214 protein-coding genes and 1 tRNA gene (1 of these 215 cut by a window edge) are annotated in these 228,109 nt (G+C 71.0%); 92 read left to right on the top strand and 123 right to left on the bottom strand.

Translation table 11 applies throughout. The features are described from left to right. Both AB0B72_RS03800 and AB0B72_RS03795 read right to left on the bottom strand, forming a co-directional pair. Positions 1-629, bottom strand: partial view of a sulfite exporter TauE/SafE family protein gene (locus AB0B72_RS03800; RefSeq protein WP_367736748.1) — the 5' portion only. 121 nt of this gene lie to the left of the window's left edge; only the first 629 of its 750 coding nucleotides appear in the window; its start codon is at positions 627-629; its stop codon lies off the left edge, out of view. Between the two features lie 133 nt (positions 630-762). Beyond that, positions 763-1,551, bottom strand: a complete 789-nt coding sequence (locus AB0B72_RS03795; protein WP_367736747.1) for an ABC transporter ATP-binding protein — start codon at positions 1,549-1,551, stop codon at positions 763-765. A 65-nt stretch (positions 1,552-1,616) separates the two neighbouring features. Between AB0B72_RS03795 and AB0B72_RS03790 the strand changes: the two genes are divergently transcribed. Next, positions 1,617-2,348, top strand: a complete 732-nt coding sequence (locus AB0B72_RS03790; RefSeq protein ID WP_367736746.1) for a hypothetical protein — start codon at positions 1,617-1,619, stop codon at positions 2,346-2,348. A gap of 19 nt (positions 2,349-2,367) precedes the next feature. On the opposite strand, the gene AB0B72_RS03785 is transcribed toward AB0B72_RS03790, so the two are convergent. Next, on the bottom strand, positions 2,368-2,988 hold the full coding sequence (locus AB0B72_RS03785; RefSeq protein ID WP_367736745.1) for a response regulator: 621 nt from the start codon (positions 2,986-2,988) through the stop codon (positions 2,368-2,370). Then, positions 2,985-4,130: a GAF domain-containing sensor histidine kinase gene (locus AB0B72_RS03780; RefSeq protein WP_367736744.1), complete on the bottom strand. Its 1,146-nt coding sequence runs from the start codon at positions 4,128-4,130 to the stop codon at positions 2,985-2,987. Before AB0B72_RS03780 ends, AB0B72_RS03785 begins: the two co-directional genes overlap by 4 nt. A gap of 124 nt (positions 4,131-4,254) precedes the next feature. On the opposite strand from AB0B72_RS03780, the gene AB0B72_RS03775 reads away from it, so the two are divergent. The 4 genes from AB0B72_RS03775 (at position 4,255) to AB0B72_RS03760 (ending at position 7,398) form a co-directional block, all read left to right on the top strand. Next, the gene (locus tag AB0B72_RS03775; protein ID WP_367736743.1) at positions 4,255-4,917 is read left to right on the top strand and encodes an SDR family NAD(P)-dependent oxidoreductase; all 663 of its coding nucleotides are present in this window, start codon (positions 4,255-4,257) and stop codon (positions 4,915-4,917) included. Continuing rightward, complete coding sequence (locus AB0B72_RS03770) at positions 4,914-6,095, top strand: S-adenosylmethionine:tRNA ribosyltransferase-isomerase (RefSeq protein ID WP_367736742.1); 1,182 nt, start codon at positions 4,914-4,916, stop codon at positions 6,093-6,095. Before AB0B72_RS03775 ends, AB0B72_RS03770 begins: the two co-directional genes overlap by 4 nt. A 49-nt stretch (positions 6,096-6,144) precedes the next feature. Beyond that, positions 6,145-6,711, top strand: coding sequence for a hypothetical protein (locus AB0B72_RS03765; RefSeq protein ID WP_367736741.1), 567 nt, complete (start codon positions 6,145-6,147; stop codon positions 6,709-6,711). A gap of 126 nt (positions 6,712-6,837) precedes the next feature. Continuing rightward, complete coding sequence (locus AB0B72_RS03760) at positions 6,838-7,398, top strand: hypothetical protein (protein ID WP_367736740.1); 561 nt, start codon at positions 6,838-6,840, stop codon at positions 7,396-7,398. A gap of 175 nt (positions 7,399-7,573) precedes the next feature. Here the strand turns inward: AB0B72_RS03760 and AB0B72_RS03755 are convergent, their stop codons facing one another. Then, on the bottom strand, positions 7,574-8,476 hold the full coding sequence (locus AB0B72_RS03755) for a lysophospholipid acyltransferase family protein (RefSeq protein ID WP_367736739.1): 903 nt from the start codon (positions 8,474-8,476) through the stop codon (positions 7,574-7,576). Then, positions 8,473-9,189: a GNAT family N-acetyltransferase gene (locus AB0B72_RS03750; RefSeq protein ID WP_367736738.1), complete on the bottom strand. Its 717-nt coding sequence runs from the start codon at positions 9,187-9,189 to the stop codon at positions 8,473-8,475. Before AB0B72_RS03750 ends, AB0B72_RS03755 begins: the two co-directional genes overlap by 4 nt. Before the next feature lie 182 nt (positions 9,190-9,371). Here AB0B72_RS03750 and serB point away from each other — a divergent pair, with 182 nt between their 5' ends. After that, complete coding sequence (serB, locus tag AB0B72_RS03745; protein WP_367736737.1) at positions 9,372-10,595, top strand: phosphoserine phosphatase SerB; 1,224 nt, start codon at positions 9,372-9,374, stop codon at positions 10,593-10,595. Between the two features lie 28 nt (positions 10,596-10,623). Here the strand turns inward: serB and AB0B72_RS03740 are convergent, their stop codons facing one another. The 5 genes from AB0B72_RS03740 to AB0B72_RS03720 form a co-directional block, all read right to left on the bottom strand. After that, positions 10,624-12,882, bottom strand: coding sequence for an FUSC family protein (locus AB0B72_RS03740; RefSeq protein ID WP_367736736.1), 2,259 nt, complete (start codon positions 12,880-12,882; stop codon positions 10,624-10,626). Beyond that, positions 12,828-13,322 carry a histidine phosphatase family protein gene (locus AB0B72_RS03735; RefSeq protein ID WP_367736735.1) on the bottom strand — a complete coding sequence of 165 codons (495 nt, stop codon included), beginning with the start codon at positions 13,320-13,322 and terminating at the stop codon, positions 12,828-12,830. Before AB0B72_RS03735 ends, AB0B72_RS03740 begins: the two co-directional genes overlap by 55 nt. Before the next feature lie 205 nt (positions 13,323-13,527). Then, positions 13,528-15,858 carry a sodium-translocating pyrophosphatase gene (locus AB0B72_RS03730; RefSeq protein WP_367736734.1) on the bottom strand — a complete coding sequence of 777 codons (2,331 nt, stop codon included), beginning with the start codon at positions 15,856-15,858 and terminating at the stop codon, positions 13,528-13,530. A 376-nt stretch (positions 15,859-16,234) separates the two neighbouring features. After that, positions 16,235-16,663 carry an ATP-binding protein gene (locus tag AB0B72_RS03725; protein WP_367736733.1) on the bottom strand — a complete coding sequence of 143 codons (429 nt, stop codon included), beginning with the start codon at positions 16,661-16,663 and terminating at the stop codon, positions 16,235-16,237. A gap of 19 nt (positions 16,664-16,682) precedes the next feature. Then, positions 16,683-17,033, bottom strand: a complete 351-nt coding sequence (locus tag AB0B72_RS03720; RefSeq protein WP_030506779.1) for an STAS domain-containing protein — start codon at positions 17,031-17,033, stop codon at positions 16,683-16,685. A 146-nt stretch (positions 17,034-17,179) separates the two neighbouring features. Here AB0B72_RS03720 and AB0B72_RS03715 point away from each other — a divergent pair, with 146 nt between their 5' ends. Continuing rightward, complete coding sequence (locus tag AB0B72_RS03715) at positions 17,180-19,792, top strand: DEAD/DEAH box helicase (protein WP_367736732.1); 2,613 nt, start codon at positions 17,180-17,182, stop codon at positions 19,790-19,792. Between the two features lie 86 nt (positions 19,793-19,878). On the opposite strand, the gene AB0B72_RS03710 is transcribed toward AB0B72_RS03715, so the two are convergent. The 9 genes from AB0B72_RS03710 to AB0B72_RS03670 form a co-directional block, all read right to left on the bottom strand. Then, positions 19,879-21,396: a hypothetical protein gene (locus AB0B72_RS03710; RefSeq protein WP_367736731.1), complete on the bottom strand. Its 1,518-nt coding sequence runs from the start codon at positions 21,394-21,396 to the stop codon at positions 19,879-19,881. A gap of 198 nt (positions 21,397-21,594) precedes the next feature. After that, entirely contained in the window at positions 21,595-21,948 is a 354-nt protein-coding gene (locus AB0B72_RS03705) for an Rv3654c family TadE-like protein (protein WP_367736730.1), read from the bottom strand. Continuing rightward, positions 21,938-22,579, bottom strand: coding sequence for a TadE family type IV pilus minor pilin (locus AB0B72_RS03700; protein WP_367736729.1), 642 nt, complete (start codon positions 22,577-22,579; stop codon positions 21,938-21,940). The genes AB0B72_RS03705 and AB0B72_RS03700 overlap by 11 nt, the downstream gene beginning before the upstream one ends. A 16-nt stretch (positions 22,580-22,595) precedes the next feature. Next, positions 22,596-23,132, bottom strand: a complete 537-nt coding sequence (locus tag AB0B72_RS03695) for a DUF4244 domain-containing protein (RefSeq protein ID WP_367736727.1) — start codon at positions 23,130-23,132, stop codon at positions 22,596-22,598. Positions 23,133-23,343: 211 nt separating this feature from the next. Continuing rightward, entirely contained in the window at positions 23,344-24,084 is a 741-nt protein-coding gene (locus AB0B72_RS03690) for a type II secretion system F family protein (protein ID WP_367736845.1), read from the bottom strand. Further along, on the bottom strand, positions 24,084-24,884 hold the full coding sequence (locus tag AB0B72_RS03685; RefSeq protein ID WP_367736726.1) for a type II secretion system F family protein: 801 nt from the start codon (positions 24,882-24,884) through the stop codon (positions 24,084-24,086). Before AB0B72_RS03685 ends, AB0B72_RS03690 begins: the two co-directional genes overlap by 1 nt. A gap of 85 nt (positions 24,885-24,969) precedes the next feature. Next, positions 24,970-26,136 (bottom strand): TadA family conjugal transfer-associated ATPase, encoded by a 1,167-nt coding sequence (locus tag AB0B72_RS03680; RefSeq protein WP_367736725.1) that lies wholly within the window; start codon positions 26,134-26,136, stop codon positions 24,970-24,972. A 23-nt stretch (positions 26,137-26,159) separates the two neighbouring features. After that, the gene (gene ssd, locus AB0B72_RS03675; RefSeq protein WP_367736724.1) at positions 26,160-27,200 is read right to left on the bottom strand and encodes a septum site-determining protein Ssd; all 1,041 of its coding nucleotides are present in this window, start codon (positions 27,198-27,200) and stop codon (positions 26,160-26,162) included. A gap of 927 nt (positions 27,201-28,127) precedes the next feature. Then, the gene (locus AB0B72_RS03670) at positions 28,128-28,904 is read right to left on the bottom strand and encodes a Fic family protein (RefSeq protein WP_367736723.1); all 777 of its coding nucleotides are present in this window, start codon (positions 28,902-28,904) and stop codon (positions 28,128-28,130) included. A 260-nt stretch (positions 28,905-29,164) separates the two neighbouring features. On the opposite strand from AB0B72_RS03670, the gene acs reads away from it, so the two are divergent. The 4 genes from acs (at position 29,165) to AB0B72_RS03650 (ending at position 33,330) form a co-directional block, all read left to right on the top strand. Then, positions 29,165-31,141 (top strand): acetate--CoA ligase, encoded by a 1,977-nt coding sequence (gene acs, locus AB0B72_RS03665; RefSeq protein WP_367736722.1) that lies wholly within the window; start codon positions 29,165-29,167, stop codon positions 31,139-31,141. 271 nt (positions 31,142-31,412) lie between these two features. Next, complete coding sequence (locus tag AB0B72_RS03660) at positions 31,413-31,907, top strand: phage holin family protein (protein ID WP_367736721.1); 495 nt, start codon at positions 31,413-31,415, stop codon at positions 31,905-31,907. Beyond that, entirely contained in the window at positions 31,900-32,817 is a 918-nt protein-coding gene (locus AB0B72_RS03655) for an alpha/beta fold hydrolase (RefSeq protein ID WP_367736720.1), read from the top strand. Before AB0B72_RS03660 ends, AB0B72_RS03655 begins: the two co-directional genes overlap by 8 nt. 3 nt (positions 32,818-32,820) lie before the next feature. Beyond that, positions 32,821-33,330 carry a DUF309 domain-containing protein gene (locus tag AB0B72_RS03650; protein WP_367736719.1) on the top strand — a complete coding sequence of 170 codons (510 nt, stop codon included), beginning with the start codon at positions 32,821-32,823 and terminating at the stop codon, positions 33,328-33,330. Here the strand turns inward: AB0B72_RS03650 and AB0B72_RS03645 are convergent. Beyond that, positions 33,327-34,511, bottom strand: a complete 1,185-nt coding sequence (locus AB0B72_RS03645) for a MarP family serine protease (protein WP_367736718.1) — start codon at positions 34,509-34,511, stop codon at positions 33,327-33,329. The genes AB0B72_RS03650 and AB0B72_RS03645 overlap by 4 nt on opposite strands. 71 nt (positions 34,512-34,582) lie before the next feature. Here AB0B72_RS03645 and AB0B72_RS03640 point away from each other — a divergent pair, with 71 nt between their 5' ends. Continuing rightward, positions 34,583-35,236 carry a HEAT repeat domain-containing protein gene (locus AB0B72_RS03640; RefSeq protein WP_367736717.1) on the top strand — a complete coding sequence of 218 codons (654 nt, stop codon included), beginning with the start codon at positions 34,583-34,585 and terminating at the stop codon, positions 35,234-35,236. On the opposite strand, the gene AB0B72_RS03635 is transcribed toward AB0B72_RS03640, so the two are convergent. Continuing rightward, complete coding sequence (locus tag AB0B72_RS03635) at positions 35,183-35,836, bottom strand: CoA pyrophosphatase (protein WP_367736716.1); 654 nt, start codon at positions 35,834-35,836, stop codon at positions 35,183-35,185. The two genes, AB0B72_RS03640 and AB0B72_RS03635, sit on opposite strands and share 54 nt — an antisense overlap. A 104-nt stretch (positions 35,837-35,940) precedes the next feature. Further along, positions 35,941-36,660 (bottom strand): endonuclease III, encoded by a 720-nt coding sequence (nth, locus tag AB0B72_RS03630; RefSeq protein ID WP_367736715.1) that lies wholly within the window; start codon positions 36,658-36,660, stop codon positions 35,941-35,943. Between the two features lie 82 nt (positions 36,661-36,742). On the opposite strand from nth, the gene AB0B72_RS03625 reads away from it, so the two are divergent. Further along, a complete protein-coding gene (locus tag AB0B72_RS03625) occupies positions 36,743-37,423 on the top strand; it encodes a Crp/Fnr family transcriptional regulator (RefSeq protein WP_367736714.1) in 681 nt (226 codons plus the stop codon). On the opposite strand, the gene AB0B72_RS03620 is transcribed toward AB0B72_RS03625, so the two are convergent. From AB0B72_RS03620 to AB0B72_RS03600, 5 genes are all read right to left on the bottom strand, one after another. Next, positions 37,420-38,322, bottom strand: a complete 903-nt coding sequence (locus AB0B72_RS03620; RefSeq protein WP_367736713.1) for an MBL fold metallo-hydrolase — start codon at positions 38,320-38,322, stop codon at positions 37,420-37,422. The genes AB0B72_RS03625 and AB0B72_RS03620 overlap by 4 nt on opposite strands. Then, on the bottom strand, positions 38,319-39,194 hold the full coding sequence (locus AB0B72_RS03615) for an NUDIX hydrolase (protein WP_367736712.1): 876 nt from the start codon (positions 39,192-39,194) through the stop codon (positions 38,319-38,321). Before AB0B72_RS03615 ends, AB0B72_RS03620 begins: the two co-directional genes overlap by 4 nt. 74 nt (positions 39,195-39,268) lie before the next feature. Next, complete coding sequence (locus AB0B72_RS03610) at positions 39,269-39,730, bottom strand: RidA family protein (RefSeq protein WP_367736711.1); 462 nt, start codon at positions 39,728-39,730, stop codon at positions 39,269-39,271. Continuing rightward, positions 39,730-39,882 carry a DUF4177 domain-containing protein gene (locus tag AB0B72_RS03605; RefSeq protein WP_076440089.1) on the bottom strand — a complete coding sequence of 51 codons (153 nt, stop codon included), beginning with the start codon at positions 39,880-39,882 and terminating at the stop codon, positions 39,730-39,732. Before AB0B72_RS03605 ends, AB0B72_RS03610 begins: the two co-directional genes overlap by 1 nt. Before the next feature lie 20 nt (positions 39,883-39,902). Then, on the bottom strand, positions 39,903-40,925 hold the full coding sequence (locus tag AB0B72_RS03600; RefSeq protein WP_367736710.1) for a slipin family protein: 1,023 nt from the start codon (positions 40,923-40,925) through the stop codon (positions 39,903-39,905). A 298-nt stretch (positions 40,926-41,223) separates the two neighbouring features. Here AB0B72_RS03600 and AB0B72_RS03595 point away from each other — a divergent pair, with 298 nt between their 5' ends. Further along, the gene (locus AB0B72_RS03595; RefSeq protein WP_367736709.1) at positions 41,224-42,273 is read left to right on the top strand and encodes an ArsA-related P-loop ATPase; all 1,050 of its coding nucleotides are present in this window, start codon (positions 41,224-41,226) and stop codon (positions 42,271-42,273) included. 67 nt (positions 42,274-42,340) lie between these two features. Beyond that, on the top strand, positions 42,341-43,495 hold the full coding sequence (locus tag AB0B72_RS03590; RefSeq protein WP_367736708.1) for an ArsA family ATPase: 1,155 nt from the start codon (positions 42,341-42,343) through the stop codon (positions 43,493-43,495). Between the two features lie 185 nt (positions 43,496-43,680). Here AB0B72_RS03590 and AB0B72_RS03585 read toward each other — a convergent pair whose 3' ends face one another. Continuing rightward, positions 43,681-43,977, bottom strand: a complete 297-nt coding sequence (locus AB0B72_RS03585; RefSeq protein ID WP_036326687.1) for a WhiB family transcriptional regulator — start codon at positions 43,975-43,977, stop codon at positions 43,681-43,683. 259 nt (positions 43,978-44,236) lie between these two features. Between AB0B72_RS03585 and AB0B72_RS03580 the strand changes: the two genes are divergently transcribed. Next, positions 44,237-46,504: a transglycosylase domain-containing protein gene (locus tag AB0B72_RS03580; RefSeq protein WP_367736707.1), complete on the top strand. Its 2,268-nt coding sequence runs from the start codon at positions 44,237-44,239 to the stop codon at positions 46,502-46,504. 188 nt (positions 46,505-46,692) lie between these two features. On the opposite strand, the gene AB0B72_RS03575 is transcribed toward AB0B72_RS03580, so the two are convergent. Further along, complete coding sequence (locus AB0B72_RS03575) at positions 46,693-47,148, bottom strand: GatB/YqeY domain-containing protein (RefSeq protein WP_367736706.1); 456 nt, start codon at positions 47,146-47,148, stop codon at positions 46,693-46,695. 80 nt (positions 47,149-47,228) lie between these two features. Here AB0B72_RS03575 and AB0B72_RS03570 point away from each other — a divergent pair, with 80 nt between their 5' ends. From AB0B72_RS03570 to AB0B72_RS03550, 5 genes are all read left to right on the top strand, one after another. Next, complete coding sequence (locus AB0B72_RS03570) at positions 47,229-48,161, top strand: metallophosphoesterase (protein WP_367736705.1); 933 nt, start codon at positions 47,229-47,231, stop codon at positions 48,159-48,161. Positions 48,162-48,197: 36 nt separating this feature from the next. Beyond that, a tRNA-Pro gene (locus AB0B72_RS03565) sits at positions 48,198-48,271 on the top strand. 368 nt (positions 48,272-48,639) lie between these two features. Continuing rightward, complete coding sequence (locus AB0B72_RS03560; RefSeq protein WP_367736704.1) at positions 48,640-49,095, top strand: hypothetical protein; 456 nt, start codon at positions 48,640-48,642, stop codon at positions 49,093-49,095. A 382-nt stretch (positions 49,096-49,477) separates the two neighbouring features. Continuing rightward, positions 49,478-50,137 carry a CBS domain-containing protein gene (locus AB0B72_RS03555; RefSeq protein WP_367736703.1) on the top strand — a complete coding sequence of 220 codons (660 nt, stop codon included), beginning with the start codon at positions 49,478-49,480 and terminating at the stop codon, positions 50,135-50,137. A gap of 219 nt (positions 50,138-50,356) precedes the next feature. Continuing rightward, positions 50,357-51,352 (top strand): nitroreductase family protein, encoded by a 996-nt coding sequence (locus AB0B72_RS03550; protein WP_367736702.1) that lies wholly within the window; start codon positions 50,357-50,359, stop codon positions 51,350-51,352. Positions 51,353-51,373: 21 nt separating this feature from the next. On the opposite strand, the gene AB0B72_RS03545 is transcribed toward AB0B72_RS03550, so the two are convergent. Together AB0B72_RS03545 and AB0B72_RS03540 are read right to left on the bottom strand one after the other, a co-directional pair. Continuing rightward, complete coding sequence (locus AB0B72_RS03545; protein WP_367736844.1) at positions 51,374-53,962, bottom strand: cation-translocating P-type ATPase; 2,589 nt, start codon at positions 53,960-53,962, stop codon at positions 51,374-51,376. A 92-nt stretch (positions 53,963-54,054) separates the two neighbouring features. Further along, positions 54,055-55,224: a hypothetical protein gene (locus AB0B72_RS03540; protein ID WP_367736701.1), complete on the bottom strand. Its 1,170-nt coding sequence runs from the start codon at positions 55,222-55,224 to the stop codon at positions 54,055-54,057. A gap of 563 nt (positions 55,225-55,787) precedes the next feature. Between AB0B72_RS03540 and AB0B72_RS03535 the strand changes: the two genes are divergently transcribed. The 4 genes from AB0B72_RS03535 to AB0B72_RS03520 all read left to right on the top strand — a co-directional run bounded on the left by AB0B72_RS03535 (position 55,788) and on the right by AB0B72_RS03520 (position 62,804). Beyond that, positions 55,788-58,175: a glycoside hydrolase family 65 protein gene (locus tag AB0B72_RS03535; protein WP_367736700.1), complete on the top strand. Its 2,388-nt coding sequence runs from the start codon at positions 55,788-55,790 to the stop codon at positions 58,173-58,175. A gap of 90 nt (positions 58,176-58,265) precedes the next feature. Further along, entirely contained in the window at positions 58,266-60,923 is a 2,658-nt protein-coding gene (locus AB0B72_RS03530; protein WP_367736699.1) for a GNAT family N-acetyltransferase, read from the top strand. A gap of 549 nt (positions 60,924-61,472) precedes the next feature. Further along, positions 61,473-62,453 carry a ferritin family protein gene (locus AB0B72_RS03525; protein WP_367736698.1) on the top strand — a complete coding sequence of 327 codons (981 nt, stop codon included), beginning with the start codon at positions 61,473-61,475 and terminating at the stop codon, positions 62,451-62,453. A gap of 60 nt (positions 62,454-62,513) precedes the next feature. Next, the gene (locus AB0B72_RS03520) at positions 62,514-62,804 is read left to right on the top strand and encodes a hypothetical protein (RefSeq protein ID WP_367736697.1); all 291 of its coding nucleotides are present in this window, start codon (positions 62,514-62,516) and stop codon (positions 62,802-62,804) included. A gap of 52 nt (positions 62,805-62,856) precedes the next feature. Here the strand turns inward: AB0B72_RS03520 and AB0B72_RS03515 are convergent, their stop codons facing one another. Both AB0B72_RS03515 and AB0B72_RS03510 read right to left on the bottom strand, forming a co-directional pair. Further along, entirely contained in the window at positions 62,857-63,321 is a 465-nt protein-coding gene (locus AB0B72_RS03515; RefSeq protein ID WP_367736696.1) for an ester cyclase, read from the bottom strand. A gap of 501 nt (positions 63,322-63,822) precedes the next feature. After that, a complete protein-coding gene (locus AB0B72_RS03510; protein ID WP_367736695.1) occupies positions 63,823-64,512 on the bottom strand; it encodes an alpha/beta fold hydrolase in 690 nt (229 codons plus the stop codon). A 183-nt stretch (positions 64,513-64,695) separates the two neighbouring features. Between AB0B72_RS03510 and AB0B72_RS03505 the strand changes: the two genes are divergently transcribed. Both AB0B72_RS03505 and AB0B72_RS03500 read left to right on the top strand, forming a co-directional pair. Then, positions 64,696-64,944, top strand: a complete 249-nt coding sequence (locus AB0B72_RS03505) for a hypothetical protein (RefSeq protein ID WP_367736694.1) — start codon at positions 64,696-64,698, stop codon at positions 64,942-64,944. 174 nt (positions 64,945-65,118) lie between these two features. Then, positions 65,119-66,273 carry an SRPBCC family protein gene (locus tag AB0B72_RS03500; protein ID WP_367736693.1) on the top strand — a complete coding sequence of 385 codons (1,155 nt, stop codon included), beginning with the start codon at positions 65,119-65,121 and terminating at the stop codon, positions 66,271-66,273. Between the two features lie 24 nt (positions 66,274-66,297). Here the strand turns inward: AB0B72_RS03500 and AB0B72_RS03495 are convergent, their stop codons facing one another. From AB0B72_RS03495 to AB0B72_RS03460, 8 genes are all read right to left on the bottom strand, one after another. Further along, entirely contained in the window at positions 66,298-66,858 is a 561-nt protein-coding gene (locus AB0B72_RS03495; protein WP_367736692.1) for a hypothetical protein, read from the bottom strand. A gap of 117 nt (positions 66,859-66,975) precedes the next feature. Then, complete coding sequence (locus AB0B72_RS03490; protein WP_367736691.1) at positions 66,976-67,443, bottom strand: hypothetical protein; 468 nt, start codon at positions 67,441-67,443, stop codon at positions 66,976-66,978. A 139-nt stretch (positions 67,444-67,582) separates the two neighbouring features. Then, on the bottom strand, positions 67,583-68,023 hold the full coding sequence (locus AB0B72_RS03485; RefSeq protein WP_367736690.1) for an N-acetyltransferase family protein: 441 nt from the start codon (positions 68,021-68,023) through the stop codon (positions 67,583-67,585). A 38-nt stretch (positions 68,024-68,061) separates the two neighbouring features. After that, positions 68,062-68,676 carry an HAD-IA family hydrolase gene (locus AB0B72_RS03480; RefSeq protein ID WP_367736689.1) on the bottom strand — a complete coding sequence of 205 codons (615 nt, stop codon included), beginning with the start codon at positions 68,674-68,676 and terminating at the stop codon, positions 68,062-68,064. A gap of 104 nt (positions 68,677-68,780) precedes the next feature. Beyond that, on the bottom strand, positions 68,781-69,509 hold the full coding sequence (locus AB0B72_RS03475) for a hypothetical protein (protein ID WP_367736688.1): 729 nt from the start codon (positions 69,507-69,509) through the stop codon (positions 68,781-68,783). 658 nt (positions 69,510-70,167) lie between these two features. After that, entirely contained in the window at positions 70,168-70,617 is a 450-nt protein-coding gene (locus AB0B72_RS03470; protein WP_367736687.1) for a protein-tyrosine phosphatase family protein, read from the bottom strand. Between the two features lie 280 nt (positions 70,618-70,897). Next, on the bottom strand, positions 70,898-72,241 hold the full coding sequence (locus tag AB0B72_RS03465; protein ID WP_367736686.1) for a sensor histidine kinase: 1,344 nt from the start codon (positions 72,239-72,241) through the stop codon (positions 70,898-70,900). Positions 72,242-72,281: 40 nt separating this feature from the next. Next, positions 72,282-73,154 carry a helix-turn-helix transcriptional regulator gene (locus AB0B72_RS03460; protein WP_367736685.1) on the bottom strand — a complete coding sequence of 291 codons (873 nt, stop codon included), beginning with the start codon at positions 73,152-73,154 and terminating at the stop codon, positions 72,282-72,284. Positions 73,155-73,316: 162 nt separating this feature from the next. Here AB0B72_RS03460 and AB0B72_RS03455 point away from each other — a divergent pair, with 162 nt between their 5' ends. Both AB0B72_RS03455 and AB0B72_RS03450 read left to right on the top strand, forming a co-directional pair. Continuing rightward, complete coding sequence (locus tag AB0B72_RS03455) at positions 73,317-73,532, top strand: hypothetical protein (RefSeq protein ID WP_367736684.1); 216 nt, start codon at positions 73,317-73,319, stop codon at positions 73,530-73,532. A gap of 59 nt (positions 73,533-73,591) precedes the next feature. Beyond that, positions 73,592-74,989, top strand: coding sequence for a sensor histidine kinase (locus AB0B72_RS03450; RefSeq protein WP_367736683.1), 1,398 nt, complete (start codon positions 73,592-73,594; stop codon positions 74,987-74,989). Positions 74,990-75,068: 79 nt separating this feature from the next. Here AB0B72_RS03450 and AB0B72_RS03445 read toward each other — a convergent pair whose 3' ends face one another. Continuing rightward, positions 75,069-75,473 carry a VOC family protein gene (locus AB0B72_RS03445; protein ID WP_367736682.1) on the bottom strand — a complete coding sequence of 135 codons (405 nt, stop codon included), beginning with the start codon at positions 75,471-75,473 and terminating at the stop codon, positions 75,069-75,071. A 195-nt stretch (positions 75,474-75,668) separates the two neighbouring features. On the opposite strand from AB0B72_RS03445, the gene AB0B72_RS03440 reads away from it, so the two are divergent. Then, a complete protein-coding gene (locus AB0B72_RS03440; protein WP_367736843.1) occupies positions 75,669-76,274 on the top strand; it encodes a DNA-binding response regulator in 606 nt (201 codons plus the stop codon). On the opposite strand, the gene AB0B72_RS03435 is transcribed toward AB0B72_RS03440, so the two are convergent. The 3 genes from AB0B72_RS03435 to AB0B72_RS03425 all read right to left on the bottom strand — a co-directional run bounded on the left by AB0B72_RS03435 (position 76,161) and on the right by AB0B72_RS03425 (position 79,649). Then, on the bottom strand, positions 76,161-78,143 hold the full coding sequence (locus AB0B72_RS03435; protein WP_367736681.1) for a histidine kinase: 1,983 nt from the start codon (positions 78,141-78,143) through the stop codon (positions 76,161-76,163). The genes AB0B72_RS03440 and AB0B72_RS03435 overlap by 114 nt on opposite strands. Before the next feature lie 135 nt (positions 78,144-78,278). Then, positions 78,279-78,737 (bottom strand): nuclear transport factor 2 family protein, encoded by a 459-nt coding sequence (locus AB0B72_RS03430; RefSeq protein WP_367736680.1) that lies wholly within the window; start codon positions 78,735-78,737, stop codon positions 78,279-78,281. 54 nt (positions 78,738-78,791) lie between these two features. Next, positions 78,792-79,649 (bottom strand): GNAT family N-acetyltransferase, encoded by an 858-nt coding sequence (locus AB0B72_RS03425; protein ID WP_367736679.1) that lies wholly within the window; start codon positions 79,647-79,649, stop codon positions 78,792-78,794. Positions 79,650-79,793: 144 nt separating this feature from the next. On the opposite strand from AB0B72_RS03425, the gene AB0B72_RS03420 reads away from it, so the two are divergent. Continuing rightward, a complete protein-coding gene (locus AB0B72_RS03420) occupies positions 79,794-80,060 on the top strand; it encodes a hypothetical protein (protein ID WP_367736678.1) in 267 nt (88 codons plus the stop codon). After that, complete coding sequence (locus AB0B72_RS03415; RefSeq protein ID WP_367736677.1) at positions 80,057-80,368, top strand: type II toxin-antitoxin system PemK/MazF family toxin; 312 nt, start codon at positions 80,057-80,059, stop codon at positions 80,366-80,368. Before AB0B72_RS03420 ends, AB0B72_RS03415 begins: the two co-directional genes overlap by 4 nt. 13 nt (positions 80,369-80,381) lie before the next feature. On the opposite strand, the gene AB0B72_RS03410 is transcribed toward AB0B72_RS03415, so the two are convergent. Next, on the bottom strand, positions 80,382-80,975 hold the full coding sequence (locus AB0B72_RS03410; RefSeq protein WP_367736676.1) for a TetR/AcrR family transcriptional regulator: 594 nt from the start codon (positions 80,973-80,975) through the stop codon (positions 80,382-80,384). 153 nt (positions 80,976-81,128) lie between these two features. Here AB0B72_RS03410 and AB0B72_RS03405 point away from each other — a divergent pair, with 153 nt between their 5' ends. Both AB0B72_RS03405 and AB0B72_RS03400 read left to right on the top strand, forming a co-directional pair. Further along, positions 81,129-82,583, top strand: a complete 1,455-nt coding sequence (locus AB0B72_RS03405; RefSeq protein ID WP_367736675.1) for an MFS transporter — start codon at positions 81,129-81,131, stop codon at positions 82,581-82,583. A gap of 40 nt (positions 82,584-82,623) precedes the next feature. Next, positions 82,624-83,424 (top strand): SDR family NAD(P)-dependent oxidoreductase, encoded by an 801-nt coding sequence (locus tag AB0B72_RS03400; RefSeq protein WP_367736674.1) that lies wholly within the window; start codon positions 82,624-82,626, stop codon positions 83,422-83,424. 88 nt (positions 83,425-83,512) lie between these two features. On the opposite strand, the gene AB0B72_RS03395 is transcribed toward AB0B72_RS03400, so the two are convergent. Both AB0B72_RS03395 and AB0B72_RS03390 read right to left on the bottom strand, forming a co-directional pair. Then, on the bottom strand, positions 83,513-84,676 hold the full coding sequence (locus AB0B72_RS03395; RefSeq protein WP_367736673.1) for a hypothetical protein: 1,164 nt from the start codon (positions 84,674-84,676) through the stop codon (positions 83,513-83,515). Positions 84,677-84,760: 84 nt separating this feature from the next. Beyond that, a complete protein-coding gene (locus AB0B72_RS03390) occupies positions 84,761-85,171 on the bottom strand; it encodes a DUF2000 family protein (RefSeq protein WP_367736672.1) in 411 nt (136 codons plus the stop codon). Between the two features lie 89 nt (positions 85,172-85,260). On the opposite strand from AB0B72_RS03390, the gene AB0B72_RS03385 reads away from it, so the two are divergent. From AB0B72_RS03385 to AB0B72_RS03370, 4 genes are all read left to right on the top strand, one after another. Then, positions 85,261-86,094 (top strand): AraC family transcriptional regulator, encoded by an 834-nt coding sequence (locus AB0B72_RS03385; RefSeq protein ID WP_367736671.1) that lies wholly within the window; start codon positions 85,261-85,263, stop codon positions 86,092-86,094. 147 nt (positions 86,095-86,241) lie between these two features. Then, positions 86,242-88,659 carry a bifunctional YncE family protein/alkaline phosphatase family protein gene (locus AB0B72_RS03380; RefSeq protein WP_367736670.1) on the top strand — a complete coding sequence of 806 codons (2,418 nt, stop codon included), beginning with the start codon at positions 86,242-86,244 and terminating at the stop codon, positions 88,657-88,659. A 174-nt stretch (positions 88,660-88,833) separates the two neighbouring features. Continuing rightward, a complete protein-coding gene (locus AB0B72_RS03375) occupies positions 88,834-88,971 on the top strand; it encodes a hypothetical protein (protein WP_367736669.1) in 138 nt (45 codons plus the stop codon). After that, on the top strand, positions 88,968-89,213 hold the full coding sequence (locus AB0B72_RS03370; protein WP_367736668.1) for a hypothetical protein: 246 nt from the start codon (positions 88,968-88,970) through the stop codon (positions 89,211-89,213). Before AB0B72_RS03375 ends, AB0B72_RS03370 begins: the two co-directional genes overlap by 4 nt. A gap of 28 nt (positions 89,214-89,241) precedes the next feature. Here AB0B72_RS03370 and AB0B72_RS03365 read toward each other — a convergent pair whose 3' ends face one another. Next, positions 89,242-89,703 (bottom strand): PPOX class F420-dependent oxidoreductase, encoded by a 462-nt coding sequence (locus tag AB0B72_RS03365; protein ID WP_367736667.1) that lies wholly within the window; start codon positions 89,701-89,703, stop codon positions 89,242-89,244. Next, entirely contained in the window at positions 89,700-89,852 is a 153-nt protein-coding gene (locus AB0B72_RS03360) for a hypothetical protein (RefSeq protein WP_367736666.1), read from the bottom strand. The genes AB0B72_RS03365 and AB0B72_RS03360 overlap by 4 nt, the downstream gene beginning before the upstream one ends. Before the next feature lie 189 nt (positions 89,853-90,041). Here AB0B72_RS03360 and AB0B72_RS03355 point away from each other — a divergent pair, with 189 nt between their 5' ends. Continuing rightward, the gene (locus AB0B72_RS03355) at positions 90,042-90,233 is read left to right on the top strand and encodes a DUF5999 family protein (RefSeq protein WP_367736665.1); all 192 of its coding nucleotides are present in this window, start codon (positions 90,042-90,044) and stop codon (positions 90,231-90,233) included. 23 nt (positions 90,234-90,256) lie between these two features. After that, positions 90,257-90,772 (top strand): ATP-binding protein, encoded by a 516-nt coding sequence (locus AB0B72_RS03350; protein WP_367736664.1) that lies wholly within the window; start codon positions 90,257-90,259, stop codon positions 90,770-90,772. 21 nt (positions 90,773-90,793) lie between these two features. Here AB0B72_RS03350 and AB0B72_RS03345 read toward each other — a convergent pair whose 3' ends face one another. The 4 genes from AB0B72_RS03345 to AB0B72_RS03330 all read right to left on the bottom strand — a co-directional run bounded on the left by AB0B72_RS03345 (position 90,794) and on the right by AB0B72_RS03330 (position 96,931). Further along, positions 90,794-93,139, bottom strand: a complete 2,346-nt coding sequence (locus AB0B72_RS03345; RefSeq protein ID WP_367736663.1) for a LuxR C-terminal-related transcriptional regulator — start codon at positions 93,137-93,139, stop codon at positions 90,794-90,796. A gap of 204 nt (positions 93,140-93,343) precedes the next feature. Then, positions 93,344-95,422, bottom strand: a complete 2,079-nt coding sequence (locus tag AB0B72_RS03340; RefSeq protein ID WP_367736662.1) for a bifunctional aldolase/short-chain dehydrogenase — start codon at positions 95,420-95,422, stop codon at positions 93,344-93,346. A 27-nt stretch (positions 95,423-95,449) separates the two neighbouring features. Further along, positions 95,450-96,601: an L-rhamnose isomerase gene (gene rhaI, locus AB0B72_RS03335; RefSeq protein WP_367736661.1), complete on the bottom strand. Its 1,152-nt coding sequence runs from the start codon at positions 96,599-96,601 to the stop codon at positions 95,450-95,452. Positions 96,602-96,613: 12 nt separating this feature from the next. After that, on the bottom strand, positions 96,614-96,931 hold the full coding sequence (locus AB0B72_RS03330) for an L-rhamnose mutarotase (protein WP_367736660.1): 318 nt from the start codon (positions 96,929-96,931) through the stop codon (positions 96,614-96,616). Positions 96,932-97,241: 310 nt separating this feature from the next. Between AB0B72_RS03330 and AB0B72_RS03325 the strand changes: the two genes are divergently transcribed. Further along, positions 97,242-98,669 carry a rhamnulokinase family protein gene (locus AB0B72_RS03325; RefSeq protein WP_367736659.1) on the top strand — a complete coding sequence of 476 codons (1,428 nt, stop codon included), beginning with the start codon at positions 97,242-97,244 and terminating at the stop codon, positions 98,667-98,669. Between the two features lie 7 nt (positions 98,670-98,676). On the opposite strand, the gene AB0B72_RS03320 is transcribed toward AB0B72_RS03325, so the two are convergent. Together AB0B72_RS03320 and AB0B72_RS03315 are read right to left on the bottom strand one after the other, a co-directional pair. Then, the gene (locus AB0B72_RS03320) at positions 98,677-98,904 is read right to left on the bottom strand and encodes a hypothetical protein (protein ID WP_367736658.1); all 228 of its coding nucleotides are present in this window, start codon (positions 98,902-98,904) and stop codon (positions 98,677-98,679) included. A gap of 228 nt (positions 98,905-99,132) precedes the next feature. Beyond that, entirely contained in the window at positions 99,133-99,600 is a 468-nt protein-coding gene (locus AB0B72_RS03315; RefSeq protein ID WP_367736657.1) for an NUDIX domain-containing protein, read from the bottom strand. Positions 99,601-99,797: 197 nt separating this feature from the next. Here AB0B72_RS03315 and AB0B72_RS03310 point away from each other — a divergent pair, with 197 nt between their 5' ends. Next, positions 99,798-102,041, top strand: coding sequence for an MMPL family transporter (locus AB0B72_RS03310; protein WP_367736656.1), 2,244 nt, complete (start codon positions 99,798-99,800; stop codon positions 102,039-102,041). A gap of 273 nt (positions 102,042-102,314) precedes the next feature. Here the strand turns inward: AB0B72_RS03310 and AB0B72_RS03305 are convergent, their stop codons facing one another. Further along, entirely contained in the window at positions 102,315-102,980 is a 666-nt protein-coding gene (locus AB0B72_RS03305; protein ID WP_367736655.1) for an MBL fold metallo-hydrolase, read from the bottom strand. A 294-nt stretch (positions 102,981-103,274) separates the two neighbouring features. Beyond that, positions 103,275-103,418, bottom strand: a complete 144-nt coding sequence (locus tag AB0B72_RS03300) for a hypothetical protein (protein WP_367736654.1) — start codon at positions 103,416-103,418, stop codon at positions 103,275-103,277. A gap of 128 nt (positions 103,419-103,546) precedes the next feature. Here AB0B72_RS03300 and AB0B72_RS03295 point away from each other — a divergent pair, with 128 nt between their 5' ends. Together AB0B72_RS03295 and AB0B72_RS03290 are read left to right on the top strand one after the other, a co-directional pair. Further along, positions 103,547-104,494, top strand: coding sequence for a putative RNA methyltransferase (locus AB0B72_RS03295; protein WP_367736653.1), 948 nt, complete (start codon positions 103,547-103,549; stop codon positions 104,492-104,494). A gap of 114 nt (positions 104,495-104,608) precedes the next feature. Then, positions 104,609-106,369: a prolyl oligopeptidase family serine peptidase gene (locus tag AB0B72_RS03290; protein WP_367736652.1), complete on the top strand. Its 1,761-nt coding sequence runs from the start codon at positions 104,609-104,611 to the stop codon at positions 106,367-106,369. On the opposite strand, the gene AB0B72_RS03285 is transcribed toward AB0B72_RS03290, so the two are convergent. Beyond that, positions 106,344-107,885 (bottom strand): PP2C family protein-serine/threonine phosphatase, encoded by a 1,542-nt coding sequence (locus AB0B72_RS03285; protein WP_367736651.1) that lies wholly within the window; start codon positions 107,883-107,885, stop codon positions 106,344-106,346. The two genes, AB0B72_RS03290 and AB0B72_RS03285, sit on opposite strands and share 26 nt — an antisense overlap. Before the next feature lie 220 nt (positions 107,886-108,105). Here AB0B72_RS03285 and AB0B72_RS03280 point away from each other — a divergent pair, with 220 nt between their 5' ends. Next, a complete protein-coding gene (locus AB0B72_RS03280; RefSeq protein WP_367736650.1) occupies positions 108,106-112,341 on the top strand; it encodes a HAMP domain-containing protein in 4,236 nt (1,411 codons plus the stop codon). A 3-nt stretch (positions 112,342-112,344) separates the two neighbouring features. Beyond that, entirely contained in the window at positions 112,345-112,977 is a 633-nt protein-coding gene (locus tag AB0B72_RS03275; protein ID WP_367736649.1) for a two-component system response regulator, read from the top strand. 41 nt (positions 112,978-113,018) lie between these two features. Here AB0B72_RS03275 and AB0B72_RS03270 read toward each other — a convergent pair whose 3' ends face one another. Both AB0B72_RS03270 and AB0B72_RS03265 read right to left on the bottom strand, forming a co-directional pair. Next, complete coding sequence (locus tag AB0B72_RS03270) at positions 113,019-114,416, bottom strand: NYN domain-containing protein (RefSeq protein ID WP_367736648.1); 1,398 nt, start codon at positions 114,414-114,416, stop codon at positions 113,019-113,021. Positions 114,417-114,596: 180 nt separating this feature from the next. Further along, complete coding sequence (locus AB0B72_RS03265) at positions 114,597-117,059, bottom strand: hypothetical protein (protein WP_367736647.1); 2,463 nt, start codon at positions 117,057-117,059, stop codon at positions 114,597-114,599. Between the two features lie 178 nt (positions 117,060-117,237). Between AB0B72_RS03265 and AB0B72_RS03260 the strand changes: the two genes are divergently transcribed. Then, the gene (locus AB0B72_RS03260; protein WP_367736646.1) at positions 117,238-117,780 is read left to right on the top strand and encodes an orotate phosphoribosyltransferase; all 543 of its coding nucleotides are present in this window, start codon (positions 117,238-117,240) and stop codon (positions 117,778-117,780) included. Here the strand turns inward: AB0B72_RS03260 and AB0B72_RS03255 are convergent. Together AB0B72_RS03255 and AB0B72_RS03250 are read right to left on the bottom strand one after the other, a co-directional pair. Continuing rightward, entirely contained in the window at positions 117,752-118,192 is a 441-nt protein-coding gene (locus AB0B72_RS03255; RefSeq protein ID WP_367736645.1) for a hypothetical protein, read from the bottom strand. The two genes, AB0B72_RS03260 and AB0B72_RS03255, sit on opposite strands and share 29 nt — an antisense overlap. 60 nt (positions 118,193-118,252) lie before the next feature. After that, the gene (locus AB0B72_RS03250) at positions 118,253-118,933 is read right to left on the bottom strand and encodes a DedA family protein (protein WP_367736644.1); all 681 of its coding nucleotides are present in this window, start codon (positions 118,931-118,933) and stop codon (positions 118,253-118,255) included. 163 nt (positions 118,934-119,096) lie between these two features. Between AB0B72_RS03250 and fbaA the strand changes: the two genes are divergently transcribed. The 4 genes from fbaA to AB0B72_RS03230 all read left to right on the top strand — a co-directional run bounded on the left by fbaA (position 119,097) and on the right by AB0B72_RS03230 (position 123,402). After that, positions 119,097-120,119: a class II fructose-bisphosphate aldolase gene (fbaA, locus tag AB0B72_RS03245; protein WP_367736643.1), complete on the top strand. Its 1,023-nt coding sequence runs from the start codon at positions 119,097-119,099 to the stop codon at positions 120,117-120,119. A gap of 253 nt (positions 120,120-120,372) precedes the next feature. Continuing rightward, complete coding sequence (locus AB0B72_RS03240; protein ID WP_367736642.1) at positions 120,373-120,795, top strand: DUF3151 domain-containing protein; 423 nt, start codon at positions 120,373-120,375, stop codon at positions 120,793-120,795. 301 nt (positions 120,796-121,096) lie between these two features. Beyond that, complete coding sequence (locus AB0B72_RS03235) at positions 121,097-122,380, top strand: adenylosuccinate synthase (RefSeq protein WP_367736641.1); 1,284 nt, start codon at positions 121,097-121,099, stop codon at positions 122,378-122,380. 95 nt (positions 122,381-122,475) lie between these two features. Further along, positions 122,476-123,402, top strand: coding sequence for a glycerophosphodiester phosphodiesterase family protein (locus tag AB0B72_RS03230; protein WP_367736640.1), 927 nt, complete (start codon positions 122,476-122,478; stop codon positions 123,400-123,402). A 201-nt stretch (positions 123,403-123,603) separates the two neighbouring features. Here the strand turns inward: AB0B72_RS03230 and AB0B72_RS03225 are convergent, their stop codons facing one another. Then, positions 123,604-123,798 carry a ferredoxin gene (locus AB0B72_RS03225; protein WP_367736639.1) on the bottom strand — a complete coding sequence of 65 codons (195 nt, stop codon included), beginning with the start codon at positions 123,796-123,798 and terminating at the stop codon, positions 123,604-123,606. 17 nt (positions 123,799-123,815) lie between these two features. Further along, positions 123,816-125,015: a cytochrome P450 gene (locus AB0B72_RS03220; RefSeq protein WP_367736638.1), complete on the bottom strand. Its 1,200-nt coding sequence runs from the start codon at positions 125,013-125,015 to the stop codon at positions 123,816-123,818. Positions 125,016-125,138: 123 nt separating this feature from the next. On the opposite strand from AB0B72_RS03220, the gene AB0B72_RS03215 reads away from it, so the two are divergent. Further along, positions 125,139-125,777 (top strand): TetR/AcrR family transcriptional regulator, encoded by a 639-nt coding sequence (locus tag AB0B72_RS03215; RefSeq protein WP_367736637.1) that lies wholly within the window; start codon positions 125,139-125,141, stop codon positions 125,775-125,777. A 25-nt stretch (positions 125,778-125,802) separates the two neighbouring features. On the opposite strand, the gene corA is transcribed toward AB0B72_RS03215, so the two are convergent. Then, on the bottom strand, positions 125,803-126,921 hold the full coding sequence (corA, locus tag AB0B72_RS03210; protein ID WP_367736636.1) for a magnesium/cobalt transporter CorA: 1,119 nt from the start codon (positions 126,919-126,921) through the stop codon (positions 125,803-125,805). Between the two features lie 406 nt (positions 126,922-127,327). Here corA and purD point away from each other — a divergent pair, with 406 nt between their 5' ends. The 4 genes from purD to AB0B72_RS03190 all read left to right on the top strand — a co-directional run bounded on the left by purD (position 127,328) and on the right by AB0B72_RS03190 (position 132,552). Beyond that, positions 127,328-128,566 carry a phosphoribosylamine--glycine ligase gene (gene purD, locus AB0B72_RS03205; RefSeq protein ID WP_367736635.1) on the top strand — a complete coding sequence of 413 codons (1,239 nt, stop codon included), beginning with the start codon at positions 127,328-127,330 and terminating at the stop codon, positions 128,564-128,566. Between the two features lie 110 nt (positions 128,567-128,676). Beyond that, positions 128,677-129,525 carry a phosphoribosylaminoimidazolesuccinocarboxamide synthase gene (locus AB0B72_RS03200; protein ID WP_367736634.1) on the top strand — a complete coding sequence of 283 codons (849 nt, stop codon included), beginning with the start codon at positions 128,677-128,679 and terminating at the stop codon, positions 129,523-129,525. Positions 129,526-129,767: 242 nt separating this feature from the next. Beyond that, on the top strand, positions 129,768-131,045 hold the full coding sequence (gene murA / locus AB0B72_RS03195) for a UDP-N-acetylglucosamine 1-carboxyvinyltransferase (protein ID WP_367736633.1): 1,278 nt from the start codon (positions 129,768-129,770) through the stop codon (positions 131,043-131,045). Between the two features lie 277 nt (positions 131,046-131,322). Continuing rightward, complete coding sequence (locus AB0B72_RS03190; RefSeq protein WP_367736842.1) at positions 131,323-132,552, top strand: transcriptional regulator; 1,230 nt, start codon at positions 131,323-131,325, stop codon at positions 132,550-132,552. Between the two features lie 109 nt (positions 132,553-132,661). Here AB0B72_RS03190 and AB0B72_RS03185 read toward each other — a convergent pair whose 3' ends face one another. After that, a complete protein-coding gene (locus AB0B72_RS03185; RefSeq protein ID WP_367736632.1) occupies positions 132,662-133,969 on the bottom strand; it encodes an alpha/beta hydrolase family protein in 1,308 nt (435 codons plus the stop codon). A gap of 201 nt (positions 133,970-134,170) precedes the next feature. Then, entirely contained in the window at positions 134,171-135,229 is a 1,059-nt protein-coding gene (hisC, locus tag AB0B72_RS03180; protein WP_367736631.1) for a histidinol-phosphate transaminase, read from the bottom strand. A 94-nt stretch (positions 135,230-135,323) separates the two neighbouring features. Here hisC and AB0B72_RS03175 point away from each other — a divergent pair, with 94 nt between their 5' ends. Then, the gene (locus tag AB0B72_RS03175; RefSeq protein ID WP_367736630.1) at positions 135,324-136,139 is read left to right on the top strand and encodes a polysaccharide deacetylase family protein; all 816 of its coding nucleotides are present in this window, start codon (positions 135,324-135,326) and stop codon (positions 136,137-136,139) included. On the opposite strand, the gene AB0B72_RS03170 is transcribed toward AB0B72_RS03175, so the two are convergent. From AB0B72_RS03170 to AB0B72_RS03125, 10 genes are all read right to left on the bottom strand, one after another. Then, positions 136,118-137,215 (bottom strand): acyltransferase family protein, encoded by a 1,098-nt coding sequence (locus tag AB0B72_RS03170; RefSeq protein ID WP_367736629.1) that lies wholly within the window; start codon positions 137,213-137,215, stop codon positions 136,118-136,120. The genes AB0B72_RS03175 and AB0B72_RS03170 overlap by 22 nt on opposite strands. Before the next feature lie 36 nt (positions 137,216-137,251). After that, positions 137,252-137,908 carry an NUDIX domain-containing protein gene (locus tag AB0B72_RS03165; protein ID WP_367736841.1) on the bottom strand — a complete coding sequence of 219 codons (657 nt, stop codon included), beginning with the start codon at positions 137,906-137,908 and terminating at the stop codon, positions 137,252-137,254. Between the two features lie 743 nt (positions 137,909-138,651). Continuing rightward, entirely contained in the window at positions 138,652-139,458 is an 807-nt protein-coding gene (locus AB0B72_RS03160; protein WP_367736628.1) for a cyclopropane-fatty-acyl-phospholipid synthase family protein, read from the bottom strand. A 69-nt stretch (positions 139,459-139,527) separates the two neighbouring features. Then, positions 139,528-140,091, bottom strand: a complete 564-nt coding sequence (locus AB0B72_RS03155; RefSeq protein ID WP_367736627.1) for an RICIN domain-containing protein — start codon at positions 140,089-140,091, stop codon at positions 139,528-139,530. A 46-nt stretch (positions 140,092-140,137) separates the two neighbouring features. Beyond that, positions 140,138-141,328, bottom strand: coding sequence for a response regulator transcription factor (locus AB0B72_RS03150; protein ID WP_367736626.1), 1,191 nt, complete (start codon positions 141,326-141,328; stop codon positions 140,138-140,140). After that, complete coding sequence (locus AB0B72_RS03145; RefSeq protein ID WP_367736625.1) at positions 141,288-142,928, bottom strand: AAA family ATPase; 1,641 nt, start codon at positions 142,926-142,928, stop codon at positions 141,288-141,290. Before AB0B72_RS03145 ends, AB0B72_RS03150 begins: the two co-directional genes overlap by 41 nt. Positions 142,929-143,080: 152 nt before the next feature. Continuing rightward, a complete protein-coding gene (locus tag AB0B72_RS03140) occupies positions 143,081-144,919 on the bottom strand; it encodes a DUF4434 domain-containing protein (protein ID WP_367736624.1) in 1,839 nt (612 codons plus the stop codon). Between the two features lie 64 nt (positions 144,920-144,983). Beyond that, complete coding sequence (locus AB0B72_RS03135) at positions 144,984-146,072, bottom strand: glycosyltransferase (protein WP_367736623.1); 1,089 nt, start codon at positions 146,070-146,072, stop codon at positions 144,984-144,986. Between the two features lie 12 nt (positions 146,073-146,084). Beyond that, positions 146,085-147,347: a nucleotide sugar dehydrogenase gene (locus tag AB0B72_RS03130; protein WP_367736622.1), complete on the bottom strand. Its 1,263-nt coding sequence runs from the start codon at positions 147,345-147,347 to the stop codon at positions 146,085-146,087. 107 nt (positions 147,348-147,454) lie between these two features. Beyond that, a complete protein-coding gene (locus tag AB0B72_RS03125) occupies positions 147,455-148,990 on the bottom strand; it encodes a glycosyltransferase family 4 protein (protein ID WP_367736621.1) in 1,536 nt (511 codons plus the stop codon). A 218-nt stretch (positions 148,991-149,208) separates the two neighbouring features. On the opposite strand from AB0B72_RS03125, the gene wecB reads away from it, so the two are divergent. From wecB to AB0B72_RS03105, 4 genes are all read left to right on the top strand, one after another. After that, a complete protein-coding gene (wecB, locus tag AB0B72_RS03120; protein ID WP_367736620.1) occupies positions 149,209-150,336 on the top strand; it encodes a non-hydrolyzing UDP-N-acetylglucosamine 2-epimerase in 1,128 nt (375 codons plus the stop codon). 79 nt (positions 150,337-150,415) lie between these two features. Then, positions 150,416-152,491, top strand: coding sequence for a glycosyltransferase (locus AB0B72_RS03115; protein WP_367736619.1), 2,076 nt, complete (start codon positions 150,416-150,418; stop codon positions 152,489-152,491). Between the two features lie 203 nt (positions 152,492-152,694). Further along, on the top strand, positions 152,695-153,642 hold the full coding sequence (locus tag AB0B72_RS03110) for an aldo/keto reductase (protein ID WP_367736618.1): 948 nt from the start codon (positions 152,695-152,697) through the stop codon (positions 153,640-153,642). A gap of 187 nt (positions 153,643-153,829) precedes the next feature. Further along, the gene (locus tag AB0B72_RS03105; RefSeq protein WP_367736617.1) at positions 153,830-155,347 is read left to right on the top strand and encodes an MDR family MFS transporter; all 1,518 of its coding nucleotides are present in this window, start codon (positions 153,830-153,832) and stop codon (positions 155,345-155,347) included. Between the two features lie 70 nt (positions 155,348-155,417). Here the strand turns inward: AB0B72_RS03105 and AB0B72_RS03100 are convergent, their stop codons facing one another. The 6 genes from AB0B72_RS03100 to AB0B72_RS03075 form a co-directional block, all read right to left on the bottom strand. Next, positions 155,418-156,911, bottom strand: a complete 1,494-nt coding sequence (locus tag AB0B72_RS03100) for an SPFH domain-containing protein (RefSeq protein ID WP_367736616.1) — start codon at positions 156,909-156,911, stop codon at positions 155,418-155,420. A gap of 109 nt (positions 156,912-157,020) precedes the next feature. After that, entirely contained in the window at positions 157,021-157,221 is a 201-nt protein-coding gene (locus AB0B72_RS03095) for a hypothetical protein (RefSeq protein WP_367736615.1), read from the bottom strand. A 163-nt stretch (positions 157,222-157,384) separates the two neighbouring features. Beyond that, positions 157,385-158,521, bottom strand: coding sequence for an acyltransferase family protein (locus AB0B72_RS03090; RefSeq protein WP_367736614.1), 1,137 nt, complete (start codon positions 158,519-158,521; stop codon positions 157,385-157,387). Between the two features lie 64 nt (positions 158,522-158,585). Continuing rightward, positions 158,586-159,194, bottom strand: a complete 609-nt coding sequence (locus AB0B72_RS03085) for a hypothetical protein (protein WP_367736613.1) — start codon at positions 159,192-159,194, stop codon at positions 158,586-158,588. A gap of 14 nt (positions 159,195-159,208) precedes the next feature. Further along, positions 159,209-159,535, bottom strand: coding sequence for a PadR family transcriptional regulator (locus tag AB0B72_RS03080; RefSeq protein WP_367736612.1), 327 nt, complete (start codon positions 159,533-159,535; stop codon positions 159,209-159,211). 43 nt (positions 159,536-159,578) lie between these two features. Further along, positions 159,579-160,391, bottom strand: coding sequence for an SDR family NAD(P)-dependent oxidoreductase (locus AB0B72_RS03075; RefSeq protein WP_367736840.1), 813 nt, complete (start codon positions 160,389-160,391; stop codon positions 159,579-159,581). 185 nt (positions 160,392-160,576) lie between these two features. On the opposite strand from AB0B72_RS03075, the gene AB0B72_RS03070 reads away from it, so the two are divergent. From AB0B72_RS03070 to AB0B72_RS03055, 4 genes are read left to right on the top strand one after another with little or no spacing between them, the layout of a single operon-like run. Further along, positions 160,577-163,291 (top strand): nitrate- and nitrite sensing domain-containing protein, encoded by a 2,715-nt coding sequence (locus tag AB0B72_RS03070; protein WP_367736611.1) that lies wholly within the window; start codon positions 160,577-160,579, stop codon positions 163,289-163,291. After that, a complete protein-coding gene (locus AB0B72_RS03065; RefSeq protein ID WP_367736610.1) occupies positions 163,288-163,695 on the top strand; it encodes a roadblock/LC7 domain-containing protein in 408 nt (135 codons plus the stop codon). Before AB0B72_RS03070 ends, AB0B72_RS03065 begins: the two co-directional genes overlap by 4 nt. A 12-nt stretch (positions 163,696-163,707) precedes the next feature. Next, a complete protein-coding gene (locus AB0B72_RS03060; protein WP_367736609.1) occupies positions 163,708-164,076 on the top strand; it encodes a DUF742 domain-containing protein in 369 nt (122 codons plus the stop codon). Then, the gene (locus tag AB0B72_RS03055) at positions 164,057-164,632 is read left to right on the top strand and encodes an ATP/GTP-binding protein (RefSeq protein ID WP_367736608.1); all 576 of its coding nucleotides are present in this window, start codon (positions 164,057-164,059) and stop codon (positions 164,630-164,632) included. The genes AB0B72_RS03060 and AB0B72_RS03055 overlap by 20 nt, the downstream gene beginning before the upstream one ends. A 22-nt stretch (positions 164,633-164,654) precedes the next feature. Here AB0B72_RS03055 and AB0B72_RS03050 read toward each other — a convergent pair whose 3' ends face one another. From AB0B72_RS03050 to xylA, 5 genes are all read right to left on the bottom strand, one after another. Next, positions 164,655-165,200, bottom strand: a complete 546-nt coding sequence (locus AB0B72_RS03050) for a DUF742 domain-containing protein (protein WP_367736607.1) — start codon at positions 165,198-165,200, stop codon at positions 164,655-164,657. Then, positions 165,197-167,137, bottom strand: a complete 1,941-nt coding sequence (locus AB0B72_RS03045; RefSeq protein ID WP_367736606.1) for a nitrate- and nitrite sensing domain-containing protein — start codon at positions 167,135-167,137, stop codon at positions 165,197-165,199. Before AB0B72_RS03045 ends, AB0B72_RS03050 begins: the two co-directional genes overlap by 4 nt. Before the next feature lie 76 nt (positions 167,138-167,213). After that, positions 167,214-167,882 carry a DUF998 domain-containing protein gene (locus tag AB0B72_RS03040; RefSeq protein WP_367736605.1) on the bottom strand — a complete coding sequence of 223 codons (669 nt, stop codon included), beginning with the start codon at positions 167,880-167,882 and terminating at the stop codon, positions 167,214-167,216. Positions 167,883-168,068: 186 nt separating this feature from the next. Further along, entirely contained in the window at positions 168,069-169,436 is a 1,368-nt protein-coding gene (xylB, locus tag AB0B72_RS03035) for a xylulokinase (RefSeq protein ID WP_367736604.1), read from the bottom strand. 41 nt (positions 169,437-169,477) lie between these two features. Then, complete coding sequence (xylA, locus tag AB0B72_RS03030) at positions 169,478-170,623, bottom strand: xylose isomerase (protein WP_367736603.1); 1,146 nt, start codon at positions 170,621-170,623, stop codon at positions 169,478-169,480. A 96-nt stretch (positions 170,624-170,719) separates the two neighbouring features. Between xylA and AB0B72_RS03025 the strand changes: the two genes are divergently transcribed. Next, entirely contained in the window at positions 170,720-172,210 is a 1,491-nt protein-coding gene (locus AB0B72_RS03025; protein ID WP_367736602.1) for an ROK family protein, read from the top strand. Between the two features lie 206 nt (positions 172,211-172,416). Here AB0B72_RS03025 and AB0B72_RS03020 read toward each other — a convergent pair whose 3' ends face one another. Beyond that, positions 172,417-172,653, bottom strand: a complete 237-nt coding sequence (locus AB0B72_RS03020) for a hypothetical protein (protein WP_367736601.1) — start codon at positions 172,651-172,653, stop codon at positions 172,417-172,419. Positions 172,654-172,800: 147 nt separating this feature from the next. On the opposite strand from AB0B72_RS03020, the gene AB0B72_RS03015 reads away from it, so the two are divergent. From AB0B72_RS03015 to AB0B72_RS02995, 5 genes are all read left to right on the top strand, one after another. Next, positions 172,801-173,310 (top strand): VOC family protein, encoded by a 510-nt coding sequence (locus tag AB0B72_RS03015; protein ID WP_367736600.1) that lies wholly within the window; start codon positions 172,801-172,803, stop codon positions 173,308-173,310. Between the two features lie 306 nt (positions 173,311-173,616). Then, positions 173,617-174,486 carry an SAM-dependent methyltransferase gene (locus AB0B72_RS03010; RefSeq protein WP_367736599.1) on the top strand — a complete coding sequence of 290 codons (870 nt, stop codon included), beginning with the start codon at positions 173,617-173,619 and terminating at the stop codon, positions 174,484-174,486. Between the two features lie 92 nt (positions 174,487-174,578). Continuing rightward, positions 174,579-175,094: a hypothetical protein gene (locus AB0B72_RS03005; RefSeq protein WP_367736598.1), complete on the top strand. Its 516-nt coding sequence runs from the start codon at positions 174,579-174,581 to the stop codon at positions 175,092-175,094. A 218-nt stretch (positions 175,095-175,312) separates the two neighbouring features. Beyond that, positions 175,313-175,660, top strand: a complete 348-nt coding sequence (locus tag AB0B72_RS03000) for an STAS domain-containing protein (protein WP_367736597.1) — start codon at positions 175,313-175,315, stop codon at positions 175,658-175,660. 289 nt (positions 175,661-175,949) lie between these two features. Further along, entirely contained in the window at positions 175,950-180,350 is a 4,401-nt protein-coding gene (locus AB0B72_RS02995; RefSeq protein ID WP_367736596.1) for an HAD-IC family P-type ATPase, read from the top strand. A gap of 11 nt (positions 180,351-180,361) precedes the next feature. Here the strand turns inward: AB0B72_RS02995 and AB0B72_RS02990 are convergent, their stop codons facing one another. Continuing rightward, positions 180,362-182,425 (bottom strand): MMPL family transporter, encoded by a 2,064-nt coding sequence (locus AB0B72_RS02990; RefSeq protein ID WP_367736595.1) that lies wholly within the window; start codon positions 182,423-182,425, stop codon positions 180,362-180,364. Positions 182,426-182,546: 121 nt separating this feature from the next. On the opposite strand from AB0B72_RS02990, the gene AB0B72_RS02985 reads away from it, so the two are divergent. Beyond that, positions 182,547-183,065 (top strand): MarR family winged helix-turn-helix transcriptional regulator, encoded by a 519-nt coding sequence (locus AB0B72_RS02985; protein ID WP_367736594.1) that lies wholly within the window; start codon positions 182,547-182,549, stop codon positions 183,063-183,065. Between the two features lie 198 nt (positions 183,066-183,263). On the opposite strand, the gene AB0B72_RS02980 is transcribed toward AB0B72_RS02985, so the two are convergent. From AB0B72_RS02980 to AB0B72_RS02945, 8 genes are all read right to left on the bottom strand, one after another. Continuing rightward, on the bottom strand, positions 183,264-183,830 hold the full coding sequence (locus AB0B72_RS02980) for a hypothetical protein (protein WP_367736593.1): 567 nt from the start codon (positions 183,828-183,830) through the stop codon (positions 183,264-183,266). 85 nt (positions 183,831-183,915) lie between these two features. Continuing rightward, positions 183,916-184,725 (bottom strand): SAM-dependent methyltransferase, encoded by an 810-nt coding sequence (locus AB0B72_RS02975; RefSeq protein ID WP_367736837.1) that lies wholly within the window; start codon positions 184,723-184,725, stop codon positions 183,916-183,918. Between the two features lie 95 nt (positions 184,726-184,820). Beyond that, the gene (locus AB0B72_RS02970; RefSeq protein ID WP_367736592.1) at positions 184,821-186,251 is read right to left on the bottom strand and encodes an aldehyde dehydrogenase; all 1,431 of its coding nucleotides are present in this window, start codon (positions 186,249-186,251) and stop codon (positions 184,821-184,823) included. Between the two features lie 191 nt (positions 186,252-186,442). Next, a complete protein-coding gene (locus AB0B72_RS02965) occupies positions 186,443-187,042 on the bottom strand; it encodes a cupin domain-containing protein (protein ID WP_367736836.1) in 600 nt (199 codons plus the stop codon). Between the two features lie 44 nt (positions 187,043-187,086). Further along, on the bottom strand, positions 187,087-188,103 hold the full coding sequence (locus AB0B72_RS02960) for an IPT/TIG domain-containing protein (RefSeq protein WP_367736591.1): 1,017 nt from the start codon (positions 188,101-188,103) through the stop codon (positions 187,087-187,089). Between the two features lie 117 nt (positions 188,104-188,220). Beyond that, positions 188,221-188,994 carry an IPT/TIG domain-containing protein gene (locus AB0B72_RS02955; RefSeq protein WP_367736590.1) on the bottom strand — a complete coding sequence of 258 codons (774 nt, stop codon included), beginning with the start codon at positions 188,992-188,994 and terminating at the stop codon, positions 188,221-188,223. Between the two features lie 640 nt (positions 188,995-189,634). Continuing rightward, positions 189,635-190,777, bottom strand: coding sequence for a hypothetical protein (locus AB0B72_RS02950; RefSeq protein WP_367736589.1), 1,143 nt, complete (start codon positions 190,775-190,777; stop codon positions 189,635-189,637). Positions 190,778-191,066: 289 nt separating this feature from the next. Next, positions 191,067-192,806: a SpoIIE family protein phosphatase gene (locus AB0B72_RS02945; protein ID WP_367736588.1), complete on the bottom strand. Its 1,740-nt coding sequence runs from the start codon at positions 192,804-192,806 to the stop codon at positions 191,067-191,069. Positions 192,807-193,029: 223 nt separating this feature from the next. Here AB0B72_RS02945 and AB0B72_RS02940 point away from each other — a divergent pair, with 223 nt between their 5' ends. Then, complete coding sequence (locus AB0B72_RS02940) at positions 193,030-193,917, top strand: helix-turn-helix domain-containing protein (protein ID WP_367736587.1); 888 nt, start codon at positions 193,030-193,032, stop codon at positions 193,915-193,917. A gap of 13 nt (positions 193,918-193,930) precedes the next feature. Here AB0B72_RS02940 and AB0B72_RS02935 read toward each other — a convergent pair whose 3' ends face one another. Then, the gene (locus tag AB0B72_RS02935) at positions 193,931-194,308 is read right to left on the bottom strand and encodes a VOC family protein (protein WP_367736586.1); all 378 of its coding nucleotides are present in this window, start codon (positions 194,306-194,308) and stop codon (positions 193,931-193,933) included. A 96-nt stretch (positions 194,309-194,404) separates the two neighbouring features. Further along, positions 194,405-194,884, bottom strand: coding sequence for a MarR family transcriptional regulator (locus tag AB0B72_RS02930; RefSeq protein ID WP_367736585.1), 480 nt, complete (start codon positions 194,882-194,884; stop codon positions 194,405-194,407). Positions 194,885-194,961: 77 nt separating this feature from the next. Between AB0B72_RS02930 and AB0B72_RS02925 the strand changes: the two genes are divergently transcribed. After that, a complete protein-coding gene (locus AB0B72_RS02925) occupies positions 194,962-195,432 on the top strand; it encodes an HGxxPAAW family protein (RefSeq protein WP_367736835.1) in 471 nt (156 codons plus the stop codon). Between the two features lie 42 nt (positions 195,433-195,474). On the opposite strand, the gene AB0B72_RS02920 is transcribed toward AB0B72_RS02925, so the two are convergent. After that, entirely contained in the window at positions 195,475-196,824 is a 1,350-nt protein-coding gene (locus AB0B72_RS02920; RefSeq protein WP_367736584.1) for a sensor histidine kinase, read from the bottom strand. 285 nt (positions 196,825-197,109) lie between these two features. Between AB0B72_RS02920 and AB0B72_RS02915 the strand changes: the two genes are divergently transcribed. Beyond that, the gene (locus tag AB0B72_RS02915; protein ID WP_367736583.1) at positions 197,110-197,574 is read left to right on the top strand and encodes a MarR family winged helix-turn-helix transcriptional regulator; all 465 of its coding nucleotides are present in this window, start codon (positions 197,110-197,112) and stop codon (positions 197,572-197,574) included. A 39-nt stretch (positions 197,575-197,613) separates the two neighbouring features. Here the strand turns inward: AB0B72_RS02915 and AB0B72_RS02910 are convergent, their stop codons facing one another. The 3 genes from AB0B72_RS02910 to AB0B72_RS02900 all read right to left on the bottom strand — a co-directional run bounded on the left by AB0B72_RS02910 (position 197,614) and on the right by AB0B72_RS02900 (position 199,871). Then, complete coding sequence (locus AB0B72_RS02910) at positions 197,614-198,174, bottom strand: NADPH-dependent FMN reductase (protein WP_367736582.1); 561 nt, start codon at positions 198,172-198,174, stop codon at positions 197,614-197,616. A gap of 166 nt (positions 198,175-198,340) precedes the next feature. Next, positions 198,341-198,778 (bottom strand): hypothetical protein, encoded by a 438-nt coding sequence (locus AB0B72_RS02905; RefSeq protein WP_367736581.1) that lies wholly within the window; start codon positions 198,776-198,778, stop codon positions 198,341-198,343. 10 nt (positions 198,779-198,788) lie between these two features. Continuing rightward, the gene (locus tag AB0B72_RS02900; RefSeq protein WP_367736580.1) at positions 198,789-199,871 is read right to left on the bottom strand and encodes a DUF6745 domain-containing protein; all 1,083 of its coding nucleotides are present in this window, start codon (positions 199,869-199,871) and stop codon (positions 198,789-198,791) included. Between the two features lie 235 nt (positions 199,872-200,106). Here AB0B72_RS02900 and AB0B72_RS02895 point away from each other — a divergent pair, with 235 nt between their 5' ends. Together AB0B72_RS02895 and AB0B72_RS02890 are read left to right on the top strand one after the other, a co-directional pair. Further along, a complete protein-coding gene (locus AB0B72_RS02895; RefSeq protein WP_367736579.1) occupies positions 200,107-200,520 on the top strand; it encodes a ribonuclease domain-containing protein in 414 nt (137 codons plus the stop codon). 8 nt (positions 200,521-200,528) lie between these two features. Continuing rightward, positions 200,529-200,900, top strand: coding sequence for a barstar family protein (locus AB0B72_RS02890; RefSeq protein WP_367736578.1), 372 nt, complete (start codon positions 200,529-200,531; stop codon positions 200,898-200,900). 13 nt (positions 200,901-200,913) lie between these two features. Here the strand turns inward: AB0B72_RS02890 and AB0B72_RS02885 are convergent, their stop codons facing one another. The 5 genes from AB0B72_RS02885 to AB0B72_RS02865 all read right to left on the bottom strand — a co-directional run bounded on the left by AB0B72_RS02885 (position 200,914) and on the right by AB0B72_RS02865 (position 206,614). Further along, positions 200,914-201,459: a dihydrofolate reductase family protein gene (locus tag AB0B72_RS02885; protein WP_367736577.1), complete on the bottom strand. Its 546-nt coding sequence runs from the start codon at positions 201,457-201,459 to the stop codon at positions 200,914-200,916. A 72-nt stretch (positions 201,460-201,531) separates the two neighbouring features. Then, entirely contained in the window at positions 201,532-202,149 is a 618-nt protein-coding gene (locus AB0B72_RS02880; RefSeq protein ID WP_367736576.1) for a helix-turn-helix domain-containing protein, read from the bottom strand. 369 nt (positions 202,150-202,518) lie between these two features. Further along, on the bottom strand, positions 202,519-203,553 hold the full coding sequence (locus AB0B72_RS02875; protein ID WP_367736575.1) for a DUF916 domain-containing protein: 1,035 nt from the start codon (positions 203,551-203,553) through the stop codon (positions 202,519-202,521). A gap of 145 nt (positions 203,554-203,698) precedes the next feature. Further along, entirely contained in the window at positions 203,699-205,291 is a 1,593-nt protein-coding gene (locus tag AB0B72_RS02870; protein WP_367736574.1) for a fibronectin type III domain-containing protein, read from the bottom strand. A gap of 114 nt (positions 205,292-205,405) precedes the next feature. Next, positions 205,406-206,614 (bottom strand): HupE/UreJ family protein, encoded by a 1,209-nt coding sequence (locus AB0B72_RS02865; RefSeq protein ID WP_367736573.1) that lies wholly within the window; start codon positions 206,612-206,614, stop codon positions 205,406-205,408. A gap of 172 nt (positions 206,615-206,786) precedes the next feature. Here AB0B72_RS02865 and AB0B72_RS02860 point away from each other — a divergent pair, with 172 nt between their 5' ends. Further along, on the top strand, positions 206,787-207,452 hold the full coding sequence (locus AB0B72_RS02860; protein ID WP_367736572.1) for a hypothetical protein: 666 nt from the start codon (positions 206,787-206,789) through the stop codon (positions 207,450-207,452). Positions 207,453-207,459: 7 nt separating this feature from the next. Here AB0B72_RS02860 and AB0B72_RS02855 read toward each other — a convergent pair whose 3' ends face one another. After that, positions 207,460-208,068, bottom strand: a complete 609-nt coding sequence (locus AB0B72_RS02855) for an NAD-dependent epimerase/dehydratase family protein (protein WP_367736567.1) — start codon at positions 208,066-208,068, stop codon at positions 207,460-207,462. Positions 208,069-208,093: 25 nt separating this feature from the next. Then, positions 208,094-208,843: an SDR family NAD(P)-dependent oxidoreductase gene (locus AB0B72_RS02850; protein WP_367736566.1), complete on the bottom strand. Its 750-nt coding sequence runs from the start codon at positions 208,841-208,843 to the stop codon at positions 208,094-208,096. Between the two features lie 131 nt (positions 208,844-208,974). On the opposite strand from AB0B72_RS02850, the gene AB0B72_RS02845 reads away from it, so the two are divergent. Further along, positions 208,975-209,409, top strand: a complete 435-nt coding sequence (locus AB0B72_RS02845; RefSeq protein WP_367736565.1) for an Rrf2 family transcriptional regulator — start codon at positions 208,975-208,977, stop codon at positions 209,407-209,409. Between the two features lie 130 nt (positions 209,410-209,539). On the opposite strand, the gene AB0B72_RS02840 is transcribed toward AB0B72_RS02845, so the two are convergent. The 3 genes from AB0B72_RS02840 to AB0B72_RS02830 form a co-directional block, all read right to left on the bottom strand. After that, positions 209,540-210,274 (bottom strand): GNAT family N-acetyltransferase, encoded by a 735-nt coding sequence (locus tag AB0B72_RS02840; RefSeq protein WP_367736564.1) that lies wholly within the window; start codon positions 210,272-210,274, stop codon positions 209,540-209,542. Positions 210,275-210,403: 129 nt separating this feature from the next. Continuing rightward, entirely contained in the window at positions 210,404-211,246 is an 843-nt protein-coding gene (locus tag AB0B72_RS02835) for a GNAT family N-acetyltransferase (RefSeq protein WP_367736563.1), read from the bottom strand. Between the two features lie 420 nt (positions 211,247-211,666). Further along, complete coding sequence (locus tag AB0B72_RS02830) at positions 211,667-212,521, bottom strand: hypothetical protein (RefSeq protein ID WP_367736562.1); 855 nt, start codon at positions 212,519-212,521, stop codon at positions 211,667-211,669. Between the two features lie 211 nt (positions 212,522-212,732). Here AB0B72_RS02830 and AB0B72_RS02825 point away from each other — a divergent pair, with 211 nt between their 5' ends. Further along, positions 212,733-213,098, top strand: a complete 366-nt coding sequence (locus AB0B72_RS02825; protein WP_367736834.1) for a helix-turn-helix transcriptional regulator — start codon at positions 212,733-212,735, stop codon at positions 213,096-213,098. An 84-nt stretch (positions 213,099-213,182) separates the two neighbouring features. Here AB0B72_RS02825 and AB0B72_RS02820 read toward each other — a convergent pair whose 3' ends face one another. The 3 genes from AB0B72_RS02820 to AB0B72_RS02810 form a co-directional block, all read right to left on the bottom strand. Then, positions 213,183-213,626, bottom strand: a complete 444-nt coding sequence (locus AB0B72_RS02820) for an SgcJ/EcaC family oxidoreductase (RefSeq protein WP_367736561.1) — start codon at positions 213,624-213,626, stop codon at positions 213,183-213,185. A gap of 164 nt (positions 213,627-213,790) precedes the next feature. Further along, positions 213,791-214,813 (bottom strand): zinc-dependent alcohol dehydrogenase family protein, encoded by a 1,023-nt coding sequence (locus AB0B72_RS02815; protein ID WP_367736560.1) that lies wholly within the window; start codon positions 214,811-214,813, stop codon positions 213,791-213,793. 96 nt (positions 214,814-214,909) lie between these two features. Continuing rightward, complete coding sequence (locus AB0B72_RS02810; RefSeq protein WP_367736559.1) at positions 214,910-215,599, bottom strand: winged helix-turn-helix transcriptional regulator; 690 nt, start codon at positions 215,597-215,599, stop codon at positions 214,910-214,912. 133 nt (positions 215,600-215,732) lie between these two features. On the opposite strand from AB0B72_RS02810, the gene AB0B72_RS02805 reads away from it, so the two are divergent. From AB0B72_RS02805 to AB0B72_RS02770, 8 genes are all read left to right on the top strand, one after another. After that, complete coding sequence (locus AB0B72_RS02805) at positions 215,733-216,140, top strand: 4-oxalocrotonate tautomerase family protein (RefSeq protein WP_367736558.1); 408 nt, start codon at positions 215,733-215,735, stop codon at positions 216,138-216,140. Positions 216,141-216,290: 150 nt separating this feature from the next. Beyond that, on the top strand, positions 216,291-216,686 hold the full coding sequence (locus AB0B72_RS02800) for a YciI family protein (protein WP_367736557.1): 396 nt from the start codon (positions 216,291-216,293) through the stop codon (positions 216,684-216,686). A gap of 2 nt (positions 216,687-216,688) precedes the next feature. Further along, positions 216,689-217,939, top strand: a complete 1,251-nt coding sequence (locus AB0B72_RS02795) for an RNA polymerase sigma factor (RefSeq protein ID WP_367736556.1) — start codon at positions 216,689-216,691, stop codon at positions 217,937-217,939. A 231-nt stretch (positions 217,940-218,170) separates the two neighbouring features. After that, a complete protein-coding gene (locus AB0B72_RS02790; RefSeq protein ID WP_367736555.1) occupies positions 218,171-218,869 on the top strand; it encodes an SDR family oxidoreductase in 699 nt (232 codons plus the stop codon). A gap of 163 nt (positions 218,870-219,032) precedes the next feature. Then, the gene (locus AB0B72_RS02785) at positions 219,033-220,370 is read left to right on the top strand and encodes a hypothetical protein (protein ID WP_367736554.1); all 1,338 of its coding nucleotides are present in this window, start codon (positions 219,033-219,035) and stop codon (positions 220,368-220,370) included. 147 nt (positions 220,371-220,517) lie between these two features. Next, a complete protein-coding gene (locus AB0B72_RS02780; RefSeq protein ID WP_367736553.1) occupies positions 220,518-220,907 on the top strand; it encodes an ArsR/SmtB family transcription factor in 390 nt (129 codons plus the stop codon). Then, complete coding sequence (locus tag AB0B72_RS02775) at positions 220,840-221,322, top strand: SRPBCC family protein (RefSeq protein WP_367736552.1); 483 nt, start codon at positions 220,840-220,842, stop codon at positions 221,320-221,322. The genes AB0B72_RS02780 and AB0B72_RS02775 overlap by 68 nt, the downstream gene beginning before the upstream one ends. Then, positions 221,309-221,905, top strand: a complete 597-nt coding sequence (locus tag AB0B72_RS02770; protein WP_367736551.1) for a TIGR03086 family metal-binding protein — start codon at positions 221,309-221,311, stop codon at positions 221,903-221,905. The genes AB0B72_RS02775 and AB0B72_RS02770 overlap by 14 nt, the downstream gene beginning before the upstream one ends. Before the next feature lie 70 nt (positions 221,906-221,975). On the opposite strand, the gene AB0B72_RS02765 is transcribed toward AB0B72_RS02770, so the two are convergent. Next, positions 221,976-222,482, bottom strand: coding sequence for a hypothetical protein (locus AB0B72_RS02765; RefSeq protein ID WP_367736550.1), 507 nt, complete (start codon positions 222,480-222,482; stop codon positions 221,976-221,978). 87 nt (positions 222,483-222,569) lie between these two features. Between AB0B72_RS02765 and AB0B72_RS02760 the strand changes: the two genes are divergently transcribed. Together AB0B72_RS02760 and AB0B72_RS02755 are read left to right on the top strand one after the other, a co-directional pair. After that, positions 222,570-222,908 (top strand): PadR family transcriptional regulator, encoded by a 339-nt coding sequence (locus tag AB0B72_RS02760; RefSeq protein ID WP_367736549.1) that lies wholly within the window; start codon positions 222,570-222,572, stop codon positions 222,906-222,908. Then, complete coding sequence (locus AB0B72_RS02755) at positions 222,890-223,471, top strand: hypothetical protein (RefSeq protein ID WP_367736548.1); 582 nt, start codon at positions 222,890-222,892, stop codon at positions 223,469-223,471. Before AB0B72_RS02760 ends, AB0B72_RS02755 begins: the two co-directional genes overlap by 19 nt. A gap of 65 nt (positions 223,472-223,536) precedes the next feature. On the opposite strand, the gene AB0B72_RS02750 is transcribed toward AB0B72_RS02755, so the two are convergent. Beyond that, positions 223,537-224,199: a TetR/AcrR family transcriptional regulator gene (locus tag AB0B72_RS02750; protein WP_367736547.1), complete on the bottom strand. Its 663-nt coding sequence runs from the start codon at positions 224,197-224,199 to the stop codon at positions 223,537-223,539. A gap of 113 nt (positions 224,200-224,312) precedes the next feature. On the opposite strand from AB0B72_RS02750, the gene AB0B72_RS02745 reads away from it, so the two are divergent. Next, positions 224,313-225,383 carry a hypothetical protein gene (locus tag AB0B72_RS02745; protein WP_367736546.1) on the top strand — a complete coding sequence of 357 codons (1,071 nt, stop codon included), beginning with the start codon at positions 224,313-224,315 and terminating at the stop codon, positions 225,381-225,383. 209 nt (positions 225,384-225,592) lie between these two features. Beyond that, positions 225,593-226,489 carry an NBR1-Ig-like domain-containing protein gene (locus tag AB0B72_RS02740; protein WP_367736545.1) on the top strand — a complete coding sequence of 299 codons (897 nt, stop codon included), beginning with the start codon at positions 225,593-225,595 and terminating at the stop codon, positions 226,487-226,489. A 50-nt stretch (positions 226,490-226,539) separates the two neighbouring features. Here AB0B72_RS02740 and AB0B72_RS02735 read toward each other — a convergent pair whose 3' ends face one another. Together AB0B72_RS02735 and AB0B72_RS02730 are read right to left on the bottom strand one after the other, a co-directional pair. Beyond that, a complete protein-coding gene (locus tag AB0B72_RS02735) occupies positions 226,540-227,484 on the bottom strand; it encodes a SpoIID/LytB domain-containing protein (protein ID WP_367736544.1) in 945 nt (314 codons plus the stop codon). 34 nt (positions 227,485-227,518) lie between these two features. Further along, on the bottom strand, positions 227,519-228,109 hold a 591-nt coding region (locus tag AB0B72_RS02730; RefSeq protein ID WP_367736543.1), incomplete at its 5' end, for a M23 family metallopeptidase.

Raw genomic sequence — 228,109 nt, 5'->3', positions numbered from 1 at the left:
GCCACCATCAGCACGGCCCCCCAGTCGACCGGGGCGACCAACGCGAACAGCACCGCGGCGGTGGCGTTGACCAGCAGGGACAGCAGGTTCTTCGCCGCGTTGACCCGCTGCAGGTCCTCGTCGAGGAAGGCGCCGAGCAGCCCGATCAGGACGATCCCCTGGGCGGCGCCGAAGTAGCCGCCGTACATGCCCGCGCCGAGGACCCCGAGCCACAGCCACGGCCCGCCGTGCGGGTGCGGCCTGCGCCGTACGGCGAGCCAGGCGTTGAGCCTGGGCTGCACCAGGACCAGGACGCAGGCCACCGCGATGAGCACCGGCACGATCACGCCGAACGCCTCGGCGGGCAGCCGCAGGAGGAGCACGCCGCCGATGAAGGAGCCGATCACCGAGGCCGCCCCGAGCCGGATCAGCCGGGCCCGCTGGCCGGCGAGCTCCTGGCGGTAGCCCAGGACGCCCGTGACGCCGCCGGGCACCAGGCCGACGTTGTTGGAGACGTTCGCCACGATCGGCGGGAAACCCACCGCCAGCATCGTGGGGAACGTGATGAGCGAGCCCGAGCCCACCACCGCGTTGATGGCCCCGGCACCGACTCCGGCCGCGAACACCGCGGCCGCCTCCAACGGCGTCACCCTCGTCCCCTCTTCGTACGGTTGTCGCCCCGATGCTAGGGGGACGGGCCAGGCGGCGACGTCGCGGGGAGGGGGGAGGGCCCGTCAGGCCGGGAGGGGGGAAGGCCTGTCAGGCGGGGAGGGAAGGAATCCGTCAGGCGGGGCGGGCGTACCAGCGGCCCTGCGCGCTCCGGTCGAGCATGAGCGGCACGCCGAAAGCCGTGGAAAGGTTCTCCGGGGTCATCACCGACTCGATCGGCCCCTGGGCGACGGCGGAGCCGTGCCGCAGCAGCATCACGTGGGTGAACCCCGCGGGGATCTCCTCCACATGATGGGTGACCAGCACCATCGTCGGCGACTTGGGATCTTGGGCCAGCGAGCCGAGGCGGCGCACCAGGTCCTCCCGCCCGGCGACGTCGAGGCCGGCGGCCGGCTCGTCGAGCAGCAGCAGCTCCGGGTCGGGCATGAGCGCCCTGGCGATCTGCACGCGCTTGCGCTCACCCTCGGAAAGCGTCGCGAAGCGCCGCCGGATCAGGTGGGCGGCGCCCAGCTGGTCGATCAGCTCGACCGCCCGGGTCACGTCGTGGGAGTCGTACTCCTCCGTCCACCGGCCGAGGATGGCGTACGACGCGGTGAGCACGAGATCGATGACCTTCTCGTCCGGCGGGATCCGCTCGGCGAGCGCGGCGCTGGCCAGGCCGATCCTGGGCCGCAGCTCGAACACGTCCGTCTGGCCGATCCGCTCGCCGAGGATCTCCACCGTGCCGTCGGACGGGTAGAGCAGCGACGCGGCCACCTGGAGCAAGGTCGTCTTGCCCGCGCCGTTGGGGCCGATGACCACCCAGCGCTCGTCCTCCCGGACACTCCAGTCGATGCCGCGCAGCAGGGCGGCTCCGTCCCTCCGAACGGCCACGTCCTGAAGCTGAAGCACCTGACCGCCCATCGTGGTCCCCTCCCGTGGTTCGCTGAGATAAAACTATTGCAGCCCGAGCACATATCGTGGATCGGGTGCGCATCGATTCATCGATCTCCGCCACCCTCGTCGCCTGGGGCAACGCCTGGCTCGCGGGACATGCGAGCCTGGAGGACGCCGTGGACCGCGTCGAGCGCGCGGCGGGCCCCCAGGTGGTGGCCCCAGAGGCCGCCGAGACGACGCTGCTGGCCTACCTCATGGACCTCCGGAGCGACGGGCTGGGCTCGTTCCGGCTGGCACTCCCCATCCCGGGCGACCCGCTCGGGCTCACCGGCCCTCCTGCGTTCAACGGCGCGGCGATCGACGCCGGCCAGGCCGTGGTCGCCGTGCTGCCCGGCCGGGCCTTCGGGCTCGTGCCGTCCCTGGACCGGCGGGGCTCCTCCTACTGCGGCACCCGCTGGACGGCGTCCGAGGCGTCGGCCACGCCGCCCGACGTGCCGTCGCTGGCGGAGGCCGAGCGGGCGCTCGCCATGGCGATGCGCTCCGCCACGGATGCCCTGCAGTCGGTGGACGGCCCCGCGCAGGACTTCCCCGAACTCGACCGGGCGGAGGGGACGCTGGCCCCCGGCTACCCCGGCCGGGCCCACCGGGTCGGGGCCCTGGCCGCCCGTCTCGCCCTCGCGCTCCGGCTCGCCGGGGAGCGAGGCCTGACGTCGGGCCAGCTCGCGACGCGCGGCGAGGCCCTGCGTGAGCTGGACCGCGCCGTACGGCGGGCCCTGGTGTCCGCGCACCACTCCATATCCGAGTACGGCCAGGCCCAGGTGTAAGCAGCAGGTGTGGCCGGCTTCAGGCGAGGCCGTGCCGTACGGCGTAGAGGGCCGCCTGCGTGCGGTCCTGGACGCCGAGCTTCATGAGCACGTTGGAGACGTGGGTCTTCACCGTCTTCTCCGCCACCGTGAGCTCCCTGGCGATCTCCCGGTTGGAGCGCCCGGCGGCGATCAGCGCGAGGACCTCGCGCTCCCGGTCGGTCAGCGCCACCGCCGCGTCCTCCCTCGCCGGCTCCGGCCCGGCGAACATGGCGTCAGCGGCCTCCGGGGCGAGCAGCACCTGACCGCCGTGCACCGCCCGGATGGCCTGCACCAGAGCGGCCGGGTCCACGTCCTTGTAGAGGAATCCGGCAGCGCCCGCGCGCATGGCGGGAGCCACGCCGGACCGGTCGCTGACCGAGGTCAGCACGATCACCCGCACCGTGCCGCCGCCCAGCTCGGCGAGCGCGCCGAGGCCGTCGAGCACCGGCATCTTGAGGTCGAGCAGCAGCACGTCGGGCCGGAGCGATCCGGCCAGCGTGACCGCCTCGGCGCCGTCGGCCGCCTCCCCGACCACGCTGATGTCCTCCTGGATCTCCAGGAACGTCCGCAGACCCTGCCGGACCACCGGGTGGTCGTCGGCGATCAGCACCCGGATCACGCGGGCACCTCCAGGCGGAGGGTGGTGCCGGCGCCCGGCGCCGTGGACAGGCCCAGCGACCCGCCGGCCGCCTGGGCCCGGTCGCGCATCGACGGCAGGCCAAGCCCCGGCGAGGCGGCCTCGTCGAAGCCCCGGCCGTCGTCGCTCACCACCAGGACCAGGGCGGAGCCGGCACGCGTGAGCCGTACGTCGATGGCGGTGGCCTTGGCGTGGCGCAGCGCGTTGTGCAGCGCCTCCTGCGCGACCCGCAGCACGGCGACCTCCACCTCGGCCGGCAGGTCGCCCGGCGGCTCGCCTTCGAACGTGAACGCGATCGGCACCGGGTGCAGACGGTCGAGCAGGTGGACGTGCTTGCGCAGGGTCTCCACGAGGCCGTGCCGGTCGAGGTCGGCAGGGCGCAGCTCCACGATCACGGCTCGCAGCTCGGCCAGCGCCTCCCCGGCCATCCGCTCGACGCGGTCGATCTCCCGGGCCGCCCGGCCGGGGTCGGCGGACAGCAGCGCCGACGCCGCCCGGGCGGTCAGCCGCAGGGAGAACAGCTTCTGGGTCACCGCGTCATGGAGCTCGCGGGCCATCCGGGTGCGCTCCTCGACGAGGGTGAGCTCGCGGCTCCGCTCGTACAGCCGGGCGTTGGTCAGCGCGATGGCCGCGTGCGCGGCGAACAGGGTCAGCAACTCCTGGTCGGCCTCGGTGAACCCGCCGGGGGCCCGCTTGTTGGACAGGAAGATGATGCCGAGCACGCGGTCGCCGTCCAGGATCGGGACACCGAGGAAGTCCTTGAGAACGGGATGGGCCTTCGGCCACCACTCGAAGCGGGGATCCCTGCGGATGTCCGGGAGCCGGACCGGCGTGGCCTGGCGCAGCATCGCGCCCAGCATGCCGTGCTGCCGGGGCGTCGGGCCGATGGCCTCCCATTCGCGCGGCGAGATGCCCTCGGCGACGAACTCGGCGAACGCGCCGTCGTCGTCCGGCACGCCCAGCGCGGCGTAGCGGGCGTCCAGGAGACGCCCCGCCGACCGCACGATCACCTGGAGGACCTCACGCACCGACAGATGGCGGGTGACGGCGAGCACGGCCGAGCTCACCGCGTGCAGCACCGCGTCCCGGTCCTGCACGGCTCCGGATTCGCTTGGGTCGGACACGCACACAGACTAGGTCGTCGCCGGGGCCTCCGGCCTCGGCCATCCGGCCTACGCCCAAGTGCCGACCTCCGTCCAGGACCGGCGGCCGATGCGCGGGTTCGGCGGCCTTCCTAGCGTGATGCGCATGAAGCAGGCACTCATCACCGGAGCGTCCCGAGGGCTGGGTCTCGCCCTCGCCAGGGCGCTCGCCGCCGACGGCTGGTCGCTCCTCCTCACCGCCCGGGGCGAGGAGGACCTGTACTCCGCCGCCTTCGACCTGGGCGCCACGGCCGTCGCCGGTGACGTGACGGACCCCGCGCACGTCGCCCGGCTGGCCGACGCGGCCCCTGAGCTCGACCTCCTGGTCAACAACGCGAGCGGGCTCGGCCCGGTCCCGCTGCCGCCGCTCGCCGGCCACTCCCTCGACTCCCTGCGCGAGCTGTTCGAGACCAACGTGATCGCGCCACTCGCCTTGATCCAGGCGACGCTGCCCGCCCTGCGCAAGCGGCGCGGCGCCGTCGTCAACATCTCGTCGGACGCCGCGGTGGAGGCGTACGAGGGCTGGGGCGGCTACGGGGCCACCAAGGCCGCCCTCGACCAGCTCTCACACGTGCTGGCCGCCGAGGAGCCCGACATCGCGGTCTGGTGGGTGGATCCGGGTGAGATGCGCACCCGCATGCTCGCCGACGCCGTGGGCGCCGAGGAGGCGGCCGCGGCGCCGCCGCCCGAGACCGTGGCCGCCGCGCTGCTCCGGCTGGTCGCGACACGCCCGGCGAGCCGCCGCTACACCCGCGGAGAGCTGGCATGAGCGCCGTCCACCCGGAACCGGTGTTCGCCGGCGGCGGGAGCGGCTCGGAGACGGCAGCCGGCGCCCGCGCGGGGGCGGGCACCGGCCCCGTATCCGGGACGCGCCCCTTGGATTTCGCGCTGCCTCCGCCGCGCGAGGCGCACGAGCCGCCGGAGGCGCGCGGGCTCCGGCGCGACGGGGTCAGGCTCATGGTGTCCCGGCGGGACACCGGCGAGGTCTCCCACCACGTCTTCTCGGACCTGCCCTCCGTGCTGTCGCCCGGGGACCTGCTCGTGGTCAACAACTCCGCGACCCTTCCCGCCGCCGTACGGCTCGACCGGCTGGCCGTCCACTTCTCCGGGCCGCTGCCCTCAGGGGAGTGGCTGGTGGAGCTGCGCCGCCGTACGGGGAACACGACGGAGCCCTACTCCGGCACCGCGCCCGGGGAGTGGCTGCCGCTGCCGGGCGGCGCCACCCTCCGCCTCGCCGGGCAGGAGACGCCCCGGCTGTGGCGTGCGGCGCTGGACCGGGACGTGCACTCCTACCTGCGGGCCCACGGCGTGCCGATCCGTTACGGCTACGTCGGCCGCGACTGGCCGCTGCCGGACTACCAAACGGTCTTCGGCGTGGAGCCCGGCAGCGCGGAGATGCCGAGCGCGGGCCGGCCGTTCACGGCGGATCTGGTGACCGCGCTGGTCAGCAGGGGCGTCGCCGTCGCGCCCGTCACCCTGCACACGGGCGTGGCCAGCCCGGAGAAGGACGAGCCGCCCTATCCCGAGTGGTTCTCCGTGCCGCCGCCGACCGCGCGGATGGTGAACCTCACCCGGGCGAACGGCGGACGGGTCGTCGCGGTCGGCACGACGGTCGTCCGCGCCCTGGAGACCGCGGCCCTGGGCCGGCATGAGATCCGCGACGACTCCGGCGCTCACGACGGGCAGGGCGGGCAGGGCGGCCAGGGCGGGCAGAGTGGGGACGGTCCCGTGCGTGCGGCGTCGGGGTGGACGTCGCATGTCGTCACACCCGCCAGCGGAGTGCGGGCGGTCGACGGGCTGGTCACGGGGCTGCACGAACCGCGATCGAGCCATCTGCTGATGCTGTCCGCAGTCGCGGGGCGGGATCTGCTGTCCCGCTCGTACGAATCAGCGCTGCGGGAGGGCTATCTGTGGCACGAGTTCGGCGACGTCCATCTGATTCTGTAGTCAGGCGACCTGTGATCCATCCGTGATTTCGATGGTCAAGGCTTGGCGCATGCGAACCCTCATCGTCAAGATCACGACGCTGCTGGCGGTTCCCCTCACCGCGGCCACGCTCGTGTCAGCCGGGCCGGCCGCGGCCGCCAGCGCCTCGAAGGCCACCGCCTCCCAGACTTCCACCTCCTCCGCCGCCCGGGCCGCTTCGGCCCCGGTCCGGATCCTGGTGAACTACCCGTTCCGCGTACGCAGGGGCCACGTGGTCTCCTACAAGGTCCGGCTCGTCAACAACCTCAGAACCAAGACCGACGAGATCTTCCTCGCCACGAAATTCCCCAAGAACGTCTCGAAGGTACGCATCTACGTTCCCAAGGGCTCGCACTACCACGAGCGGTGCACGAGGGAGCAGCTGCGCGCCCTTTGCGTGCTTCCCGGCCTCAAGAAGGGCCACAGCTACACCTTCTGGGCGAAGGCCTGGGTGAGGGGATCGACCAGCGGCTATCTGTACGGCTACTTCGGCGGCGCCGTGGTCGACACCTCGCTCGACACCAACCCGAAGGAGCTTCTCAGCGAGTTCGGCAGCAGCATTCACTGGGTGAAGACCAAGAGCAGCATCGTCCGGTGAAATAGCGATCTGCACGATATCTTCATAAAAAAGATCTTTACGGGTGACGTGACGAGCTGGTAAAAAATCTTCGCTTACGGGGTTTTTTAGCCTCTCCCCCCTTCGTTCTCAGGGAGAAATCCACTCATGCGTCACCCGATCTCAAAGATCGCCGGCATCGCGCTGGTCGCACCGCTCGCGGGCGCCACGTTCCTCGCCACGACTCCGGCCTCGGCGGCCCCGGCGTCCGCCTCGGTCGCCACCGCCACGGCCGGCCAGCCGTACTCGAAGTTCTACGTGGTGGCCAAGGGCCCCAAGAAGGTCAAGGCCGGCTCGAAGATCACGTACGGCATCGGCGCCGTGAACACCGGCCCGTACCTGGCCGACACGTTCTTCGTCGGGGGCAAGCTGCCCAAGGGAATCGAGAAGAAGGTCACCTACAGCGGGCCGAAGGGCACCGAATGTGACTTCTACCCCGACGGCTTCTGGTGTTTCGTGCCGTACGCGCTGGACGTCAAGGACAGCATGGGCTTCTCGATCACCGTGAAGCTCAAGAAGTCGACCCGCGGCATCGCCGTGGCCCGGCTCGGCATCAACCAGTGGGACGTGCCCAACGGCGCCGAGGACCTCAACCGCAAGGCGTGGGACAACCTGGGCGTCAAGGACTGGTACTTCCTGAAGACCGTGAAGACCCGGATCGTGAAGTAACACGGCGAGAAAACACGGGAACGCCCGCCTGGAGACTCCAGGCGGGCGTTTCCACGTTCCGGCACGAGGCGGCACGAGACGGAAAGGAGGCGGGACGCCGCACCGTCACCGCGGCCGGATCACCACGGCCCAGTCACCACAGGCCAGTCACCACAGGCCAGTCACCACGGCTTCATCACGCGGCGACCGACTCCTGCCGGTACTCCAGCAGCCCGGTGCGCACCTGCGCCTCGGTGATCCTCGCCAGGGCCCTGCGCGCCTCGTACGGCCGGCTCGCGTCGGCCAGCCGTACACCGGGGAAGAGGGTCACCTCGGCGACCAGGCCGCTGATTCCCGTCACCCTGAGGATGGACGCGAGCAGCGTGTCCTCCCCCACGTAGGCGGGTGCGGTGGACAGCGCCTCGCCCTGCAGGAAACGCACCGTCAGCGGCCTGACGGGCACCCCCGCGTCGATGGCCGCCTGGAACACGGCGGGCCTGAACTGGCCCATCTCCCGGCCGCACCACGTGGTGCCCTCGGGAAACGCCGCGACGCTGTCGCCCGCCCGCAGCGCGTCGGCGACCTCCGCGATCGCGCCGGGGAGGGCGGACAGCCGGTCCCTGTCGATGAACAGGGCCCTGCCCCCGGCGGCCAGCGTGCGGACGACCGGCCACCGGCCGACCTCGCTCTTGGCCAGCGGCCGGCACGGGGTGATCGCCGCGACGAGCACCGGGTCAAGCCAGGACATGTGGTTGGCGACGAGCAGCATCGGGCCGCCGTCGTCCGGCACGGAGCGCGCGGCGACGGACCCGCCGACGACCGAGAACCCCCTGTGGGTCTCGATTTTGACCCCCAGGGCGCGCACCAGCAGCCGCGACCAGGTCATCGTCAGCCGGGAGCGCCTGGCCGGGCCGGCCCAGCGCGCGCACAGGGCGAGGGGGACGCCCGCCAGGAGCACCGTGAGCGCGCCCAGGAGCCGCAGGGAGCGGCGTAGCGGCCCGACGGTGGCCACGGGCGCGTCCACGCAGGATGCGGGCGCGCAGGGCGACGTGGGCAGCCACGCGGAGATAGGGACCGGCAGGTGGACGACGGTGCTCACAACGTCTCTCCCAGGAAGTGCCGAAGGTAGCGGGTGTCCACGTCGGCCATCGACAGCAGCACGAAGAAGTCGGCCGTACGGAAATCGGGGTCGTGGGCCGGAGCTCCGCAGATCCAGGCGCCGAGCCGCAGGTAGCCCCGCAGCAGCGTGGGCAGGACGAACCGGTCGGGCCTCGGCACCCCGGCGTCACGCCACGGAGTGCGCGGCGTCACCCGGTGCCGCTCGGGCCCGAGCGGCACCCGGTCGACCACCCCGGCGGCGACGGCGCCGCCGTCGTCCAGCGGGACCGAGCAGCAGCCGGCCAGCCAGGTGAAGCCGCCGTTCACCATGTAGCGCGCGATGCCCGCCCACATGAGGCCGACGACCGCGCCGCCGCGATGGTCGGCGTGTACGCAGGTCCGCCCGGCCTCCACCAGACCGCCCCGGATGCCCGCCAGAGCGCCGAGGTCGAACTCGGCGTCCGAGTACAGCCGGTCGGACCGGCCCGGCGGCAGCAGCCGGTAGGTGCCGACCACCGTGTCGCCCTCCCGTACCAGGAGGTGGTCGCAGTACGCGTCGAAGCGGTCGGCGTCGAGCCCGCTCACCGGGGAGTCGAGCCGTGCGCCCATCTCCTCGGCGAAGACCTCGTGGCGCAGCCGCTGGGCGGCTCTGAGGTCGGCGGCTGTCCTGGCCAGCCCGACGGTGTACCGGCCGGTGTCGAGGGATATCGTCATGGGCGCGCGTCCTTCCTGCGGGAGGATCTTCGTGCCGTACGGCAGGCCCGTGCCTGCTTCCGCGGCTGCTGACCATGACGACATGCCGAAATGACCGCGGCCCCTCACATCGGGGGCACGCAGGCGTCCGCATCGTGAACCTCATGCACGGGACACAGGCGGGCGCAGTAACCTCAAACAACGTGAACCAGCGCACACTCCTGATCACGCTCACCGGTCCGGACCGGCCCGGCGTCACCTCGCGGCTCTTCACCGTGCTGGCCGGGTTTCCCGTGACCGTCGCCGACGTGGAGCAGGTCGTGATCCGCGGCCGGCTCACCCTCGGCGTGCTCGTCGCGTACGCGGGCGGCCCGTCGACCGGGACAGGCGGCACCCTCGGCGGCATGTGGACGGCCGTCGAGCAGGTGGCCGCCGACCTCGACATGGACCTGGAGATCGCCTCGGGCACGGTCTCCAAGGAGAAGCGCAGACGGGGGCGGCTGAACGTCACCGTGCTGGGCGCCCCCCTGCTGCCCGCGGCCATGGCCGGGATCTCCGGGCGGATCGCGGCGAGCGGCGCCAACATCGACCGGATCGAACGGCTGTCGAGCTATCCGGTGACCTGCATCGAGATGGCCGTCTCCGGAGCCGACCCGCAGGCCATGCGGGCGGAGCTGGCCGCCGAGGCGGCCGCCCAGCAGGTGGACGTCGCGGTCCAGCGGGCCGGCCTGCATCGCCGCGCCAAGCGGCTCATCGTCATGGACGTCGACTCCACGCTGATCCAGAACGAGGTCATCGAGCTGCTCGCCCGGCATGCCGGGTGCCTCGACGAGGTGGCGCGGGTGACCGAGGAGGCCATGCGGGGCGAGCTCGACTTCGCCGAGTCGCTGGTCAAGCGGGTCGCGCTGCTCGAAGGGCTGTCGGAGGAGATCTTCGAGAAGGTCGTGAAGGAGGTCGTGCTCACGCCGGGGGCCCGCACGCTGGTCCGCACCCTCAAGCGGCTCGACTACCGCTTCGCGATCGTCAGCGGCGGCTTCACGCAGATCACCGACTCCCTGGTCGCCGACCTCGGCATCGACTACTCGGCGGCCAACACGCTGGAGGTCGTCGGCGGCAAGCTCACCGGCCGGGTGGTCGGGGAGATCGTGGACCGGCCGGGCAAGGCCCGCGCGCTGGAGCGGTTCGCCGCCCAGTCGGGCATTCCCCTCACCCAGACCGTGGCCATCGGGGACGGCGCCAACGACCTCGACATGCTCGCCGTCGCCGGGCTCGGCATCGCGTTCAACGCCAAGCCGGTGGTGCGGCAGGCCGCCGACACCGCGGTGAACGTCCCCTATCTCGACTCGATCCTCTACCTGCTGGGCATCTCCAGGGAAGAGGTGGAGGCCGCCGACGCCGAGGACGCGGCGGCCCTGCCACCGGAATGACCCTCCCCGCCGGGGTCATCCGCTGGGGTCAGCGCGCACTGAGCTCTTTCCTGCCGCTGAACGCGGAGACGGCCGCCTGCGACAGCCGTACGGCGTCGTCGTGCAGGGAGCGGAGGGACTGGTCGAGCGCGGCGGTGCGCAGGAGGGAATGGCTGACGGCCGTGGACGTCCCGCCGCGCGTCCCCTCAAGCTCGTCCAAGCAGCGGTCGACCATCTCGCCCAGCCACATCGCGTCGTCCGCGAGGCACCGCTCCACCTCTCCGGCCGAGGCGTACGGCTCCCCTCCCCGGACGGACTCCGCGACGGCCTCCATCCCGTTGGCGATGGCGTCGAGCACGTCGGGGACGGGGCGGGCCTCGACCGGTTCGTCCCGCAACACGGCGATGAGCGTGAGCAGGTCGTCGCGGACCCGCTGCGCGGCCTCCACCGCCTGCCGGATCTCCGCCGGAGCCGTGCCGCCCGGTTCCTGGGCGGCGTAGCAGAGCGAGCCGGTGACCGTCTCGGCGTCGAGAGAGGCCCGCCTGACCCGCTCGTCGACCCGGCCGATCGTCGTCTTCCCCCGGCTCACCTGGGCCAGCGCCCGTACGACGGCCGCGTGGGAGTCCAGCATGCGGGCGACGCGCTCGGCCAGGCGCACCGTCTCGCCCCTCGGCCACAGCAGCCGCGTGCAGGCGATCGCGATCAGGCCGCCGATCACGGTGAGCACGACCCTCGACTCGGCGATCTTGGCGGTCTGCTGAACCTGGAAGTCGAGCAGCAGGAGCACGCACATGGTCATGAAGGTGGCCCAGTAGGCGTGGTGGGTCGAGGCCAGCCCGAACGCCAGCGCCGCCGAGACGCCGATCAGCAGAACCAGCATCCCGTGCCCGGGGGTCACGTGCAGGATGCCCGCGGTGACCAGCCCGCCGGCCGTGCTGCCGCCGATACGCGCCCACACCTTGGCCCGCGTCTCGCCGTACGTCGGCTGGATGGTGACCAGCACCGCGATCACCATCCAGTGGGGGTAGGGGGGCTTGAAGACCTCGATCACGGTCGACGCGAAGGCCGTTCCGAGCAGGACCCGGAGGGCGTGCCGTACGCCGGGCTCGTCGAAGGCGAGCCGTGGACGGGCGGCCGTCGGGACGGCCAGCGGAGTCAGCCGAGGCGAGCACAGCACACCGGCGGCCTCGGCCGAGCCCGCCAGCGCGTCACCGATCCGGTCGGCGCAGTGCGCGATCTGCCGCAACAGGACCAGCACCACCATGCCCCGCTTACCGCCCGGTGACCGCTCGCGCAGCGCGTCCACCCTGGCCGAGAGGTTCAGGACGGCCTGCGGGGTGGGCACGCACGGCGCCGCCGGACGGCGCGCCCGCCAGGTCTCGGCGCTCCCGTCCGTCGACGACGCCGGCGGGGCCATGAAGGCGCTCAGCGCGCCGGCGATCGAGCCGGCCATCTCGCGCAGGCCGACCTCGTCCGCCGCGCCGGGGGCGTGCCGGTGCAGCGTGGCGACCAGGCCGTGCAGGGCCACGATCTCGTGGAACACCCGCCGAAGCGCGGCGGTGACCTCCTCCGCGGCCCGAGATCGCTGCTGCCACCGGTGCCGGGCGTGAGCCGTACGGACCTCCGCGAGGGTGGCGCTCGCCCGGCCGCGCAGGGCGTCCCACTCGTCGGGGTCGAGGTCCGGCCGGACCGCCGCCTCGGCCAGCGCGGCCAGCGCGCCGGCGACGTCGGACAGCGCGGCCACGAACGGGCGGGTCCGCCGCCACGGCCAGGGCAGGGTGAGCAGCACGCTCGCCAGCAGGCCGCCGAGCAGTTGCAGCCCGGTGTGCTGCACCGGATCGAGGGGCACGGGGTTCGCGATGGTGAGCAGCAGAGTGAGCGCGGGAGTGACGCCGATCGGCCGGATCAGGCCGCCCAGCCCCGCCAGGGCCGACGCGACCAGCACCAGCAGGACGCCCTTGCCGGAGAGCAGCAGCCCCAGCGAGGTGCCGGCGCCGACCGACACCACGGCCCCCAGCAGGTACGGCGTGCGGACCCCCGCCGGATTGAGATTGGCCCGGGACGCGACCAGCCAGGCGCCGAGCCCGACGATGGCGCCGCCCGTGGCATGCCCCGTCAGCAGCCCGATGAGCAGAGGGATCACCAAGCCGGCGGCCCCGGTCAGGCCGAAGCCGAGCGCGAGGCGTGGATCCTCCAGCCTCGGCGCCCTCAGAGCCTTGATCTCCTGGAAGCGCAGACCACCCTCCTCCCCCGTCAGGGGCGGTGCACGCGGACCAGCTGCCCGGTCCGCGGGCCGATCTCCTCCCATGGCGCCGGGGCCTCGACCACGGCGAACGACCCGGGCGGGAAGCCCTCGACGTCGGCGCCGGTCAGGTCCATCACCAGCTCGTGCACGCCGGGGTTGTGGCCGACCAGGACGAGGACGTCCACCTCCGGGTCGGTGCGGCGGAGCAGACCCAGCAGCTCGTCGGCGTAGGCCTCGTAGATGTCCCGCTCGATCTCCGTGGGGACGGCGAGCCCCAGCAGCTCCGCCGTACGGCGGGTGCGGACCGATGGGGAGGACAGGACGAGCCCGGGGCCGAGGGGCCGGATCAGGTCGCCGGCCTCGCGGGCGTCGCGCTCGCCGCGGCCGGTGAGGGGGCGTTCGGGGTCGGCGAGCCCCGGGACGTGGGCGGCCTTGGCGTGCCGGAGCACCACCAGGGTCTTCGTCCCGCCATCGGAGACGGCGCCGCCCGCCGGGTCGCTCACCGGGTCTCTCACCGGGCGGCCCACACGGCGAGACCGATGATCAGGGCGAGGATCGCCAGCATGGCCAGCAGGATGAACGCGAGCGTCCTGCCTCCGCCGTTCGCCTTGTCCATAGCAGCACAGTGTATGAAGAAGGCCCCCCGCTCCAGGAACGGGGGACCTTCTCACGGACCGCTGCCGGGGGTGCCCGGCGCCGGGCCTCCGGTCAGTGCGCGACCGGCTCCGACGTACGCTCCGGCTGGCTGTCGCCGGACGGCGCGATGCTCGTGGAGCGCCGCTTGGAGACGACCACGGCGCCCACCACGACGACCAGGGCGACGATCGTGACGCCGACGCGGACCACCGCGTTGTCGGCGTACGTGACGACGGCCGGGGCGATCAGCAGCGCGACCAGGTTCATGACCTTGATCAGCGGGTTGATCGCGGGGCCGGCCGTGTCCTTGAACGGGTCGCCGACGGTGTCGCCGATGACCGTTGCGGCGTGGGCCTCGGAGCCCTTGCCGCCGTGGTGGCCGTCCTCGACCAGCTTCTTGGCGTTGTCCCAGGCGCCACCGGAGTTGGCCAGGAAGACCGCCATGAGCGTGCCCGCCGCGATCGCGCCGGCGAGGTAGGCGCCGAGCGGCGCGTATCCAAGGGCGAAGCCGACGGCGATCGGGGTCAGCACGGCGAGCAGGCCGGGCGTGGCCAGCTCGCGCAGCGAGTCGCGGGTGCAGATGTCCACCACGCGGCCGTAGTCGGGCAGCTCGGTGCCCTCCATGATCCCGGGCTTGGTGCGGAACTGCTCGCGCACCTCGAAGACGACCCGCCCGGCGGCCCGGCCGACCGCGCTGATCGCCAGGCCGGAGAACAGGAACACCACGGCCGCGCCGATGATCAGGCCGACGAGGACGTTGGGAGCGTCCACCGACAGGCTGAATTTGGCGAACGACCCCAGCGCGTCCTTCACGCCCTGCGAGGCGGTGGCCAGCTCCCCTTCCACGGCGGTGCGGAAGGCGCCGAACAACGCGGTCGCGGCGAGCACCGCCGTCGCGATCGCGATGCCCTTGGTGATGGCCTTCGTCGTGTTGCCGACGGCGTCGAGGGAGGTGAGCACGCGGGCGCCCTCACCCTCGACGTCACCGGACATCTCGGCGATGCCCTGGGCGTTGTCGGAGACCGGGCCGAAGGTGTCCATCGACACGATGACGCCGACCGTGGTCAGCAGGCCGGTGCCCGCGAGGGCGACGGCGAAAAGGGCGATGGTCACGTTGCCGAAGCCGAGCAGGAAGGCGCCGTAGACGGCGCCGCCGATCAGCAGCGCCGAGTAGACCGCCGACTCCAGGCCGACCGAGATGCCGGACAGGATGACGGTGGCCGCGCCGGTGAGCGAGCTTTCGCCGATCTCCCGCACCGGGCGCCGGTTGGTCTCGGTGAAGTAGCCGGTGAGGATCTGGATGGCGCTGGCCAGGACCAGGCCGATGAGCACCGCGCCGATCGCGATCAGCCGGGGGTCGCCCGCGAGCGCCCCGATCTCGCTGCTCTCGCCGGTCAGCCCGGCGAAGGTCGACGGGAGGTAGGCGAACGCGGCGACCGCCACCAGTACGGCGGAGATCGCGGCCGAGATGAAGAAGCCGCGGTTGATGGCCGTCATGCCGGAGCGGTCGCCCGTGCGGGGGGCGGTGGTGAAGATGCCGACGACGGCGGTGATGACACCGATCATCGGGACGATCAGCGGGAAGACCAGGCCCTCGGTGCCGAAGGCGACCCGGCCGAGGATCAGGCTGGCCACCAGCGTGACGGCGTACGACTCGAACAGGTCGGCCGCCATGCCGGCGCAGTCGCCGACGTTGTCGCCGACGTTGTCCGCGATGGTGGCCGCGTTGCGCGGGTCGTCCTCGGGGATGCCCTGCTCGACCTTGCCGACCAGGTCGGCGCCGACGTCGGCGGCCTTGGTGAAGATGCCGCCGCCGACACGCATGAACATGGCCAGCAGGGCGGCGCCGAAGCCGAAGCCCTCAAGGACGTTCGGCGCGTCGCCCTTGTAGATGATCACGACGAGCGCGGCGCCGAACAGGCCCAGACCCACCGTGAACATGCCCGCGACACCACCGGTGCGGAACGCGATGCGCATCGCGATCTTCTCGCCGGACGTGCGGGCGGCCGCCGCGACGCGGACGTTGCCCCGCACCGCCAGCCACATCCCGATGAAGCCGGTCAGCGCGGAGAACACGGCGCCGACCACGAAGAACACCGATCGGCCGACGGTCACGCCGGTCGACGGCGAGGGGAGCAGCAACAGCAGGAAGGGAATGAGGACCACGAAGACGGCGAGCGTCCGGAACTGTCGCGTCAGATAGGCCGCCGCACCCTCCTGCACGGCCCGCGCGATGTTCTGCATGCGCTCGGTGCCCTGGTCGGCGGAGAGCACCTCCCGCACCAGGCCGCCCGCGACGGCGAGCGCCAGGAGGGCGACCGCGGCCACGACGACGACCAGTGTGAGATGGGAACCACTAAGAGATACCGCTGCGCCTTCGTCAGCGGCGAGATAGGCAGACATCCGTCCTCCTCGGCCAGACGGGTTTCGATCCTGCCCGGACGGCGCTGCTCAAACCCAACTGGCCTCGCGGCGCGCTTCCCGGGTGGTTGGCAATAGCCGCTTCCGGTTGCATCCGCAATACCTTGGCCGGTGCCGGGAGTCTACGCAGCGACGGAGCGGATATGAAGGGCTCCATGCCCCGCAATCGAGCCGCCGTCCAGGGATGGAGCAACATTTGCTCCGGTTTGCAGTTGGTTTGACCAGGCGGGTCAGGACGGCGCACCACGAGGTCGGGCCTATTACGGCAGGCCCGTAAAGAGCGTAAGAAGTAGACCGGAAAGTCGCCGGAGACAGCAAAAGATCGAGTGTCACGCCGGGGGCGACACTCGATCCGTGATCAGATTGCGGCGATGCCGTTGGCAGAGGCGGGCCAGCTCATGCGGATGCGCATGCCCTTGGGCCCGGAGAGCACCTCGACGTCGTCGGCCAGCGAGGCGATGACCGCGATCCCCAGGTTGTCGATCTCGAGGAGGTGGCTGCCGTTCGCCTCTATGACGTGCGGCTGCACGTCCTCGCTCGGGGCGACATCGGTGACCGTCACTTCGAAACGCCCGGCGTCGTCCCGTAACTCGATGCGCACCGGCTCTCCCGGGCAGTGGAGGCGGTGCGCCTCCACGGCCCGTGAGCACGCCTCTCCGACGGCGAGCCGCACCTCGTCCAGAAGCGCCTCAGCCACCCCGGTGCGACGGGCGATGGCGGTCGCGACCAGCCGTGCCGTGCGCACGTGGGCGGGAAGGGCGCTGAACGTCAGCTCGACGGTGGCCATAACGCAGGGTCCCCGGCCGTCACTTGTCCCGGCCGTGGGCTTCCTTGGCCTCCTCGACCGAGGCGTAGATACCGAAGACCTTCGTCAGACCGGTGATACGGAAGATCTTCAAAATACGCTCCTGTGTGCAGACGAGCTCCAGGGAGCCGTCATGCGCCCGCACTCGCTTGAGACCGCCGACCAGCACACCAAGGCCAGTCGAGTCCAGGAAGTCCACCTTCTCCATGTTGACGAGCAGGTGGAAGTTACCCTTGTTGACCAGGTCGATCAGCAGCTCACGCAGCCTGGGCGCGGTGTAGACGTCGATCTCACCTTCGACATCGACGATGGTGAGATTGTCCTCGGAATGGTGGTCCAACTTCAGATCCACAGATCCTCCAGCGCCTTACTTGCGTAGGTCTCCAGGCGGGTCGAGCATCCTGGTAGTCCAGAACCACGACCCTGACGCGCGGCATTCAACCACGCTGCGACTCCGTGTCTATACGAAATCACGACTCCGGGCGACTCTCCCCACAGATGCCAAACTGGAAACCAGTGACTCCGACTTCTTCGCCCTCATCTCGGACAGGCGCCCTCCTCGCCCGCCTGCTCGCCGTCCCCGCACGCCAGCGGCGAGTCACCCATGTGGAGCATGTTCCAGCACGTCAGGCGGGTCAAGTCCGATGGCCGGACTGGGCTCCCGAGCTCCTTGTGTCGAGGCTGGAAAACCAAGGGATCGGCGGCCTGTGGGACCACCAACTCGAGGCCGCTGAGCACGTCAGACGTGCCCAAAACGTGATCATTGCCACAGGGACCGCCTCTGGAAAATCTTTGGCGTACCTGGTCCCGGCCGTCACGGAGATCCTCTCCGGCGGCACCGTGCTCTACCTCACCCCCACGAAGGCGCTCGCCGCCGACCAGCTCAGAAGCGTGAGAGGGCTCCGGCTCGCCCAGGTCCGGCCGGCGACGTACGACGGGGACACCCCGGCGGAGGAACGGCGGTGGGTCCGCCAGAACGCCAACTATGTCCTGACAAATCCGGACATGTTGCATCGGTCGATCCTGCCCCGGCACGCCTCCTGGTCGTCCTTCTGGCGTCGCCTCCGGCTGGTGGTGGTCGACGAGTGCCACGGCTATCGGGGGGTCTTCGGCTCGCATGTGGCTCAGATCCTGCGCCGGCTCCGCAGGATTTCCGCCAAATACGGCTCCAGCCCGGTGTTCCTGCTGGCGTCCGCGACCGCCAGCGACCCCGCCGTCGCGGGAATGCGCCTGACAGGGCTTGAGATGGCCCAGGTGACGGCGGACGCCTCTCCCCGGGGTTCGACCACCTTCGCCCTGTGGGAGCCGCCTCTGACGGACCTGCGGGGCGAGGGCGGGGCACCGGTCCGCCGTACGGCGACGGCCGAGGCGGCCGATCTGCTCGCCGACCTCGTGATCGAGGACATCCGCACGCTGGCCTTCGTCCGGTCGCGCCGCGCCGCCGAGACCGTCGCGCTGGCCGCCCGCCGGAAGCTGGAGGAGGTCGAGGAGTTCCTCGCGGAGGATCCCTACCTGTACGACGAGCCGTTACCGGTGTCCGGAGAGCCGCTGGACGGAATCCAGGCGTACGGCCCAGGCACTGGACGGCCGGACGGCGCCGATGCCACTGCCGGCGCCTTCGCCGATGCCGATGCCTTTGCCGGTGGGGGTGCCGGTGGGGGTGCAAGTGCCTTTGCCGGTGAGAGTGCCGGTGCCGATGGGGGTGGCGGCGCGGCGAGCGATGGGGACGGGGAGGGCGTAGGCGCTGATGGAGGCGCCGTCCCTTCCGGCCGGGGACGGCTGGCCGATCGGGTGGCGGCGTACCGGGCCGGATATCTGGCCGACGACCGGCGAGTGCTCGAGAAGGCCCTGCGCTCCGGTGCGCTCACCGGCCTCGCGACGACCAACGCTCTCGAGCTCGGCGTGGACGTTTCGGGCCTCGACGCCGTACTCGTCGCTGGCTGGCCGGGGACCCGCGCCTCCCTGTGGCAGCAGGCGGGTCGGGCTGGGCGCGCCGGACAGGAGGCGCTCGCGATCCTGATCGCCCGTGACGACCCGCTCGACACCTACATCGTCCACCACCCCGACGCCCTGTTCGGGCAGCCGGTGGAGGCGATCGTCCTCGATCCGGACAACCCCTACGTTCTGGCTCCCCACCTCTGCGCCGCGGCCTCGGAGATTCCCCTGACAGAAGAGGATCTGGCCATTTTCGGTCCTGCCGCCCGGGGAGTGCTGGACGACCTGGTCGGCCGTGGGCTGTTGCGCCGGCGGGAGGCCGGATGGTTCTGGACGAGCCGGGAGCGGGCGGCCGACCTGGCGGACATCCGGGGCTCCGGCGGGGCGCCGGTCCAGGTCGTGGAGGCGTCAACGGGACGCCTCCTCGGCACCGTGGACGAGTCGTCAGCGCACACGGCGGTCCACCAGGGCGCCGTCTACCTGCATCAGGGCGAGACGTTCGTGGTCGAGCTGCTCGATCTGGACTCCGGGGTCGCGCTCGTGTCCGCCGAAGATCCGGACTACTCCACCTTCGCCCGCGACGTGACCGACATCCGGGTGATCGAATCGCTCCGGTCCCGGGATTTCGGTCCTGGTGAACTGCATTTCGGCTCGGTAGAAGTGACCCGGCAGGTCGTGTCCTATCTCAAACGGCGCACGCAGAGCGGGGAGGTCCTCGGCGAGGAGCCGCTGGACCTGCCACCCCGCACGCTGTGCACCCGGGCCGTCTGGTGGACCCTGCCGGCTGACGCCCTCGCGCCACTGGTCTCCGACGCGGGCAGACCGGTCGATCTCGGCGGGGCGGCCCACGCGGCGGAGCACGCGGCCATCGGCCTGCTGCCGCTGTTCGCCACCTGCGACCGCTGGGACATCGGCGGCGTCTCGACAGAGCTACATCCGGACACCGGCCTGCTCACCGTGTTCGTGTACGACGGCCACGAAGGGGGCGCCGGCTTCGCCGAGCGAGGGTACGCCAGGGCGGCCGAGTGGCTCACGGCCACGATGGAAGCCATCGGGTCGTGCGAGTGCGACCGCGGCTGCCCGTCCTGCATCCAATCCCCGAAATGCGGCAACGGCAACGAGCCACTCGACAAGCCCGGAGCCCTCCGCCTCCTCGGCGTGCTGCTGGGGACCTGAGCTCGTCAACCTGAGACCGCCACGAGCCTGACACCGCCACGACCTGGGACCGCCACGAGCCTGAGACCGCCACGCCTTCTGCAGATCTACGACCGGCCGCGGTCGGTGATCGAGGCGCGGCGCGATGCGGATTCCTCGTCCTCCCCCCAGGGGTGCGATGCGGATTCCTTCTCGTCCTCGACCCAGTAGTCGTGGTCGGGCTGCCTGGGCCGCTCCCACAGCGGGTCGTCGGCCAGCGGTCCCTGAGGCTTCGCGGCGGCCTCGGGCCCCGGCCCGTCCGCCTCCGGTCCCGACCCGTCCGCCTCGGATCCCGGCCTGTCCGGCTCCGCCTCCGGTCTGTCCGGCTCCGCCTCCGGTCTGTCCGCCTCCGGGCCCTCCAGTCCTGTGATCGCCTCCTGCTCCTCGGTGGCCTCCTGGTCAGAGGGCGTGTCGCGGGGTTTCCGGGCCGCGAGGATCACGCTGGGACGGCGGACGACCGAGGACGCCGAGCCCTTGCCTCCAGACGTGGCCCCCCGCTGACTGACGCGGCCGGCCACCGCGTCCGGCCCGGCCGGGGCCCCTCCAGAGGCACCGATCAGAACCGGACCTGAGCCGCCCACTCCTCCCCGGCCCTCCCTGCGCCGCATCCATGAGCCCAGGCAGACACCAAGGAGCAGCAGGACGACGCCGATCGCGATGTACACGCCGTACCCGAGACCTCCGGAGGGAGAAAAAGAGGACTGGGCGGCCGGACCAGGATCGCCCGTCTCCACCGGCGCGATCTCCGGCCCCTTCTCGCTCGCGTCGGGGAGCTTGAGCTTGTTGTCAGAGGTCGTCGCGGGCAGCTTCGGCACCGGGCTGGGCAGCGAGGTCCCGGCGCGGCTCTTCCCCGTATGGGTGCTCGGAGACGAGAGGTCCTGCTTGCGCGAAGCGACCGGCGAAGGCGTCACAGCCGGCACGGCCACCGGAGGCGCCGACGATCGAGGGGACTCGATCGTGCCGCCACGGCCGTCGGAGCGGACGGCCCGAACGGCCACGTCGAGCTGCTCCCCCGCCGCCTTACCCGGCACCGCGAGGGTCGCCCGGCAGGTCGAGCCGGAGCAGGCGGTGTCGACGGCCACCGTGCCGGACCTTCCGGCCCTGACCGAGGAGACCTCGTAGGACTGCAGGTCCGGCTCGGCTCCCTTCGCCCAGGTGACCAACGCGGACGAGGAGTTCTCCAGCCTGGCCTCGACCCCTGAGGGAGCCTCCGGCGGCCGGCTCAGCACGAAAGTCGAGGTCTTGTACGTCTTGTTCGTGATCTCGCCGAACAGCGTCAGCGTGACCGGGCCGTTCGGGGCGTTGCCCGGATCGAAGGAGCCACTGATCGTCTGATCGGCGCCTCCGGATCCGATCTTCTGCCGGGGGACACCCGGCCCCTCGACATAGAGGGACATGCTGACCTGATACCAGTCGGTCTTCGCGGTGATCGCCACAGGCCCCCGCGCGTTGACGACCTGCCCGTCCCGGGGGGACTCGATCTCGCCGTCGGCCGCGCTCGCCGGGGTGGCACCGACCATCAGCGCGGACGCCACCGTGATCGGTATCAACATCGCGGCGGCGGCCGGCCTGTGGACCCTGATCACGACACATCCCTTCGCCGAGTGCCGCGCCCCTCCTCCTGGAAAGTACGGCTACCCACTGTGAGCGAACCTCTGTTGCGGCCATCCACTCTTGGACGTGCCGTCCAAGAGACCGATACTAATGCGACTCAAACATCACAGGACGTATCAGAAGTTAGCGCGACATGACCTACAGCGCCCTACGGTCGGCGCTCGCCCGCGTCACGCCTGCGCACCCACCGGCCCGGCCCTGGCCATCGCGATCGCCGTATGGTCCCCGAGCAGCGGGACCGCGAACCGCACCGAGGCGGAGATCTCCGCGACGCCGTCCACGACCGAGCACGAGTCGATCCGGGCCCCGTTGGCCACGGCGATCGCCCCGGCCCGGTCACATGCCCCCTCAGGCGTGGCGAACGCCCACTGCGCCACGGCGAGCGCGCTGAGGTCGGCCGCGCTCTGTGCCCGGTGGCGGGCCACACGCGCGACTCCCACGTAAACGACGGTCATCGTGACCATCCAGAGCACGGCCATGAACGCCGTCATCCATATGGTCGCCGAACCTCGATCACTTCCCATTCGCACTCCGGCTCTCCGTCGGCCCCGCCGGCTCCCGGCGGCGGCCATCTCCACCGTCTCCGTTCTTGGTCTGCGTGAGCGCGGCCCCGCGTCCGGACGGCGGCGGGGCCGCCTGCGCGAGGGGATCCCCAGGCGCCGCCTGTCCTGATGGCGGCTGCCCGGAGAGGAGCACTCCCGGCTCAGTAGCGGCCACGGCCGACGCTCGGACGGGCACCGACGGCAGCAGAGACCCAGCCGGCGACCCGACGGCGACCGAGACCTCCACCCGGGCGGTCTGCGCTCGAAGGCTCACATCGACGCGCGCCTTCGCCGGGGCGGCCTGCCTGACCGCCGCTATGACGGCTTCGACGGCCTCGCCCCTGGCGGCGGCACGGGCACCCGCCCGGGCCGCGTCGACACAGCGCAAGTGGGCGCCGACGACGGTGACGGCCCAGAGCGCGGCCGCCAGGACCACGACCAGGGCTGGAAGCCCGACCGCCGCCTCGGCCGTCACCGATCCGCGCTCCCTGCGCGCCGGCACACCACCGACGACAAGGCCGCCCGCCGACGGGGATGCAGGCCTGGAACAACGGCAGGCGTCCCGCACCGCCGCCCTCACCGTCCCTGCCGTCTCCACCGCTGCGTCCAGCATCGCCACCCCTTCCCTCTCAGGCAGCCAGCTTGAGGGCCTTCTGGATCAATGCGGCCAGCATCGACCGCACCTCGGCACTGGTGACGACCTTCCAGAGAAGCGCCGCGAACCCGCAGGCGGCGATCGTTCCCACGGCGTACTCAGCGGTCGACATGCCGGCATCGGCCCTCGTGCGCGCGAGCAGCGCCCACCGCACCCAGAGGGAGCGCAGCCGCTCACTCATCACGCGGAACGCGGACCCGACCACGGACCGAGACACCTGGACCGCTGGGCGGAACGCGGCCCGGGAGTCCGCTCGACGTGCCGCGCCGAGGGCCGGGCCAAGGACCGCGCGAAGTGCCGGGCCAAGGACCGGGCCGCTGACCGAGCGAAGCACCGCGCGAAGAACCGCGCGAAGGGACGGTGGCAGCCGGAAGAGGAGCCTTGCCCGGAAGACGGCTCGCCACCCGGCCCGGGTGACCGGCGCGAGCCGGGATCTCGTCTCGCCGGGGGCGGCGGTCGAGCGCCCGCCGGGCTCCGGCGGCATGGCGGATCCGGTCATCCATTCGCTCATCTGGTCCTCCTGTGTGACTGGGGGCGGGCCATCCGCCCGGCGACCCCAGATTCCGCCCGCAGGTCATGCCCCCACCCCGGCGAATCGCGTTCTGTGGACAGGCCCGGCCCGCGGGTGAGCCCTGTGGATGAGGCGGGCCGGCATGAACGGCAATGCGCCGGGATGAGGCAATCGGCTGTCCACACCTGTGGACAAGGTTGTCCACAGGTGTTCACGGCAGCAGGATCTGAGCGGCCAGGGCCGCGACAACGGGGATGATCCCCAGGAAGACGAAAGCGGGCAGGAAGCACAGCCCGAGCGGGGCCACCACCTGCACGCCGACCTTGCGAGCGGCGGCGGCGGACGCCGCACGAGCCGCTTGACGCGCGTCGTCGGCCACCCTGGTGAGCACCTCGGCCACCGGCGCGCCGCTCTCGACGGCTCGGATCATGGTCCGGCCCAGGGCGGCCAGGGAAGGATCCCCGGCGACGGCGGCCCACGCCGTCTCCGGGCCCGCCCCCAGGCGCACCTGCGCGCCGACGGACGCCAGCCGCTGCCCGAGCGGCCCGCCCACCGCCTCCGCCGCCGTCTCCACGGCGGCGCTCACCGGCCGGCCCGCACGCAGACCCGCGACGACCAGATCGACGGCGAAGGGCAGGTCGGCGGTCATGCGCTCCCGGCGACGCCGCACCTCGGCAGGCTCCCGCCGGTGTACGGCCGCAAGTGCTCCACCGGCCAGCAGGAGGCCGACCACCAGCCCAGGGACTCCGCCTACCAGTAGGAACCCGGCGAACCCCAGCGGTGCGGCGACGATGGACCCGGCTCGCAACGCGTGCGCTCGCAACGGTTCCGGGCTGAGCGCGCCGGCGGTGACCGTCCTGACGGTGATGGCTCTCAGCCGGTCCGCCGCCGAACGGGGAGCCGGCCACAGGCAGCCCACAAGCACGACGAGCAGCCCGGCCAGCAGAGACATCACGCGGCCTCCCCTCCTACGCCCACCGCGCCTTCGGCACGGGCGACCAGGCGGCGCGTCCACCACAGGCCGGCGGCGTCGAGCGCCATCCCTGCGGCGAGGCATGCCAGCCCGGCCGGGCCTCCCAGCAGGAACGACAACGGATTCATGCCGAGACCGGCGGCCATCAGCAGGCCGAGGGCGGGCAGCCCCGCGAGCATGCGGGCCGTCGCGCGCGGACCGGCGAGCTGGGCCGACACCTCCTGCCGATGGGCCTCGGCGTCACGCAGCGACGTGCCCACCCGCTCGACGAGCGCTGTCAGCCCGCCGCCAACGGTGACGCTCACCCGCCAGCATGCGGCCAGCCGCAGGAGCCCCTCACCACCGCCGGTGGAAGCCGCCATCTGGAGGGCGGCGGCCACGTCGCCGCCGTCACGAGCGGCGACCACCACCGGGACGAGGACGGCCGGGTCGGGCGGGTCGGCCGACGCCACGGCCCTGGCCATGGCCTCCGCCGGAGTCCTGCCCCCGGCGAGCTCGGCGGCGAGGCTCTGGCACAGCTCGATCGACGCCAGGCGCCAAGCCGCGGCGCTCGCCCGCGGCCTGCGGCGCCCGGCCAGCACGGCCCACCCCCGGCGCACAACGCTGCCAGAGGAGGAGCCGGTGAGAACGGCCAGTCTCGCGACGCCCGCGCCGGGACCGGCCCATACCCAGGCGGCGAACGCGGCGGCGATCACCGCCAGGGCCTGCACGACGCCTCCTCCGCGGCAGTCGGGATCCTCGGCGCCGGACCGGGAGACCCGGGTGCGCCAAGCCTGCACGGCGCCTCCCCTGCGGCAGTCGTCCCGTGAGCGCCCGGCGTCCCGGAGCCGCCCGCGTTGAGACGACCCCGCACGAGCGGTGCGGCTAGGCGAGGCACGGGATCTCCGGGCAGCGGGACCGCAGTGACCCGAAGGCGAGGCCGGGTGCGGCCCGTCCGCCGGGGGTGAAGGTGAGCGCGGGCACCGCGGCCACGAGGCCGGACGGAGCCCGGTCGAGGAGGCAGACCTCCGCCACCCGGCGCGGCCCGCCGCCCGGGGCGCGGACCAGGTGGACGACGACGTCGAGGGCCGCCGCGATCTGGCTGTGCACGGCCTCGCGGGAGAGCCCCGCCGCGCAGGCCAGGGCCTCCAGCCGCGCCGGCACATCCGCGGCGGTGTTGGCGTGCAGCGTGCCGCAGCCGCCCTCATGGCCCGTGTTCAACGCGGCCAGCAAGTCGACGACCTCGCTCCCCCGGACCTCGCCGACGACCAGCCGGTCGGGACGCATGCGCAGGGCCTGCCGTACGAGGTCGCGCAGGCCGACCTCGCCCGCACCTTCGAGATTGGGCGGCCGTGCCTCCAGGCGGACGACATGCGGATGCCGGGGCTGAAGCTCCGCCGAGTCCTCCACCAGCAGCAGCCGCTCCGCGTGATCCGCACGTGAGAGCATGGCCGACAGGAGGGTTGTCTTGCCGGTGCCGGTGCCGCCGGTGACGAGGAAGGCCACCCGCGCCGCCATGATCGCGTGCAGGACGCGGGCACCGTCGCCCGGGACGAGCTCCTCGATCGTGAACGTCCGGCGGGACGGCAGGCGCAGGGACAGGCAGGTGCCCTCCGGAGCGATCGGCGGCAGCACCGCGTGCAGCCGGACGCCGCCGGCGAGACGCGCGTCCACGTACGGGCAGGCGTCGTCGAGGCGGCGCCCCGCGGCCGCCGCCAGGCGCTGAGCGAGACGGCGCACGTCGTCGTCGGCCCTGAAGGAGACGCCCGTCCGGCGCAGCCCGTGGCCGTCGTCGACCCACACCTCCCGTGGCCCGTTGACCAGCACGTCGGTGACACCCGGCTCGGCCAGCAGCCCTTCGAGCGGCCCGGCGCCGATGAGGTGGGCACGCAGCGTGCGGGCGACGGCGAGCACCTCGGCGTCGCCCAGGACGGCTCTTTCCGCCCGCAGGGCGGCCGCCACCTGGGCGGCCGTGGGTGGGGCCGCCGCGCGCGACAGCCGTACCCGGACGGCCTCGACCAGCTCCGGCGAGACGCCGGGCGTCTCACCCACGGCAGGCGAAGCGGCCGGCCGGGTCACAGCCCGTCCACCAGGGTCGACAGCAGACCGTCGCAGAACCTGCCGAGGGGCGAACGGCCGAGCGGCGGCGGGTCGCCCCGGTCCAGCGTCTCCACCAGCCCCCGTACTTCGGGCACCAGGCCCATGCACGGGACGTCGACGGACGTGGACACGACGTCGGGGTCGAGCGTCCCGGCGCGCACCACCGCTCTCAGATCGCCCGTGCGGTCGCGCAGCAGCGCGACCGTCTGGGCCGCCGCCAGCGCGCCCCGGAGGTCGGCCTGCACGACCACGAGCGTCGCGGTCGCGCGGGAAAGGGCCTCGGACTCGCCGTCGCCGACGTGGCGCGGCAGGTCCACGATCACAAGGTCGCAGCCGCGCCGGGCGGCGTCGAGCACGGCACGCATCGCCTCCCGGGGGATCGCCGACGGCTCGCCGCGGTGCCATGAGAGCACGGTCAGCTCGCCGAACGTGGGAAGGGCGCCCTGCAGGGCGGCGAAGCTCACCCGGCCCTCACGGCCCACGATGTCCGGCCACCGGGCTCCGGTGGCCTGCTCCTGCCCCAGGACCACGTCGATGCCGCCGCCCAGCGGGTCGGCGTCGACCAGCAGCGTCCGCAGGCCGCGGCGGGAGGCGGTCAGAGCCAGCGACGCGGCGAGGACGGTGGCGCCGGCGCCTCCCCTGCCGCCCGCGACGCAGATCACCGTGCCGGCCCTGGTCGCGGGCTCGACCGCCTCCCCCAGCTCCTCGACGAGCAGGCGTTCGGCGTCCGGAAGCTCCAGCACGGCGTGCGCACCCACAGCCACGCACCTGCGCCACATGTCGGGGTCGCCGGCCGTCCGGGTGACGACGACCACGTTCCGCCGGGGCGGAGGGCCCGTCGCGGCCAGGTCGTCGGCGATGTCACCGCCGACCACCACCAGCGGGGCCCTGCTCCAGAACGGCCGGGCGTGGGCCGCCGCCTGGGCCACGTCGATCTCGACGCCCGCGGCGGCGGCGATGCGCAGCAGGTCGTCGAGGAGTTCCTGATCGTCGGTGATGGCCAAGGGCCGCTGCATCGGTGTCTCCCTGTCGTCCGGGGAGACCACCTTGCTGAACCGGCGAGGCACGCCGGGCTTCCGAACCGGGCTCTGTGGATAACGAGCCGGGAAAAAAGGCGACCCCCGCCGGGGGGGAGAGCGGGGGTCGCCGACTGGTCCGGCTCTGGGGGGGTAGAGCCGGTCCCGTATTAGAAGAAAGCTTTAAACACCGGACCCGGGACTGGCAAGGGGCTCGTAAAGGGCGATTCGCCCACCGCGCTCCCGCCGAACCACACCGTATGGTGCCTGATCGACGAGAGGTTCGTCGAGCACCTCCCCAATCTGAGTAAATCTTTTTCTCGGAGTCAGTGTCGCATGTCGACATAGACCGTCGCAACGGCTATGAGACCTGATCACTCCGCGTGACAGACACCTGTTTTGGCCAGCCGATATTCCCCACATACCGCCCTATTGCGACAAAAGCGACAAGCGGCCCCGCCCGTGACCCCGTAAAGGTCTTGGTCCGAGGGGTTGTCCATCCCGGGGAATCGGACGTAGAAAGGGGTTACGGACTTAGCAGTCCGCGCACGGAAGCCGGGCACCCACGCGCGACCAGCCGCGGGAGGCGTGTCGAGACGGGCTTGACCCGATCCGACAAATTCGAGGTGCACGCTTGGTAACCCGGTGAAACTGTGCGGCGACGGCGTTCCATCCCAGGGACGCCGTCTGCCTTTCCCCGCGAGATCCAACCGCGAGATCCGCCCGCGCGATCCGCCTGGGACCGCCCGTCCGGACAGGGCCTCGTACATCCGGACAGAGCCTCGTACACAAGCCACCGTCAGACCGCCCGTCCGGACAGGCCACGGACCCCCGTCACACCGCTCGGCCGAAAGGCCCTCACACGCCGCCGTCACACCGCCCGGCGCACACGGCCTCTCGCAGACGGTCCGCCACAGGACGGACCGATCAGCGCGACAGCGCCTCGCACACAGCCGTCGTCTCACGGACGCCGAGGACGACGGCGGTGGCGCAGTGCCGCACCCAGGTGCCCACACCCTCGGCCGTTCCCTTGAGATACGCCCTGAGCCCGTCGGCGTACGCGTCTCCGAGCTCGGAGTGGCCCACCTCGACCGCCACGAGGGACTTGGGGTCGAGCCCCATCTCGACCAGCGTCAGCCGCTCGGCGGCCCGGGCCACGAGCCCGTCGGCGATCCCGAACGGCCGCAGCACCGCCAGCTCCGCGTGCACGATGGACGCCAGAACGAGGGCCGGGGCTCTCGTGGCCCCCGACACCAGCTCCGCCAGGGCCGACATCCGTACAGCCGTCTCCTCAGGCCCTGGAGCGGGGCCGAGCCCGAGCACGTCCGCCGAAGTGGAGACGGTCCTCGGCCTGCCCGGGTCGGCGGTCAGCCCCGCGGCGGCCACGGCATGCAGCCGGGCGAGCACCTGCCGGGGCGCGGGGCGCCACGTGCCGCCGAGCCGTCCCAGCTCCGCGGAGACCCGCAGCGCCCCCTGCACGACCGGGTCGCCGGCCTCCCCCTGCCGGAGCCGTTCGAGCGTCACGTCGACGCCTTCCAAGGCGGCCGACGCGCGGGCGCCCCGCAGGGCCGACTCCGTGGACACCTCCGGGCTGCGCCGCCGCAGGACGCGGTGCCGGTAGAGCCGGTCCACGGCCTCGCGCGCCTCCCGTACGGCGTCAGGCACTCCCGGGAGCTCGGCGATCACAGCCAGGGGGTCGTTCACAGCGTCCGACCCTACCGGCCGGTAGGCCGTCGTTCGGCGAAGAGGTGCCGCCGTTGGGCGCATGCCGTCCCCACAAGCCCACAGCTGTCACTAAATTTCCCCCAATAGCCCTTTCACCACTGACAACGGGGACGAGGCGACAGCCGGCTCGATTACTTGTACTTGACGCCTCCGGCCTGGTGAAGTGGGACCGACATACTCACCCTTGGCCGAGGCGGCCGAACAGAAACAGAACGTCCAGACGCCGTAAGGAGCACGTAGTGGCCACCGAGACCCCCGGTCAGGAGACCCAGGAGACGCTGTCGAACCTGCTGAGCGAGAAGCGGCGGTTCGATCCTCCAGCCGACCTGGCAGCGGCCGCGAACGTCACGGCGGACGCCTACGAGGAGGCCGCGCGGGACCGGCTCGCCTTCTGGGAGCAGGCCGCCGAGCGGCTCACCTGGTCCCGCCGCTGGGACACCACCCTCGAATGGAAGCCGCCGTTCGCCAAGTGGTTCGTCGGCGGCACGCTGAACGTCGCCTACAACTGCGTCGACCGCCATGTCGAGGCGGGCAGGGGCGACAAGGTGGCCTTCCACTGGGAGGGCGAGCCGGAGGGCGACAGCCGTACGATCACCTACGCGGACCTGCAGCGGGAGGTCGCGAAGGCGGCGAACGCGCTGGAGGAGCTGGGCGTGCGCAAGGGCGACCGGGTCGCCATCTACATGCCCATGATCCCCGAGCTGCCGATCTCGCTGCTGGCCTGCGCGCGCATCGGGGCGATCCACTCGGTGGTGTTCGGCGGGTTCTCGGCGGCGGCGCTGAAGAGCCGCATCGACGACGCGGACGCCAAGATCGTCATCACCGCCGACGGCGGCTTCCGGCGCGGGGCGCCGAGCGCGCTCAAGCCCACGGTCGACGAGGCGGTCGAGCAGTGCCCCGGCGTCGAGCACGTGCTGGTCGTCCGCAGGACCGGCCAGGACGTCGCGGTGAGCGACAAGGACGTGTGGTGGCACGACGTCGTCGACCGCCAGCCCGCCGAGCACCAGCCGGTGCCGCACGACGCCGAGGACCCCCTGTACATCCTCTACACCAGCGGCACGACCGGGAAGCCCAAGGGCATCCTGCACACCACCGGCGGCTATCTCACCCAGACCGCCTGGACCCACCACGCCGTCTTCGACCTCAAGCCGGAGACCGACGTCTACTGGTGCACGGCCGACATCGGCTGGGTCACCGGGCACTCCTACATCGTGTACGGCCCGCTCGCCAACGGCGCCACCAGCGTGATCTACGAGGGCACCCCCGACACCCCGCACAGGGGCCGGTTCTGGGAGATCGTGCAGAAGTACAAGGTCACGATCCTCTACACGGCCCCCACGGCGATCCGTACCTTCATGAAATGGGGCGACGACATCCCCGCCAAGTTCGACATGTCGTCCCTGCGGGTGCTCGGGTCGGTCGGCGAGCCCATCAACCCCGAGGCGTACGTCTGGTACCGCGAGCACATCGGCGACGGCCGCTGCCCGGTGGTGGACACGTGGTGGCAGACCGAGACCGGCGCCATGATGATCAGCCCCCTGCCCGGGGTCACCGCGGCCAAGCCGGGCGCCGCCATGCGGCCGCTGCCCGGCATCGTCGCCGACGTGGTCGACGACCAGGGCACGTCGGTCCCGAACGGCGGTGGCGGCTTCCTCGTCGTACGCGAGCCCTGGCCGTCCATGCTCCGCACGATCTGGGGCGACGACAAGCGGTACGTCGACACCTACTGGTCGCGGTTCGAGGGGATGTACTTCCCCGGCGACGGCGCCAAGCGTGACGAGGACGGCGACCTGTGGCTGCTCGGCCGGGTCGACGACGTCATGCTGGTCTCCGGCCACAACATCTCCACCACCGAGGTCGAAAGCGCGCTGGTCAGCCACCCGAAGGTGGCCGAGGCCGCCGTCGTGGGCGCGACCGACCCGGTGACCGGCCAGGCCATCGTGGCGTTCGTGATCCTGCGCGGCAGCGCCGAGGAGGGCGCGGACATCGCGGCCGAGCTGCGGGCCCACGTGGCCAAGGCGCTCGGCCCGATCGCCAAGCCGCGGCAGATCATGGTCGTCCCGGAGCTGCCGAAGACCCGCTCCGGCAAGATCATGCGCCGCCTCCTGCGCGACGTGGCCGAGCACCGCACACTCGGGGACGTCACCACGCTGACCGACAGCTCGGTGATGAACCTCATCTCCGAGAAGCTGCCGAGCGCCAAGACCGAGGAGTGACCGGGCCGGGGGAGGCGTCCGTCCACGCCTCCCCCGGGCCTCCCCCAGGCCTCCCCCTGCCTCCCCCGGGCGTCCCTGCCTCCCCCGATGCCCGCGCCTCCCCTTGCCGTCCGGCGCCGGTTCGGTTCGGCACTGAGCGGGCAGATCGCTTACGGCATCACATTCCGGGCCTTACGGTTCCCAGCTTCATCGGCGCGCGGGCCGGCCTTCCCGTGCGCGGGCACCGGCGGACACGAGATGATGTGCATCAGTCGCAGATAGGAGATCCCTGATGCCCGAGGACGAATCGCTCGGCGCGCTGGTCGCCCAGGCGAGCCACCACATCTCGACCCTCGTCCGCTCGGAGATCGAGCTGGCCAAGGCCGAGCTGAAGTTCGACGCGAAGCGGGTCGGAATGGCCGCGGCGCTGTTCGGCGCCGCCGCGTTCATCGCGCACCTGTGCCTGATCCTCGCCTCCTTCGCGATCGCGTACGGCCTCGTCGCGCTCGGGCTCTCTCCCTGGCTGGCGTTCACCATCGTCACGGTGTTCTACCTGGTGGTGGCCGGGCTGCTGTCGTTCGTCGGCTACCGCCGGCTGAAGGGCCTGGCGGGGATGAAGCGCACCGTGCGGAGCCTGCGCAACCTCGCGAGCTCCGACGAGGAGGGCGAGCTCGCCCCCTCAGCCGCCCCTTCCCGGGCCACGGCCCCCGCGCCGGCTCCCCCGCCGTACACGGGCCCGACCGCCGGGCAGGTCGGCTCCCATCGCGAGTCTGTGATCGATGCCTGACGAGTCGCTGGTCCAGGTCGACGGCCCCTGGACCCATCGGGCGGTGCACGCCGGAGGCACCCGGTTCCACGTCGTGGAGGCCGGTGAGGGCCCCCTGGTGCTCCTTCTGCACGGGTTCCCCCAGTTCTGGTGGACCTGGCGGAACCAGCTCGTCTCGCTGGCCGAGGCGGGCTACCGTGCCGTCGCCGTCGATCTGCGGGGTTACGGCGCCAGCGACAAGCCGCCTCGGGGCTACGACCTGCCGTCACTGGCCGTAGACACGGCCGGCCTGGTCCGGGCGCTCGGCGAGACCGGCGCCGTGGTGGTCGGCCACGACTGGGGCGGGCTGCTCGCGTGGACGATGAGCGCCATCGAGCCCAAGGTCGTGCATCGGCTCGTGACTGTGTCGGCGCCGCACCCGCTCCGCCTGCGGGCCGCGCTGTTCACCGACCCTCTGGGCCAGCTCAGGGCCAGCCGGTACGCCATGGGGTTCCAGCTTCCCCTGCTGCCTGAGCGCAGGCTCGTGGCCAAGGGCGGCGCCCAGGTGAAGCGGCTCATCGAGCGGTGGGCGGGGCCGGAGTGGCCGTCGGAGGAGGTCACCGGCGTCTACCAGGAGGCTCTGCGCATCCCGACGGTGGCGCACTGCGCCCTGGAGTACTACCGCTGGCTGGCCCGGTCACAGATGCGGCCCGACGGGTTCCGCTACGCACGCCAGATGCGCACCGAGATCGAGGCGCCCACCCTCCAGCTGCACGGCGCCCTCGACCCCTGCGTCCTTCCTCGGACGGCCCATGGGTCCGGCCGCTACGTGGCCGCGCCGTACCGCTGGCGGCTGATCGAGGGGGCCGGCCACTTCCCGCACGAGGAGCGCCCCGCGCAGTTCGACGCCGAGCTGATCGCCTGGCTCGCCGACCCGGAACCGGACCGCTGAGTAATGCGCGACCGTGACGAGGCGGGCCGCCCCCGCAGCTCACGCCCCAGGGACGAGCTCGGCAGGCCGCTTCCCCGAGGCGCCGAGGGAGTGCCGAGGGTCCCCGACGACTACGCGCCCGGGCCGCGTGAGGCGCTGGCCGAGGCGAGACGTCTACTCGCCGCCGGACGGCCCTTCCATGCCCACGAGGTCCTGGAGGCGCGCTGGAAGACCGGCCCCGCCGAGGAGCGGGACCTGTGGCAGGGGCTGGCCCAGATCTGCGTGGGGCTCACCCACGTGCAGCGCGGCAATCTCCACGGCGCCGCCGCCCTGCTGACCCGCGGCTCGGCCCGGCTCGGCGCGTACGGCTCGCGGCAGCCGTACGGGCTGGACGTGCGGGCACTGGCCCTCGCAGGCGACAAGATCGCCGCCACCATGGACGGGAACGGCGAGGCGGGCGTGGAGACGCGGGGAGTCGGCGCGGAGGCGGCGATCGCCACGGTCCTCGATCTGCTGCCGGTTCCCGAGGACTAGTCGCATCCCAGGGTGTCGGCGCGGGCGGTGGCGGCGCTGCCGTCCTCCGCGTCGGGGAGCACCTCCTCCGCCGTCAGCGCGTAGCCCGTCTCCGGCTGATCGGTCGCCGCCGCGAAGATCACGCCGTACACCTTGCCGTCGGGGCTGAGCAGCGGCCCGCCCGAGTTGCCCGGCTGGACCTTGCCCCTGATGGCGTAGACGTCCCGCTCGACCTTGCGCTTGTTGTAGATGTCGTACGACTCGGCCGGCTGCTTGATCCGGACCCTGGCGGCGAGCGGCGTGAAGCCGTGGCCCTTGGGGTAGCCCGCGATGATCGCGCTGTCGCCCTTGTTCGCCGAGTAGTCGAAGCGGAGCCAGCCGACGTCGAGGTCGGGGACGAACAGGACCGCGATGTCGCGGTCGGGGTTGTAGAGCACCACCCGGGCGTCGTGCTCGGTGCCGGTCGAGTCGGTGACCCGGAGCCGCTCGTTGACCCCGGCGACGACGTGCGCGTTGGTCATCACCCGGTGCTGTGCGTAGACGAAACCGGTGCCCTCGATCAGCTTGTGGCAGCTCAGGGCGGTGCCCTGCACCTTGACGATCGCCTTGCGCGCCCGGGTCAGCCCCGCACTGCCCTTGAGCACGCCCTCGTCCGGGGCCGCGACGTTCTGGCCGCCGATGGAGGTGATGACCTGCGGCCACTCCGAGGAGTCGACGAAGTCCCTGAACGGCTTCTGCAGGGCCCGTACGCCGTCGGGGACGGCCTCGTCGACCGTCTGCCACAGCACCGAGCCGTCGACCTGCTCCTTCAGCACGGCGAAACTCATGGAGACGATCAGCGAGCCGAGCAGCCACGCGATCGCCAGCACCGACAGGCCGCTGGCCACCGAGCCGCCGAAGGCGTCGACCATCCGGGCCGGGTCCCAGGTGACGTGGCTGCGCACCACCGCCCCGATCGTCGAGGACGCGAACTGGCCGATGGTCGCGGCCAGGAACACGACCACGATGGCTAACAGCGCCCTCTCGGTGTCGCCGCTCACTATCGCGCCCGCGATCGGAGGGGCGATGAACATCCCCAGGACGGCCCCGCCCACGAAGCCGATGAAGCTGAAGGCCCCGATAATGAAGCCCTGCCGGTATCCGGAGATGGCGAAAGCCACAACCAGCCCGATCAGGATGAGATCCAGGAGATCGCCGCGCACATCTTCAACCGTAGCCAGCCACGCCATCAGGCGTGCAGGCGTATCGCAGGTCTCGTCGATATCGTGACGTCATGGGGGTATCGGAACGGCCGTCCGGCCCCGCGGGCCCAGGGGACCGGCGAGGCGGGCAGGACGGCGACGACCACGACCGGACACCGGTCGACGAACTGATCGCGATCGCGCTGGCCGACACCGACCCGGACGGGCCGGCGAGGTGGCAGGCGATCTCCACGCTGCAGGGGCGAGGCGACCTGGAGACGTTCACCGTGGCCAGGCGGCTGTGCGGGAGCTCCCGGCCCGCGGAGCGCGTGCTCGGCGCGGACATCCTCGGAGAGCTGGGGCGCGACCGGCCGTTCTCCGACCGGAGCCTGCCCGTGCTGCGCTATCTCGCGGCCGACGAGCTCGACGCGCGGGTGCTCTACTCGGTGCTGATCGCCTTCGGGCACCTGCGCGACAGGCGGGCGCTGCCGTCGGTCATCGATCTGGCCGCGCACGAGAACCCCACCGTGAGGTACGGCGCCGCCTACGCGCTCCCGCACGTCATGGGGGATCCGCCGGACCCGGCCGGGCTGGCCGCGCTGCGCCGCCTCGCGACGGACCCGGACGAGGACGTGGCCGACTGGGCGGCACTGGGCCTGTCCCTGAGCGGCCACACCCCGGAGAGGGGCGGCTCAGCCGCGGGCGGCGAGGTCGAGGATCTCGGGGGGCAGGTCCTCGACCCGTGACCGGTCCCAGGGCAGCTCGAACCCGGCGGCGGTGAGCACGCCGTCGAGCACGCCCGCGGTGAACCCCCACACGAGCAGGCCGCGTACGCGGAAGGCGACGGAGGGCGCGAACCCTCCCGGGTGCCGCAGCCGCAGCCGGTTGGCCGGATCGACCAGCTCGGCGATCGGCACCCGCTCCACGGCCTCCACCTCGGCCGGGGACGCGGCGTGCACCGCGCTCGGCGTACGCCACCAGGCGAGCACCGGGGTCACCCGGTTGTCGCTGCGCCACACGTACAACTCGGGCATGGTCGCGACCACCTCGACGCCGCCGGGGTCGAGACCGGTCTCCTCCGCGGCCTCACGCAGGGCCGCGCCCACGGGGCCGTCGTCTCCGGGGTCGACCCCGCCGCCGGGGAAGGCCGGCTGACCGGCGTGCACCCGCCCCCGGGAGCTGCGCTGGATGAGCAGGATGTCGGGCCCCGCGGGGCCCTCGCCGAACAGCAGGAGCACCGCCGCCCGGCGCCCGCCTCCGTCGGGGGGCGGCCGCAACGCCGTCGGGACCGGGGTGTGCGCGGCCTTCGCCGCCAGATCCGTCAACCAGGCGGGAGCCACGACCACCTCCGGTGCGACATGTGCGGACGGGCCCGGGGCGGAGCCCGATGAGGGAAGTGTGCCGTACAACCACGCCGGAGCCCCGGAATCTTCCCGAGACTCCGCGGCGATCAGGAGAACGGCCCCGGCTTGACCAGTTTGGCCGCCTCTTCCGGATCCGTGGGCCCGGTGCCGTACGACGGGCAGAAGGCGGCGACCGAACACGCGCCGCAGGCGGGCTTGCGGGCGTGGCAGATGCGGCGGCCGTGCCAGATCAGCCGGTGGGAGAGCATCGTCCACTGGGACTTGGGGATGAGGTCGCCCACCTCGTGCTCGATCTTCACCGGGTCGGTCTCGGCGGTCCAGCCGAACCGCTTCGTCAGTCGCTGGAAGTGCGTGTCCACCGTGATGCCGGGGACGTCGAAGGCGTTGCCGAGCACCACGTTGGCGGTCTTGCGGCCGACGCCGGGCAGCGTGACCAGGTCGGCGAGCCGGCCGGGGACCTCCCCCTTGTAGCGCTCGCAGAGAGCCTGGGCCATCCCGATGATGCTGTTCGCCTTGGCCCGGAAGAACCCGGTCGACTTGATGATCTCTTCGAGCTCCGCGCGGTCCGCTCCGGCGTAGTCGGCGGCCGTCTGGTACTTGGCAAAAAGCACCGGGGTCACCATATTTACCCTTTTGTCCGTACACTGCGCCGAGAGGATCGTCGCGACCAGCAACTCCAGGGGGTTGCCGAAGTCGAGCTCGCAGTGGGCGTCAGGATAGGTTTCGGCCAGGATTCTGTTGATCCGCCGGGCACGGCGCACGAGCGCGAGCCGGGATTCCCCAGCCGCGGGGAGTTTACGGGACACCCCGTAAGCCTACGCGGAAGGCGTGGGTCACAATGGCTATCACGGAGCCGGTGACCCAGCGCGACCACAGCAAGGAGGCACCGTGAGCACCGAGGAAGTTTTGAGCAAGGCGCCCCTGTTCTCCGCGCTCGACCGTGAGAGCGCCGCCGCGCTGCGGACGAGCATCACCGAGGTCGAGCTCGCCAAGGGCCGCACCCTCTTCAGTGAGAACGAGACGGGCGACCGGCTCTACGTGGTGCTCGAAGGCAAGATCAAGCTGGCGCGCACCGCGCCGGACGGCCGGGAGAACCTGCTGAGCGTGCTCGGGCCCGGCGAGATGTTCGGCGAGCTGTCGCTGTTCGACCCCCGTCCCCGTACGGCGTCGGCCATCGCGCTGACCGACGTCCGCCTGGCCGGGCTCGGCCACGACGACCTGCGGCCCTGGCTGACCGGGCGGCCCGAGGTCGCCCTTCACCTGCTGCGCGCCCTGGCCCAGCGGCTGCGCCGCACCAACGACGTGCTCGCCGACCTGGTGTTCACCGACGTCCCCGGCAGGGTCGCCAAGCAGCTGCTCGACCTGGCCGACCGGTTCGGCCTGAAGACCGACGACGGCATCCGCGTGCACCACGACCTCACGCAGGAGGAGCTGGCCCAGCTCGTCGGGGCCTCCCGCGAGACGGTGAACAAGGCTCTGGCCGACTTCGCCCAGCGCGGCTGGCTGCGCATCGAGGCCAAGGCCGTCGTGATCATGGACAGGGAGCGGCTGTACAACCGCTCCCGCTAGAGCGTCTTGAGGTAGTTGAGCTGGGCCGCCACGGACATCTCCGCGGCCGGCCACAGTGACCGGTCGACCTCCGCGTAGACCATCTCCACGATCTCCCGGGCGTCCCGCGCCCCCTGCCGGATGGCCTCGCGAATCTGGTCGAGGCGCTGCCGGCGGTGGGCGATGTAGCCGTCCAGGGCGCCGATCGGATCGGGCAGGACCGGCCCGTGCCCGGGCAGCAGCGCCAGCGCTTCCAGCGTCTCGGCGCTCCGCCTGAGCATGTCGAGGCTGCGCAGGTAGTCGGCCAGATCTCCGTCGGGGGCGATCACGGTCGTCCCGCGGCCGAGGACCGTGTCACCCGTGAGCATCGCCCGGTCCGCCGGGAGCCAGAAGCACAGCGAGTCGAACGAGTGGCCCGGCGTCGCCACCACCCGCACCTCGACGCCGCCCGCCGTGACCACGTCGCCGTCGCCCAGCCCCTCGTCGCCCAGGCGGTGCCGGGGGTCGAGCGCCCGCACGGGCGCCCCCACCATCTCCGCGAAGCGGGCCGCGCCGCCGCTGTGGTCCTCGTGCCCGTGCGTGAGCAGGATCGACACCACCTGACGACCGGCCAGCCGGGACGCGACCCGGGTGAGGTGCGCCTCGTCGTCCGGCCCGGGATCCACCACCAGCACGGCCTCCGCCGTGCCGACGACCCAGGTGTTGGTGCCGTCGAGCGTCATCGGAGACGCGTTGGGCGCCAGGACGTTGACCGCGCTCGCCGTTCCAGCGCCGTCCAGCCCCTCCGTGCGGTCTGTGCGGTCCGCGCCGTTCGTGCCGTCCGGCCCGCCGGCGGCCACCGCTCCGGTGGGGTCGCCGGGTCCGCCTGCTGTGCCGCCATGCGCGCCACCGGGTGCGCCGGGAAGGCGCAGACCGCTCATGCCCGCGCCTCGCCGGCGCGCTCCGCGCGGGCCGAGGCCCGGCCGGCGAGCGCTCCGCGGTAGTCGAGGCCGGGGACCGTCAGGACGATCCCGCCGTCCACCTCCGCGGCCGAGGGCATCACCGTCGTTATCGTGCGGTCGTGTGCGAACACGTCGTCGATGGTCTCGAAGGCGGCCAGCTCGGTCAACGTGTGCAGTGTCGGCGGCATCAGCAGCACCTCTCCCGACTCCGCGGCCTCGATGGCCGCCTCCGGCCGCATCCAGGCCACCCGTGCCGCCTCACCGCCGACGTCCCGGGTGCGCTGCCCGGACGGCAGCGCCGCCACGAAGAACCGGGTGTCGAACCGCCGGGTCTCCACCTCGGGAGTGATCCAGTGCCCCCAGGCCTTCAGCAGGTCTGACCGGAGCACCAGCCCGCGCCGGTCGAGGAACTCGGCGAAGGACAGCGTGCGCCCGATGAGCGCGAGGCGGTCGGACTCCCAGTCGTCCCCCGTGGTGTCGGCCACCACGGTCGCGGCGTCGCGCCCGGCGAGGAGCACCCCCGACTCCTCGAACGTCTCCCGTACGGCGGCGCAAACGAGCCCGCGTGCCGTCGCCTCGCCGGCGTGGAAGATCTCTCCCCACGCCGCCGGGGACGGGCCGGCCCAGGCGACGGCGTGGTCGGTGTCGCGAGGGTCGACCGAGCCGCCGGGGAAGACGTGCGCCCCAGCGGCGAAGGCCATCGTGGGCTGGCGCTTCAGGAGGTACGCCTCCAGAGGCGCGTCCCGGAGGAGCACCACCGTGGCGGCGTCACGCGCGGGAACCGGGGCGAGACGGCCGGCCAGGATCTCCCGCGCCCGCTCACCGATCTCACCCGGCAGGGGAATCCCCATGCGCCCTCCAACCAGAACAACACTCTGTTTCGAGCCCATGCTCGCCCACCCGTGGACGCCGCCGCAAACCCCGGTCAGCGGACCTCGGCGACGATCTCCACCTCTACCGGGGCGTCCAGCGGGAGCACCGCCACGCCCACGGCGCTGCGGGCGTGCCTGCCCGCCTCCCCGAAGACCTCGCCAAGCAGCTCGCTGGCGCCGTTCACCACCTGTGGCTGGCCGGTGAAGCCGGGCGCGCTCGCGACGAAACCGACGACCTTGACGATCCGCACGACGGCCGACAGGTCCCCGACGACCGAGCCGATCGCCGCCAGCGCGTTGACCGCGCAGACGCGGGCCTGCTCCTTGGCCTCCTCGGGGGAGACCTCGGCTCCCACCTTCCCGGTGACGGCGAGCTTGCCGTCCACGAGCGGAAGCTGGCCCGAGGTGTAGACGTAGCCGCCCGTCCTGACGGCCGGCACGTACGCCGCCAGCGGGGGGACGACCTCGGGCAACGCCAGCCCGAGGTCGGCGAGCCGCTGCTCCGGCGTGGCCATCACTTGGGCCGCTTCATGTAGGCGACGAGCTGCTCCGGGTTCGGCCCCGGGATGACGGAGACGAGCTCCCAGCCGTCCTCGCCCCAGTTGTCCAGAATCTGCTTGGTCGCGTGCGTGAGCAGCGGCACGGTGACGTACTCCCACTTGGTCATGGGCAAAGGCTATCGAGCCGCTACCCCTCGCCGTGCTCGCCTGTGGACATCCTCGCCGCATCCTCCGTACGGGCCTCGCCTGTGGACGATCCCGCCGCATCCTCCGTACGGCTCTCGCCCGCGACACCCTGGGCCTGGGCGGCCCGGGAACGGCCGGCGAGGGGAACCTCGGGAAGATCCGCGGGCGGGTCGATCGCGGGAAGCACCTGCAGCGCCTCCTCGACCGGCTCCGGCTCCTCCACCTCGACCGGCTCCTGTTTGGCCGCGGGCGCCTCGGCCGCCGGCGCCATCCGGTCGAAGAACCGCAGGAGCTCGACGGGCAGCGGCATGACCAGCGTGCTGTTCTTCTCCGCCGCGACCTCCACGACGGTCTGCAGCATGCGCAGTTGCAGCGCGGACGGGTCGGCGGACATCTCCCGCGCGGCGGCGGCGAGGCGCTTGGACGCCTGGAACTCGCCGTCGGCGGTGATGATGCGGGCCCGCCGCTCCCGCTCGGCCTCGGCCTGGCGGGACATCGACCGCTTCATCCCCTCGGGCAGCGCGACGTCCTTGATCTCGACGCGCTCGATCCGGATGCCCCACGGCCCATCCGTCGGCTCGTCGATGACGGCTTTGAGCTGGGCGTTCAGAGCGTCCCTGTCGGACAGGAGCTGGTCGAGCTCAGACTGCCCGATGACCGACCGCAGCGATGTCTGAGCCACCTGCGACACGGCGAAAAGGTAGTTCTGGACGTTGACGACCGCCTTGATCGGGTCGATGACCCGGAAGTAGACGACCGCGTCGACGCGGACCGTGACGTTGTCCCTGGTGATGCCGTCCTGCGCGGGCACCCCCATCGTGATGATCTGCATGTTCACTTTTTGCATGCGGTCGACGATCGGGACGATCAGATGCAGACCCGGCCCCCGGACGCTCGACTGGATCCGGCCCAGGCGGAAGACGATTCCGGTCTCGAACTGCTGGACGACGCGTACGCTTCGGGCCGCCGCGACGACCACGATGAAGCCCAGGATGGCGAGTAACGCTAACAGCACCGACTCCACGGCCGGCACCTCCTTGAAGACACTGCACACAGGGTGGACCGCCCTCTTAGGCGCACCCTTACCCAATCGACGTGTGAGCCGTACCACAAGGTTCCGCCGAGCCGGACGCCCGAGGTATTCGAAAGTGACCGTTGGGTAGCCTTCCAGGCGTGGGCGAGTGGGAGCAGGCACGCAGGCCGGCACGACCGCGGCGAAGCGCGCGGAGCGTACTCGCCGGGCCGGTCGGAGGAGGCACAGTGATCACGTGCGGCGAGGGCGCCGGTGAGCCGGTCGCCGCCGCGAGCCCGGGGGAGGCGCCGTGAGCGAGGCAACCGGCAAGCGCTTCAGCGGGCAGGACGGCGGCGCCGAGGCCAGGGACACCGACTGGGACGGCGTACGGCTGCACGTGGTGAGCGGCAAGGGCGGCACCGGCAAGACGACGGTGGCCGCGGCCCTCGCGCTGGCCCTGGCGGCGGGCGGCCGCAAGGTCCTGCTCGTCGAGGTCGAGGGCCGGCAGGGCATCGCCCAGGTCTTCGACCTGCCACCGCTGCCGTACGAGGAGCGGAAGATCGCCGTCGCGCCGGGCGGCGGCGACGTGTACGCCCTCGCGATCGACCCCGAAGAGGCCATGCTCGAATACCTCGAGATGTTCTACGGCATGAAGCGCATGGGCAAGGCGCTCACCCGGATGGGCGTCGTCGACTTCGCCACCACGATCGCCCCCGGCCTGCGTGACGTCCTCGTCACCGGCAAGACGAGCGAGGCCGTACGGCGGCGTGACAAGTCGGGCAGGCGGGTGTACGACGCGATCGTCATGGACGCCCCGCCCACCGGCCGGATCGCCCGCTTCCTCAACGTCACCCAGGAGGTCGCCGGGCTGGCCCGGATGGGCCCGGTCAAGAACCACGCCGACCTGGTCCGCGGCGTCCTCACCTCGCCCGAGACCGCGGTGCACTTCGTGACGCTTCTGGAGGAGATGCCGGTCCAGGAGACGCTGGACGGCATCGCCGAGATGCGCGCGAGCGGCCTCCCGGCAGGCGGCGTCTTCATCAACATGGTCCGGCCCGCGGGGCTCCCCGAGTCGGCGCTCCAGGCGGCGTCCGGGAGTCGGTTCGACCCCGCCGAGCTGGCGCTCGGGCTCAAGGCGGCCGGGCTGGCGGACGGCGCCGCCGACGCGACGCTGATCGCGGAGGCCCTCGCCGAGGAGGTCACCGAGCACGCCCTGCGCACCGAGCTGGAGAAGCGGGAGCGCCTGACGCTGGAAAGCGCCGGCACGCACCGCTACGACCTGCCGCTCCTGCCGGACGGCGCCGACCTCGCCGGGCTCTACGAGCTCGCCGAAGCGCTGCGCGACCAGGGCGCGGCATGATCCGGCCCCGTACACCCGACAGCCCCAGAGAGGTTGACCAGTGAGCCCTGCGAGCCGTGTGAGCCCTGTGAGCAGGACCGCGCCCGCACTGGACGTCGACGCGATCCTGGACGACCCGGGCACTCGGATCATCGTGTGCTGCGGCTCCGGCGGCGTCGGCAAGACCACCACGGCGGCCGCCCTCGGGCTGCGGGCCGCCGAGCGCGGCCGGTCGGTCGTCGTGCTGACCGTGGACCCGGCGAAGCGGCTGGCCCAGGCGATGGGGCTGACCGAGCTGGACAACACCCCTCGCCGGGTCGACGGCGTGGGCGACGGCGGTGAGCTGCACGCGATGATGCTCGACATGAAGCGGACCTTCGACGAGATCATCGAGGCGCACGCCGACGCGGACCGCGCGCGGCAGATCCTGACGAACCCCTTCTACCAGTCGCTGTCGTCGAGCTTCTCCGGCACGCAGGAATACATGGCGATGGAGAAGCTGGGTCAGCTGCGCCGCTCCGGCGACTGGGACCTGATCGTGGTCGACACGCCGCCGTCGCGGTCGGCGCTCGACTTCCTCGACGCCCCGGAAAGGCTCGGCCGGTTCCTCGACGGGCGGCTGATCCGGATCCTCACCGCACCGGCGAAGGCGGGGGGCCGCAGCGCGTTCAAGCTGATCAACGCCGGGTTCGGCGTGGTCACCGGGATCTTGACCAAGGTGCTCGGGGCACAGGTGCTGCGCGACATCCAGATGTTCGTCTCGGCGCTGGACGCGGTGTTCGGCGGCTTCCGCCAGCGCGCCGAACAGACCTATCAGCTGCTCCAGGCGCCCGGCACGGCGTTCCTCGTCGTCGCCGCGCCCGAGCGCGACGCGATGCGGGAGGCGTCGTACTTCGTCGAACGGCTCGCGCAGGAGCGGATGCCGCTGGCCGGGGTGGTGGTCAACCGGGTGCACCTGTCACCCGCCGCCGCCCTGTCCTCCGCTCGCAGCAGCGCTGCCGCCGAGGACCTGGAGGCCCGGGGCGAGCACGAGCTGACCGCCGCCGTCCTGCGGCTCCACGCCGGCCGGATGCAACTCGCGGCCCGCGAGCAGCGGCAGCGGGAGCACTTCACCTCGGCCCATCCGACCGTGCCGATCACACAGGTTCCCGCGATGCCGGAGGACGTGCACGATCTCGCGGGGCTCCGCCAGATCGGCGACCTCCTCGCGTCGCCGCCGCCCGAGTCCCGGGCGACGGCCTGAACGACCACACACGTCGCGTCCGTACGGCGGGCGCGCTGAAGACGGCTGAGAGCTGAACGACGCTGTTCAGCCCGCTGGAAGGGTCAGCCGTACGGCGAACTAAATCATGCTTGCGCTGAAGCGCGACCGAACCTGGGAACGCCTCGCACCGTTGAGAGGCGAAGGTCCGGCCGTGCCGGGCCGGCTCAGCCGGCGATCAGCTCATTGGTCCGCTCGTACTCTTCCTTCGCCGACTCCAGCAGGTCTCGCCAGGAGTCCACATCCGGCCGACGCCTCAACAGCGCCCGGCGCTCCCTCTCCGTCATCCCGCCCCACACCCCGAACTCGATGCGATTGTCCAGCGCGTCGGCGAGGCACTCGGTACGGACAGGGCATCCCCGGCAGATCAGCTTCGCCCGGTTCTGTGCGGCGCCTTGCACGAAGAGCGCGTCAGGATCCGCACCTCGGCAGGCGGCACGGGAGGTCCAATCCGTGATCCACATGTTTCGACCCCACTCCCCTTAGGTGGTCAGTCGTCGTTTCGGCCGACGGGCGCGGGCGTCGGGCCTCCTGATTGCAGTAGCCGCAGAGGAGAACGTACGCAACAAGACGATCGAACCGACATACCCCGGCGGGACCAAATTCGTGCATGGTCATGTCAGGCCATGTGGCCGGGAATGACTAGTCCCCCTCCACGAAGGGTAATCCCGGGCCATGGATTCGGTGCCGGGAGAGTCACGAAACGGACGTACCCTAGGTTCCGTGCAAGCTCACGGCAAAGCGCGCGGGTCACGGTTCGCCAACCTCCTGCGGCTCATCGGTGCGGCCGCGGTGGCCGGAGTTCTCGCGGCGGCCATTGCACTCCCTGCGGTGGGCGGCGCCGGAGTGTCGGTGAAGTCCGGCATCGACACACTTCACATCGCGCCGGCCGACCTCGCCGAGCCCCCGCTCCCCGAGAAGACGACGCTGCTCGACGCGGACGGCAAGCAGATCGCCCAGTTCTACTACCAGAACCGGGAGTCCGTCCCGTTCGACAAGATCGCCCCCATCATGCGCAAGGCGATCGTCGCGATCGAGGACTTCCGCTTCTACCAGCACGGGCCGCTCGACATCGAAGGCACCGCCCGGGCCCTGATGAAGAACCTCACCACGGGCGGGGTGACCCAGGGCGGCTCCTCCATCACCCAGCAGTACGTGAAGCAGGTGCTGTACAACAAGGCGGAGACCGACGCGGAGAAGGCCGCCGCCGTCGCGCCCAGCTACTCGCGCAAGCTCAGTGAGATCCGCTACGCGATGTCCGTCGAGAAGAAGTACTCCAAGGACGAGATCCTCAACCGGTATCTCAACATCGCGTACTTCGGCGCCAGCTCGTACGGGATCGAGGCCGCCGCCAAGCGCTTCTTCGGCAAGCACGCCTCGGAGCTCAACCTCACGCAGGCGGCCACGCTCGCCGGAGCCGTGCAGAACCCGAACGCCACCGACCCCAACATGGGCAAGTCATACCGGGACCGGCTCCTGGCCCGCCGCAACGTGGTTCTCGACCGGATGGCCGAGCTCAAGATCATCACCCCGGCCGAGGCGGCCGAGTCCAAGGCCAAGAAGCTGGGCTACAAGGACAAGCCGATCCCCGGCGGCTGCGAGGAGAGCGAGTTCCCGTACTTCTGCGTGTACGTGCAGCAGGAGATCCTGCACGACGAGAAGTTCGGCAAGACTCCGAAGGCCCGCGAGGAGTACCTCAACCGCGGTGGTCTCACCATCAGGACCACGATCGACCGGAAGATGCAGAAGGCCGCCGAGAAGGCGATCAAGAAGTACGTCGACCCGTCCGACAAGCCGGTGGCCTCCGAGGCGCTCGTCGAGCCCGGCACCGGGGCGATCAGGGCCATGGCGGCCAGCCGGAAGTTCGGGACGAGCCGCAAGAAGAACGAGATGTCGTTCAACATCGTCGCGGACGCCCAGCACGGCGGCGGCTCGGGCTTCCAGGCCGGGTCGACCTTCAAGGTGTTCACCTTGATCACCGCCTTGAAGGAGGGCTACAAGCTCAACGACGGCCTCAACGTGGGCAGCACGTTCACGGCGAGCAGCTCCTCCGCTTTCAAGACGTGCAAGGGCGATCTCGTCGGTGACCCCACGAAGGCACAGCACAACTCGGAGCCCGGCGGCGGCTTCCTGACCCTGCAGACCGGCACCTGGAAGTCGGTCAATACCTTCTTCATGAGCCTGGAGCAGAGGGTCGGCCTCTGCAACGTGGTCAAGACCGCCAAGTCGCTGGGTATCAAGCGCGCCGACGGCAACCCGCTGCAGGAGTTCCAGACCTTCACCCTCGGCTTCAACGAGATGGACCCGGTGACGGTCGCCAGCGCCTACGCCGGGATCGCGGCCCGCGGGAAGTACTGCTCGCCGGCGCCGATCACGGAGATCACCGACCGGTTCAACAAAGTCACGGCGATCAAGCCCAAGTGCAAGGAAGTGCTGGACCCGGAGATCGCCGACGCGGTGAGCTACATCCTCAAGGGCGTGTTCACCAAGGGCACGATGAGCGGGGTCGGCGGCATCGGCCGGGACGCGGCCGGCAAGACCGGTACGGGCGACGAGTCCCGCACCGTGTGGTTCGCCGGATTCACCCCGGATCTAGCCGGAGCGGTCAGCCTCGGCGACCCACGCGGCCCGTTCCTCCACTCGCTTCCCGGGCAGGTCATCGGCGGCCGCACCTACGGGTCGGTGTTCGGCGCCACCGTCCCCGGCCCCATCTGGAAGGCGACCTTCCTGGAGGCGCTCAAGGGCGTCGACCCGTCGAAGTTCACCGCTCCCGACATGTCAAGATTCGGCGGATGTGCCCACCAGTGCGCTCCCCCGCCGAAGCCGAAGACCGACCACGGGGACGGGGGCGGCCATGGCGGCGGACCGGGCGGTGGCGGCCCCGGTGGCGGCGGGCCTGGCGGTGGTGGCCCGGGTGACGGCGGCCCAGGTGGTGGCCCCGATGGCGGCTTCGCGAGGGGCGACCAGCCGAACCTCGGCGACGACCACTGACGCCGCGTCGGCGCCGGTCAGGGCTTGAGGGCGCCCTCCCCTGGACGAGATCCCGGGGAGGGCGGCCCGTGTCAGCCGGCGAAGACCGCCGTAGGCCAGACGCGCCCTGGCAGCTCAGACACGCACTGCCGTAGGCCAGACGCGCCCTGAAGAGGAGCCGTGGGCCGGGCGCACCCTCGGGGCCGCCGTCAGCCGGACAGGCGCGCCCGGACGATCTGGGCGACCCTGCCTCCCTCGGCCCGGCCGGCGACCTTGGGGTTCAGGACCTTCATGACCTGGCCCATCGCCTTGGGGCCTGCCGCGCCGCTCTCGGCGATCGCCTCGTCGACGAGCCTGCCCAGCTCCTCGTCGGAGAGCTGAGCGGGAAGATACTCGTCGAGGACGGCCTGCTCGTCCAGCTCGGCCTGCGCCTGCTCCGCGCGGCCCGCTCCCGCGAACGCCTCGGACGCCTCCCGTCGCTTCTTCGCCTCGCGGGTCAGCACCTTGACCACCTCGTCGTCGGAAAGCTCGCGCGCCTGCTTGCCCGCGACCTCCTCGACGTTGATGGCGGCCAGGGCCATCCGGATCGTCCGCAGCCGGACCTCGTCACGCGCTTTCATCGAGGCCGCGAGGTCGGCCTTCAGCTTGTCCTTCAACGCACTCATGCGTCCCATCTTGCCGTGCCGGGGCTCCGATGCTCGCCAGGTTATGCGGGAGGGGGACCGGCGTCGGGCATGATGGCTGTGTGAGGAAAGCCGCAGTGGTTCCGCTGTCCCTTCTCGGTCTCGGCGTGGCCGGCCTCGGTTACGCGTCCGTCGTGGAGCGGAACTGGTTCCGCCTGCGCCGCTTCGACGTGCCCGTGCTCCCGCCCGGACAGCGTCCGGTGCGGATCCTGCAGATCTCCGATCTTCATCTCACCCCCGGGCGATCCCGGCTGATCAACTGGGTGCGTTCACTTGCTTCGCTCAACCCCGACCTCGTGGTCAACACGGGCGACACGCTGGCCCACCCCGACGCGGTCGAGTCTTATCTGCGCGCCGTGGAGCCGCTGCTCGACCGGCCAGGCCTGTTCGTCTACGGGTCGAACGACCTCTACGCTCCCCGGCCCAAGAACCCGGTGCGCTACCTGTGGCGTACGTCGAAGGGCGACGCCGTTCAGCACGTCCCCACCCTGCCGTACAAGGAGCTGGGGGCGGCCATGACGGCGGCGGGATGGCTCGACATGAACAACACCACCGCCCGCCTGAAAGTCGCCGACCTCGACGTCCACGTGGGCGGGATCGACGACTCCCACATCGACCGGGACCGGTACGACGACATCGCCGGGCCGGCGCCGTCCGAGGCCGATCTGCGGCTGGGCGTCATGCATTCGCCCGAGCCGCGCAACATGTCGCGCTTCGCCGCGGACGGCTACCAGCTCCTGCTGGCAGGCCACACGCACGGCGGGCAGCTGTGCATCCCGTTCTACGGCGCCCTGGTGACGAACTGCGGCATCGACCGCGCCCGGGTCAAGGGCCTCAGCCGGCACGAGCAGGCGTGGCTCCACGTGTCCGCCGGGCTCGGGACCTCCCCGTACGCTCCGGTCCGCTTCGCCTGCCCGCCGGAGGCGACGCTGCTGACCCTCGTACCCCGGCGACCCGTGGTCGCACAGGACGCAAGCATCCGCAAAGTCCGCTAGACTTGCCGAGGCGCAGGGCGAGATGGCCTGTGCCGCCGGGGTGTGGCGCAGCTTGGTAGCGCGCTTCGTTCGGGACGAAGAGGCCGCAGGTTCAAATCCTGTCACCCCGACTCGGAAATCGCAGGTCATGGGCCTGATCGCTGGAGACAGCGGTCAGGCCCTTGATCGTTTTACCGTCATTTTACCGTCGGTCTGAACGCCGCCAGGGGGCACTGACGGGTTCAAACGAGTTCTCCTGGGCACCTTGATCGCTTAATCGGTGCCGATCTGTCGTCTCTGGTGGTTCAAAGCAATGAGCGGCTATCGAGTATGCCGCCCATGAGCCTGGTTTTGCGCACGCGACAGTCGCGGATCAACGGCTTCCTGCGAGGCATTGCTACAGTTGCTTATGGTAAGAACTGTCCCGACTATATCCAGCCCAAGGGTCCACCAATTTCATAGTGGATTCGATCCTGTGAGGCGCGAAGGGAGGTGTTTCATGGATTTGCCTGGTGAAAAATTCAAGGGCAAGAATATCATCGACATGATTATTCGTGGTGAGTTGCGGATAGACCGGCCGGTCACGGACCCTGATCTGGGGACGCGTGAGATTCTGTGGGATTCAATACCAGAAGCGCGTTCGCTGATCACAGAGTTGGAAGATAACGAGGCCGAGGAAGCCGCAGAGGTAGGCCGCGAACCGTTCGTCACCTTATCCACCTACGTGATCAACCTGCTAGTTATCTTCGAGGAGGCCGCAGAAAGAGGGCAACTTGAGACTGTTGATCACTTCCTTGATGCCTACGAGAAGATCCTCGAGATAAATGACGAATTCACGAACGGGATATTGGATGATTGGGTGATCTCACGAGTTCGTCGTCTAGGCGAGAAGGTGAAGTCGCGCTGCGGTCCTCTTCTGCAGGCGCGGGCCTTTCCTGAGGAACAGCAGGAGTAAAGTTTTTTCGCTGACGATGCACTCACGGGTGGTGCTGCGGCTGAGCCGAGCGGTGCCTCGGTCCTTAGCTGGGGCCCGCGCAGCGAAGCTGTTTTGCCGCATACCCCTGTCGGTAGTGCAGAGAAGCTGAACAATACGAACCGGGTCGGCGGAGTTCTGATCTGACAACCCGTACGGTCGGCCGCCCTGCCCCCCCTGCCTCAGTGTCCGTGGGCCTCGGTCGGGCCACTTGATTCGGCAGCTATCGGGGGCAGGAGGAGGACTGGCCCAGGGCCGCAACCCCGGAAGGACGCGGCGGCACGATACGGGGGCAACCTCCTCAACCCGGAGAAGAGGTCAACATGCCGCCGCGCCCGGTCTCAGGCAGGCCGATCATGCGCGCGTGCGGAGGGCCGCGACTCTCGGACGAGCGAAAGTCATCCAGGTACGCGGACGGCTCATCGCACTGGGTTTCCTGCAGCTCGCAGGCGGCCTCGGGTTCGAGGGGCTATGGCTGGCCCTGATCGGCCTGTTCCTGGTCAACGCCGCGACCGCCGAGGAGCAGCAGACCCAGCTCGGCACCGCTTTGCACGGCATCAAGGTCGGGGATGTGATGTCGAAGCGGCCCGTTGTCGTCGCCGACCCTGACGGGACGGTGACGGAACTCGTCGACCGGCTCGTGTTGCGCGAGCGGCTGTCCACCTACCCCCTCGTCGACGGGAACGGCCGGTTCGCGGGTCTTGTCACGCTCAACCGCATCCGAAGGGTGACCCCACAGAAGCGAGCGATGACCTCCCTACGGGAAATCGCCTGCCCGCCCGATGATGTGCCGAAGGCTCGGCCGGAGGACCCTCTGATCGAGCTGCTGCCCCGGATGGGCGGCTGCGCCGACGGCCGCGCCATGGTGTTCGATCCCGGCGGCCGCCTGGTCGGTGTGATCACCCCCAGCGACATCAGCTGGACGATGCAGACCGTCGATCTACGCGCAGGCGAGACCCACCACGCGCCCCGCGGCGCCGACCTCGCCGTCGGCCCGCACTCCCAGCGGCCATCCCCCGTCTAGGCTGCCGCCCTTCACCGCTGACCAGGAACGACGGCACCCTTCAGGCTTACATTGAGGGGAGAGGAGGTCACTGTGGCAACGCGGCTGAAGGACGTCATGGGGAGGGTCGCATGCCTGACCTCCTTGATCGATGACCTGCTCGTTCCCTGCCCCCGTCCGGCACCCGCACCCCGTCCCCGTGACGGGCCGGCCTCATCTCAGTAGGGAGAGGAGAGGGGCATGAACATGCGCGCATCCAAGGAGATCGCTCACGCGGTTCGCGCGGCGGTCGAGGCCGCTGTCTGGGCGCCTTCCGTGCACAACACCCAGCCCTGGTGTTTCGCCGTGCGGGGCGATGAGATCAGCCTGCGCGCCAACCAGGACAGGAAGCTCCGGGTCGCCGACCCGGAAGGCCGCCAGATGCTGATCAGCTGTGGTGCGGCCCTTTTCAACACGCGGATCGCGCTGCGTGCGCTCGGCTATGAACCCGAGGTACGGCTGCTGCCGGACCCCGACCGCGCGTTACTGCTGGCCACGATCCGGCCGCGAGCGGGCACAAGGCCCGACGAGCACACCAGACTCCTTCACGCGGAGATCGAGCGCCGCCGCACCCATCGCTCCGGGTTTATGGACCTGCCCGTACCCGAGCCTCTGATAAAGGCACTCGTCGCCCAGGCGAGTGCGGAGGGAGCACACTTGAGGCCGGTCCAATCAGAGGCGGCCGCGTGTATCCTCGCGGCCGTCACCAGCGCAGCCCAGGACGTCGAGTCCAAGGACCGTGTGTTCAACCTGGAGATGAGTCGCTGGAGCATGCCTCCCGGCAGCTCACGAGAGGACGGTGTGCCGGCACGTAGTTATCCAGGGACACCAAGGCCCACCGCTCCACAGCACTTCGCCCAGCGCGACTACGCCCGGGGTCAATCATGGGGCAGTGAGGACGAGCAGCACCACTCGACCGCCACCGGTCTGGTGGCCGTGCTGACGACGCCGGGCGATTCCCGCGACGACTGGCTGGCCGCAGGCCAGGCACTCCAGCGTGTCCTACTCCACGCCTCCGCCTACGGGGTCAGCGCCGCCTTCCACACTCAGGCGCTGGAGATACGTGAACTACGAGACTTCCTCCGGCAGCGTCTTTGCTCGAACGAGTTTCCACAAATGGTCATGAGATTGGGCTTCGCCCTGGATGAGGCCCGCAGCGTCCGCCGCCCGGCATCGGAAGTGCTGGAGCAGGAGTGACCCAACCATGCCGCACCCGCCTCACGTGTCGCGGTTCAGGGTGCGACTGCGGCCCCATAGCGCTTGCAGCCGCATGACGACATAGCTGAGAACGAACAGCACGAAAGCGACCAGGAGGCAGCTCGGCGGCAGAGGCCGCGTGCCCAGCAGGTCCTGCAGAGCCGGCAGGTACACAGCTCCGACCTGCAGCAGCACCGCCACCCCCACTGCCAAGAGCAGAAACGGGTTCCCCAGGGTGTCGGGGCGCGCCCGTGACGCCAGCGCGGCACCGAATTGCGCCGCGCCGAGGACCAGGAAGATCAGGGTCTGCCAGGGATAGCCGGCGTGGCGTGCCCACAGCGCGGCCAGCAGAGTGATCAGCCCGATGAATGACGCCATGAAGGCGACCCGCTGCCACAGGCCCGCTCCGAGCACCCCTTCTCTCGGCGACCGCGGGGGACGGCGCATCGCGTCGGGTTCGCTGGGTTCGGCGCCGAGCGCCACGCCGGGCACGCCGTGGGTGAGCAGGTTTATCCACAAGATTTGAGCCGGAAGCAGCGGCAGCGCCATCCCCATGAACGGGCCTGCGAGCATCACCAGGATCTCGGCCGCTCCACCGGCCAAGGCATAGAGCAGGAACCGGCGAATGTTGGCGTAGATCCGACGGCCTTCCTCAACGGCGGAGACGAGGGTGGCCAGGTCGTCGTCGGCCAGGACCATGTCAGCGGCCTGGCGGGCGACTTCCGTGCCGCGCCGTCCCATGGCGACGCCGATGTCCGCGCGGCGGAGAGCGGGGCCGTCGTTGACTCCGTCTCCGGTCATCGCCACCACGTGACCGGTATGGCGCCACGCCTCGACGATGTCCAGCTTTTGCTCGGGGGTGGTCCGGGCGTAGACGCGTACGTCGGTCAGCGGCCCGGCTGTGCCCTGCCGTATCCGCTCACCGGTGGTGATCTGCCGGTCCGTGGCCGTGATGTCGAGACGTTCGGCTATCGCCTGAGCCGTACGCGGGTGGTCGCCGGTGATGACCAGGGGTGTGATCCCGGCGGCCCGCATGGCTCTGATGGTCGTCTTGGCCTGACTGCGCGGAGGGTCGAGGATGGCGACCAGGCCGAGCAGCGCCAGACCACTTTCCCAGTCCTCCGGACACCCGATGTGCGCCGGCCGGTCGGCCGCCGCGATGGCCAGTACGCGATACCCCGCGCCTGCCGCTTCTTCGGCCCAGGTGACGGCCTGTGCGAGCAGTTCCCCGTCCTCGTCCAGAACGGGATGCTGGAGCACCGCCTCGGGCGCTCCCTTGCACACCACACGCGCCCCTCCCCCTGGCAGGCGGTGCACGGTGGTCATACGCTTGCGGCCGCTGTCGAAAGGGATCTCATGGATTCGCGGCAGATCGCGCTCCAGTGCCGGTCGTTCCAAGCCGAGCTTCGCGCCGGCCGTGAGCAGGGCGGCCTCGGTGGGATCGCCCAGCGCCTTCCATGACCCGTCGTCTCCCGACGGCGGCGACAGCCTCGCGTCGTTGCAGAGCACGCCGGCACGCAGGAGGGCGACGAGGTCCGGAGCTCCTTCGGGGGTGACCGGGCTTCCGGCGCGGACGATGTGGCCTTGAGGCACGTAGCCGATGCCCGTGACGGTCGCCTCGCCATGTGCTGTCCAGAGTCTCTCGACGACCATCCGGCCCTCGGTCAGGGTTCCGGTCTTGTCCGTGGCGATCACCGTGACCGAGCCCAGTGTCTCAACCGCCGGCAGGCGCCGGATGACGGCATGCCGATCGGCCATTCGCCGGGCTCCCAGGGCCAGACCCAAGGTCACCACCGCAGGCAGTGACTCGGGGACGGCTGCGACGGCCAAACTGATCGCGGCCACGATCATGAGTTCCAGCGGTTGCCCACGGAGGAGGCCGAGGGCGAGGACCACCGCGCACAGAGCGACCGTGACAACGGCAAGAATCCGGCCCAGGCCGGCCAGGCGGCGTTGCAGAGGGGTCAAGGCGAAAGCGGTGTCCATGAGCGACGCGAGACGCCCGATCGTGCTCGCCGCCCCCGTGGCGGTGATAATCGCACGTCCACGGCCGCGTACCACGACGGTGCCGGAGACCATCGTGCTGTGTTCCGGACCGTCTGCGGCGATCTTGTCCACCGGCACCGACTCTCCGGTGAGTGAGGACTCGTCGACCAGCAGTCCTGCGGCCTCCACACCCTTCCCGTCCGCGGGCGCGAGGTCGCCTTCTCCCAGCAGAACGACGTCACCCGGCACCAATTCCACCGAGGGGACCTCGCGCTCCTGGCCGTCTCTGATCACGCGGGCGGCCGGCGCGCTCAGTTCCGCGAGTGCGGCGATGGCCCGCTCAGCCCGCACTTCCTGGGTCAGGCCGATTGCCGTGTTCGCCCCGATCACGAGCAGGATGATGATGGTGTCGGGGTGGTCCCCGGTCAGGAGGGTCAGCGCGGCGGCTGCCAGGAGGACCAGCATCAACGGGTCCCGCATCTGGTCGGACAGGCGACGCCACAGTGGTGGAGGCGGCCGTGTCCCAATGGTGTTGAGGCCGTACTCGGTCAGCCTCCGAGCGGCCTCCTCCTCTGACAACCCCTTCGCGACCTGTGCAGTCCCGTCCCATCCGGCGGGCCACATGTCAGGTGATCTCATGAATCGATCTGCCGTCCGCGTATGACCGCGGTACGGTCACTGCCGGCGTCGGCATCACTTCCCGGATGAGCATCACATCACCCCCTTCGCTCCATCTCATACCCCTGACCATCTGGTCGCCCAGAGTCGAACGTCCCGCACCCGGCAGTGCTTATGTGAGCCGCACGCCCGCCCGGCGTCCGACGGAGTCGAAGACCCGCGAGCCGCGCTTGGGTATGACGACAGTGAACATGTGGCGACGCTCCGCAGCGACCTCGTCTCCTTTCGCTGCACCGCCTTGCCACAAGTACCTCCGCCCGCCTGGCAAGTCGCACCGGCGGGATCTCCGACGCCGACCAGGCGAGCGCGACGACCACGGCGGCTACGATGGCCAGCTGGCCCGACGCGGTCGAGATCGATACCAGCGCGTCCCCGCGACAGGCGCTGGGACGGGCGCTGACGGCGATCCAGGCCCGCTGCGCCGACGTACCCTGGCGCTTCCGGCATCCCCGGATCGAGCCAGGCCGATCGCAGCGTGATCTCGCGGTGTTTCGCAGATTCCCCTGCACCAGGGCGCCATTCACAGGAACCAGCATGACCGGGATGCCGGACTCGGCCCCGGTCGTGGACGAGGGGAACGCGCCGACAGGGTACGGGGCGCGGCGGCTCAGGTATCGACCTGTCCGAGCCTTGCCCGCAAGACGTCGGCCGTGTGGCGGACTGCGGCTCGGACCCGGGGGTGTCATAGGCGCTCCGATGGCGAAATCGCCTCCCTCGATGCCGAGGACGACCAGCTCCGCGGGCAGGCGGCCTGGCGCGCGCCCGAGGGCTATCGCGATGTCGGCTTCGCAGATCAGGCCGTCGGCGTCGATGCGGTACCGATGGTAAAGCGTGCCGCGCGGCGCTTCGGAGGCGCCGTGGCCGGTGGCCGCCCGGGGCGCGACCGGCACGAAGGGCACGTCGGGCTCGGTGTATCCGACGAGGATCCGAAGCGCCTCGTCGCAGGCGTGCAGGATCTCCACGGCCCGCACCACGATGCTGCGGAAGGGATTGCGGCAGTCTGGGCCGAGGCCCGCCTCGACGGCGGCCTGTCTGGCAAGGGCGCAGAGCTGCGCCGAGTTGAGGCTGTAGCGGGCCATCGGCCCCACGAGATAGCCGGCGGCTCCGTCAAGCCGGGAGTGCAGCGCGGTGGAATGGGGCACCTGTTCCTCGGTCACGTGTGCGGGCCACTCCCGCACGTCGAAGCCGTCACCGTCGCTCGTGATCACGGAGCCGGACAGGATGGCGTACTCACGCGGGTGCCGGAGTGCGAGGAACCGGTAGGCAGCAGCAGCCTCAGGTCCCGCATCGGGCCCAACACCTCCGTGCCGCATGCCGGCTCGATCGCCTGACAGGCGCTCATCTGGTAGGCCACGGGGCAGAAACGTACGTCAAGGCGCCGAGCGGGATAAGGGCCAGGTGAAATACCTCTATAGGGCAGGTCACCATGGATGAAGAGGCTGTATCCCGCAGCGCGAGCCGGACCAGGCGCGGCGGCGCCGGGCGGACGACAGCCTCTGGTGCCCAAGCTGGTGGAGCGTGGTCCAACGCGTAGTCGACCGGGACCGCGATCGGCGCGGCGGCGCCCGGAGCCCGCCTTCGGCCCCCGGCTTGCAGATCGCCGAGCCTGAAAGTCAGCGTCCGCCAACCGGGAGTCGAAGCATGCGGACCGGTGCCGTAATCGCGAGATGGGACTCTCATTGCCGAAGCGGGCGACGCTTCCGGGTACGCCGAAGGTACGGCGCGGTGCGCGTCCGCGTGGACATGCCGCACGGGCCCGTAGGGAGCGGCAGTGGATCCGTGGTCGCTGGTATATGAGGGGTTCGATCCTGACCGAGAGGGCCTGCGAGAAGCGCTGTGCACGCTGGGCAACGGCCGCTTCGCCACCCGGGGCGCGGCGCCCGAAGCCGTGGCCGACGGGATCCACTATCCGGGCACGTACGTCGCAGGATGTTACGACCGGCTCACCTCGAAGGTCGCCGGCCAGGAGCTGACCAATGAGGACATGGTCAATCTGCCGAACTGGCTGCCTTTGACCTTCGCACTCCCAGACTCCGGGTGGTTCGCCCCAGATGTCTCGGACCTGCTCCGGTACCGCCAGGAGCTGGACATGCGCCACGCCGTCCTGCACCGGCTGATCCGCTACCGGGACGCCGAGGGGCGCATCACGTCGGTCCGGCAGCGCCGCCTGGTCTCCATGGCCGACCCCTACCTGGCCGCCCTGGAGACGACGTTCACCGCCGAGAACTGGTCCGGTCCGCTCCGCGTGCGCTCCGCCCTCGACGGACGCGTGATCAACAGGGGGGTTGCCCGGTATCGCGACCTGCGCGGCGACCACCTGACACGGCACGCGACCGGGATCCGCGGAAACCTGACATGGCTCCGGGCCCGAACGCGCTCGTCCAGCATCGAGATCGTGCTGGCCGCGCGCGTCGACGTCTCCTCGGACGGCACAGAGCCGCCCGAGCTCGAGCGGCACGACGACCTCATCACCGAAACGCGAACGCTGGGGCTGGAACGCGGCCGTCCGGCCGGAGTCAACAAGATCGTCGCGCTCACCACATCGCGCGATCTCGCCATCGCCGACTCGTCCTCGGCGGCGTTACGCCGGGTCGAGCTCGCGCCGGGCTTCGCCGAGCTGCTGGAGCAGCACGAGATCGCCTGGCACGATCTGTGGGAAAGAGCCCGCTTGGAGGTGACGGGCGCGCGCATCCAGCGGGACGTCCGCCTGAACACCTTCCACGTGCTGCAGACCCTGTCTCCTCACACCGCCGACCTCGACGTGGGCGTGCCGGCGCGAGGCCTGCACGGTGAGGCGTACCGCGGGCATGTGTTCTGGGACGAGCTCTTCGTGCTCCCCTGGCTGACCCTGCGATTCCCCGACATCGCCCGCGGGGTGCTGCGGTACCGTCTGCGGCGCCTGCCGGAGGCCCGCGCCGCCGCCCGCGCCGCGGGCCTGTCCGGTGCGATGTTCCCCTGGCAGAGCGGCAGCGACGGGCGAGACGAGACGCAGCGGTTCCACCTCAACCCCCGTTCGGGCCGTTGGACACCCGACCATTCGCATCTCCAGCGCCACGTCGGACTGGCGATCGCCTACAACGCCTGGCAGCACTACGCCGTCACGGGGGACATGGAGTTCCTGGCCGGGACGGGCGTTCGTCTGCTGGTCGAGATCGCCCGTTTCTTCGCCTCGCTGGCACGGCTCAACCCCGCATCGGGCCGTTACGAGATCCAGGGGGTGGTGGGGCCGGACGAGTACCACGACGCCTATCCCGGCGCGTCGGCCCCCGGCCTGGACAACAACGCCTACACCAACATCATGACCGTCTGGCTGCTGTTGCGCACGCGTGAGGCGCTCGACCTGGTGCCGCGGCGCGCCCGGGAGGATCTGTGCCGCAGCCTCGGCCTCACGGACGTGGAGACCGAGCGCTGGGAGGAGATCGCCCGGCGCATGCGCGTGGACTTCCACGACGAGGTCATCAGCCAGTTCACCGGCTACGAGCGCCTGGCGGAGCTGGACTGGAGCAGTTATCGGCACATCCGACGGCTGGACCGGGCGCTGGAGGCCGAGGACGACAGTCCCAACCGTTACCAGGTGTCCAAGCAGGCCGACGTGCTCATGCTGTTCTACCTGCTCACAGCCCGGGAGCTCAGGCGGATCCTGGACCGGCTGGGCTACCCGCCCCCGCCGGGCATGATCCGACGCACCGTCCGCCACTACCTCTCCCGCACCTGTCACGGCTCGACGCTGAGCGCCGTGGTGCACGCCTGGGTGCTCGCCCGCTCGGACCGGACGGGATCATGGCAGTTCTTCACCGAGACGCTCACCGGCGACCTCACCGATGTACAGGGAGGGACCACCGCCGAAGGCATCCACCTGGGCGCGATGGCCGGCACTCTGGACCTGGTCCAGCGCTGCTACCTCGATCTGGAGGCCAGGCCTGACGGCCTGCACCTGAATCCGGTGCTCCCCCGGCACCTCACGACGCTGTCGCTGTGCCTCCGCTACCGAGACGCGGAACTCTCCATCGACGCCGATCCCACCAGGGTGCGGATCACCCGGGCGGACGACGGTCCGCCCGCGCTGGACGTCGCCGTACATGGGCACCACGCACGGCTCCGGCGCGGCGAAAGCCACGTGTTCCCCCTGCCGGAACGACGAGCCGAGAGTGAGCCGTGAGTGGCGCGTGCCGAACGCCGGGACCGAGGTCCCCATGGTGATGAGAGAAGGACTCTGGTGCCGGCCACGCCGTCGCCGGACGCTCGAATCATGGCTCGAACCGTTGCCGACGAGTACGACGTCCTGCTGCGTAACGGCGGGGTGGCGCACATCCGCCCGCTGCGCCCGTCCGACCGGGAAGCCCTGCACGAGCTGATCGACAGGACCTCGGAGCGCTCGGCGTACCTGCGATTCTTCACCGGCGGCGCCGCGACGGCCCACGCCTACATGGACCGGGCAACCGGCCCCGGCTACCTGGGGCACGCCCTGGTCGCGTCGGTCGGCGGCCGACTGGTCGGCATGGCGGAGTACATCCCGGGTCCGGACAGAGCGGAGGTAGAGCTGGGGATCCTGCTGGACGACGAGGTGCACGGCCACGGCCTGGGCACGCTACTGCTGGAGCACATCGTGCTCGACGCGGCCGAGCACGGCGTGAGCGAGCTCGTGGCCTTCGTCCTGGCGGACAATCGGCGGATGCTGCGGGTCATCGAGGATCTGGGCCTGCCGGCGACGCGGCGGTACGAGGACGGATGCGTCGAGCTTCGCGTCGTCCCGCATCCCACGGCGCACCTGCTGGCGGAGATTGAGGCCCGGGCGCACGAGGCGGAGCGCAGCTCACTCGCCCACGTGTTCGCACCGGGCTCGGTCGCCGTCATCGGCGCCAGCCGTGATTGCCGCCGAATCGGGCATCGCGTGCTGCGCAACCTGGTTGACAGCGGCTTCCCTGGGCCTATTTATCCCGTCAACCCCCGTGCCGCCGAGGTGTACGGCCTGCCTGCCTACCCCGATGTCGCCTCGCTGCCCGGGCCCGCGGAGCTGGCCGTGATCGCCACCCCGGCCCCAGCCGTACTCGGAGTCGCCCGCGATTGCGCCCGCCATCAAGTGCGTGCCCTGGTCGTCCTCACGGCCGGGTTCGCCGAGGCCGGAGGCGGCGAGACCGAGCGGGAGCTGCTGCGCGTCTGCCGCGAGGCGGGAATGCGCCTGGTCGGGCCCAACTGCCTGGGAATCGTGAACACGGCCGTACCGTTGAACGCCGGATTCCTGCCCGGATGGCCACCCGCGGGCCCGCTGGGCCTGATGTCGCAGTCGGGCGCGGTCGCCGCTGCCGTGATCGAGCGAGCCGGACGGCTCGGCCTCGGTGTCTCCTCCTTCGCGTCCGTCGGGAACAAGGCCGATGTGAGCGGCAACGACCTGCTTGAATACTGGGAGGACGACCCGGCCACCCGGGTCATCGGCATGTACCTGGAGTCGTTCGGCAACCCGCGCAGGTTCGGCCGCATCGCGCGCAGGATCAGCGCCCACAAGCCGATCATCGTGGTGAAGAGCGGGCGCAGCGCATCGGGCGACAGGGCGGTCCGATCGCACACCGCCGCCGCGGCGACCCCCGACGTCGCCGTGGACGTGCTGCTGCGGGCCTGCGGTGTCATCCGTGAGGACACCGTCCAAGACCTGCTCGACACCGCACGACTGCTCGCCTTCCAGCCCCTGCCGACCGGCCGGCGGGTGGCGATCGTCGGCAACTCCGGTGGCCCGCAGGCGATGACGGCGGACGCATGCGAAAGGCTCGGCCTGGTCGTCCCCGAGCTGTCCCCTGCCACCCGGGAGGCGCTTCGCGCCCGGCTCCGCCCGGCCGCGGCCGTCGGCAACCCGGTCGACCTCACCGCAGACGGCGATGCGGGCGACTTCGCCTCCGCCGTCGAGACGGTCCTGGCCGACCAGGGCGTCGACGCCGTCCTGATCGTCTACACCCCGCCGTTCGGCTCGGGCATAGACGCGACCCGCCAGGCTATCGCGGGCGCCACCAGAGGCGCGACCAAGCCAGTGGTCGCGTGCGTCGCCGGGCACGACGATCTCATCGACGGCAGAGTGCCCGCCTACGCCTTCCCCGAGCAGGCCGTGCACGCCCTGGCCCGGGCCGCCGAGTACGCCGCATGGCGCGCCAGGCCGGTGACCCCGCCCGAGGGCCTACCGTGTATCGACCTCACGGCGGCCCGGCGGATCACCGAGGCGGACCTCGCCGCCCACCCCGGCGGGCGCTGGCTCGACGAGCGGGCCGCCACCTTTCTGCTCTCGGCGTACGGAATCCACGTCGCCGAATCCGTCAGCGTCGACGGACCCGAGACCGCAGCCGAGGCGGCCGCGCTCATCGGCCTGCCCGCCGTGCTGAAGGCCGTCGGCCCCACCCTGGTGCACAAGAGCGACGTCGGGGGCGTCCGGGCCGGTCTGCAGACCCCGGAGCAGGTCCGGCAGGCCTACCGCGAGATGGCCGCTCGCATCGGCTCCACCATGAAGGGCGCGATCGTGCAGGCCATGGCCGCCGAGGGCGTCGAAATCATTCTCGGAGGCGTGGCACACCAGGCGTTCGGGCCGCTGATCATGGTGGGCTTGGGCGGCGTCACGACCGAACTGCTCGCCGACCGCGCTTTCCGGGTACCGCCCATCGACCGGGCCGAAGCCGGGCGCATGATCGCAGAGCTCCGCTGCGCGCCGCTCCTGCACGGCTACCGGGGACGTCCGGAGGCCGACGTCCATGCGCTGGAGAACCAGATCATCCGCGTCGGTCGACTCATGGACGACCTGCCCGAGATCGCCGAGCTCGACCTCAACCCCGTCATCGTGACGCCCGGTGGTGCGGTCGCGGTGGATGCGCGCGTACGGCTCGCGCCCGCCCCGCCGCTCCCCTCGCTCTTCCGGCGCCGCCTCCGCTGACGCCCGCCGCGGGGGGCTCCAGTACCGCCCTTCGCAGTGGCCTGGCGCCGACGACATCCCTTCTCAGCTGTGGCGACAAGGTTGGGAACGCGGTCTGGTTCCGGACGGGCACGCGCCCGGCGGCGGCGCATGCCGTCCCATGCTTGAACGCTGCCGCCGGCTCGTGAGCGCAAGCCCGTCTTCGCACGTACGTCAGCCGGTCGCCGTTCCTCGGGCAATTGGACGTCAGGGGTCACAGACGAGCTTGAGCCGTAGGAGCCGGTCTGCTGGGCTTGCCTAGGTCGTGGCGGGCGGGATGATCAGGCTTCCACCTCAGCCAGCTACGGACGCGGCTGACGCGCGGGCGATCATCCCGGAGCCGAGGCCCCGCCGGAGGCGTTTCCCCTTTTGCCTAATCACGGCACAGCCCAGGGTGCTTTGGGAGGTTCGACTGGCGCGTTGGGGTACCACGATCAGGGAACCCGTCTCCGTCGTGACTACGGCGGTTGGGCAGAGGACGCGCTTTGTTGGCGTACTCAGACCGGGACCGCACGCACACCGGGGGGTCGTATGGGAACCCGAGCTTTCATCTGCTGGAGAGCCTGTCTTACGACTGTCGGCGCGGTCACCCTTCTCGCTGTAGGGGCCGGGAGCGCGACGGCGGCGTCCGTTCCCCATTCGGACGATGTCGATCCGTCGACGCGTACAAACGTCACGAACGCGATGCCGGGCGAGGCGTTGGCGCACGTGACGTACCGCGCTTATGCCAAGCAGGCGGACAGGGAGAACCTGCCCGATGTGGCGGCGCTGTACCGGCGCACCGCGCACACGGAACTGCGTGAACACCTCACCGAACAGGCGAAGCTGATCGGCCTGGTCGGCGACAACGCGGCGAACCTCCGTGATAGCACCGGCGGTGAGTCCTACGAGGTGACGACGATGTACAGGAAGTTCGCCGAGCAGGCCGAGGCGGACGGCGACCAGGAGGCCGCCAGGCTCTTCTCCGAAGTCGGCCAGGACGAGGCCAATCACCGCGAGAAGTTCCTCCAGGCGGAGAAGGCCATCACCGAGCGGTCGTCCCGGGCGACGATCCCGACCGACGTGCAGGCCAAGCAGGTGGAGATCCATGCCGGCACGCCAAAGGTCTCCTCCTCCCGGACGCTGGAGAACCTGCGGACGGCGATGAAGGGCGAGGCCTTCGCCTACGCCAAATACACCCTCTATGGAGATGACGCGCGGGAGACCGGGCAACCCAGGCTTGCCAAGCTGTTCCATCGAACGGCCGCGGTCGAGCGCACCGAGCACTTCGCTGAGCATGCGAATTTGGCCGGCGCGGTGCGCGACACCGGGACGAATCTGTGCGCGACGATCAAGGGGGAGACGCACGAGGGTACGCAGATGTACCCCGATTACGCCCGCCAAGCCTCAGCGGCCGGCGACACCGAGGCGGCCAAAGTGCTCAACGACACCGCGAACGACGAACTGAAGCACGCGAAGGCATTCTCGGGTGAGCTGTCCAAGCTCGGTAAGCAGTGCCCCACGTCGAGCTGACCACTCAAGATGCCCTGCTACGGAGGCGGGACTCCTCGGTAACACTCCTGAGGGGCGGCGGTGGCAGGTTCTGGAAATAGGGGCGGTGCCGGGACCGTCCGCGTCGCCGAGCACCGTGTGGGCGGTACCGCCACTCGTCCGAGCGACTACATCTGGGCGCTGGTCCGAATCTCGATCAGCTGGCTGGTGTCGGTGTACCTGACCGTCGGGGCCCCGATTCGCATCGGCGGCGCGATCGCCAGCGGGATCGGAGTGGCCGGAGCGCCGGAGCAGCAGATCGCCCTGGCCGACGTCGCCGGGACGCCGGGGCCCGCGGCGGGCCGACCGGGGTCGAAACCAACAGCCCTGTAAGTATGCTGCTCGGGCTGCTGACGGCAACGGTCTCCGCCCTTGGCTGCGTCCGTCAGTCCGGGGGCGGCGTGCCGGTGCCACCGGCGAGCTGTCGGTACAGCTCCCATGCGTTGCGCTCGACCCAGTTGTGGCGCAGCGTGCCGTCCTCGGCGACGGCCCAGACGGCCGTTCCCGTCATGCGGACCGGTTCCCCCTGCGGCGGCGTCCCCAGAACCCCGTTGTTCCTCCCGGTGAGCACCCATCGTGAGCAGACCCGGCTGCCGTCCTCGTTCTGGAACGTCTCGACGGGTTCGAGCCGCATGTCGGTGACCATTGACAGGAATCCCGCCACCCATTCCTTGAACGCCTCCCGAGAGACGACGTCCACGCCGCCCGTCGTGAGGACGAAGTCCTCCGCGACGAACCGGTCGATCGCCTCCAGGTCGTACGGCGGGTTCCACACCGTCGACCAGAAGTCGTGCACGATCTCCACGGCGTTCTCGCGCTGTATCGCGATCACCTCCACTCGCAGTGCCATCCCTGGGTCTCCATACCCACCGGGCCCAGAATGGCCGGGCACCTTGCCGAGGCCGCGCCCGCAACCACCGGCGCCGGCAAACTGCCCCACGGGTGAGATCTCCATTGGAAGTCGATTCGAGGACGGCGCCACTGGGTGGCCAGCCGACGCCCGGAAACGAGGAGATCTTCCTCGAGATGGGACGCCTCGGCGTGGACCGTCCCCGGAGCGACTGGACGCGCTTGACAGACGCTTCGGGACCACCCGTCTGCCGGGCGACGAGGGCCGCCCATGACGCCATCTGCGCTGACGAACTCAGCCGCCGGGTATCCATGACGGAGTCCCGGCCGTGCCCCCGATTTCCTGGACGTACGGCCGGACCCCTGGATCAGCGACGTCATCACGTGATCGCCGTCGCGAACGGTCGCACGTAGCTCGGTGCGACCGTTGTGCGGCGGCTCGGTCCTGACGGACGCTCGGGTTTCAGAGGGTCTCCACCGGACCTGGCGCGGAGTGTTCGCGTCAGCCGGCGGCGGCCGCTTGCTTGATCACTTCGGCGACGGCCTGCGGCTGGGAGATGTAGACGGCGTGGCTACCGGCGGCATCCGTCACGGTGGCGCCCGCGCGCTCGGCCATCGCCCGCTGCAGCGGCGGCGGGATCGTCTGGTCGTGGGTGGCGACCAGGAACCAGGTGGGCTTGGCGCGCCAGGCGGGTTCGGTGACCAGACCACCGGCCGCGCCGACACCCCACGGCACCTGCGAGTCGGCCATGAACGCGGCCAGCCCCTCGGGCAGATCGCCCGCGAAGGCGCCGTGGAACTTGTCACGGTCGATAACCAGGAACCCGTCGCCCACGGGCACGATCGGCGGCGCCGGAGTGCCCGGCGGCGGGTCGGCGAGGAGCGTCTGCACGGACTCACCCTTGTCGGGCATGAACGCGGTGACGTAGACGAGCGCCGAGACCCGCGGGTGGGTACCGGCCTCGCTGATGACCGAGCCGCCGTAGGAGTGTCCGACCAGCACGGTGGGGCCGTCCTGAAGGTCCAGGATCTGCCGGACCGCCTGGGCGTCCCCCTCCAGCGTCAGCGTGGGGTTCTGGGCCACGCTGACCCGGTACCCGTCCCGTGTGAGCAGGTCGTAGACGCCCTGCCAGCCTGACCCGTCGACGAAAGCGCCGTGCACGAGCACGACGTTGACCGCGGTGGAACTCATGATGCTTCCTCCTGGCATAGCTTGCGATGCAGACGTGGCTCGGACTTCAACAGCCACCCGTTTGCTCCGACGTCAAACGCGGGTCAGTTGCATCGCCTCGTCCTTCACCTCGGAAGCGTATGAGCGCGTACTGCATAAGCACTGACCAAAAACTGAAACAGCCCGTAGCCCCTTTTCCAGGCCATGTGGAGGTCCCGTGAGGTCGCCGATTATCAACCCGGGTGTCCGGTCGAGCTCCAGGTGGGGCGGCTGACCAGCACGGCCGACATGGTCGACCTGATCTGGGACGACGACGCTCCGGCCACCGCCGTCAACGCCATCCAAAAGTACGTCGGTGCGCTGCGGCGCTTATTGGAGGACGCGACCCGGCCGGCCAGCATGGAGCCGGCCGTACGAGTCCACGACCGGCGAGCCAGGACCGGCTCCGCGTGAAGAGCGACCGCAGCGTGTCCGTGGGCCAGGTCGCTGATTGGGTGCGCAGGAGCCTTGAATCCCGACGAAAAGGATCTTACTCTCAATCCGGTCGACACGGGATTTCTGTGTCGTCTCACGGGATAGCCGCAGCCTGGGGCACCTGTGCGCTTGGCATGACGCTCCGGAGGTACGGTGGCACCGGATTCGATCCCCGCAATCGATCACATCTCGGCCGGGTACGACCCCGACCCGGCACTGTCGATGTCGTTGCACGCCGACGCCTACACGGATCCGAAGTGGTTCGACGTCGAGCAGCGAGCGATCTTCGCTCGTACGTGGCAGTGGCTGTGCCACGTGGAGAAGCTGCGGGAGCCGGGCAGCTACGTGACAGGCACGGTGGCCGGCATGCCGATCGCCGCCGTCCGGGACGAGGCGGGCACGCTGCGGGCGTTCTACAACGTGTGCAAGCACCGGGCGCATGAACTGCTCTCCGGTTCCGGCGTCCGGCGGAGCATCGTGTGCCCCTATCACGCCTGGAATTTCGACCTGACCGGCCGGTTGAGGCGAGCGAGGAACACCGGCGGCATGCCGGGCTTCGACTCCTCCACGGTGTGCCTGGACCGGATTCAGGTCGCCGAGTTCGGCGGCATGGTCTACGTCAACCTCGACCCCGAGGCGGCCCCGCTATCGGAGCAGGCCGGCGACCTGGAGGCGGAGATCGAGGCGCGGGCACCGGACGTGGCGAAGCTGACCCTCGCCCGCCGGCTCACCTACGACATCGCCTCCAACTGGAAGAACGTCGTCGACAACTTCCTGGAGTGCTACCACTGCCACGTGGCCCACAAGGACTTCGTGTCCCTGGTCGACATGAACACCTACAAGGTCACCACGTACGGGATCTACTCCAGCCACATGGCCCAGGCCGGCAAGACGGAGAACTCCGCCTACGACGTGTCGGATGCGACGGTCACCGAGCACGCGGTCTGGTGGCTGTGGCCAAACACCTGCCTGCTGCGCTATCCCGGACGCGGGAACTTCATGGTGTTGCAGATCATCCCCGACGGCCCGGAACGGACTCGCGAGATCTGGGACTTCTACTTCGAGACCGCGGAGCCCAGCGAGGCCGAGCTGGACGGCATCCGGTACATCGACGAGGTTCTCCAGGTGGAGGACATCGCCCTGGTGGAAAGCGTCCAGCGCGGCATGCGCACCCCCGCGTTCACCCAGGGAAAGATCGTTTATGACCCGGACGGATCGGGGTTGTCCGAGCACGCGCTCCATCATTTCCACGGCCTCGTCCTCGACGCGTACCGGCACGAGCTCGAACGATCCCGCTCATCCCGCTAGCGACGAGCCATGGATGGGCCCCGGTCAGCTGTCGGTGCCATCCGGAGACTCGGCATCCAGACGGGCGATGATCGGGGAGATGATTTCGTCGAGCTTCCTGACCACCACACTCAGAGCTCGCCTGGCGGTCGGCGCGAGATCGTCATCCGGGCCTGACGGAGCGGGCGGCAGGTCCCCGAGCGGCACGGGAATCTGTGCGAGCAGGCTGCCGCGCAGGAAGGGCAGCTTGGCCGTGTCCCGGGGGCTCGGCTCGACGAACTGCCCGAACAGCTGCTGCCACCCCTGCCAGCCCCGGTCTCGCCACCATTCACGGGAGTCGGTGAGGGCGCGGGGCAGCGGCGCGACGATCGTCACCTCCGCGTTCAGCGTCCCGTCCCAGGTGTTGCGGACGCAGGTGGCCGACAGGATCCGGCGGTGCCAGCGGACGTACGGAGGTGACGTGATCGGCAGCGTCGCGACCCGCCACGCCGCGCAGGCGAACAGGACTGGGGCGATGTCTCCGAAGGAGTCGGCGAACTCCCCTGCGTTCTGCCGGACCTGGCCGGCGTAGCGAGTGTCGTCGCGGTCCAGCCAGAACGCGGTCACCGGTCTCCCCTACAAGCTGAGTAATGACTCCGGTTAACTATATGAGTCCCTTCACCCCGGCGGGGGCCCGGTCACAGCGGCCCCGCTCCGGAACGCAAGCGCGGCCGCCGCTCGCGTCTACTCGGCGTCGAGGCAGGGGCGGCACATGACCACGTTGACGATGCCCATCCTGGCGCTGTGGCAGGGCCTGCTGCCCGCGGCCTCTCCGGTGCAGATGTCCGGCCGGTCCGCGTGCCGCACACCGCAGATGCAGTGGCAGGGATCCGCGACTCGCTCGGACCCCCCGCGTTCGTACGCGTCCATCAGGGTGCGTCCGTCAAGGCACTGCGCGAAGGTGATCATCTGCTGTACGGCGGGCGACCGTGCCCACGCGGAGACCCCGCGGATCAGCATCTCGCCGACGGGGCGATCGCTGCTGGGAGCGGCGGAGTTGCCCGCCACGTGGGCGGGCACGGGGGTGGGCACGGGGGTGGGCACGGGGGCCGCGGGCGGCTCCGCGGTCCACACCATGGCGTCGGCGCTGCCGTACCAGGCGATCACGTCGTCGATCGCCGCCAGGGTCCGCTCAGGGTCCTGTGACGTCATGCCGATCGCCTCCCCGCTAAGCCGCCAGGGTGATCTCATGCTCTCATTTCCGCGCACCGGCGGGTAACGGGAGCCCCACGGCCGGGCGGCCACCGGTCCTGTCCACGTGGGACATGTCCCTGCCGCGCCAGGGCACGGCTCAGGGAAGTCTCAACGTGATGAAGGGCACGCTGTCACCCGGAGGCAGATAGCTGTCGACCTCGACGAAGCCGTGCGTCTGCGCGAACCGCAGCCCGTCCACGTTGGACGCCAGGACGATCGTCTCGATCTCGCCGGCGCCGAGCGCTCGCGCCTGTGCCAGCCCTCGCTCGTAGAGCTTCTCACCGAGCCCTTGCCTGCGGTGATCGGGGAGCACGCGGGCGATCACTGTGGCGGTCGACGCGCCGCCGGTGGGCGGACGCACCGTCGAGCAGCCCACGAGAACGTCGCCGAGATAGGCGACTTCCAGCCTGTTGCGCTGGGCGCGTTCACGCACCTCGTCGAGGGACAACGCGTCAGTGGGGATGATCAGGTTGTGGACGTACTGCCAGTCCTGGAGCATGGCATCGTCGTTCGCCTGTTCGATGCGGAGGTTCGTCACCGCAGCAGGAAACCGCGCCACCGTGGGAGCGTCAACTCTCAGTGACGCGGCAACGGCGCGAGCGCCCGCTCCAGGTCGGCCACCCCTCCGTACAGGACTGCTGTCATGCCGCACGCGGCGGCGGCCTCGACGTTCTCCAGGCGGTCGTCGACGAACAGGCACCGCCGCGCCGGGGCGCCGGCCCGTTCGGCGGCGATCTCGAAGATCCTCGGGTCGGGCTTCACGACCCCGACGCGTGCGCTGCTGACGACGTCGTCGGGGAACCACGTCAGGCCCAGCCTGTCGAGGTCGTCCTCCAGTGTGAGGGTCGCGTTGGTCACGAGCACGACGGGCACGTGAGCCTGCGCCAGGCGGAGCAGGTCGAGCACGGCCTCGTCGGCCCAGAACGGCGCGCCGGTGAACGCCGCGGCCAGTTCCCGGGCCCGCTCCTCGGGCACGTGGCCGGCCAGGGTGACCGCGATCGATTCCATCCACTGCTCGGTCGTGATCTTTCCCAGGAGCGCGGGCAGGTCCGTCTCGGACGCGAAGGCGGCCTTGGCGGTCGCGCCTTCCGCCAGCCCCGCTGCGCGCTCCAGCCCGGCCAGCTCCGCGTGGTCGTAGAAGCGGATGACGCCGTCGAAGTCGCACAGCACGGCGTCGAAAGGCAGCGTCATACGGGCTCCTGTTCAGGTCGGGTCCGGCCGTACGCACCCTAGAGGAGGGCCCGGTCGCCGGGCATGGCGACCAGGCCCTTCGCCTGTCGTGCGGAATTGGCGCGTTACTGACCGAGCGCGGAGCCGGTCTGGTTTCCGTTCACCGTCCTCGGCCACAGGAGGGGCAGCAGGACGAGCGGGGGCGAGCACGCCGCACGCCGGTCCGCGGCGGCCAACGCCGCCAGGGCCGAAGAGGCGGTGCAGCCGGTCCGGACGCCGACGCCCAGCGCGCCCACCAGCGTGACGCCGAGGACGTCTCCGAGCGACCCTACGCAGCCGCGGGTGACCACCGCGCAGGAAGCCGGTGCCGTGACCACGGGGACCTGCTCAGGAACGGCGACGAGCGTCGTGCCGTTCGAGGGCACGCAGGCCACCTTCCGGCAGCCCTGGGTCAGGACGTCCAGGCCCGCCCCGACCCCGACGCCGAGGCAGAGCGACAGGTGCAGCGCGAGGCCCAGCCCGCAGGGCTTGGGCGAATCGGGTGTGCTCAACGGCGTGTTGGGCGGCACAGTGGGAATCGGCACCGACGGGACGGGGACGGCGGTCGCGATGACGGTGACCGTCGGGGTCGGCCGGGGGTCCACCAGGGGACGGACGATGTCCTGCCCCGTCGTGTCCGTGGAGGCGGTGTCCGGCGTCTCCTTGGAGATGGTGTCCGGCGTGTCGGAGGTCGATGAGGAATGGGTGTCGGGCCGGCCGGAAGAGCTGGAGGGGCCGGAAGAGCCGGACGAACCGTGCGGCCCCGGGTTGCTGTGGTTGCCGGACTGGTGGGGCCCGCCGGTCCCGCCGCTCACGGGTCCGCCGGCGCCGGGCCGGCCCTGCGCGGGCCGGTCGCCGCGACCGTGCCGGTCATGCGGCGGACGCTTCTTGTGCGTGTGATGCGCTTCCTGACGACAGCGCGGGTGCTGGCGGCACGACCGGTGGGGGCGGCCGGCGCTCGGGACGATGGGAACACCGTCGCGCGCGGGCACCGCGCCGACCTCGGCCTTGACCGGCGCTATCACGGCACTCGCGGGGACAGTGGCCGACAGGGTGGCCGCGGCGACCGTAACGGCGAGAAACCCTTTCGTGAAGCGACCGCGGACAATCGGGTCGAGCCTCTTTTCATTCCGAGGAGGAATCAAATCACGTCCCCTTACAGATGTGTCGAATTCGGGTGATGGCGCTAATCGCGACGCCTGCCGAGAATACCGTCCAGGCAGGCGCCGCCCCCGAACGCCGATTGAGGACAAGGCAAACAGATGCCACGGTCAGGGAAAACCGTTCCCCTGACTGTGACACTCAGCCTCTTTTGGGGCGGAAATCGAACGCGCTCCGGGTACGCCGGATACCGCGGGTTTTCCCTCACTAAAAACGACAGATCGCCGGACGCACCGCGATTTCATCGCGGGCTTTTCAATTGCGGCGATGTGCCCGTCTCGCCCCCGGCGAATCCCGCCGGATCCCGGTGGATCAGGAACCGGTGCGGGTGGAGAACCACGTCACCCACCGGCGTTGCCAGGGAGTCTCGACCGCCCGATGGTGGTAGTGCTCGCGCGTCCACGCGACGGCCTCACGAGGAGGAAGACCCGTGAGGGTGACCATGCACGCCAGGACGGTGCCGGTACGGCCGATCCCACCGCCGCACGCCACTTCGACGCGACGACCCGACCGCGCGTCGTCGTACAGGGCCGCGATGGACCGGGCAGCCGCCTCCTGGTCCGTGGGGAGCAGGAAGTCGGGCCAGCGAACCCATTCGTGCGGCCACCGCAGGGTGGCCTCATGGCGGCGAAGCAGCCGGGGCGAGCCGAGGTAGAGCGCGTAGTCGGGCACCGGACCGCCGGGCAGGGGACGGCGCAGCCCGCGACCGCGGATCCAGGTGCCGTCGGGAAGCTGGATGGCGCCGGTGAGCGACGGGGTCATAGGGCGATTGTCGTCCACGCCGCCGCCCCCGGAGAGTCGAAAAGCCCGAAAAGTTCGGGGGGCTGGCGGGCCGGACGGGCCTGGAGGCGGCCGGTCGATGTCCGGGCCGGTGATTTGCAGGGGTGGAAGCCCTCGCGCTCACCCCGGCCGCCTCCACGCTCACCCGGCCCGCCGTCACCGCGCCGCGGCCTTCCTCGATCACGGCCTGTTCGCCACCTCCCGCCGCCCCGGGAGCCGGAGCCGGGGTCGGTCATGGAGGGCTCGAAACGGCCCGCCGAGGTCAGCGCAGCGGGAGCCCGAGTACGAATCGGGCTCCCCGGGCAGAGTCCTCCACGCGCAGCGTGCCGCCGTGGGCCTCGGCGATCTCCCGTGAGATGGCGAGGCCGAGGCCGCTGCCTCCCGGATCACGGCGCCGCGCGTCGCTCAGCCGGATGAAACGGGCGAAGATGCGTTCGCGCTCCTCCGGCGGGATGCCGCTCCCGTCGTCGGTCACGCTCAGCCGCGCCTGCCCGTCCGCCGCCTCCACGGCGACGTCCACCCGGCTCTCGGCGTGCCGCTGGGCGTTGTTCAGCAGGTTCTCCACCAGCCTGACCAGCTGGATCCGCGACCCCCTCACCCGTATGCCGTCCGAGACCTCGACCTCGACCTTGACCGGCGGCCGGGCGGGCCGGTGGGCCGCGATCTCGCTGACGAGGGCGCCGAGGTCGATGTGCTCGGGCGGAGCCGGGGCGGCGGCCCGGATCCGGGCCAGTACGAGGAGGTCGTTGACGATCGCCTCCAGTCTGTCGGTGGTCGACAGCGCCGAGCGGATCGTCTCGCGCGGGTCGACGTCCGCCGGATGGAGCAGCGCCTCCTCCAGGCCGGCCCGCAGCCCGGCGATCGGCGTCCGCAGCTCATGCGAGGCGTCGGAGGCGAACCGGCGCTGCTGCCGCACCGCGGTCTCCAGCCGGCAGAGGGTTTCGTTCGCGGTCTGCGCGAGCAGGGCGATCTCGTCCCCGCCGGGAGGCAGGGGCACCCGGAGACTGAGGTCGCTGGCGGTGATCTCGGACAGCTGCGCCCGGATGCACTCCACCGGGCGCAGGGTGCGGCCCACGATGATCCAGGCGAGCCAGGTGACCAGGCCGAGCACGAGTATGGCCGAGGCGGCGATGCCGAGCTCCAGCACGTGGTGGGCGAGGATCGCCGGCTCCCGGAGCCCGGCGTACACGTAGAGCGACTTGGCGTCGGGTGTGACGCGCAGCGCAAGGATCATGTCGCAGCGGCTGCCCCGCTGGCAGGTGTTGACGGCCTGGAACCGGTCGTCCGGGGGAGGTCGTACGTCCGTCAGCGGCGACGACCGCGACGCCGCCTTGCTCGCGCTGGTCACGTGGCCGTGGGGGTCGACGACCTGGATGAGGTCGACCCGGGCCGGTGCGGGGATCACCCGGGGCACGTTCCCGTCGCGCACGGCCGCGCTCCACTGGGTGGCGATCCGCTCCGTCTCCTGGTACGACTCGTCCTGGATCTTGTACCGGACCACCACGTCGAGGCAGGCGCCCACGGTGACCAGGAAGACCAGGGACAGCGCGGCCACCACCATCGTGTAGCGCGCCCTGATCGAACGAGGCCACGAGATGGAGCTCACGCCGCCCTCCCCTGACGATTCAGGCCGAGGAGGGCGACGCTCACCAGTAGGACTGCGGCTGAGCGCCCGTCAGGACGCGAGGCGGGCCTGTCAGCGGCGAGCCGGCCATCTCCCCCAGCATGGCCATCGCGCGCTCGGAAGCGCTTCCCGGCTCCGCCTGGAAGATGACGAGCTGCTGGCCGGGGGCGCTGTTCACCGTGAGCGACTCGTACGAAAGGGTCATCTCGCCCGCGATGGCGTGGCGGAACCGCTTCATCTCGTTTGTCCTCGGCAGCACGTCGTGGCGGGCCCATATCCGCCGGAACTCCTCGCTCTGCGAGAGCTCCTCGATGAGCTCGGGCAGGTAGGGATCGTCCGGGTCGGTCCCCGCCGACGCGCGCAACTGCCCGACCTTGGAGTACGCCGTCTCCTGCCAGTCGAGGTAGAACCCGGCCGAGTCGGGGTTGAGGAACGTGAGGCGGAGGATGTTGTCGTTGTGGTGCAGGCCTTCGTAGAGGACGTCGGCCATCTTGTTCCTCGCGAGCATGTCCAGGTAGCGGTCGAGGATGAACGCCGGGGTGTGGTCCCACTTGTCCAGGAACCGCAGGAGGGCGGGGCTCACCTGCTCCCTCCGGTGCGCCGGCTGCTGATGCCGCGGCCGGGGACGCGCGAGCTCGTGCATGTGCTCGGCCGCCGCGGCGTCGAGGGAGAAGACCCGGGCGAGGGCGTTGAGGACCTGCTCCGAGGGGCGGCGCTCCCGTCCTTGTTCCAGCCGTATGTAATAGTCGATGCTGACGCCGGCCAGCATGGCGACCTCTTCACGGCGCAGCCCGGGGGTGCGGCGACGCCCCCCCGCGATGAGGCCGACGTCCTCGATACCCGTGGCCTCGCGGCGAGCGCGAAGGAAGTCCCCTAGTAGTCGATTGCTGTCCATTTTGTCACCTTACGGCCGATTCATCCCTCTTAGGGTGGTCCTGCTGCACCCAGGGTGGCGAGTCCCAGGAAGTCCGTAGCCTGCCGCTTTACGCAGGTCAAGGCACACAATGGGCTCAGCGTCCACCTCGGGCGCCCCTCCGGCCCCCGACACAGCGCCGGAGTGATCCCCGAAAGAGAAGAGCACGCCATGTTCCTCTTCGGCATAGCCGTAGGCCAGGGAGAGATGTTGCTCCTGGTCCTCGGCGGCGTTCTGCTCTGGGTGGCGATCGCCGGCGGGGCCGTGCTTCCCCGCAGGTTCACCGGTCCCGGCCGCGGGACCGCGCAGACCGAGGACGAGCAGTTCGTCATGCCGTCCCCCGACGAGCAGCGGTGCTGATCGGGCTGACAAGAACAGCGAGACGCGTCCGGCTGCGTCCGCGATCGATCCGTGGCCGGGTGACCCTGCTCGTCGCCTGCCTGTCGGTGCTCCTGCTGGTGCCGGCGGGCATCCTCACAGCCGCGTTGGCCCGCCAGCGGCTGGCCGGGATGGAGTGGCGCAACGCCCGCAGGCAGGCGGACATCACCGCGGCCGACGTCCGCACGGGACGGTCGCAGGGCCTCATCGTCCCGCAGGTCTCGGGGGCCGACCTCGTCCAGGTCGTCTCTTCGGACCACCGCGTCCTCGCCTCGTCCGCCGCCGCCAGGACGTTGCCTCCGCTGACCTCGAAGTGGCCGACCCCGCAGGAGCCGCGCCAGGACGTGCAGACCTGCTCCACACCCCAGGTGGGCTGCGTACGGCTGGCGGCGGTGCTGGCGTGGGCGGCGCGCGGCTCTCCCGCGGTCTTCGCCGGGAGCCGGGTTCCGGGCCTGGTCTCGACGAGCATGTTCGACGCCTTCTTCGCGATCCAGGTCACCGGTCTGATCGCACTGGCGACCTGGACGACCTGGAGGGTGACCGGCCGGACCCTGCGCCCCGTCGAGGCGATCCGCGCCCAGCTCGCCCTGATCAACGCGGATGACCGCAGCAGCCTGGTGCCGGAGCCGCCGGGGGACGACGAGATCGCCAGGCTCGCCCGCACCATCAACACGACGATGGGCCGGCTGGATCGGGCCAGACGGAGCCTGGAAGGGATGCTCAGCCGGCAGCGCCAGTTCGCCTCCGACGCGTCCCACGAGCTGTGGACCCCCATCGCCGGGCTGCGTACCCAGCTCGAGGAGGCACAGCTCCACCCCGACGAGTCGGACATGTCGGTCGTGCTGGCGGGCGCGCTGGGCGACGTGGACCGGCTGGAGAGCATCGCGAGCGATCTGCTGCTCCTCGCCCGGCTCGGCGCCCACCCGCCGGAGGCGCTGGTCCGTATCGACCTCGCGGAGCTGGTCAGGGGTGAGCTGCTCAGGCTCTCACCGGCGTCGCGGGCGGCGCAGGCCCCGCGGATCCAGCCATGTCTGCACCCCGGCGTCTTCGTGTACGCGGTGCCCGACCACATTCGCCGCGCCCTGGGGAACCTGCTCGACAACGCCCGGCGACATGCGAAGCGGGACATCTGGGTGCACGTGCGAAGCACGGCGAACAGCGCGGAGCTGACGGTCGACGACGACGGCGAGGGGATCGCCGCGACCGACCGGGAGACGGTCTTCCTGCGTTTCACCCGGCTGGACACGGCGCGCAGCCGCGACCACGGCGGCACGGGGCTTGGCCTCGCCATCGCCCGGGAGATCGCGCAGGCCCACCACGGAAGCATGTCCGTCGACGAGGGGATCGCCGGCGGCGCGCGCTTCGTGCTGCGCATCCCCCTCGCCCAGCCGGGCTGGGAGCCGCGGGAAACGGCGGAAGCGCCCCCGGAGACAGCGTGATCCGGCGTGGGCGACCAGGCCCGCGACCCGGTCGGTCAGGCCCGCCCTGAGGCCGTGGGCGAACCTCTCCTCAGCCCGGTTACCCCGCGAGCGCGGACGGGTCCAGGAAGGTCGCCTCCCACGTGTGCCCGTCGAGGTCGTGGAACCCGCGGGTGTAGACGAACCCGAGGTCCAGCGGTTCCTTGGAGGGAGTGCATCCGGCCTGGAGCGCCTTGTCGACCAGCTCGTCGACCCGCTGCCTGCTCTCGACGCCCAGAGCGATGATCGACTCCGTGGTCTTGGTGGCGTCGGCGATGTCCTTGCCGGTGAAGGTGGCGAAGTAGGCCTCGGTCAGCAGCATCACGTAGATGCCGTCCTCGACGACCATGCAGAGCATGTTCTCGTCCGCGAAGCGCGGATCGAAGGAGAACCCCAGCCCGCCGAAGAACTTCTCCGACGTGCCGAGATCCTTCACGGGCAGGTTGACGTAGATCTGGGTGGGCATGCGGTTCCTCCTGTCGGCGTCCGCGCCGGCCGGGCGGTCGAGCGGAACGATGGGGCGAGACGGGCGGTCGGTGCAGGTGGGGTGGAGCCGGGGCCGCGACCTCGCGATAGGTTGCTCTGTTAGATTCGCCCACCGGCGCCGGGGCCGGTAGTGCCACGTTCAGCAGTTCCTTCTGAAGGATTCACAGGGGTGGCCGTGATCCGGGTAATGATCGCGGAGGATGTCCGCATCCTGCGGGAGACCCTGTCCGCCGTGCTCGGCCTCGAGGACGACCTGGTCGTGGTGGCCGCTGTGGAGCGCGGCGACGACGTCGTGGCCGCGGCCGCCGCCGCGGGTCCCGACGTGGCGGTGATCGACATCGATCTGCCCGGTCTCGACGGCTTGAGCGCCGCCCGCGACCTGCGTGAACGGGTGCCCGGCTGCCGCGCCCTGGTGCTGACCGGCATGGCCAGGCCCGGCTACCTGCGCCGCGCCCTCGCCGCCGGAGTCTCCGGGTTCCTGCTGAAGCACTCACCGCCGGAGGATCTGGTCAAGGCCATCCGCGCGGTGGCCGCAGGGGAGCAGGTGGTGGACCAGCAGCTCGCGCTCGCCGCGCTCCAGGCGGCGCGCAGCCCCCTCGCCGCCAGGGAGGCCGACGTGCTGCGGCTCGCCGCCACCGGGGCCGAGCCGGACGAGATCGCCGAACGGCTATCGCTGACCAGGGGGACGGTCCGCAACTACCTTTCCTCCGCCGTCCTGAAGCTGAACGCCAGGAACCGCGTCGACGCGATCCGCATCGCCACCGACGAGGGCTGGCTCTAGGGGCACCTCGGCGAGGAGGAGGTAGGTCCCGTCCGTGATCTCGGTGGTGAGCCTGCCGCCCAGCTCGCGCACGCGCTCGGTGAGGTTGCCGACACCGGTCCCGGTACGGGCGCCCGTCGTGGCCGGCGGGACCCCGTCGTTCATGAGGTGCAGCCGCACCACGCGGCCGGAGTGCGCGGCCTCCAGGACGCAGCGCCGGGCAGCGCTGTGCCGTAGCACGTTGGTCACCCCCTCGCGCAGAACGGTGGCCAGCACGGTGTCGACCTCGGCGGGCAGCCGTACCGGGCTCACGGTCCCGCTCACCGTGACGCCCGCGGCGCGCAGCACCTCGCGCGCGGACTCGGACTCGGCGGCGAGCGACATCCGGCGATAGCCGGCCGCGACCGACTCGATGTCCGCCAGCGCCTGCCGCGCCGCGGCCAGCCCCTCGGACAGCTCGCGAGCGGCCCGTTCCGGATCCCTGCCGAGCAGGCGGAAGGCGAGCTCGCTCTTCAAGACGATGACGGACAGGCTGAATCCGAGCAGGTCGTGAAGATCGCGGGCGAACCTCAGCCGCTCCCGCGCCACCTCGGTCCTCGCGAGCTCGGCCCGGGCCGCCCTCAGCTCGATGGTCAGCCGCGCCATCCGCACCAGCCCGTACACGACCAGGGCGCGCTCGCCGGCCCAGACCGCCTCGTAGAGGTTTCCCCGCGGGCCCGGATCGCCCAGCCCGGCCCCCCACAGATGGAAGATCGCGTCCTGGAAGACCAGCGGCACCGTCACCGCCCACCTGACCGCGCCACGCAGCAGCACCGCCGTGAGGCCGGGCAGGAAGTACGTGACGTGCCAGGTCTGGAGGCCGAAGACGGCCACCGGTGCGGCGGCCAGCACGACCTGGGCGCCGAGGGTCCACCCCCAGCCGCCGGGCCTCCCCTCGTCCTCGCCGGGCGTGCAGTTGCGCAGGTAGAGCGCGACGAACGCGGCCAGGCAGGCGACCAGCAGCGCGACCTGCGGGCCGGTCATCTGCCCTCTCGCGGCGTACCGCACGGCCCCCGGGACGATCATCAGGCAGACGGTCGCGACCCCGAGCAGCGCGACCGCGGTCGTGGTGAGATCGTCGGCGACCGGCCGCCACCCGGCCGGCCTCTCCGAGCGGTGCGAGTGCGCGACGGATCTGGTCTCGTTCAGAGCCTCACGGGCGATGTTCAGACTGCCGTCCAGCCGCTCCCGCGCCGCTTGAGGATCGCCGGTCTCCAGGACGCCTTCGCCCTGCCGGACGACATCTCGCAGGCGCGCCGCCACCCGCTCGTTGAGCCGCCGGGCGAAGGCCAGCCGCTCCCGGGCGACCTCCGCCTCCGCGAGCCGGGTGCGGGTGGCCCGCAGGTCGGCGACCAGGTCCGCCAGCCTGGCCACGCCGTACAGCGCGATCCCGACGAAGGCCGTGTGCCCCACGACGAGGTAGAGCGCCTCGGCCGCGGTCGGCCGTACGGCGAGGGCCGACAGCAGTTGCATCACCAGGACGAGGGCGAAACCGGCCCAGGCCGCCGCGGCCGGGCGGACCAGAAGCAACAGGGCCGCCGCGAGGAATCCCGAGTTGCCGTACCAGGTGGAGGCGAAGCCGATCATCCCCACGGCGGTGAGGACGGCCTGGGCCGCCAGGGTCCATCGCCAGCCCTTCGGCCTGCGGCCGCCTGAGCGGTGCACGCAGTTGTACAGGTGCAGCGCGAGCAGGGCCGCCAGCAGTGCGATCGCGGTCGCCTTGGTGAGGGCCGGCTGATCGGAGTCGGCGACGCCGATGACTCCCCCGAAGGAGAACCCCAGGCTGACGACGACGGCGACCAGCCGGGCCAGGCGCGGCGCCGTCGCCGGTCCCGCCGGATCGAGTCTCACCGCACCTCCGCCGAACTGATCCTGCGACGAGCCTACGCAGGAGGCCCAGCGAGACGGGCGGCGATCATCCGGTCGTTGCGGTTTCGGGACGCGAGGCCCCTTCCCAGCGGCGGCTCTCGCCGGCGGCCGGGCCCGTCACCTCAGCGGGAAGCCGGCGCCGTGCTCGTCCGGGGTGCGGGGCCCGTGGAAACGGCGGTCGCCCTCAGCGATGGAGACGTCGTTGATGCTGGCCTCCCTGCGCCTCATCAGGCCTTCGGGGGTGAACTCCCACAGCTCGTTGCCGTAGCTGCGCCACCACCGGCCCTCCGCGTCGTGCCACTCGTACTGGAAGCGCACCGCGATCCGGTCCCCGCCGTACGACCACAGATCCTTGCGGAGGACGTAGTCGAGCTCCCGCTCCCACTTGCGCCGCAGGAACCCGATGATCTCCTGGCGGCCGGTCAGGAACTCGTCCCGGTTGCGCCACACGGAGTCCTCCGTGTAGGCGGACGCGACCCGCTCGGGATCCCGCGTGTTCCAGGCGTCCTCCGCCGCCTGCACCTTCTGCCTCGCGCTCTCCTCGGTGAACGGCGGAAGCGGCGGTCGTGCGGTCATGGCAGGCCCCCCGATGACGTCGGCGTTCCCCCCATCCTAGGAACGCGGGCCCGCTCAGCCGAGGGCGACCATGAACGGGGCGAACAGGCGGGTCCGGTCCCCCGGCATGGGCCGGCCGCCGTGGACCATGAACGACGTCGAGAACGCCTGCGGGACGCCCCGCCCGGCGATCCAGTCGATCATCTCCGGCCGGTCCCGGTCCAGCTCGACACGCATCGGGCCGTCCGTACGGCCGGCGAGGTCGGCGATGAGCGCGCGCGCCCCGCCGGCGTCCCGCGCGACCACGGGCCCGACGACCGTCGTGTCCATGTTGGGCCAGGCGGCGGCGTAGCCGGTGATCCGGCCGCCCTCCTCCACGACCCGCACCTCGTCGGCGAAGGTGAGGAGCTTCTCGACCAGGAAGGCGCGGTCGGCCCCGAACACCTCGAGGTCGAGATGGAGCATGGCGGGCAGGTCACCCGGACCGGCGAGGCGTGACCGCGGCGGAAGGCCGTCCGGCTGGAACCGGCCCCAGCGCGCCTCCGCGACGGCGGCCGTCTCGAAGCCGAGCTTCTCGTAGAGCGGGCGGCCCTGCTCGGTGGCGTACAGGAAGATCACCGCGTCGCCCGACTGGGCGATCGCATGGCTCATCAGCCGCCGTCCCAGCCCCTGCCGGGCATAGCGGGCCGCGACGAGCATCATGCTGACTGCGACGGCCGTGTCCGCGAAGCGGGTGAGGACCACCGTGCCGGCCAGCCCGCCCAGCGGGTCGTCGATCCCGTATCCCTCGCCGTGCTGGAGGAGCAGCAGCCACTTGCGGTCCTCCCGCCCCCAGTCACGGTCGGCGGCGAGGGCGAGACAGGCCTCCAGGTCGCCGGCGCCCAGACGGCGGATCTTCAGCTCGGACGTGACGACGGAGTCGAGCGTGCTCATGGCCACCTTTCGCAGCGGAATGCCCGACGATAGCCACCCCGTTCCGGGCCGGACAAACGGTTTTCGTCCAGGACACTCCCGGCGCCGAGGTGTGGATTCCGTCAACTCCTACCGCGAGTATTACGCGCTAGGTACACTCCGGGTATGGCGAAGGACAAGACGTCGATCAGCATCGCCCCGTGGATCCTGGAGAAGGCCCGGGCGCACGCCGAGGCGAACGGGCTGAGCCTGTCGGCCGTGATCGAACGGGGGCTCCTCCGGGAGATCGCCGCCGGCCACGACCAGGCGGGCAGGGCCGCGTTCTACGGCTCCCCCGGCATCGCCGCCCAGGAGGCCGACGAGGCCGCGATGCGCGCCGACACGGACAAGGCGCTGAAGGACAAGCGCGGAGAGGCGGGGGCGGCCGCGTGACCCACCGCTTCGGGGAGCTCTGGACGGTCCGGCTGGCCGACCGCGAAGAGGTACGCCTCATCGTGTCCGGCGATTTCTACCACACCCTGTACGGCGACAACGCCCTCACCGCGTACGTGGAGTCGGCTGACATGGCGAGCGCGCTGACCGCGTTCTCCATCGACGTCGGCGGCGGCCGGGCGGCGATGGTCGACCGGATCACCACCGTGCACAGCGGCCGGCTGAAGGAGAAGGTCGGCGACCTCCCGACGGCACGGCTCGCCGACGTCCGGGGCATGCTCGCCGCCATCTTCGGCTTCGCGAGCTGACGCCCCTCCCGGTTCAGGCCCGGCCGTTCGTCCGCGTGCCGCCGCGCACGCCGTCGAGGGCCATCTCCAGCACCCGCTCACGCTGGGCGTCGTCGGCGAAGGCGGCGGCGCTGATCGCGTTGATCATGCGCAGCACGTCGTCGAAGCCGATATCCGGGCGCACCTCACCGGCCTCCTTGGCCCGCGCCAGCAGGGGCTCTCCGGCCGCGTACATCGCGACCCGGCAGGACCGGAACATCTCCGAGTCGCGGTTGAGCGCCTCATATACGGCCCGCTTCGTGGCGGCGTAGGTCACGAAGCGGCGCAGCCAGGCCGCGAGCGCCTCCCAGGGCGGCAGCCCGGCCACGTCTTCGGCAGCGCGGCAGAGCTCCTCGACCTCGCCGACGTACACGCTCTCGAACAGGTCCTGCCGGGTCGGGAAGTTGCGGTAGAGCGTGCCGATGCCCACGCCCGCGCGGCGGGCGATGTCCTCCAGCGACGCCTCGGTGCCGTGCTGCGCGAACGCCTCCCGCGCGGCTTCGAGCAACGCGTCGAAGTTGCGCCGCGCGTCGGCCCGTTGCGGGCGCCGTACGGCGACGGCGGGCCCTGTGACCGGCTTGTCCGCCACGATTTCCTCCCACGACTTGTACCGGAGGCACCCCTCCGCTAATGTGGAGGCACCCCTCAACTTTAACAGGCAAGGCCGCTGCCCCGCGACGTCCATCCGCGGGAGCGGACGTCGGCCGCATCACCGCGGCGCGACCATCTCGAAGGGCCTTTCATGGCACGCAAGACCTCTTCAACACGGCTGACCTTCATGGTCCTGGCGGCCGCCGCCGCCGCGTTCTCGACACTGCAGTCTCTGGTCAGCCCGGTGCTGCCGACCATCCAGCACGACCTGCACACCAGCCAGAGCACGGTGACCTGGGTGCTGACCGCGTGGCTGCTGTCCGCGTCGGTCGCCACCCCGCTCATGGGCCGGATCGGCGACATGATCGGCAAGGAGCGGACGCTGCTCGTCGCGCTCGCCGCCATCGCGCTCGGATGCCTGGTCGCGGCGCTCGCCCCGAACATCGGAGTGCTGATCATCGGGCGGGTGATCCAGGGGCTCGGCGGGGCGGTGTTCCCCGTGTCGTTCGGGATCGTCCGCGACGAGTTCCCTCCCGCACGGGTGTCCTCGGCGATCGGCGGCCTGTCGGCCGTCATCGCGGTGGGCGGCGGGCTGGGCATTGTGCTGGCCGGCCCGATCGTCGGCGCGCTGGGCTGGCGATGGCTGTTCTGGATCCCGATGATCATCGTGGCGGCGACCGCCGTCCTGGCGCACCGGTACGTCCCCGAGTCGCCCGTGCGCACGCCGGGACGGGTCGACTGGCTCGCCGCCGTACTTCTGTCGGGATGGCTGGTGGCGCTGCTGGTCCCACTGAGCGAGGCCACCTCGTGGGGGTGGAGCTCACCCAAGGTGATCGGCTTGCTCGCCGCCGCCGTCATCGGCTTCGCCGCATGGATCACGGTGGAGCTGAGCTCCCTCCATCCGTTGATCGACATGCGCGTGATGCGGCTGCCCGCGGTGTGGACGACCAACCTGGTGGCGCTGCTGTTCGGGGGCGGCATGTTCGCCGCCTTCGCGTTCCTGCCGCAGTTCATGCAGATCCCGCGGGCCGCCGGTTACGGATTCGGCTCCAGCATCACCGGCGCCGGGCTGCTGATGCTGCCCATGCTCGTCACGATGGCGGTCGCTGGGACCGTCAGCGGCCCGATCACCTCGGTCGTCGGCCCCAAGGCGCAGCTCGTGTGGGGCTCGGCGTGCGGCGCCGTCGCCTGCGCCGCGTTCACCGCCTTCCACGACCAGCCGTGGCAGGTCGCGCTCGCCACCGGGTTGTTCGGGCTGGGACTCGGCCTCGCCTACGCCTCGATGACCAACCTGATCGTGCAGAGCGTGCCGGCGCGGCAGACCGGCGCCGCGGGCGGCATGAACGCCAACATCCGCACCATCGGCGGCTCGATCGGCACCGCGGTCGTCAGCTCCGTCATCACGGGACATCCGCGGCCCGACGGCCTGCCGTACGAGTCCGGCTTCACCCACGGCTTCCTGCTGCTGACCGTGGTCTCCGCGGTGACCGTGGCCGTGGCGTTCCTCGTCCCCCGCGGCGGCGCCGGACGCCACGAGGCGACGAGCTCTCCCGGCGCGGACGGCGCCGCGCCGCGGCACGAGGACCTGACACCGGCCCAAGCCTGACAGGCCGGAGACATGTGACGATCGACAAGAAGGACATGACATGGATATGAGATTGACCGGCAAGCGGGCGCTGATCACAGGGTCGAGCGCGGGGCTCGGCCAGGCCGCCGCCCTGATGCTCGCGGACGAGGGAGTCGAGGTCGTGGTGCACGGCCGCGACGAGGCCCGCGCCACCGCCGTCGCCGAGACCATCCGATCGTCCGGAGGGCGGGCCGATGTGGCGGTGGGCGACCTCGCCGACGACGAGGGCGCCGACGCGGTCGCGCGGGAAGCGCTGGCCGGCGGCCCGGTCGACATCCTCGTCAACAACGCCGGCGCCTACGACCACCTGTCCTGGGCCGACGCCACGCCGGAGGTCTGGGCTCGGGCCTACGAGACCAACGTGATCTCCGGAGTACGGATGATCCAGCGGCTCGTGCCCCAGATGCGCGAGCGCGGATGGGGGCGAGTGATCCAGATCGGAGGTGGCCTGGCGACCCAGCCGATCGCCGCGCTGCCGCACTACAACGCCACGCTGGCGGCCCGGCACAACCTGGCGGTCTCCCTCGCGCGGGAGCTGAAGGGCAGCGGGGTCACCTCCAACGTGGTCGCCCCGGGCGCGATCCTGGTCGACGCGCTCAAGGAGCTGCTGACCACGGTCGCGCCCGCGCAGGGGTGGGGCACGACCTGGGAGGAGATCGAGCACGCGGCGGCCGAGGACTGGGGGTCGAACGACATCGGCCGGTTCGGACGGCCCGAGGAGATCGCCGCCGCCGTCGTCTACCTCGCCAGCCCGCACGCCGACTACGTCAGCGGCGCTACCCTCCGCGTCGACGGCGGCACCATCCGCAACGTCCAGTAGCCGCTCACGCGCTCATGCCCCGGCCCTGGGAAGCCGGCGGCCTCGATGGGCCCGTGCCGCCGAGGCCGCCGAGCCTTTCCGACCCGCACTATGCGGTCGGCCCGGCGTCCCCCACGCGCTCCGTGAACCACACGAGCGTGTCGATCACCGTGCTGACGACAGCGGCCTTCAGGAGCAGGGTGATGGGAAAGGAAGGGTAGAGATCGAGCTTGTCGGAGCCGATGTCCACTCCCGGCGCCTCGTTGAGCCGTTGCCGCAACTCCTCCCGGAACGCCGGCTGGTCGAACGGCCGCCTGCTCTTGAGAGCGCCGAAGGGAACCTCCACCGTCTTGGGATAGAAGCGCACCATGTTGAGCGTCTTGCCATCACGCCGGATCACCGGTGTGCAGGACGCGCCATCGCGTCCGTACCGGACCTGTCCGCCACGACTCCGCCACCAATCGAGCAGCATGAGCACGGCGTGCTCGACGGGCTCTCCGCTCGAATGCCGCAGCCGCTGAAAGTAGCGCTCCTCACCGTGGAACAGGTCCGTGGAAAGCTCCGGTTCGGGCTCATGGTCCGCCTCCTGCGCCCGCAGATCGGCGGCCGAACGCTCCTTGGGCGGCCCGTCCAGCGCGACCAGGATGGCGGCCGCCACGCCCTCCAGCCAGTCGATGACCTTCCGCGTCTCCTCGGCGCCGATGCCGAGCTTCTTTCCCGGGCGGTCCGGATCGCGGTCCGCCTCATGGGAGATCTTGTTCCGCCGTCCGGCGATCCGGGTCATCTCGTCGATGACCACCTTCTGCGTGATCGGCTCGCCGTCCGCCCGCTCATCGGAGAGGATCTTCGCGACCTTCGTCCAGAGCTGCACATCGCTGACCAGCGCGAAGCCTTCGCGAATCTTGCCGGGGTTCTGATACGACCGCCACCCCAGCGTCTTACGCAGATGCCCCCGGAACGCCGCCTCCAATGACATCGTGCCCAGGCTGACGTTCTCGAAGAGCTCCATCGGAATGTCGAACTCCAGAAACCTGCGAGGCTTGACGCCTCCTCGCTTCTGAGCGATGACCACGGCCCGGTGATAGATCTCCTCGTGCACCCAGTGATCCAGAGCTGCCACGGCCTGCACCCATGCGGCACGAAAAAGGTCCTCCGTGTCGAAGGAGGTGACCGCCAGGTCCGACAGCAGCCGTCCACCTTCGACAAGCTGCCGCGCATAGCCGAGATTCTGCTGGAAGTCCCCGAAGGCGGGAGTGGAAGCCAAATATGCCACGGAGATCCTCAAGTCGCCCAGCGATGGTCATCCCGATTATCGGAATCTTGAGGCGAACGCGCATCCCCTCCAATGAACCGGCGTTCAGGGATGGAGCGGGAGGCCTTTGAGGATCTTGTCCACGGGGTTGCGAGGACCGTGGACGGCCAGGCCGGCCAGGGACATCTCGTCCGCCGTGACCGCCCGGACGGCGGCGCGGTTGTCGGCGTCGTTGCCGGTCTTGAACATCTCCTCGATGTAGACGGCGGTGTCCAGCCCCCGCTCGACCGCCCGGGCCCGTACGCGGGCGAGCCCGTCGGCGCCGGCCGCGTAGATGAGCACCGGCTGGCGGATCATCGGCAGGTAAACGGTGCCCGAGCCGTCCTCGTAGGGCTCGCCGATCAAACCGGGGACCCCGCCGGCCACGGCGCTCGCGAGGAACGCGGTGACGTTGAGCCTCTGCCACACCGCGAGGTCGTCGCGGACCACGATGCCGATCTTGGTGTCGAAACGCATGGGGCCAGGCTGGCCCGGCCCCGGCACGGGAGTCTTGAACGCTGGTGCGCCCCCGCACGAGCACAATCCCGCACGAGCACAATGAAGGGGTGGCCGAACAGGACTGGAGCAGCTACTGGCGCTCGGCCGACCAGCCGCTTGAGGCGATGCACGCCCACTTCGTGCGGCACGTCTACCACCGCCACAGCCACGAGACGTACTCCTTCGGCGTCACCGAGGACGGCGCGCAGGCGTTCACCTGCCGCGGCGGCTCACACGTCAGCGGCTCGGGCATGGTCATGGCCTTCAACCCCGACGACCCGCACGACGGCCACGCCGCCGACGAGCTGGGGTTCACCTACCGGATGATCCACATCGGCCCCGAGCTGGTCACCGACGTCCTCGCCGACATGACGGGCCGCCCGTCCGGGCCTCCGCTCTTCCCCGAGCCCGTGGTCCGCGACCCGCTCCTCGCCCGGAACCTGCTGGCCCTGCATCGCGCGCTGCTCGGGAACGCCACCGCTCTGCGGAGGCAGGAGGCGCTCGCCGCCACGGTCGCCTCCATCGTCCGGCGGGCCGCCGTACGGAGCATGGAGCCGGCGGCGACGGCACCGGGGGACGCCCGGCGGGTGGCGCACACGGTCCGGCGGCACCTGCACGACGCCTACCTGGGCGAGGTGAGCGCCGGCGAGCTGGCCGCCGTCACCGGTCGCAGCAGGTTCGCCGTCTACCGGGCCTTCAAAGAGGTGTACGGCATGCCGCCCAGCGACTACCAGCGGCTGCTGCGGCTGCGGGCCGCGCGACGTCTGATCGCCCGTGGGGTGCCGCTCGGCGAGACGGCCGCCCGGTCCGGCTTCGCCGATCAGAGCCACCTGACGCGCTGGTTCGTCCGCTGCTACGGCCTCAGCCCCGGCGACTTCCAGAAAGCGGCACTGAACGGGTGATTCCCAGCGGTCGCGCAAGCTTTGACCTGATCTTTGCCCCTTCGCGGACATGACCGGGGAACGCCTCCGGATAGCGTCCGCGGTGGTCATCGCCGCGCGGCTCGCCGTACGGCGCGAGACGCGGTGGTGCCCGGAGAGGAGGCACCGGTGCACAGCCGGTCGAGACGGCTCACCGGCCTCGTCGTGGCCGCCGTTCTGCTGGCGGGCGGCGGGGCGGCGTACGGCGTCGCGGGGGGCGACCCGCCCGGCCCGCGCGGCGACGGCACCGGTGTCACGCCCGGCGGCTACCGGATCACTCCGGCCGGCGCGCAGGTGGCCCTCGGGCCGCTCCCGCTCGCCTCGGCCCTGTCCCCGGACGGCTCCCGGATGCTGGTCACCAACGACGGCAAGGGGAAGCAGTCGCTCCAGGTCGTCGACACGGCGACCGGCCAGGTCACCCAGACCCTCCCGTACGGCAGGCCCGAGGCGCTGTACGCCGGAGTGGCGTGGAGCCCGGACGGCACGCGGGCCTACGCGAGCGCCGGGGGCAACGACAAGATCCGCGTGTTCGACGTGTCCGCCGGGCGGCTCGCGGAGACCGAGCCCTTCCCTCTCCCCGCCGGGAAGAAGGCGTTCCCGGCCGGGCTCGCCGTCTCCCCCGGCGGCGAGACGATCTACGTCGCCGGCCAGCTCGCGGACGCCTTCTACGCCGTGGACACGGCCACGGGAGCCGTACGGGCGGTGCCCGTGGGCCACAATCCGTACGGCGTCACGGTGTCGCGGGACGGCGCGACCGCGTACGTCACGAACCAGGGCGCGGCGACCGTGAGCGTGGTGGACCTCAGGGCCCTGGCCGTCACCGCGACACTGCGGGTCGGCACCCATCCCAACAAGGCCGTGCTCGACCGCTCGGGGCGGCGTCTCTATGTGGCGGCGTCCGACAGCGACGAGGTCCACGTGATCGGCACCGCCGGGAACCGGGTGATCCGCCGGTTCGACCTGCGGCCGGGCCCGGCGGCCGAGGTGGGCGGCAATCCCGCCGCCGTCGCCCTCTCCCCGGACGAGCGCGTCCTGTACGTGGCCGACTCGGGCACCAACGACGTGGCGGTTCTCGACGCCGAGGACGGCCGGACGCTGGGGCGGATCCCCACCGGCTGGTATCCCACCTCGGTCCAGGCGGTGGGCGACCGGCTGCTCGTCACGAACGCCAAGGGGCTGGGCGCGGGCCCGAACGCGGGCGCGGACCCCGCCTCCCACAGGCACATCGACTCGATGCTCCGGGGGACGCTGTCGGTGATCTCAGGCGTCGCCGACCCCGGACGGCTGGCCGAGTGGTCCCGCCAGGTGGCCGCCAACACACCGGCCGCCGTTTCCCGGGACGGCGGCGGGGTCGTCCCGGCGCGGCCCGGCGCACCCACCCCGATCAAGCACGTGATCTACGTGGTCCGGGAGAACCGCACGTACGACCAGGTGCTCGGCGACCTCGGCAAAGGGGACGGCGACCCGCGCCTGACCCTCTTCGGCGACACGTCGGCCCCGAACACCCGCGAGCTGGCCCGCCGGTTCGTGACGCTCGACGACTTCTACGCCGACGCGGAGATCAGCGCCCAGGGGTGGAGCTGGTCGACGGCCGCCAACTCCAACGCGTACACCGAGCAGACCTGGCCGGCCTACTACTCGCGGCGCGGCCACCCGTACGACTACGAGGGCGGCAACCCGGCGACGGCCCCCGGCCGCGACCGCCGGGACGCGTACCTGTGGAACCGGCTGGCGGCGGCGGGGGTGTCCTACCGCAACTACGGGTTCTACACGACCAGCAAGGGGGTGGCCGCCCCGCTCGACCCCGACCTGCCCGCCCACACCGATCCCACGTTCGCGGGGTTCGACCTGTCGAAGAGCGATCACTGCGACGAGGCCACCGGCATCGGCCGGATGTGCGCGTGGCTGAGGGAGTTCAGGGCGTACGAGAGCTCGGGGACGCTGCCCGCCGTGGAGCTCGTCCGGCTCCCCAACGACCACACCGCCGGCACGAAGCCCGGCGTGCCCGTCCCCAAGGCGTATGTCGCGGACAACGACTACGCGCTCGGGCAGCTCGTCGACGCGGTGTCGCATTCGGCGTTCTGGCCCTCGACCGCGATCTTCGTGGTGGAGGACGACGCGCAGAACGGCCCCGACCACGTGGACGCCCACCGCACGGTCGCTCTGATCGTCAGCCCGTACACGCAGACCGGCCGGGTCGACTCCACCTTCTACAGCACGGTGTCGATGCTGCGCACGATCGAACTGATCGCGGGCATCGGCCCGATGACCCGCTTCGACGCCTCCGCCACGCCGATGACCGCGTCGTTCACCGACCGTCCCGTCATGACGCCGTACGACGCCATCCTGCCCGCCCAGCCGTTCGACGAGCGGAACGCGCCGGACGCGCCGCTGGCGGCGGCCTCGGCGAAGCAGCCGCCCCGGCAGGAGGAGCGGGTGGACGAGCAGGTGTTCAACCGGGCCATCTGGCAGAGCGTGAAGGGCCGGGGCTCCCGCATGCCCGCCCCCCGCCACGGCCTCGCCGGCATCCTTCCGGGTGGCCGCTGATCCATCCGGTCCGAACAGACCTGTTCGGCAAGGCGCGGGCATCCGCACGGCCGGCCCGAGCCTGCCGCCGTCGGCATCGGTTGCGGCTCCAATACGGGGAGGCCGGCGCGGACGCGCAGAGGAGACCTTTTCCGTCTTGAGCGGCCCTCACCGCCGAAGCCGGAGGTGTGGTGGTTGAACTCGATTGCTTTCGCCGACCCCACGTATGAGCAGCGTGCTCAGGAGGCGGCCCAGGGCATCGGCGAGTTCATCCCCCTCGACGATGCCATCCCCGACCGGGAGGAGCGGTTGGCACGGGTACGGCGCCGGTGAGCTATCGCGTGCCCCTCGCCGGCTCGGTGCTGGCGCGAATGAAGGATCTCCCCGACCACGCCTTGACGGCCCTGGTCGAGCGGGCCGCCGATCTTGTCGACGAGCCATGGGACGCCCAGGTGCTATATCCCGGGCGTCGTGGCTACCGGCAGGCTGTATTCGGCGGTTTCGGCGTGATCCACTTCCACGTCGACGAACCGGCTGAGCTGATCACTGTGTACGAACTGGACTGGACCGGCTGACACGCGGGTGACTGCGAGGGTCGGCCGGTCAGGCGAGACGTGGGGGGAAGCCGCCGGTGGCGACAGGGCCCCAGCTTGTCGGGGTCACGCGCACCAGCGACTTGCCCTGACGGCTCATCGCCTCGCGGTACTCGTCCCAGTCGGGGTGCTCGCCGGAGATCGAACGGTAGTACTCGACCAGCGGTTCGAGGGCCTCGGGCAGGTCGAGCACCTCGGCGGTGCCGTCCACCTGCACCCACGGCCCGTCGAAGTCGTCGGACAGGACGACCACGCTGACCCGGGCGTCGCGGCGGGCGTTGCGCGTCTTGGCCCGCTCGGGATAGGTGGACACCACGATCCGGCCCTCGGAGTCGACGCCGCAGGTCACCGGGGACGCCTGCGGGCCTCCCTCACGTCGCGACGTGATGAGGATCGCCCGGTGGCGATCACGCAGGAAGTCGAGCAGCTGCTCTCGGGAGACGTTCTCGGCGGTGGCGATCCTCGGGCTCATGAGGCGATTTTAGTGAGCGTCTCGTCCGCGCTCACGCCGAGGCGATCCCGGGGACGGTGCTCACGCTGTGCCGGTCGGACGCCGGTGGCGGAGGTGGCCGTCCCGGCGCGGACCCGGGCCGGCGGATGGCCGTCTCTTTCCTCGTCCATGCAGTACGACCTGGGAAAACGGGCCGAGGATCTACCTCCGGGCCGCGACGCTGGCCTGCGCACTACCTACGTACGGAGGAATGGGTACCGATACGGGGGTTTTCCCCGTCATGCGGCACAGACAGGGGGTGGCATGCTGAAAACGTCGTCAAGAATGCCCCATAAGACCAGGAACCAGGGGAAACCACCATGTGCCAGCACCAGCCTCAGTGCCCGCCGGCCGACGCCCCCGACCGAGAGGCGGCCTGTCTGGTCGCCTTCCATCCCGAGCAGGGCTGGGGCCTCCTCTGCAACGGCGTCGTGCTCTTCGATGACAGCGGCGAGCTGCTGCCCGACGGCCGCAGCATTCCAGCGAGGGAGTTGCTGGGATGCGCGGCATGACGGGGACAGGACTTCTGCCGGCCATGGACTACGAAACCCGATCCGCCCCGTACGCCTACGACGCCGGAGCCGAGCGCCGTGCCGCCGCCTCCGAGCGGTGGCAGGAGGCCCGCCGCCGCCTCGGTGAGATCGTCGTCACCCTGGCGGAGGACCCCGGAGTCCGGACGGCCTCGTGGCGGCTCCCGCCCAACGGGCGCTCGGCCGCGACCGCCCGCCGCCTGACCCGCGCCCGGCTGACCGCGTGGGGGATGGAAGACCGCTTGGACGTCGCCGAACTGCTGGTCAGCGAGCTGGTCACCAACGCGCTTGAGCACGCCAGAGGGCCGATCCGTCTCACGCTCTCCGCGATCGAGGGCCTGCTGCGCTGCGAGGTCGAGGACAGCGAGACCGCCCTGCCCCGGCTCCACGACGCCGACGACGATGAGGAGGGCGGGCGCGGCCTGCGGCTCCTCGACGTGCTCGCCTGCTGCTGGGGAGGCATCAGGACGCCGGACGGCAAGGTCGTCTGGTTCGAGCTGCCCGCCGCCCTCGCGGCGTAGGTCCCCGGGCAGGTCCCCGCGTCAGTCCTCGCGGGTGCGCTCGCTCATCCACGCGGCGATCTGGGCTCGGGAGTTGAAGCCGAGCTTGTTCAAGATGTGCTCGATGTGCCCCTCCGCGGTCCGCTGAGAGATCACCAGCGCCGACGCGATGTCCTTGTTGCTCAGCCCGCGCGCCACCAGCTCGGCGATCTCCGCCTCCCGGCGCGTCAGCGGCGCCAGCCGCTCCGCCGCTCCCTGCTTGCGCCGCTTCCCCTGATCGTCCTCCTCGTGCAGCGCGTACAGGATCGCGTCGTTGTACGGAAGCCGGAAGCCGCGCCTCGTCGCGGCGCGGAAGGCGCTGTCTCCCATCGCCTCGACGCAGCGGGCCCGGCACTGGTCGTGGTAGCGGGCGAGGTGCTCGAATCCGGGCAACTGGGCGCCGAGACTCCGCCAGACCACCTCCAGCGCGCCGAGCAGGCGTGCCGCCCGTTCGTAACGGCCCTCACTCGCGGCCACCCAGGCGAGCACCTCGACGTTCAGACCCGCGCCGCGGATGTCGTTGATCATCCGGTTGAACCGGAGGCCGTCCTTCTCCAGCGCGACGGCGCGGGCGAAGTCGCCCTCCCGCCAGGCCTCGACGCCGAGCGCCATGAGGGTGTACGCCCGATGCCAGCTGTCCCCGTGGGTCTCGCACAGGACGAGGGACTCCTCGCCGATCGAGCGGGCGAGCGCCCCGTCCCCCATGAAGGAGTGGGCGTGGCACAGCCGGATGAGGGTGAGCGCCAGCCCGGCGGGGTCCCCGACGACCCGGTGCGCGTCGGCCGCCTCCCGCAACAGCTTGATCGCCGCGCTCTGATCACCCCGGCGCATGGCGATCGCACCGGAGCACGTCGTGGCGTAGGCGAGGGCCCGCTCCAGGCCGAGCCGCTGGGCGATGGCCCGGCTCTCCTCGACCATCCCGGCCGCCGATTCCGTGTCGTCCTGGAGCATCGCGAGCCACGCGCCGGCCCACAGCGCGACGACCCGGGTCTCCTCCGGTCCCGCGCCCGCGGCCAGGCCCTGATCCAGCCAGACGCGGCCCTCCCTGACGTGGGCGCGGGTGACCCAGTGGTAGAAGAGGTCGGCGGCCATGGCCAGGCCGGTCCCCTCCTCTCCCGGTTCGCCGTACGACCACTCCAGCGCCGTCCGGAGGTTGGCGTGCTCGCGCTGGAGATCGGCCAGCCAGGCAACCTGGGAGGAGCTGAAGATCTCCGCCCTCGCCCGCGCCGCCAGCCTGCAGTAGTGGTCGCGGTGCCGCCGCTGCAGATCGGCCATCCGGCCGGAGGCCGCCAGCCGCTCCCTGCCGTACTGGCGGATCGTGTCCAGCAGCCGGTAGCGCACGGAGCCGGGCTGCTCCTCCCTGACCAGGACGGATTTCTCGACGAGACCGCTGACCAGGTCGAGGATCTCGCCGGTGCGGATGCCGTCGCCCGAGCAGACGTCCTCGGCGGCCTCCAGATCGAGTCCCCCGCTGAACACCGATGCCCGCTGCCACAGCAGCCGCTCCCCGGGCGTGCACAGCTCGTAGCTCCAGTCGATCAGCGCGCGGAGCGTACGCTGACGCGGCGGGGCCGCCCGCGACCCGGCTGTGAGCAGGCGGAACCGGTCGTCCAGCCGTTCCAGCACCTGCTCGGCAGACAGCGCGCGCAGTCGCACCGCCGCCAGCTCGATCGCGAGGGGCAGGCCGTCGAGCCTCCGGCAGATCGCCGCCACGGCCTCCTGGTTGGCCTCCGTCACGGTGAAGCCGGGCAGCACCGCGGCGGCCCGTTCGGCGAACAACTGGACCGCGTCGCACTCCACCAGCGACTCGGCCGTGGACAGGGATCCGTCGGCGACGGGCAACGGCAGCGGCGCCACGGCCACGGTCTGCTCGCTCACGATGCCCAGCGGCTGCCTGCTCGTGACGAGGACCCGCAGGTGGGGCAGGGAGCGCACGAGGGCGTCCACGAGCACGGCGCAGGAGGTGAGCAGGTGCTCGCAGTTGTCGAGCACGATCAGGGCGTGCCTCCCGGCCAGACGCTCGATCAGCCTGTCCAGCTCGGGAAGCCGGGAGTAGTCCGCCAGGCCGATGGCGTCCGCCACGGCATGCTCGACCAGCCCGGGATCGCTCAGCTCGGCCAGCTCGACCAGCCAGACCCCGCCGGGGAAGGCCCGCCGCAGGTCGACGGCGGCCCGCAGGGCGAGGCGGGACTTGCCGACCCCGCCCACGCCGGTGAGGGTGACCACGTGGGAGCCGGAAAGCAGGCGCTTGACCTCCGCCAGCTCATGGCGGCGCCCGACGAAACTGGTCACCTCCGCGGGCAGGCCGTTCGGCACCCGCCTGGACACCCTTGTCGGCAAAGCCGTCATGACACTTCTACGCCGCCCCGTCGTCCCCCGCCACGCCACCAATAAGTGACGAACCCCGATTTGAGCGTACATACCCATCTTTACCCGCCAATCGGGACGATCCACCCCAGGGGTGGACCTCCACCAGGTCGGCGCCGAGGAGATCTGCCACGGCGCCCGGCCGGTGAGTGTCCAGGCCGAGCGCGCAGGAACGCCGTGACGGGTCTAGCGCAGGAAGGCGGCGGCCACCCCGGCGTCGACCGGGATATGGAGGCCGGTGGTGAGGGAAAGGTCTCCTCCGGTTACGGCGAAGATCGCGGCGGCGACGTGCTCGGGCAGGACCTCGCGCTTCAGCAGCGTCCGCTGCGCGTAGAACTCACCGAGCTTCTCTTCCGGGACACCGTAGACCGCGGCCCGGTTGGCCCCCCAGCCGGAGGCGAAGATGCCCGAGCCCCGGACCACGCCGTCGGGGTTGATCCCGTTGACGCGGATGCCGTGCCCGCCCAGCTCGGCTGCGAGCAGCCGCACCTGGTGGGCCTGGTCCGCCTTGGCAGCGCCGTACGCGACGTTGTCGGGCCCGGCGAAGACGGCGTTCTTCGAGGCGATGTAGACGATGTCGCCGCCCATGGCCTGGTCGATCATGACCCGGGCCGTCTCGCGGGAGACCAGGAACGAGCCGCGGGCCATCACGTCGTGCTGGAGGTCCCAGTCGTCGGCCGTGGTCTCCAGCAGCGACCGGGACAGCGACAGCCCGGCGTTGTTGACGACCAGGTCGACCCCGCCGAAGGCCAGCACGGCCTGCCGTACGGCACGGACGATCTGGGACTCGTCGGTGACGTCGGCCTGGACGGCGACCGCCACGTCCTCCTGGCGGTACGCCCCGGTGCCGAGCTCGGCGGCGACCTTCTCGGCGGCGGCGATGTCGCGGTCGGCGACCACCACGCAGGCGCCCTCGGCCGCGAGACGACGGGCGGTGGCCGCGCCGATGCCGGAACCGCCGCCGGTGACCAGCGCGACCCGGGTGGCCAGCGGCTTGGGCGCCGGCATCCGGCGCAGCTTGGCCTCCTCCAGCTCCCAGTACTCGATGCGGAACTTCTCCGACTCCTCGATGGGTGCGTAGGTGGACAGCGCCTCGGCGCCGCGCATCACGTTGATCGCGTTGACGTAGAACTCGCCCGCCACCCGGGCGGTCTGCTTGTCCTTCCCGAAGGAGAACATGCCCACGCCGGGGACGATGACGATCGCCGGGTCGGCGCCGCGCATCGGCGGGCTGGACGGCGTCGCGTGCCGCTCGTAGTAGGCCCGGTAGTCCTCGCGGTAGGCCGCGTGAAGCTCGCGGAGCCGGCCGGCGATCTCCTCGGCCGTCGCCCCCGCGGGCAGGTCGGCCACGAGCGGGGCGACCTTGGTGCGCAGGAAGTGGTCCGGGCACGACGTGCCGAGCGCGGCGAGCTCCGGGTGGCGCTCGCGCGACAGGAAGTCGAGGACCTCCGGGGTGTCGGTGAAGTGGCCGACCTGCGGCGCGTCGGTAGAGGCGAGCCCGCGGATCAGGGGGAACAGCGCGGCGGCCCGCTCCCGCCTGGCGTCCTCGGGCAGCGGCTCGAAGCCCGGCCTGACCGGCCCGAACGGCTCGGCGCCGCCGTGCTCCGCGATGTACGCCTCCGCCGCGCGGATGATCGACAGGGCGTTGGCCTCGCATTCGGCCGAGGTGTCGCCCCACGCGGTGATCCCGTGGCCGCCCAGGATCACGCCGACGGCCTCGGGGTTGGCCTCCTTGACGGCCGCGATGTCCAGGCCGAGCTGGAAGCCGGGCCGCCGCCAGGGCACCCACACCACGCGGTCGCCGAAGATCCGCCGGGTGAGCTCCTCGCCGTCGGCGGCGGTCGCGATCGCGATCCCCGCGTCGGGGTGGAGGTGGTCGACGTGCGCCGCGTCGAGCAGGCCGTGCATCGCGGTGTCGATCGACGGGGCGGCCCCGCGCCGGGTCCGCCCGGGCTCCGCCACCCCTCCCAGCCCGAAGGCGCAGAAGTCGAAGGCCGCGACCATCTCGTCCTCGCGCTCGACCCCGGGGTAGACGGCGGTCAGCGCGCGCAGCCGGTCCAGCCTGAGCACCGCCAGGCCCGCCTCGGTCAGGGTGCCGAGGTCGCCGCCCGACCCCTTGACCCACATCAGCTCCACGTCGGCCCCGGTGACCGGGTCCACGGCGGTCCCCTTGGCCGAGGCGTTCCCTCCCGCGAAGTTCGTGTTCCGCGGGTCGGCTCCGAGGGTGTGCGCGCGTTCTAGCAGCTGCTCAACCGGCGAAGTCATGAAATATCCCCCCTCAACGCACTGCGGTCAGGCGCCCCAGCCGGCCTGCTTGCCGCCGACGCGCTCCGCGCGGATCTTCTCGGAGTAGCCCGAGCGGGCGTACGCCTTCATCGGGTCGGGGTCGAGGCCCATGTCCTCGCGGAGCGAGGCCAGCAGCGGCCGGACGTCGGTGTTGTAGGCGTCCATCAGGACGGCGTTCGCGCCGAGCACGTCCCCCGCCGTCTGCGCCGCCGCGAGGGCGTCCGCGTCGACCAGCAGCGCCTTGGCCGTGGCCTCCTGGACGTTCATCACCGAACGGATCTGGCCGGGGATCTTCGGCTCGATGTTGTGGCACTGGTCGAGCATGAACGCGATCTCGGGGGTGAACCCGCCGCCGCGCACCACCTCGTACATGATCCGGAAGAGCTGGAAGGGATCGGCCGCGCCCACCATGAGGTCGTCGTCGGCGTAGAAACGGGAGTTGAAGTCGAAGCCGCCGAGCCTGCCCTCGCGGAGCAGGAACGCCACGATGAACTCGATGTTCGTGCCCGGCGCGTGGTGGCCGGTGTCCACCACCACCTGCGCCTTGGGGCCCAGCTTCACGCAGTGGGCGTACGCCGTGCCCCAGTCGGGCACGTCCGTCGCGTAGAAGGCGGGCTCGAACAGCTTGTACTCCAGCAGGAAGCGCTGGCCCTCGCCCAGCCGGTCGTAGACGGCGGACAGCGCCTCGGCCAGCCGGTCCTGCCGGGAGCGGATGTCGTCCTGCCCCGGGTAGTTCGTCCCGTCGGAGAACCACAGCTTCAGCGTGCCGGACCCGGTGAGGTCCATGATGTCCACGCATTCCAGCAGGTGGTCCAGCGCCTTGCGGCGTACGGCCGGGTCGGGGTTGGTGACGCTGCCCAGCATGTAGTCGTCGTCCTGGAAGACGTTGGAGTTGATCGCCCCGATCCTCACGCCCGCCTCGGCGGCGTGCCGGGCGAGGTCGGCGTAGTCGTCGACCTTGTCCCACGGGATGTGCAGCGCGACCGTCGGGGCGATCCCCGTGAACGCGTGCACCTGGGCCGCGTCGGCCAGCTTCTCGTAGGGGTCGCGGGGCACCCCCTGCTGGGCGAACACCTTGAACCTGGTGCCGCTGTTGCCGTAGGCCCATGACGGGGTCTCGATCCGCTGCCCGCGCAGCGCGGCCTTGATGTCGCTCATCGGATCCCCGATTCAGTCGAGATGGAAAACTTCGCGGAGGGAGACCATCCCCTGGTCGGGGGTGCCGTCGAGCTCCTCGAAGAACGGCGCCATCTCCGCCTGCCAGCGGGAGTTGACGTCGCGCTCCGCCATCGCGGCGCGGGCCGCCTCGAAGTCGTCGGTCTCCAGGTAACCCACCAGCAGGCCGTCCTCCCGCAGGAACAGGGAGTAGTTGTGCCAGCCGGTCTCGCTCAGCGCCGCCCGCATCTCCGGCCATACGGCGGCGTGCCGCTCGCGGTACTCCTCCAGCCGGTCGGGCCGCACCTTCAGCAGGAAACAGACACGTTCCACGATCACCCTCCTCGCGCGCGGGCGCAGCGTGGCGTCCGTGGCCCCGTCCTCGAAGGGCGGCCCGTTCGCTGATCCGGTCCGGTCACCCCGTCCCGCTCCTTCCCCGGTGACACTCAAAACGTTTTTATGTCCAATTGCCCGGGACGCTATGTCGCGTACTCAGGCCTTGTCAATGGGGTCGCGAAGAGGCCTTCCACCGCGTTACGAGGCTGGTGGGCGCCCCGGCGCAGCCCTGTGATCGGCCACTTCCGGACAGGGCCTGGCCAACCTCGAATAGCACGTTTTAATGGATGGCGACACGAGGAGGACAGTGGGGACCGTCAGCAGCGTTCACGCCGCCGTGGACCTGGGAGCGTCGAGCGGCAGAGTGATGGCCGTGCGCGTCGACGGCGAGCGGGTGGAGGTGACCGAGGCGCACCGGTTCCCCAACCGTCCCGTACGGGTGAGCGGCACGCTGCACTGGGACATCCTCGCCCTCCACCAGGGGGTGCTCGACGGCCTGCGGGCCGCCGGGCCGGTCGACTCCGTCGGCATCGACTCCTGGGCCGTCGACTACGGCCTGCTCGACGCCGGCGGGCGGCTGATCGGCAACCCCGTCCACTACCGGGACGCCCGGACCGACGGGATCATGGAGCGGGTCTCCGGCGAGCTGGGCGCCCAGACGCTCTACCAGGTCAGCGGCGTGCAGTTCCTCCCGTTCAACACGGTCTACCAGCTGCTCGCAGAGCCCGGCCTCGACCGCGCCGAGACCCTCCTGATGATTCCCGACCTGCTCACTCACTGGCTCACCGGCTCGGTCGGCGCCGAGGTCACCAACGCGTCCACGACCGGGCTGTACGACCTGCGCTCCGGCGGCTGGTCGGGCCGGCTGGCGGGCCTGCTCGGCCTGCCCGGCCGCGTCCTCCCCGAGCTGCGACGGCCCGGATCGCCCGCCGGGACCCTGCTCGACGAGGTGGCGGGCGAGACCGGCCTGCCCGCCTCCACCCCGGTCGTCGCGGTGGCGTCGCACGACACCGCGTCCGCCGTGGCGGCGGTCCCGGCGACCGGCGACCGGTTCGCGTACATCTCGTCGGGCACCTGGTCGCTCGTCGGGCTGGAGCTGCCCGAGCCCGTGCTGAGCGAGGAGAGCCGCCTCGCCAACTTCACCAACGAGGCCGGGCTCGACGGCACCATCCGCTACCTGCGCAACGTGATGGGCCTGTGGATCCTGCAGGAGTCGCTGCGCGGGTGGGGCGGGCCCGGCCTCCTCTCCCTCCTCGACGCCGCAGGGCAGGAACCGCCGTTCCAGGCCGTGATCGACCCCGACGACCCGGCGTTCCTGCCGCCGGGCGACATGCCCGCGCGGATCGCGGCGTACTGCGAGCGCACCGGCCAGCGCCCGCCCGAGGGGCGGGCCGGGACCGTCCGCTGCGTGCTGGAGGGCCTCGCGCTCGCCTACCGCCGCACGCTGCGCGAGGCCGTACGGCTCAGCGGGCGCGAGGTGGAGGTCGTGCACGTGGTCGGCGGCGGCGCGCGCAACGCCCTGCTCTGCCAGATGACCGCCGACGCCACCGGCCTGCCCGTCGTCGCCGGCCCCGTGGAGGCGGCCGCGCTGGGCAACGCCCTGGTCCAGGCCCGCGCCCACGGTGCGGTCTACGACATCAGGGCCCTCGTACGGCACGCGGGCGGCCTGGTGACCTATCACCCCAAGGGCGGCGAGGAGGCCTGGACCCGGGCGGAGGCCCGCCTGCCCCGCTGAGAGGCGGTCAGCTCGATCCGAGACGCTGGAGGATCTGCTCGCGCCGGACCTGCAGGTCGTCGATCAGCGCCTCCTGCTGCTCGACGTTGGTGAGCAGCATGGACCGCTCGGCCGGATCCGTGGGGCCGTCCCAGCTCTGGCCGATCCCCTCCCGCATCTGCGCCACGTCCCTGCGCAGCCGCTCGATCTGGCCGTCCACCTCGTTGAGCTCGTCCTTGAGCCCGGACTCTTCCATCCCGCACCATCCTGTTCCGTCACAGCCGTTTCCCCCCTCCCATTCCACGGAAGCGGCAGGTTAATCGGGCCGGACACCCCCTCGTCCGTTCATCAGGGTCCCCTTCTCCATGGATCGTCCGCAGGGTCGCCGGCGTAGGGCTCGCCCGGCTTGGCGGGGCGGCCGACGCCGAAGACCACCCGTCCGGGGAAGTCGGCGGGCATCCACACTCCGTGACGTGCGGCCGGTTCAACCGCCTGGCCGTAGATACACCGTGGTGCCGGAGGCGCGCGCACTCTCGGCGGCGAGGAGGCGGGCCACGAGGTAGGACGGCATGAGGGAGCCGGCCTCCTCGGCCGTGAAGAATCCGTAGCCCTCGAGCTCCTCCGCCTGGAGCACGACACTGGCGCCGTCGTTGACCGTGCCGCAGTCGAACAGGAAGTGGACCAGCGGCACGGGCCGGTCGTCCAGCGGGGGAACCCACTGCACCACCAGGAGCCGGCCCACGTCGGTGGTGAGGCCCAGCTCCTCCAGCACCTCCCGGCCGCAGGCCGCCTCGGGCGACTCACCCTCGTCGACGTGCCCGCCCGGCCAGCCCCAGTGGTCGCGGTAGTTCGGCTTCACGAGCAGCACGCGCCCAGAGGGGTCGGTGATGAAGCCCGCCGCCGCCGCGACCACCTTGTGCAGCCCGGCGTAGAAGACGTCGGCGGGGATCACGACAGCGGGACGCAGGAGGAAGGACGCATGTCATGAGCCTAACGGGGGCTTCCCTGAGAAACCCCTGGGGGTTCTCCCCTAGATCGTGAGAAGGAGGGCTGTACGCCCGGAGCAGTACGGCCGATCTGGTCTGCTGGCCGGATGTGCCGAAGGCGGCCCGTTCCTACGGTTAAAGCACACATAAAGAGGAGAATCACATGGGTCGCCGCAGGAACATCGCCGCCTCGGTCGGCGGGTGGAGCGCACGTCACCGCTGGTGGGCGCTGCTGATCTGGATCGGGTTCGTGGCCGCCGCGACATTTGTCGGCAACGCGGTCGGCACGGCTGAGCAGAAAGACTACGAGAGCATGAACGGCGACTCTCGTGCGGCCGCCCAGATCCTGGACGGCGCGAAGTACAAGGAAGTCGCCGGCGAAGTGGTCCTGGTGCAGTCCCGCGACGGGAAGCTCACGCTGCAGGACCCGGCCTTCCGCCAGGCGGTCATGGACGTGAAGAGCGCGGTCGAGGCCACCGGCCAGGTCGAGCACGTGCGCACGGCGTACGACAAGGAGCCGGCCCCCGTCACCCGCGACCAGCGGACGACCCTGGTGCAGTTCGACATGAAGGGCGAGGCGGACACGGCCGACGAGCGCGTCCAGCCGGTGCTCGACGCGGTGGCCAAGACGCAGAGCGCCCACCCCCAGTTGCGCGTCGAGGAGGCCGGCGGGGCGAGCGCCGACAAGCTGATCGGCGAGGCCATCGACAAGGACTTCGTGCGCGCCGAGCAGCTCTCCCTGCCGATCACGCTCGGCATCCTGCTCGCGGCGTTCGGCGCCCTGCTGGCCGCCCTCGTGCCGGTGGCGCTGGCGATGACGGCGATCTTCTCGGCCACCGGCCTGCTCGCGCTGACCAGCCAGCTCCTGCACGTCGACTCCGCGACCAGCAACGTGATGCTGCTGATCGGCCTGGCCGTGGGCGTCGATTACAGCTTGTTCTACATCATGAGAGAAAGGGAGGAGCGGGAGAAGGGCCGCGACAAGCGCCGCGCCATCGAGATCGCGGCGGCCACGTCGGGGCGCGCGGTGCTGATCTCCGGCATCACGGTCATCGTGGCGATGGCCGGCATGTTCCTCACCGGCAACGGCGTGTTCATGGGCTTCGCCGAGGGCACGATCCTGGTGGTCCTGACGGCGGTCGTCGGCTCGCTGACCGTGCTGCCCGCGCTGCTCTCGCTGATCGGCGACAAAATCAACGCGCGGGTCATCCACGGCACGGTGCGGGTCGCCACCCGCGGAAGGGTCACCTGGCGGCGCCTGCTCGGCGTGCGCGGCGGCGAGAGCCGGATCTGGGGCGCGATCATCGACCCGGTGCTGCGGCACCCGCTGGTGTCCGTCGTCCTCGCCGGCGGCCTGCTCGTCGCACTGGCGATCCCCGCCTTCGGCCTCAAGACCGGCACTCAGGGCATCGACGACCTCCAGGGCGACTACGCGATCGCGCAGACGTTCAAGCGGATCGACAAGGCGTTCCCCGGCGGGAACGAGCCCGCCATGGTCGTGGTCAAGGCCGACGACGTGACGACTCCGGCGTTCACCGCGAAGATCGAGGACTTCAAGAAGCAGGCGCTGGCGACGGGTGAGGCCAACGAGCCCATCCAGGTCGCGATAAATCCTGACAAGACGGTGGCGAGGATCAGCATCGGCATCAAGGGCAACGGCACCGACACCGTCTCCGAGCACGCGATCCACACACTGCGTGACACGGTCGTGCCGGCGACGCTGCCCGGCGCCCACATCACCGGGAACACCGCCGGGTCGATGGACTTCAACGACCAGCTCGGCCGGACGATCCCGCTGGTCTTCGCGTTCGTGCTGCTGCTCGCCTTCGTCCTGCTGCTCGTCTCGTTCCGCTCACTCGTGGTGGCGGTCAAGGCGATCCTGCTCAACCTCCTGTCCGTCGCGGCCGCGTACGGCGTGCTCGTGCTGGTCTTCCAGAAGGGGTACGGCGAAGGCCTGCTGGACTTCAACTCAACCGGCAGCATCACCAACTGGCTGCCGCTCTTCCTGTTCGTCATCCTGTTCGGGCTGTCGATGGACTACCACGTCTTCATCCTCAGCCGCATCCGCGAGGCCTACGACAAGGGCATGCGGACCGAGGACGCCATCGCCTTCGGCATCAAGAGCACGGCGGCCGTGGTGACGAGCGCCGCGCTCATCATGGTCGCGGTGTTCGCCACGTTCGCCACGCTGTCGCTGCTGACCTTCATGGAGATGGGCGTCGGTCTGGCGGCGGCGATCCTGATCGACGCCACGATCGTGCGCGCGGTGCTGCTGCCCGCCACGATGAAGCTGCTGGGAGACTGGAACTGGTACCTGCCGCGCTGGCTCGGCTGGCTGCCGCAGCTCTCGCACGGCGACGAGCCGGAGGAGACGCACGAGGACCGCGTCCCCGCTCTCGTCGGCTGATCGTCGGGGGCGAGTCCCTCAACCTGTACGACCTCGCGCCGGGGCGGCCCAGAGCCGCCCCGGCGCACGCGGTTTCCACGGGACGCCCCTTCCGGAGCGGCCACCCAGTCGTCGGGGCCGCGTCCACGATCCTGTGGGCTACCTGTTCCTCGTGCACCACGAAGATCGAATGCACGGCGCCGGGCCGCATCATCACATGAGCGTCGACCACGTCGTCACCGTCGGCGCGCCGTCCGAGGTAGGTGACGGGCACGACGCGGTGGTTGAGGCACGTCAGGCGATGTCGACGAAGGGGTCGGCGAAGTGGCCGGTGGCGAGGACGGCCGCCCGGGCGATGAGGGCGGTCCGGGTCCGTACGGCCTCCTCGGGGTCCTCGTCGTACACGTAGCGGATGCCCGGGTCGGCGAGTTGGACGGGGTGGAGGATCACGTCGCCGCTCATCACAAGGTCGCCGACCTCGACGCTCTGGTGGCCCGGGGTGTGGCCGGGGGTGTGCACCACCCGCACCCCGGGCAGCACCTCGGCGTCGCCGTCCACGATCTGGAGCAGGCTCTCGATCGGGGCGACGGCCCGATCGCGCATCGGCTGCGAGACCCAGGCCAGCTCCGCCCGCTGGATCACGTACCGCGCGTTCGGGAAGGCCGGCTCGCCCGCCACGACGGCGCCGCCCGCGTGGTCGCTGTGGAGGTGGGTCAGCACAACCACGTCGACACCGGAGGGCTCGCATCCGGCGGCGGCCAGTTCCTCGCCGAGCCTGCCCGGGACCGGCGCCCAGCCCGCGGCCGGCGAATCGAAGCCACCGATCCCGGTGTCGACCAGGACGGTACGGCCACCGGCCCGCAACAGGTAGCAGTGGAAGTGCAGCACCCAGTCGTCGCCGTCGGCGAAGGAGCCACCGGGGAACATTTCGGGGAGCGGCTTACGTATGGCGTCCCCCATAGGCCCGACGGCGTCGCAAAGGGGGACTATCTCGACTCCGGCCACGATCCTCGCTCCATGCGGCATCGCCCCACATTAACGGCCTGCGTGGAGGAGCGATACGAGCGGCCGCTGCCACTCGGTTCGCCGCAGCAGGGGCGGCCCGCCGCTTCGACGAGACGCCGTGGAGCTGTTCCCGAGCTGTTTCACCGGCCCATGCCGAGCCGACTTCCGGTTCGGCCCCCTGAAGACCCGACTGCCGCGCAGGACCTGGAGGGGAAATGGATATGTCCCGGGCCGTATGCCGGAGTGGAGCTAGCGCTTGAGGGCCGGGGCGGCGTAGTCGACGTCGACGTCGGCCGCGTAGACGGCGCGGCTGCAGCGGGCGCAGCGGTAGATGATCGGGCCCTCGTCGAGCTCGGTACGGCAGCGCGGGCAACAGCGGCGGGTGCGGGTCATCTCGGTCTCCCCCTTCGGTGGTTCCTTACGTGTTCATTGGACCCCGGCCGGCTTGCCGTCCTCCTGCAGTCCGCTTGACGCGCCCTCCGACTGACAGGGCCGGATAACGGCCGGGAGATGATGGGCCGGTGCTCGCCGACGTCATCGATCACCTCATCTGCCCCGTCTGCGGGACGGGAACCCACCTCGCGGAGGGCGCTGTCCGGTGCGAGCGCGGGCATTCCTTCGACGTGGCCCGCCAGGGATACGTCAACATGCTCACCGGGTCGGCGCCTCCCGGTACGGCCGACACGGCCGAGATGGTCGCGGCGCGGGCGGACTTCCTGGAGGCCGGGCACTTCGCGCCCCTCGCCGACCGGCTGGCCGCCCTGTGCCGCCAAGGCCTCTACCACCAAAGCCCGCACGACCCGCATCACCAAGGCCTGAACCACCAAAGCCCGCACGACCCGCATCACCAAGGCCTGAACCACCAAAGCCGGGGTGGACAAGCCCTGGATAGCGAGAGGACCGGAGTCGTGGTCGACGCCGGCGCGGGCACCGGGCACTACCTGGCCGGCGCCTTGGGCGACCGGGCGGTGGGGATCGCCCTCGACGTCTCCAAGCACGCGCTCCGGCGGGCGGCGCGGGCGCATCCCCGGATCGGCGCGGTGGTCGCGGACGTCTGGCGGCCCCTGCCCGTCCGGGCGGACACCGCCGACGTCGTGCTGAACGTGTTCGCCCCCCGCAACGCCGCCGAGTTCGCCCGGATCCTGCGGCCGGGGGGCATGCTGGTCGTCGCGACGCCGGGCCCCGGCCATCTCCGCCCGCTCGTCGACCGGCTGGGGCTGCTGACGGTCGACGAGGACAAGGAACGCCGCCTGGAGGAGACGCTGGGCGGCCGGTTCGCCCTGGCCGTGCGCGACGAGGTGGAGATCACCCTGTCGCTCGGCCACGAGGCCGTACGGGCGGTGGTCGGCATGGGCCCGAGCGCGTGGCACACGCGGACCGGCGACCTGGCGGCGAAGACGGCGAATCTCCCCGATCCGGTACAGGTCACTGCGGCCTTCCGCATCACCGGATGGCTCGTACAGAAGTGATCACGATGCCGTTGGCAGGAAATTCCCACCCAACATCCCCCATTTGTAGGTCATTGTCGCTTCTGGCGGGACATACTTAGCGGCGACCCCACGGCAACACAGGGGAGGGCCCGCATGAAGGCCGAGGAACGCTGGCAGGCCAGGTTCCGGGCACCGCGCATGACCCTGCCCACATGGGCACGCCAGGCGCCGCATCGCGCCGTCTATCGGAGCAACGTCTCCGGGGCATGGGAGATCTACGCGTGGGATCGGTCGACCGGTCAGACCCGCCAGGTGACCAACCGGCCGCAGGGCACCTCCCACGGCGCCCTCGACCCCGCCGGCCGCTGGATCTGGTGGTTCGCCGACACCGACGGCGACGAGCTGGGCGTGTGGATGCGCCAGCCGTTCTACGGCGGCCCGGATGAGCCGGCTCCGATGCCGCCGGGGCACCCCTGCGGCATCGGCCTGGCGAACAACGGCACCGCCGCGGTCGGGCGCTCCTGCAGGAACGGCTTCGAGGTGCTGCTGACCCGCCCGGAGTCCGAGCCGGTCACCGTCTACCGGCACAACGAGTACGCCTCGGTGGTCGACATGTCGCTGGACGGATCGCTGATCGCGATCAACCACAGCGAGCACGGCGACGCCATGCACCCCGCCCTGCGGGTCCTCAAGGCGAACGGCGAGACCGTCGGCGAGCTGCACGACGGCCCTGGCATGGGCGTCACCAGCGCCCGCTTCGCTCCGGTGCCCGGCGACCGGCGACTGCTCGTCCTGCATGAGCGCCGGGGCCGCAGAGAGCCACTGGTGTGGGACCCGGAGACCGGCGAGCAGCGGGAGATCTGGCTGCCGGCGCGGGGGGAGATCTCGGCGGACTGGTACGACGACGGCCGCGCGCTGCTGATCGTGCACAACCACCGGGGCCGCACAGAACTGCTCAGATACGACCTGCCGGGTGGCGCGCTCGTCTCGATCGAGACCTCGCACGGGATGATCGAGTCGGCGGCGCCGCGCCCCGACGGGACCGTGGAGTACTCCTGGTCGAGCGCCGCCCACCCCCCGGTGATCAGGTCGAGCACCGGGCACGTGATCATCAACCCGGGACGCACGCCTCCGCCCTCGGTGCCGGTCGAGGACATCGACGTGGACGGCCCGGGCGGCCGCATCCACGCCCTCGTCTCCCGGCCCGAGCGCGTCGCCCAGCCGTACCCGGCGGTCTTCCTGCTGCACGGCGGGCCGGCGGCGCAGGACGACGACTCGTTCCAGCCGGACGTCGCGGCCTGGGTCGACAGCGGCTTCGCGGTGGTCCGGGTCAACTATCGCGGCTCGTCCGGCTACGGCTCCGCCTGGCGGGACGCGCTCACCGGCGAGGTCGGCCACACCGAGCTGGCCGACGTGGCGGCCGTACGCGACTGGGTGGTCGACCAGGGCATCGTGGACCCGGACCGGCTGGTGCTCGCGGGGTCGTCGTGGGGCGGCTACCTGACGCTGCTCGCGCTCGGCACCCAGCCCAAGGCGTGGGCGGCGGGCATCGCCGCGGCGCCGATCGCCGACCACGCGGCCGCCTACGAGGACGAGGCGGAAAGGCATCGCGCGGGCCACCGGGCGCTGCTGGGCGGCTCGCCGCCCGAGGTGCCGGACAGGTACGCCGCGTCGTCGCCGATCACCTACGCCGGAGCGGTGCAGGCCCCGCTGCTGATCCTCGCTGGGGAGAACGACCCCTGCTGCCCCATGCGGCAGATCGAGCTCTACCTGGAGGCCCTCGCAGAGCACGGCCATGACGCGTCGGTCTACCGGTACGACGCCGGCCACGGCACCCTGGTGGTCGAGGAGCGCATCCGGCAGACGACCGCCGCGATCGACTTCGCGGTCAGGGCGCTCGCAACACGAGAATAGCCAGGTCGTCGGCGCACGGCTCGGGCGTGAAATCCTGCACGGCCCGGCGGATCCGCTCGGCCACCGCCCGGGCCGACAGGTCGGCGCACTCCGCGAGCAGCTTGGCCAGCCCGCCGTCGTCGTCCAGCAGACGGCCGTTCGACCGCCGCTCGGTCACGCCGTCGGTCACGCCCAGCAGCACGTCGCCCGACCAGAGGCGGATGCTCTCCTCCTGGAAGGTCGCCTCCGGGAAGACTCCCAGAAGCGACTGCGGCGTGGCGACCACCTCGACGACCCCGCTGGGCCGCAGCCGCAGGGCCTCCGGATGACCGGCGGACACCAGGCTGATGTCGAGCCCGCCCGGGACGACCGTGATCTCGCCGTGCAGCAATGTGAGGAAGCGGGACCGCTCCCCCTCCTCCAGGATCGCCTGGTTGAGCCGGGCCACGACGGACGCGACGTCGTACCCCTCACGGGCGAGCAGCCGCAGCGTGTGCCGCGCGAGACCGGTGACGGCGGCGGCCTCGGGACCGGTGCCGCAGACGTCGCCGATGGCGAACCGCCAGACCCCCTCCCCGACCGGATAGAGATCGTAGAAGTCGCCCCCGACCTCGTTGTCGTCGCCGGCCGGCTCGTAGATGACGTGGAAGTCGAGGCCCGGCGTCGTCGGCTCGTCCGGCGGCAGCAGGCTGCGCTGGAGCGCCCGGTTGGCCGCGGCCTGCTGGGCGTACAGGCGGGCGTTGTCGAGCGCGAGCGCCGCACGCCGGCCGACGTCCTCGGCGATCTGCATCGCCTCGTCGGGGAAGCGGTCGCGCCGGCCGAGGCACATCACGCCGAGCCTGCGCCCCCGGGCGGTCAGCGGGTACGCGAGGGACTGCCAGTCGCCGGTGTGGATGACGGAGGGGCCCTCCTCGGCCGGCATGGGAAGCTCCGCCAGCTCGGCGCGCAGCCCGTCGATCTGCGTCTCGTCGGCATGCCACAGGTAGGCGAGCTTGAGCGGGCCCGCGACATGCTCGGCGGTGTAGACGGCGCACCAGCTCGCCAGCCGGGGGACCACGACCTGCGCGAGGATCGCCGGGACCATCTCGGGGTTGAGCGTGCCCGCGAGCAGGTCGCTCGCGTCGGCGAGGAAGCCCAGCCACCCGGGCCCGTGCGCGGCCTCCAGCAGCCACTCGTCGCTCTGCGCGGGCTCACCGCCCGGCAGGCCGATCCTCGCCCAGCGGGTGCGCGAGGACGCGGTGAACGTGACACCCCAGGAGATCGCGTCCAGCGGGCGGCCCGGCGCCCCGGCGTCCCCGCCCTTCTCGCGCACCTCTATCTGGAGGGTCTCCCCCTGGTGGAGCCACACGACCTCGAAGGGACCGTCGGCGACCTCCGTGACCAGCTCGGCCACGAGCCGCTCGGCGTCGGGGCTCACGGACAGGGCGGCCCACGCGGTCATCACCTCACGGGTGAACCGCGTCGCTTCTGTCACGGCCGTCTCGCCTGGCGCGAAGGACGCCGCCAGGACGGCACGAGGGGTAGTTGTCACCGTCATTGTGCTTACCACACTTCCGACTGACACAGGGTCAAGCAAGGGGGCCCCGCACTCCACGGAACGTGACAGACTGGCATGAGGTCCGCGGCTGGAAGGGCCTTACGTCAAGGGAGTGTTCAGAGGATCCGCCACTAGGAAGAATAAGGCCGCCAGGGCACCCCTAGCAGGCAGGAACGCCACCCTAGGCCGCGTAACCCCCGGATGGGGCAAAGGAGGCTACATGTCGCCCGCCAACGTCGAGCTGGCCGGGACGGAACGGGTGTACACCGAGTCCGACCTGGTCCCCTTTCTGGAAACGCTCATCACGTGGCGTGACGGCGACTTCCGCCGCCGGGTTTCCCACGCCCCTCCGGGGATCCTGAGCGAGATCCGCCTGCTCCTCAACGAGGTCGCCGACCGCCGCGAACACCTGGCCAACGAGCTCTCCCGGGTCCAGCAGGAGATCGTCAAGGAGGGCCGGTTCACCGAGCGCCTGAGCCCGGGGCCGGGCGTCGGCGCGTGGGCCGAGAGCGTGGGCTCGGTCAACGAGCTGATCGAGGCCATCGTGACCCCGGTCAGCGGGGCGGCCGACGTCATCGACGCGGTCGCGAAAGGCGACCTGTCCCGCAAGATCGACGTGGACCGGGCCGCCCGGGGCGAGGTGCGCCGGCTCGGCAAGGCCATCAACGGCATGGTCGACCAGCTCTCCCTTTTCACCTCCGAGGTCACCCGGGTGACCAGAGACCTGGGCACCGAGGGCAAGCTCGGCGGCCGGGCCAACCTGCGCGGCATGTCGGGAAGCTGGCGTGATCTCACCGAGGCCGTGAACACGATGTCCGACCGCGTCTCGGCGCAGGTCCGCGACATCGCCGAGGTCACCACCGGCGTGGCCCGCGGCGACCTCAGCCGCAAGGTCACGGTGGACGCCGTCGGCGAGATGCTGGAGCTGAAGAACACCGTCAACACGATGGTCGACCAGCTCTCGGCGTTCGGCGAGGAGGTCACCCGCGTCGCCCGCGAGGTCGGCACCGAGGGACGCCTCGGCGGCCAGGCCCAGGTCCGCGGCATCTCCGGGGTCTGGAAGGACCTCACCGACAACGTCAACTTCATGGCCAACAACCTGACGTCCCAGGTCCGCCAGATCGCCGCCGTCACCACCGCCGTCGCGCAGGGCAACCTGTCGAAGAAGATCACCGTGGACGCCCAGGGCGAGATCCTCGAGCTCAAGGACACGCTCAACACGATGGTCGACCAGCTCTCCGCGTTCGCCGACGAGGTCACCCGCGTCGCCCGCGAGGTCGGCACCGAGGGACGCCTCGGCGGGCGCGCGGAGGTGAAGGGCGTCTCCGGGGTCTGGAAGGACCTCACCGACAACGTCAACTCGATGGCCAACAACCTGACCTACCAGGTGCGCAACATCGCCCAGGTCACCACCGCCGTCGCCAACGGCGACCTCACCCGCAAGATCGACGTCGACGCCCAGGGCGAGATCCTGGAGCTCAAGTCGACCATGAACACGATGGTCGACCAGCTGTCCTCCTTCGCGTCCGAGGTCACCCGCGTCGCCCGCGAGGTCGGCACCGAGGGACGCCTCGGCGGCCAGGCCCAGGTCCGCGGCGTGTCGGGAATCTGGAAGGACCTCACCGACAACGTCAACTTCATGGCGAACAACCTGACGTCCCAGGTCCGCCAGATCGCCGCCGTCTCCACCGCCGTCGCGCAGGGCAACCTGTCGAAGAAGATCACCGTGGACGCCCAGGGCGAGATCCTGGAGCTCAAGGACACGATGAACACGATGGTCGACCAGCTCTCGGCGTTCGCCGACGAGGTCACCCGCGTGGCCCGCGAGGTCGGCACGGCGGGCCGGCTCGGCGGCCAGGCCCGGGTCCGGGGCGTGTCGGGGGTCTGGAAGGACCTCACCGACAACGTCAACTCGATGGCCAACAACCTGACCTACCAGGTGCGCAACATCGCCCAGGTCACCACCGCCGTCGCCAACGGCGACCTCACCCGCAAGATCGACGTCGACGCCCAGGGCGAGATCCTTGAGCTGAAGAACACCATGAACACCATGGTCGACCAGCTGTCCTCGTTCGCCTCCGAGGTCACCCGCGTCGCCCGCGAGGTCGGCTCGGAGGGGCAGCTCGGCGGTCAGGCCCGCGTCGAGGGCGTGGAGGGCACCTGGAAGCGGCTCACCGAGAGCGTCAACGAGCTGGCCGGCAACCTCACCACGCAGGTCCGCGCGATCGCCGAGGTGACCAGCGCCGTCGCCCGCGGCGACCTCACCCAGTCGATCACCGTGGCCGCGCCGGGCGAGCTGGCCCAGCTCAAGGACACCATCAACACGATGGTCGCCACGCTCCGGGACACCACGACGACCAACGAGGAGCAGGACTGGCTCAAGTCCAACCTCGCCCGGATCTCCCGTCTCATGCAGGGCCACCGCGACCTCGTGGAGGTCGCCAGGCTCATCATGAACGAGCTCACCCCGCTGGTGTCGGCCAGCCACGGCGCCTGCTACCTCGTCGCGGGCGGCCGGCTCGAACTGATCGCGGGGTACGGCATCCAGCCGGGATCGAGCCCCCGGCAGCGCTTCGCGCTGGGCGAGGGCATCGTCGGCCAGGCCGCGATGGAGGCCAGGCAGGTCATCCTGGAGAACGTCCCGGCCGACTCGATCACGATCGAGACCGGGCTGAGCAGGTCGCGGCCCGCCCAGATCGTCGTACTGCCGATCCTCTTCGAGAACCACGTGCTCGGCGTCCTGGAGATGGCCTCGTTCACCCAGTTCAGCGAGGTGCACCTGGCGTTCCTGACCCAGCTCGTGGAGACCATCGGGGTCACGATCAACACGATCATGGCCAACAGCCGTACGGAGGACCTGCTCAAGGAGTCGCAGCGCCTCGCGACCGAGCTGCAGGAGCGTTCCGACGAGCTGCAGCGCCAGCAGGAGGAGCTGCGCCGCTCCAACGCCGAGCTTGAGGACAAGGCCGCGCTGCTCGCCAAGCAGAACCGGGCCATCGAGATCCAGAACTTCCAGATCGAGCAGGCCAGGCGGACGCTGGAGGAGCGGGCCGAGCAGCTCGCCGTGTCCTCGCGGTACAAGTCCGAGTTCCTCGCGAACATGTCGCACGAGCTGCGGACCCCGCTGAACAGCCTGCTCGTGCTGGCCAAGCTCCTCACCGAGAACACCGAGGGCAACCTCACCGCGCAGCAGGTCGAGTTCGCCCGGACCATCCACGGCGCGGGCTCCGCACTGCTCCAGCTCATCAACGACATCCTCGACCTGTCCAAGGTCGAGGCGGGGCGGATGGACATCCATCCGCAGCAGCTGTCGCTGCCCAAGCTCGTCGACTACATGGAGTCGACGTTCGCGCCGCTCGCCCAGGACAAGGGGCTGTCGTTCGCGGTGCAGGTCGACCCCGCCCTGCCCAACGAGCTGCGCACCGACGAGCAGCGGCTGCAGCAGGTGCTGCGCAACCTGCTGTCCAACGCGGTCAAGTTCACCCCGAAGGGCGAGGTCCGGCTGGAGGTCACGTACGCGACGCCGGGCGTCCTGTTCGTGGACGAGACCCTGCGCGGCTCGGAGAACGTCCTCGCCTTCAAGGTCGTGGACACCGGCATCGGCATCGCGCCGGACAAGCTGGAGGTCATCTTCGAGGCCTTCCGTCAGGCCGACGGCACGACCAGCCGCAAGTACGGCGGGACGGGGCTCGGCCTGTCGATCTGCCGGGACATCGCCCGCCTGCTGGGCGGTGAGATCCACGTGGACAGCACGCCGCTGGTGGGCAGCACGTTCACCCTCTACCTCCCGATGGACTACGCGGGCCCGCTGGCCTCCCCCGACGGGGGCGCCATCGCCTCGTCCATCCGGACCGAGGCCCGTCCGATCAGCATGCCCGAGCTGCACACCGCCGAGATCCTCCCGGAGATCGCCCTGCCCACCGACCTGCCGGCTCCCAACGGCGTGACGGCGGCCGAGGGCAACGAGTGGCATGACCTTCAGGACTGGCAGGGCGACGATCCCCTGATCGGCACGAAGATCCTCATCGTGGACGACGACATCCGCAACGTCTTCGCGCTCACCAGCGTGCTCGAACGGCACGGCTCCACCGTGGTCTACGCCGAGAACGGCATCGAGGGGATCGAGCAGCTCGAACGCAACGAGGACGTGGCCCTCGTGCTGATGGACATCATGATGCCCGAGATGGACGGTTGGGCGACGACGTCGGCAATCCGGAAGATGCCCCAGTTCGCCGACCTGCCGATCATCGCGCTGACCGCCAAGGTCATGCGCGGGGACCGGGAGAAGAGCATCGCCTCCGGAGCGTCCGACTACGTGCCCAAGCCGGTCGACGTGGACCGGCTGCTGGAACGGCTACGCGGATGGCTGCTCCGCAGCCGGGGCGGCGCCAACGCCGACCGGTCCAAGAACCCGCCGCCCGCGCAGCTGCCGGCCCCCGCCGACGAGGAGGCGTGATCCATGCCTGACCGCGTCAGAGTCCTCCTGGTCGACGACCGCGAGGAGAACCTGATCGCCCTTGAGGCGATCCTCAGCTCGCTCGACGTGATCCCCGTGCGGGCCAGGTCAGGTGAGGAGGCGTTGAAGGCCCTCCTGTCCACCGACTTCGCGCTCATCCTCCTCGACGTCCGCATGCCCGGCATGGACGGCTTCGAGACCGCCGCGCACATCAAGCGGAGGGAGCGCACCAGGAACATCCCGATCATCTTCCTGACCGTGGTGGACAGCGCGCCCGACTACGCCTTCCGAGGGTACGCCGCAGGGGCCGTCGACTACCTCACCAAGCCCTTCGACCCCTGGGTGCTGCGGGCCAAGGTCGCCGTGTTCGTCGAGCTCTACTCCATGAACCGGCGGCTCACCGAACAGGCCGGAATGCTGCGCGACCGGCTCTCCGCCGAGCTGACCGCATCCGGCGGCGGCGAACAGACGTCCGTCCTGACCGAGCTGTCCAAGCGGATCACCGCTGTCGAGGAGGAGCTCAAGCAGGTCAGGGAGCTGGCCGACAAGTCGGCGGACACCGCGATGAACGGAGCGGTCAGCGACCTCGCCGACCGTGTGGCCCATCTACGGGCCGGCTTCGACGCCCTCACCTGAGCAAGCGGCGCTCAGCGCGCCGGCGGCTCAGCGGCGCCCGTTCAGCGCCGCGCCCGTTCCAGGGCATCCCAGAAGCCGCGGCGCAGGGCGTGGCGTACCTCGTCGTGGAGCAGGAAGTCGATCGGCAGGGACGAGCCCTGCAGCAGGCGCGCCTCCAGGTCGGAGGGCATGCGGGGCTTGCGTGCCAGGACCGCCTCCAGCCAGAGGGCGGGGGCGTCGCGGGCCACCGAGTCGCCGAAGTCGTGGCCCTCCTTGTGCGCCGCCTTGACGGCCTCCGCGAGCGTGGTCGTCCCCCCGGTCTGCGCCGGCACCGGAGCGGGCTGCGGGCCCGTGTACGGCCCCAGCTGGGACGGCGAGTAGGCGCCACCCGAGGAGTACTGGCTGGACGAGGAAGCCCCGCCTGACGCGTACTGGGACGACGACGAAGAGCCGCCTGACGAATACTGGCCCGGCGACGAAGGGCCGCTCGACGAGTACTGGCCCGGCGAGGAAGAGCCGCCCGGAGCGTACTGACTCGACGAGGGGGGACCGCTCTGCGCTGCCGGGGCCACCGACGGCGGCGGAGCCGGTGTCGGTGTGGGCGCGGGCTGCGGGGGCGCGGGCTGCGGGGACGGCGGCTGCTGCGCCGCGGGCTGCGTCTCCGAGCCGTACGTCGTGTAGGAGGGCGGCGTCGGGGATGACTGTGGCGATGGCGGCGGGGACGGCTGCGGAGGCAGGGCGGGCTGCGAGGGGCGCGCGTGCGCCGCCGTCGAGCGGCCGCCCGCCTGCTGAGGCGGCTGCAGGGACGGCTGAGACGGCTGGTGGGAACCGTTGGCGAGCGAGACCACGCCGTTGCCACGAGAGTGCCCGTTCCCCGCGGACTGGTGCTGACCGTTGCCGACCGGCACACCCGGATCGGGAGTCGCCGTGGTCAAGGTGACGAGCTGCCGCAACTGCCCGCCGCCGATCTCGATGAGGTCGTCGCACTCCTGGCGCAGGGCGCGGGACGTGCTCCACCCGCCGTCGGCGGCGATCTGCATGACCGTGACGCGGATGCCGAGGTCCTGGGCGTCGCCGACCACCTGCGCCAGGTCCTCGTCGCCGCTGACCACGACGGCGTCGCAGACGGCGTTGTTGCGGGCGAGGCTCATCAGGTCACGGTGCACCTGGGCGTCCACACCCTCCCGCCGGCCGGGACGGATACGGCCGAGGCGGAGCTTGAGGCCCGGGATGTCGGCCAGCACGTCGTGCTCGGGAGTACGACGGCCCTCGACGGTCGCCTCGTACCAGTAGCACCGCAGCAGCGGCAGGCCGGTGCGCTCCCGTGACAGGTTGGCCAGGAGCTGCAGCAGGCCGGGATAGTCCCAGGCGACGGCTTCACGATGGCGGGTCCCATGGACGGCCATCGCGCCGTCCGCCAGCAAGTAGCCGGCGTCAACGAACAGCGCGCAGCGATCCACGCGACACCGCCCTTCCTACGTGGCTCTCTCAGGGTAGTCAAGCGGGTGATCGTGCGAGGGTGATTCCCGGCGATTCAACCCTCGCCCGCACGAGGGGAGTCTGGCTCGCCCGGGCCCTGACAGCGGAAGCGTTCACGCCGACCGTACCAGTTTGTCGTGCTCTTTCCTCCCCCCAAATCGTTATGACCACGGGCGTGCGCTGACGGCGGCCACACCGAAGAAAAACGGGGTCCGCCTCGTGGTCAGCCGCAGCACCGGATGGCGCCCCAGGAGGGCGTGGAAGGAGTCGAGCGCCACAGCGGCGCCCTCGATCCCCCTGCCTCGATGCCGCCCTCCCGCCCCCGGCTGGGCTCCGAGGGTGACGACCCCGCCCTTGACGCCCTCGCCGTTCCACACGACCAGGTCGATCCTCGCCGGCACCGCCCCCGGCGCCAGCCCGTCGAGGGGGACCTTCAAGTCCCCCCGCCCGCCTCCGACGACCGCGGCCGTGTCCAGCACCACCGTCCTGGAGTACGGCTGCCGCTCGTCGGCGGCCACCACGACCAGGCTCCACCCGGCCCGCCGGACCGCCCCCGAGCCGGAGGACGCGTCCGCGACCCACCAGCGGCCCCGGCCTGACGTCCGCACCAGGGAGGTGACGTCCGCGAACGCCTGGTAGCCGGAGCCCCCGGGCAGGTCGCGGCGGGCCACCTCGGCCGCTCGCACCGTCCGGTAACCGGCCGTCGCCGGGGCGGCCACCTTGACGTCCTGCACAGGGGCGACCCTCCCGCCACTGGCCGACCAGTAGAGCCCCGCCCACAGCACGCGGGCCCCGGCCGGCAGATCGAGGCGGGCACAGCTGGAGCTCGGGGTGGTGGCGTCCCGGTCGAGGTCGAGCGGCACGGCGACGCCCGAGCCGCCGGCGGGCTGACGGACGCCGGCGCCGCAGCCGGGCGGCGGGGTGGCCGTGCTGACCAGCGTGTTGCCCACAACGCGGGTGAGCACGCGCCCGTCGGCGGCGAACCGGGCCGCGGCGCCGGAGGCGCGCACGCCGGCGCCGGACGTCGCGGCGACCGCCGCGGCCCCCGCCCGGACCGACACCCCGAGCCCGCCACCGGTGGGCGCGTCCGGCGCCACCGCCACCCGCAGGAAGATCGCGGTCACCTCTCCCGGGCCCAGAGCGCCGCGGGCGCACCGCACGAGCCGACCGGCCGTACGGCATGACCAGCCGTCGACCGTGCCGGCCGTCACCGGGCCGTGTCCGCCGCCACCTGTGCCGGAATGGCCGCGTGCCCTCGCCTGCCCGTCGGCGTCGAGGAGGGTGACTCCGGCGGGCAGCGTCACCGTGGCCTCGACGTCCCGGCTGGTCGCGGCGCCGGCGTTGCGGAGCCGTACGGCGACGAGGCCGGGCTGGGCGCGCAGGAGCGCGCCGAGCGGGTCGACGGAGGCCAGCAGCACGGGCCTGCCTCCCCCCGGCTGACGCCGCCTGGCCTGCTCACGGGCGACCGGCACGGAGTCGCCGTCCCGCTGCGCGGCGTCGCGCTCCCGCTGCGCGAGCGGGACCTGCGCCTCCCGCGACCGGCGCCCCTCAGACCCGGAGCCCGGGCCAGAACCAGAGCCCGAAGCAGTGCCCGATGCAGAGCCCGAAGCGGAGCCGGCAGGTGAAGCGGCGCCGTCCCGGGAACCGCCGGGCGCCCGTTTCGACGGCCCCGACGACGCCGCCGTGGTGGCCGACCGGGAGCCGGGCGGCCGGTCGGCGGGGGAGGATGACGATGCGCCGCCGAAGGGCAGGGACGGGTTGAAGCCGATCGGCTCGGCGGCGAGCAGGAAGGCGCCGGTGGCCAGAGTCGCCGCGGCCACCCCCGCCATCGCGGCCCGCTGGGCGGTGGGCACGCTCCTGATCAGCGCGGGAAGGCCGGCCAGGCGGCTTCGCGGACGCTGGGAGGCGCGGGTGAGCTCCGCCAGATAGTCGTCCACCGCCGGTCCTGCGACGAGCTGGCCGACGACGGCCCGCAGCCCCTGCGCCACGTCGGCCATCTCCAGGAAGACCGCCCGGCAGTCGATGCATTCGGCGATGTGCTCGTCGGCGACGCGGGCCTCTCGCGGGGGCAGGCGGCCCTCGACGTGCTGAACGATCATGGCGAGCACCGGCAGGCAGCCGGCGCGCGGCCCGGCCTCCTGGTGGAGGCGCAGGTACGCCTGCCGGAGGCCCTCGCGGGCGAGCCGCGCCAGCGCGGTGGCTCCGGCGGAGGACAGGCCGAGGAGAGAGCCGATCTCGGCGGGCCGGGCCCCTTCGATCTCCGCGTGCCACAGCACCATCCGCCACTGCTCGGGCAGCGAGAGGTACGCCCTGGCCAGGGGAGCGCGCTCCAGGCCGGCCAGCTCGGGGTCCACGTAGAAGGAGGCGGCGTCCGCCAGGTCGACCTGCCCGACGGCCGCGTATCTCCGGACGGCCGTCAGCAGGTAGGGCCGGAAGGCGGAGACCGGCCCCTCGCCCCGCCTGATCATGTCGAGGACCCCCGCGAACGTCTCCGCGAGGATGTCCTCCACCTCCTCGCCCTGCGCCAGCTGCCTCGCGAGGCACCGGGCGGCGACGACGTGCCGCCGGTAGAGCGCGCCGAAGGCCGCCGTGTCGCCTCCCCGGACGGCCTCGAGGAGTTCCACATCGGTTTGCCGTACTTCTGCACGCATTGCGACCTCACGATTACGCTGAGTTGCATCGGCATTAATTCCGAAGGCTCCTCATGGCTAAACCGACGGCGGCCCTTTACCTGCGAAAGTCCTGGACGGGAGGCAGGGGTGGCGAAGAGCCCGGACCCGCCTCAGCCGTACGCTGAGCACCATGAGTGACCGCGAGAGGCTCCTGGACGAGATCAAGAACAAGGGGATCGTGCACGGGCGGGTCGTGCTGTCGTCCGGCAAGGAGGCGGACTGGTACGTCGACCTGCGACGGATCACGCTGGACGGAGTGGCGGCGCCCCTCGTCGGCCGGGTGATGCTCGACCTCACCGAGGATCTGGGATACGAGGCCGTCGGGGGGCTCACGCTGGGAGCCGACCCGGTGGCGACGGCCATGTTGCACGCGGCGGCCTCCCGGGGGCGGACGCTCGACGCGTTCGTCGTACGGAAGGCGGGCAAGGCGCACGGCCTGCAGCGCAGGGTCGAGGGGCCGGACGTGGCCGGACGCCGGGTCCTCGCCGTGGAGGACACCACGACCACCGGCGGCTCGGTGCTCACGGCGGTCGAGGCGCTGCGCGAGGCCGGGGCCGAGGTGGTGGGGATCGCGACGATCGTGCACCGCGGCGGCGACGACGCGCTGGCCGCCACCGGCGTGCCGTACCGCTCGGCCTACAACCTCACGGACCTGGGGATCTCGTCACCTTGAACGACTCGCGCTCGCCCGCTTGACCCGCCGGCCGGGCCGTCCCGTTCTCCTCGACCAGCACCGCGCCGGCGTCGTCGAGCACGACGTCGAGCTCGGGCTGGAAGTAGGACGCCTCCTCGTCGCGGTTCAGGTCCCGGTCGATGAGCACGTCGCCGCCCGGCACCCGGACGAAGACGGGGCACCGGTCCGCCCGGCACACGATCCGTACGGTGGGCACCCGGGGGGCGGAGGCCTCGGCCGACGGGACGGCCGGCGCGGTGGCGGCCGGAGACGAGGTCGCCGGAGCGTCGGACCCGAGTGCGGAGACCATCGACCTGACGCCGATCCCGATCAGCCCGAGCAGCAGCACGATCACCAGGCCGACGAGTGCCAGCCGGGCGATGCCGAGCGGGTCAGACCTGTGGCGTCCCACATTCCGGAGAGTAGCGGGTGTGAGGCTGGTCTCAGTACCGGCAGGTCACTTCGGTGCTGGTCACTTCGGGGCGTGGTGCCGCCCCCGCGGTTCGACGGACGCGGCCCGGCGGCTCTTGACCACCTCGCGGATGATCGGGATGAGCGACAGGAACACGATGACGAAGACGCCGGGGAGGATGTACTTGTCGATGCCCTCGACCCTGATGCCCAGGAAGTATCCCAGCAGGAGCATGGCCTCGACCCAGACGACGCCGCCCAGGACGTTCCACACGAAGAAGCGCCGGGCCTTCATCTCCAGGACGCCTGCGACCGGGTTCATGAACGTGCGCACGATCGGCATGAACCGGGCCGCGACCACGGCCTTCGCCGGGCCGAACTTCTCGAAGTAGTACTCGGCCTTGTCGACGTGCTCCCGCTTGAACAGGCGGGAGTCGGGCTTGTCGAAGAGTTTGCGCCCCATCTTCGCCCCGATGAGATGGCCGAGCTGCGCGCCCGCGACGGCGGCCAGCGGCGCGAAGATCAGCAGAGCGGGCAGCGACAGCGGTGCGATCCCCAGCCCCTGGGCCGCGGCCGCGGAGCTGAAAATTCCAGCCGCGACCAGCAGCGAATCCCCTGGGAGGAAGAACCCGACGAGCAGCCCCGTCTCGGCGAATACGATGGCGATGACACCGATCGTCGCGAAGGCGCCGAGCATGCCCAGCCACCACTTCGGGTCAAGAAGGTCCAAGAGCACGTCCACGGGGTGAGCCTACCGGTGCCGGATGAGATGAGACTGAGAAGCGGTGGCCGCCGTGGAGAACCGCAAATCGTGGAATGAGCGCGACTTTCCGCGCTTCCCTGACCGGGCTGGACTTGGGGATACTTGCCAGCGCCGGTTCCGTCCTAGAAGGAGATGACTTTCGATGCCTATCGCGACTCCAGAGGTCTACGCCGAGATGCTCGACCGCGCCAAAGCGGGCGGGTTCGCCTATCCGGCGATCAACGTGACCTCGTCGCAGACGTTGCACGCGGCGCTTCGCGGCTTCGCCGAGGCGGACAGTGACGGCATCATCCAGGTGTCGACCGGTGGCGCCGAGTTCCTCTCCGGGTCGACGATCAAGGACATGGTGACCGGTTCGGTCGCGTTCGCCGAGTTCGCCAAGGTGGTCGCCGAGAAGTACCCGGTGACGGTGGCGCTGCACACCGACCACTGCCCCAAGGACAAGCTGGGCTCGTTCGTGCGCCCGTTGCTGGAGATCTCCACCCAGCGTGTGGCCCGCGGCGAGGAGCCGCTGTTCCAGTCCCACATGTGGGACGGCTCCGCCGTGCCCCTGGACGAGAACCTCCAGATCGCCTCTGAGCTGCTGGACAAGTGCGCCGCCGCCAAGGTGATCCTGGAGGTAGAGATCGGCGTCGTGGGCGGCGAGGAGGACGGCGTCGTCGGCGAGATCAACGAGAAGCTGTACACCACGCCCGAGGACGCGCTGGCCGTCGCCGAGTCGCTCGGCCTCGGCGAGCGTGGCCGCTACATCGTCGCCGCCACCTTCGGCAACGTGCACGGCGTCTACAAGCCGGGCCACGTGAAGCTCCGTCCCAGCGTGCTCAAGGAGCTCCAGGACGCGGTCGGCGCCAAGTACGGCCAGGACAAGCCCTTCTCCCTGGTCTTCCACGGCGGCTCCGGCTCGACCATGGAGGAGATCCACGAGTCCCTGTCGTACGGCGTCGTCAAGATGAACATCGACACCGACACGCAGTACGCCTACACCCGGCCGATCGTGGACCACATCTTCCGCAACTACGACGGCGTGCTGAAGGTCGACGGCGACGTCGGCAACAAGAAGGCCTACGACCCCCGCTCGTACGGCAAGGCCGCGGAGGCCGGCATGGCCGAGCGCGTGGTCGAGGCGTGCCGGCACCTGAAGTCGGCGGGCACCAAGCTGGGCTGACAATCCGGGCCGACCGGCCCGCCGTCCCGGGCACAGGCCGCCCGGCGCACGTCGGCGTCCCGCGCACCCCGCCGGTGCGCGGGACAGCACGGCCAGTACGGCCAGTATGGACCGGCACGGACCGCCGTGCACGGGCCGGCCCGGTTGCCCGACGCGGCCCCGTCCGGCGAATACCGGTCTGTCGCATAGAAAAGATCGATTTTTCCTTGATCCGCCATTAGTCTTCCAGCGTTCCAGAGGGAAGACTGTGCGCATGGAAACGCACGAGAACCTCCTTCCCGGCCCGCCGCCCACCTTGCTGCCGGACACCCCGGAGGCGCGGCAGATGGCCGAGGCGGGCGCCAAGGTGGCCGACGTGGCCGCGCGCTTCCCCGCCTACTCCGCGGCGTGGGCCGCCCTGGCCGACGACTACTTCGCGTCCGGGCACGCCGTCACGTCGTACGCGTTCGCGCGGACCGGCTACCACCGCGGGCTGGACCAGCTCCGCCGCGCCGGATGGAAGGGTCACGGCCCCATCCCCTGGGACCACGAGCCGAACCGGGGGTTCCTGCGCTGCCTGAACGCCCTCGCCCGGGCCGCCCAGGCCATCGGCGAGAAGGACGAGGCCGAGCGGTGCGCCCAGTTCCTGCGCGACAGCAGCCCCGAGGCGGCGCAGGCCCTCGCCGCCAGCCAGTGACCGTCGCCGTCCCTTCGGCGGCGATCCCCGAGGCACCCCTGCCGGAGCCCCGCTGAACCCCCGCCGCCGCGAGACCGTCCCCGGCCGCGCGCCCCGCCCCCCGCGGCGGGGGGCGCGGTGCCGGGACGAGGGGCCGGGACGAGGGGGCTGGGACGAGGGGGCTGGGTGCGATGAACACGGCGATACCGCGCGTAAGATCCCGTTCACCCAGACCGGCACACTCGGGTAGTCTCTGTATGCAAGAGGCCCCTGCCGCGCTTGCGGTCAGGGGTTTTCCGTTTTGGCGCGGGAGTAAGAGACCATGCCGGCTGTCGTTCTCGTGGGCGCCCAGTGGGGCGATGAGGGCAAGGGAAAGGCCACCGACCTCCTGGGAGGCGACGTCGACTACGTCGTCCGCTACCAGGGCGGCAACAACGCGGGCCACACCGTTGTCATCGGAGACCAGAAGTACGCGTTGCACCTGTTGCCGACGGGGGTGCTGTCCCCCGACGTCGTGCCCGTCATCGGCAACGGCGTCGTGATCGACCCCGGCGTGCTGCTGGGCGAGATCGACGGGCTGGCCGAGCGCGGGATCTCCTGCGACCGCCTGCTGATCTCCGCCAGCGCGCACCTGATCATGCCCCACCACAAGGCCATCGACAAGGTCAGCGAGCGCTTCCTCGGCAAGGCCAGGATCGGCACGACAGGTAGAGGCATCGGCCCCGCGTACGGCGACAAGATCTACCGGATGGGCGTGCGGGTGCAGGACCTGCTCGACCCGGGTATCCTCAGCCAGAAGATCGAGACCGCGCTGAGCGAGAAGAACCAGATCCTCACCAAGATCTACAACCGGCGTGGGCTCGACCCGGCCAAGGTCCTGGACGAGTACCTCGGCTACGCCGAGCGGCTGCGCCCCCGCATCGCCGACACCTCCCTCGTGCTGTCCAAGGCGCTGGACGAGGGCAAGGTCGTGCTGCTGGAGGGCGGCCAGGGCACGCTGCTCGACATCGACCACGGCACCTACCCCTTCGTCACCTCCAGCTCCCCCACCTCGGGCGGCGCGTGCGCCGGGTCCGGCATCCCCCCGACCCGCCTGACCAAGATCATCGGCATCCTCAAGGCGTACACGACCCGCGTCGGCTCGGGGCCGTTCCCCACCGAGCTCCTCGACGAGCAGGGCGAGTGGCTGCGCCAGACCGGCGGCGAGTACGGCGTCACCACCGGGCGGGACCGCCGCTGCGGCTGGTTCGACGCGGTCATCGCGCGGTACGCCACGCGGATCAACGGGGTCACCGACTTCTTCCTCACCAAGCTCGACGTGCTGTCCGGCCTGGAGCGCATCCCGGTCTGCGTCGCCTACGACGTGGACGGCGTCCGCCACGAGGAGATCCCGATGACGCAGACCGACTTCCACCACGCCACGCCGATCTACGAGGAGTTCCCCGGCTGGCAGGAGGACATCACCAGCGCCAAGACGTTCGACGACCTGCCGCCCAACGCGCAGTCGTACGTCAGGGCGCTGGAGGAGATGAGCGGCGCCCCGATCTCGGCGATCGGCGTCGGCCCCGGCCGGACCCAGACCCTGCAGCTGCGGTCCCTGATCTGATGTGCCTGCTCTGAATGTGATGGTTCGTGGCATGCGCGCCGGGAAACCCGGGGAATCCCGGGCGGCGCGCGGCCCGCGCAGTAAGGTACGCCCTTGTGCATGGATACGTTGAGCTACACGGGCATCGCGGCGCGCGCGGGCTGAGGCCCGAGAACACCCTTCCCGGCCTGGCCTTCGCGCTCGAGGTCGGCGTCGACGCGCTGGAGTTCGACGTCGCCATGTCGGCCGACGGGCACGTCGTCCTCACCCACGACCTGCTCGTGTCACCGGTGACCAGCGCGGACACCGGCATGGCGACCCCGGGGGACGAGATGTTCCCCTACGTCGGCAAACCGGTCATGTCGCTCACGCTGGCCCAGCTCCGCACGCTCGACGTCGGCGTACGGCTCCCGCAGCGGCCCGACGACCGCTTCGCGCTGACCCAGGTGCCGCTGCCGGACACGCGCATGCCGACGCTGGGCGCGGTGCTCGGCCTGATCGGCGCGCTCGGCGCCGACGGGGTGCGGCTGCACGTCGAGCTGAAGTCCGATCCCACCCGGCCCGGCCTGTCCGCCGATCCCCGCCGGTTCACCGAGCTCGTCGTGGGAGAGCTGGACCGGCACGACCGGCTGTCGAGGTCGGCGCTGCTCAGCTTCGACTGGCGGGTCCTGGAGATCGCCCGGCCGCTCGTCCAGCGGCGGTACGCGCTGATCGAGCGGGACACGATGACACCGGACTGGATGAACGGCCTGCGCCTGGAGGACTTCGACGGCGATCTCGCGGCCGCCGCTCACGCGATGGGCGCGACGACGCTGTCGCCCGACCGTGAGCTCGTCGACCCGGCCCTGATGGAGGCGGCGTCCCGCCGGGGGCTGCCGGTGGTCCCGTGGACGGTGAACGACGAGGAGGAGGCGGCCCGCCTCATCGACGCGGGGGCCGCCGGGATCGTCACCGACTACCCCGACCGCATGCGCCGCCTGTGGAAGTCGCGGGGCCTGCCGCTCCCCGAGCCGGTCAGCCCGCTCCGGCCGGTCAACGCCTGAGCCCGCCCGTACATCCGGGACAGATACCCGGGACAGGTTAGAGCCCCGTCCCGATGGGACGGGGCTCCGGGTCACCCACAAGAAACGGCGAATGCCGACATCACCAGACAACAGGATCGCAGCGTATCCGTCAAGTAGCCGTCCGTGAGGATCGCCGGAGACGGCCCCGAAGTACGTTCCCGTGGACGTCCCGCGAAAATCTCAGTCCTCCACGGAAAGGGCGCCCGACGGGCAGAGCTGGACGGCCCTGTTCACCAAGGTCCTGAGGTCTTCGCGCGGCTCGGTCTCCAGCACCACCACCGTGCCGTCGTCCTCGCTCTGGTCGAACACCTCGGGCAGCGTCAGCGCGCACATCCCGGCGCCGACGCACCGGCCGGTGTCCGCCTTGATCTTCACGGGTGGCCTCCTCTCTCCTACCAGGTGACCGGCAGCCGGCGCACGCCGTAGATGGCCATCGTGGAGCGCAGCGGGACCTGGTCGGCGGGCACGGCCAGGCGCAGGCCGGGGAACCGGCGCAGGAGCGACGGGAAGGCGATCCGCATCTCCGTCCGCGCGAGCTGCTGCCCCAGACACTGGTGCACGCCGTGGCCGAAGCTCAGATGCCCGTGGGCGGTCCGGTCGATGTCCAGGGTGTCGCCGCCCTCGAACCGCTCGCCGTCGCGGTTCGCGGCCGGCAGCGACAGCGTCACCGCCTCACCCTTCCTGATGAGGTGACCCTCGATCTCGACGTCCTCCAGCGCGCCCCGGGTGGGGCCGACGTGGACGATGCTGAGATAGCGCAGGAGCTCCTCGACCGCGTTGTCGACCACCTCGGGCTTGTCCCGCATGGCCGCGAGCTGCCCGGGGTCGCACAGCAGCGCGAACGTGCCGAGGCCCAGCATGTTGGCGGTCGTCTCGTGCCCGGCGATGAGGAGCAGCATCGCGATGCCGCTGAGCTCCTGGTCGTCCAGCTCGCCGCCCTCGATGAGACCGCTGAGCAGGTCGTCGCCAGGATGGTCCATCTTGGCCATCACCAGGCCGTGCAGGTAGGTCAGGAGGTGGGCCATCGCCGCCCGCACCTGGTCGAGCGACGACTCCATGTTCAGCAGGATCGAGGAGTCCCGCTGGAACTTCTCGCGGTCCTCGTACGGCACGCCGAGCAGCTCGCAGATGACCAGCGAGGGGATCGGCAGCGCGAAGGAGGCGACGAGGTCGGCCGGGGCCCCCTCACGCTCCATCTCGTCGAGGCAGGCGTCGGTGATCTCCTGGATCCTGGGCTCCAGCAGCTTCATCCTGCGTACGGTGAACTGTCCCGTCAGCAGCCGCCGGTAGCGCGTGTGCTCGGGGGGATCGGTGCGGATGAAGAAGCCCGGCGGCACCGACATGTCCTCGGGCCGGGCCGCCCGCTGCGGGATCGGCGAGTGCAGCTGCTCGGGGCGCGAGCTGAACCGCGGGTCCGCGAGGATCGCCCGGACGGCGGCGTACCCCGTGACCAGCCACCCCTCGTGGCCGTCGGCGTACGTCATCCGGTGGAGGGGCGCCTCCTCGCGCAGCCGTCGCAGCTCGTCCGGGGGATCGAAGATGCGCTCCCGCGCCGTGGGGAAGCTCGCCGCCCGTGGTACGGCCTCTGTCATGACACTCTCCTGTCATGGTTGACGCGGCCGGCTTGTCGAGACGCCTGCCTCCTCCACATAACATCATCGACTGCAAGATTGCAATGAATGAAAATCAATCCGAAATGTCATAAAGTCTTGGACATGAGCGATGGCCTTGGCCTGCGGGAACGCAAGAAGCTGCGCACCCGGCAGGCGCTGATCGAGGCGTCACTGCGGCTGTTCGCCGAGAAGGGGTACGAGGAGACGACCATCGCGGAGATCGCCGCGGCCGTGGACGTGTCGGCGCGTACGTTCTTCGGCTACTTCGCCGGCAAGGAGGACGTCGTCTTCTTCGACCACCGGGCGCGCGCCGACGAGGCGCTGGAGTTGATCGCCCACCGCCGCGCGGGCGAACCGGTGGCCGGCCTCCTGCTGCGCCTGGCGCACCAGAGCCTCCGGTCGGCGCTGCTCGGCACCGACCTCGCGGCCGATCTGTCCGGCCTCAGGAACCGGCTCATCATGTCGGTCCCCGCGCTCAGCGCGCGCCGCCTCCACCTGCTGTACGACACGCAGCGGCGGCTGGCGGAGGCCCTGCAGCAGGCCTACGGCGACGAGATCGACCTCACCGAGGCCGCCGCGGCGATCGGGGCGGTCGCCGGGGCCGGCCACCTCGCGGCGCTCATGAGCATGGACAGGGGCGAGCCCCCGGAGCGCGTCTGGGCGGCCGGCCTGCGGGCCGTCGACATCGCCCTGCGCGGGCTCGGCCCTCTCGGCGCCTCCATGCCTGAAGGAGGCGCCTGACCTCCTGGGGAGTTGTGCGCAGAGCTCAGAGCCAGCCGTTGCGCCGGAAGGCCCGGTGCAGGAGCGTGCAGGCGACGACCATGAGGGACAGCACGAGCGGGTAGCCGAAGGCGGCCGACAGCTCGGGCATGTGCTCGAAGTTCATGCCGTAGATCCCGGCGATCATCGTGGGCACCGAGATGATCGCCACCCACGAGGAGATCTTCCGCATGTCCTCGTTGGCGAGGGCGTTGGTCCGGGCCAGCGCGGCCTGGAGGATGGAGTCGGAAAGCTCGTTGGAGGACTGGACCTGCTCGCACACGCGCGAGAGGTGGTCGCTGACGTCGCGGAAGTACTCCCGCATCTCCGAGGGGATCACCCGGCGCTGCGGCAGCGCGTTGAACGGCGTCTGCAGCGGGGCGACGGCGCGCCGCAGCTCCAGCATCTCCCGCTTGAGCTGGTAGATGCGGTTGATGTCGCGGGAGCTGACCTCGGCGAAGACGGCCGCCTCGACCTCCTCCAGCTCGGCCTGCATGAGGTCGGCGACCTGGAGGTACTTGTCGACGACGTGGTCGGCGATCGCGTGGAGCACGCCCGTGGGCCCGCGGCCCAGCAGCTTGGTCTTCGATTCCAGCTTCTCGCGCACGTCACCCAGGGGGCAGTGCCGGCCGTGCCGTACGGTGACGACGAAGTCCGTCCCGACGAACGCCATGATCTCACCGGTGCCGATGATCTCACCGCTGGCGACGGCCACCTCGTTGTCGAGGAACGCGACGGTCTTCAGCACGACGAACAGCGAGTCGCCGTACCGCTCGACCTTGGGGCGCTGGTGGGCCTTGATGGCGTCCTCGACGGCGAGCGGGTGCAGGCCGAACACCTCTCCGAGCCACTCGACCTCGGGGGCGGCGGGCTCGTGCAGTCCGACCCAGACGTACGCGTCGGGCACCGGGCTGTCCTCGTTGTGCGCGCGGACCAGCCGGACGGCCTCGGGGATGCCGGCCGCCGGGACCTTCTTCCCGCCGACGTACGCGGCGTACTCGACGAGCGAGCTGCTGGGCGGAACGCAGCGATCGATGGGCTCAGCACCCATGGACGCGCGGGCGAGGCGGGCGGGGAGAACGCGGGTCTGCCTGTTGATACGGGGAAAGCTGATCGAGGAGCGCATGGCGGTCCCTTCCGCCCGAGCCGGCACGCTCCACGCGCGACGTGATGTCACCCCTTCATGCAGGCGTGAGCTGCCCCTCGGGCTCAGTTTCGAAGTGGTCGGGAATGCGCACGACGTACGTGCGCCAGCACGTACTGACGGGATCACCAGAATTCATCCCAGACCACCTCCAATCGCCACGAGACAGCGCTAAGCCCGCCTAACTTACCACATCAGGCCCGGCGGCTTTCAGCGTACCGTTCCTCCCTGCCACTGATCGTGCACTAGTTGCCGAAAAGCAACAGAACAAACTGGCTATCGCTGTGTATCTCTATCCAAGCCATCTATCTCGCTAGAAATCGCAGAGCAAGCCTTGCCGGAGTCTCGCCGGAGCCACTACCTGCTCGGCACTGCGACAATGGGGCTCGTGCGCGTACTTGTCATCGGGTCCGGCGGCCGTGAGCACGCCCTGTGCCGCTCGCTTCGGCTCGACCCGGCCGTGTCCGAAGTCCACTGTGCCCCCGGCAACGCCGGCATCGCGGAGGACGCCACCCTGCACCCGGTGGTCCCCACCGACGGCGCGGCGGTCACCTCCCTCGCTCTGCGGCTGGGCGTGGATCTCGTCGTCGTCGGGCCGGAGGCGCCGCTCGTCGCGGGCGTGGCCGACGCGTTGCGGGCGGCCGGCGTCGCGTGCTTCGGGCCGTCCGGGCAGGCCGCCGCGATCGAGGGGTCCAAGGCGTTCGCCAAGGACGTCATGACGGCCGCGGGCGTGCCCACGGCCCGGGCGTACACCTGCGTGACGGAGGAGGAGGCCGCCGCGGCGCTCGACGCGTTCGGCCCGCCGTACGTGGTGAAGGACGACGGGCTCGCCGCGGGCAAGGGCGTGGTGGTGACGGACGCGCGCGATGAGGCCCTCGATCACGCACGGGCATGCGAGCGGGTGGTCATCGAGGAGTACCTGGACGGTCCCGAGGTGTCGCTCTTCGCGCTGTGCGACGGCGAGACGGCGGTGGCGTTGCAGCCGGCGCAGGACTTCAAGCGCGCCTACGACGGGGACAAGGGGCCCAACACCGGCGGCATGGGCGCGTACACCCCGCTGCCGTGGGCCCCGGAGGGCCTGACCGAGCAGGTCATGGCGCGGATCGTACGGCCGACGATGGCCGAGCTGAACCGGCGGGGCATGCCGTACGTGGGGGTGCTGTACGCCGGGCTCGCGCTGACGGCGGACGGCCCCCGCGTGATCGAGTTCAACGCGCGGTTCGGCGACCCGGAGACGCAGGTCGTGCTCGACCGGCTGGAGACGCCGCTCGCGGGGCTGCTGCTCGCCTGCGCGACCGGCGGCCTCGCCGGGCACCCGCCGCTGCGGTGGCGGGAAGGCGCCGCGGTGACCGTGGTCGTCGCCGCGGAGAACTACCCGGCCGACCCGGTGAAGGGCGACCCGATCGCGGGGCTCCCCGTCGAGGTCGAGGGCGCGTACGTCCTCCACGCGGGCACCGCGCTGGACGACAACCGGGTGGTGTCGAGCGGCGGGCGGGTGCTCGACGTCGTCGGCACGGGAGCCGATGTGGCCGAGGCCAGGGCACGCGCGTACGAGGCGGTCGGCCAGATCACGTTGCGCGGCTCGCACCACCGGACGGACATCGCCCTGGCGGCGTCGGCCCCCTGACCGGGCACACACGCTCCCGGCCCCCGAGCCCCAGGCCCCCGGCCCCCGGTGCTCCCGGCTTCCGTGCTCCCGGCTTCCGGCGGGCCGCGAGCGGCTGGGAGGATGGCGGGGTGAAGCACCTGCACTCCGGCAAGGTCCGCGACCTGTACGAGATGCCCGACGGGCTGCTGCTGATGGTCGCCAGCGACCGCATCTCCGCCTTCGACCACGTCCTCGAACCCGGCATCCCCGACAAGGGGGAGATCCTCACGCGGTTGTCGCTGTGGTGGTTCGAGCAGCTCGCGGACGTCGTGCCCAACCATCTGGTCTCGACGGACGTGCCGGCGGAGTTCGCCGGGCGCGGGGTGCTGTGCCGCAGACTCCGGATGGTCCCGGTGGAGTGCGTCGCCCGCGGCTACCTCACCGGCTCCGGGCTCACGGACTACCGCGCGAGCGGCGAGGTCTCCGGCGTGCGTCTCCCGGAGGGCCTGACCGACGGCTCACGGCTGCCCGAGCCGATCTTCACTCCGTCCACCAAGGCCCCGGTGGGCGAGCACGACGAGCCGATGACCTTCGGCGAGGTCGCCGCCGAGGTCGGGCCGGAGGTCGCCGAACGGCTCAGGCGGATCACGCTCGACGTGTACGCGCGCGGAGCCCAGATCGCACTGGGACGCGGCATCATCCTCGCCGACACCAAGATCGAGCTGGGCTGGGACGACCGTGGCGAGCTGACGCTCGGCGACGAGGTGCTGACGCCCGACTCCTCCCGGTTCTGGCCGCTGGACCAGTGGGAGCCGGGCCACTCGCAGCCGTCGTTCGACAAGCAGTACGTCAGGAACTGGCTACTGTCGGCCGCCTCGGGCTGGGACAGGGCGTCCGGCGAGGCTCCCCCGCCGTTGCCGGACGAGGTCGTGGAGCGCACCCGGGACCGCTACGTCGAGGCTTTCGAACGGCTCACCGGGCAGCGTTTCCGCGCCTGATTGCGGGCCCGATTCCCGGCGTGATCCAGACCCGATTCCAGGCCCGATTCCGACCTGATCACATCAGTCACACGGGCATCTTCCGTACGATGTTCCCTCGTCCGTTCAGCGGGTAGTTCCTCCGCGTAACGCCTGGGATTGCGGCTACTCTAAGCCGACGACTTCGCCGACGAATCGGCTGCCGCGGCTGACGCGAGTCCTCCCGCTTCCCCCAACCTTCCCCCAACATAGGAGTCTCATTCATGGTTCGTTACCGCGTGCGCGGTGGCAATGTACTGCGTGGAACCGCCTTCATCCAGGGCGCGAAGAACGCCGTACTGCCCATGATCGGGGCGGCATTGCTCGCGGCCGAGGGCCGTACAGTGCTGCGCAACGTGCCGGTTATCGAGGACGTCCGCAGGGCCGTCGAACTGGCCCAGGCCATCGGCGCCAAGGTCGAGTTCCACGAGAGCGAGCGGACGCTCGTCATCGACGCCTCCCGGCTCACCAGCCCCGTCCTGCCCGCCGAGATCGCCCGGCGTTTCCGAGGCTCCGTGCTGTTCGTCCCGGCCCTGCTCCACCGGCTCGGCGAGGCGATCATCGAGGGCATCGGCGGTTGCAACCTCGGCAGCCGGAACCTCGACTTCCACTACCTCGGCTACAAGCGTCTCGGCGCGATGGTCGACGAGGGGGAGAGCGTCATCCACATCAAGGCCGGCGGGCTCGTCGGCGCGCCGCTCTACCTCGACACCCCCTCGCACACCGGCACAGAGAACCTCATCATGGCCGCGGCGCTCGCGCGGGGCACCACGGTGATCGAGAACGCGGCGCTCGAGCCGGAGGTGCTCGACGTCATCAGCATGCTCTCCCGCATGGGCGCGCGCATCCACGGCGGCGGCACGGGCTTCATCACCGTCGAGGGCGTCGGCGAGCTGACCGCCGTCGAGCACACCGTCATGCCCGACCGGCTCGACGCGGGCGTCTTCGCGATGGCGGCCGCCATCACCGGCGGCGAGGTGAACCTGGTCGGCGCCTCGCTGGAGCACCTCGGCGTGGTCCGCTGGAAGCTGGAGCAGATGGGCGTGGAGTTCGACAACCACGGCGCCGTGCTCCACGTCCGCCGCGACCGGCCGCTGCGCCCCATCAACGTGATCACCGACACGTACCCGGGTTTCGCGACCGACCTGCAGTCGCCGCTGATGACCGTCGCGTGTCTCGCGGACGGCTCCAGCTACATCCACGAGCGGATCTTCGACGGGCGCTTCGCGCTGGCCGGCGAGCTGAACAAGATGGGCGCCAACATCGAGGTCGAGGGCAGCCGCGCGGTCGTGCACGGCCGTACGCCGCTGCACGGTACGGAGGTCACCGCACACGACCTGCGGTCCGGAATCGCCCTCGTTCTCGCGGGCCTCGCGGCGGACGGTGAGACGACGATCGGCTCCGGCTATCTCATCGATCGGGGGCACGCGGCGCTGGCGCAACGTATGCAGGCTCTCGGGGCAGATGTGGTCCGTGAAATTTCCACTTTGACTGAGGACTGAGTCCGGAAACCTATATTTCCCATCTGACCAGCGAAAACATTGCAATTCGGGGAACGGCGACCACGTCCCCGAATGGTATTCCGGCAAACCCGGGCGTGACATTACGGCCTTAACCAGCGATCGTTCCAAAGAGAAGCCACTACAACGAGGGCAACGCAGGATGGGACGAACATTGGTCGAGCGCACGGAAGACACTCCGCGCGGGTCGCGACTGGGAACGGTGACGCCGGATCTCACCATTGGCGTGGTGGGATCACATGATCTCGTCGAGCGGGTGATGCTCATGGGACATGCGGCTGCCCCTGTTCCCTGCCGGCTGGTCGCAGCCGCCTACCGGGACGAGCAGGAGGCAGCGGACAAGGTGACCCGGCTGGGGCCGGGCGTGGACGCCTGCCTGTTCGCCAGCCCGGTCCCTTTCGAGCTGGCACGGCGGGCCGGCGTGCTGACGATGCCCGCCACGCATGTGCAGCTCGGCGGGGCCGCACTGGTGGCGGCGATCGCCAGGGCCGCACTGGACGAGCGGATCGATCCCCGGCGGGTGAGCATCGACGTGCTGAGCCGCCCGGACATCGACGAGGCGTACGCGGATCTGAACCTCCCCTCGGGAGAGGTGCACAGCCGCGACGAGCCGGGCCCGATCGGCACAATCGCGGCCTTCCATGAACGGCTGGCCCGCCAGGGAGCCACGACGGGCGCGCTGACATGCGTCCAAGGGGTCGCCGAACGGCTGGCAGCGGTCGGGGTGCCGGTGGTGCCGATCCGGCCGACGTCGGCCGCGGTCCGCTCGGCGCTGCACACCGCGGCGCTGCTCGGAGCACGGTACCGGCTGGAGGAGTCGCAGCTCACGGTCGTGCTGGTGGAGGTGCCGACGCTGCGCGAGCCGGTACGGCGGGCGGCGCCACGCTACTGGAGGGACGAGCTGCGGCTGTCCCTGCACCGCCTGCTCGTGCAGGAGGCCAACCGGATCAACGCCAGTGTGTGGCCGATCGACGACCACAGCTACCTGGTGGTGGCCACGAAGGGCTCGATCGCGTCGGCGACGGACGGGTTCCGGGTGCTGCCGTTCGCGGCGCGGATACGCGAGGAGCTGGGCCTGGCCGTCGAGGTGGGCGTGGGCATGGGCCGTACGACGCACGAGGCGGAGACCCATGCCCGGGGAGCGCTCGCGCGCAGCCAGGGCGGCAAGCAGCCCCAGGGCTTCGCGGTCGACCGTGAGGGCAGGGCTCTGGTCCCGCCGCCGCGGATGCCTCCCCAGCCGGGCGGGCCGATCAAGCCCAAGGGGATCGAGGTGCTCGCGCGCCTCGCCGCCAAGCTGGAGGGCGGCGACACGGTGGTGGACGCGGAGGGTGCCGGGCGGATGCTCGGCGTCACCCCCCGCACGGCTCGGAGGTTGCTGCGCACGCTGGTTGACGAGGGACTCGCGTGGCCGCTCCCCCCGAACCGCACGCCCCAGCCGGGCCGCCCACGCCAGCTGTACCGCCTGATCGTGGAGAAGCTCAACCGCTGACCCGGAGTCGGCGCTCGCCGCCGGATGCGTGTGCGTGGGGCACGCGCGTCCGGCGGGGACGCCTGAGAACTGGGGACACCCGGCCGCGTCCGGGCCGCCGGCCGTCTCGCTACCCGCAGGTCTTCGTCTCCGGAGCGCAGAACAGGACCTCGGGATAGCGCGCGGACGGCCTGTCCAGCAGAGGCTGTGGCCGTCGGCGCAGGTGCAGGTCGAGGAAGGCGCGGACGTACTCGCGGGTGATGTCCACCGACCGTGATCCGGCCAGGTCGCCACCGAGGTCGGCGCCGATCTGCCGGGCGATCATGTCGTAGTCGGTGAAGGACGCGTGGACCGACCCGGCCACCACGAGCCAGCGCCTCCACCCGGTCATGCGCGTCCAGTCGCGGTCCCAGGTGGCATCCTCGCCGCCTGGGCTGTGGGCACGCTGGCCGAGGAGCAGGAAGGGCCGGGCCAGCCCGCTCGCGGGAATCGGGGCGAACATGGTGCCGTCCAGGTTGATCCCGGCCCGTACCCGTGAGTCCCGCAGCATGGCCACGGCGGCGCTCGCGCCTCCGAGGGAGCTGCCCGCCATGGCGATCCGCGAGGGATCGATCAGCGCGCCGCCCTTCCACGGAGGGTGCGGCCCGGTCAGCGCGTCAAGCACGAACGAGACATCGGCCGCGCGGCTCTCCTCCGCCTTCGTCCCGAAGTCGTCACCGGCCTCGATCGTGCAGGCGGCGCAGGTGGTGACCCGGCCGCCGGGGAAGGTCGTGGCGAAGGTCTCGTACGTGTGGTCGATGCCGGCGACGACGTAGCCCCGGCTGGCCAGCTCCTCGGCCAGGGCCGTGAGCGAGCTGCGCGGCCAGGTGAAGCCGGGGGACAGGATGACGAGGGGCAGGCCGCGCCGGCGGCCCACGGGTTCGGCGTCGGCGACCGCGTTGGTCCGCGTCCTGCTGAGCACGTCGGGCGGCACGCCGGTGACGCCCGTTCCCTTCAGGATCAGCTCCGACTCCTTCGCCGTGACGTACGGCGCCCGTGGCCCGTGCCGGGACGCCGCGGGATACCAGAGGGAGACCATGAGCTCCCGCGTTCTCGCCTCGGGAACCCAGGGATCCGGGCGGGAGGCGTCCACGAGGTGCAGGGACGTCACGCCGACCGGGAGCGAGCCGGTCGGCTTCGGCAGGTGCGGCGCGCCGCCCGGCCCGCCGCTCGCAGTGACGCCGGCGGGGCCGATGGACGCGGACGCGGACGTGGACGCGGATGCGGATGCGGATGCGGCGGGGGGCGGCGCACAGAGGACGACCGCCAGGAGGGCGCACAGCCCGGCCGAGAACGCCGCGAAGGCCGGGAACGCCGCGAAGGCGGGGAACGCGGCGAAGGCGCGGACGACACGCGGGGCCGGGGTCCGCGGCGCCGTGCGGAGGTTTTCGTGTGGCATGGGCCCATCCTTGGGCCCGGCACGGCGCCGGACATCAGCCGAAAGCACCGGCCCGGCCGGTCAGGACCCTACTTTCGGCCGGTTCCGCCCGGGGCCGGAAGGGCGGCTGCTCTTCGAGGGCCCCGGCGCGTTCCCCTTTCCCGGCAGTGGGCGACAGCGGCCACTGCCGGGACCAGCCGGTGCGCGGCCGGCGGCTCCGCGTCAGCCGCGGAAGGCCTCGGCGGCGGACAGGAAGGTGTCGTTGGCCTCGGGGGTGCCGATCGAGACGCGGGCGCCCTCCCCGGCGAAGGGGCGCACCGCGACGCCGAGGGCGGCGCAGCGCTCGGCGAACTCCATCGTGCGCTCGCCCAGCCGCAGCCAGACGAAGTTGGCCTCGGTGGGCGGGACCGGCCATCCCTGGGCCAGCAGCGCCTCCCGCACGCGGGCCCGCTCCTTGACGACCGTCTCCACCCGCTCCAGCAGCTCGTCCTCCGCGCGCAGCGACGCGATGGCGGCGACCTGTGCGAGGTGGTTGACCGCGAACGGCAGCAGGGTCTTGCGCACGGCCGCCGCGACCGGCGCCTGCCCGATCAGGTAGCCGACCCGCAGCCCGGCCAGGCCGTACGCCTTGGAGAACGTGCGCAGGACCGCGACGTTGGGCCGCTCGCGGTAGAACGCCAGGCCGTCCGGCACGTCCTCGTCCCGCACGTACTCCCGGTACGCCTCGTCGAGCACGACGAGCACGCTCTCCGGCACGCGGTCGAGGAAGCGGCTGATCTCGGCCGTCCGGTTGACCGTGCCGGTCGGGTTGTTGGGGTTGCAGACGAGGACCACGGTGGTCTGGTCGGTGATCGCGTCGGCCATCGCTTCGAGGTCGTGCGTCTCGTCCCGCAGCGGCACCTCGACGGACGTCGCCCCGGAAAGGCCGACGAGCAGGGGGTAGGCCTCGAAGGACCGCCACGCGTACACGATCTCGGCCCCCGGCTCGCCCGCGGCCTCCAGGAGCTGCTGCGTCACCGCGACCGACCCCGCGCCGAGCGCGACGTGGTCGTACGGCACGCCGTACCGCTCGGCGAGCGCCTCGGTGAGCCGTACGGCACCGGGGTCGGGGTAGCGGTGGATCTCCGTGGCGGCCCTGGCGATCGCCTCCACCACGGACGGCAGCGGCTCGTAGGGGCTCTCGTTGGAGGACAGCTTGTACGACCGGCCCTCCGGTGAGACCACGGCCTTGCCCGGCTTGTACGCCGCCACAGTGTCCAGGATCGAGCGAAATCGAGGCATGCCCTTACCTTAGGAGATCCGGCCCGGCCTCCGGGACTCCGTCCGTCCCGTCGCCGGTCGCCCCTCACGTCCCGTTTCACTAGGATTCGGCGGCATGTGGCGGAAGATCAGACTTGTGCTCGCCGGGGCCTGCGCGGCCGGCGCCTGCGTCGTCCCGGCGACGGCGGAAACGGCCGTGTCCCCCGGCAAGACCGCCGTCGGCACGCCGGCCCTCGGGACGCCGGCCCTTGGGACGTCGGCTCTCAGAGCGGCGAGCGTCAGCACGACGGCCGCCGGCGTGACGGCGAAGAAGCCGTACTGCGCGAGGTACAAGTGCATCGCCCTGACCTTCGACGACGGCCCGTGGCCGTACACGCCGGCCCTGCTCGACACGTTGAAGAAGCACAAGGCCAAGGCCACGTTCTTCGTGCTCGGCAGGAAGGTGGCCAACCGGCCGGAGCTGACCCGGCGGATCGTGAAGGAGGGCCACGAGATCGGCAACCACACGTGGAACCACCCGGTCCTGACGACGCTTCCCGACCAGGAGATCCGCAGCGAGATCACCACGACCTCCGACATCGTCTACCGGACCATCGGCAAGGCTCCGACGATGATGCGCCCGCCGAGCGGCGCCACCGACGAGCGGGTCGGCCAGATCATGGCCGAGCTCGGCCTGCCGCAGATCCTCTGGACGGGCTCCACCCTCGACTGGCAGGCCAGGAACACCAAGGTGATCGCGAAGCGGACGCTGGCGATGGCCAAGCGCAATGCGGTCATCCTGCTGCACGACATCGTCCCCGAGACGGTCAAGGCGATGCCGGGCGTCCTCACCGCGCTGGAGAAGCAGCACTACCGGTTCGTGACCGTGACGACCCTGCTGCGGGGCCGGGAGCTCAAGGGCGGCGAGATCTACCCGCCCCGGGGCAGGTAGCCGGCGGCGAGCGAGCGGTCGAGACCGGCCCGCAGCCGGGGCGCCAGGGGGCGCTCCACCAGCCGGTGCACGCCGTACGCCACGGCGAGGGCGGCCGCGACGGCCAGCGACAGCGTGAAACCGTTGCCCACCACGCCGTGGAGCCGCCCGATGAGCAGGAATCCGACGTGGTGGTGGAAGAGGTAGAGCGGGTAGGTCAGCGCGCCGAGCGCGGTCAGCCATTTCCAGTCGAGCCGGTCGAGGACGCCCAGCGCCACCAGGATCATCGTCAGGAAGAGCAGCGAGACGACGCCCACGACCAGGGCGGAGCCGAGCGCCGTGCCGTACCGCGTGATCGCCGGCGGGTTCTCCCCCAGCACCTGGACGAGCGCCAGCGCCCATCCGGCGCCGACGAACAGCCAGGGGAACAGCGACCCGCCGAAGCGGTGGACGAGGAAAAGGGCCATGCCCGCGATGAAGTACGGCGCGGCGAACGGGACGAGCACCGCCTGGAGGAGGTCGGCGTCGACCCGCTCGGCGATCGCCAGCAGGAACACCCATCCGCCCAGGAACGCCAGGCACCGGCGGTAGGTGATGCCGACGGCGGCGAAGCACGCCATGAGGGCGTAGAAGACCAGCTCCTGCCAGAGCGTCCAGTAGACGATCTCCAGGTCGCGCACCCGCAGGCCGTGCTGGAGCATGGTGAGGTTGGCCAGCAGCTCGGCGAAGGTCGGCCGGTGGTCGGTGACGAGCCCGGCGACCGCCAGCGCTCCGAGGGCGAGCACGCTCGCCCAGTACGCCGGATAGAGGCGGGCGATCCGCGACGCCGCGAAGTCGCCCGCGTCACGGCCCCACGCGCTCATCAGGATGACGAACCCGCTGATCAGGAAGAACAGCCGCACGCCGTACACGCCGAACATCGTCACCGCGCTCAGCGCGGGAAAGGCGTTGGGGGTGCCCCAGGCGCGGGTCTCTCCGAAGTGGAACAGGACCACCGCGAGCGCCGCGCAGAACCTGAGCAGGTCGAGCACGCGAAGCCGTGGGGTTTCCGGTGATTTGGCCGGCGCGTCGGAGACGTGCGGGGCCGCAACGAGCATGGCAGGAATATATCCATAAAGATCGTTCTGTGGAGTTCAGATCCGCAGCATCGGGGGGTGCAGCAGCACCGCCGGGCCACGGCGGTAGAGCATGGCCGGGCGTCCGCCGTCCCGGGTCGTGGTCCGGCCGCTCGGCAGGAGGAACCCCTCCGTCTTGGTGACCTTCCGGTGGAAGTTCCGCGGGTCGAGCGGGCGGCCCCAGACGATCTCGTAGACGCGGCGCAGCTCCGCCACGGTGAACTCGGAAGGGCAGAACGACACGCCCAGCGAGGTGTACTCCAGCTTGGCCCGGGCCCGCTCGACGCCGTCGAGCATGATCCTGCGGTGGTCGAACGCCATCTCGGTGAGCTCGGCCACCGGCTGCCAGCTCATGTGCGCCTCGGTCGAGGCCGGCAGGTCGGGGGCGAGCCCCAGGTAGGCGACGCTGACCACCCGCTGGCGGGGGTCCCGGTCCGGGTAGCCGTACGTCTGGAGCTGTTCGAGGTGGACGGGGGCGCCGGGCAGCCCGGCGCGCTCGGCGAGCACGCGGGCCGCGGCGGCCGGAAGGTCCTCCTCCAGCTTGATGAACCCGCCGGAAAGGGCCCATCGGCCTTCGTACGGAGGCCTGTCGCGGCGCCAGACCAGCGCGCTGAGCTCCTGGGACCTGACGGTGAGAACGACCAGATCCACGCTGACCGGAATTCGCGGGATCACGGTAGGCACGCTACAGGATGCGCGCCCCCTCGCCGTCGCCCCCGACAAGCACCGAGGCCCACAGCGGCCGCCCGCCTGGCGGTCCCCCTCGCCTGTCGTCACACCGATCAGGCAGGAGACGCTCATGCCTCCGATGCCGGAGTAGCCGTTCGGGTTACGAGGCAGGTACTTGGCGCTAGCGCTGCGCTGCAGGCAATAGATCTGCTGGCACCTACCGCTGCAACCTCGTGACCCGAAGCTCCACCGAGCACTCTGTTCCGGAAATGCCAGTCCTCCGTCCGCGGCGGAGGCAGGGTGTTCTCCGAACGCGAAGGAGGCGGGGCGGTAGCCCCAAATGAACACGGCCCGCCGACCTCGGGCGTACTCTTCCTGGAAGGCGGCCGGGCCGAGCACCTCGACGGCGGTGGCGACCCGGGCCAGGCTGTACCGGGCCTCCACCTCGCCCGCCGGGTCGCCGGCCACCCGGGCCCGCTCGATCTCGGCCTCGCTCATGCGCACCACGACGTCGCTCTCACCACGCCGGAAGGCCGAGCGCACGGTCTCACTGAAGTTCATGGATCCCTCCTCGCATCTGTCACGGCGTGGTCGGCGAGGACCGGTGATCTTCTCACGTCGCCTGCACCACCCGACTCTTCGCTTCCACGACGGTCGCTCCGCCGGGTGACCGCACTTGGCCGGTCGTCACCCCCCATCGAGCAGAACACGCGTGCTCCCGATGCCGCTGTGGCATCTGCCGTCGCCGCTCAGGTGCGCTCCAGGGGCTGCTTCGTATACGTGACGGGGATCGAAGAGATGGGTTCGTCGAGGGCGGTGTCCGGTCGACGCCGGGCCACCGCGCGCACGTACCCCAGGTGACGTCCGCGATCGGCGGTGAGGGCGTCGATCTCCGCCTCGTTGTCCGGTGAGATCGCCTGTTGCCATTCCAGCCAGCACTTCCAGCCGTCCGTCATGGTGTCGGCGAGGTCCACGCTGATGATTCCGCTGCGTTCCCAGTGGCGGTGCCACCAGTGGGCCGAGTGCAGGCAGGCCATGCTCGGCTCCCACCAACCCCGCAGATGCTCGGGGACCGGCCCGTCGATCTCTTGAGTCAGTCCCGCGCCGGCGATGCCGATCTGGCCGCCCGGCCGGACGAACCGGGCCAGATAGTTGAGGTAAAGGTCGTCGGTGCCGTAGTAGACGAAAGAGTCGATGCTGATGACGGCGTCGAAGAAGCCCGCCGCGAACGGCAAGGATCGGGCGTCGGCGTGGATCGGGAACACCGCGTGGCCGACGCCGGCATCGCGGATGCGGTGCGACCGATCGTCCACGCCGAACCACAGGTCCGTCGCCCAGACCTGAACGTCGAACTCGCGGTGCAGGAAGATCGATGACGCGCCGCGGCCGCAGCCCAGATCCAGCACCCGCATCCCGGGCTGTAGCGTCATCGCCTCGGTGAGCCATTCGGTCAGCCACAGCGAGTTGGCTCCGCCGCTGACGCTGGAGCGAATCCAGCCGGGGTGGTAGCGCGAAGCTCGCGGGAACAGCGGGTTCACCAGTGGATCTTCGGGCATGAGTGTCGTCCTCCTCATGGTGGTCAGGATGGATGGTCGCGCCGTGCCCACGCTCGCTCGCGATCACTTTCACAACGTCGGCAGGAACTCGAACAGCTGATTGTCGGCCCCGCCCTTGCAGGGGAACTGGATGATGTTCACACTGTTCGCGGTACTTGCGCTCGGCACGTCGAAGCACATGTTGAAGACGTGCCGCGGCTTGATGTTGTTCAGCGATGACCCGCCGTTGGTGAGCTCGAACCGCTGGTTCGAAGAGCCGGAGCAGTCGTACTGGATCACCCGCGCTCCCTCAGATGTGCTACCGCCTTGGATGTCGAGGCACTTCCCGGTGACGTGGGTCGGGCGGATCTCGAAATCATTGCCGCTTACGCGGACCAGGCGGAATTTCTGGTTCGCGGCGCCAGTGCAGTCGTACTGAATCAGATTGGCGCTGTTGGCAGGGCTACCGGCTTGAATGTCCAGGCACTTGTTGGTGGCGTGCAGCGGCCTGATCTTGACGATCTGGTCGGCGGTGGCTCCGGCTGAAGCCGGCGTGGCCGCACCGGTGAAGCCGGTGACGGCCGAGATGAGGAGTACGGCAGCGGTCGCGGACTTGCGCATGGAGGTGCCCTTGCCTTCCTTCGTTGTGGTCATGTCCACCAGGGTGGCCGGGGCACGGCCGGCTACGCGTCCGTGCCGGCTACTGATGTTGACCGGGCGCGTACGTACGTAACCGGGTCCGGTCGGCCGCGCCGGTCTTCGCCAGCAGCCGGCTGACGTGGGTTTCCACCGTGCGTACGGACAGGTGCAGCCGTGCTGCGATCTGCGCGTTGCTCAGCCCCTCGGCCACCAGGGCGAGCACCTCGACCTCCCGGCTGGTGATCCCGGCGGCGCGCAGCCTGGGCGGCACGCTCGCGCCCCTGCTGCGGCGGGACGGCGCACCGGCCTGCCGCAGCAGGTCACGGCACTGCCGCGCCAGCGCCTCGTCACCGTTGAGCTCGTGGCAAGCCAGGTCGGCGCGCAGTCCCGGTACGGGATCGCCCCATCCCTCGATCACCGCGGCGGTCCACACCGGCAGCCGCAGCAGCCGATGCCACCACGGATACACCTCGAGCGCCGCATCCCCGCTGGCCATGGCCTGCGCCGAGTCCTCCACCCTGCCCTCGCGGCCCGCGGCGACGGCGCCCGCATAGAGCAGCGCACCCCGGTTGACCCCTCGGCGGCCCATCCGGGCGTGCTGGAACACCGCGCGGGCGTCCTGCGGCTCGTGGCCGGTCACTTCGCGCAGCAGCAACCACAGCCCCCACCAGTGGGTGGGAGCGGCCGAGGCGTGACCTGCCAGGATCGAAGCGCCGTCATCGGCCTGCGCGGCCGCGCCCGGCAGGTCTCCGGTCACGACCGAGCAGATGGCGCGTACCAGGTCAAGACCGGCCCGCACCTCCCGCGGCGCGTTCGGTCGGGATCCGGCCCGGCGCAGCCATCGCTCCACGCCGTCGCGGTCTCCGGCACCTGCGCGGGCGGCCGCGACGAACAGCTCGGCGACCGCCTGGACACTCGTGAGCCGCAGCCGCGCTGACAGCTCGGCACATCTGCGAGCCACCGGCTCACCCACGCGGGGACCGTGCGCCGCCAGCGCCAGGTCGGCCACCAGCAAGTCGATCGACGCCAACTGCCCCAGCAGCCCGGCGGACTCAGCGATCTCGCGGGCCTCGGCCAGCGCGGGCGGGTCGGGCTGCCCACGCTGAACGGCGGCCAGGTGGAACAGAGCGGCCACGCGCAGCGGGGTCAGGCCACGCCTGGCGGCCACCCGCACCGCCCGCCCGAACGCCGCCCGCGCCGCAGCCGCATCACTACGGGCCAGGCAACGCCCCTGCACGAGCAGCGCACCCACCAGAGATTCGCCGTCGCCGGAGCGCTCGGCTTCGCGGACGCGGATCCCCCTCGCTGTAGGCGGCGTCGGCCCGCACGATGGCGAAACGCGGATCGTGCGGCCGGCCGGCTCGCTCGGCATACTCGATCGCCGCCATCCGGCGGCCGCCCGCCATGGAGCTACGGGCCAGCTGCAGACACAGCTCGACGTACTCGTCCCCGGTCGCGGTGTCGAGGACCTGTCCCCCCGTACGCAACGCCGCTTCCACCTCGCCGGCGAGCGTCAGCAGCCGGACCTGCTCGATGGCCCACGCGACGCGGATCGCACCGGCGGCCTCCACCCGGGCCAGCAGTGCCCGCGCGCTGCGTAACGCCCCTCGTGCGAGATCGTGGCGGGCCAGCCGGAGCAGGATCCGGCCGGCCCGCTCACGCTCTCCTACCGCGGCCAGCAGTTCGGCGGCCCGCACGTCCGCCTCACCGACGCCACCGCCGTCGAGCAGTTCCGCGGCGCGCCGTGCCATCACAGCCCGCTCCGGCGGCAGCAGTCCCGCCAGCACCGCCTCCCGGGTGAGCGAGTGCCGCCAGGTCAGCTCATCGCCCTCGGCGCGCAGCAGATGCGCCCGGGTGGCGGCGCGCAGACCCGCCAGCAGCACCGGCTCCTCCGCCTGCGCCACCGAGGCCACCACATCCCAGCCCAGGTCAACCCCCACCACCGCCGCCACGTGCAGCAACCGGCGGTGCTCCTCGGCCAGGGCCGCCATCCGCTCGTCGACGAGCGCCCGCAACGTCGGCGGCACCGCGATGTCGTTCAACGCCTCCTGCGGGGCGGCCAGGTCCACGCCCGTCTCGCGCATCCCCGCCGTCAGCTCCTCCACCAGCAGCGGCAGCCCGTCGCAGCGCTCCACCACGAACGAGGCGGTCGACGCCGCGAGCGGCACACCGGCCCGATCACCGGCCAGCTCGGCCACCTGGGCCGAGTCCAGCCGGGCCGGCCGCAGCACCCTGACGGCCGGCCGCCGGCCGACCCGCTCGATCTGATCGGCGGTGCGCGGCTCCTCCCGCGCCGCCCCACAGATCGAGATCCGCTGGTCGGCTACCTGATCGACCAGGTACTCCAGGACCGCGAGCGTGTCCGGGTCGGCCCAGTGCAGGTCATCCAGCACCAGCAGGCATCCGCGTCCGGCGCCGACCACGCGCAGCAGCCGCAGCATGCCCTCTCCCACCAGCACAGCGGGATCGACCATCGCGTCGGCTCTGGCGGCATCATCGGCCGGTCCGAAATCGGGAATGATCCGCCCCAGCGCCGCCCGATACGGCCGCAGCTCGGCGTCCTCCGTGAGCATGGCATCCCGCAAGCGCCCGACCAGCGCGGTGGCCAGCGCCCGGTACGTGCCGCCACCCAGCACCGCCCGGCCCGCCAGCACCTCCATGCCCGCCGCCGACGCCCGGGCCGACGCCTCCGCGAGCAGTCGCGACTTGCCGATGCCCGCCTCGCCGACGATCATCACGGCCGCGCCGCGCCCGTCGGCCGAAGCGGCAATGAGCTCGTCGATCGCCGCCAGCTCCGCGGCCCGGCCCACGATCCGCTCCCCTGGCGGCTCCATCGATCCCACCAGCTCCATACCCCGTAATCATCGCAGGGAAGATCCGCCCCGGCGTAGGGCCGCGGTGGAGCTGCGGAGCGATGGAGCCCTTGGGGCGCCACCAGGCGAGGTCTATGCGGCGGCCATGTCGCCGATCCGGCGACATGGCCCTTGAGGCCGTGTGCCCCCGGTCAGGACGCGTTGTGGTAGTAGACGGACTCGGCGGCCTTGCGGCCGTCGGGGGCGGTGACGTCGACGCGCACCCAGACGTCGTCCGGCACGGTGGCCCAGTCGACCGGGATCCAGATCTTCTCGGCCTGGGCGGGAAGGTCCGGGATGGGAGTGGGGTCGTGCCAGCCGACGGAGGCCGAGTCGACCACTCTCGGGGTGTCCAGGCCGGTCCAGCTCAGCGTGACCTTGGCGTCGCCGATGTGGTAGCCGCGGATCTCCATGCCGTCCTGGATCTGCCGCTTCGCCCGGCGCGCCTCGATCGCGATCGGGCGGTTCCAGTCCGCCGCGATCTCCTCCGACAGTGACGGCGACCCGCAGGTGAAAAAGTCGCTCCACATATAGGAGATGATCTTCGAGACGTACGGCGCGGCCATCGTGACCTGGGTGTCGAGCCGTGGTTTGTCCGTCTTGCCCCTTGTGCCCTGCTGGCCGCACGCTTCCGTCGCCGAGGGCTCGAACCCCTCCACGTTGGCCCACAGCTGCACCTGGACGCCTTCCTGGGCCAGCTCCTCGCGGGCCTGCGCCATGCTGCGGTAGTAGTCCCGCGTGCCGCCGTAGTAGGCCGTGGCGTTCGTGCTCTCGCCGACGACGGGCTCCAGGCTCTGGTCGACCGGCTGGTTCTTCAGGTTCGGCCAGAAGAGGGCGCCCTTGCCGGTCCCCCGGCCGTCCTGCGGGGCGACGATCCCCACGCCGGTCTGCGCCAGCGCCTTGAAGCCGGCCGCGACCTGCGCCGGCGTGGAGGTGTACTTGAGCCGCCTGCGGCTGTCGATGTACGGGCTGACGAGGATGGGCTTGCCGGGAAGCTCCTGCTCGACGATGCGGTGCTGCTCGGCGTACACCTGGAGCGTCTGCACCTTGGACGGGTCGGGCCAGTCCCTGAGCTGCAGCTCGAACGGCTGGTAGACCCCGCCGAGCGACTCGCGGCCGGTGAACCGGTCGCCGTAGTCCTGCAGGATCCGCCGGGTCAGCGTGGTCAGCGTGCCGATGTGCCGGGGGTCGGCCCGGGTGAACTCGGCCGGGTCCCTGGGGGCGAGCGGCAGGGCGGGGAACACCCTGATGCCGAAGCGGTCGCCGAGGTCGAGCAGCTCGCTGAGGCTGTCCTTCGCCCCGGCCGAGACGAGGATCAGGTGGTAGCCGCGCCCCTTGGAGGTGAAGTCGCAGGTGGGGTCGTCCGAGCCGTCGTCGGGCGCGATCAGCCGGTAGAAGACCGAGCCGCCGACCTCGATCATGTGCTCCATCGACGGGCAGCGGAAGATGCCGGGCCCGTAGTGCTCGTCGGTCCGGTAGACATACGTCCAGGTGATCCGGTTGGAGGGGTTGGCGGCCTTGAGGTCGTTCTCGGCCGCCTTCTCGCAGGGGATCCCGCCCTCGGTGCACACCTCGTAGCGGCCGTCGGGCTTGAGGTCCTTGTCCGGCTGCTTGTCGTCCGGCCGCTCCAGGATGCGGCCGTCGTCGTCGACCTGGCGCGGCGACAGGCCGAAGCCGAGCCGTACGACGGTGTCCCCGCCCAGCCGGTGGATGGCCTGGAGCTGGCTGCGCCAGGTGCACGGGTCGGCGGTGGGGACCAGCCAGTAGCCGCTGACCTCGTACGGCGTGGGGGCGGAGGTGTCGAACGTCCCGCAGGGGTCGGTGAACGCGCTCTTCGACGGCGCAGGGCTCTCGGGGGCCGCGGGGGTCGCTTCGGACGTCGTCCCGGCGTTGACGGCGGGGGACGCGGCGGTCCCGTCCCGCAGGACGACCACCAGGGATGCGACGCCCGCCAGAATCGCCACGCCCAAGATCAGAGTGAGCCAGCGCACGTTCAGGACACTACCGCCCGTCGAGTAGGGACATACCGCTTAATCCGGCGTGTTCAGCTCGTGTTCAGCTCTTGACGCCGGCCCATGCCTCAAGCTGGGAGACGAAGCGGCGCGCGGAGTTCGGCCAGTGGTGGTTGGCCCGGGCGGCGGCGTAACCCCGGCCGCCGGTTCCGCGTCGTTCGAACGAGTTGTCCCTGAGCCGGAGAACCGCCGAGGCGACCGCGCCGGCGTCCTCCCAGGGCACCACGAGGCCGCACTGGTAGCGCTCGACCAGCTCGACCGCACGCGGTGACGGAGTAGTGATCACCGGAACGCCGTGCGCCATGTACTCCACGATCTTCGTGGGCATGGAGTGGCGGTAGTTCGGCTCGTCGTGGAGGAGCGACAGGCCCGCGAGCGCGCCGTCGAGCCGTTTCAGCGCCTCGTCGTTCGGCATGAAGTCGCGCCACTCCAGCAGGCCGCGCTCGACGGCGTCGTTGAGCAGCGGGCGGCTCTGGGGGTCGGCGTACCCGATCAGCTCGACGGCCACCCGGTGGGGCTGGAGCAGCCGGGCCACCTCGATCGCCTCGTGGACGCCTCTGGCCTCCGACAGCCAGCCCAGATAGACCACGCGGTCGTCGCCGGGCGGGCTGACGCTGTCGGGCACCCACGTCTCGTTGGGGACCACGAGGTGATCCCGGGAGAAGCGACCGGCGTAGGCGACCTCGGCCAGCAGCAGGTGCAGGTGCCGCTCGGCCGTCCCCTCCATGAGCCGGGCGAGGAACCGCATCGGCGGTCGCAGGAACGCGGGCAGCCACGGCTTCAGGGAGAGCGTGGCGGGGGTGTCCTCGTGGACGTCCCACACCACGGGCGGGCGGCGCCGCACGCCCGCCACCGCCAGCAGCAGCTCGGGGTCGTGGATGAGCACCAGGTCGACCTTGCCGCGCATGCTCTTGAAGAGCCGGCGCGCGGCCCGGACGGCGGTGAACCGCCGCCGCTCGGCCGCCCTCGGGAGGTCCACCCCGTTCACCCACGCCCGGGGCATGACCCCCCGGGCGGTGTACGGCGCGGCGTACGTGACCTCATGACCGGCATCGACGAGCGCGCGGATCTGCCGGTGCAGGATCCGGGCGTCCTCGGGGTGATGCACCACCGTCATGACGAGCACATGCACGCGCGACCCTTTCTACAACCGCTCGACGCGATCGCTCGGCGTCAGAACGCCGCGGGTGTCCAGCACGAGCCCGGCCCGGCTCTCCACCACGTCGAGGTCGAACACGGAGTGCTGCTGGAGCAGGACGGTCACGTCGGCCTCCGCCACGGCGGCGGCCAGATCGTCCTGACGGGGCACGCTCGTGCCCTCGACCGACCACTCCTGGACGTACGGGTCGCAGAACGACAGGTCGGCGCCCAGATCCATCAGAGCCTCGGCCACGCCGATCGCCGGCGTCTCACGCTCGTCGGCGATGTCCGGCTTGTACGTCACGCCGAGAAGGAGCACCTTGGAGCCGTTCACCGGCTTGCGGGCCCGGTTGAGCAGCCGCTGCACGCGGGCCACCACGTACGACGGCATCCGCTCGTTGATCTCCTGGGCCAGCTCGACGAACCGGAACGGGTAGCCGAGCTTGCGGACCGTGTACGACAGGTACGACGGGTCCACCGGGATGCAGTGACCGCCCACACCCGGGCCGGGGAGGAACTTCTGGAACCCGAACGGCTTGGTGGAGGCCGCCTCGATGGCCTCCCAGAGGTTCACCCCGAGCTCGTCACAGAAGATCGCCATCTCGTTGACGAGGGCGATGTTCACATGCCGGTAGGTGTTCTCCAGGAGCTTGGCCATCTCGGCCTCGCGGGTGCCGCTGACGGGCACCACCCGCTCGACGAACTGGGCGTAGAAGGCCGTCGCCCGTTCCTTGCACGCGGTCGTGTACCCGCCGACGACCTTGGGCGTGTTGCGCAGGCCGTACTTGGGGTTGCCCGGATCGATCCGCTCCGGCGAGAACGCCAGGTGGAAGTCGGCGCCCGCGGCGAGCCCGGACTTCTCCAGGATCGGCCGCACGAGCTCGTCGGTGGTGCCGGGCCAGGTGGTGGACTCCAGGACCACGAGGGTCCCGGGCCGCATGTGCTCGGCCACGGTCCTGCTCGCGCCCTCGACGGCCGACAGGTCGGGCCGGTGGTCCTCATCGAGCGGCGTCGGGACGCAGATGACGATGGCGGCCGACCGGGCCAGCACGGAGGCGTCCAGCGTGGCGGTGAAGCCGGCGGACAGCATCCCGTCGAGGTCGGCGTCGGTCAGATCGTCGATGTAGGACCGGCCGGCGTTGAGCGCGTCGACCTTACGGGGGTCCAGATCGAGACCGGCCACCCGCAGACCGGCCGCCGTGGCCTCCTTGGCCAGCGGCATGCCCACGTATCCCAGCCCGATGATCGTGAGATCGAAGGCGGTCACGGCGTGACCTGGGGGCGGAAACAACACTTCATGGTGGCAAAGGTTATCTCAACTCAGCACCAAGGATGCCTGATGCACCAGATCCGCCTTTCAACCCCGTTCCGGGCTTAGGTCAGCGAACCGTAAATCTGCCGATACGTCCGTGCGAGGCTGCTCCACGTACGGTGGGCGGCCACCTCGGCCCGGCCCGCCTCGCCCATCGTGCGGCGGCGCTCAGGGTCGTCACGCAGCGCGGCGAGGGCCTTCGCCAGGGCGGCCGCGTCCCCCGGGGGCACCAGGAGACCCGCTCCGTCGCCGCCCACGAGCTCCGACAGGGCCGGCAGGTCGCTCAGCACGACCGGCTTGCCCAGGGCCATCGCCTCGACCGGCTTCAGCGGCGTGACGAGGCGGCAGACCCGCAGGTCCTCACGCGGGCAGACGAAGATGTCGATGGCGGCCTGCGCCTGCAGCGCCTCGTCCGGCCCGACCCGTCCGGGCAGGATGGCGATGTCGCCCAGCTTCAGCCGCTGCACCTGTTCGAGCAGGGCGGGCCGCTCGGCGCCGTCGCCCACGAGCAGGACCTTCACGGGGGTCTTCGCGTCGCGCAGCAGCGCGGCGGCCGACAGCAATGTGGCGAAGCCCTCATAGCCGACGATGCTCGACACAGAGCCCACGACGATCTCGCTCGGGAGGATGCCGTACTGCGCGCGCAGGGCCGCACCGTCGTAGTCGGCCGTGAGCAGCGCGTCGTCCACCGCGTTGGGCGCGAGGAAGATGCGCTCGCGAGGGACGCCGCGCTCGGCGATCTCGACGGCCATCGTCTCGGCCAGCGTGACGACCGCGTCGGCCTCGCGCATGATGTGGGCCTCGCGCTCGCGCTGCATGACGTGGCGTTCGCTGCCGATCCGCCGGGGGTCCCTGGAGGTCCAGGTCTCCTCCAGGAAGCCGCGCACCTCGTACACGAACGGGATGCCGGTCCGCTCGCGGACGGCGAGCGCGACGGAGCCGTTGCGGTGGTCGGTCGCGGCGTGCAGCACCTGTGGGCGCAGGGTCCTGGCCAGCTCGGACACGTCCGCCGCCCCGCGGATCATCCGCCCGCGGCTCTCGAACGGCATGTCGCCCTTGGGCAGCAGGCGGTAGTACGGGACGCCGTCGATCTCCTCGTACGGCTCGGCGTCGGTGTGGCCCTGGAGCATGGGCCAGCCCCAGCTCGTGACGACGTGGGGGTCGAGGCCCTCGGCCCGCTGCGCGGTCACGATGCGGTGGGTGCGCACGGTGTACCCCGCCTGCGTGTACGGCAGGGCGTTGGTGACCATGTGGAGCACCCGGCCGGGCACCGGCTCCCCCATGATGACCCGGGGCTTCGGCGGGATCGGGTCGGGCCCGATGGCGGCCATCTCGCCCTCGTAGTAGGCGATCCTGCGCCGGATGAACGGCCAGCGGGCGTGCGGGCGCAGCACCTCGATCGCCTGCGTCATCCTGCCGGTCTCGAAGTGGACCTTCGCCGCCTCGAGCGGGCCGTCGGCCATGCGGCGGACGATCCGGCGCGTGGTCACCTTGACGTACCGGGCGGCGGGCCACGCGATGCGGCCCACCAGCGGGCGCATCCGGGAGGGCATCGCGTCGGCGGCGGCCTGGGCCACCCGCATCGGGTCTGATTTCACCTTGCTCACGAAGATCCGGGAGACGACGACGGGATTCCTCGCGAAACCCCGGAGAAAGCGGCCAAGGCCGGCCTTGGCCGACGCGGCAGCGATCTCAGACGTCGGCAGAGGATTTCCAGGCGCCGACACCGCCTCTGCGGGCTTGTTGGCCTCCGATTCCACGGCGTGACCGTACCATAGGCAACGTTTGCCCCAGGTCCGGATGAAAGGCGAGGTCAATGAGGGACAACCCCCTCGTCCTGCACGTGCTGGGCGCCCGGCCCAACTTCGTCAAGGCGGCTCCCGTGGTCCGCGCGCTCGCCGAGCTCGGCGTGCGCCAGGGCATCATCCACACCGGTCAGCACTACGACGCGCTGATGTCGGACGTGTTCTTCGCCGACCTGGGCCTGCCCGAGCCGATCGCGAACCTCGGCGTCGGATCCGGGTCGCACGCCAGGCAGACGGCGGCCCTGCTCGTCGGCCTGGAGGAGGTGGTGGAGGAGCACCGCCCGGCGCTCGTGGTCGTCTACGGCGACGTGAACTCCACGCTCGCGGCGATCCTCGTCTGCGCCAAGCTCCAGGTGCCCACCGCGCACGTGGAGGCGGGCCTGCGCTCCTTCGACCGGGAGATGCCCGAGGAGGTCAACCGGGTCGTCACCGACGCGTTGTCGGACCTGCTGTTCGCCACGTCCCCGGAGGCGCTGTCGCATCTGGCGAACGAGGGCGTCGACCCCGCGAGGATCCACCTCGTCGGCAACCCGATGATCGACAGCCTGTTCGCCGCGCTGCCCAAGCTCGACCCGGCGCCGGTCCAGGAACGGCTCGCGATCTCCGGCCGGTACGCGGTCGCCACGCTGCACCGTCCCGCGAACGTGGACGACCCGGCGGCGGCGCGCGAGCTGGTCGACGCGGTGCTCGGCGTGGCCGAGCAGGTGCCGGTCGTCGTGCCGCTGCACCCCCGCGGCCGGCAGCGGCTGGCCGACGCCGGCCTGGTCGACCGGCCCAACCTGAAGATCGTCGATCCGCTCGGCTACGTGGACTTCCTGTCCCTCGTGAGGGGCGCGACCCTGGTCGTCACCGACTCCGGCGGCGTCCAGGAGGAGACGACGATGCTGGGCGTGCCCTGCCTGACGGTCCGGCCGAACACCGAGCGGCCCATCACCGTGACGCACGGCACCAACCGGCTCGTCACGCCCGCCTCGCTCCCGGCGGCGGCCTCCAAGGCCCTCGCGGACGGCGCGGCCACGCCCAGCGGTGAGCTGCCCCCTCTGTGGGACGGCGCGGCCGGGCCCCGGATCGCACGGGTGATCGAGGCATGGCTGCGCGGCGAGAGCCTGTCCCCCGCCGCACGCGGCCGGGTCGGATAGCGGTCCTGCCGGTCCGTACAAAACGGCACAAAGACGGCCACGCCCCCCGTACGATGGCTCTTCGGCAAAGGGGAGAGGTATGGCTGAGACAGACGAGACGCCTGAGACTCCGGACGGCCCGCGCTTCCAGCGACTTGGACCGGTGAACTGGCTGCCGGAGGAGCGCAAGGTCGTCGAGCGCTACGAGCAGCGGATCCGCGAGCTGGAGAAGAAGCTCGCCACCCAGGAGGCCCGCGCCGACTACGCCATCTGGAAGCTCAAGGCCACCCAGACGCAGCGCCCCTACCGCGTGGCGCAGGCCCTCACCGGCGCCGGCAAGCCCGCCAAGATCGTCAAGCTGCCCCGCGACCTCAGCAAGGCGATCAAGGAGCGCAAGAGCCCCAAGCCGCCGATGTCGGTTCTGGAGGCGGTCGCCCAGGCGGAGGCCCGGGGCCCCGAGGTGAAGATCCCCTCCCTGCAGTGGCCGGACGGCCCGGTGGTGCGTCCCGACCTGCGCGTCGCGGTGATCCTGGACGACTTCTCCCGCATGGCGTTCAAGTACGAGTGGGACCAGATCGAGTTCGGCCTGAACGACTGGCGCGAGATCTTCGCCGAGAAGCGCCCGGAGGTGCTGTTCTGCGAGTCGGCCTGGCACGGCAACCAGGGCCGCTGGCGCTACCAGATGACCGGGACCAACGCTCCCAAGCAGGAGCTGCGGGACCTGCTGGCCTGGTGCCGGGAGGAGGGCATCCCCACGGTCTTCTGGAACAAGGAGGACCCGCCCAACTTCGACTTCTTCATCGACACCGCCAAGCTGTTCGACTACGTGTACACGTGCGACGGCGACATGATCCCGAAATATCGCGAAGTTCTGGGACATGATCGTGTCGGCGTGCTCCAGTTCGCGGCACAGCCCCGGATCCACAACCCGATCCAGACCAAGCAGGGCCGGCCGTACGACATCGTCTTCGCCGGGATGTACTTCCGCGACAAGCATCCCGAGCGGCGCGAGCAGATGGAGACCGTCCTCGCCCCCGTGCGCGAGCTGGGCCTGCACATCTTCGCCCGCAACGGCACGGTCGCCGACAAGTACGCCTGGCCCGAGGAGTACCGCCCCCACATCGTGGGCGAGCTCCCGTACGAGCAGATGCTCGCCGCGTACAAGATGTACAAGGTCTTCCTGAACGTGAACTCGGTGATCGACTCGCCGACCATGTGCGCCCGCCGGGTCTTCGAGCTGTCGGCCTGCTCGACCACCGTGCTGTCCGGCTGGTCACGGGCGATCGAGGAGACGTTCGGTTCGCTGATCCCGGTGGCCCACTCGCAGGAGGAGGCGTACAACCGGGCGCTGTACCTGGTCAACAGCCCCGAGCTGCGGGCACGCCAGGCACATCTGGCGATGCGCGAGGTGTTCGACAAGCACCTGTTCTCCCACCGGGTCGACCAGATCCTCGGCGACCTGGGCCGGCGGTCGCCCGACCGCTCGCCCTCCATCTCGGTCGTGCTGCCGACCAACCGGGCCGGCCAGCTGGAGCACGCCATCAGCCAGGTCGCCCGCCAGCGGCACCGCAACCTTGAGCTCGTTCTCGTGCTGCACGGCCTGTCGGAGGACCCGTCGGTCGTCAGGGACAAGGCGCTCGCCGCCGGCATCCCGGCGGTCAAGGTGCTCGCCGCCGACCCGTCGTGGACGCTGGGCGAGGTGCTGAACCACGGCATCGCGCAGGCCGACGGCGAGCTGATCGCCAAGATGGACGACGACAACCTGTACGGCGAGCACTACCTGTCCGACCTGGTGCGCGCCTTCGACTACGCCGACGCCGAGATGGTCGGCAAGGGGGCGCACTACACCTACTTCCCCGACCAGGACGTCACGGTGTTCCGGCTGCCCGGCCTGGAGCACCGCTACGCGCACCTGATCCAGGGCGCCACCATCCTGGCCAACGCCGACCTGCTGCGCTCGATGCCGTTCGAGGCGGTCAACGCGGGCGAGGACACCCGGCTGGTGCGGCGATGCAAGGAGGAGGGCGTCCGGATCTACTCCGCCGACAGGTTCAACTTCGTCTACATGCGCGGCTCGGACGCCACCGCCCACACCTGGCAGGCCGCCGACTACAAGCTGACCCGCAACGCCCAGTTCTGCTTCGCCGGCAACCCCGAGGCGCACGTCCTCATCTGAACGGGCGACGCGGCCGCCGACGCGCCGGCACAGTCACCGGGCGTACGGTTCGCCTACGGCGAGCCCGACGACATGCGGGGCATTCCGACCGAAGCGGGCGGCAGGAGCGATCGCTGTGCCCATCGCCCGCGCCCATCCCTTCATGACCTTGAGTTCACTCCAGCTGACAGACTCCTGTCGGTTTCGGTCGAAGGGAGCACGACATGGCGCAGGTGAACCTCGCCCTCGGAGCGATGGGCTTCGGCAGCCAGGTGGACAAGCGGACCGCGTTCGACCTGCTGGACCGCTTCGTCGACGGTGGCGGCACACTGATCGACACCGCGAACTGCTACGCGTTCTGGTCCGACCCCGACGGTGCCGGCGGGCACAGCGAGAATGTGATCGGTGAATGGCTGGCCAAGCGTCCCGGCCTCCGTGACCGCGTGCGCCTCAGCACGAAGGCGGGCGCGCAGCCGGTCGGCGGCGGAGAGTGGCCCGCCAATCGGGAGGGGCTGTCGGCCGCCGCGATCAAAACGGCGTCCGAGGAGAGCCTCCGCCGCCTGCGCACCGATCACGTCGACCTGTTCTGGACGCACATGGACGATCGGTCGGTGCCGCTGGAGGAGACCGGCCACGCGCTGGCGCTGCTCGTCGAGTCGGGAACGGCCGGTCGCCTCGGCGCGTCCAACCACCCCCTCTGGCGGGTGGAGCGCGCACGCCACATCGCCCGGACCAACGGATGGCCGGGGTACACCGCCTTGCAGTTGCGCCACTCCTACCTCAGCCCACGCCCCTGGGCGAAGGTGCCGGACCAGACCCACCGCTTCGGCTGGGTGACGGACGAGATCCTCGACTACGTCGCCGTACACCCCGAGGTCGCTCTGTGGGCCTACACTCCGCTGCTCAACGGCTCCTACACGCGCGACGACCGCCCCCTGCCCGAGGCGTACGACCACCCGGGAACGAGCCGGCGGCTGGCCGTGCTGACCGAGGTGGCGACCGAGCTCGGCGTGACCCGCAATCAGGTGGTGCTCGCCTGGCTGGCCGGAGGCGTCCCGCCGCTGACGCCGATCGTCGGCGTCAGCAACGCCGCTCAACTGGAGGAGGCCCTGGCAGGCGCCGCCGTGACGCTCCCCGGGGAACTGCGCGCGCACCTGGACGCGGTCGCCTGAGCCGCCAGTGAGCCGTGGACCCGCATGCGATTGCCGGCAACCCCGAGGCGCACGTCCCCATCTGACCGGCATTTGCGCGTAATTCGCGACAGGCCGGAATCAACGGGACGGAGTGACGGTTGCGAAACTCCGGGGCCGCCGCCTGCGGTCCGATCGGATTCGAAAGCGGACGACGGAGGCTTGGCGCATGACCACGACGGCGGCAGGGACGGGCGTCGGTCTGAGGTCGGAGCGCGGTCCCGTGCTCGCCGCCATCATGCTCTGCACGGGCCTGGTGGCGCTCGACAGCACGATCATCGCGACGGCCGTCCCGTCGGTCGTCGGCGACCTCGGGGGCTTCTCCCAGTTCCCGTGGCTGTTCTCGATCTACCTGCTCACGCAGGCGGTCGCCGTCCCCATCTACGGCAAGCTCGCCGACGTCTTCGGCCGCAAGCCGGTCATGTTCTTCGGCATCGCCGTCTTCCTCATCGGGTCCGTGCTGTGCGGCGCCGCCTGGAGCATGGGGTCGCTGATCGCCTTCCGCGCCCTCCAGGGGATCGGCGCCGGAGCCGTGCAGCCGATGAGCATGACGATGGTCGGCGATCTCTACTCGGTGGAGGAGCGGGCCCGCGTCCAGGGCTACATCGCGAGCGTCTGGGGCGTCGCCTCCGTCATCGGGCCGACCCTCGGCGGGGTCTTCTCCGAGTACGCGTCCTGGCGCTGGATCTTCTTCGTCAACCTGCCGCTCGGCGGCGTGGCCGCGTGGATGCTCGCCCGGCGGTTCAAGGAGCGGGTGGAGCGGGGCACGCACACGATCGACTACCTCGGCGCCGGGCTGCTCACAGCCGGGTCGTCCCTGGTCATCCTCGGCCTGCTGGAGGGCGGGGTGGCGTGGGGCTGGACGTCGGCCCCCAGCCTCCTGATCTTCGCGGCGGGGGCCGTCCTGGTCGCCGCCTTCGTGCTCGTCGAGCGCCGGGCGGCCGAGCCGATCCTCCCGCTGTGGATCTTCAGCCGCCGGACGCTCATCGGAGGCAACCTCACCGGGCTGGGCATCGGCGCGCTGCTGATCGGCCTCACCTCCTATGTGCCGACGTACGCCGAGGGGGTGCTCGGCACCGGCGCGCTGGTCGCCGGGTTCGTCCTGGCCGCGATGACGGTCGGCTGGCCGATCTCCGCGACGCTGTCGGGACGCGTCTACATGCGCCTCGGCTTCCGCGACACCGCGGTGATCGGTTCGGTCGTCGTGGTCGTTGGCACGGTGCTGTGCGCCCTGCTGGGCCGCGGCGCCGCCCTCTGGCAGGTCGCCGGGGCCTGCTTCGTCGTCGGCGCCGGCCTGGGCCTGACGGCCAGCCCCACCACGGTCGCCGTCCAGTCCGTGGTCGGCTGGGAGCGCCGGGGCGTCGTCACCGGGACCAACATGTTCTGCCGCTCCATCGGCAGCGCGGTCGGCGCGGCGGTCCTGGGGGCCGTCGCCAACGCCACGCTGTCCGACCGGTTCGCCCGGCCACCCGCCTCGGTCGCCGGCCGGCTGCCCGCGAGCGTGGACGCCACGGACACCGTGCTGGACGCGCACGCGCCGGTCCAGCCGGCCGTGGCCGCCTTCGTCCGCACGGCCCTCTACGACGCCGTGCACAACGTGTTCCTCGTGCTCGTCGTCGTGGCCGTCCTCAGCGTCGGCACGCTGCTGCTCATGCCCCGGCGTACGAAGGAGCTGTCCTTCGACTGACGCGCCCCGGCCTGACTCATCCGGGGCGCGCGCATGGCCCGCGCGGGCTGCGCGGGCCGTACGCGGGGTGTCAGTTGTCGGTGAGGCTCTTGGCCGGGGGCTCGGAGCCGTTGACGCCCGTCTGCTGGACGCCGTTGGCCCCGGCGAGCAGCGTGCGGGCGAGACCGAGGCCGGTGCCGCCGAGCGTCAGCGCCTTGGCGAGCATCTCCTCGATGCCCTGGGCGCCGTTGAGGACCACCATGTGGTCAACGTTGCCGAACGCCTTCGCGCCGGCCTCCACGATCTGCGGCCAGCTCTCCGCGAGCTGCTGGGCGATGACGGCCTCCTGGTTCTCTGCCAGCGCCTCCGAGCGGGCCCGGATCGCGTCCGCCTCGGCCAGGCCCTTGGCCTTGGCGGCCTCCGCCTCGGCCAGACCGCGCGCCCTCGCGGCGTCGGCCTCCGCCATGCCGCGCGCCCTGGCGGCCTCCGCCTCGCCGACACCGGTCGCCTTCGCCGCCGCGGCGGCCGCCTCACCGCGCAGCCGTACGGACTCGGCCTCGGCCGCGGCCGCCTGCTTGACCTGCGACGCCTGAGCCACGGCGCGCAGCTCGGTCTCCCGGGCCTCGGCCTCGGCCTGGGCGATGCGGGCGTCGCGATCGGCCTGGGAGAGCGTCACGGTCTCGTACGCCTTGGCGTCGGCCGGCTTGCGCACCTGGGACTGCAGCCGCTGCTCGGCGAGCTGCGCCTCCAGCTCGGCCGCCCGGGTCTCCTGGACGACGACCTCCTGGCGGGCCGAGGCGTCCGACAGCGGGCCGGCCTGGCGGGAGCGGGCCTGCGCCTCGTCGATCTCGGCCTGGTAGGAGGCCTGCTTGATCTGGGAGTCGCGCAACGCCGACGCCTTGTTCGCCGCGGCGATCTGCTCGGCCTCGGTCGCCTCCTGGTCGCGCTGCGCCTCGGCGATGCGCGCGGATGCGGCGATCCTGGCCGCGTGGGGCTTGCCCAGGTTCGTGATGTAGCCGGTCTCGTCGTCGATCTCCTGGATCTGCAGCGAGTCGACGACCAGGCCGAGCTTACTCATCTCGTCGGCGGCCGAGCTGCGCGTCTCGCTGGTCAGCCGCTCGCGGTTGAGGATGAGGTCCTCGACGGTCAGGTTGCCGATGATCGAGCGCAGGTGGCCGGTGAACAGCTCGTGGATGGCGCCGTTCATCGAGTCCTGCTGGTCGAGGAAGCGGCGCGCGGCGTTCGCGATGCTCGCGAAGTCGTCGCCCACCTTGTAGATCACGACGCCGCGCACTTGGACCGGGATGCCCTGCTGCGTCACGCAGGAGACCTGCAGGTTGGCCGCGCGGCTGTCGAGCCGGAGCCTGCGCGCCGTCTGGAACCCGGGCAGGACGGCGGTCCCCTTGCCCGTCACGATCTTGAAGCCGAGGCTGTCGGCCAGCTCCGTCTTCGTGTGGGCACCAAGGCCCGAGATGATGAGCGCCTCATTGGGCTCGGCCACCCGCCACACCGCCTTGAACAGCAGGATGACGACGACCAAGGCGACGACGATCGCGCCGCCCAGGACCAAGAACTCCGTTGACATGCGGGCCTCCGCATCGGGGGGAATGGGGATCCCGGCGTTCCGCTTGGATTTCCGCTTGGATTTCCGCTTGGGTTTCCGCGTGGATCCCGGGGAGAGGGGTCGGAGCGAGTCAGACGACGGCGCGGACGACGTACACCGTGCGCGGCGGTGAGTGCTCGACGACGACGATGATCGACCCCACCGGGATCTCCTCATCGGGCACGCTCGGATAGGCGTAGAACGCCTCCACGCCCCCACGGATGGGGATCATGACCTCACCGACGAGACCTGGTCCGATCTTCCCCGTGACCCTGCCCTGCCTGCCGATCACCCGCGCCACCCCGTCGTTTCACATCACCGCGAATGCGCACGCTACCCCGTATCACCGATTCGGGACAGGGTGCGAAAGCCGCCCGTCACCCCGCCCTTCATCGGCCGCGCGCTTAACTTCATTCCGACAACGGGCCTGATATGCAGAACGTTCCGGAAATGCGTCAGATGTGGGCCGAGGAGCGCTCAGAAGTGATCGCGGGCGCGGCCGGGCGCTCAGGCTCCGCGGACCCCGCGTGGCGCCCGCGCCGTCGCTTGACCACCCGCGTGGTCACCCGCGCCTCAGGCCTGCGCAGCTTCGTGAACGCCCACGAGATGTCGGGCTCGACCGCCCACTTGAACAGCCGCCGGACCGGCGGCGTGCACAGCACCGTGGCCACGACGACACCGAGGGCGATCATCGCGGCCACGCCGGCGGGATTGACGAGCTGGTGGGGGAACCGTTCTGTCACCTTCACGACGAAGCCGTGCAGAAGGTAGGCGTACATGGTGGCCGCGCCGAGCCCGGAGAACCACATCCGGCGGGTGGGCGTGACCGCGAGGAACGCCATGACCAGCAGGCCGCCGGCCGCCAGCAGGGCGACCCTGATCGCCGTGCCGGTCAGATCGTCCACCCCGATCTGCAGGTTGGCGTGCCGCCAGCGGATCCACTCCGTCGGCACGACCCGATGGAGGGCGAAGGCCCCGGCGAGCCCCGCCGCGAGGACGACCCACCCGGCCACCGTCGCCCAGCGGCGCCTGAGCAGGTCGAGGTGGGCGGGCGTCAGCATCAGGCCGAGCACGTAGAACGGCAGCAGCCCGAAGGTGCGGTTCATCGACAGCTCGTCGGGCAGCGCGCTCGTCCCCGACAGCAGCGACAGCGCCACCGCGATCATCAGGGGCCAGCGCAGCTGCTGCCACACGGGAGTGGACAGCCGCCACAGGAACAGCGACATGAGGAACCACGTCAGGTAGTACGGGTCCATGAGGCTGATGTCGAGCTTGCCGTACAGGAAGTAACGGGGCAGCGAATAGGCCACTTCGAAGATGACGTACGGCACCGCGAGGCCGCTGATGAGCTTCCTCGCCTTGCCCGCAGAAAATGTGAAATTCCTGGACAAATAGCCACTGACAACGATGAACAGCGGCATATGGAACAGGTAGACGAAGAAGTAGAGGGCGTGCGCCGCCGGAACGTCCCTGAGGTCCTCGACGAGGTGCCCGGACACCACGAGGATGATGGCCAGGAACTTCGCGTTGTCCAGCAGCGGATCACGAGTGGCAGCCGTGCGTGACGGGGGGGCGGGGGCGGTCGCGCTCACGCAGCGGGACCTTACGCCGCGGGGCTGGGAAGATCGGGCAACGGCGGGCGAACTTTCCTCGAACTTATGCCTCGTCACCCAGCGGTCGCGGACGGGCCGGGGGCGGGAGCGGCGCGGGCGGCGCCACCGGGAAGGGAAGACCGTTCCGGTCGAACTCGTGCATGGCGAGCATCCGGATCCTGCGCCGCCGGTTCGTCACCCAGCCGACCACGTAGCAGACGGCCATCACGCCGACGCTCAGCGTCCACCTGACCGGCCCCTCGGCCGGCAGCAGCAGGGCCATCCAGGGGCCCCACCACAACACGAACATCACAGTGAAACGCGCCCGAGGGCGCTTGGCGAGGAGACGGTCACGCGCCCACCAGCGGTACTCGTACGGCAGGCGCTGGTTCAGCACGCGATAGCGCAGCCACGGGCCCGGCCTCGGATGCTCGCGCAGGCGCAGGGCGAGGCCGCCGCGTACGACGTCCAGGCAGTCACGGAGGGGCGGCCGGGTCTGTCCGGGCTCCGCGAGATCCAGCAGCGTCGCGAGCAGCTCGTCGCCGCGATACTCGCGGTAGCGGGGAGGGTAGGCGAGCATGAGCCGCCGGGCGGCACGCGCGTAACGCGTCTCGGCGTCCGCGCCGGCACTCCCACGCGGCCGGGCGCGGCCCTCTCCTCTCGCGGGGCTCATCTCGGCGATCACACTCACATTCCGGGCTGGGGACGCAGACCGAGCCGCCGCTGGGCGCCGGCGGCCAGACGGGCCAGGCGGACGGTCTCCTCGGTGACGACCTCGCCGCCCGCACCCGTGAGCTCGTAGTAGCGGCGGTGGCGGCCGTCGACGACCTCCTCCTTGACCACCCCGACCAGCCCTTCGGCGGACAGGCGGTCGAGGGCTCCGTAGAGGGTTCCGGGGCCGAGGCGGACGCGATCCTCCGACAGCTCCCGTACGGCCTTGATGACGCCGTAGCCGTGGAGAGGCCCCTCAGCCAGGGCGAGAAGGATCAGATAGCTCTGCTCACGCAACGCCATGATTCGATATATATCATTACGCGATACATATCGGAAGACGACTTCACTCCTTGAGGCCCGTCGCGGCGAGGCTCGCCTGCCACAGCTCCTCGGCGAGGACCGGATCGGCCAATCTCGCGGGCACCCGTGCGGGCGCGTTCTTGGAGAAGAAGCGGCCGGAGTGCGTCACGCCGTCGGAGTGGGTGGCCAGGTGGGCGATCCTCGCCGCCCCCGCCTCCATCGGCTCGCTCATCCCCGGCGTCCACGACGCGAGCTTCATGAAGAGGGTGCCGGCGGCGAAATCGGTTCGCAGAACGCCGGGGTGCAGGCAGGTGGCGGCAAGGCCGCGCTCCGCCAGCGAGACCGTGAACAGGGCGTTGGCCTGCTTGGAGTCGCCGTACTGCAGCCATCCGCTCCAGCGGCGCCGCTGCCTGGACAGGTCGGCGGGGTCGAGGCGGCCCGTCTTCCCCGCACGGGACGAGGTCGTGACCACCCGGGCCGAGGACGCCTTGAGGCGGTCGAGCAGCAGGTTCGTCAGCAGGAACGGCGCCAGGTGGTTGACCTGCATGATCAGCTCGTTGCCGTCCACCGTGGTGGAGCGCTCGGTCGTCATGAGGCCCGCGTTGTTGACCAGGACGTCGATGCGCTCGTAGCGGGCGAGCAGGTCGGCCGCCAGCCGGCGGACCTGGTCGAGGGAGGCGAAATCGGCGGCGAGGGTCGCGGGGCGCCGTCCGGAGGCCTCGGCGACGCGATCGGCGACGGCGTCCAGCTTGCCGGGGCTCCGTCCCACGAGGACGAGTTCGTGCCCTTGCCCGGCGAGAACAAGGGCGGAGCCTGCACCGATTCCGGCACTCGCCCCAGTGATCACAGTAATCATCATTTCCTCCACTGCGCCAGGACTGTATCGGTGCTAGCCTTCTGTGCGATCTTCCGGAGGTGCATTTCCCCATAAATGCGGCGCGAGCCTCCAGCACTGCAGGAGTGGCCATGGGTTCGAAAAACCGGTCGATTCGGTTCAAGATCTTCTTGCTGCTGCTCCTACCACTGCTCATGTTGAGTGCTATGTGGGGGTTTGTCCTTAAACTGACCGTCGGCGACGGCCTGGTGCTCCTGCGCGCGAAGAGCGTGTACGACACCATCGGCGTCCCCTCGACGGACCTCGGTCTCCAGATCCAGGCGGAACGCGCCATCACCGCGGGGCTGCTCAGCTCGGGCCAGCGTGGCTCGTCGGCCCTCACCGCCCAGCAGGCCAAGACCAGCGCCGCCGTCGACATGTTCAAGAAGAACGCCGGCGACGAGTCGGCCCGCGCCTCGCTCGGCGAGGCCGTCGCCACGCCCCTCGACTCCCTGCTCACCTCGCTCGACCGCCTGCCGTCGATCCGTGAGTCGATCACGCTCGGCAAGTTCGACAGGCTGCAGGCGATCAAGGCCTACAACGGCCTCATGGACGAGCTGTTCGCGCTGTACGAAAGACTCGTCTCGGTCCCCGATCTGGCCGTCTTCCAGCAGGCCAGCGCCATGCAGGGGATGGGCAACGCCCACGAGATGATCGCCCGCGAGGACGCCCTGGTCCGCGGCGCGATCGCCAGCGGCCACATGTCGCAGGGCGAGCAGAACGCGTTCAGCGAGTGGGTCGCGACCCGCCGGTTCCTCTACAGCAAGAACCGCCCGGTCCTCACCGGCGGCAGGCGTGAGCCGTACGAGCAGGTGCTCGCCTCCCCGCTGTTCGACCGGTTCGCCGGGATCGAGGACCGGATCGTGGACCAGGTGCGCGCCGGCGGCGCGCTGCCCTCCGACAGCGACAAGTGGGCGCCCACCGTCGACGCCCTCGTCATGCGGCTCGACGCGGCACGGGTGAAGTCGTCCGACGCGCTCACCGCCGACGCCACCTCCGTGGCGAGCGGGATCATCGCGCGCATCGCGATCGCGGGCGGCCTCGGTCTCGTGGTGATCCTCACCACGATCATCTTCTCCGTCCGCTTCGGCCGCCGCCTCGCCCGCGACCTCGCGGGCCTGCGCGATGCCGCCCTGGACCTCGCCGACGTACGGCTGCCGCAGGTGGTGGACGCGCTGCGCCGCGGCGAGGAGGTGGACGTCGAGACCGAGGCGCCGCCGATCCGGGCCGGCGGCTCCGCCGAGGTCGAGGACGTCGCCCAGGCCTTCAGCTCGGTGCAGCGCACGGCCGTCGAGGCCGCCGTGGGGCAGGCCAACCTGCGCCGTGGCGTCAACCAGGTCTTCTTGAACCTGGCGCGGCGCAAGCAGACCCTGCTGCACCGCCAGCTCACGCTGCTCGACGACATGCAGCGCCGCGCCGACGACCCGGAGAGCCTGGACGACCTGTTCCGGCTCGACCACCTCACCACCCGGATGCGCCGCCACGCAGAAGGCCTGATCATCTTGTCGGGGGCCACGCCCGGGCGAGCCTGGCGCAAGCCCGTGCCGCTGATCGACGTCGTGCGAGCCGCCGTCGCCGAGGTCGAGGACTACACCCGAATCTCGCTGACGCCGATGCCCAACGCGTCCATCGCCGGGGCCACGGTGGCCGACATCGTGCACCTGATCGCCGAGCTGCTGGAGAACGCCACGATCTTCTCGCCGCCGCAGACGAAGGTGCAGGTGCGCGGGGAGGTCGTCGCCAACGGCGTGGTGGTGGAGATCGAGGACCGGGGGCTCGGGCTGACCCCGGAGGAGTACACCGAGATCAACGCGCGGCTGGCCAGCCCGCCCGAGTTCGACCTGGCCGACAGCGACCGGCTCGGGCTCTTCGTGGTCGGTCGGCTCGCGGAGCGCCACGACATCCGCGTCATCCTGCGCAACTCGCCGTACGGCGGGACGACCGCGATCGTGCTCGTCCCCCGCTCCCTGGTGGCCGACGACGGATCCCCCGCCCCGATCAGCGGGTCGGCGACACGCGTGTCGGGGGGCGCCCACGCCAAGCGGGCCCTCACCTCCGCCGCGCACGACGCCTCCGCGCCTTCTGAGGCTGAGCCTGCCGGTCCCGGGCCGGACAGGCCCGTGCCGGTGGGCCTGGGGGGAATTTCGGGGCCGACGACCGGCTCCACGACGAACGGCTCAGCCCGGCCGCGCGCCGTGGTCAACGGCCTCACCGACACCTCCGACGACCCGCTCGACGGCCCGCTCGACGGCCCACTCAACGGCCGGATCGACGGCCCCGTCACCGGCTCGGGGCTCCCCAGCCGCCGCCGGCTCACCGAGCGGCGCGACGCCACCGACCGCGACACTGCCGACCGCGACACTGCCGGCCGTGACCTCGCCGACGACTCCGGCGACTCCGCCGACGGCGACGGGACGGTGGCCGAGTCGTCCCCCTTCTTCACTCCTGCCTCCCTCCGCACCGAGGCCGTGCCGTCCGCCGCCCGCGACGACCTGCCGCCCGCGAGCATGGCGCCGGCGGTGCCGGGGCAGCCTGCGGTGGCCGGGGAGCCGGTGTCCACCGCCATGGCGGGGACGGACGACCTTCCGCGCTCCCCCGCCGTCCCCCGGCCCAAGCCGTCGCGCTCCAGCGGCACCCACGCCGGCCTGCCGCGCAGAGTCCGCCAGGCCAACATCGCCCCGCAGCTGCGTGGAGGACAGCAGCCGCAGGCGGCGGCGGTGGCCGACCCCGTCCACGACGAGCGGTCGCCGGAGGAGGCCAGGGCGACGTTCTCCGCCTTCCAGCGCGGGGCACGGCGCGGCCGGGAGGACGCCGAGCAGCCGGAGTCCGGCGCGCCAAGCGACCACGTACACAACACGCACGGTGAGAAGGGTGAGGAATGACCGGCAAAGCGACGCCGACCGGCGAACTCAACTGGCTGCTCGACGATCTGATCAGCAGGGTCGCCGCCGTCCGCCAGGCGGTGATCCTCTCCACGGACGGCCTCGTCGTAGGCGCCTCGCAAGGGCTGAGCCGGGAGGACGCGGAGCACCTGTCCGCGGTCGCCGCAGGCTTCCAGAGCCTCGCGCGCGGCGCCGGACGCCACTTCGGCGGTGGGGAGGTGCGCCAGACCATCGTCGAGATGGAGGCCGCGTTCCTCTTCGTGACGGCGGCCGGGCAGGGCACCTGCCTCGCCGTCCTGGCCGCCTCCGACGCCGACGTGGGGCACATCGCGTACGAGATGGCCATGCTGGTCAAGCGGGTGGGCCAGCACATCTCGACCAGCCCACGGCGAGTCTCCCCGTGAACGGGTGAGCAGATGACGGAACCCCAGTGGATGGACGAGGAGGCCGGGCCCGTCGTCCGGCCGTACGCGCTCACGGGCGGCCGCACGCGGTCGTCCGGCGCCCAGCTCGACCTCATCTCCATGGTGATCCCGAGGGACGCGCCATCGGGGAGCGACGCGGGCATCGGTCCCGAGCAGCGGCGCATCCTGGAGATCGCGGGCCGGGGCGCCTCCGTTGCGGACATCGCGTCAGAGATGGGCCTGCCACTGGGCGTGGTCCGTGTCCTACTGGGGGATCTGCACGACCTCGGGCTCGTCGACGTACGGGACCCGGGCAAGGTGGCGCCGCTGCCAAGCGAGCGCATTCTCAAGGAAGTGATCAATGGCCTTCGCGCCCTCTGAGGAGCCGGTCGCCCTCAAGATCCTCGTGGCCGGCGGCTTCGGCGTCGGCAAGACCACGCTTGTCGGCGCGATCAGCGAGATTCGCCCCCTTCGCACGGAGGAGGTGCTCTCCGACCGCGGCATCGGCGTCGACGACACCGACGGTGTGGAGGGGAAGACCACCACCACCGTGGCGATGGACTTCGGCCGGATCACCATCCGCGAAGGACTCGTGGTGTACCTGTTCGGCACCCCGGGACAGGAGCGTTTCTGGTTCATGTGGGACGAGCTGTCGTACGGCGCCCTCGGCGCCGTGGTACTGGCGGACACCCGCCGGCTCACCGACTGCTTCCCGTCGATCGACTACTTCGAGCAGCGGGGGACGCCGTTCATCGTCGCCGTCAACTGCTTCGACGGCGCCGACCAGCACGAGGCCGAGGACGTTCGGATCGCGCTCGACCTCGACCCGGAGGTCCCCGTCCTGCTCTGTGACGTACGCCGCCGCGCCTCCGCCAAGGTCGTGCTCGTCACGCTCGTCGAGCACTCGCTCAAGATGCTGACGGCCGCCCAGCGATAGGAAACGGGGGCGGGGCCCTCCGTCACAGGGCCCGCAGGCCGCTGATGACCTCCTGGAGGAGGCTCTCCATCCGGGAGGAGGCGCCGGGAGGGCGCACCCGCGCCAGTCCGTGGTCGAGCAGGTCGCCGAGGAGCACGCGGACCACGCCGAGGGGCAGCCCGGCCTCCGACGCCAGCTCGGCCAGCGTCTTCGGCTGGGACAGCAGGCCGAGCAGGCGCCGGTGCTCGATCCCCAGATCCGTCCCGTACGGGACGGTGACGGCGACGGCGTCCACGACGCTGGTCAGGCCCAGGGTGGCGGACGAGCCGGCTCGCGCCCGCCCCCGGGTCATGGCGTAGGAGCGGACCACCGGCAGGTCGTCGACCCACTCCGCCGCGTCGCCGTCGCCCGCCTGCGCCGCCGCGTCGCCGTCACCCGGACGCACCACCGCGTCGCCGTCGGCAAAACGCACCACCGCGTCGCCTCGCCCGTCACCGCCGAATCCCGCGGCTTCCCCGCTACGCTCGCCGCCGTGGTCCTGGGCTCGCTCGCCGCCGTGTCTCTGGGCTCGCTCGCTTCGCTCGCTCACGCGTCCGCTCCTTCCGGCAGCGGGAACGCCGCCGGCGGGAGGCCTCCGGCGGGCGCGTCGAGCAGGTCGTGCGGCAGCAGCACGATCGCCGTGGTCCCGCCGTACGGAGATGAGCGCAGCTCCACCCGCACCCCGTGCCGGGCCGCGAGGCGGCCGACGACGACCAGGCCCAGCCGGTCGGTGTCCGCGAGGTCGAACTCGGGCGGCCCCGCCAGCCGCCGGTTGATCGACTCACGGTCGTCCGGGCGGATGCCCAGCCCGCGATCCTCCACCTCGACCGCGAAGCCCCTGGCCGCCGCCTCTCCGCGTACGGAGATCTCGGTGGTCGGCGGCGAGTAGGCGGCGGCGTTCTCGATCAGCTCGGCGAACAGGTGCACGATGTCGGCGACGGCCGCGCCGCGGACGGCGACGTCCTGCATCTCATGCAGGCGGACCCGCGTGTAGTCCTCCACCTCGCCGATCGCGCCCTGCAGGACGTCGGCGACCGGGACCGGCTCACGCCGGATGCGGCCCGCCGAGCCGCCGGACAGCACGATGAGGCCCTCGGCGTGCCGCCGCATGCGGGTGGTCATGTGGTCGAGCCGGAACAAACCCTCAAGCGCCGCCGGATCCTCCGCGGTCCGCTGCATGGCGTCGAGCAGCCGCAGCTGCCGTTGCAGGAGGCCCTGGCTGCGCCGGGCGAGATTGCGCAACGCCTGGCCGGCGCTCTCCCGGATGCGCGCCTGATCCACGGCCGCCTCGACCGCGGTGCGCTGGACGGCGCTGAACGCCGCCGCCAGCTCGCGCACCTCGGCGGTCCGGCCGGGCGGCCCGAGCGCCGGGGCCGTGGCGGCCACATCCACCTTCTCGCCCTGGCGGAGGCGCTCGACGACGGCCGGCAGCCGCACCTCGGCGAGCTCACGCGCGGCCGTACGGAGCCCGCTCAGCTCCCGGGCGATCCTGCCCCCCGTACGCAGGGACACGAGCAGGGTGAGCCCCACCGCGAGCAGCCCGAGCAACCCCGCCACGCCGGCCCGGACGAACGTGGCCACCGCCGTGGGCTCCGCCCGCGAGGCGAGCGCCACCCCACCCTGGGAGACGGCGTCCTGGTAATCGGCGGTCAGCTCGTCGGTCACCTGGCGCAACAGGGCGTGGGTCGCCCGGGGGCCCTCCTTGCCCGCGAGGATCCACGACTCGATCGTCTCGAACATCCGGTAGGGGCCGCTGACGAGCAGCCGCTCGAACGGCGCGCGCAGGGACGGCTCCAGCTCGGCCATGCCCTGCTCGAAGAGGTACTCCCGGGTGGCCGCCAGCCGCGTGAACGCCAGCCGCTCGGCCGCGGTGAAGGTCCGGCGGGCCGCGAGCACACCGGCGGCCATCGCGACCTCGCGGCTGAGCACGTCTCTGGCGAAGCCCACCATGGTCAGGCTGCGGGACTGCTGGTAGAGCGGCACGTCGTCGCTGAGCGTCATCGTGTCGATGAGCTGCTGGAGGGTGGTGGGCAGCCACGCGAACCGCTGCCCGAGCGCCACCAGGTCGACCGTGCCCGCGTCGACGTCGGCCCGCGTGTCGTCGAGTCCGTCGACCGCGGCCGACACGTCGTTGAACCTGGCCATGACGGCGGGGGTCATCGCGTCGCGGGCCTCCTGCGAGCCGGACAGGGACCGGAACCGGGCACGCTCCCGGTCGGCGAGCAGGCGCTGCGCCTCCAGCCGCGTGTGCGCCCCCGATGAGCGGGTCGTCAGGAACTCGGCCGACAGCAGATGCTCGCGCTCAAGCGCCGCGGCGAGCCGGTCGCCGGGGTCACCCACCTTCTCGTAGAGGGTGCTCACCGTGAGCAGCCCCGCCGACGGGCTGGTGGTCACCACCGCGGCGAAGACCCACAGGGCCACGAGCGAGACGAGCGGGATGACGAGAAGCGTCGAGATCCGGAACCTGATGGACCTGGTCGAGCCCATGCCACCTCATCGGTACGCCCCCGTCCGACAGATTGGGCACCGAGGCTAGCAGGAGGCTTGCGACATGTACGACTAGTTAACGATATGTTACGAAGTTTCGCCGAGTCCGCCACTCGATGAGCCGGTCGTGCAGCACCGGTCCCCAGGTGAGCTGCAGGAGCCGTACGGCGAGGACGCCGAGCGCCGCGACCTCGGCGGTGAGCAGCAGCCGCTCGACGAGGCCGATCATGACACCGTGGCCGGGCAGCGCCACGTACGTGATGACGGCCAGCCCCAGCCCTCCCGCCAGCGCGAGCCACTCCAGCGGGCGGGCCGCCGTCTTCCACCGCTCATCGGCGGCGAACCGGCCCACCAGCATCGTGACGGCGGCCGGCACACTGACGAAGGCGGCGACCGAGAGCATCCGGTGCACCTCGGTCTGCCACGTCAACCCGAGCTCCGCGCCCGTCGTGGGCACGATCGCCGCCCCGATCAGCGCGGCGCTCCACACTCCAAGCAGCCTGGCCGGCCACCCGTCCACCGGCGCGCCGGCGGCGCGCATCCCGGCGAGCAGCGCCAGGGACGCGACCCCCAGGACCGCCATCGCCAGCTCGATCGTGTTCCCGCCGTCGCGCGCGGCGTAGTCGCTGATCGTCATGGACACCGGGTCGAGCCCGGGGTTCCCGCTGACCTGCGTCGCGACGACCGAGACGACCGCGAGCACGATTCCCCCGCAGGCGACCAACGGAAACAGCTTCTTGACCATGCCTTGAGGATCCCGCGTTCACCCCCGGCCGGGCATCCGGGACATCGCGTAGATCCCCCCGATCCCCCCTCAGGGTCACATCAGGGTGCCGCTCCGCACGGCCCCTCCTCGCCCGCCCCTCCTCGCCCGCCCGGCCGATCCCGATCGGGCGGTCCGGGCGGGCGAGGAGTTTCCACCGATGCGCCGTCAGCCGGCGGAGGCGGCGGCGTGGTAGCGGTCGCGGAGACCGGGGGTGACCTCCGCGTCGTAACGGGCCACGTCACCCATGGCCCACACCGGCGGCTCGGACTCGCCGGACAGCAGCCAGGCGGCCTGCCGGGCCGCGCCGTCCGCGACGTACTCCCCTGGGCTCGGCACCAGCACCGGACGTCCGAAAACGGCCGGCGCGATCCTGCGCACCGCCTCCGACCGCGCTCCCCCGCCGATCAGCAGCACCCGCTCGGGCCGCAGCCCGAGGGCGTCGAGGGCGTCGGCCAGGCCGCACAGCATGCCCTCGACGGCCGCCCGTGCCAGGTGCGCGGGCGTGCTCGTCGCCAGCCTGAGCCCGTGCAGCGAGCCCGTCGCGTCCGGCAGGTTGGGAGTGCGCTCCCCCTCCAGGTACGGCACGAGCACCAGGCCGTCGGCCCCCGGAGGAGCCTCCAGCGCCAGTTCGCTGAGCCGATCCTGGCCGACGCCGAGCATGCGGGCCGCCGCCTGCAACACCCGTGCCGCGTTCAGGGTGGCGACGAGCGGGAGGTAGCGGCCGGTGGCGTCCGCGAACCCCGCCACCGCGCCGGACGGGTCGCCGTACGGGCTGTCGGTGACGGCGAACGCCGTACCCGAGGTGCCGATGGACACGACGACGTCGCCGGGCCGCATGCCGACGCCCAGCGCGGCCGCCATGTTGTCGCCCGTCCCCGGTGCGAGCCGGGCGTCGCCCGCCGTGCCCGCCTGCTCGGTGGGGCCGAGCACGCGGGGCAGGCCGGCCGGGCCGCCGAGGGCGAGCTCCAGCAGGTCCGTACGGTAGGCACCCGTCGCGGGTGACCAGTAGCCGGTGCCGGAGGCGTCGCCACGGTCGGTGGTGATCGTCTCCGGCCGCCCCGCCAGGCGCCAGGTGAGCCAGTCATGCGGAAGGCAGACCGAGCGGGTGCGGCGTGCGCCGTCGGGCTCGTGCTCGGCCAGCCAGCGGAGCTTGGTCACGGTGAACGAGGCCACCGGGACGCTGCCGACCGCCTCGGCCCACTTCTCCGGGCCGCCGAGCTCCGCGACGAGCTGTTCGGCGGCACGGGCGGACCGGGTGTCGTTCCACAGCAGCGCCGGGCGGACCACCTCGCCGTCCTCGTCGAGGCAGACCATGCCGTGCTGCTGCGCCGCGACGCTGACGGCGGCCACGTCGGCCAGCCCGCCGGCCTGTTCGACCGCGCTCTCCAGCGCGGTCCACCAGTGATCGGGATGGACCTCGGTGCCCTCCGGATGCGGCGCCCGGCCCTCCCTGACGAGAGCACCGGTATCCGCGTCCCGGATCACGACCTTGCAGCTCTGGGTCGACGAGTCGACCCCCGCGACGAGCGTCACGGCCCTCCTCCTTGTCTCGGCGTCTTTTCGGCGTGCTGGTGTCAGCCGCGCACGCCGAGCAGGTGCTCGATCGCGAGCTGGTTGAGCCGGGTGAAGTGGAAGCCGCGCTCGGCCGCCGCGTCCAGGTCGAACGACTCGGCGAGCAGGTCGTCCACGCTCTCCCCCGCCGCCACGGTCGGCAGGGCGAGGTCCGGCACCCGGCTGGCCGCCTGCGCCTCCTGAACCTCCGGGTCGGCGCGGAACGCCTTCGACTTCTCCTTGAGGATGAGGTAGGTCCGCATGTTGGCGGCGGCGGACGCCCAGACGTCCTCGCTGTCGTCGGTGCGCAGCGGCTTGTAGTCGAAGTGGCGGGGGCCCTCGTAGCCGCCGTTCTCCAGCAGGTCGACGAGGAAGAAGGCGCTCTTCAGGTCACCGTGGCCGAAGATGAGGTCCTGGTCGTACCTGGGACCATGCTGGCCGTTCAGGTCGAGGTGGAACAGCTTGCCGTGCCACAGGGCCTGGGCGATGCCATGGACGAAGTTGAGCCCGGCCATCTGCTCGTGGCCGACCTCGGGGTTGAGGCCCACCATCTCCGGGTGCTCCAGCTCGTTGATGAACGCGAGCGCGTGGCCGATGGTCGGCAGCAGGATGTCGCCACGGGGCTCGTTCGGCTTGGGCTCCACGGCGAACCGGATGTCGTAGCCCTTGTCGATCACATACTGGCACAGGAGGTCGAAGCCCTCCTTGTACCGGTCGAGGGCCACCCGGACATCCTTCGCGGCGTCGGACTCCGCGCCCTCCCGGCCACCCCAGCAGACGTAGGTCGTCGCGCCCAGCTCGGCGGCGAGGTCGATGTTGCGGATGACCTTGCGCAGCGCGTAACGCCGCACGTCGCGGTCGTTGCTGGTAAACCCGCCGTCCTTGAAGACGGGGTGGGTGAACAGGTTCGTGGTCGCCATCGGCACCTTGAGCCCGGTCTCGCTCAGCGCCTTCTTGAAGCTCTCGATGGCCTTGGCGCGGTCGGACTCGACGGCGAGGAGGTCGTCGTCGTGGAAGGTCACACCGTACGCGCCGAGCTCGGCCAGGCGGTGAACGCTCTCGACCGGGTCCAACGGCGCCCGGGTCGCGTCACCGAACGGGTCGCGCGCCTGCCAGCCGACGGTCCACAGCCCGAACGTGAAACGGTCCTCGGGAGTGGGGGTGTACATGGGTCGCCTCCGAATTAGTCTATGTTGTGGACTAAATATCCGACGTGGTGGGCCGCCAGGTCAAGAGGCCGTGTCCACCGATCTCAACGCCGGGCAGTGGGGGATGTGATGGCGCAGGCCGTACGGCACGACGCGATGCGCGCGCGGAATCTGGCGCTCGTGCTGGGAGAGCTCGGCGCCCGGGGCGCGCTGACGCGGGCGGCGCTGGCGGAGATCACCGGCCTGACCAAGACGACCGTGTCCAAGCTCGTGGCCGACCTGATCGAAGCCGGGCTCGTGCTGGAGGCCGGCGCGGTGCGCGACGGCGAGCGCGGCAGGCCCGGCGTCGCGGTCCGGATCAGCGGCGAGCATGTCGCCGCCGTCGGCCTTGAGATCAACGTCGACTACCTGTCCGTGCGCGTCGTCGACCTCGCCCGTACGGTACGGCTGCGTCGCACACAGGCTGTGGACAACCGTTCCGCACAGCCTGTGGACGTGCTCGCGCGACTACGGGATCTGGCCCTTCAGGCTGTGGACGAAGCTGTGGAAGCGGGTCTGCGCGTGGTCGGCGGGGTGCTCGCCGTGCCCGGCCCCGTCGACCTCGCGACCGGCACCGTGCACAACGCGCCGAACCTGGGATGGCGTGACGTCCCGGTGTCGTCGCTGCTGTCGATGCCGTTCCCCATGTGGGTGGAGAACGAGGCCAACCTCGCGGCGCTGGGCGAGCTGTGGTTCGGCCGCGGGCTGCCCGACTTCCTGCATGTCTCAGGCGAGATCGGCATCGGCGCCGGGCTGGTGGTCCAGGGGCGGCTGTTCCGCGGTGCGCGTGGCTTCGCCGGGGAGCTCGGGCACGTGGCCGTCTCCCCCGACGGCCCGGCCTGCCGATGCGGCGGGCGGGGATGCCTCGAACAGTACGCGGGCCAGGACGCCCTCCTCGCCGCCGCCGGAGGCCCGGTCGTGCGGCAGCACCATGCCGGGGCCCCAGGCACGCCGCCGAGCGAAACGCCGGGTGCGCCGCCGAGCGCAACACCGGGCACACTGCCGAGCGAAACGCCGGATGCGCCGCCGAACCAGGCGCGAGGTGCGCTGCCGACCGAAGCACCGGGTGCGCCGCCGAGCGCAACACCGGGCACACTGCCGAGCGAAACGCCGGATGCGCCGCCGAACCAGGCGCGAGGTGCGCTGCCGAGCGAAACGCCGGGTGCGCCGCCGAGCGAGGCGCGGGGCACGCCGCCGAGCGCAACCCCCGGCGATCGGCTGGAGCCAGGCGATCAGGGCGTCGGGTGGATCGTCTCCCGGCTCCTGGCGGGTGACGAGGCGGCCCTGAGGGCGTGCGAGCGCGCGGGATGGGCGCTCGGCGTCGCCCTGTGCTCGGCGATCAACCTGGTCGATCCGGACGCCATCGTCCTCGGCGGGATCTACGCACCTCTCTTTCCCTGGATCGGCGGCGTCGTGGCGGACATGCTCGCCTCCCGCCTGGGCCAGATGCGCGACGGCGTGCCCCCGGTGGTCGTGTCGCATCTCGGCACCGAGGCGGCCGCCCTCGGCGCCGCCGGCCAGGTGATCCAGCGAGTCATCGCCGACCCGGCGGCCGCGCTCCAGCACTGAGCGCCATCACGACCCCGAGCTCCTCGCAACCCCGAGCTCCTCGCAACCCCGAGCGCCATCGCACCTCTGGGCGCCCCCGAGCACCATCTCACCCCATGAGCGCCTGGCGGCCCTGAGCACCCCGGCCATTGAAGAGCCCTGGACCCGTCGTGGCCCGCGTCCTCGGCGGCGCAGGCCACGACATGACCGTCCGGCACCGGAAAGCGTCAGAGCCCGGAAGGGTCGCGGCCGAGGCTGATCTCCTCGGCGATGCGGCGCAGCTCGTCCGGCCCGAGACGGGGCGTGCCGGGCAGCCCGGCCCACAGGGCCGCGACCACCTGGTGGTACGGCTCCCCGGCGTGGCGGACGGCAACCTGATGGACGGCCCGGAACAGCATGAGGTTGTCCTCGTGCACCCGTGCGGCGTCATGGCCGCGGTCACGTGCGGCCCAGTCGCTGATCATTTCGGCTCCCCCTGTGCATCCTGATCCGTGCATCCTGATCCGTGCATCCTGATCTGAACCCCGGGCCACCGTACGACCTGGCACCGACAGTTTCCGGGAAACCCTCATCCTGTAGAATTGTTTGAGAGTTCAAGTTTGGGGGTCGCCATGCCGGTCCAGCGCCTTAACCACGCCGTCCTCTATGTTCGCGACGTCACGCGAAGTGTGGCGTTCTACCAGGAGGCCCTCGGCTTCCGCGTCGTCCAGGCATATCCGAACGCGGCCTTCCTGCAGGCGTCGGGCTCGGCCAACGACCACGACCTCGGGCTGTTCGCGATCGGGGCCGGAGCAGGACCGTCGGAGGCCGGACGCTCCACGGTCGGGCTATACCACCTGGCGTGGGAGGTCGACACGCTGGCCGAGCTTGAGCGCATCTCGGTCAAACTCACCGAGATGGGCTCCCTGGTGGGCGCCTCCGACCACTCCACCACCAAGGCGCTCTACGCCAAGGATCCCGACGGAATCGAGTTCGAGGTGTCCTGGCTCGTGCCGGCGAGCCTGCTCACCGAGGAGATCCTGGCCGCGCGCGTCCACATCAGGCCGCTCGACCTCGCCGCGGAGATGGAGCGGTTCGGAGCCGCCACGCGCGGTGGCGTCGGGGTCAGCGTCACGGCCTGACAGGACTTACACCGTTCCGGCCGGAAGCACCTTCGACGGCCGCGTCCAGCTGAGGGCTGCGACCCCGCCGGATCCACCTCCGGCCCCGCCCGCGCGCGGGCCGCCGATCGCGCGGTCCCGTTCGTCCCCGCATCCGCCCGGGCCCCCGCCCGCGCGCCCGGCCCGGCGCGGCTTATCCCACCGCGCGCCCGGGCCATTTCGGCGCGACGCCACGCCGGTTACCAAATAATGCCTTCAAGTGGAATACAAAGGCATTTATCATGATCGGCGGTGTTATTCGGGTTAACGAGCGGCAGGGGCTGAGCTATGACCGGCAGCGACTTAGGCGCCAACGGCACCGCTGGAGAGGACGTCGGAGAGGACGTCGCGTCGCACGCCGGCATCGACACGTCCAAGCCGAGCATCTCCCGGGTGTACGACTACTACCTGGACGGCAAGGACAACTTCGCGGTCGACCGGCAGGTCGCCGAGATGGGGCTGACGATCGCCCCCGACGCTCCGGCCGCCGCGCGCGCCAACCGGGCGTTCCTCAGGCGGGTGGTTCACCACCTCGCCGCCGAGGCGGGGATCCGCCAGTTCCTCGACATCGGCTCCGGCCTGCCCACCCGGGGCAACGTTCACCAGATCGCCCAGAACGCCGCACCCGAGTCGCGGGTCGTCTACGTCGACAACGACCCCATCGTTCTCGTCCACGGCAGGGCGCTGCTCGCCGAGAACGGCAGGACCACGGTCATCAAGGCCGACATCAGGCAGCTGGATTCGCTCCTGGCGCACCCTGAGGTCAGGAAGTTCATCGACTTCTCCGAGCCGGTGGGCGTCCTGCTGTTCGGCATCCTGCACCACCTCAACGACCACGAGGAGCCGGAGGCGATCACCGCCCGCCTTCGCGAGGAGATGGCGCCCGGCAGCTACCTGGCCGTGTCCCACTTCCACAATCCGGGCCCGGAGCGTCCGGAGGTGGCCGCGCAGGCGTCCGCGGCGGAGAAGATGTTCAACGAGCACCTCGGGACCGGAAGGTGGCGTACCCGGGACGAGATTCTTTCCTACTTCGGCGACATGGAGATCCTGGAGCCCGGTCTCGTGCCGCTGCCCGAGTGGCGCCCCGAGCCGAACGACGTCGTCGAGCAAGGCATCACCTACCACACGTTCCTCGGCGCGGTGGCCCGCAAGCCCTGAGCGTCGTGCGGCGGTGCATGCGCGCGTCAAGTGGGGTGAAAGTCGTCAGCCCGACACTGGTCCCTCCACCAGCGCACGAAAGGGACCCCCCGATGACCCCCGCTCGCATCCTCACCGGACTGACCGGACTCGCCGTCACCGCCGCCATCGTCTCCGCCGCACCGGTCCCGGCACAGGCGGCCACGGGGGCGCCCACGTCCGTCACCGGCGCGTCGGCGTCCGCCACCCGGCTCTGGGGCCCCTACTACGCGCCCGGCAAGAAGGCCAAGGCGTCCGGCACGATCAAGGTCACGAACCTGAACACGTCGTCGATCCCCGTCGTGGGCACCGCGCTGGTCACCGGCAAGGTGCGTGACTACACCAAGAGCTCCTCGGTGTGCGGCTGGGCGGTGTTCCGCGTCACCTACCGGAAGTCGGACGGGAGCCTGCCGTTCACCCACAAGAGCTACCGGACCTGCGGCGTCACGACGCCGAAGTCCATCAGCTTCTCCTTCCCCCACACCTACGAGGTCGAGCTGAAGGTCTGCAGCGAGCACAAGGCCGCCAAGCCGTCGCTCGTCTGCCTCTACGGCGGCACCTGGAAGGTCCTGTACGTCTCTTCGCACTGAACGACCCCGCATGCCGGCCATTGCGGTCGCGGAAATAGTGAGATAGGTCACTGTCCCCTCGACCGCACACCGGCGGCGTACTTCCTGACGGGAGGCCCTTCGGGCGGCTCGGCCCGCCGTTTCAGAGCGGTCGCCGCCTCACGGCCGGGTTGACATAAGTCAGTGCGGGCCGTGATGCTCGAAGTGGTCGCCCCTCTACAGGAAGGCGGCGCGCCCCAATGATGACCTTGAACAGCTCCTTCGAGCCCGCACTACACACGAACGTCCTCTACGCCGACCGGCAGCTCAGCATCCAGGCCTCCGGTGACGGTTCCATCAGCATCGACGGTCAGATCGACCTGACCAACAGCGACGCCATCGCCACCGCCCTCACGAACGCGCGGGACGACGACGGCACGATCGTCGTCGACGTCGCCGGCCTGCAGTTCATCGACCTCTACGGCCTTCGCACCCTCGCCCTTCTGTCGGAGGATCCGCTGGGCCGTCCGGTGCGCCTGCGCAACGTCCCGCCGTCGCTTCGACGGCTCCTCGGCCTGTTGTCCTGGCCGTCCTTCAGCATCGGGTGACGCTCGCGGCTCTCCGCGGCGGGCCCGGCCCCCATCTTCCTGCACGGCCACGCGACATTCCCCGCGTGGCCGTTCGAGCATGCGGCCGTTGATTACCAATATGTGTGTTTCCGCAGCTCCGTACGGAGGAAGAGGTATCGAGGAACGGCCGCGCGGCCGTTCCGGCCCAGGCCCGCGGAAGCGGACCCGGGCCTGATCCAGTCGAGCCACACCCCCCTCGGCTCCGGCGAGGAGGGGTGATGACCGCTTTTCCGGCGCTCCAGGCCGTCACAGGGACCGGCGGCGCCCCATGCTGCTGACCCATGTGCTCACGACGTCGGCGGCACTGCTCCGAGGCGTTCTCCCCGACCCGCTGCGGGAATTCGTGCCCTGCCCGCGCGAGCTGGCCACCTGCCCGGGAGGGCTGCGGATCACCCTGCGCGGCATCGGCCGCCCGGGCACCGAGGGCGCGGTCGAGCACCTGCAGGCACGGCTGCGTGAGATGCCCGGAGTCGAACGGGCGGAGGTGAACGGCCGCCTGGGCTGCGTCTTCGTCGCCTGCGATCCGGACAAGGTCGACCAGGACGCGCTGCTGGCGGTCGCCGAGGAGCTCGACGAGGCCGAGGAGCACTCCCACGAGACGCCGATCCGCCTGGCCGAGGACCACATCCGCGCGACGGTGCGGCTGGCCGCCGGCGTCACCAGTGTCGGGCTGGTCTTCGCCGGCCGGGCGGTGCGGCTGCCACGGCTTCCCGCGATCGTCCCCGCCGTGTTCCAGCTCGCCCACTCCACCCCCGCCATCAGGGAGGAGCTCGACCGCCGTCTCGGCCGCCGTCCCACGAGCGCCCTGTTCACCACCGCCGGTCTCATCACGACGACGCTCACGCTGCGCCCGATCGGGCTGGTCGTCCAGTCCGTCGCGTCGATGGGCCGCTACATCGAGGCGCGCGCCGGACGACAGGCCTGGGAGCGGCTGGAGGAGCGGCTCGCCGAGCAGCCGGGGGCCTATCACCACATCAGGACTCCCTCCGAGCCCCGCCCCTGTCCGCTGCCGCACGGCCCCATCGAGCGGTACGCCGACCTCGTCAGCCCGGCGAGCGTCGCCGGCTACGCCGCGACAGGGTTCCTCGCCGGGGGCCAGCGGGCCCTCGCCGTCCTCGTGTCCACCACCCCGAAGATCGCCGAGGTGAGCAGGGAGGCCTTCGCGGGCGCGATCGGCCGGGCCCTGGGCAGGCACGACGCGGTCGTCCTCGACGCCGACACGCTGCGGCGGATGGACCGCGTCGACACGGTGATCCTCGACGCCGACACACTCACCACCGGCTCGTGGATCATCGACCGGGTCGAGCCCCTGGTGGAGGGCCTCGACACCGGCGAGCTCTACTCACGGCTCTACGCGCTCATCGACTTCTCCCATCCCGGCGGCGCACGGACCGCCGAGGGCTGGGCCGTACGCCCTCTCACGGACCTCGAAAGCCGGCTGCCCGCCCACGCGGCCGGCTGGCGGGAGCGGGGCCTGCACGCGATCGAGGTCACCCGCGACGGCATGCCGGTGGCGGTCGCGGGCCTGGCGCCCGAGATCGATCCCCTGGCCGTTCCCATCGTCGCGGCGGCCAAGGCGGCGGGCACCGTGATGCTCGCGGGTGACGACGACGGGCTCCACCTGCGGCTCGCCATCGGCCGTACGCTGCCGGGCGGCCGGGAGCTGGCCGCGGCGGTGCGCGAGCTCCAGACCGAGGGGCACGGCGTCGTGGTCGTCTCACGCGGAGCCGCGCGCGCGCTCGCGCAGGCCGACATCGGCGTCGGTGTCATGGACCCCGATGGCCCGGTGCCGTGGGACGCCGACATGGCCGCCCCGCCGCACGCCGTCCACCTGTTCCTGAGCTGCGTCCCCCGTGCGACGGCCACCAGCCGCAACGGCGTGCGGCTCGGCGCGATGAGCGCGGCCGTCGGCAGCCTGCTCGCGGTCGCGGGACCGGCGGCGACCGCGCTGCGGCGGGCTCAGCTCGTCAGCGCAGGCGTCTCGCTCACCGCCCTCGTGCTCGGCGAGTGGATGGGCCGCGGCGCCGGCGGCGTGCGTACGCCGCTCCGCGCCGACACCACTCCCTGGCACGCCATGTCGGTCAGGGACGTGTACTCCCGGCTCGGCTCCTCTCCCCGGGGGCTCGACGAGAGCGAGGCGGTCAGGCGCCGGGCCGACCTGCGTACGGACGAGGCCGAGGAGCCGCCGTCGCTGGCCCGCGCAAGCCTGGAGGAGCTGGCCAATCCGCTCACCCCGGCGCTCGCGGCCGGCGCCGGCATCTCCGCCCTCGTGGGCTCGGCCCTCGACGCGGTGCTGATCAGCGGCGTCATGGTCATCAACGCCTTCCTCGGCGGCGTGCAGCGGTTCAAGGCCGACCGTGCGCTGCACCGCCTCACCGAGTCCACCGAGGTCCTCGTACGGCTGCGCCGCCCCAGCGGCACCGTGGAGGCGACCAAGGGGCAGCTCGCCCCCGGCGACGTGATCGAGCTGCGCGCGGGGGACGCCGTGCCGGCCGACGCCCGGGTGCTCAAGGCGGTCGGGCTGGAGGTCGACGAGTCCACGCTCACCGGCGAGTCGCAGCTCGTCACCAAGACGGCCTCGCCCACGGTCGCGGCCGCGGTCGCCGACCGCAGCTCGATGGTGTACGAGGGCACGACGATCGCGGCCGGCAGCGGGCGGGCCGTGGTCGTGGCGACCGGCGACATGACCGAGGCGGGACGCAGCGGCAGGCTGGCCGGGGAGGCCGGCCCGCCGACCGGCGTCGAGCTGCGCCTGCGCGAGCTGAGCCGGCGGATCCTGCCCCTGTCGATCGCCTCCGGCGCCCTCCTGCTCGTCACCGACCTGCTGCGCGGGCGGCCGCTCGCCTCCGCGCTGACGCCGGCCGTCAGTCTGACCGTCGCGGCGGTGCCGGAAGGGCTGCCTTTCGTGGCGACGGTGGCCGAGCTCGCCGCGGCACGGCGGCTGTCGAAGCGGGCGGCCCTGGTGCGCAATCCCTCCACGATCGAGGCTCTCGGGCGGGTCAACGTGCTGTGCTTCGACAAGACGGGGACGCTGACCGAGGGCCGGATCAGCCTGCGTCACCTGTCCGACGGCCGGATCGGACGGCCCGTGGAGTCGGCCACGCAGGACCTGCGCCGCGTCCTCGCCGCGGCCGTGCGGGCCAGCCCCCGGTCGGGCGGCGGGCGCGTCATTGCCCACCCGACCGACCGCGCCGTCCTCGACGGGGCCCTCGGGCTGGACGTCACCCCGCAGGAGGGCCTGGACTCCTGGGAGCGGGTCGACGAGATGCCGTTCGAGCCGGGGCGGGGCTATCACGCCGTCCTCGGGCGCACCGAGCACGGGCACCTGCTGAGCGTGAAGGGCGCCCCCGAGATCGTGCTGACCCACTGCTCCACGGTGCTCAAGGACGGCGAGGCGGTGCCGTGCGACGAGACGATCCGCACGGAGCTGACGCGCGAGGTCGACCGGCTCGCCCACCTGGGCTACCGGGTGCTGGCCGTCGCGCAGCGCCCGGCCTCCGACCGCCGCGACCTCGACGAGTCGCGCATCGACGAGCTGTGCTTCCTCGGTTTTCTCGGCCTGGCCGACCCCGTGCGCGCCACGGCCGCGGAGAGCGTGAGCAGGCTGATGCGCGCCGGCGTACGGGTCGTGATGGTCACCGGAGATCATCCCAGCACCGCGGAGGCCATCGCGGCCGAGCTCAACGCGCTGAACGACCAGCGGGTGATGACCGGCCCCGAGCTGGACGAGCTGGACGACGAGACGCTGACCAAGGTGCTGCCCGACGTGGCGGTGTTCGCGCGGGCGACCCCCGCCCACAAGGCCAGGATCGTCACCTGCCTGCGCCGGGCGGGCGAGGTCGTGGCCGTCACGGGCGACGGCGCCAACGACGCCCCGGCGATCCGCACGGCCGACGTCGGGATCGCCCTGGGCTCCCGCGCCACGCCGGCCGCACGGGGCGCCGCCGACCTGGTGGTGACCGACGACCGCATCGAGACGATCGTGGACGCGATCGTCGAGGGCCGGGCCATGTGGAGCTCGGTGCGCGACTCGCTCTCCATCCTGCTCGGGGGCAACATCGGGGAGATCGCCTTCACCGTCGGGTCCAGCATCCTCGCGGGCGGCAGCGCGCTGAACGCCCGCCAGCTGCTGCTGGTCAACCTGCTCACCGACATGGTGCCCGCCATGGCCGTCGCCGTACGGCCACCGGCCTCCACCGATCCGGAGAAGCTGCTGGCCGAGGGCCCGGAGGCGTCGCTCGGCGCCTCGCTGACCCGCGACATCTACCTGCGGGCGGCGGTGACCGCGTCGGCCGCGACGGCGGCGTGGCTCCTCGGCCGCCTCACCGGGACTCGGGGGCGCGCCGACACGATCGGGCTGGTGGCGCTCGTGGCGGCGCAGCTCCTCCAGACCATGGCCGGCGGCGGGCGGGACAAGGTGGTGGTCCTGGCCGCGTTGTCCTCCCTCGCCGTGCTGTGGCTGATCGTGACCGTTCCGGGGGTGAGCCGCTTCTTCGGCTGCCGCCCCCTCGGGCCCGTGGGATGGGCCGTCGGGCTGGGCTCGGCGGTCGCCGCCACGCTGGCCGGCGTCGTGGTCCACCGGAAGCTGCGGGAGACGACGGCGGCCCGGGCGCGGATGGACCTGCCCGGCGCGCTGAGCCCGGTGAGCCCGGCCCTGACGCCCGCCTGACGGGATGTCCGTCAGGTCCGCGCCGCGTCTGCCTGCCGTACGCCGGGGTGCACGGCCGGCCGCCCTCGCGAGAGGCCGCCGGGCCACCAGAAGCGGTCGCCCAGCAGCGTGACGATCGCCGGGACCAGGACGCTGCGGACGAGCAGCGTGTCGAGGAGCACGCCGAAGCCCACGATGACGCCGATCTGCGTCAGGGTGATCAGCGGGAGCACCGCGAGCACGGAGAACACGGCCGCCAGCAGGATCCCCGCGCTGGTGATGACCCCGCCGGTCACCGCGAGGGCGGTGACGATGCCCTGGCGGGTCCCGTGCTCCGCCGTCTCCTCCTTCGCCCGGGTCGTGAGGAAGATGTTGTAGTCGATGCCGAGGGCGACCAGGAACAGGAAGCTCAGCAGCGGCACGCCGAGGTCGAGCGCGGGGAACCCGAAGATGTGCCGGAAGGCGAACCAGCCCGCCCCGAAGCTGGCGGCGAAACTCGCGATCACGGTCAGCACCAGGGCGGCCGACGCGACGACCGAGCGCAACAACAGCAACAGCACGACCAGCACCACGGCGAGCACGAGCGGGATGATCAGCTTCTGGTCGCGCGTGGCCGCGTCGCGCTCGTCGAGGTCGGACGCCTCCGATCCGCCGACGGCCGCGCCGGCCTCCGGCACGGCGTGCACCGCCGCGCGCATCGCCCGGATGGTGGCGAAGCTCTCCTCGCTGCCGGGCTCGGCGGTCAGTACGGCGTCGGCCCTGGCCCACCCGGCGCCGCGCTCCCCCGGGGTGACGCGCTCGACTCCCGGCACCATGGCGGCGGCCCGCACCTGGGCGGCCGCCGACTCGCGGGAGACGACGGTCACGGGCTGCACGCTCCCGGCGGGGAACGCCCTGCTCAGGGTCTCCTGCCCCGTGATGGCCTCCACACGATCCCTGAACTGCTCCGTCTCCGACAGCCCGCTCCGTACGCCCACGGCCCCGAGGGCGAGCACGGCAAGCACGATCACGCTGAACACCGCCATGACGAGCGGGCGGCGTGACACCGCGCCTCCGACGCGGGCCCACAGACCCGTACGTGACGGGTCGGCCTGGCCCGTCCTCGGCGCGAACGGCCAGAACAGGCCGCGGCCGAAGAGCACGAGCGCGGCGGGCAGGACGAGCAGCGCGTACGCCACGGCGGTGACGATGCCGACCGCGCCGGCGAGTCCGATGCCACGGCTGCCCGGCGACAGGGCGAAGACCAGCGTCCCGAGGGCGAGCGTGACGGTCGCCGAGCTGGCCAGGATCGCCGGGGCGGCCGACCGCACCGCCGCCGCCATCGCCACGTGCCGGTCTTCGTGCATCCGCAGTTGCTCCCGGTAGCGGGCGATCAGCAGCAGGGCGTAGTTGGTTCCCGCGCCGAAGACGAGCACCGACGTGATGCCGAGGGTCGAGTCGTCCACCGTCAGCCCGGTGGTCCGGGTGAGGATGGCGACGATCTTCGCGGCGACCTGGTCGGCGACGCCGACGACGCCGAGCGGGACGAGCCAGAGCCAGGGGCTGCGGTAGGTGACGAGCAGCAGAAGGGCCACGACGGACGCGGTGACGGCGAGCAGCGTGATGTTCGCGCCGTCGAAGACGGAGGCGAGGTCGGCCCGGAACCCGGCGGCGCCGGTCACCTCGGCCCGCGCCCCGGCGGGGAGCCCCTGCCTCGCCTCGGCCCGGATCCCGTCCACCGCGGCACCGAGCCGTGAAAGCGGCAGCGACCCCGGCAGAGGAACCGTCAGCAGCGCCACGTCTTCCTTGGGTGAGAACACCGGGGGCGGCACCGTGCGGCCCACCGCCAGGGACGCGAGGCGCTCGGCGTCGCCGGTGATCGCCTCGCGGTCCTCGCCGGTCAGCGCTCCGGCGCGGGAGTAGACGATGAGGGCGGGTGCGAGCCGGCCGCTGGGCAACCGCTGCTGGAGCCGCGCCACGGTCGCCGACTCCGCACCCCTGGGGAGGGACGCCGCGGGATCGGCGTTCACCTTCGACGCGCCGCCGAAGGCGAGGGCGAGGCCCGACAGAAGCGTCGCGACGGCGACCACGATCCACTTGCCGGCTGATCCCGCCATGGGGAACGACGGAATAGGCTCTGCTCGCCTCATCATCACTCTTTCCATGATGGAATATTTCCAAGATGGAAAGAGTAAGTGGGCGAGACGACCGATGGCAACCCGAGGGGAGAAGGCGCGCGTGACGGAGGAGCCAGTGGATCCCTTCACGCTGATGGCCCTGATGCGGCGCCTCAACGTGGAGGCCGACCGGTTCGGGGAGCGCTTCGCGGTCGACCACGGCCTGCACCGTACGGACCTGAACGCCCTGGTCGTGATCATGGACGCGGCGCGGGAGGGACGACCGCTGAGCCCGGGAGCCCTCGGCGCCGCGCTGAACCTGAGCGCCCCCGCCACCACGGCCCTGATCAACCGGCTGGAACAGGCGGGCCATCTCACCCGTCACCGCAGCGCCGTCGACCGTCGCAAGGTCGAGCTGGCCGTGCACGAGCAGGCCGCCACGCTGGCCGGGCGCTTCTTCGCGCCGCTGGGCCAGGAGATGTCCGCTGTGATCGACGACTTCACCGGGGAAGAGCGCCAGGTGATCGCCAGGTTCCTCTCCCGGAGCATCGAGGCCACCGTCGCCGCCAGGGAGCGGTCATCCGAGCAGCCCTACGCCGGGGAGCGGTCCGCCGGGGAGACCGGCCCGACCGCTTCATAGCGGGAGACAGCGCGCCCCGATGGTGCCGGCCGGGTGCGCCGACAATCCCGCCATGGTCCCGCGGTGGTCCCGCCATGGTCCCGCCATGGTCCCGCGGTGGTCCTGCGGCGGCGGACGCCGCCTGGAACGGGCCGGCCGACGGCGAACGGCCCGCCGGCGCCGGTCACGCCCGGGTGCCGGCGGGCCGTTCGCTCACGGTCAGAGGGCAGGGGTCAACCGGCCCTGCTTGCGGCCCTTCGCGTGCTGCTGGCCCCCCTTGTGGTGCGGCTTGGAGGTCACCTTGAACGCCTGGTAGCCGAAGTCGGGCATCGGGATCGACATGTTGGCCGCTTCCTTGGGGTCCTCCGGGATCGGGACGACCAGATACTCGTGGAGCACCCCGTCCTTGTCCTTCTTGATGATGTGGCGGACCTGCGGGCGCGTGGACGCCGGCCTGCCCTGGACGGCGGGCGCCAGATGGGCGGCGGGCTTCGCGTGCCCGGCGACCGGCGCGGCAGCCGGGGCGGCGACCGGGGCGGCGACCGGGGCGGCGACCGGCGCGACCGTGGCGGACGGGCCACCGCTCGACGGGCCACCGGCCGACGCGTCACCGGCCGCCGGGGCGGCGGCGGTCGGCACCGCGGTGGCGGCGGGAGCGGCCACCGAACCAGCTACCGGGCCGGCCACCGGGCCGGCCACCTCGGCGGCGGAGCTGGGACCGGTGGACGGAGCCGGGCCGGCGAGCAGGGCCGCGGCGAGACCGGCGACAGCCGTACAGATGAGCATGAGACTCCCCCGAAGTCGTGGACACTTCGAGGACGACGCTAAGCGTCACAGGTCAGCCGATCACGCGTCCCGGGCCAATGTCGGGTCAAACCTGAGGATCGGCCTTGCGTCCCACGCCGCCGAGGGCCCCGGCCTTGCCCTCCCGTACGAGGGACTGGTCGAGCGTGGGGCGCCAGTCCTGAAGGGGGACGACGCCGGGCTCCAGCACGTCGAGGCCCTCGAAGAAGGCGAGCACCTGTGCGTAGGAGCGCGACGTGGTGCCCGGCACCGACGTCCTGCTGAAGACCTGCCGGCCCTCGCTCTCCTGCTCCTCGCTCAGCTCCCCCAAAGACCCGTGCGAGATCACCAGGTGGCCGCCGTCCGGAAGGGCGGCCTTGAGGGTCGCGACGATTCCCATGGCCTCGTCGTCGTCGGGGATGAAGTGCAGCACGCCGAGCAGCAGCACCGCCAGCGGCCGGGAGAAGTCCAGGTGCGCGCGGACGTCCGGATGCGCGAGAAGCGCCGCCGGGTCGCGCACGTCGGCGTCGACCACGACGACGCGGTCGTTCTCGGCGAGGAGCGCCCGCGCGTGGACGAGGACGATCGGGTCGTTGTCGACGTAGACGATCCGCGACTCCGGGGCGAGCTCCTGGGCCACCTGGTGCACGTTGCGCTGCGTGGGCAGCCCGGCGCCGATGTCGAGGAACTGCCGGATGCCCTGCTCGCTGAGGTAGCCGACCGTACGGATCAGGAACTCGCGGTTCTCCCTGGCCACGTCGCGCAGGTTGGGAAGGATCTCGATGATCTTCTCCGCCGCCTGGCGGTCGGAGGCGAAGTTGTCCTTGCCACCCAGGTAGTAGTCGTACATCCGGGCGACGCTCGGCGTGCTCGGATCGACTCCCGCCGGTGCCTTCATGTCGTCCACGGCACTTCCCCTCGTCGTTCACAGGAATGTTAATCCCTTGATCGCGTACGAGCAGGCATGTCGTGACATCTCCTCATGTTCAGGACTCACGGGAGAGGGGTCAGGTGGACCACCTTCGTGTGGGTCATCTCGTCGAGGAGCTCCGGGCCGTACCCGAACCCGTGGCCGCTCGCGCGCACCGGCTGGGCCGCGCCGCCCGGCGCGCCGCCGAAGACGGCGTTCACCTTCACCGTGCCGACGGGCAGCTCGCGCCAGGCACGCTGGGCGTTCGCCATCGAGGGCGTCAGGACCGTGGCGGCCAGGCCGTACCGCGACGCGCAGGCCAGCTCCAGCGCCTCGTCGAAGGAGCCCGTCACGCGTACGGCGGCCACCGGGCCGAAGGTCTCCTCCCGCATGACGTCCATGTCGTCGGTGCAGTCCGCAAGAACGGTCGCCGGGTAGAACGCCCCCGGCCCCTCCGGTACCCGGCCGCCGGTGAGCAGCCGCGCCCCCGCCGCGACGGCATCCCTGACGTGCCGGTCCACGATCTCCCTGTGCGCGGCGTCGACGAGCGGGCCGAGCGTCGTCTCCTCGTCGAGGCCCGGCCCCGTCCGCAGCTCCTCGGCCCGCTGCACCAGCGCCGCGAGGAACGACTCGGCGACGTCGCGGTGGACGTAGACCCGCTCCGCCGAGGTGCAGATCTGCCCGGCGTTCGCGAAGCAGCCGGTGGCCGCCTGCGCGGCCGCCCACTTCACGTCCACCCCGGCGTCGACGATCAAGGGGTCCTTGCCGCCGTTCTCCAGCAGGGTGGCCGCCCCGCTCCGGGCCGCGGCCTCGGCGATCGAACGGCCCGCGGCGGTCGAGCCGACGTGCGCCACCAGGTCGACGCCGGGATGGGCCGCCAAAGGCTCGCCCGCCCGCCTGTCCCCCGGCACCACGGCGAGCACGCCGGGCGGCAGCTCGGCCGCCATGAGCTCGGCGAGCAGCGCCCCGGTGTGCGGCGTCCGTTCGGACGGCTTGTGCACGACCGCGTTGCCCGTGACGAGGGCCGCGCCGATCAGCCCGCAGGCGATGGCCACCGGGTCGTTCCAGGGGGTGATGACGGCGACGACCCCGCGCGGCTCGTTCACCATGAGGTCGGTCGCGTTCCATCCGCCCTGCAGGCTGCGGCCCCGATGCAGCGGGCCCAGCTCCGCGTACTGCCGGAGCGTGCCGATACCCGCCTCGACGCCGCCGCGCGCGTCGCCGATCGGCTTGCCCATCTCCCTGGTGACCAGCTCGGCCAGCTCACCGGCGCGCGCGGCCACCCGGTCGGCGATCCGGTGCAGGCATGCGGCCCGTTCGGCGGGAGCCGTACGGCCCCAGGCCCGCTGGGCGCCGCGGGCGGAGGCCACCGCGCGCTCGACGTCCTCCGCGCAACCGACCGGGACCTCGCCCAGCGTCTCGCCCGTCGCCGGGTCGGCTTTCGTGCGGCTCTCCGTGCTCGCGCTCGCCGTCCACTCCCCACCGGCAAGCACCCAGCGATCCCTGTCCCGCACCGCGGTCTCCTCCCTCTTCCGGCGGCCCCGCTCCGGAGCAGGCCCGTACGGCCGCCGGCCTGGAACGCCGGGCCGTACGGCTCAAGGAGGAACCGGTGCCCCCCGAGAGGGCCGTAAACGCCCCAGCTGGTCTGCTACCCAGCGGCCGGCATGGCGTCACCCTCGATGCCGGGCCTCCCGGCGAAGGCGCCTCAAAGGGCCCTGAAGTCGGCGAAGTCGAAGCCGGGCGAGACCACGCAGCTCACCAGCACGCCTTCCGGCCCGGCCGGCCGGGCCGCCTGCCAGGTGCCCGCGGGCACGAGGGCCTGCGGGGCCTGCCCTCCCTCGACGTCCGGGCCCAGCATGATCGTCTGTTCTTCGCCCGGCCGGTCCCCGGCACCCGCGAGAACGAGGGCCAGCGGGCCGCCGCGGTGCCACAGCCACACCTCGTCGGACCGTACGGCGTGCCAGACCGACTCCTCGCCGGGCTGCAGAAGGAAGTAGATGCCGGTCGCGCTCGCACGGGTCCCGCCGTACCCGGGGGGATCCACGCGGGCCTGGGTGCGCCACGTCTCACGGAACCAGCCGCCCTCCGGGTGGGGCAGCAGCCCGAGCGCCTCGGCGACCGGGGGCCGCTCCTGGACGGCGACGAACGCCCCGGTGACGTCGCGGCGCAGGAACCGGACGCGCCCGTCGTCGTCGACGGCCACGACCGGCTCCGGCCCGGTGAAGGCGCGGGTGGCGACCCGCAGCGCCTCGGCGTCGTCGGCGGCGGCCAGCGAGGGGCCGTCCGGGCAGGCGTCAAGCGTCATGACCAGCACGCCGCCGATGCTATTCGAGAGCCCTCCGGGCGACGTCACAGGTACGTGTACGCGGCGCCCGGCGAGCTCGTGCCGCCCGCCGAGGCGACGGTCACGGTGACCGTCCCCGCCCCCGCGGGCGCCGCGGCGACGACATACGTGTCCGATACGACGGAGAACGACGCGGGCGCCGCGCCGAAGCGCACGTCGGTCGCGTAGGTGAAGCCGGAGCCGGCGACGGTGACCAGGTTGCCGCCCGATGTGGGCCCCTGGGCCGGGGTGAGGCCCGTGACCGTGGGGACGTTGAGGTAGGTGAAAGAGCCGAGCCCGAGGGCCGGGCTGGTCCCCGCCGGTGTGGTGACGGTGACCTCGACGGTGCCCGAGCCTGCCGGAGCCGTGGCGGTGATCTCCGTGGCGGAGACGAAAGTGAACGTGGCCGTGACGGCCCCGAACCGCACCAGGGTGGCGCCGGTGAACCCGGTGCCGGTGACGGTCACCGCCGTGCCCCCGGCCACCGGGCCCTGATTGGGCGCGACTCCGGTGACGACGGGAAGCGAGCCCACGGATGTGGTGGTATAGCAGTACGGCATGGGGTTGCTGACACCTCCAGGGGTGGTGACGGTGACCAGGACCGGCCCGGACGCGCCGGCCGGCGCCGTCGCGTTGATCTGCGTGGCGGAGACGAAAGTGAACGTGGCCGCCGTGACGCCGAACCGCACCACGGTGACACCGGTGAACCCGGAGCCGGTGACCGTCACCGCCGTGCCGCCCGCCACCGGGCCCTGGTTGGGGGTCAGGGCCGAGATGACCGGGGCGGCGGCGGCCACGTAGGTGAACGGCACGGTCTGCGTGCTCGTGCCGCCGACCCCCGAGACGGTCACGTTGGCCGTTCCGGTGCCCGGAGGCGTGATCGCGGTTATCTGGGTGCTGGACACCACCGTCATGCCGGAGGCCAGGGCCGCGCCCACCTTCACGGCGGTGGCCCCGGTGAATCCGCTGCCGCTGATCGTCACAGGGGTGCCGCCCGCGGTGGAGCCCTGATTCGGCGCCACGCCGGTGACTACCGGAGCCATGGCTCGTCACTTCCTCGGGTAGGGGGCGCGCGCCTCACCGGTCCGGGACCGGTGAGGCGCGCGTGTCGGAGGGGAACCGGACCCCGGCGGGCGGTGACCCGCCCGCCGGGCCACGGATCAGGCGTACGTGAAGGTGGCCGGGTCGCTCGCTCCTCCAGGTGTGGTGACGACCACGTCGACCGCGCCGGCCGGTCCGGTCGGCGCGAAGGCGAGGATCTGAGTGTCGGAGTTGACGGTGATGTCGGTGTCGACACCGGCGAACGTGACGGTGATGGCCGCGCCGACGAAGGCGGTGCCCGTGATGATCACCAGGTCGCCGCCGGCGCCGGTGGCCGGGTCGAGCGCGGTGATGGCGGGCGTGTCGAAGAAGGCGAGCGCGTTGGCGACGGTGAACGTCCCGCCCGCCGTACGGACGGCGGCGCTCTGGCTCTGGAACCAGGGGGCGGCCCCCAGGGGGGTGACGGGCTGGGGGGTCGCCGAGACGGTGACGTCGCTGGTGGGCGGCGTCAGAGTGGCGGTGACCCCGGCGAACTGCACCCGGTTGGTGGTCAGCAGGGTCTCACCGGTGATGGTGACGGGGAGGGGCGTCTCAGCGGAGTTCTCCACAGGGGAGAGCCGTGAGGCGAACGGCGGGTCGATGTAGTAGAAGGGCAGCGCGTTGCTGGTCCCCGTTGTGGTGACGACCGCCACGGTCGTCGGGCCGCAGCCTGAGGGAAGGGTGCAGGTCACCACCGTGCCGGCGAGGTTGTTCGTGGCGGCGACCGTCTTGCCGCCGATGCGGGCGCTGGTGGTGTTCAGCAGACCGGTGCCGTTGATGGTGAGGATCTGCGCGTAGCTTCCCTGGTTGGTGTTCTGCGGGGCGGCGCTGAGTGAGGTGATGACGGGTGCCATGAGGGTGTGCTCCTTCTTGTGGAACGTTCCATCGCGACGCGATGAACGCGAATGGTCGTGCTGGGGAAACGCCACACGAGTGCGGCGCGTGCGTGAGGGACTCAGCGCATGGGAAAGAGGGTGCGCCGGGTATGCGGGGACGTGGATCTCGGGGCGGCGCGGCGGGCGGAGATGTCGCGCCGGCCGGTGCCCGGTTCGGCCGCCGAGAGGAGGCGGTCGTCAAGGGGATGTTCTTGGGAATGGAACAGGTGTCGCTTCTCCGGCGGACCGTAGATCCGGTTTGACGGAGGTTCGGCCGATCTCCGCGGGAGGAGCGGCCGTCACGTCGTGCGCGGCCGCGCGATCCGGAGTATCCGAGATGCCGGACTTGATATTGAGAGATAGTTTCGTGCTACTGATGCGATTAGATTCCTATCGGGCCCTCTTGTAAAGAGGAAGCACACCCAAGGCGGGGATAGTGATAGGCCTGTGACCTGCACGTCTACAATAATTACCCCTCCTCCCCCCGGATAGGGAATTAATAGGAACTCATTGGATAAATGGCAGTAAATGCAGGCACAAGGTGTGGATTGTCCGAAAATAGGAGTGCCCGGTTCGGGGTGGATTCCACGAACCGGGACTCGCTCCGCACTGCGACGGCTTATCGCGTGGTCCAGGTCACCGCCTTGCGGTTGAAGTGCCGCCGGTCCCGATGCCGGTCCCAGTCGAAGTCGGAGTCGCGCACGTGCCCCCCCTGTGTCTGGGTCAGGTGGAGCTTGTGCGAAACGGTGTGCTCGGACTGCTGGATCGGACGCGGCGCCGGCTGTGATGCGGACTGTGATGCCGGCTGCTGTCCCGGAAGGCGTCCGGTGGCCACGCCGAGAGGAGAGCCGCCCACGCCCACGGTCGCGATCACGGTGTTCGACAGCAGATCGATCACCGACACGGTGTTGCTGCCCCCGTTGGCCACGTACGCGCGGGTGCCCGCCGGCGAGATCGCCACGCCCACCGGGCTGATGCCGACGGGGATCGTGGCGATGATCGTGTTGGTGGCCGTATTGATCACCGAAACGTCGTTGGAGGACGCGTTGGTCACATAGGCCCGGGTCCCGTTCCGGGAGACCGCCACCCGCTCCGGGTCGGTCCCGCCGGGGATCGTGGTGATGACCGTGGCGGTGATCGTGTCGACGACCGAGATGGTGCCTCCGCCCAGGTTGACGACGTACGCCCGGTCGCCCTTCGGAGTGAACGCGACCCCGGCGGGGGCGACGCCGACGGGGATCGTCGTGCGAATGGCGTTCGTCGCAGTGTCGATCACCGACACCGAGTTGTCACCCTGGTTGGTCACGTAGAGCCGGGTCCCCCCCGGCGAGACGGCCAGGCCGAAGGGGAGCGTCCCGACGGGGATCGTGGTGATCACGCCGCCCGTGGCCGCGTTGATCACGGACACCGTGTTCGAGAGCCCGTTGGCGACGTAGACCCGCGTGCTGTCCAGCGAGACCGCCACCGCGAACGGGTAGTCCCCCACCGGGATGGTGCTGACGACCCGGCGCGACACGGTGTCGATCACGGACACCGTGTCCGAGTCGGAGAGCGTGACATAGGCGCGGGCGCCGTTCGGCGCGATGGCCACTTCCTGCGGGTTGACTCCCACGGGGATGTTCGCGGTGACCGTGTTCGTCGCCAGGTCGACGACCGAGACGGAGTTGGAGGTGGTGTTGGTGACGTACGCGAAGTCCTGGCTCTCGGCGACCGCCACCGCGGGCACGGACATGGCGACCAGCGCCACCGTCCCGGCGGACATCGCCACCGCGGTCCGTACCGAGCGGATGCGGGAGCGCCATCCGTTCCCGCGCTGTCGATGAAGCGACCGCGAGCAGCGGTCATCGGTTGTTTTCCTCAGCCAACCCCGCGACACAGGGACCTCCCGCATGAACAGTGACAGGCTCCCGTTCTACGCGGAGTGGATCTTGCCGCCTCGTGCCGACGCGCGACCTTGCGATCTCCTGGCCGAGACGTGGATGCCTCATCGACCGGGGCGGCCTCTTGCCGCCGTCAGGCTCGCAAGGAGAAGTGCGGCGGAGGCGCGATGTTCAGGCTTCGCCTGCGGCGGGGGACAGCCTGACCGCGAGCAGCGCGATGTCGTCGGTGCCACCGGGCGGGCGGTGCTCAAGGATCCGGTCGCAGAACTCCTCGAGCGGCAGGCCGGCCATGCCCGCCGCGTGACGGCGCAGCCTGGCCATCCCGCTGCCGAGATCGCTTCGGGGACTCTCGACGAGGCCGTCGGTGTAGAGCAACAGGGTGCTGTCCGCCGGGATCGGCACGTCGCCGTCGTGGCGCGACGCGACCGGAGGCATGCGCAGCCCCAGCAGCGAATCCTGCTCCTGCTCCAAGTAGCGGGTCTGGCCGTCGGGGGTGACGAGCAGGGGCGGCGGGTGGCCGGCCGTGCTCCAGCGCAGCCGCCACGGCCCGCCTTCCGGCCTCTCGATCCTGGCGAAGATCATGGTCGCCATGGAGACGTCGGTGACCGCCGACATCGCCTGATCCAGCCGTTCGATGACCTGGCCGGGCGACTCGCATCGGTCCCAGGCCAGCGTACGGACCATGCTGCGCAGCTGGGCCATGTCGGCGGCGGCCTTGACATCATGGCCGACCACATCCCCGATGACCAGGGCGGTCACTCCGTCGGGCAGCGCGAACGCGTCGTACCAGTCGCCTCCGACCTGCGACCCCACGGGGGCCGGCAGGTAGCGGGCGGCCATCCGCAGATGGCCGACCTCCGGCAGGGGGGCGAGCAGGTGCCGCTGCATGGTCTCGGCCACCTCGCGCTGCTGGCCGAACAGGCGGGCGTTGTCCACCGCCAGGCCGGCCCGGCGGCCGATGTCGGCGACGAGCGTCACGTCCGTGGCGTCGAAGGGATTGGCGGGATCGGTGCGGGCCACGGTCAGGGCACCCAGCACCTGCCGCGGCGTCCGGAGCGGCGTGATGATCACCGAGACCGCGCCCAGGGCGGCGAACAGCTCCCGCTGCGCGGCGGCTTCCGGCGACCCGGCCACCGCCGCGATGTCGTCCGGGCTGAGCAGTACGGTCTCCCCACGGTCCAGCACCCGGGTCAGCGGCGCGTGGGACGGCGCCCCGACCACGGGCAGCGGCCCCAGCCAGTCGGGCCTGACCTCGATCCCCGGGGGAGGGACGACGACGACCCGGTGGACCTCCTCGTGATCCAGCCGCAGGTCCACCGCCGCCCAGTCGGTCAGCCGCGGCACGATCAGGCGGCCGAGCCGCTGGAGGGCCTCGTCCACCTCGAGCGTCTGGGTCAGGACGCTGGTGACCTCGGTGACGAGCGTCAGCCGGGCGGTGAAGTTCTCCAGCGCGGCGATCTGGTCCGCCTGCCGCCGGGAGAGCGTCAGCCGTTCGGTGATGTCGTCGAACACGACGACCACGCCGAGCACCCGGTCCCCGCGCCGGAGGGGGGCGGCCCACCAGGCGACCGGCAGCAGGGTGCCGTTGCCCCGCAGGAACGTCGAGCGTTCGCTGCGCGCCGCCGTCCCCGACTCCAGCACCGCCATCTGCTGGCAGCTCGAACGGGGGATCAGGGCGCCGCCGGGATCCCGGTGCAGCAGGTCATGGGCGTTGGCGCCGACCATGGTGGCCGCCGGGCGGGCCAGCATCGCCGCGGCCTGCGGATTGACGGCCGTCATCCGCCCGGCGCGGTCGGTGAGGTAGATGCCGAGCGCCGAGCTGGCGAACGCCGCCTCGATCAACGCCTCCCCGATCAACGCCTTTTCTGGCAGGTCGACATCGCTGCCGGCGCCGAGTGCCTGCCGCACCATGGCCGCTCTGCCTTCCCTGAATCCGCCACGACCACTACGCCTTACCCCAGAAGGGGGCAAAGAACGCCGAGCGCGGAAACGACGCTACCGGAGGCGGGGCCGCTCGCCGAAACGAAGGGATCATGGCGGTCCGCCGCGCGCGGCACCGCGGTGAGACCCGGGAGCCTTACCTGGGCATGACACGGCCACCTTGAATCGGACATACAGCCCCATAATGGTATTTATGGACAAGCGGACGGAGCTGACCGAGTTCCTGCGTATGCGCCGCGCACGTCTGCAACCGGAGGACGTGGGCCTCACGCCGTTCGGCCACGAGCGGCGCCGGGTCCCCGGCCTGCGCAGGGAGGAGCTCGCCCAGCTCGCGGGCGTCAGCGTGGACTACTACATCCGCCTTGAGCAGGGCCGTACGCGCAACGTTTCCGAGGAAGTCCTCGACGCGGTGGCCCATGCGCTCCGGCTCGACGACTCCGAGCAGATGTACCTGCGCGGCCTCGCCCGACCGGCGCGGCGCCGCCGTCCTCCGGCCCGGCAGGAGCGGGTACGGCCCCGCCTGCGGCGCGTGCTCGACATGGCCGACGGCATCCCGGCGTACATCGTCGGGCGCCGCGGCGACGTGCTGGCCTGGAACCGCCTGGCCGCCACGGTCTTCGTCGACTTCGGCGCCCTCCCACCGGCCGAGCGCAGCTGGCCCCGCCTGATCTTCTTCAACCCGGACATACAGGCGCTCTTCGAGGACTGGCCGGCCAGGGCACGGGAGGCCGTCGCCTACCTGCGGCTCCAGGCAGGGCTGTATCCGGACGACCACGAGCTGGCCGCCCTGGTCGGCGAGCTGTCGATGAAGAGCACCGACTTCCGCAGATGGTGGGCGGACCACCACGTGAGGGACAGGGTGAGCGGCCGCAAGACCCTGCGCCATCCCCTCGTCGGCGACCTGGTGCTGGACTACGAGTCCTTCCGGCTGCCCGACGACCCCGACCAGCTGCTCGTCATGTACACCGTCGAGCTCGACTCGGCGTCGCACACCGGTCTGCGGCTGCTGGCGAGCTGGTCCGCGAAGACCGCACCCGTACGGCCGGAGCCGGTGCGGGGGCCCGGCTCCGGCACTTCGTGACACGCGTCCGGCGTCACTGGATCCACAGGCAGAAGGGGTGGCCGGCGGGATCGAGGTAGACCCGCACGTCGTCCTGCGGCTGATGGTCCGCGAGGGTGGCGCCGGAGGCCACCGCGTGCGCCCCCGCGGCGTCGAGATCGTCGACCTCGATGTCGAGGTGCGTCATCATCTGCTGGTCGCCCGGACCGGCGGGCCAGTTCGGCCGGGCGTACGCCTTCTCGGTCTGGAACGACAGCCCCGCGCCGCCGCCGGGGGGCCGGAGCGTTATCCAGTCGGGCTCGTCCTGATCGATCGGCCACCCCAGCAGCCGCTGGTAGAAGTGCGCGAGGGACCGGGCATCGGGTGCGTCCAGCACCGTGGCGGTCAGCGTGAACCGTGGCCTGGTGGACATCGTGCCTCCCGAGATCGTGTTTCCGCCGTGCCTCTGCCCAAGAATGGAGCCGGCAACGCCGTACGCCGACGCCTGTGCGCGCCGATCCTCTGACGGTCACGCGCTCCCCCGCCGGATCTCCTCCAGGGACGTCCGCATCAGGGCCGTCGCCCGGGTGAACCAATCGGCCAGTACGCCGACCTCGTCAGGCGTGTATCGGGCGAACAGTTCCGACAGCCGCCGATAGAAGGGCTCGTACACGGCGGCGACACGTGCTGCGGCGGAGGGAGCCGCGACGATCCGCACCCGGCGCCGGTCCGAGGGATCGGCCTGCCGTGTCGCGTACCCGGCCTCTTCGAGGCGATTCACCACCCCGGTCACCGCACCGGTGGTCAGGCCGGCCCGTTCGGCGAGCTCCCCCGCGCTGATCGGCCGGTCCGCGGCCCCCATGATGTGGCCGAGGCAGGTCAGATCCGTGACGTTCAGCCCCAGGCGCTGAGCGATGTCGTGCTGGCCGACGAGGCTGAGCGCGATGAGCTCGTCCATCCCGGCCATCGCCTCCTCGGCCGAGGCCGCAACATGCCGTCTGCCCTCCATGGACAATCTCCTTAGCATCTAAGATACTTAATACGTAAGCTAAGTATGTCGCACTCAGAGGTGATCGCGTGAGCGGTATGCATGACGATGTCGACCTGGGTCACACCGTCGCGGGATGGACGGGTTGTGTCATCGCACTGATCGGTTCAGCGGTGGCCGGTGTGGCCGTCTGCGCCGGCAGGCCCGCGGGTGTCCTGGCCGGAGCCGGGATCGTCCTGTCCGCCGGCCTGATCACCTGGGCGCTGCATCTGATGGGCTGGGGCAAGCCGAGCGGGCCGCGCCCCGCGGACGAGTGGGCCTGGCGGGCAAGGGATCCCATGACGGGTCACGGCGACTGCCTCGCGTGCCGCGTGGCGGGCCGCCGGCGCGTCATCCTCAGCGGCTCCGGCCTGGACGGTGCGCGACGCGATCAGACGTGGAAGGTCGCGGCAACGCCCCGAACCGTCCACGCCGAGTGCGCCGGCAGACAGGAGATCACCTTCGATCGGCCCGCCCCGGGCGACGCACCTGACCGGCTCGCCGCAGGGAGTGGAACGTACGTCACCTGATCGGCCACACGGACCCCGGGGGCGCCCGCCGAAGGAGCGGCGCTATGCGCGGGCCCGGTCGCCGGCGGCGTCACGTGGGTCCCGCGAGTCGTCACGGGCGGACGGCCTTCCGGCGGAGTCCGCCAGAGGGAGCCGAAGGACGAACCGGGCGCCTCGGAGCGCGTCCTCGATCTTCAGGGTTCCGTGGTGGGCGTGGGCGATGTCACGGGAGATGGCCAGGCCGAGCCCGCTGCCGCCGGGCTCGCGGCGCCGTCCGTCGTCGAGGCGGACGAAGCGCTCGAAGACGCGTTCGCGGTCCTGGGGCGCGATGCCGTCACCGTCGTCGGTCACGGTGACGACGGCCTCCCCCTTCACCCGTTCGACCCTGATCTCGACACTGCTGTCGGCGTGGCGCCGGGCGTTGGCCAGCAGGTTGTCGAGCACCCGGATCAGCTGGATCCGGTTGCCCCGGACGTTCACATCGTGGCCGGCGCGTACGCGGACCGGCACGCCGGCGGGCTGGGCCGCCACCTCCTCTCTCACGAGGGCGCCCAGGTCGATCGGCTCGTGCGCCGCCGGATCGCCGGCGCGGAGACGGGCCAGCACCAGCAGGTCGTCGACGATCGACTCCAGCCGCTCCGTGACCGTCAGCGCGGCCTGGAGGGCCTCCCGGGGATCGACGTCCCGGGGATAGAGCACCGCCTCCTCCAGCAGCGTACGCAGAGCCGTGAGGGGGGTCCTCAGCTCGTGGGATGTGGTGGAGGCGAACCGGCGCTGCTGCTTCACCGCCTCCTCCAGCCGGGCCAGAGTCCGGTTGGCGGTCTCGGCGAGCAGCGTGTACTCGCTGCGCCCCGGCGGCTCCGGCACCCGCAGGCTCAGGTCGCTCACCGTGATCTCGGCCATCGTCCGGCGGATGGCCGCCACCTGGCGCAGCGAAACGCCGCTCCACGACCAGTTCCCCAACGCGATGAGGGCGGCCGTCAGCACGATGCCGGCATCCGTGAACACCTGCAGGCGAGGGGTCGCGAGGATGGGCGGCTCGGCCATCCCGGCGTAGACGTAGTGGGGCTCACCCCGCCAGATCTCGCGTGTCTCCAGCGGTGGGATCCTGACGGCGGACACCAGGACGCACCCGCCTCTCGCGGGACACTCGACCCGATCCTTCATCCGGTCGTCGGCGGGGGGCCGTACCGTGCTCAGTGGCGGCCTGCTCGCCGCCGCGATGCTGGCCGCCACCACCTGACCGTGGGAGTCGACGAGCTGGAGAAGGTCGATGCGGCCCTTCGGCACCGGCTTCGGAGTGCTGCCGGGCTGGAAGGTGCCGAGCCAGTTGGAGGCGGCTCTCTGCGCGTCCCGGAAGATCTCGGCTCTCACCCTGTCGAGGATCAGGAAGTCGATGCTGGCGCCGATCACAGCAAGGAAGATCAAAGCCAGCCCGGCGATGGCCATCGTGGCACGCGTGCGAAGCGAGTCCAGGAAAAGCGGCCCTCTGCTTCCCAAGTCGGCCTTGTCCTCTCGCGTGAAACCGCAGGTCAGATGCCCTCTCGATGGTAAGCGTCAGCCGCTCGCCGAGCAATCAAAGCCCCATATCCGCACCAAAAGCAGGACGCTTCATTACTTGGACATTCGCATGTCAGCCGCTGGGGCGAGCGGACGGTACAACCACTGCTTTATCGGTCAAGCAAGTAAACTGGACCCATGCCCCCCGCCACCGCAGGACCGCCCCAGCCTTTGAGCCCCGACGAGGAAGCGCTGGTCCGTGCGCTCGGCCGGCTCATTCTGGTCCTTCCCCGCGCGCTCGACACCGACATGGTCCGCCAGGGACAGTTGCCGCTGACCGAGTACTCCACGCTCATGCATCTGTCGGAGGCTCCGAACCGGCTGATGCGGATGAGCGAGCTCGCGACGGCCTGCGACCTGTCCCTGAGCGGCATGACCCGTATCGTCACCCGCCTGGAGGCACGGGGCCTGGTCGAACGGGTGAGGTGCGACGAGGACGCCCGGGGGCTGAACGCCGTCCTCACCGACGCCGGCCTCGCGCGGCTGGAACAGGCGTGGCCGGCCCATCTGGCCAGCGTGCGCCGGCACATCCTCGACCATTTCGAAGGCGTCGACCTCGTCCAGCTCGCCGGGGTGCTCCAGCGCGTGGCGACCACCACCTGACGCCAGGCCGGCCGGCCTGGCGTCCCTCAAGGGGCGGCGTCAGGCGGCGCGCAGCGGCGCGAGCGCCTTGCTCCACGTCACGACCTGGTCCAGCACGGTGTTGAGCGAGTCGGCCTGGTGGGGGCCGGGCTTGAAGACGCTGAAGTTCTCGAAGTCGGTGAACAGCGACAGCGCCACCTGGGCCCGCACGTCCGCCATCTGGAGCTCGGCGGAGATCAGCCGCAGGTGCTCCACCGCCCGGGTGCCGCCGACCGAGCCGTAGCTGACGAACCCGACGGCCTTGTTGTTCCACTCCGCGTACAGGAAGTCGATCGCGTTCTTCAGGGCGCCGGAGGTGGAGTGGTTGTACTCGGGGGTCACCATCACGAAGCCGTCGAACGAGTCGATCTTGGCCGCCCACTCCAGGGTGTGGGGCTGGGCGTACTGGCCCAGCGACGGCGGCATGACCTCGTCGAGGTGCGGCAGCTTATAGTCGAGCAGGTCGACCAGCTCGAACTCGGCATCGGTGCGCCGCGCGGCGATCTCCTGCACCCACCGCGCGACGGCCTCGCCGTTGCGGCCGGGGCGGGTGCTGCCAAGGATGATCCCAATTCTGGTCATCGGTCTACGTCTCCCGTTCGAAGGTAGTTGCTCCGCGAAGCAACTTATCTTTACTTGCTCCACCAAGCAAGTAAAGAGATGGCAAGCTCACCGGCGTCGGCGACCGGCAGCAGCCCGGCACCGAGCCGGCACCGGCGCTCTGGGCGGCGATGCCGGCTCGCTGGACTCAGTCCGCGACGAAGCGCGCCCTGTGCCCCTCGTGCTCGCGCTGCCGCCTGACGACGTACGTGCCGGGTGTGCAGCCTGTGGCGCCGTGCTCGGGATGCAGCAGGTAGACGACGGCTGAGCCGGCGAAGACACCGATCGCCAGCCCTTCGGAGTCCCACACGCCGGTCGTCCACCGGCAGGTGCCCGGGTCGGCGACCAGCGTGTGCGGGTTGCCCCCGGCCGCGCCGCGGAGCAGTTCGAGCCCGCCGGACGCCACGGCTGTCCAGCCGGCGTCGCGCCGGACCCGTACGGACGACGCGACGACGGGCAGCGGGATGACGATGAGGTCGCCCTGGGCTTGGAGCCCGTCGACGACGGGGATGCTCACCGACTGCTCGAGGTGGTCGAGCACGGCGAGCCCGGTCCGCTGGGAAAGGGTTGCGAGTGTCACAGTCATGGAAGTCACCTCAGGTTCGGCGGACGAGTAGGGAGTACTGCTCGGCGGACAGGCCGTAGGTCCAGGCGGCGGCGGCGATCGGATCGTCGAAGAAACCCGGCACGGTCAGCCCGTACCGGCGGCGGCGCCCGTCGCGTTCGAGGGAACCGTTGACCGCGAGGAGCACCCTCGTCCTCGTTCGCATGTCGAAGAGCCGCAGCTCCGATCCGGGGTTGCCGGGATCGGGCGCCGAGGCGACCAGCCGCAGCCCGGCCCGGCGGATGTACGACGGCCAGCCCATATGTTCGATCGCGCACCGTCTGACCTCGACGTTGGCCTCCTGATCGATCCGCTGGACGCTGGGAGCGTCGATCACCCAGGAGGGCACCGGCGTCCCGTGCCAGGCGTACAGATCCCACCCGTCCGCGTAGCGCACCGCGGGACCGTCCGCACAGTGCAGCCGCACCTCACCGTCGTCGCCCCACACCTCGGTGTATACGGCCACCGGCCGCTCGGAGACGACGCACACGTCCTCGTGGGGCCACCACCAGCCGCATGACCGGGCCGTCGTCGCCCACAACTCCAGCCGCCGGTGGTGCTCGGGATCGAAGACCACACCGGCCACTCGGCGGAGGGCGTCGTAGTGGGCGACCCAGGAGACGCACTGCGCCGCGTACCAGTAGCGTCCGCGGTGATTCGGCTCGCCGGTGGCGGCCACGAAGGCCAGGAGAAGCGAACCTTCGGCTGATCGCGAGAGCGAGTCGCGGACCTCACGGCGGATCAGGTCGTCCATGGGCCGGTGGAGCCACCTGACCGGAGCGTCGAGCTCCTGGCACAGCCGCCCCATGAGCGAGGTGAACCTCGGCGGCAGGGCCCATTCGAACAGGTCGCCGGCGGTCTCCGAGGGCCGTGGACGCGTCCCCGGCGGGACGGTGTGCAGGGCGGCGAACGGTGACGAGACCCAGTGGAAACGCGGCGGGTCGAGCCCGATCAGGCGGTACAGCCCGGAGATGGCGGCCTCTGCGGCCGGACGGTCGGCGGGCAGCGTCGACAACGCCCGGCCCAGCCATTCTTCGCGAATTTCGGCAGCTTCCCGCTGCACCGGAACGCTCACCAGATGAGGGTGGCGTCGTCCTTTCCAACGATCATGTCCGAAATGGTGACAGATCGCCGGGGCCTATGTCCACTGCGATCCAGCCCGCGGTGAGGCCTCGCCCGACGGCATGCCGTTCCTGAGCATCCGGTGGCACGAAGAGTTCGCCATACCTTCGGCGCTCTTTTCCTATGTTTGACGGAATTTGACGGAGATCATGACGAGTGTCCGCCCCCTACCCCCCAAGGAAGCCTCCGTGCACACTACGCATCACATCCGGCCTTCCTGGCCGGCACGGCTCGCCGTCATCCTCACCGCCATCACGTCCCTGATCGGCGTGGCGGGCGTCGCCCCCGCCCACGCGTCGGTCTACAGCTCCTGCACCGTCTCCCGCTGCTCGGACGCGCGTTCGGCCGACGCCATCTGGGCCTCCAAGGGGTACCCGACCACCAGTGGCTGGTACTCCTGGCCGGACGGGAAGTACAACTACACTGGCGGCCGTTTCTACAACCGGGAAGGCCAGCTTCCCAGCGGCGCCACCTACTACGAGTACGACGTGTACTCCCGGGCGCGAGGCGCGGCGCGTGACGCGTACCGGATCGTCGTCAACCGCAGCACCGGCGTGACCTGGTTCTCCCCGAACCACTACACCGACTTCTACAGGCTCTGAGGACTCCCATGGCATCCGCCGCACGTCCGCTGCCGCACTGGCTGACCGTGTCCACCAGCCCGGCGCCGGCGGTCGTCGACGGGCGCGCGTGCAGGACACGCGCCGCCTTCTTCGAGGAGGTGGCGCGGGTTCTGCGCTTCCCCGGCCACTTCGGCCGCAACTGGGACGCGCTCGCGGACTCACTGCGCGACGTGACCCGTGCCGGAGCAGTCACCCTGATCGTGGACAACGCCGAGGAGCTGCTCAGCGCCGAGCCCTCCGAGCAGTTCGCCACATTGCTGGACATCCTGGCCGACGCCGCGCACGAGGGGCTGACCCTGACGCTGTGCACCGGCCGCGAGGAGCCGCTCCGCCTGCGCGTGGCCGCCGCTCTCCGATGAGTCGTGGCATCGATCAACCGGCGTCCGGAACGTAGGTGAGATTGAGCACTCCGGTCTGGAACGTCTCCGACTCGACCAGCTTCAGCTTGTGGGTCGGGGTGCCCTCGAACAGCCGCTGACCGTGCCCGACGGCGATCGGGTGAACGAGCAGCTTCAGCTCGTCGAGCAGCCCGTTGGCGAGAAGCCACCGCACGGTCGTCGCGGAGCCGGACATCTGGATGTCGCCGTCGGTCTGCTCCTTGATCTCGCGCAGCGCGGCCGCGACGTCACCGGAGACGACTGTGGTGTTGTTCCAGTCCGCCTTCTCCAGGGTGGTGGACACGACGTACTTGCGGGTGTCGTTGATGAACTTGGCGAAGTCCTGGTCCATGTCCGTCGTCGACCAGTACGCCGACCACTCCTCGTACAGCTTGCGGCCCATCAGGAACCCCGCCGCGTTCTGCATGCCCGCCTCGACCGCGGCGCCCATCTCGTCGTTGAAGTACGGGAAATGCCACTGGTCCGGCGACTCGACCACGCCGTCCAGCGAGATGAAGAAGTTCGAGACGATCTTGGCCATTGCTCTGCTCCTATGCGGTCGACGTAGGCTGTCACGATTGCTACGACGTGCAGGTTAGGCGAAACTGAGCGCTCAGGTCTTGTACAGAAGCGACAGCGGCTCCGAAGGACCCCGATCGCTCAACTGCGTGGCCGTCCGCCCGATGTAACGGGTCAGTGACCGCGCCAGGTGCGGTTGGTCGAAGTATCCGAGCCGGTGGACCACGTCGTGGGCCGGCACGTTCTCCTGGATCAGGACGGCCGCCTTCCTGGCACGGTCGATCTGCCGGATGGCGCCGCGAGTGAGCCCGGTCGCCGTCACGAAGCGCCGCTGAAGGGTGCGTTCGGACACGTCCGGCGACGCGCCGCGAAGCACCCCGGCGACGATCGGGTCGACGTCCACAATGCCCTCACGGACCATCCGCCGCACGAACGCTTCGGCGTTGTCATAGCCCGGAAGGCGCCAGGCGGACCCCTTCAGCCAGAAGGACCTGCGTGTCGCGTCGGGGATCTCCGCGGAGCCGTCGACGAGCCGATCGATCGGAAGATGGGGCATCGAGGTGCCGAGCGCGAAGCTGATCCCGAAGAACGTGGCGTCTTCGGGAACGGGGGCCTCGCTCGCCCTCGACTCCGGCCCTTGGACGGCCACGCTGACCTGACCGCGGTGCTCCCAGAAGACCAGATCCCAATGGGCTGTCGCGATCGACGTCATTCGGCCGACCTCGTGGCTGCTGCTCCTCCACACCCGCTCGATGTACGGCGAGTCGGATGATCGGCTTTCGACGTCCAAGCCCATCCGGGTCGTTCCCCCTCACCCCGCCGGCGTTGCCAACGCCGCCGGACCATCGTGTCACTCGGTGAATCGGCGGAGCAAACGGCGGGACGCCCAGGTGAGGGGCTGTCTCCCCGACGGAAACGATCCCGGCACGCTGGTGGACCAGACGCTGTCGTGACCGGTGTGGCAGGCAACCCTCTGACGGGTGAGGGGGGGACAGCCATGTTCGACGCTTGCGGCATCTGGGTACGCCTCAAGCCTCTGCGGGCCGGCCGTCACCGCTTGCCGGGGGCTTCTGCCCCTCGATCACTGCTGTACGTGTTGGGGCCGCATCGCCTGGACGCGGGCATCCTCTCCGCGTGCCGCGCCGCGGCGGCGGACCAGGACCGTGGCGACGAGCCCGCAGAGGACGACGAGGACGAGCAGCAGTGCCCAGGGGATGGCCCAGGCGCCCGCCGTGGTCTCGACGGCGGTGAGCGGGGCGATCGAGCCCGCCGCGTCGGCGAGCAGCGGGACGAGGGTGACGGTCCCCGTGAGCCTCCCCGCGGGAGCCACTCCGTGTACCGGTACCGAAACCTTCCAGGTGTCGCCCGGGAGCAACTGGGGCGAGTCGCCGATCCGCCCCGCGCGGACGCCAAGCCGCCCGAAGGGGCCTGCGACGGCCACCTCCTGCCGGGCGGTGAGGATGGCGTTGCCCGTGTTGTGGATCGTGTACGTGACGGTGGCGTCCCCCTTCCCGAACGGGTTGGGCGTGCCCGAGTAGCGCACGTGCACATCCTCTGCCGACAGGCTCGGCTTGAGCTCTCCCCCCACGCGCAGACGGATCCGGATGCCGAGACGCCGGTCGGCGCCGGTCCCGTCCGCTCCGCCGGCCTGCGCCGGCGCGGTGACGATGCCACCCATGTACTCACCAGGCGCGGCGTCGTCCGGAAGAGTGACCGTGAACGGCACCTCGGCCGACTCGCCGGGCTGGACCGTCACGTCCGGCCGGTCCGCGTGGACCCATGCCCCCACCCGCGTCGACTTCGCGTCCTTGGCGACCAGGTCGAGCCGGCCGCCCTTGGCGGTGAACGCGTCGGCCGCGTACACGGCGAGGCGCAGCGGCGTGGTGCCGTGGTTGGCGACCACGAGACCGTCCTTGAGCTGCCCGCCCGGGTCGAGGGTGTAGCTGTAGTTCTGCCGGCCGGACCCGAAGTCGTTGGAGGCCGTCGTGACCGCCCAGGAGACGTCGCCGTCCGCCGCCGCGGCGGGTCCCGCTCCCAGTCCGAGGAAGCCGAGCAGCGTCACGACAGTGGCGAAGGCTCCGGCTGCTGTGGTCGTACGCGGTCTGGACGGGCGCATCTGGGGATCCTTGGACGGTCTGGGAATGGCGTGATGGAAGACGTGCGGTGGGGTGGACGCCCGACGGCGCCCACCCCACCGGATGGAGTGGGCCGGATCAGCTCAGCGCGATCGGCTGAGAGTCACCGGCACCGCCCTCGGCCGGCTACTGCAGCCAGTCCGACGCGGGGCCAGGCTCACCGGGCTTGCCAGGCTTACCGGGCTTGCCGGGCTCACCGGGCTTGCCGGGCTCACCGGGCTTGCCGGGCTTGCCGGGTGCGTCGTTCGTGTGGATCACGACGCTGTCGACCCGGGAGCCGACCGGCAGAGCGGCGTCCTTGCCGTCGTTCGGGCCGCACCAGGACTCCTTGCCCAGCTCCACGGCGGCGTTGGGGGCGGCGCAGGTGCCGCTGCGGATGTTCTCCACGACGAGCTTGTCGCCGCGCACCTGGACCTTGACGTAGGTCCGGACGTGCTCCTGGTTCTGCACCGAGTTGGCCCAGTGGCTCTTGGGGTTGAGCGGGTCGGGGCCGTAGTTCGGGTCCTCGGTGGTGTCCGGAGCGGTGATGTCGTAGTACTTCGAACCCGACGCGGAGTTCGCCGTCACGTAGATGACGCCACCGGGACCCTCGGCGACCTCGGCGGCACCGGGCTGCTCGGCCGGGTTGGCCTTCTTGCCGTTCTTGATGACGTAGCTACGCGAGTAGCTGTGGTCGTGGCCCTGCAGGACCAGGTCGACGCCGAGGTTGGAGAAGGCGGTCGGGAAGTCCTGGCGGCGCAGCTGGTTGTCGCCGTCGTTGGCGTGGTCGGCCGGCGAGTAGATCGAGTGGTGGTAGACGAGCACCGTGTGCTTGGCCTTGGCACCGTGGTTCTTGATCACATCGGTGATGTAACCGATGTGCGCGGCGTCGGCGCCGCTGGCGTAGGCGTTGCTGTTGATGTCGATGAACAGCACGCTCTTGTACGTGAACCAGTAGTCACCGCCGGAGCGGGTGTTCGCGTCACCGTTGTAGTACGGCGCGGAACGGTCGGTGTTCGGCGTCCAGAAGTGCTGCTCGTACGCCTTGCCGCCGACGTCGTGGTTGCCGATGGTGGCGGCCCACGGGTACGAACGCAGCTTGTCGGACGCGAGGAACGCGTTCCACTGCGTCTCGTTGTTGGCGCTGTCGATCTGGTCGCCGCCCGAGACCAGCAGCTCGGCCTTCGGGTTGGCGGCGGTGGCGACGTTCAGGGTGTCCGTCCAGCCGGCGCCGTCCTTCGCGACGTCGCCGGACGAACCGATCTGCGGGTCGCCGAAGAACAGGAAGTCGAAGCTGTTCCCGTTGAAGTTCTGGGTCCTGAAGGAGTAGGTCGAGGACCAGGCGCCCTCGGCGCCCACCCGGTAGGAGTACGAGGTGTTCTGCTTCAGGCCGTCGATGACGGCGTGGCCGTTGAAGCCACCGTTGACCTTGTTCGCGGTGACCGTGGCCGGGATGGTGACGGCGTTCTTGGGGAACTCGCCGTTGCGCACCTGGGACGTCGGGGCGACCTGGACCACCTGCGCGGTGCCGGCCGAGGAGTACCAGGACACGACGCGCTGGGCCTCGTCGGCGCCCACGCCGAGAATGACGCCGGTGCTCGTCGCTCCGGCGTCAGCGTGCGCTGCGGCTGTCAGGCCACCGCCGAACACCGCGGTCATGCCCATGAACGCCGCGGTGGCGCTCACGGCCGCCCGGCGTCGGACAAGCCCGGGGCCCTGTGTCCGGTTGTCGAACTTCATTTACGTTTCCGTCCATTTGAGGTGTATCGGGATCTTTGTCAAGATTTCGGAGGCTGGTGTCCTTGTGGTGAACGTGAGGCGGGCGTGCCGTTGCGCTTGTCCGAAGTTGTGGCCTCAGACTCCGAGAACTCGCTGGACGAACCACACCAGGCCCATCACGGACACACCCGCCGCGATCGTCCCGGTCGTCCACAGTCCCGTGACGGGCCGGCGACGGCGCAGCATGGCGAGCACCGGGAAGACGAGCATGATGATCGACAGCTGGACGACCTCGATGCCCACGTTGAAGACGAGCAGCGACCACAGAAGCGTCCACGACAAGGCCTGGTCGATGCCCAGCGCCGCGGCGAAGCCGAGCCCGTGCACGAGGCCGAAGCAGAAGACCACCGCGAGCCGCGTCCAGCCCGCGGGGTCCAGGCCGAGGTGACCGTGACCGGCGATCTCGAGATCCGTGGCGTGCGATCGGCGTCGCCAGATCCGCCACAGATGCCAGCCGGCGACGACCGCGATCGAAAGGGCGATGACGGGCTCGACGAACGACGCGGGCACCTGCACGAGGCCGAGGGCGGCGAGGATGAAGGTCACCGAGTGGGCCAGCGTGAAGGTCGTCGCCGCCAGCACGATCTCGCGCAGGCGGCGTGACCCGGCGATGAGCGCCAGCAGGAACAGGATGTGATCGAGCCCGCCGAGCAGATGTTCGGCTCCGAGCCGGAAGAACTCCCAGAACCTTTCGGCCCAGGACTGCTGGGTGGAGAACGACGGATGCTTCGCGTCGAGGGCGGCGCTTCCGGACGTCAGGTCGAGGTCGTAGGTGACCACCGTCTTGGTGCCGCGGACATAGCCCTCGGAGTCGGGGAACAGCCCGCTGTGCACCTCGTGCGCGTCGGCGGACGCCGGGCACCGGTAGTCGAGCACCAGCACCGCGTATGGGACACCCTCGCGTTGCTCCATCGTGAAGTCGCCGTCCCGGACCGGGGTGCACGCCTGACCGGCCGTGACGCCGAAGCGTTCGGTGACGTACGCGAGCACCGTGTCGGAGTGGGCCTCGAGCGCGGCGGCCTGCTTCGCCGCGTCGCCGGCCTCGAACGCCGCGGTGCCCTCCCGGAAGAGGGCGTCGTCCTTCTCCGCGTCGGCGGCCGAGACGACGAGCAGGTCGTACTCCAGCCCGAGCGCGGAGCGGACGTGCCCGGCTCCGGGTGAGGTGAGGTCGGCGTACACGACCGAGGTGAACCCGTGGGCGAGGGCGGGCAGGGCGCTGAGCAGCACGGCCACGACCACCGCGGCGACAACGGCACAGACGCGACGCCGGGCGGCGTGGGACATGTGACTCCTCATCAGTTGAGGAAGGCAATTTGCTCGGCCCAGATGAACGAACGGCGGCTCACATGCGAACCCACGAAGAACCCATCAGGGCGAAAACCACCCATGTCCCGCAGACAGCAAGCAATGGGATAAGAAGGAGACGCACTTCACGCCACTTCGAAGGACGATCCCCATGCGCCCCCGACTTCTGGCCGCCGGCGCGCTGGCCGCTGCCGCCGCCGTACTGGTCAGCGGATGCGGCTCAGGCGACGACTGGTCTCGGCCGCACCCGAAGCCCAGCACCGTCGGCGATCTGGGCCTTGGGTTCCGCCCTGCCGCGTCACCCGCCCCTGAGGCGACGATCACGCCGCGACCCGGCTCCTGGGACGGGGTCCGCCCGTCCGAGGGCTACCGGGTGATCCTGCTCACCGCGGGGAAGGACGCGCAGACGAGGACGCTGGCGAACGCCGTGACGAAGTGGGCCGAGGAGGAGGACGTCAGCATGAAAACCATCGATGCCACGGCCCCGGACCAGTACGTTCCGAGCATCGTCCGGGCGATCGACATGGCGCCCGACCTCGTCATCAGCGTCGGCAACGACCTCATCGACCCCCTGGCCCTGGTCACCGCCAGCCACCTCGCCCAGCAGTTCCTCGTGGTCGGCGCCGAACTGGCCGAGCCCACGGAGAACGTCACCGCCGCCGACTGGACCGGTGCCTCGTTCCGTGGTGAGGGGCTCGGCATGTCCTCGGCGTACGATCCGGCCACCTTCACACCCGAGCGCGCCGGGCGCGCCGTCCGGGCCGGTGTCGCGGCCGTGCTCAACGGCCTGACCGGCATCGTGATCTGGCTCGACTAGGTGTTGCCTAGTCGGTGATGACGACGACGCCCGACGGCTCGCCCAGCAGCTCGACCGTCCGCTCGGCGGCACGGTCGATCTGGACGCGGGGCTCCCCGGGGATCTGCTGCTCCCAGTAGGTGCCGGGCCCGTAGAACTGCCCATAGGCCAGCACCACGCCGCCCTCGGCGAGCACGGAGCGCTCCAGCTCGGCGGTGGCCAGAGCGCCGGGCCCTTCAGGCAACTGCCAGGCGATCGTCTGGGCCAGGAGCTTCGGCGACCCGCTCTGCCGCGCCGCCTCGATCAGATTCCGGTTCCCCTCGGTCCGGATGCGAGCGTTCAGCTCCGTGTATTCGCCGATCTTCTCCGCCTCGTCCGGCAGATCGGTCAGCTCGTTCAGGATGACGTCCGGCCGGAAGTCGCGAACCGCCTGGATCAATGCGTCCCGGTCGAAGACGTCGCAGACGATCGGCTCTGCGCCGAGCCGGGCCAGCAGCTCCGTCTTGCCGGACGAACGAGTCATACCACCCACCACGTGCCCCGCCTGAACCAGCCGGGGAACCAGCCGCTGCCCGATCACGCCTGACGCACCGGCAAGAAACACCCTCACGGTTCCCCCTGACTGCACGAACAGCATCACGTCAGTTCTACAGGTGCCCGGTTCAGGCGTTGTAACCGCCGTGGGCGTCCAGCACCGCGCCCGTGACGTACGACGCGGCGGGGCTCGCGAGGAAGGCGATCGCCGCGGCGATCTCGTCGGGATGGCCGATGCGCTGCATGGCCAGCGAGCTGAGCAGGGCCTTGAGGGTCTCGGGGTCCGGCGGCTCCATGCCGCCATCCATCAGCCCGGCTTCCACGACGTTGGCGGTAATGGCACGGGAGCCCAGGTCGCGGGCGACACCCATGGTGTACCGCTCGACCCCCGCCTTGGTCGCCGAGTAGTCGGCGAGGCCCGGCAGGCCGACCCGGGAGCCCAGTCCGGAGCTCACCGTGATGACGCGGCCGCCCTCGCGCAGCACCCGGGAGGCGGCCCGGATGACGGCGATCACCCCGAGGTAGTTGGTGGCGTGCATCCGATCCAGCGCGGCGGTGTCGGCGTCCGGGTCGTCCACCGTACCGCTCACCGAGATCGCCGCGTTGTTGACGAGGATGTCCAGGCCGCCGAAGTGCGCGACCACGTCGTCGATCAGCGCCGGCGCCTGGCTCACGTCCGCCTGGTCGGACTTGAACGCGACGACCTTCGTCCCCCTGCCGCGCACCTCGTCCACGACGGCCCTCGCCCGCTCCTCGGAGCTGACATAGGTGAACGCGACGTCGGCGCCCTGCTCGGCCAGCAGCCGTACGGTGGCGGCTCCCAGTCCGCGGGATCCCCCGGTGACCAGGGCGACCTTGCCGGTCAGCGGCTTGTCCATTCTTCCCACCTCACTGATCGATCTCTCGTTGGGTCGTAACAGTATTTGTTACGATGGGTTGATCGCAACATTTGCTGTTACGACTGCGCGGGCCGTAGCATGCGATGTCGCGGCCGGGAGGAGAAGGGCTCATGAGCGCCAACAGCAGGCTGACCATCGCGGCCCACGCGCTGGCGTGGATCAGCCTCTACCAGCGCCAGGGCCACGAGGTCGCCACTTCCGAGCAGATCGCGGCCAGCGCGAACACCAATCCCGTGGTGATCAGACGGCTGCTCGGCGAGCTGCGGAAAGCAGGGCTCGTGGAGTCCCGGCGGGGCGTGGGCGCGGGCTGGTCGCTGGCGCGCGAGCTGGAGTCGATAACCCTGCTCGACGTGTACGAGGCGGTGGAACCCGGCCCGCTGTTCGCGATGCACCGCGCCACTCCCGACCAGGGGTGCGTGGTGGGTTACGGCATCCAGCCGGCGATGCAGGGCATCTACGAGGGCATCGAGGAGACCCTGAGGCGCGAGCTGGCCCGTGTCACGCTGGAGGACGTACTCCGGGACGTCCTTGCCGCACCTCGCTAGTGACCCCAGCCGGAATCGTCCGCAATATCGGGGATTCGAGGATCTTTTCTGCGGTCTTCTTCCACACGAACGGGCGCGGGTTGTCGTTGCGACAGCGGAGCAGCGGAGACGCGACCCAGCCGGGCTTGGCTCAAAACGACATCAGATCGAAGGTGCCCACGGTGCGGAAGCCGAGGCCGCGGTAGACGGATTCTCCGGCGACGGTCGAGGTGAGGGCGGCTGTGCGTATGCCCCGCTCTCGGGCCAGATCGAGCGCGGCCCTGGTCATGGCGGTGCCGATGCCATGTCGGCGATGCTCGGGCTGGGTTCCGATGAAGTACAGCGTGAGCAGGTCATGGCTCAGCCAGGCGACGGCCGTGCCGACGATCTGACCGTCGTCGAGGCGACCGGCGAGCCTGATCACCGTACCGTCACCGGAGAACGCCCTTTCCCGCTCGATCGCGACCGCGACGCCCTCCGGACTGATTCCGGATACCCGGGCGTAGGCAGGGACGAATTCGAACATGTCGGTGATCTCTGTGATGTGCAACCAGGGGAGCGTGGACGCGGAGGCCACCTTGTCGATCGCCACGGTCATGATCGGCATACGGGCGAGCCGGACAGCGCCGAGAGACAGCAGAGCGTCCGCGGTGCCGGCGTCGCTGTCCGGGCCGACCCACCAGATTCGGGGTACGCCGTCGAGACGGTGGCGGGCCTCGGCGAGCGCCTCCCGCGGAGCGCGCCCGCCCACGCGCAGCACACCGTTGAGCGGCGCGTGCGGCACCTCGCTGCGGTAGATCGGCAGATCGGGGCTTCCGGAGTCCCCGGTGTTCCAGCCGAGGAGGTACGCGCGGTGCGCGGCAAGCAATGCTTCAAGCAATTCCACCGAGACGACGGTAGACGGACGTCTGACAGGACACGAGACCGGCCCCAGACGGAAGCCTCTTGGGGGGACCTGTGAACGTCTGACAGTCCCGGCCCAGCCGTCCCCGGGGGCTTTCCGCCGGTCGGCAGGTCAAGGCTGCATGATCTGGTAGTTCGATACCGGCCGGTAACCGATGCGCTGATAGAGCCTGTCGGTTGTCGAGTTGGCGAGATCGGTGAAGAGGAGCACGTGTGCTGCGCCGGCCTCCTGCGCGGCCTTGGAGACGGCCACGGTGACAGCGGCGCCGTAGCCCCGGCCGCGGTGCTCGGGCGGGGTGTAGACGGGAGTGATCCGCGCCATACCGGCCACGGTAGGGGTCGTGGCGGCCATGGCGACCGCTTCGCCTCCGACCTCCCACAGTCGCCACCCCTTTCCGGCTATCCGCTCGTCGACGAACGTGTCGAGGTCTGCTCCGAGAGAGCCGGCCTCCTCGACGAAGCTCGTGCACCAGGCGTGCAGAAGGTCCCGATCCTTGGCGGTTGCCACGCGAGGCTCCCCCGGAGGTGCGACGCGCGGAGGTGCGACTTGTTCCAGGCGGTACAGACGCAGGTGGAGTTCGCTCTCCGGAGTGGACCCCGTGACCGTTTTCCATGCCTCTGAGAAGAGGCGGATCGTCGCGTCGTCGGCCATCAGCCCCCTGAAGGGATGGTCACCGGCGGAAAGCAACTGGGCCAGGCTTGTACATGGGGCGTCGGCAAGGCGACTCGCCGCCAGCAGGTGCGGCGGCATCCACACGAAAGCGCCTGTCGTACGCTCCTCCCCCTCGTCTCGCCACCATCCCAGAACCGCAGGCGGTGTTGCTTCGCCGGAGCGAAGGCGCTCAATCGTGTCGAGTCCGGACAGCATCATGGTGTGCAGGTCGGGACGCGACGCCACGAAGGCTCCCGCCTCGGCACGAAAGACGTCAGGACTGTCGGTGATGGACCAAGCCATGGATCGGGTCTCCCATATACCAAAGGGTCATGCTTCCGCGGCGACGTCGGCCCCGCCTGGGTCTTCCTGGCCGGGTGAGGCGCCGGCAGGAGGGGGGCGGCCACCTGAGAAAGGCCCGTACACGCGGGACGAGCGGCAGCCCGCCACAGCACGTGCCGTTCCGGCTCCCTACATCCGCGCCATTGTCCTGTCTAGTGCTGTTTCAGTATGTTTGTGCCAATGATGCCCGGACCCGCACACTGATGGCTGGTGGGTGTCGAAGAACACCGTGGCCAGCCGGATGGCCGAGCTCGGCCTGGCCGGACGCGAACCGAACAAGCCGCGTTGGCTGACCCGTCAGGGCAGGCGGCGGGCCGCGCCGGATCTGGTCCACCGTAAGTTCACCGACGCCGGGGAAGCTTCAGGGCCGTGCGGGACCGGTCATCTCCGCCTGACGGCACGGCGGCGCGTCAGCAGGCCGGCGAGGGCGGTGAGGGTGAGGAGGAGACCGGCCGACACGAGCACGCGTCCGTCCGGCCCCGCTTCGCCGCCGCCTCCGGTTTCGGCCGCCCCGACGGGGATCCGGGCGGCCTCGTCGCCCCCCTTCCCCGTCTCCGTGCCCTGAGTCGCGGCGCTCTGAGTCGCGGCGCTCTGAGTCACGGTGGCGGTGACGGTGTGGGTCGGTCTGGGGCTGGACGTACCGGGAGTGGGAGTGGTCCCTCCTCCGGCCGCGACGACGGTGAGGGGATAGGTCTTCAGGGCGTCCCGGTTCTGCACCTCGCACTCGATCACCGGTTCCGTGGGCCTGTCCCCGATGTTCATGGCCGCCGGCCTCACCGTCGCCGTGCCCGCGATGGACGCGATGGACGCGGTCGTCTTGAGCGGAACCTCGGCCGGCAGCGGGATGACCTCCCCCGCGCCGACCACTCCGAGCGTCCCCACCCCGGTGGCGGAGGTCAGCCCGCTCATCCCGCTGATGGACGCGTACGCGTACAGCTTGGCGCCGGACAGTCCCCCGGCGGCGGCCCGCAACGCGGTGCCCTCGGCGTAGCTGCCGTGCCATCCGATGGTCATCTGCTGCTTCGTCGTGGCGTCGGCCGGCATCGTCAGCTCGACTCTCACCTTGATGTCCTGCGTGCCGGCGACGCCGGTCGTGGTGCACCGATACTCGACGATGTCGGTGCCGACGGCCGGCTCCCGCCGTTCCTCGCCGGAGGCGGCGTACGCGGGGGGCCGGCAGGCGAGGATCAGACCGGCGCTCAAGGCGGTGACGGAGAAGACGGTACGGACGTGCAAGGCGACTCCCGACGATGCAAATGGGGCATAAGGAAGACCGCCATGAGGACTCCCGGTTGTCACCGTGTCCTTATCTGGACACAAGCTCGTCCGCCGGACGCACGTGTGGTTGGCCGGCGCGCAGGCGGCGCCTGGTGTGCGCGCGGGGCTGTGAGATTGTGGTCGCGTGACGTTGGAGGACCTCGTCCGGCTGCGCCGGGCCCGTGACCTGATGGACCGTGATTACGCGAAGCCGCTCGACGTTCCCGCGCTGGCGCGTGTCGCCCTCATGTCTCCGGGCCATTTCTCCCGCAGCTTCCGCGCCGCCTTCGGGGAGACGCCGTACAGCTACCTTATGACGCGCCGCATCGAACGGGCCAAGGCGCTGCTGCGGCGGGGTGACCTGACGGTGACGGAGGTCTGCTTCGAGGTCGGCTGTACGTCGCTGGGGTCGTTCAGCTCCCGGTTCACCGAGCTGGTGGGCGAGAGCCCGAGCTCGTACCGGGCCCGCCGCCATGACGAGAGCGCCGCCCTCCCGGCCTGCGTCGCCAAGATCCACACGCGACCGGTGAGGACCGGCCCCCGCCCCGTAGCGTGACTTTCCCCAGGGCGTCCCGGCTTGGAGATGCACAGCCGGTTCGAGGGGATGCGACGGCGCGCCGTCGCAGCCCGTCGTCCTCGGTCAGCCGGCGGGGCAGCTGTGATACGTCTCGACCAGCCACCTGCCGTCGCGTCGCGCGAGCGTCCAGGTCGCCAGCTCCCACCGGTCTGCCGGAGGCTCGGCCTCACCCGGGAACACGGTGGCGCTCCGGGTGACCACGACGGCCACGTCCGCGCCGAGGAACCGGACGCCGCGCGGCGTATGGATGCGCCTCGAACCCTTCAACGGGCCCGCGAAGGCGTCTCCCATGCTCGCCCGGATGCCGGCTCTGCCCCTCAGATGGACCCCGGGGAGGATCACCGTGGCGTCCTCGGCGTATCGGCCCGCGAACGCCCCGGCGTCGCCGTCCCTCCAGGCGCTGGACGTCGCGTCGAACAACGCGAGCACGGCCTGCTCCGGGTCCTGAGCCGGTGAGGCTCCGCCCGGCCGCGCTGTGACCGCTTGTCCGCGAAGATCTGAACTCATCTCGTCCTCCAGAGATCCGGGCCGCCGCGCGGCGGCCCGGTAAGTCGACGCGGCACCCGCGCCGATTTGGACCGCGCCGTGGCCACGCCACGACCGGCTCGCCGTACGCCGCGAGGATCCTCGTGGCGGCGATCGGCGACCGGCTCGACCGGCAGCGATACGGGCTAGAACACCAGGAGGGGTTTCCCGCCGCGGCCTGCCGCCTCGGCAAGGTGCGCTGCCCGCACCGCCTCGCCGGCGGGGATCGGCTGCCCCTCAGGGATGACCATCACCGACTTCTCGATCAACCCGGTCACCGACTCCAGAGCGCGGCGAACGTCATGCTGGGACGTCGTGGCGAACCAGTGGGGGAGGAAGAAGCCGCGAACGATCTTGTTGCCGTAGATGAGGGAGGGGGCGGACACCGGGACGGTGAACATGGCGGGATCGGTCTGGCGATGCGTGGACAGCGCCCCGTAGACCACGAGCTCCCCGCCGGGGGCCAACGCGTGGGAGACGTCGGCTCCGACCTGCCCGGCGACGCAGTCGATCGCCTTGCCGATCGGCCGGTCCGCGGTGAAGCGGGCCAGCTGTTCCGGCAGGTCCTCGTCCTCGGTGCAGATGACCTCCGCACCGTCCAGGGCGTGGATCTGCTCCGCGGTCGCCCGGCGGCGTACGACGTTCAGCGTGTGAACGCCGAGGTGGCGTGACAACGCGATGACGAGCCCGCCGACCGTGGAGCCCGCGGCCGTCTGCAACAGCCGGTCGCCGCGTCCGAGGTCCAGCCCGGTGACCAGCAGCCACGCGGTCAGCGGAGTGATGGTCAGCTGGGCCGCAGTGGAGGTGCTCAGCGACTCCGGCACGGGCAGGACACGTGAGGCGTCGGCCACCACGAACTCCTGCCACGTTCCCGTCACACCCAGCGTCGTCACCCGCCTGCCGGGCCGAAGCCCCGGGACGTCCGCACTGACTCCTGGCCCGAGAGCGGCGACGGTGCCGGCGCACTCCAGGCCGAGCACCGCGGGGAACCGCGGCGCGAAGCCGTACCGCCCACGCATGATGTGCAGGTCGCTCGCGTGCACCGGCGCCGCGTCCACCCGCACGAGCACCTGTCCCGGGCCTGGCTCGGGCACCGGCACCCGCTCGACGGTGAGTACGTCGCCGGGTTCGCCGACCTCCCGCGCGACCACCGCTCTCATCATCTCCATCGACGGCTTCCTCCCCGCGATCTCTGGCCGCCATCCGGTGGCCCCGTTAACCGACGCGGCGTCCATGCCGATTTGGACAGCGGTCGGGCGTGCCGTTCAGCCGGCGGGCCCAGCCGGGGAACGTCGTGGCGTCGCGGGGTCGGGCAGGGGGAACAGGCCGGTGAACCGTTCGACCAGGCCTTTGGGGTCGTCGACGGTCAGGTCTCCGGTGCGCAGCGCGTCGGCGACCCGGAGGTTCTTCCGCAGCAGCGCGGCGAGCGTGCCCGGATCGGTGTCGATGACGGCGTCGGGATGGTCGGGCTCCCCTCGTTCGAGCGTTATCCGGCCGTCGCCGATCTGAATGCGGAAACGATGCTCGCCGAGGCGCAGCGCGAAGGTCGCACGGAGTCCTTGCGCCCTCTCCGGGGCGAACAGGACTCTGAGGGACAGAGCCATCGAGTCGACGCCGGTGTCGGCGTCCTCGGGCAGGGTCGGCGAGCGGCTGCTCCAGCGGCCGAGCCCGATGATGACCGGCTCGAGCTCCGCCCCCCAGTCGGTCAGCTCGTAGACCCATGAGCCCGCGGGCGGCGGGAGCTTGCGCCGCTGCACGATCCCGGTCTCGCAGAGCTCGCGGAGCCGCTGGGTCAGCATGTCGGCGCTGGCGCCCGGCAGGCCCGCACGCAGATCGGTGAAGCGTTTGGGGCCGAGCAACAGCTCCCGCACGACCAGCAGCGCCCATCGCTCGCCGATCAGGTCCAGGCCGTGCGCCACGGCGCAGCCGTCGTCGTACTTCCGCTTGCCCGCCATGCCGGACAGGTTATCAGCGTGATTGAAAAAACCGGTATGCGTGGTTGTTCTTTCCGACTAGATAGTTGTACTGTCCTACCAAGGCCGACGATCAGCCCGGTCGTCCAGCCGTACACGAAACAGGAGACCCACCGTGCCGCAGCTCTTGATCGAAGCTCCCATCGGAATCGGCGACCAGGCCAAGCGGAAGATGATGATGGAGATCACCGAGGCCGTCGACGCCGCCTATCACATCCCTGACGTGCGAATATGGCTCCGGGAATACTCGCCGGAGAACGTCTCCCAGGACGGCCGCATCAACGCGCAGCCCATCAAGCCGCTCTGCTTCCTGGAAGCTCCCGAGCTCTCCGACCTCGACACCAAGAGAACGATGGCGGAGAAGATCCTCGCCGCGATCGCGACTGCCTACCGGGGCCTCGCCAACACCGACGAGACACTGCTGCTGATGAACCACTATCCGCTTGAGAACGCCGGCTGGGCCGGTCGGCTCCAGGCCGACAACCCGGAAATCGTCAAAGCGGTGGCGGCGCTGAACCAGTAGCGGTCCGACCGGATCAACAGAAAGGGGTGTGCCGAAACCGCCGGCGCACCCCTTCGCACCGGCTTTTCCGGCCGGGTCGTCCAAATCCCGCACCGTGCTGCGTCGTACTGACGACGACCGTCTTGACGCGGCGAGACCTGAGGAGGACCGATGCCCCAGTACATGCTGTTGCTGTACGCCCCTGAAAGTGAGGAGCAGGAGGACAGATGGGCCGAGATGCCGCTGTGGCGGGAGTTGACGGAGAGCCTCCGGAAGGCCGGGCTGCTCGTCGCGAACGGCCCCTTGCATCCGGCGACGAGCGCGACCACCGTTCGTGTACGCGGCGGCGAGACCGAGCTCACCGACGGGCCCTTCGCGACGACCAAAGAGGTCCTCGCCGGCTATTACTTGCTCAACTGTGCCGACGTCGACGAGGCACTGCGTCATGCGGCGAGGATGCCCACCGCGCGCTATGGCTCGGTTGAAGTCCGAGCGATCATGAACGCGAGTGAGATACCGGATGTCGGCCGCGTGCACATGAACGGCCAGGGGGCGGGCGGGGGCTGACCATGGCCGATGTGACCACCGCGGCGGCCGTGCGCGTGTTCCGGGACGAGCGGGCGGCCGTACTGGCGACTCTGATCAGGTACGTCGGCGACTTCCAGGTCGCCGAGGACGCCGTTCAAGACGCGTTCGAGGCCGCGCTCGCGGCCTGGCGGCGCGACGGGGTGCCGGACAATCCGGCGGCGTGGATCACGGTCACGGCCCGGCGGCGCGCGATCGATCGGCTACGGCGCGACCAGTCGATCTCCGATCGCGCCGAGCGGCTGGCCGCGCTACTGCGCCTGAACCAGCAGGAGCACCCCCCGGCGGCCGAAGCGAGCGCGATCGCCGACGACCGGCTTCGACTGATCTTCACCTGCTGCCATCCGGCGCTGGACACGCCGGCCCAGGTCGCGCTCACGCTGCGCACGCTCGGCGGCCTGACGACCGGCGAGATCGCACGCGCGTTCCTGGTCGCGGAGCCCACGATGGGCAAACGCATCGTCCGCGCCAAGCGCAAGATCGCCGATGCCCGCATCCCTTACCGGGTGCCCTCCGGCGAGGAGCTCCCCGAGCGCGTGCGCGGCGTGCTCCGCGTCGTGTATCTGATCTTCAATGAGGGGTACTCCGCCAGCGAGGGCGATCTCCTGGTGCGGGCCGAGCTGTGTGACGAGGCGATCCGCCTCGGACGTGTCGTATGCGAGCTGATGCCCGGCGACGCCGAAGCCTGGGGGCTCCTGGCGTTGATGCTGCTGCACGACGCGCGCCGCGCCGCCCGGGTCGACGGGAACGGGAGCTACGTTCCGCTGCAGGAGCAAGACCGGTCCATGTGGGACTGGGACCGGATCCGCGAGGGGTTCCAGGCACTCGAACATGCGGTGCGGTCCGAGCGTCCCGGTCAGTACCTTCTCCAGGCGGCGATCAGCGCTCTGCACATCCGCGCCGCGGACGGCGGCGCCGCGGACTGGGCTCGGATCGCCGAGCTGTACGAGGCGCTCGGCCGGCTCACCCCCTCACCGGTGGTCCAGGTCAATCATGCGACCGCGGTCGGGTTCGCCTACGGAGCGAGCGCCGGTCTGAGATTGCTCGACCCCTTGCGGAGCGATCCGGCGCTCGAGCGCTACCAGCCGCTGCATGCCACGCACGCCGAGCTGCTCAGGCGCGCCGGTGACCTGAGGGGCGCGGCCGGCGCCTACGAGCGCGCGATCGCGCTGTCCGCCAACGGCGTGGAGCGCGCCGAGCTTGAGCGACGGCTGCAGGCGCTGACGGCGGGCTGAGATTCCTCACCAAACCCCCGAGACCGCCGAGCCCCCGAGACCCCGAGACCCCAGACCCCCCCGCCGGTGTCGTGCCCGTCCCGGCCGTCGCGTAGACGTTCGGCGAATCCGTCCAAACCGATACGCGCCCCGCGTCGGTTCAATGAAGGCCGCCGAAAGGCGGGAGGCGGTCGGCTCGTCGCTGCCCGCGCGGCTCCCCGGCCGGCGCCGCGATACATCCAAGGAGAATCAATGAAAATAGCTGGAAGCACGGCTTTTGTCACCGGCGCCAACCGCGGGTTGGGCCGGCGTTTCGCGGAGCAGCTCGTGGCCCGTGGCGCCACCGTGTACGGCGGTGTCCGGAACGTGGCGTCACTCGATGTGCCGGGAGTGATCCCGGTCGCGATCGACGTCACCGACCCCGCGTCGGTGGCCGCGGCGGCCGAGGAGACATCAGGCGTGTCGCTGCTGATCAACAACGCCGGTTCCTACACGGGCGCGTCGGTGTCCGACGGCTCCCTGGACGACATTCGCCTGGAGATGGAGACCCACTATTTCGGCACGCTCGCGGTGAGCCGTGCGTTCGCCCCGCAACTGGCCGGCAACGGCGGCGGCACGATCCTCAACGTGTTGTCCGTGCTGTCGTGGGTGACCTATCCGGGTTACAGCGGCTACGCCGCGGCCAAGTCGGCGCAGTGGTCGCTCACCAATGCCCTGCGGCTGGAGTTCGCCGCTCAGGGCACGAACGTCGCCGCCTTGCATGTCGGATATCTGGACACCGACATGGTCGCGTCGGTCGACGCTCCCAAGAGCGACCCCGCGGTGGTCGCCGCGCTGTCGCTCGACGCGCTTGAGGAGGGCTCCATCGAGATCCTCGCCGACGAAGACGCACGGCAGGTCCAGGCGAAGCTGGCCGGCGGAGTCGCCCGGCTCTACTCGGTCACCGGCTGAGCAGCCGGTCCGGGCCGGTCCCCATCGGCCGCCGGCCCCCGCGGCCGATGAGGACCGGACGGCAGACGGACGTCCGGAAAGCCACTGCCGTCTCCGGACGGTTGCCCACGCCACTCCGCTTCCCGGATGATCGGGACGCGGAGTGAGGTGGCGAAGGGCAACGATGAAGGCATTGCTGGCTTTCCTGTGCGTCGTCGCGGTGGGTGCGCTGGCCACCGTTTTCCTGCTGTTGCGGAACGTTGCGGACAGCGGTCCGGCTGAGGAGCATCTGGCCTCGGCTTCCACCGTCGCCGCCTCCCCTTCGCCCGTGGCCCGCAAGAGCGTGCTGCTGGACGCCGGCGGCGCCGTCATCGAGGAGTTCTCCGGCGACTGCGCCAGCAGCGGGTTCCCCTACCTGTGCCGTTACGTCAAGGAGCAACTGCTGGCGCAGGACCCGTTGCTCCCCACCCGTGGCGGCCTGACCATCAAGACGACGATCGACATGCGGATCCAGCGGGCGGCGCAGCGGGCCGTCGACGCCTATGTCGACCGCTACGATCCGCAGATCGCCACCCAGGTCATGATCGTCCCAGGCGAAGGCGCCATCAGGGCCATGGCCACCAGCTATGGGGATGCCTCCGGGGCGGGCTTCCAGCAGGGCTCGACGACGATGCCGTACACCCTGGCCGCCGCGCTCGCCACCGGCCTGCGGTACGACGACGGCTTCACGGTCTCGGACGAATACCGCATGCGGAGCTACGCGACGTTCAAGGACTGCGCGGGCCGGCCTGTCGGCGATCCGCACATAGCCATCCACAACTGGGATAAGGACGGGAACCGGTTCGTCACCCTGCGCTCGGGCACCCTCGGCATGGTCAACACCTTCTACATGCGCCTGGAGCAGAGCGTCGGCCTGTGCGAGACCGTCGAGATGGCCGAGCGGCTCGGGCTCAGGCGCGCGGACGGGGCGCCGCTCCAGGAGTACCCGACGTTCACATTGGGCTTCAACGAGGCCGACCCCCTGTCGGTGGCCAACTCTTATGCGACTCTCGCCGCCCACGGCCGCTTCTGCGAGCCGACGGTGATCGCGGAGATCCGGGACGGCTCAGCGGCCCCGCGTCCCTTCCCGCCGCGCTGCCGTGAGGTCCTGGAGCCGGCGGTCGCCGACGCGGTCACCGGAGTGCTGTCGGACGTCCTGAGAAAGAGCGCGCTCAAGGGCGTCGGCCGTGAGGCGGCGGGCATGCCCGGCAGGGGCGACCAATTCCGCACCGCCTGGTACGCCGGCTACACCCCCGGCCTGGCTTCGGCCGTCAGCCTCGGCGACTCCCGCGGCCCGATACAACACCCGCTGACCGACGTCACCATCGGCGGCCGCTTCTACGCGCGGGTGGACGGCACGTCGGTTCCCGGGCTGATCTGGAAGAAGGCCATGGCCGAGGCGGTGCGGGGGACGCCGGAGAGCCGCTTCGTCCAGCCGGACACCGGGCGTTTCGGCGGCTGCCGCCACTTCTGCCCCAACTGACCGCCGCACGCCCCCCGCGCGGCGGGCCGGCCGGGAGCTCGGCTGCGTCGTACAGCATGAGCTGCTCTTTCAACTACAGGGTTGATGATCGGGTGATCCACGGGCTATAGTCCTTTAAACCGTTGAGTTGAAATCAAGGAGGCGGCCATGGATACGCTGTCGCGGGTCTTCGCCGCCCTCGCGGATCCGACTCGGCGCGACATGGTGGCCAGGCTCTCGGAGGGCGACGCCACCGCGAGCCAACTCGCCGAGCCGTACCGGATGACCCTGCAGGCCGTCTACAAGCATCTGCGGGTCCTCGAGGACGCGGGGCTCGTCAGCCGGCCACCAGGGCCGCAGCCCCGGCCGGTACGCCTGGAGGCCCAGGCCTTCGACCTGATGGACACCTGGATCGAGCGGCACCGGGCTCGCGCCGAGCGGCGCTACCGCCGCCTCGACGCCGTACTGACGGAGATAAAGGGAGACGAACATGAGCAAGATCACAGAGACGGTCGTCGAAGCCGACCAGAAGCTTCCGATCATCCGGATGACGCGTGACTTCGCGGCGACACCCGAGCACCTGTTCCGCGCCCACACCGATCCCGCGTTGTTCGCGCGGTGGGTGGGTCCCGACGCCATGGTCACCCGGATAGAGCACTGGGACGCGCGTACCGGCGGAAGCTGGCAGTACGTGTCCGTGCGCGACGGCGTGGAGTACCGGTTCCACGGCTGCTTCCACGAGGTACGGCCGGACCGTATCGTGCAGACCTTCACCTTCGAGGGCGATCCCGACGGAGTCGCGCTGGAGACGTTGTGGTTCGACGATCTGGGCGACGGCCGTACGCGGCTGCGGACGCAGTCGCTGGTCGACAGCTTCGAAAGCCGCGACGCGTGGCTGCGCAGCGGTATGGAGACCGGTGTCGACGAGGGGTACGCGAAGCTGGACAGGATGCTCATCGATGGCGCTGTCTGACCACCCGGCCGAGCGGCACCGGCAGGTCGCCGGGCTCTTCACGGAACGGGTCCGCGGCGCCCAGGCCTGGGACGCGGCGTCCCCGGTCGCCGGCTGGGCCGCCCGCGACGTCGTGCGTCACCTGATCGAGTGGTTTCCCGGGTTCCTCGCCTCCGGCGCCGGCATCGAACTGCCCAGCGGCCCGTCGGTGGACGAGGACCCGGTCGCCGCGTGGCAGGTTCACTGCGACGGCGTCCAGTCGGTGCTGGACGATCCGGAGACGACGCACAGGGAGCTCACCAACCCGCACATCGGCCGCCTGCCGCTCAAGACCGCGATCGACCGGTTCTACACCGCTGACGTGTTCATGCACACCTGGGATCTGTCCAGGGCCACCGGCCAGGACGACCGGCTGGACCGCGACTTCTGTGCCCGGCTCCTCGGTGAGATGGAGCAGATGGAGCAGGCTCTCCGCTCGTCCGGCCAGTTCGGGGACCGGGTCGAGGTGCCCGCCGGCGCGGATGCGCAGACCCGGCTGCTGGGTCTCATCGGCCGTGACCCGTTCTGGCCGGGCGCCGAGCCCTCTGACCTCGCTGCACACTGATTGCGGTCAGGTCCCTAACGTCCCGGAGGACTCGCGCTACCGCCGATCGCCTGAGCCGCACCGCGGCTTGTCACGCCCGGGCCGGCGTCTGCTCGCGGCGCCTGCGGGCGATCGCTCGTGCGATCAACGGGAAGCCGACCAGGGCAGGGAGCAGCCAGTAGGCGACGGCTGGAAGCCTGTCCCATATCAGTAGGTGTGGTCCGTTGTCGACGTAGAAGCCGGTCAGGAGCAGCACGTAGGACGCGCCCATTCCCAGGATGTGGATGTCGGGGCGACGCCGCCTGTTGGCGTAGCCCGTCAGTGCGGCGGCGAAGGAGAGGCTGCCGATGGCGAACAAGTGGACGTTTTCCCGCCAGCGGATCGCCGACATGACAGTCAGCGTGACGTAGACGGCAACCGACGACCAGAGGTAGACGCGGCCGAACCGCCTGTGCCGCTCGCCTCCTTTGCGCGTCAGTGCCGCGCTCGCACCGCAGACCACGCAGGCGAGCCCGGCGGCGATGTGGATCGTGAGTGCGGCCAGGAAGACCGGCCCGGCGTTGGGGATCGGAATGCCCGCGATGTCGAGGGAGTCCACGGCATCTCCTATAGGTAGAAATGCTACATATAGCGACACTACTCCGGGCCTTGGCTCCCGGGAAGAGCAGTTGTAGCGTTGCTACGTATGAGGGCAGAAGCACTCAAAGGACACCTGGACGGCCTTCTCCTCGCCGCGCTGGAGGACGGACCGCGGCACGGCTACGCGGTGAAGGAAGCGTTGCGTGACGCCACGGACGGCAGAATCGACCTGCCCACCGGCACCGTCTACCCGGCGCTGCACCGGCTGGAGAACGCCGGACTGATCAAGGGAAGCTGGTCGGTGGTAGGCGGGCGCAGACGTCGCACCTATGAGCTGACCGAACAGGGACGGCGCTCTCTCGCGGGAGCGCGCGACCACTGGCAGGAGTTCGCCGCCGTCGTGTCCGCGGCGCTGGGAGGTGGTCCATGGCCGGCCACGAACTGATCGAACGTCACCTTCACACGCTCGCCGGACGGCTCCCCGCTCCCGTGGTCGACGAGCTCGCCGACGGGCTGCTCGCCTCGTACGACGACCAGATGGAGCGGCTCGGCGATCCCGACGCGGCGGCCCGGGCCGCACTGGCGGACTTCGGCGACGCCGACACCGTAACCGCCGCCTTCGTGCGCACCTCACCTGGCAGGCAGGTGGCGTTCAGGCTTCTCGTGGCCGGGCCGATCATCGGAGCGGGCTGGGGAGCCGTTCTCATCACCGGCGACGCGTGGGCCTCGGCGATCCCCCTGCCGTCACGCCTGGTCGCCGGCTTCCTGCTGGGGTCGGCCGTCCTCATGCTGGTGACCGCCAGCCGGGCGCGACGGCACTACCGGACGGTACGGCTGGCCGCGCTCGCCGGCACAGGGACCGTCGCCGTCTTGGACACGGTCCTGCTGGGCACGGTTCTCACACTTCCGCCGCCGCCATCCCTGCTGCTGTTCCTGGCGCTGACCGGCAGTGTCGCGAGGATCATGCTGGCGGCGCGGACCATACCCGAACTGGTCACACAGCCGTGACGGTGCCGCGGCGTTCGAGGAAGACGGCCTCGCGCCAAACCGGCCTGGACGTGTGATCGGTGCGATCACGAGGGGGTCGGACCGGCGCCAGGCGGACGTGAGCTCGTGGCGGTGTCGAGGGCCGGCGCGAGGGGCGCCAACGCGGACCGCATGAGGTCCGGCAGGGAGCCGGACACCACCACGAAGCCGGGCGGCGACGCGGGCTTGCCCGCCGACCGCAGCCACCGCCGAATCGCGACCTTGGCGGCGGCCCCGACGCCGGCGGCCAGCACCTCGGCGGTCAGCCGGTCCATGTCCTGGCAGCGTTCGGCGATGGCTTCGGCGAGCGGGCCCTCGATCGTGGCGACGGTGTCGACGTAGCAGGCGCGCAGCGCGGCACTGTTCGTGATCATCAGCAGCGCGTCGGCCGCATGGTCGCCCGGGTCGGTGTACTGCCCGACGACGGCGTCGATGACGGCGTCGGCGAGACCGACATCGGCCGGGCGGGCGGCCACGGCCGCCGCGACTCGTGACGCACGCTCGGCGGTGACCGCCGCGACGATCGCCTCCTCGCGGCTTGAGAAGTAGTTGTTGTACGTCCTCGGCGACACGCCCGCGGCCTCCGCGATGTCGTCGACGCGGACATTCTCCGGCCCGCGCTCCAGCGCCAGGCGCAGCGCCGCCTCCCGGAGCGCCTCTCTGGTGGCCTGCTTCTTCCGTTCGCGCAAGGTGGGCCGGGCTGTCGTCACACCCTTACCATCGCACGATTCATGCGTGTACGCAAACTTGCGTGCACGCAAAAATCCGGCTAGCGTCACCGCGAACCCACCCGGCAACACCCGAACAGGAAGGACCGGCACACATGAGAGCCAAAGGCATGACCTACGACACCGGCTTCGTCCGTGATGGCCTCAACTCGGTGGAGCACTTCGACCCCGGGCTGGTCCGGCGGGAGCTGACCATCATCCGCGACGATCTGCACTGCAACGCCGTCCAGCTCGTCGGCGGCGACCCGCATCGCCTGGAGCTCGCCGCCCGCTCCGCCGCCGATCTCGGGCTGGAGGTCTGGTTCTCGCCGTACCCGCTCGACCTGACGACCGACGAGATCCTCGCGCTGTTCCTCGACTGCGCCGAGCGGGCCGAGCGACTCCGCGGCGAGGGAGCCGAGGTCGTGTTCGTCGCCGGTGTCGAGCTGAGCATCATGAACCGCGGGTTCGTCGACGGCGACCGTATCGACGAACGCCTCAGCCGCCTGCTGGCCGATCCGGAAGGCCGGGCCGAGCGGATCGCCGAGATCCGCTCGCGTCTCGACCACTTCCTCCGCACCGCCGCGGCGGCGATCCGCGAACGCTTTCACGGAAAGGTCACCTACGCCGCCATACCGTTCGAGGGCGTCGACTGGGACCTGTTCGACATCGTGACCCTCGAACTCATCCGGTCCGCGGAGGTCGCCGACCAGTTCCGAGACGGCGTACGCAGTCTCGTCGCACAACCGAAACCCGTCGCCGTCACCGGCTTCGGCACCGCGACGTGGCGCGGGGCGGGCGACGTCGCACCACGCAGCATGGAGATCCTCGAATACGACGAAGCCACCGGCCTGCCACTGCGAGTGAACGGGCACTACCAGCGCGACGAGGCCGGTCAGGCGACATACCTGCGCGAGCTGCTCGAAATCTTCGACAGCGAGGGCGTCGACAGCGCCTTCGTCCACCTCTTCGCGCTCTACAACCTCCCCCACCGCCCCGACGGCGACCCCCGCGACGACCTCGACCTCGCCAGCGGCGGAATCGTCAAGGTCTTCGAGGACCGCAACGGCGACACCTACCCCGACATGGCCTGGGAGCCCAAGGCCGCCTTCGCCGCGATCGCCGATCACTACTCCGGCGGGAAAGAGGCGGCCTCGTCGGCAGATGGGCGGGATTCAGGTTATTGATGCCAGTTCGTCTGGCTTTGTCCGCTGCTGCGGGGGTGAGCTTGAGTGAATACCGTGACCGCTGTTAGCTTCACCCGGTGGACGACATGCCTGCACAGGCGGACACGATCGACGAATTCGCAGCGGCGTTGCGCGAACTTCGCAAATCGGTCGGCAACCCACCTTTCCGGGAGATGTCTGGCCGGTCAGGGGCCATTTCGCACACGACGTTGCACGAAGCCACGAAGGGCAACCGGCTCCCGAGCTGGGAGACCACCGTCGAGTTCGTCAAGGCCTGCGGCGCGGACCCGGCCGCGTACCGCGAACGCTGGGAGAGGGCCAGCCTGACGGTCAGATCGGCGAGCGCCGGAGATCCTTCGATCCGCTCGGGCGCGCTGCCGGCCCGTCCGCCCGATGGACTCGCGGCCTCCGCCACAGGCGCCGTGCACGTCGCCATCGGGTCGCAGGAGCCGCGGTCGTCCGGCCAGACCTCGGCATCCGCGCCGCCGTCGTCCGACGAGATCGCGGGCGGCGTCCAGCCGGTCCCCGCACGGAGGGGCCGGGGGCGATTCCGGCTGACCCGCCCCGTCGCGGCCGTGGTCGCGGCAGCGGTCGTCGCCGCGGTGACGGCGGTCTGCATCATGGTGATCAATCGCGGCTCCGGGACCGGCGAGCCGGGCTCGGACCCGTCCGGCGGCCCGTCGAACGCCGCGCTGCTGCCTGCGGCCGACTGCCCCGTGCGCCCGACCAACCCGCCGTGGGCCCCGCCCGCGCACGAGGGTGACTCGGCGGCGTTCATCGGGGACATCAAGCTCCCCGACTGCACACGCGTCGGCCCCGGCCAGACCATGACCAAGGTATGGCGGCTCAAGAACATCGGAACCGTGCCGTGGAAGGGATATTCGCTGCATCGCCTCGACCTCCCCCTGCGACCCGATCAGTGCCAGACCATCTCCGACGTGCCGATCCCCGACACGCGGCCCGGGCAGATCGTCGACATCCAGACCGAGGTCACCACCCCGAGGAACGCGGGTTTGTGCTACGTGCGGTTCAAGGTGATGGACGGCGCGGGACAGGTCGCGTTCCCCGGGGGCCGGCCGCTCAACTTCCAGATCATCGTCGGCTGACGCCTGTTCCCCGCCGCGCGTCGCACGGCGGGGAACCAGGGGCCGAAGGCCTATCCGAGAACGATCCCCTTGTAGTAGCTCTTGAGGATCCTGGAGTAGCTCCAGCCCGCCTTGGCCTTGTCACGAGAGCCGGTCTGCGACATCCAGTCGCCGGTGACCCAATTGCCGCAGGCCGTCGTCGTGGAGCAGTACTGGGCCTTGAAGATCTGCCCGTTGCGCGTCATCCGGGTGCTCCACGTCGCGTCCACCGCGGCGTTCGTCGCCGCCGTCGCCGAGCCGGGCTTGTACACCTGGCTGCCCGTGTGGTCCGTGACGTCGTAGCACTGGCCGCTCGGCGTCTTGCTCGCCGACCTCAGCGCCCAGTACCAGCCGAAGTTCTTGACGGCGATCGCCCCGGCCTTGAGCGACTCCCTCGGCCAGTACGACGGCCACTCGTTGGGCAGGACGTTCTTGATGTAGGTCTTGAACGCCACCCGGTCCACGCGGTTGAGGGACTTCCGGTAGACGAGGATGGTCGTGGGCAGCCTGCTGTGCGTGCCGTCGGTCTTGCACCCGGTCGGCGTCGCGGAGCCCAGGAGCTGGTGCGAGGCGTTCTGGTTCTTGAGACCGGCCGTGAGGTTGCCCTTGGCGCCGGCCTTGAAGTCCTGGTAGCTGCCGCCGTAGTTGCTGTTGAAGTAGACCCGGACGGTCTTGCTGCTGCGGTTCCACACGGAGGCGGCGGCGTTCTTGACGCACTTGCCCTTGCCCGCGCCGGGGCCCTTGAAGTCGAAGCAGGAGGGCTGCTTGGTGCCGTAGTCGGCGACCGATCCGGCGAAGTCCGAGACCGACCCCTGGTTGTTGCTGTTGAAGTAGTAACAGAACTCGCCGCTCTCACAGACGCCGTTGCGGCTCGCCGCCGAGGCGGGTGAGGCGGTGGCGAGCGCCGTCCCGCCGAGCGTCATCGCGGCGGCCGCCGCGGCGAGCCGCGAGATCAGCCGTGCAGTTCGTGGAGACACAGTTGCCTTCCTCTTCGTCAGACGCCGCGGTGCTCTAGCGGACGTTGTAGCCCTGGGAGACCCAGAACGAGTTCGGGTTCGGGTTGCTCAGAGTGGAGTCGCCGACGCTCTTGGCGGCGAGCCTCTGCCGCCCGGGGCGCATCTCGACGTGGGTGTGCGCGGCCCCACTGGACGACACCCCGTGCCAGGCCTCGTCGGCGATGATCTGACCGCGCGAGATCTGCTGGCCCACGCGCAGGGAGGACCGCGGAGCGGAGTGCAGGTAGATGATCGTCTTGTTCAACGAGGCGTTGTAGATGGCGATCGTGGACAGGCCCGAGCCGCCGTTGTGGCCGAAGGCGACGTTGATGATCTGACCGCTCACCAGGGCGTGGACATCCGAGCCGATGCTGCGCGCGATGTCGATGCCCTCATGCCGGCCGCGGGTGGTGGTGTAACCGTCGAAGCCGCAGCTGATGTGGCCGCCGCCGGTCTTGTACAGCGCGTACGACATGTTGACGCGCGTCGACGTCGACGTCGACGGGCTGAACTGGTGCGAGGCGTTCTGGTTCTTGAGACCGGCCGTGAGGTTGCCCTTGGCGCCGGCCTTGAAGTCCTGGTAGCTGCCGCCGTAGTTGCTGTTGAT

Source organism: Microbispora sp. NPDC049125 (assembly GCF_040802045.1).
Taxonomy (GTDB): domain Bacteria; phylum Actinomycetota; class Actinomycetes; order Streptosporangiales; family Streptosporangiaceae; genus Microbispora.
Note: the sequence above shows the minus strand (reverse complement) of the source record. Positions and strands in the feature narration are given on the sequence as shown.

Bases quoted from the DNA above. Each gene is read 5' to 3' on its own strand.
- AB0B72_RS03795 (WP_367736747.1), bottom strand. From the start codon at position 1,551: ATGGGCGGTCAGGTGCTTCAGCTTCAGGACGTGGCCGTTCGGAGGGAC.
- AB0B72_RS03775 (WP_367736743.1), top strand. From the start codon at position 4,255: ATGAAGCAGGCACTCATCACCGGAGCGTCCCGAGGGCTGGGTCTCGCC.
- AB0B72_RS03770 (WP_367736742.1), top strand. From the start codon at position 4,914: ATGAGCGCCGTCCACCCGGAACCGGTGTTCGCCGGCGGCGGGAGCGGC.
- AB0B72_RS03765 (WP_367736741.1), top strand. From the start codon at position 6,145: ATGCGAACCCTCATCGTCAAGATCACGACGCTGCTGGCGGTTCCCCTC.
- AB0B72_RS03760 (WP_367736740.1), top strand. From the start codon at position 6,838: ATGCGTCACCCGATCTCAAAGATCGCCGGCATCGCGCTGGTCGCACCG.
- AB0B72_RS03750 (WP_367736738.1), bottom strand. From the start codon at position 9,189: ATGACGATATCCCTCGACACCGGCCGGTACACCGTCGGGCTGGCCAGG.
- AB0B72_RS03740 (WP_367736736.1), bottom strand. From the start codon at position 12,882: ATGGGAGGAGATCGGCCCGCGGACCGGGCAGCTGGTCCGCGTGCACCG.
- AB0B72_RS03730 (WP_367736734.1), bottom strand. From the start codon at position 15,858: ATGTCTGCCTATCTCGCCGCTGACGAAGGCGCAGCGGTATCTCTTAGT.
- AB0B72_RS03725 (WP_367736733.1), bottom strand. From the start codon at position 16,663: ATGGCCACCGTCGAGCTGACGTTCAGCGCCCTTCCCGCCCACGTGCGC.
- AB0B72_RS03715 (WP_367736732.1), top strand. From the start codon at position 17,180: ATGCCAAACTGGAAACCAGTGACTCCGACTTCTTCGCCCTCATCTCGG.
- AB0B72_RS03705 (WP_367736730.1), bottom strand. From the start codon at position 21,948: ATGGGAAGTGATCGAGGTTCGGCGACCATATGGATGACGGCGTTCATG.
- AB0B72_RS03700 (WP_367736729.1), bottom strand. From the start codon at position 22,579: ATGCTGGACGCAGCGGTGGAGACGGCAGGGACGGTGAGGGCGGCGGTG.
- AB0B72_RS03695 (WP_367736727.1), bottom strand. From the start codon at position 23,132: ATGAGCGAATGGATGACCGGATCCGCCATGCCGCCGGAGCCCGGCGGG.
- AB0B72_RS03690 (WP_367736845.1), bottom strand. From the start codon at position 24,084: ATGTCTCTGCTGGCCGGGCTGCTCGTCGTGCTTGTGGGCTGCCTGTGG.
- ssd (WP_367736724.1), bottom strand. From the start codon at position 27,200: ATGCAGCGGCCCTTGGCCATCACCGACGATCAGGAACTCCTCGACGAC.
- AB0B72_RS03660 (WP_367736721.1), top strand. From the start codon at position 31,413: ATGCCCGAGGACGAATCGCTCGGCGCGCTGGTCGCCCAGGCGAGCCAC.
- AB0B72_RS03655 (WP_367736720.1), top strand. From the start codon at position 31,900: ATGCCTGACGAGTCGCTGGTCCAGGTCGACGGCCCCTGGACCCATCGG.
- AB0B72_RS03650 (WP_367736719.1), top strand. From the start codon at position 32,821: ATGCGCGACCGTGACGAGGCGGGCCGCCCCCGCAGCTCACGCCCCAGG.
- AB0B72_RS03640 (WP_367736717.1), top strand. From the start codon at position 34,583: ATGGGGGTATCGGAACGGCCGTCCGGCCCCGCGGGCCCAGGGGACCGG.
- AB0B72_RS03620 (WP_367736713.1), bottom strand. From the start codon at position 38,322: ATGAGCGGTCTGCGCCTTCCCGGCGCACCCGGTGGCGCGCATGGCGGC.
- AB0B72_RS03615 (WP_367736712.1), bottom strand. From the start codon at position 39,194: ATGGGGATTCCCCTGCCGGGTGAGATCGGTGAGCGGGCGCGGGAGATC.
- AB0B72_RS03610 (WP_367736711.1), bottom strand. From the start codon at position 39,730: ATGGCCACGCCGGAGCAGCGGCTCGCCGACCTCGGGCTGGCGTTGCCC.
- AB0B72_RS03605 (WP_076440089.1), bottom strand. From the start codon at position 39,882: ATGACCAAGTGGGAGTACGTCACCGTGCCGCTGCTCACGCACGCGACC.
- AB0B72_RS03585 (WP_036326687.1), bottom strand. From the start codon at position 43,977: ATGTGGATCACGGATTGGACCTCCCGTGCCGCCTGCCGAGGTGCGGAT.
- AB0B72_RS03575 (WP_367736706.1), bottom strand. From the start codon at position 47,148: ATGAGTGCGTTGAAGGACAAGCTGAAGGCCGACCTCGCGGCCTCGATG.
- AB0B72_RS03560 (WP_367736704.1), top strand. From the start codon at position 48,640: ATGGATTTGCCTGGTGAAAAATTCAAGGGCAAGAATATCATCGACATG.
- AB0B72_RS03550 (WP_367736702.1), top strand. From the start codon at position 50,357: ATGAACATGCGCGCATCCAAGGAGATCGCTCACGCGGTTCGCGCGGCG.
- AB0B72_RS03545 (WP_367736844.1), bottom strand. From the start codon at position 53,962: ATGTGGCCCGCCGGATGGGACGGGACTGCACAGGTCGCGAAGGGGTTG.
- AB0B72_RS03530 (WP_367736699.1), top strand. From the start codon at position 58,266: ATGGCTCGAACCGTTGCCGACGAGTACGACGTCCTGCTGCGTAACGGC.
- AB0B72_RS03525 (WP_367736698.1), top strand. From the start codon at position 61,473: ATGGGAACCCGAGCTTTCATCTGCTGGAGAGCCTGTCTTACGACTGTC.
- AB0B72_RS03515 (WP_367736696.1), bottom strand. From the start codon at position 63,321: ATGGCACTGCGAGTGGAGGTGATCGCGATACAGCGCGAGAACGCCGTG.
- AB0B72_RS03510 (WP_367736695.1), bottom strand. From the start codon at position 64,512: ATGAGTTCCACCGCGGTCAACGTCGTGCTCGTGCACGGCGCTTTCGTC.
- AB0B72_RS03505 (WP_367736694.1), top strand. From the start codon at position 64,696: ATGTGGAGGTCCCGTGAGGTCGCCGATTATCAACCCGGGTGTCCGGTC.
- AB0B72_RS03490 (WP_367736691.1), bottom strand. From the start codon at position 67,443: ATGACGTCACAGGACCCTGAGCGGACCCTGGCGGCGATCGACGACGTG.
- AB0B72_RS03480 (WP_367736689.1), bottom strand. From the start codon at position 68,676: ATGACGCTGCCTTTCGACGCCGTGCTGTGCGACTTCGACGGCGTCATC.
- AB0B72_RS03470 (WP_367736687.1), bottom strand. From the start codon at position 70,617: ATGACCCCGTCGCTCACCGGCGCCATCCAGCTTCCCGACGGCACCTGG.
- AB0B72_RS03460 (WP_367736685.1), bottom strand. From the start codon at position 73,154: ATGGACAGCAATCGACTACTAGGGGACTTCCTTCGCGCTCGCCGCGAG.
- AB0B72_RS03445 (WP_367736682.1), bottom strand. From the start codon at position 75,473: ATGCCCACCCAGATCTACGTCAACCTGCCCGTGAAGGATCTCGGCACG.
- AB0B72_RS03430 (WP_367736680.1), bottom strand. From the start codon at position 78,737: ATGACCGCACGACCGCCGCTTCCGCCGTTCACCGAGGAGAGCGCGAGG.
- AB0B72_RS03425 (WP_367736679.1), bottom strand. From the start codon at position 79,649: ATGAGCACGCTCGACTCCGTCGTCACGTCCGAGCTGAAGATCCGCCGT.
- AB0B72_RS03420 (WP_367736678.1), top strand. From the start codon at position 79,794: ATGGCGAAGGACAAGACGTCGATCAGCATCGCCCCGTGGATCCTGGAG.
- AB0B72_RS03405 (WP_367736675.1), top strand. From the start codon at position 81,129: ATGGCACGCAAGACCTCTTCAACACGGCTGACCTTCATGGTCCTGGCG.
- AB0B72_RS03400 (WP_367736674.1), top strand. From the start codon at position 82,624: ATGGATATGAGATTGACCGGCAAGCGGGCGCTGATCACAGGGTCGAGC.
- AB0B72_RS03390 (WP_367736672.1), bottom strand. From the start codon at position 85,171: ATGCGTTTCGACACCAAGATCGGCATCGTGGTCCGCGACGACCTCGCG.
- AB0B72_RS03365 (WP_367736667.1), bottom strand. From the start codon at position 89,703: ATGAGCCCGAGGATCGCCACCGCCGAGAACGTCTCCCGAGAGCAGCTG.
- AB0B72_RS03360 (WP_367736666.1), bottom strand. From the start codon at position 89,852: ATGGACGAGGAAAGAGACGGCCATCCGCCGGCCCGGGTCCGCGCCGGG.
- AB0B72_RS03355 (WP_367736665.1), top strand. From the start codon at position 90,042: ATGTGCCAGCACCAGCCTCAGTGCCCGCCGGCCGACGCCCCCGACCGA.
- AB0B72_RS03350 (WP_367736664.1), top strand. From the start codon at position 90,257: ATGGACTACGAAACCCGATCCGCCCCGTACGCCTACGACGCCGGAGCC.
- AB0B72_RS03345 (WP_367736663.1), bottom strand. From the start codon at position 93,139: ATGACGGCTTTGCCGACAAGGGTGTCCAGGCGGGTGCCGAACGGCCTG.
- AB0B72_RS03340 (WP_367736662.1), bottom strand. From the start codon at position 95,422: ATGACTTCGCCGGTTGAGCAGCTGCTAGAACGCGCGCACACCCTCGGA.
- rhaI (WP_367736661.1), bottom strand. From the start codon at position 96,601: ATGAGCGACATCAAGGCCGCGCTGCGCGGGCAGCGGATCGAGACCCCG.
- AB0B72_RS03320 (WP_367736658.1), bottom strand. From the start codon at position 98,904: ATGGAAGAGTCCGGGCTCAAGGACGAGCTCAACGAGGTGGACGGCCAG.
- AB0B72_RS03310 (WP_367736656.1), top strand. From the start codon at position 99,798: ATGGGTCGCCGCAGGAACATCGCCGCCTCGGTCGGCGGGTGGAGCGCA.
- AB0B72_RS03305 (WP_367736655.1), bottom strand. From the start codon at position 102,980: ATGGGGGACGCCATACGTAAGCCGCTCCCCGAAATGTTCCCCGGTGGC.
- AB0B72_RS03300 (WP_367736654.1), bottom strand. From the start codon at position 103,418: ATGACCCGCACCCGCCGCTGTTGCCCGCGCTGCCGTACCGAGCTCGAC.
- AB0B72_RS03290 (WP_367736652.1), top strand. From the start codon at position 104,609: ATGAAGGCCGAGGAACGCTGGCAGGCCAGGTTCCGGGCACCGCGCATG.
- AB0B72_RS03285 (WP_367736651.1), bottom strand. From the start codon at position 107,885: ATGACGGTGACAACTACCCCTCGTGCCGTCCTGGCGGCGTCCTTCGCG.
- AB0B72_RS03280 (WP_367736650.1), top strand. From the start codon at position 108,106: ATGTCGCCCGCCAACGTCGAGCTGGCCGGGACGGAACGGGTGTACACC.
- AB0B72_RS03275 (WP_367736649.1), top strand. From the start codon at position 112,345: ATGCCTGACCGCGTCAGAGTCCTCCTGGTCGACGACCGCGAGGAGAAC.
- AB0B72_RS03260 (WP_367736646.1), top strand. From the start codon at position 117,238: ATGAGTGACCGCGAGAGGCTCCTGGACGAGATCAAGAACAAGGGGATC.
- fbaA (WP_367736643.1), top strand. From the start codon at position 119,097: ATGCCTATCGCGACTCCAGAGGTCTACGCCGAGATGCTCGACCGCGCC.
- AB0B72_RS03240 (WP_367736642.1), top strand. From the start codon at position 120,373: ATGGAAACGCACGAGAACCTCCTTCCCGGCCCGCCGCCCACCTTGCTG.
- AB0B72_RS03235 (WP_367736641.1), top strand. From the start codon at position 121,097: ATGCCGGCTGTCGTTCTCGTGGGCGCCCAGTGGGGCGATGAGGGCAAG.
- AB0B72_RS03220 (WP_367736638.1), bottom strand. From the start codon at position 125,015: ATGACAGAGGCCGTACCACGGGCGGCGAGCTTCCCCACGGCGCGGGAG.
- AB0B72_RS03215 (WP_367736637.1), top strand. From the start codon at position 125,139: ATGAGCGATGGCCTTGGCCTGCGGGAACGCAAGAAGCTGCGCACCCGG.
- corA (WP_367736636.1), bottom strand. From the start codon at position 126,921: ATGCGCTCCTCGATCAGCTTTCCCCGTATCAACAGGCAGACCCGCGTT.
- murA (WP_367736633.1), top strand. From the start codon at position 129,768: ATGGTTCGTTACCGCGTGCGCGGTGGCAATGTACTGCGTGGAACCGCC.
- AB0B72_RS03190 (WP_367736842.1), top strand. From the start codon at position 131,323: ATGCTCATGGGACATGCGGCTGCCCCTGTTCCCTGCCGGCTGGTCGCA.
- AB0B72_RS03185 (WP_367736632.1), bottom strand. From the start codon at position 133,969: ATGCCACACGAAAACCTCCGCACGGCGCCGCGGACCCCGGCCCCGCGT.
- hisC (WP_367736631.1), bottom strand. From the start codon at position 135,229: ATGCCTCGATTTCGCTCGATCCTGGACACTGTGGCGGCGTACAAGCCG.
- AB0B72_RS03175 (WP_367736630.1), top strand. From the start codon at position 135,324: ATGTGGCGGAAGATCAGACTTGTGCTCGCCGGGGCCTGCGCGGCCGGC.
- AB0B72_RS03170 (WP_367736629.1), bottom strand. From the start codon at position 137,215: ATGCTCGTTGCGGCCCCGCACGTCTCCGACGCGCCGGCCAAATCACCG.
- AB0B72_RS03160 (WP_367736628.1), bottom strand. From the start codon at position 139,458: ATGCCCGAAGATCCACTGGTGAACCCGCTGTTCCCGCGAGCTTCGCGC.
- AB0B72_RS03155 (WP_367736627.1), bottom strand. From the start codon at position 140,091: ATGACCACAACGAAGGAAGGCAAGGGCACCTCCATGCGCAAGTCCGCG.
- AB0B72_RS03145 (WP_367736625.1), bottom strand. From the start codon at position 142,928: ATGGAGCTGGTGGGATCGATGGAGCCGCCAGGGGAGCGGATCGTGGGC.
- wecB (WP_367736620.1), top strand. From the start codon at position 149,209: ATGAGGGACAACCCCCTCGTCCTGCACGTGCTGGGCGCCCGGCCCAAC.
- AB0B72_RS03115 (WP_367736619.1), top strand. From the start codon at position 150,416: ATGGCTGAGACAGACGAGACGCCTGAGACTCCGGACGGCCCGCGCTTC.
- AB0B72_RS03110 (WP_367736618.1), top strand. From the start codon at position 152,695: ATGGCGCAGGTGAACCTCGCCCTCGGAGCGATGGGCTTCGGCAGCCAG.
- AB0B72_RS03105 (WP_367736617.1), top strand. From the start codon at position 153,830: ATGACCACGACGGCGGCAGGGACGGGCGTCGGTCTGAGGTCGGAGCGC.
- AB0B72_RS03100 (WP_367736616.1), bottom strand. From the start codon at position 156,911: ATGTCAACGGAGTTCTTGGTCCTGGGCGGCGCGATCGTCGTCGCCTTG.
- AB0B72_RS03085 (WP_367736613.1), bottom strand. From the start codon at position 159,194: ATGAGCCCCGCGAGAGGAGAGGGCCGCGCCCGGCCGCGTGGGAGTGCC.
- AB0B72_RS03080 (WP_367736612.1), bottom strand. From the start codon at position 159,535: ATGGCGTTGCGTGAGCAGAGCTATCTGATCCTTCTCGCCCTGGCTGAG.
- AB0B72_RS03075 (WP_367736840.1), bottom strand. From the start codon at position 160,391: ATGATTACTGTGATCACTGGGGCGAGTGCCGGAATCGGTGCAGGCTCC.
- AB0B72_RS03070 (WP_367736611.1), top strand. From the start codon at position 160,577: ATGTGGGGGTTTGTCCTTAAACTGACCGTCGGCGACGGCCTGGTGCTC.
- AB0B72_RS03065 (WP_367736610.1), top strand. From the start codon at position 163,288: ATGACCGGCAAAGCGACGCCGACCGGCGAACTCAACTGGCTGCTCGAC.
- AB0B72_RS03060 (WP_367736609.1), top strand. From the start codon at position 163,708: ATGACGGAACCCCAGTGGATGGACGAGGAGGCCGGGCCCGTCGTCCGG.
- AB0B72_RS03055 (WP_367736608.1), top strand. From the start codon at position 164,057: ATGGCCTTCGCGCCCTCTGAGGAGCCGGTCGCCCTCAAGATCCTCGTG.
- AB0B72_RS03045 (WP_367736606.1), bottom strand. From the start codon at position 167,137: ATGGGCTCGACCAGGTCCATCAGGTTCCGGATCTCGACGCTTCTCGTC.
- AB0B72_RS03040 (WP_367736605.1), bottom strand. From the start codon at position 167,882: ATGGTCAAGAAGCTGTTTCCGTTGGTCGCCTGCGGGGGAATCGTGCTC.
- xylA (WP_367736603.1), bottom strand. From the start codon at position 170,623: ATGTACACCCCCACTCCCGAGGACCGTTTCACGTTCGGGCTGTGGACC.
- AB0B72_RS03020 (WP_367736601.1), bottom strand. From the start codon at position 172,653: ATGATCAGCGACTGGGCCGCACGTGACCGCGGCCATGACGCCGCACGG.
- AB0B72_RS03015 (WP_367736600.1), top strand. From the start codon at position 172,801: ATGCCGGTCCAGCGCCTTAACCACGCCGTCCTCTATGTTCGCGACGTC.
- AB0B72_RS03010 (WP_367736599.1), top strand. From the start codon at position 173,617: ATGACCGGCAGCGACTTAGGCGCCAACGGCACCGCTGGAGAGGACGTC.
- AB0B72_RS03005 (WP_367736598.1), top strand. From the start codon at position 174,579: ATGACCCCCGCTCGCATCCTCACCGGACTGACCGGACTCGCCGTCACC.
- AB0B72_RS03000 (WP_367736597.1), top strand. From the start codon at position 175,313: ATGATGACCTTGAACAGCTCCTTCGAGCCCGCACTACACACGAACGTC.
- AB0B72_RS02995 (WP_367736596.1), top strand. From the start codon at position 175,950: ATGCTGCTGACCCATGTGCTCACGACGTCGGCGGCACTGCTCCGAGGC.
- AB0B72_RS02990 (WP_367736595.1), bottom strand. From the start codon at position 182,425: ATGGCGGGATCAGCCGGCAAGTGGATCGTGGTCGCCGTCGCGACGCTT.
- AB0B72_RS02980 (WP_367736593.1), bottom strand. From the start codon at position 183,830: ATGCTCATCTGTACGGCTGTCGCCGGTCTCGCCGCGGCCCTGCTCGCC.
- AB0B72_RS02975 (WP_367736837.1), bottom strand. From the start codon at position 184,725: ATGAAGGCACCGGCGGGAGTCGATCCGAGCACGCCGAGCGTCGCCCGG.
- AB0B72_RS02965 (WP_367736836.1), bottom strand. From the start codon at position 187,042: ATGACGCTTGACGCCTGCCCGGACGGCCCCTCGCTGGCCGCCGCCGAC.
- AB0B72_RS02960 (WP_367736591.1), bottom strand. From the start codon at position 188,103: ATGGCTCCGGTAGTCACCGGCGTGGCGCCGAATCAGGGCTCCACCGCG.
- AB0B72_RS02955 (WP_367736590.1), bottom strand. From the start codon at position 188,994: ATGGCACCCGTCATCACCTCACTCAGCGCCGCCCCGCAGAACACCAAC.
- AB0B72_RS02950 (WP_367736589.1), bottom strand. From the start codon at position 190,777: ATGTCCGCCGGGACGGTGGCGCTGGTCGCCATGTCCGTGCCCGCGGTG.
- AB0B72_RS02945 (WP_367736588.1), bottom strand. From the start codon at position 192,806: ATGGTGCGGCAGGCACTCGGCGCCGGCAGCGATGTCGACCTGCCAGAA.
- AB0B72_RS02940 (WP_367736587.1), top strand. From the start codon at position 193,030: ATGGACAAGCGGACGGAGCTGACCGAGTTCCTGCGTATGCGCCGCGCA.
- AB0B72_RS02935 (WP_367736586.1), bottom strand. From the start codon at position 194,308: ATGTCCACCAGGCCACGGTTCACGCTGACCGCCACGGTGCTGGACGCA.
- AB0B72_RS02930 (WP_367736585.1), bottom strand. From the start codon at position 194,884: ATGGAGGGCAGACGGCATGTTGCGGCCTCGGCCGAGGAGGCGATGGCC.
- AB0B72_RS02925 (WP_367736835.1), top strand. From the start codon at position 194,962: ATGCATGACGATGTCGACCTGGGTCACACCGTCGCGGGATGGACGGGT.
- AB0B72_RS02915 (WP_367736583.1), top strand. From the start codon at position 197,110: ATGCCCCCCGCCACCGCAGGACCGCCCCAGCCTTTGAGCCCCGACGAG.
- AB0B72_RS02910 (WP_367736582.1), bottom strand. From the start codon at position 198,174: ATGACCAGAATTGGGATCATCCTTGGCAGCACCCGCCCCGGCCGCAAC.
- AB0B72_RS02905 (WP_367736581.1), bottom strand. From the start codon at position 198,778: ATGACTGTGACACTCGCAACCCTTTCCCAGCGGACCGGGCTCGCCGTG.
- AB0B72_RS02890 (WP_367736578.1), top strand. From the start codon at position 200,529: ATGGCATCCGCCGCACGTCCGCTGCCGCACTGGCTGACCGTGTCCACC.
- AB0B72_RS02885 (WP_367736577.1), bottom strand. From the start codon at position 201,459: ATGGCCAAGATCGTCTCGAACTTCTTCATCTCGCTGGACGGCGTGGTC.
- AB0B72_RS02880 (WP_367736576.1), bottom strand. From the start codon at position 202,149: ATGACGTCGATCGCGACAGCCCATTGGGATCTGGTCTTCTGGGAGCAC.
- AB0B72_RS02875 (WP_367736575.1), bottom strand. From the start codon at position 203,553: ATGCGCCCGTCCAGACCGCGTACGACCACAGCAGCCGGAGCCTTCGCC.
- AB0B72_RS02870 (WP_367736574.1), bottom strand. From the start codon at position 205,291: ATGAAGTTCGACAACCGGACACAGGGCCCCGGGCTTGTCCGACGCCGG.
- AB0B72_RS02865 (WP_367736573.1), bottom strand. From the start codon at position 206,614: ATGTCCCACGCCGCCCGGCGTCGCGTCTGTGCCGTTGTCGCCGCGGTG.
- AB0B72_RS02860 (WP_367736572.1), top strand. From the start codon at position 206,787: ATGCGCCCCCGACTTCTGGCCGCCGGCGCGCTGGCCGCTGCCGCCGCC.
- AB0B72_RS02855 (WP_367736567.1), bottom strand. From the start codon at position 208,068: ATGCTGTTCGTGCAGTCAGGGGGAACCGTGAGGGTGTTTCTTGCCGGT.
- AB0B72_RS02850 (WP_367736566.1), bottom strand. From the start codon at position 208,843: ATGGACAAGCCGCTGACCGGCAAGGTCGCCCTGGTCACCGGGGGATCC.
- AB0B72_RS02845 (WP_367736565.1), top strand. From the start codon at position 208,975: ATGAGCGCCAACAGCAGGCTGACCATCGCGGCCCACGCGCTGGCGTGG.
- AB0B72_RS02835 (WP_367736563.1), bottom strand. From the start codon at position 211,246: ATGGCTTGGTCCATCACCGACAGTCCTGACGTCTTTCGTGCCGAGGCG.
- AB0B72_RS02825 (WP_367736834.1), top strand. From the start codon at position 212,733: ATGGACCGTGATTACGCGAAGCCGCTCGACGTTCCCGCGCTGGCGCGT.
- AB0B72_RS02820 (WP_367736561.1), bottom strand. From the start codon at position 213,626: ATGAGTTCAGATCTTCGCGGACAAGCGGTCACAGCGCGGCCGGGCGGA.
- AB0B72_RS02815 (WP_367736560.1), bottom strand. From the start codon at position 214,813: ATGGAGATGATGAGAGCGGTGGTCGCGCGGGAGGTCGGCGAACCCGGC.
- AB0B72_RS02810 (WP_367736559.1), bottom strand. From the start codon at position 215,599: ATGGCGGGCAAGCGGAAGTACGACGACGGCTGCGCCGTGGCGCACGGC.
- AB0B72_RS02800 (WP_367736557.1), top strand. From the start codon at position 216,291: ATGCCCCAGTACATGCTGTTGCTGTACGCCCCTGAAAGTGAGGAGCAG.
- AB0B72_RS02795 (WP_367736556.1), top strand. From the start codon at position 216,689: ATGGCCGATGTGACCACCGCGGCGGCCGTGCGCGTGTTCCGGGACGAG.
- AB0B72_RS02790 (WP_367736555.1), top strand. From the start codon at position 218,171: ATGAAAATAGCTGGAAGCACGGCTTTTGTCACCGGCGCCAACCGCGGG.
- AB0B72_RS02785 (WP_367736554.1), top strand. From the start codon at position 219,033: ATGAAGGCATTGCTGGCTTTCCTGTGCGTCGTCGCGGTGGGTGCGCTG.
- AB0B72_RS02780 (WP_367736553.1), top strand. From the start codon at position 220,518: ATGGATACGCTGTCGCGGGTCTTCGCCGCCCTCGCGGATCCGACTCGG.
- AB0B72_RS02775 (WP_367736552.1), top strand. From the start codon at position 220,840: ATGAGCAAGATCACAGAGACGGTCGTCGAAGCCGACCAGAAGCTTCCG.
- AB0B72_RS02770 (WP_367736551.1), top strand. From the start codon at position 221,309: ATGGCGCTGTCTGACCACCCGGCCGAGCGGCACCGGCAGGTCGCCGGG.
- AB0B72_RS02760 (WP_367736549.1), top strand. From the start codon at position 222,570: ATGAGGGCAGAAGCACTCAAAGGACACCTGGACGGCCTTCTCCTCGCC.
- AB0B72_RS02755 (WP_367736548.1), top strand. From the start codon at position 222,890: ATGGCCGGCCACGAACTGATCGAACGTCACCTTCACACGCTCGCCGGA.
- AB0B72_RS02745 (WP_367736546.1), top strand. From the start codon at position 224,313: ATGAGAGCCAAAGGCATGACCTACGACACCGGCTTCGTCCGTGATGGC.